This is a genomic window from Nitrospirillum karajorum (assembly GCF_036348415.1).
Lineage (GTDB): Bacteria > Pseudomonadota > Alphaproteobacteria > Azospirillales > Azospirillaceae > Nitrospirillum > Nitrospirillum amazonense_B.
Genome location: NZ_JAZBQB010000003.1, coordinates 283,670 through 482,500 on the forward strand (window position 1 = coordinate 283,670; position 198,831 = coordinate 482,500).

General features: G+C 67.6%; 172 protein-coding genes, 2 tRNA genes and 1 pseudogene (2 of these 175 only partly in view). 97 read left to right on the forward strand and 78 right to left on the reverse strand.

The genetic code is table 11. The features are described 5' to 3' along the window. Together UCD39_RS14940 and UCD39_RS14945 are read right to left on the reverse strand one after the other, a co-directional pair. Positions 1 to 124: the beginning of a cytochrome b/b6 domain-containing protein gene (locus tag UCD39_RS14940; protein WP_330496762.1), read on the reverse strand. Its footprint begins 590 nt before the window's first position; 124 of the gene's 714 nt are visible here — the first part of the coding sequence; it begins with the start codon at positions 122 to 124; its stop codon lies off the left edge, out of view. Between the two features lie 7 nt (positions 125 to 131). Beyond that, positions 132 to 626, reverse strand: coding sequence for a c-type cytochrome (locus UCD39_RS14945; RefSeq protein ID WP_330496763.1), 495 nt, complete (start codon positions 624 to 626; stop codon positions 132 to 134). Between the two features lie 246 nt (positions 627 to 872). On the opposite strand from UCD39_RS14945, the gene UCD39_RS14950 reads away from it, so the two are divergent. The 3 genes from UCD39_RS14950 (at position 873) to UCD39_RS14960 (ending at position 3,548) form a co-directional block, all read left to right on the forward strand. Then, positions 873 to 1,457: an LOG family protein gene (locus UCD39_RS14950; RefSeq protein WP_330496764.1), complete on the forward strand. Its 585-nt coding sequence runs from the start codon at positions 873 to 875 to the stop codon at positions 1,455 to 1,457. 208 nt (positions 1,458 to 1,665) lie between these two features. Then, the gene (locus UCD39_RS14955; protein WP_145733743.1) at positions 1,666 to 2,889 is read left to right on the forward strand and encodes an NADP-dependent isocitrate dehydrogenase; all 1,224 of its coding nucleotides are present in this window, start codon (positions 1,666 to 1,668) and stop codon (positions 2,887 to 2,889) included. 275 nt (positions 2,890 to 3,164) lie between these two features. Further along, positions 3,165 to 3,548: a hypothetical protein gene (locus tag UCD39_RS14960; protein ID WP_330496765.1), complete on the forward strand. Its 384-nt coding sequence runs from the start codon at positions 3,165 to 3,167 to the stop codon at positions 3,546 to 3,548. A gap of 70 nt (positions 3,549 to 3,618) precedes the next feature. On the opposite strand, the gene UCD39_RS14965 is transcribed toward UCD39_RS14960, so the two are convergent. The 10 genes from UCD39_RS14965 to UCD39_RS15010 all read right to left on the reverse strand — a co-directional run bounded on the left by UCD39_RS14965 (position 3,619) and on the right by UCD39_RS15010 (position 18,389). Then, entirely contained in the window at positions 3,619 to 3,978 is a 360-nt protein-coding gene (locus UCD39_RS14965) for a GcrA family cell cycle regulator (RefSeq protein ID WP_145733745.1), read from the reverse strand. Between the two features lie 408 nt (positions 3,979 to 4,386). Then, positions 4,387 to 5,838 (reverse strand): NADP-dependent isocitrate dehydrogenase, encoded by a 1,452-nt coding sequence (locus UCD39_RS14970; RefSeq protein WP_330496766.1) that lies wholly within the window; start codon positions 5,836 to 5,838, stop codon positions 4,387 to 4,389. Between the two features lie 210 nt (positions 5,839 to 6,048). Further along, a complete protein-coding gene (locus UCD39_RS14975; RefSeq protein WP_330496767.1) occupies positions 6,049 to 7,242 on the reverse strand; it encodes a vWA domain-containing protein in 1,194 nt (397 codons plus the stop codon). Positions 7,243 to 7,332: 90 nt separating this feature from the next. Next, positions 7,333 to 8,673, reverse strand: a complete 1,341-nt coding sequence (locus tag UCD39_RS14980) for a carbohydrate porin (protein ID WP_330496768.1) — start codon at positions 8,671 to 8,673, stop codon at positions 7,333 to 7,335. A 112-nt stretch (positions 8,674 to 8,785) separates the two neighbouring features. Then, a complete protein-coding gene (locus tag UCD39_RS14985) occupies positions 8,786 to 10,474 on the reverse strand; it encodes a methyl-accepting chemotaxis protein (RefSeq protein ID WP_330496769.1) in 1,689 nt (562 codons plus the stop codon). Between the two features lie 428 nt (positions 10,475 to 10,902). Continuing rightward, on the reverse strand, positions 10,903 to 12,567 hold the full coding sequence (locus UCD39_RS14990; protein ID WP_330496770.1) for a methyl-accepting chemotaxis protein: 1,665 nt from the start codon (positions 12,565 to 12,567) through the stop codon (positions 10,903 to 10,905). 173 nt (positions 12,568 to 12,740) lie between these two features. Next, a complete protein-coding gene (locus UCD39_RS14995; RefSeq protein WP_330496771.1) occupies positions 12,741 to 13,328 on the reverse strand; it encodes a hypothetical protein in 588 nt (195 codons plus the stop codon). A gap of 210 nt (positions 13,329 to 13,538) precedes the next feature. Continuing rightward, positions 13,539 to 14,384, reverse strand: coding sequence for an AAA family ATPase (locus tag UCD39_RS15000; RefSeq protein ID WP_330496772.1), 846 nt, complete (start codon positions 14,382 to 14,384; stop codon positions 13,539 to 13,541). 176 nt (positions 14,385 to 14,560) lie between these two features. After that, positions 14,561 to 17,218, reverse strand: coding sequence for an alanine--tRNA ligase (gene alaS, locus UCD39_RS15005; RefSeq protein WP_330496773.1), 2,658 nt, complete (start codon positions 17,216 to 17,218; stop codon positions 14,561 to 14,563). Between the two features lie 175 nt (positions 17,219 to 17,393). Then, on the reverse strand, positions 17,394 to 18,389 hold the full coding sequence (locus UCD39_RS15010) for a hypothetical protein (protein WP_330496774.1): 996 nt from the start codon (positions 18,387 to 18,389) through the stop codon (positions 17,394 to 17,396). Positions 18,390 to 18,585: 196 nt separating this feature from the next. Here UCD39_RS15010 and UCD39_RS15015 point away from each other — a divergent pair, with 196 nt between their 5' ends. Continuing rightward, the gene (locus UCD39_RS15015; RefSeq protein WP_330496775.1) at positions 18,586 to 19,098 is read left to right on the forward strand and encodes a DUF2867 domain-containing protein; all 513 of its coding nucleotides are present in this window, start codon (positions 18,586 to 18,588) and stop codon (positions 19,096 to 19,098) included. Positions 19,099 to 19,172: 74 nt separating this feature from the next. Here the strand turns inward: UCD39_RS15015 and recA are convergent, their stop codons facing one another. The 8 genes from recA to flgB all read right to left on the reverse strand — a co-directional run bounded on the left by recA (position 19,173) and on the right by flgB (position 27,136). After that, positions 19,173 to 20,249 carry a recombinase RecA gene (gene recA / locus UCD39_RS15020; RefSeq protein ID WP_004272910.1) on the reverse strand — a complete coding sequence of 359 codons (1,077 nt, stop codon included), beginning with the start codon at positions 20,247 to 20,249 and terminating at the stop codon, positions 19,173 to 19,175. A gap of 676 nt (positions 20,250 to 20,925) precedes the next feature. Further along, positions 20,926 to 23,391 (reverse strand): hybrid sensor histidine kinase/response regulator, encoded by a 2,466-nt coding sequence (locus tag UCD39_RS15025; protein ID WP_330496776.1) that lies wholly within the window; start codon positions 23,389 to 23,391, stop codon positions 20,926 to 20,928. A gap of 254 nt (positions 23,392 to 23,645) precedes the next feature. Beyond that, positions 23,646 to 24,728, reverse strand: a complete 1,083-nt coding sequence (gene flhB, locus UCD39_RS15030; protein ID WP_330496777.1) for a flagellar biosynthesis protein FlhB — start codon at positions 24,726 to 24,728, stop codon at positions 23,646 to 23,648. 12 nt (positions 24,729 to 24,740) lie between these two features. Continuing rightward, positions 24,741 to 25,502 carry a flagellar biosynthetic protein FliR gene (fliR, locus tag UCD39_RS15035; protein ID WP_145733756.1) on the reverse strand — a complete coding sequence of 254 codons (762 nt, stop codon included), beginning with the start codon at positions 25,500 to 25,502 and terminating at the stop codon, positions 24,741 to 24,743. Continuing rightward, the gene (gene fliQ, locus UCD39_RS15040; protein WP_145733757.1) at positions 25,502 to 25,780 is read right to left on the reverse strand and encodes a flagellar biosynthesis protein FliQ; all 279 of its coding nucleotides are present in this window, start codon (positions 25,778 to 25,780) and stop codon (positions 25,502 to 25,504) included. Before fliQ ends, fliR begins: the two co-directional genes overlap by 1 nt. 98 nt (positions 25,781 to 25,878) lie before the next feature. Continuing rightward, positions 25,879 to 26,184, reverse strand: coding sequence for a flagellar hook-basal body complex protein FliE (fliE, locus tag UCD39_RS15045; protein ID WP_330496778.1), 306 nt, complete (start codon positions 26,182 to 26,184; stop codon positions 25,879 to 25,881). A gap of 24 nt (positions 26,185 to 26,208) precedes the next feature. After that, positions 26,209 to 26,619: a flagellar basal body rod protein FlgC gene (flgC, locus tag UCD39_RS15050; RefSeq protein WP_145733759.1), complete on the reverse strand. Its 411-nt coding sequence runs from the start codon at positions 26,617 to 26,619 to the stop codon at positions 26,209 to 26,211. Between the two features lie 109 nt (positions 26,620 to 26,728). Continuing rightward, positions 26,729 to 27,136: a flagellar basal body rod protein FlgB gene (flgB, locus tag UCD39_RS15055; RefSeq protein WP_330496779.1), complete on the reverse strand. Its 408-nt coding sequence runs from the start codon at positions 27,134 to 27,136 to the stop codon at positions 26,729 to 26,731. A gap of 470 nt (positions 27,137 to 27,606) precedes the next feature. Between flgB and UCD39_RS15060 the strand changes: the two genes are divergently transcribed. The 4 genes from UCD39_RS15060 to fliP are packed head-to-tail and all read left to right on the forward strand — an operon-like array spanning position 27,607 to position 29,489. Then, positions 27,607 to 28,014: an EscU/YscU/HrcU family type III secretion system export apparatus switch protein gene (locus UCD39_RS15060; protein ID WP_330496780.1), complete on the forward strand. Its 408-nt coding sequence runs from the start codon at positions 27,607 to 27,609 to the stop codon at positions 28,012 to 28,014. After that, a complete protein-coding gene (locus UCD39_RS15065; protein ID WP_145733761.1) occupies positions 28,011 to 28,346 on the forward strand; it encodes a hypothetical protein in 336 nt (111 codons plus the stop codon). Before UCD39_RS15060 ends, UCD39_RS15065 begins: the two co-directional genes overlap by 4 nt. Further along, complete coding sequence (locus tag UCD39_RS15070; protein ID WP_330496781.1) at positions 28,336 to 28,704, forward strand: FliO/MopB family protein; 369 nt, start codon at positions 28,336 to 28,338, stop codon at positions 28,702 to 28,704. Before UCD39_RS15065 ends, UCD39_RS15070 begins: the two co-directional genes overlap by 11 nt. Continuing rightward, a complete protein-coding gene (gene fliP / locus UCD39_RS15075) occupies positions 28,701 to 29,489 on the forward strand; it encodes a flagellar type III secretion system pore protein FliP (RefSeq protein ID WP_330496782.1) in 789 nt (262 codons plus the stop codon). Before UCD39_RS15070 ends, fliP begins: the two co-directional genes overlap by 4 nt. 573 nt (positions 29,490 to 30,062) lie before the next feature. On the opposite strand, the gene UCD39_RS28550 is transcribed toward fliP, so the two are convergent. Continuing rightward, entirely contained in the window at positions 30,063 to 30,116 is a 54-nt protein-coding gene (locus UCD39_RS28550) for a hypothetical protein (protein ID WP_442943701.1), read from the reverse strand. Between the two features lie 17 nt (positions 30,117 to 30,133). Here UCD39_RS28550 and UCD39_RS15080 point away from each other — a divergent pair, with 17 nt between their 5' ends. The 3 genes from UCD39_RS15080 to UCD39_RS15090 all read left to right on the forward strand — a co-directional run bounded on the left by UCD39_RS15080 (position 30,134) and on the right by UCD39_RS15090 (position 31,594). Further along, positions 30,134 to 30,580, forward strand: coding sequence for an STY0301 family protein (locus UCD39_RS15080; RefSeq protein ID WP_330496783.1), 447 nt, complete (start codon positions 30,134 to 30,136; stop codon positions 30,578 to 30,580). Between the two features lie 166 nt (positions 30,581 to 30,746). Continuing rightward, on the forward strand, positions 30,747 to 31,157 hold the full coding sequence (locus UCD39_RS15085) for a BPSL0067 family protein (RefSeq protein ID WP_330496784.1): 411 nt from the start codon (positions 30,747 to 30,749) through the stop codon (positions 31,155 to 31,157). Between the two features lie 5 nt (positions 31,158 to 31,162). Then, positions 31,163 to 31,594 carry an STY0301 family protein gene (locus UCD39_RS15090; protein WP_330496785.1) on the forward strand — a complete coding sequence of 144 codons (432 nt, stop codon included), beginning with the start codon at positions 31,163 to 31,165 and terminating at the stop codon, positions 31,592 to 31,594. An 8-nt stretch (positions 31,595 to 31,602) separates the two neighbouring features. On the opposite strand, the gene UCD39_RS15095 is transcribed toward UCD39_RS15090, so the two are convergent. From UCD39_RS15095 to UCD39_RS15150, 12 genes are all read right to left on the reverse strand, one after another. Then, positions 31,603 to 35,073: a tetratricopeptide repeat protein gene (locus UCD39_RS15095; protein WP_330496786.1), complete on the reverse strand. Its 3,471-nt coding sequence runs from the start codon at positions 35,071 to 35,073 to the stop codon at positions 31,603 to 31,605. Continuing rightward, positions 35,070 to 35,816, reverse strand: coding sequence for an OmpA/MotB family protein (locus UCD39_RS15100; protein WP_330496787.1), 747 nt, complete (start codon positions 35,814 to 35,816; stop codon positions 35,070 to 35,072). Before UCD39_RS15100 ends, UCD39_RS15095 begins: the two co-directional genes overlap by 4 nt. After that, complete coding sequence (locus UCD39_RS15105) at positions 35,813 to 36,427, reverse strand: hypothetical protein (RefSeq protein WP_330496788.1); 615 nt, start codon at positions 36,425 to 36,427, stop codon at positions 35,813 to 35,815. The genes UCD39_RS15100 and UCD39_RS15105 overlap by 4 nt, the downstream gene beginning before the upstream one ends. Positions 36,428 to 36,542: 115 nt before the next feature. Further along, positions 36,543 to 37,202, reverse strand: a complete 660-nt coding sequence (locus tag UCD39_RS15110) for a protein phosphatase CheZ (RefSeq protein WP_145733766.1) — start codon at positions 37,200 to 37,202, stop codon at positions 36,543 to 36,545. A 114-nt stretch (positions 37,203 to 37,316) separates the two neighbouring features. Further along, positions 37,317 to 38,258 carry a MotE family protein gene (locus tag UCD39_RS15115; RefSeq protein ID WP_330496789.1) on the reverse strand — a complete coding sequence of 314 codons (942 nt, stop codon included), beginning with the start codon at positions 38,256 to 38,258 and terminating at the stop codon, positions 37,317 to 37,319. Continuing rightward, the gene (locus UCD39_RS15120) at positions 38,255 to 38,512 is read right to left on the reverse strand and encodes a hypothetical protein (protein ID WP_330496790.1); all 258 of its coding nucleotides are present in this window, start codon (positions 38,510 to 38,512) and stop codon (positions 38,255 to 38,257) included. The genes UCD39_RS15115 and UCD39_RS15120 overlap by 4 nt, the downstream gene beginning before the upstream one ends. Further along, positions 38,509 to 39,132, reverse strand: a complete 624-nt coding sequence (locus UCD39_RS15125) for a DUF6468 domain-containing protein (protein WP_330496791.1) — start codon at positions 39,130 to 39,132, stop codon at positions 38,509 to 38,511. The genes UCD39_RS15120 and UCD39_RS15125 overlap by 4 nt, the downstream gene beginning before the upstream one ends. After that, the gene (fliM, locus tag UCD39_RS15130) at positions 39,129 to 40,208 is read right to left on the reverse strand and encodes a flagellar motor switch protein FliM (protein ID WP_145733769.1); all 1,080 of its coding nucleotides are present in this window, start codon (positions 40,206 to 40,208) and stop codon (positions 39,129 to 39,131) included. The genes UCD39_RS15125 and fliM overlap by 4 nt, the downstream gene beginning before the upstream one ends. A gap of 116 nt (positions 40,209 to 40,324) precedes the next feature. Continuing rightward, positions 40,325 to 40,861, reverse strand: coding sequence for a flagellar basal body-associated FliL family protein (locus UCD39_RS15135; RefSeq protein ID WP_322483659.1), 537 nt, complete (start codon positions 40,859 to 40,861; stop codon positions 40,325 to 40,327). Between the two features lie 208 nt (positions 40,862 to 41,069). Beyond that, positions 41,070 to 42,482, reverse strand: coding sequence for a flavin monoamine oxidase family protein (locus UCD39_RS15140; RefSeq protein ID WP_330496792.1), 1,413 nt, complete (start codon positions 42,480 to 42,482; stop codon positions 41,070 to 41,072). Between the two features lie 152 nt (positions 42,483 to 42,634). Next, complete coding sequence (locus tag UCD39_RS15145; RefSeq protein WP_088871275.1) at positions 42,635 to 44,248, reverse strand: peptide chain release factor 3; 1,614 nt, start codon at positions 44,246 to 44,248, stop codon at positions 42,635 to 42,637. 82 nt (positions 44,249 to 44,330) lie between these two features. Further along, on the reverse strand, positions 44,331 to 46,025 hold the full coding sequence (locus UCD39_RS15150) for a DEAD/DEAH box helicase (protein WP_330496793.1): 1,695 nt from the start codon (positions 46,023 to 46,025) through the stop codon (positions 44,331 to 44,333). 465 nt (positions 46,026 to 46,490) lie between these two features. Here UCD39_RS15150 and UCD39_RS15155 point away from each other — a divergent pair, with 465 nt between their 5' ends. The 3 genes from UCD39_RS15155 to UCD39_RS15165 all read left to right on the forward strand — a co-directional run bounded on the left by UCD39_RS15155 (position 46,491) and on the right by UCD39_RS15165 (position 48,904). Then, on the forward strand, positions 46,491 to 47,606 hold the full coding sequence (locus UCD39_RS15155) for a hypothetical protein (protein WP_330496794.1): 1,116 nt from the start codon (positions 46,491 to 46,493) through the stop codon (positions 47,604 to 47,606). A 150-nt stretch (positions 47,607 to 47,756) separates the two neighbouring features. Continuing rightward, positions 47,757 to 48,182 (forward strand): CidA/LrgA family protein, encoded by a 426-nt coding sequence (locus UCD39_RS15160; RefSeq protein ID WP_330496795.1) that lies wholly within the window; start codon positions 47,757 to 47,759, stop codon positions 48,180 to 48,182. Then, positions 48,179 to 48,904, forward strand: coding sequence for an LrgB family protein (locus tag UCD39_RS15165; RefSeq protein ID WP_330496796.1), 726 nt, complete (start codon positions 48,179 to 48,181; stop codon positions 48,902 to 48,904). The genes UCD39_RS15160 and UCD39_RS15165 overlap by 4 nt, the downstream gene beginning before the upstream one ends. 8 nt (positions 48,905 to 48,912) lie before the next feature. Here UCD39_RS15165 and UCD39_RS15170 read toward each other — a convergent pair whose 3' ends face one another. Continuing rightward, positions 48,913 to 50,244, reverse strand: coding sequence for a methyltransferase (locus UCD39_RS15170; RefSeq protein WP_330496797.1), 1,332 nt, complete (start codon positions 50,242 to 50,244; stop codon positions 48,913 to 48,915). A 475-nt stretch (positions 50,245 to 50,719) separates the two neighbouring features. Here UCD39_RS15170 and UCD39_RS15175 point away from each other — a divergent pair, with 475 nt between their 5' ends. From UCD39_RS15175 to UCD39_RS15185, 3 genes are all read left to right on the forward strand, one after another. Continuing rightward, positions 50,720 to 51,424, forward strand: a complete 705-nt coding sequence (locus tag UCD39_RS15175) for a transglycosylase SLT domain-containing protein (protein ID WP_330496798.1) — start codon at positions 50,720 to 50,722, stop codon at positions 51,422 to 51,424. A 112-nt stretch (positions 51,425 to 51,536) separates the two neighbouring features. Beyond that, positions 51,537 to 52,406 (forward strand): 23S rRNA (adenine(2030)-N(6))-methyltransferase RlmJ, encoded by an 870-nt coding sequence (locus tag UCD39_RS15180; RefSeq protein WP_330496799.1) that lies wholly within the window; start codon positions 51,537 to 51,539, stop codon positions 52,404 to 52,406. Between the two features lie 69 nt (positions 52,407 to 52,475). Beyond that, complete coding sequence (locus UCD39_RS15185; RefSeq protein ID WP_330496800.1) at positions 52,476 to 53,225, forward strand: protein phosphatase CheZ; 750 nt, start codon at positions 52,476 to 52,478, stop codon at positions 53,223 to 53,225. A gap of 162 nt (positions 53,226 to 53,387) precedes the next feature. Here UCD39_RS15185 and UCD39_RS15190 read toward each other — a convergent pair whose 3' ends face one another. Beyond that, positions 53,388 to 54,131 carry a LuxR C-terminal-related transcriptional regulator gene (locus UCD39_RS15190; RefSeq protein ID WP_330496801.1) on the reverse strand — a complete coding sequence of 248 codons (744 nt, stop codon included), beginning with the start codon at positions 54,129 to 54,131 and terminating at the stop codon, positions 53,388 to 53,390. A 594-nt stretch (positions 54,132 to 54,725) separates the two neighbouring features. Here UCD39_RS15190 and UCD39_RS15195 point away from each other — a divergent pair. After that, positions 54,726 to 55,133 (forward strand): response regulator, encoded by a 408-nt coding sequence (locus tag UCD39_RS15195; RefSeq protein WP_330496802.1) that lies wholly within the window; start codon positions 54,726 to 54,728, stop codon positions 55,131 to 55,133. Further along, positions 55,130 to 55,387, forward strand: coding sequence for a response regulator transcription factor (locus tag UCD39_RS15200; RefSeq protein WP_330496803.1), 258 nt, complete (start codon positions 55,130 to 55,132; stop codon positions 55,385 to 55,387). The genes UCD39_RS15195 and UCD39_RS15200 overlap by 4 nt, the downstream gene beginning before the upstream one ends. A 182-nt stretch (positions 55,388 to 55,569) precedes the next feature. Here the strand turns inward: UCD39_RS15200 and UCD39_RS15205 are convergent, their stop codons facing one another. The 3 genes from UCD39_RS15205 to UCD39_RS15215 form a co-directional block, all read right to left on the reverse strand. Further along, a complete protein-coding gene (locus tag UCD39_RS15205; protein ID WP_330496804.1) occupies positions 55,570 to 56,643 on the reverse strand; it encodes an OmpA family protein in 1,074 nt (357 codons plus the stop codon). 340 nt (positions 56,644 to 56,983) lie between these two features. Continuing rightward, positions 56,984 to 57,298 carry a hypothetical protein gene (locus UCD39_RS15210; RefSeq protein WP_330496805.1) on the reverse strand — a complete coding sequence of 105 codons (315 nt, stop codon included), beginning with the start codon at positions 57,296 to 57,298 and terminating at the stop codon, positions 56,984 to 56,986. Between the two features lie 207 nt (positions 57,299 to 57,505). Beyond that, a complete protein-coding gene (locus UCD39_RS15215) occupies positions 57,506 to 58,177 on the reverse strand; it encodes a hypothetical protein (protein WP_330496806.1) in 672 nt (223 codons plus the stop codon). Positions 58,178 to 58,481: 304 nt separating this feature from the next. Here UCD39_RS15215 and UCD39_RS15220 point away from each other — a divergent pair, with 304 nt between their 5' ends. Beyond that, positions 58,482 to 59,444: an ROK family protein gene (locus UCD39_RS15220; protein ID WP_330496807.1), complete on the forward strand. Its 963-nt coding sequence runs from the start codon at positions 58,482 to 58,484 to the stop codon at positions 59,442 to 59,444. 16 nt (positions 59,445 to 59,460) lie between these two features. Here UCD39_RS15220 and UCD39_RS15225 read toward each other — a convergent pair whose 3' ends face one another. Beyond that, the gene (locus UCD39_RS15225; protein ID WP_330496808.1) at positions 59,461 to 59,628 is read right to left on the reverse strand and encodes a hypothetical protein; all 168 of its coding nucleotides are present in this window, start codon (positions 59,626 to 59,628) and stop codon (positions 59,461 to 59,463) included. Positions 59,629 to 60,408: 780 nt separating this feature from the next. Here UCD39_RS15225 and UCD39_RS15230 point away from each other — a divergent pair. Further along, positions 60,409 to 61,461, forward strand: coding sequence for a hypothetical protein (locus tag UCD39_RS15230; protein WP_330496809.1), 1,053 nt, complete (start codon positions 60,409 to 60,411; stop codon positions 61,459 to 61,461). Between the two features lie 141 nt (positions 61,462 to 61,602). Here UCD39_RS15230 and UCD39_RS15235 read toward each other — a convergent pair whose 3' ends face one another. From UCD39_RS15235 to UCD39_RS15245, 3 genes are all read right to left on the reverse strand, one after another. Next, the gene (locus UCD39_RS15235; RefSeq protein ID WP_145733786.1) at positions 61,603 to 61,797 is read right to left on the reverse strand and encodes a hypothetical protein; all 195 of its coding nucleotides are present in this window, start codon (positions 61,795 to 61,797) and stop codon (positions 61,603 to 61,605) included. A 198-nt stretch (positions 61,798 to 61,995) separates the two neighbouring features. Then, complete coding sequence (locus tag UCD39_RS15240; RefSeq protein ID WP_330496810.1) at positions 61,996 to 62,355, reverse strand: ArsC family reductase; 360 nt, start codon at positions 62,353 to 62,355, stop codon at positions 61,996 to 61,998. A 44-nt stretch (positions 62,356 to 62,399) separates the two neighbouring features. Next, complete coding sequence (locus UCD39_RS15245; RefSeq protein WP_330496811.1) at positions 62,400 to 62,798, reverse strand: nuclear transport factor 2 family protein; 399 nt, start codon at positions 62,796 to 62,798, stop codon at positions 62,400 to 62,402. A gap of 175 nt (positions 62,799 to 62,973) precedes the next feature. Between UCD39_RS15245 and UCD39_RS15250 the strand changes: the two genes are divergently transcribed. Next, positions 62,974 to 63,444, forward strand: coding sequence for a hypothetical protein (locus tag UCD39_RS15250; protein WP_330496812.1), 471 nt, complete (start codon positions 62,974 to 62,976; stop codon positions 63,442 to 63,444). Further along, complete coding sequence (locus UCD39_RS15255; protein WP_330496813.1) at positions 63,444 to 63,734, forward strand: bestrophin-like domain; 291 nt, start codon at positions 63,444 to 63,446, stop codon at positions 63,732 to 63,734. Before UCD39_RS15250 ends, UCD39_RS15255 begins: the two co-directional genes overlap by 1 nt. Before the next feature lie 31 nt (positions 63,735 to 63,765). On the opposite strand, the gene UCD39_RS15260 is transcribed toward UCD39_RS15255, so the two are convergent. Next, the gene (locus UCD39_RS15260; protein ID WP_330496814.1) at positions 63,766 to 64,014 is read right to left on the reverse strand and encodes a LytTR family DNA-binding domain-containing protein; all 249 of its coding nucleotides are present in this window, start codon (positions 64,012 to 64,014) and stop codon (positions 63,766 to 63,768) included. Further along, positions 63,975 to 64,574 (reverse strand): hypothetical protein, encoded by a 600-nt coding sequence (locus tag UCD39_RS15265; protein WP_330496815.1) that lies wholly within the window; start codon positions 64,572 to 64,574, stop codon positions 63,975 to 63,977. Before UCD39_RS15265 ends, UCD39_RS15260 begins: the two co-directional genes overlap by 40 nt. A gap of 241 nt (positions 64,575 to 64,815) precedes the next feature. Between UCD39_RS15265 and UCD39_RS15270 the strand changes: the two genes are divergently transcribed. Beyond that, entirely contained in the window at positions 64,816 to 65,820 is a 1,005-nt protein-coding gene (locus tag UCD39_RS15270; protein WP_330496816.1) for an alpha/beta hydrolase family protein, read from the forward strand. Between the two features lie 215 nt (positions 65,821 to 66,035). Here the strand turns inward: UCD39_RS15270 and UCD39_RS15275 are convergent, their stop codons facing one another. Continuing rightward, positions 66,036 to 67,109 carry an alpha/beta hydrolase gene (locus tag UCD39_RS15275; protein ID WP_330496817.1) on the reverse strand — a complete coding sequence of 358 codons (1,074 nt, stop codon included), beginning with the start codon at positions 67,107 to 67,109 and terminating at the stop codon, positions 66,036 to 66,038. Positions 67,110 to 67,455: 346 nt separating this feature from the next. On the opposite strand from UCD39_RS15275, the gene UCD39_RS15280 reads away from it, so the two are divergent. After that, positions 67,456 to 70,146 (forward strand): glycoside hydrolase family 3 C-terminal domain-containing protein, encoded by a 2,691-nt coding sequence (locus UCD39_RS15280; protein WP_330496818.1) that lies wholly within the window; start codon positions 67,456 to 67,458, stop codon positions 70,144 to 70,146. Between the two features lie 21 nt (positions 70,147 to 70,167). Here UCD39_RS15280 and UCD39_RS15285 read toward each other — a convergent pair whose 3' ends face one another. Further along, complete coding sequence (locus tag UCD39_RS15285; RefSeq protein ID WP_330496819.1) at positions 70,168 to 70,905, reverse strand: FadR/GntR family transcriptional regulator; 738 nt, start codon at positions 70,903 to 70,905, stop codon at positions 70,168 to 70,170. A 274-nt stretch (positions 70,906 to 71,179) separates the two neighbouring features. Between UCD39_RS15285 and UCD39_RS15290 the strand changes: the two genes are divergently transcribed. Then, positions 71,180 to 71,650: a hypothetical protein gene (locus UCD39_RS15290; protein ID WP_330496820.1), complete on the forward strand. Its 471-nt coding sequence runs from the start codon at positions 71,180 to 71,182 to the stop codon at positions 71,648 to 71,650. Positions 71,651 to 71,672: 22 nt separating this feature from the next. Here the strand turns inward: UCD39_RS15290 and UCD39_RS15295 are convergent, their stop codons facing one another. Next, positions 71,673 to 72,332 carry a GNAT family N-acetyltransferase gene (locus UCD39_RS15295; RefSeq protein WP_330496821.1) on the reverse strand — a complete coding sequence of 220 codons (660 nt, stop codon included), beginning with the start codon at positions 72,330 to 72,332 and terminating at the stop codon, positions 71,673 to 71,675. Positions 72,333 to 72,343: 11 nt separating this feature from the next. Next, positions 72,344 to 74,680 carry an Orn/Lys/Arg family decarboxylase gene (locus UCD39_RS15300; protein WP_330496822.1) on the reverse strand — a complete coding sequence of 779 codons (2,337 nt, stop codon included), beginning with the start codon at positions 74,678 to 74,680 and terminating at the stop codon, positions 72,344 to 72,346. Between the two features lie 381 nt (positions 74,681 to 75,061). On the opposite strand from UCD39_RS15300, the gene UCD39_RS15305 reads away from it, so the two are divergent. The 5 genes from UCD39_RS15305 to UCD39_RS15325 are packed head-to-tail and all read left to right on the forward strand — an operon-like array spanning position 75,062 to position 80,296. Next, complete coding sequence (locus UCD39_RS15305) at positions 75,062 to 76,237, forward strand: aminotransferase class I/II-fold pyridoxal phosphate-dependent enzyme (protein WP_330496823.1); 1,176 nt, start codon at positions 75,062 to 75,064, stop codon at positions 76,235 to 76,237. Further along, positions 76,237 to 77,502, forward strand: coding sequence for an ABC transporter substrate-binding protein (locus UCD39_RS15310; RefSeq protein ID WP_330496824.1), 1,266 nt, complete (start codon positions 76,237 to 76,239; stop codon positions 77,500 to 77,502). Before UCD39_RS15305 ends, UCD39_RS15310 begins: the two co-directional genes overlap by 1 nt. Beyond that, positions 77,499 to 78,386, forward strand: coding sequence for a carbohydrate ABC transporter permease (locus tag UCD39_RS15315; RefSeq protein ID WP_330496825.1), 888 nt, complete (start codon positions 77,499 to 77,501; stop codon positions 78,384 to 78,386). The genes UCD39_RS15310 and UCD39_RS15315 overlap by 4 nt, the downstream gene beginning before the upstream one ends. Beyond that, positions 78,383 to 79,222: a carbohydrate ABC transporter permease gene (locus UCD39_RS15320; protein ID WP_330496826.1), complete on the forward strand. Its 840-nt coding sequence runs from the start codon at positions 78,383 to 78,385 to the stop codon at positions 79,220 to 79,222. The genes UCD39_RS15315 and UCD39_RS15320 overlap by 4 nt, the downstream gene beginning before the upstream one ends. Before the next feature lie 9 nt (positions 79,223 to 79,231). Next, on the forward strand, positions 79,232 to 80,296 hold the full coding sequence (locus tag UCD39_RS15325; RefSeq protein ID WP_330496827.1) for an ABC transporter ATP-binding protein: 1,065 nt from the start codon (positions 79,232 to 79,234) through the stop codon (positions 80,294 to 80,296). Between the two features lie 76 nt (positions 80,297 to 80,372). Here UCD39_RS15325 and UCD39_RS15330 read toward each other — a convergent pair whose 3' ends face one another. The 3 genes from UCD39_RS15330 to UCD39_RS15340 all read right to left on the reverse strand — a co-directional run bounded on the left by UCD39_RS15330 (position 80,373) and on the right by UCD39_RS15340 (position 85,147). After that, entirely contained in the window at positions 80,373 to 81,878 is a 1,506-nt protein-coding gene (locus UCD39_RS15330; protein ID WP_330496828.1) for a S10 family peptidase, read from the reverse strand. Between the two features lie 216 nt (positions 81,879 to 82,094). Next, positions 82,095 to 82,490, reverse strand: coding sequence for a hypothetical protein (locus tag UCD39_RS15335; protein WP_330496829.1), 396 nt, complete (start codon positions 82,488 to 82,490; stop codon positions 82,095 to 82,097). Positions 82,491 to 83,335: 845 nt separating this feature from the next. Further along, positions 83,336 to 85,147 (reverse strand): tyrosinase family protein, encoded by a 1,812-nt coding sequence (locus UCD39_RS15340; RefSeq protein ID WP_330496830.1) that lies wholly within the window; start codon positions 85,145 to 85,147, stop codon positions 83,336 to 83,338. Positions 85,148 to 85,437: 290 nt separating this feature from the next. Between UCD39_RS15340 and UCD39_RS15345 the strand changes: the two genes are divergently transcribed. The 4 genes from UCD39_RS15345 to UCD39_RS15360 all read left to right on the forward strand — a co-directional run bounded on the left by UCD39_RS15345 (position 85,438) and on the right by UCD39_RS15360 (position 88,689). Next, positions 85,438 to 86,544: a carbohydrate kinase gene (locus UCD39_RS15345; protein ID WP_330496831.1), complete on the forward strand. Its 1,107-nt coding sequence runs from the start codon at positions 85,438 to 85,440 to the stop codon at positions 86,542 to 86,544. An 8-nt stretch (positions 86,545 to 86,552) separates the two neighbouring features. Next, positions 86,553 to 87,467, forward strand: coding sequence for a pseudouridine-5'-phosphate glycosidase (locus UCD39_RS15350; protein ID WP_330496832.1), 915 nt, complete (start codon positions 86,553 to 86,555; stop codon positions 87,465 to 87,467). Between the two features lie 72 nt (positions 87,468 to 87,539). Beyond that, a complete protein-coding gene (locus UCD39_RS15355) occupies positions 87,540 to 88,034 on the forward strand; it encodes a LuxR C-terminal-related transcriptional regulator (RefSeq protein WP_330496833.1) in 495 nt (164 codons plus the stop codon). Positions 88,035 to 88,137: 103 nt separating this feature from the next. After that, the gene (locus tag UCD39_RS15360; RefSeq protein WP_330496834.1) at positions 88,138 to 88,689 is read left to right on the forward strand and encodes a DUF4199 domain-containing protein; all 552 of its coding nucleotides are present in this window, start codon (positions 88,138 to 88,140) and stop codon (positions 88,687 to 88,689) included. Here UCD39_RS15360 and UCD39_RS15365 read toward each other — a convergent pair whose 3' ends face one another. Then, positions 88,690 to 89,367, reverse strand: a complete 678-nt coding sequence (locus UCD39_RS15365; protein WP_330496835.1) for a cupin domain-containing protein — start codon at positions 89,365 to 89,367, stop codon at positions 88,690 to 88,692. Between the two features lie 85 nt (positions 89,368 to 89,452). Continuing rightward, positions 89,453 to 91,948 (reverse strand): zinc-dependent metalloprotease, encoded by a 2,496-nt coding sequence (locus tag UCD39_RS15370; RefSeq protein ID WP_330496836.1) that lies wholly within the window; start codon positions 91,946 to 91,948, stop codon positions 89,453 to 89,455. Between the two features lie 327 nt (positions 91,949 to 92,275). Here UCD39_RS15370 and UCD39_RS15375 point away from each other — a divergent pair, with 327 nt between their 5' ends. Both UCD39_RS15375 and UCD39_RS15380 read left to right on the forward strand, forming a co-directional pair. Continuing rightward, a complete protein-coding gene (locus tag UCD39_RS15375) occupies positions 92,276 to 95,263 on the forward strand; it encodes a ligand-binding sensor domain-containing diguanylate cyclase (RefSeq protein WP_330496837.1) in 2,988 nt (995 codons plus the stop codon). Positions 95,264 to 95,412: 149 nt separating this feature from the next. After that, a complete protein-coding gene (locus UCD39_RS15380) occupies positions 95,413 to 97,107 on the forward strand; it encodes a carboxylesterase/lipase family protein (RefSeq protein ID WP_330496838.1) in 1,695 nt (564 codons plus the stop codon). 19 nt (positions 97,108 to 97,126) lie between these two features. Here the strand turns inward: UCD39_RS15380 and UCD39_RS15385 are convergent, their stop codons facing one another. After that, positions 97,127 to 97,501 (reverse strand): YciI family protein, encoded by a 375-nt coding sequence (locus tag UCD39_RS15385; protein ID WP_330496839.1) that lies wholly within the window; start codon positions 97,499 to 97,501, stop codon positions 97,127 to 97,129. A 274-nt stretch (positions 97,502 to 97,775) separates the two neighbouring features. Between UCD39_RS15385 and UCD39_RS15390 the strand changes: the two genes are divergently transcribed. From UCD39_RS15390 to UCD39_RS15495, 22 genes are all read left to right on the forward strand, one after another. Beyond that, the gene (locus UCD39_RS15390) at positions 97,776 to 98,384 is read left to right on the forward strand and encodes a TetR/AcrR family transcriptional regulator (RefSeq protein WP_330496840.1); all 609 of its coding nucleotides are present in this window, start codon (positions 97,776 to 97,778) and stop codon (positions 98,382 to 98,384) included. Between the two features lie 171 nt (positions 98,385 to 98,555). Further along, a complete protein-coding gene (locus UCD39_RS15395) occupies positions 98,556 to 99,803 on the forward strand; it encodes an FAD-dependent oxidoreductase (RefSeq protein WP_330496841.1) in 1,248 nt (415 codons plus the stop codon). A gap of 101 nt (positions 99,804 to 99,904) precedes the next feature. After that, positions 99,905 to 100,804 carry a sugar phosphate isomerase/epimerase family protein gene (locus UCD39_RS15400; protein ID WP_330496842.1) on the forward strand — a complete coding sequence of 300 codons (900 nt, stop codon included), beginning with the start codon at positions 99,905 to 99,907 and terminating at the stop codon, positions 100,802 to 100,804. Between the two features lie 20 nt (positions 100,805 to 100,824). Then, positions 100,825 to 101,226 (forward strand): C-glycoside deglycosidase beta subunit domain-containing protein, encoded by a 402-nt coding sequence (locus UCD39_RS15405; protein WP_330496843.1) that lies wholly within the window; start codon positions 100,825 to 100,827, stop codon positions 101,224 to 101,226. A 58-nt stretch (positions 101,227 to 101,284) separates the two neighbouring features. Then, positions 101,285 to 101,737: an MFS transporter gene (locus UCD39_RS15410; RefSeq protein WP_330496844.1), complete on the forward strand. Its 453-nt coding sequence runs from the start codon at positions 101,285 to 101,287 to the stop codon at positions 101,735 to 101,737. A gap of 60 nt (positions 101,738 to 101,797) precedes the next feature. Next, positions 101,798 to 102,493, forward strand: a complete 696-nt coding sequence (locus UCD39_RS15415) for an MFS transporter (RefSeq protein ID WP_330496845.1) — start codon at positions 101,798 to 101,800, stop codon at positions 102,491 to 102,493. 386 nt (positions 102,494 to 102,879) lie between these two features. Continuing rightward, the gene (locus tag UCD39_RS15420; RefSeq protein ID WP_330496846.1) at positions 102,880 to 103,215 is read left to right on the forward strand and encodes a hypothetical protein; all 336 of its coding nucleotides are present in this window, start codon (positions 102,880 to 102,882) and stop codon (positions 103,213 to 103,215) included. After that, positions 103,212 to 104,363: a class I SAM-dependent methyltransferase gene (locus UCD39_RS15425; protein WP_330496847.1), complete on the forward strand. Its 1,152-nt coding sequence runs from the start codon at positions 103,212 to 103,214 to the stop codon at positions 104,361 to 104,363. Before UCD39_RS15420 ends, UCD39_RS15425 begins: the two co-directional genes overlap by 4 nt. A 14-nt stretch (positions 104,364 to 104,377) precedes the next feature. After that, on the forward strand, positions 104,378 to 105,346 hold the full coding sequence (locus tag UCD39_RS15430) for an alpha/beta fold hydrolase (RefSeq protein WP_330496848.1): 969 nt from the start codon (positions 104,378 to 104,380) through the stop codon (positions 105,344 to 105,346). Between the two features lie 102 nt (positions 105,347 to 105,448). Then, positions 105,449 to 106,417 carry an alpha/beta fold hydrolase gene (locus UCD39_RS15435; RefSeq protein ID WP_330496849.1) on the forward strand — a complete coding sequence of 323 codons (969 nt, stop codon included), beginning with the start codon at positions 105,449 to 105,451 and terminating at the stop codon, positions 106,415 to 106,417. A 108-nt stretch (positions 106,418 to 106,525) separates the two neighbouring features. Further along, positions 106,526 to 107,920: an MFS transporter gene (locus UCD39_RS15440; RefSeq protein WP_330498469.1), complete on the forward strand. Its 1,395-nt coding sequence runs from the start codon at positions 106,526 to 106,528 to the stop codon at positions 107,918 to 107,920. A gap of 66 nt (positions 107,921 to 107,986) precedes the next feature. Further along, positions 107,987 to 108,577 (forward strand): ureidoglycolate lyase, encoded by a 591-nt coding sequence (locus UCD39_RS15445; RefSeq protein WP_330496850.1) that lies wholly within the window; start codon positions 107,987 to 107,989, stop codon positions 108,575 to 108,577. A gap of 52 nt (positions 108,578 to 108,629) precedes the next feature. Beyond that, positions 108,630 to 108,974 carry a hypothetical protein gene (locus tag UCD39_RS15450; RefSeq protein ID WP_330496851.1) on the forward strand — a complete coding sequence of 115 codons (345 nt, stop codon included), beginning with the start codon at positions 108,630 to 108,632 and terminating at the stop codon, positions 108,972 to 108,974. A gap of 22 nt (positions 108,975 to 108,996) precedes the next feature. Further along, a complete protein-coding gene (locus tag UCD39_RS15455; protein WP_330496852.1) occupies positions 108,997 to 110,184 on the forward strand; it encodes a class I SAM-dependent methyltransferase in 1,188 nt (395 codons plus the stop codon). A gap of 336 nt (positions 110,185 to 110,520) precedes the next feature. Further along, positions 110,521 to 113,013, forward strand: coding sequence for a TonB-dependent receptor (locus tag UCD39_RS15460; protein WP_330496853.1), 2,493 nt, complete (start codon positions 110,521 to 110,523; stop codon positions 113,011 to 113,013). 84 nt (positions 113,014 to 113,097) lie between these two features. Next, positions 113,098 to 113,931, forward strand: coding sequence for an alpha/beta fold hydrolase (locus UCD39_RS15465; protein WP_330496854.1), 834 nt, complete (start codon positions 113,098 to 113,100; stop codon positions 113,929 to 113,931). Between the two features lie 24 nt (positions 113,932 to 113,955). Further along, the gene (locus UCD39_RS15470; RefSeq protein ID WP_330496855.1) at positions 113,956 to 114,969 is read left to right on the forward strand and encodes a phosphotransferase enzyme family protein; all 1,014 of its coding nucleotides are present in this window, start codon (positions 113,956 to 113,958) and stop codon (positions 114,967 to 114,969) included. A 95-nt stretch (positions 114,970 to 115,064) separates the two neighbouring features. Continuing rightward, the gene (locus tag UCD39_RS15475; RefSeq protein ID WP_330496856.1) at positions 115,065 to 116,414 is read left to right on the forward strand and encodes a M24 family metallopeptidase; all 1,350 of its coding nucleotides are present in this window, start codon (positions 115,065 to 115,067) and stop codon (positions 116,412 to 116,414) included. A 10-nt stretch (positions 116,415 to 116,424) separates the two neighbouring features. Further along, complete coding sequence (locus tag UCD39_RS15480; RefSeq protein ID WP_330496857.1) at positions 116,425 to 117,333, forward strand: LLM class oxidoreductase; 909 nt, start codon at positions 116,425 to 116,427, stop codon at positions 117,331 to 117,333. Beyond that, positions 117,333 to 118,619 (forward strand): NtaA/DmoA family FMN-dependent monooxygenase, encoded by a 1,287-nt coding sequence (locus UCD39_RS15485; RefSeq protein ID WP_330496858.1) that lies wholly within the window; start codon positions 117,333 to 117,335, stop codon positions 118,617 to 118,619. Before UCD39_RS15480 ends, UCD39_RS15485 begins: the two co-directional genes overlap by 1 nt. Further along, positions 118,616 to 119,479, forward strand: a complete 864-nt coding sequence (locus tag UCD39_RS15490) for an alpha/beta hydrolase (RefSeq protein ID WP_330496859.1) — start codon at positions 118,616 to 118,618, stop codon at positions 119,477 to 119,479. Before UCD39_RS15485 ends, UCD39_RS15490 begins: the two co-directional genes overlap by 4 nt. After that, entirely contained in the window at positions 119,476 to 120,873 is a 1,398-nt protein-coding gene (locus UCD39_RS15495) for an MFS transporter (RefSeq protein WP_330496860.1), read from the forward strand. The genes UCD39_RS15490 and UCD39_RS15495 overlap by 4 nt, the downstream gene beginning before the upstream one ends. 75 nt (positions 120,874 to 120,948) lie before the next feature. On the opposite strand, the gene UCD39_RS15500 is transcribed toward UCD39_RS15495, so the two are convergent. Then, entirely contained in the window at positions 120,949 to 121,812 is an 864-nt protein-coding gene (locus tag UCD39_RS15500; protein ID WP_330496861.1) for an SDR family oxidoreductase, read from the reverse strand. A gap of 77 nt (positions 121,813 to 121,889) precedes the next feature. Between UCD39_RS15500 and UCD39_RS15505 the strand changes: the two genes are divergently transcribed. After that, a complete protein-coding gene (locus UCD39_RS15505) occupies positions 121,890 to 122,306 on the forward strand; it encodes a winged helix-turn-helix transcriptional regulator (protein ID WP_330496862.1) in 417 nt (138 codons plus the stop codon). Positions 122,307 to 122,393: 87 nt separating this feature from the next. On the opposite strand, the gene UCD39_RS15510 is transcribed toward UCD39_RS15505, so the two are convergent. Together UCD39_RS15510 and UCD39_RS15515 are read right to left on the reverse strand one after the other, a co-directional pair. Beyond that, positions 122,394 to 123,419 carry an adenosine deaminase gene (locus UCD39_RS15510; RefSeq protein WP_330496863.1) on the reverse strand — a complete coding sequence of 342 codons (1,026 nt, stop codon included), beginning with the start codon at positions 123,417 to 123,419 and terminating at the stop codon, positions 122,394 to 122,396. Between the two features lie 46 nt (positions 123,420 to 123,465). Beyond that, a complete protein-coding gene (locus UCD39_RS15515; RefSeq protein ID WP_330496864.1) occupies positions 123,466 to 125,706 on the reverse strand; it encodes a TonB-dependent receptor in 2,241 nt (746 codons plus the stop codon). 350 nt (positions 125,707 to 126,056) lie between these two features. On the opposite strand from UCD39_RS15515, the gene UCD39_RS15520 reads away from it, so the two are divergent. From UCD39_RS15520 to UCD39_RS15575, 12 genes are all read left to right on the forward strand, one after another. Continuing rightward, the gene (locus tag UCD39_RS15520) at positions 126,057 to 127,064 is read left to right on the forward strand and encodes a LacI family DNA-binding transcriptional regulator (protein WP_330496865.1); all 1,008 of its coding nucleotides are present in this window, start codon (positions 126,057 to 126,059) and stop codon (positions 127,062 to 127,064) included. A 212-nt stretch (positions 127,065 to 127,276) separates the two neighbouring features. Next, entirely contained in the window at positions 127,277 to 129,790 is a 2,514-nt protein-coding gene (locus tag UCD39_RS15525) for a TonB-dependent receptor domain-containing protein (RefSeq protein ID WP_330496866.1), read from the forward strand. Positions 129,791 to 129,857: 67 nt separating this feature from the next. Next, positions 129,858 to 130,943, forward strand: a complete 1,086-nt coding sequence (locus UCD39_RS15530; RefSeq protein ID WP_330496867.1) for an alkaline phosphatase D family protein — start codon at positions 129,858 to 129,860, stop codon at positions 130,941 to 130,943. Positions 130,944 to 130,977: 34 nt separating this feature from the next. Further along, complete coding sequence (locus UCD39_RS15535) at positions 130,978 to 131,889, forward strand: nucleoside hydrolase (RefSeq protein WP_330496868.1); 912 nt, start codon at positions 130,978 to 130,980, stop codon at positions 131,887 to 131,889. Beyond that, entirely contained in the window at positions 131,886 to 132,947 is a 1,062-nt protein-coding gene (locus tag UCD39_RS15540; RefSeq protein ID WP_330496869.1) for a BMP family ABC transporter substrate-binding protein, read from the forward strand. Before UCD39_RS15535 ends, UCD39_RS15540 begins: the two co-directional genes overlap by 4 nt. Further along, the gene (locus UCD39_RS15545; protein ID WP_330496870.1) at positions 132,944 to 134,503 is read left to right on the forward strand and encodes an ABC transporter ATP-binding protein; all 1,560 of its coding nucleotides are present in this window, start codon (positions 132,944 to 132,946) and stop codon (positions 134,501 to 134,503) included. The genes UCD39_RS15540 and UCD39_RS15545 overlap by 4 nt, the downstream gene beginning before the upstream one ends. After that, positions 134,487 to 135,575 carry an ABC transporter permease gene (locus UCD39_RS15550; protein WP_330496871.1) on the forward strand — a complete coding sequence of 363 codons (1,089 nt, stop codon included), beginning with the start codon at positions 134,487 to 134,489 and terminating at the stop codon, positions 135,573 to 135,575. Before UCD39_RS15545 ends, UCD39_RS15550 begins: the two co-directional genes overlap by 17 nt. Then, positions 135,572 to 135,889 carry a hypothetical protein gene (locus UCD39_RS15555; RefSeq protein ID WP_330496872.1) on the forward strand — a complete coding sequence of 106 codons (318 nt, stop codon included), beginning with the start codon at positions 135,572 to 135,574 and terminating at the stop codon, positions 135,887 to 135,889. Before UCD39_RS15550 ends, UCD39_RS15555 begins: the two co-directional genes overlap by 4 nt. Continuing rightward, positions 135,826 to 136,572 (forward strand): ABC transporter permease, encoded by a 747-nt coding sequence (locus UCD39_RS15560; protein WP_330496873.1) that lies wholly within the window; start codon positions 135,826 to 135,828, stop codon positions 136,570 to 136,572. Before UCD39_RS15555 ends, UCD39_RS15560 begins: the two co-directional genes overlap by 64 nt. Positions 136,573 to 136,586: 14 nt before the next feature. Next, entirely contained in the window at positions 136,587 to 137,648 is a 1,062-nt protein-coding gene (locus tag UCD39_RS15565) for an ADP-ribosylglycohydrolase family protein (RefSeq protein ID WP_330496874.1), read from the forward strand. Continuing rightward, positions 137,645 to 138,691 (forward strand): SIS domain-containing protein, encoded by a 1,047-nt coding sequence (locus UCD39_RS15570; RefSeq protein ID WP_330496875.1) that lies wholly within the window; start codon positions 137,645 to 137,647, stop codon positions 138,689 to 138,691. Before UCD39_RS15565 ends, UCD39_RS15570 begins: the two co-directional genes overlap by 4 nt. Continuing rightward, on the forward strand, positions 138,688 to 139,662 hold the full coding sequence (locus tag UCD39_RS15575) for a carbohydrate kinase family protein (RefSeq protein WP_330496876.1): 975 nt from the start codon (positions 138,688 to 138,690) through the stop codon (positions 139,660 to 139,662). Before UCD39_RS15570 ends, UCD39_RS15575 begins: the two co-directional genes overlap by 4 nt. 507 nt (positions 139,663 to 140,169) lie before the next feature. Here UCD39_RS15575 and UCD39_RS15580 read toward each other — a convergent pair. Further along, positions 140,170 to 140,547 carry a winged helix-turn-helix transcriptional regulator gene (locus UCD39_RS15580; RefSeq protein WP_330496877.1) on the reverse strand — a complete coding sequence of 126 codons (378 nt, stop codon included), beginning with the start codon at positions 140,545 to 140,547 and terminating at the stop codon, positions 140,170 to 140,172. 164 nt (positions 140,548 to 140,711) lie between these two features. On the opposite strand from UCD39_RS15580, the gene UCD39_RS15585 reads away from it, so the two are divergent. From UCD39_RS15585 to UCD39_RS15595, 3 genes are all read left to right on the forward strand, one after another. Next, complete coding sequence (locus UCD39_RS15585) at positions 140,712 to 141,356, forward strand: SDR family oxidoreductase (protein WP_330496878.1); 645 nt, start codon at positions 140,712 to 140,714, stop codon at positions 141,354 to 141,356. A gap of 64 nt (positions 141,357 to 141,420) precedes the next feature. Next, positions 141,421 to 142,347, forward strand: a complete 927-nt coding sequence (locus UCD39_RS15590; protein ID WP_088871133.1) for an oxidoreductase — start codon at positions 141,421 to 141,423, stop codon at positions 142,345 to 142,347. An 84-nt stretch (positions 142,348 to 142,431) separates the two neighbouring features. Further along, entirely contained in the window at positions 142,432 to 143,073 is a 642-nt protein-coding gene (locus UCD39_RS15595) for a DsbA family oxidoreductase (RefSeq protein WP_330496879.1), read from the forward strand. A gap of 299 nt (positions 143,074 to 143,372) precedes the next feature. Here the strand turns inward: UCD39_RS15595 and guaA are convergent, their stop codons facing one another. Next, positions 143,373 to 144,935 (reverse strand): glutamine-hydrolyzing GMP synthase, encoded by a 1,563-nt coding sequence (guaA, locus tag UCD39_RS15600; protein ID WP_330496880.1) that lies wholly within the window; start codon positions 144,933 to 144,935, stop codon positions 143,373 to 143,375. 194 nt (positions 144,936 to 145,129) lie between these two features. On the opposite strand from guaA, the gene UCD39_RS15605 reads away from it, so the two are divergent. Continuing rightward, positions 145,130 to 146,140, forward strand: a complete 1,011-nt coding sequence (locus tag UCD39_RS15605) for an alpha/beta hydrolase (RefSeq protein WP_330496881.1) — start codon at positions 145,130 to 145,132, stop codon at positions 146,138 to 146,140. A 12-nt stretch (positions 146,141 to 146,152) separates the two neighbouring features. Here the strand turns inward: UCD39_RS15605 and UCD39_RS15610 are convergent, their stop codons facing one another. The 5 genes from UCD39_RS15610 to UCD39_RS15630 all read right to left on the reverse strand — a co-directional run bounded on the left by UCD39_RS15610 (position 146,153) and on the right by UCD39_RS15630 (position 152,062). Then, a complete protein-coding gene (locus UCD39_RS15610; RefSeq protein WP_330496882.1) occupies positions 146,153 to 146,737 on the reverse strand; it encodes a GNAT family N-acetyltransferase in 585 nt (194 codons plus the stop codon). 113 nt (positions 146,738 to 146,850) lie between these two features. After that, positions 146,851 to 148,254 carry an RsmB/NOP family class I SAM-dependent RNA methyltransferase gene (locus UCD39_RS15615; protein WP_330496883.1) on the reverse strand — a complete coding sequence of 468 codons (1,404 nt, stop codon included), beginning with the start codon at positions 148,252 to 148,254 and terminating at the stop codon, positions 146,851 to 146,853. A gap of 182 nt (positions 148,255 to 148,436) precedes the next feature. After that, positions 148,437 to 149,912, reverse strand: coding sequence for an IMP dehydrogenase (gene guaB, locus UCD39_RS15620; RefSeq protein ID WP_330496884.1), 1,476 nt, complete (start codon positions 149,910 to 149,912; stop codon positions 148,437 to 148,439). A 231-nt stretch (positions 149,913 to 150,143) separates the two neighbouring features. Beyond that, entirely contained in the window at positions 150,144 to 150,887 is a 744-nt protein-coding gene (locus UCD39_RS15625) for an RlmE family RNA methyltransferase (RefSeq protein ID WP_330496885.1), read from the reverse strand. Positions 150,888 to 151,027: 140 nt separating this feature from the next. Further along, positions 151,028 to 152,062, reverse strand: a complete 1,035-nt coding sequence (locus UCD39_RS15630) for a Ppx/GppA phosphatase family protein (RefSeq protein WP_330496886.1) — start codon at positions 152,060 to 152,062, stop codon at positions 151,028 to 151,030. Between the two features lie 346 nt (positions 152,063 to 152,408). On the opposite strand from UCD39_RS15630, the gene UCD39_RS15635 reads away from it, so the two are divergent. The 6 genes from UCD39_RS15635 (at position 152,409) to UCD39_RS15660 (ending at position 156,967) form a co-directional block, all read left to right on the forward strand. Further along, positions 152,409 to 152,482: transfer RNA gene (locus UCD39_RS15635), tRNA-Gln, on the forward strand. A 70-nt stretch (positions 152,483 to 152,552) separates the two neighbouring features. After that, positions 152,553 to 152,626 (forward strand) — tRNA-Gln (locus tag UCD39_RS15640). 147 nt (positions 152,627 to 152,773) lie between these two features. Beyond that, entirely contained in the window at positions 152,774 to 153,040 is a 267-nt protein-coding gene (locus UCD39_RS15645; RefSeq protein ID WP_330496887.1) for an AbrB/MazE/SpoVT family DNA-binding domain-containing protein, read from the forward strand. After that, positions 153,037 to 153,450, forward strand: coding sequence for a type II toxin-antitoxin system VapC family toxin (locus UCD39_RS15650; protein WP_330496888.1), 414 nt, complete (start codon positions 153,037 to 153,039; stop codon positions 153,448 to 153,450). The genes UCD39_RS15645 and UCD39_RS15650 overlap by 4 nt, the downstream gene beginning before the upstream one ends. A 177-nt stretch (positions 153,451 to 153,627) precedes the next feature. Then, positions 153,628 to 155,355, forward strand: coding sequence for an ankyrin repeat domain-containing protein (locus tag UCD39_RS15655; protein WP_330496889.1), 1,728 nt, complete (start codon positions 153,628 to 153,630; stop codon positions 155,353 to 155,355). A 118-nt stretch (positions 155,356 to 155,473) separates the two neighbouring features. Continuing rightward, a complete protein-coding gene (locus UCD39_RS15660; protein ID WP_330496890.1) occupies positions 155,474 to 156,967 on the forward strand; it encodes a hypothetical protein in 1,494 nt (497 codons plus the stop codon). Here UCD39_RS15660 and UCD39_RS15665 read toward each other — a convergent pair. From UCD39_RS15665 to UCD39_RS15685, 5 genes and pseudogenes are all read right to left on the reverse strand, one after another. Further along, on the reverse strand, positions 156,964 to 157,791 hold the full coding sequence (locus UCD39_RS15665; RefSeq protein WP_330496891.1) for an NAD-dependent epimerase/dehydratase family protein: 828 nt from the start codon (positions 157,789 to 157,791) through the stop codon (positions 156,964 to 156,966). The genes UCD39_RS15660 and UCD39_RS15665 overlap by 4 nt on opposite strands. Positions 157,792 to 158,005: 214 nt before the next feature. Next, positions 158,006 to 158,857, reverse strand: a complete 852-nt coding sequence (locus UCD39_RS15670) for a 2,4-didehydro-3-deoxy-L-rhamnonate hydrolase (protein ID WP_330496892.1) — start codon at positions 158,855 to 158,857, stop codon at positions 158,006 to 158,008. A gap of 165 nt (positions 158,858 to 159,022) precedes the next feature. Further along, positions 159,023 to 159,550, reverse strand: a complete 528-nt coding sequence (locus tag UCD39_RS15675; RefSeq protein ID WP_330496893.1) for a LysR substrate-binding domain-containing protein — start codon at positions 159,548 to 159,550, stop codon at positions 159,023 to 159,025. Positions 159,551 to 159,783: 233 nt separating this feature from the next. Beyond that, positions 159,784 to 159,873, reverse strand: a pseudogene (locus UCD39_RS15680) (LysR family transcriptional regulator); the annotation flags it as partial. 52 nt (positions 159,874 to 159,925) lie between these two features. Continuing rightward, positions 159,926 to 160,873, reverse strand: a complete 948-nt coding sequence (locus UCD39_RS15685; RefSeq protein WP_330496894.1) for a protein kinase family protein — start codon at positions 160,871 to 160,873, stop codon at positions 159,926 to 159,928. Positions 160,874 to 161,000: 127 nt separating this feature from the next. On the opposite strand from UCD39_RS15685, the gene UCD39_RS15690 reads away from it, so the two are divergent. The 4 genes from UCD39_RS15690 to UCD39_RS15705 all read left to right on the forward strand — a co-directional run bounded on the left by UCD39_RS15690 (position 161,001) and on the right by UCD39_RS15705 (position 167,628). After that, positions 161,001 to 161,972: an NAD-dependent epimerase/dehydratase family protein gene (locus UCD39_RS15690; RefSeq protein WP_330496895.1), complete on the forward strand. Its 972-nt coding sequence runs from the start codon at positions 161,001 to 161,003 to the stop codon at positions 161,970 to 161,972. Between the two features lie 125 nt (positions 161,973 to 162,097). Continuing rightward, positions 162,098 to 163,657, forward strand: coding sequence for a S10 family peptidase (locus UCD39_RS15695; RefSeq protein ID WP_330496896.1), 1,560 nt, complete (start codon positions 162,098 to 162,100; stop codon positions 163,655 to 163,657). A 172-nt stretch (positions 163,658 to 163,829) separates the two neighbouring features. Next, positions 163,830 to 165,413 carry a S10 family peptidase gene (locus UCD39_RS15700; RefSeq protein ID WP_330496897.1) on the forward strand — a complete coding sequence of 528 codons (1,584 nt, stop codon included), beginning with the start codon at positions 163,830 to 163,832 and terminating at the stop codon, positions 165,411 to 165,413. A gap of 181 nt (positions 165,414 to 165,594) precedes the next feature. Next, the gene (locus tag UCD39_RS15705; RefSeq protein ID WP_330496898.1) at positions 165,595 to 167,628 is read left to right on the forward strand and encodes a S9 family peptidase; all 2,034 of its coding nucleotides are present in this window, start codon (positions 165,595 to 165,597) and stop codon (positions 167,626 to 167,628) included. A 16-nt stretch (positions 167,629 to 167,644) separates the two neighbouring features. On the opposite strand, the gene UCD39_RS15710 is transcribed toward UCD39_RS15705, so the two are convergent. Beyond that, on the reverse strand, positions 167,645 to 167,953 hold the full coding sequence (locus tag UCD39_RS15710; RefSeq protein ID WP_330496899.1) for a hypothetical protein: 309 nt from the start codon (positions 167,951 to 167,953) through the stop codon (positions 167,645 to 167,647). Between the two features lie 237 nt (positions 167,954 to 168,190). On the opposite strand from UCD39_RS15710, the gene UCD39_RS15715 reads away from it, so the two are divergent. Both UCD39_RS15715 and leuA read left to right on the forward strand, forming a co-directional pair. Continuing rightward, on the forward strand, positions 168,191 to 170,365 hold the full coding sequence (locus tag UCD39_RS15715) for a TonB-dependent siderophore receptor (protein ID WP_330496900.1): 2,175 nt from the start codon (positions 168,191 to 168,193) through the stop codon (positions 170,363 to 170,365). A gap of 568 nt (positions 170,366 to 170,933) precedes the next feature. Next, complete coding sequence (gene leuA, locus UCD39_RS15720; RefSeq protein ID WP_330496901.1) at positions 170,934 to 172,601, forward strand: 2-isopropylmalate synthase; 1,668 nt, start codon at positions 170,934 to 170,936, stop codon at positions 172,599 to 172,601. Positions 172,602 to 172,668: 67 nt separating this feature from the next. On the opposite strand, the gene UCD39_RS15725 is transcribed toward leuA, so the two are convergent. Both UCD39_RS15725 and UCD39_RS15730 read right to left on the reverse strand, forming a co-directional pair. Beyond that, positions 172,669 to 174,006: an LLM class flavin-dependent oxidoreductase gene (locus UCD39_RS15725; RefSeq protein ID WP_330496902.1), complete on the reverse strand. Its 1,338-nt coding sequence runs from the start codon at positions 174,004 to 174,006 to the stop codon at positions 172,669 to 172,671. A 154-nt stretch (positions 174,007 to 174,160) separates the two neighbouring features. Next, positions 174,161 to 174,541 carry a tautomerase family protein gene (locus tag UCD39_RS15730; protein ID WP_330496903.1) on the reverse strand — a complete coding sequence of 127 codons (381 nt, stop codon included), beginning with the start codon at positions 174,539 to 174,541 and terminating at the stop codon, positions 174,161 to 174,163. A 145-nt stretch (positions 174,542 to 174,686) separates the two neighbouring features. Between UCD39_RS15730 and UCD39_RS15735 the strand changes: the two genes are divergently transcribed. The 3 genes from UCD39_RS15735 (at position 174,687) to mgrA (ending at position 178,257) form a co-directional block, all read left to right on the forward strand. Continuing rightward, positions 174,687 to 175,145 carry a MarR family winged helix-turn-helix transcriptional regulator gene (locus UCD39_RS15735; RefSeq protein WP_330496904.1) on the forward strand — a complete coding sequence of 153 codons (459 nt, stop codon included), beginning with the start codon at positions 174,687 to 174,689 and terminating at the stop codon, positions 175,143 to 175,145. Between the two features lie 214 nt (positions 175,146 to 175,359). Continuing rightward, the gene (locus UCD39_RS15740; protein WP_330496905.1) at positions 175,360 to 177,042 is read left to right on the forward strand and encodes a methyl-accepting chemotaxis protein; all 1,683 of its coding nucleotides are present in this window, start codon (positions 175,360 to 175,362) and stop codon (positions 177,040 to 177,042) included. A 171-nt stretch (positions 177,043 to 177,213) separates the two neighbouring features. Next, positions 177,214 to 178,257, forward strand: coding sequence for an L-glyceraldehyde 3-phosphate reductase (gene mgrA, locus UCD39_RS15745; protein ID WP_330496906.1), 1,044 nt, complete (start codon positions 177,214 to 177,216; stop codon positions 178,255 to 178,257). A 222-nt stretch (positions 178,258 to 178,479) separates the two neighbouring features. On the opposite strand, the gene UCD39_RS15750 is transcribed toward mgrA, so the two are convergent. From UCD39_RS15750 to UCD39_RS15770, 5 genes are all read right to left on the reverse strand, one after another. After that, positions 178,480 to 178,839 (reverse strand): hypothetical protein, encoded by a 360-nt coding sequence (locus UCD39_RS15750; protein ID WP_330496907.1) that lies wholly within the window; start codon positions 178,837 to 178,839, stop codon positions 178,480 to 178,482. Positions 178,840 to 178,889: 50 nt separating this feature from the next. Continuing rightward, positions 178,890 to 179,474 (reverse strand): glycosyltransferase family 2 protein, encoded by a 585-nt coding sequence (locus UCD39_RS15755; protein ID WP_330496908.1) that lies wholly within the window; start codon positions 179,472 to 179,474, stop codon positions 178,890 to 178,892. Positions 179,475 to 179,571: 97 nt separating this feature from the next. Continuing rightward, on the reverse strand, positions 179,572 to 181,248 hold the full coding sequence (locus tag UCD39_RS15760) for an alpha-L-fucosidase (RefSeq protein ID WP_330496909.1): 1,677 nt from the start codon (positions 181,246 to 181,248) through the stop codon (positions 179,572 to 179,574). A gap of 84 nt (positions 181,249 to 181,332) precedes the next feature. Then, positions 181,333 to 183,438, reverse strand: coding sequence for a penicillin-binding protein 1C (pbpC, locus tag UCD39_RS15765; protein WP_330496910.1), 2,106 nt, complete (start codon positions 183,436 to 183,438; stop codon positions 181,333 to 181,335). After that, positions 183,435 to 188,270, reverse strand: coding sequence for an alpha-2-macroglobulin family protein (locus tag UCD39_RS15770; protein ID WP_330496911.1), 4,836 nt, complete (start codon positions 188,268 to 188,270; stop codon positions 183,435 to 183,437). Before UCD39_RS15770 ends, pbpC begins: the two co-directional genes overlap by 4 nt. A gap of 366 nt (positions 188,271 to 188,636) precedes the next feature. Between UCD39_RS15770 and UCD39_RS15775 the strand changes: the two genes are divergently transcribed. The 6 genes from UCD39_RS15775 to UCD39_RS15800 all read left to right on the forward strand — a co-directional run bounded on the left by UCD39_RS15775 (position 188,637) and on the right by UCD39_RS15800 (position 198,147). Further along, a complete protein-coding gene (locus UCD39_RS15775) occupies positions 188,637 to 189,857 on the forward strand; it encodes an ROK family transcriptional regulator (RefSeq protein WP_330496912.1) in 1,221 nt (406 codons plus the stop codon). A gap of 122 nt (positions 189,858 to 189,979) precedes the next feature. Further along, complete coding sequence (locus UCD39_RS15780) at positions 189,980 to 191,197, forward strand: AGE family epimerase/isomerase (protein WP_330496913.1); 1,218 nt, start codon at positions 189,980 to 189,982, stop codon at positions 191,195 to 191,197. A 58-nt stretch (positions 191,198 to 191,255) separates the two neighbouring features. Next, the gene (locus UCD39_RS15785) at positions 191,256 to 193,316 is read left to right on the forward strand and encodes an alpha/beta hydrolase domain-containing protein (protein WP_330496914.1); all 2,061 of its coding nucleotides are present in this window, start codon (positions 191,256 to 191,258) and stop codon (positions 193,314 to 193,316) included. Between the two features lie 115 nt (positions 193,317 to 193,431). Then, on the forward strand, positions 193,432 to 196,269 hold the full coding sequence (locus UCD39_RS15790; protein WP_330496915.1) for a protein kinase domain-containing protein: 2,838 nt from the start codon (positions 193,432 to 193,434) through the stop codon (positions 196,267 to 196,269). 338 nt (positions 196,270 to 196,607) lie between these two features. Next, on the forward strand, positions 196,608 to 197,402 hold the full coding sequence (locus UCD39_RS15795) for a helix-turn-helix domain-containing protein (RefSeq protein ID WP_330496916.1): 795 nt from the start codon (positions 196,608 to 196,610) through the stop codon (positions 197,400 to 197,402). Between the two features lie 136 nt (positions 197,403 to 197,538). Beyond that, positions 197,539 to 198,147, forward strand: coding sequence for an ECF-type sigma factor (locus UCD39_RS15800; protein WP_330496917.1), 609 nt, complete (start codon positions 197,539 to 197,541; stop codon positions 198,145 to 198,147). 11 nt (positions 198,148 to 198,158) lie between these two features. On the opposite strand, the gene UCD39_RS15805 is transcribed toward UCD39_RS15800, so the two are convergent. Beyond that, positions 198,159 to 198,831, reverse strand: partial view of a hypothetical protein gene (locus UCD39_RS15805; protein ID WP_330496918.1) — the 3' portion only. It continues 176 nt past the right edge of the window; only the last 673 of its 849 coding nucleotides appear in the window; its start codon lies beyond the right edge, outside the window; the stop codon is at positions 198,159 to 198,161.

Here is a 198,831-nt window from a genome sequence, read left to right on the forward strand (position 1 = left end):
CGTGTGTGGCCGTCCACCACAGGCCGGCCAGATCGGCGACCAGCAGCCAGTGGAACAGCCGGATGGGCAGGTCCCAGACGGGGATGCGATCCCCCGGGGCCCCGCCCTGATCCGCGGGCGTCATGCCCGGCTTACTTCTTCTGACGATAGGTTTCGTGGCACTGCTTGCAGGTGCCGCCCACCGCCTGAACCGCCTGGCCGATGGCCGCCTTGTCGGCGTTGACGGGCAGATCCAGAACCTTGTCCAGCGCCTGGGCCATGGTGGTGAAGCCCTGGCGGAACTTGGCATTGTCCTGCCAGACGGCGGGCAGCGCCTCACTCTCGCCCACGCCCACGGCGGTGCCTTCGGTGAATTGGTCGGGCAGGCCCTTGGTCACGGCGGCCATGGCGGCGGCGGCGGCGGCCACATCCTGCGGCGTGCCCTTGTCGTCCTTGAGATAGCCCATGAACACCTTCATGCCGCCCCCCAGCTTCTTCATGTCCTGCTGGCGGGCCTTGACGATCTCGGTAGGGTCCAGGGCCGCGTGGGCGACGCTGCCGCCCAGCAGGGCCGCGGCGATGGCCAGGCCAGCGGCCAGGCGCGCGGCGCGGTGGGTATGGGGAACTTCACGAAAAGCACGCGGCATTCTATTCTCCTGCCCTGTCTGTAACCACGTATCCTAAGGCCTTGATCGTCCTGCGCTGGCCGGATGGCTTGCAGTCGACGCGCAAGGATGGTGTAACGGGCCGTCACCTGTCCGGCAAGCCCCGGCGCGTCGAGCCCCGCTGGCGGCACAAGTCGGACGGCGGCATCCCGGGCCGGAGGGGGCCTGGGTCGGAGGAGGATGGTTCCAGCGACCATCCAACCGACCCGTTCCATAAGGATGAGAGGAATGTCCAAGGTGCGTAGCGTCTGTGTCTATTGCGGGTCCTCGGGCCAGGTGTCTGAGGAATACAAGAAGGCCGCCCACGAGCTGGGCACGCTGATCGGCCGGACCGGCCTGCGGCTGGTCTATGGCGGCGGCCGCGTCGGCCTGATGGGCATCACCGCGGATGCCGCCCTGGCGGCGGGCGGCGAGGTCGTGGGCATCATCCCCGACCACATCCAGGCCCGCGAGGTCGACCATACCGGCCTGACCGAGCTGCATGTGGTCGACAGCATGCATACCCGCAAGCGCATGATGGTGGAGAAGTCCGATGCCTTCGTCATCATGCCCGGCGGCCTGGGCACCCTGGACGAGGCGTTCGAGATCATCACCTGGCGCCAGCTGCGGCTGCACGACAAGCCGGTGGTCGTCGCCAATATCGGCGGCTATTGGGACCCGTTGCGGACCCTGCTGACCCATATCCGCGACACCGGTTTCGGCCGGGGCGAGATCGAGACCTATTTCACCTTCGTCGACACGGTGGACGCCATCCTGCCGGCGCTGCGGCAGGCGCCGGACTCCGTGCAGAAGATCGCGGTGGAACGGCTGTAGGCCGTTTCAAGAGCGGGACACCGTTGCGGGGACCGCACGCCGGTTCCCCGCCCCGCTTGCTTGATCGCCGGGCCCGAATGGGCTCTTATACCGGCCGTCCGATAAAGATGGTCGTTTCTTACCCGGGAAACGGTTCTGGCATATCGAGGCGCGCGAGGATGCGGCGCCGGCTGTCATAAAAATTACCTATACGCAGAAGGCATTGAGAATGCAGAAGATCAAGGTTGCCAATCCCGTCGTCGAGCTTGATGGCGATGAGATGACCCGCATCATTTGGCAGTTCATCAAAGACAAGCTGATCCTGCCCTACCTCGACATTGACCTGAAGTACTTCGACCTGGGGATCGAGCATCGCGACGCCACCAACGACCAGGTGACCGTGGACGCGGCCGAGGCCATCAAGAAGTACGGCGTGGGCGTGAAGTGCGCCACCATCACCCCGGACGAGGCCCGCGTGGCCGAGTTCAGCCTGAAGAAGATGTGGAAGTCGCCCAACGGCACCATCCGCAACATCCTGGGCGGCACCGTCTTCCGTGAGCCCATCATCTGCAAGAACGTGCCGCGCCTGGTGCCGGGCTGGACCAAGCCCATCGTCATCGGCCGCCACGCCTTCGGCGACCAGTACCGCGCCACCGACTTCAAGGTGCCCGGCGCCGGCAAGCTGACCATGACCTTCACGCCCGACGACGGCGGCGAGGCCATCACCTACGACGTGTTCAAGTTCCCCGAGGCCGGTGTGGCCATGGGCATGTACAACCTGGACGAGTCGATCGCCGGCTTCGCCCGCGCCTGCTTCAACTACGGCCTGCAGCGCGGCTATCCGGTGTACCTGTCGACGAAGAACACCATCCTCAAGGCCTATGACGGCCGCTTCAAGGACATCTTCCAGGAAATCTTCGACGCCGAGTTCGCCGAGCGCTTCAAGGCCAAGGGCATCGTTTACGAGCACCGCCTGATCGACGACATGGTCGCCTCCGCCCTGAAGTGGGACGGCGCCTTCGTCTGGGCCTGCAAGAACTACGACGGCGACGTGCAGTCCGACACGGTGGCCCAAGGCTTCGGCTCGCTGGGCCTGATGACCTCCGTGCTGCTGACCCCCGATGGCAAGACCGTGGAGGCCGAGGCCGCCCACGGCACGGTGACCCGCCACTATCGTGAGCACCAGAAGGGCCGCCCCACCTCCACCAACCCCATCGCCTCCATCTTCGCCTGGACGCAAGGGTTGTCCTATCGCGGCCAGTTCGACGGCACGCCGGAGGTCACCAACTTCGCCAAGACGCTGGAGAAGGTGTGCGTGGAGACGGTCGAATCCGGCTTCATGACCAAGGACCTGGCCATCCTGATCGGCCCGGACCAGCCCTGGCTGACCACCCAGGACTTCCTGGCCAAGCTGGACGAGAACCTGCGCAAGGCCATGGGCTTCGACGCCTGAGGCCTCTTGACGGTTCCGACGTGACGGAAACGCCGGGCGGCACCCACCGCCCGGCGTTTTCTTTGGCCAGAAGGGATGCTTGTCATCGGCGACCTTGAGCCGGGCGCGTTTAACCGGAAACGCGCCCGGTTCTAAGTTCTTGTTCAGCGAGCGGATTCACGCTCCAAAGCGATTCCGCTTTTCCGCGATCCGCTCTTGCCGGCCGCATCCACCCTCTGCGAGGTTTAGGCATCTGGCGCGCTTGCGCCCCCCGCTCAAACATGGATTTTCCAGCCATGTTGATCGATCGATTAAATCTGTGGGTCATCAATCGGCTGCAGCACCTGAGAGAGCAGCGTCGCGGCAAGATGACGATCAGTACCGCCGGCCTCATCATTCAGAAGAAGGGGCAGAACCACCAGGTGGCTTGGACGGCGATAGAAAGCATCATCGCGAAGCGCACGGATCATATGGTTGGTGATACCATCAGCCTCACCATAACCACCCGTGACGGGCTGACAGCCCAGGCAACTGAAGATGATGCCGAATGGTCCGCCCTTATCGCGGGCATCTCGGACCATCTGGTGGGATGCCTCCCCTACGCCCGTTGGGCCTTGGCCCTCGTGGCCGGCGAGGTAACCATACCCGTCTACCGGCGCGGCGCCGTGCCCGACCTCTGAGCCCCCCAAAAGCAAAACCCCCGCCGTCGCCGGCGGGGGTTTGCTCATGCGTCGCGTGTAAGACGCGGCCTCAGGCCATGACCAGCTTGCGCTCGTCATCCCGCTTCTTGGCGGGCTGATAGGCCATCTGCGCGTGTTCGCGGCAATAGGGCATGCCGGGCAGCGAGGGGCAGCCGCAGAAATGGAAATCGGCGTGCTTGGGATCGCCCACCGGCCATTTGCACATGCGCTCGTTCAGCGACAGGATGGTGGCGCCCCGCGTGGGCTTCTTCTTGATGGGCGACGGCCGGCCCGACAGGCCCAGCCGGTGCGCCTTGCCGATCACCGCGTTGCGGGTGACGTTGCCCAGCACCTCGGCGATCTCGCTGGCGCTCATGCCCTGGCCCCACAACTGGCGCAGGCGCTCGATCCGCTCGTCCGTCCAACTCATCGACGCTTTTTCTTCTTCCATCGAAAGCCCTCGCTCCTTAGCCCCCGAGATCGGCGGGCGCAACAGTATGCTGTCACCGCCGAGCGCCCCGCTCCAGCAGTCGATACCGGGAAATTCCCATCAACAAGATTTGGTATCGAGATGCGAGGGAGACTACCAAACTTGCCAAAGCCTGAACAGGTGATTCCGACTCGTTTTTTGTCTGCGGATACAGAATCCGGCAGCCCGAGGCGGCGCCAGCCTTTCCATTCCCGCATCCCTCTCCTTAGTGGGTATATCCCTGGAATAGACACCATGGCTGGTGCGTCAGTATCACCCCGCCCCCGTTAAAAGGGGATTAAGGGACCACAAGGGACACCAGGCCGGCGGGCACGGGATTCGCGCCCACCGGCCTGGGAACCACGAACCTTACTGGCCGGCGGCGGCGGAGAAGCCGTTGGCGCCGTCGAAGGTGTAGAGGTTGGAACTCTGGACGAAGTCCAGGCCCTCCTTGGCGACGCGGGCCAGCAGCTCGGCCACCTGGCCGTGCTTCAGTTCCTCGGCCCCGTCGGCCATGACGCGGCAGCGCCAATGGTCGGTGCAGAAGGTTTCCGGCGCGCCATCCGGCCACACCTTCTGGCCACGGTTGGACACCATCACCAGCTTCAGGCCGGCCGGGAGCAGCGGCTGGAACAGCGCGGCCATGTCGTCGCCGGTGCCGCCCTTGCGCTCCAGGAACACGTCCACGCCCACCAGTTTCTTGGTCTGCGCCGGGGCGCCCTTCAGGGCGATGCCGCTGAAGCTGCTGGCCACACCGGCCGGGTAGCTGGCGGGCACCAGGGTGGCCGGGCGCTCGCCCAGGCGGTCGATCAGGTTGGCGGCGAAGTCACGGGTGCCGATACGGGCCTTACTGACGCCGCGCTTGAAGATGTCGACGGTGTGGATGCCGTCCTCGATCATCTTCAGCCAGGCGTTATGGATGCGCTCGGCCGCTTCCGACTGGCCGATGTGGACCAGCATCATGACCGAGGCCAGCAGCAGGCCCGACGGATTGGCGATGCCCTTGCCGGCGATGGTGGGGGCGGAGCCGTGGATGGCCTCGAACATGGCGCACTGGTCACCGATGTTGGAGGAGCCGGCCAGGCCGACCGAGCCGGTGATCTGGGCGGCGATGTCGGAGATGATGTCGCCGTACAGGTTCAGCGTGACGATGACGTCGAAGTGCTCCGGCGTGTCCGCCAGGCGGGCGGCGCCGATGTCGACGATCATGCTCTCCGCCTCGATGTCCGGGTACTCGGCGGCGATCTCGTCGAAGACCCGATGGAACAGGCCATCGGAGATCTTCATGATGTTGTCCTTCACGAAGGCCGTCACCTTGCGGCGATGGTTGGCCCGCGCGTATTCGAAGGCGTAGCGGATGATCTTTTCCGAGCCGGGGCGGGAGATCAGCTTCACCGCCTGGGTCACGTCCTGCGTCTGGCGGTATTCGATGCCGGCGTACAGATCTTCCTCGTTCTCACGCACGATGACCACGTCCATGGACGGGTGCTTGGTGGCGACGAAGGGGGAGTAGGAGACGCAGGGGCGGATGTTGGCGTATAGGCCCAGGGCGCCGCGAATGGTCACGTTCAGCGACTTGTAGCCGCCGCCCTGCGGGGTGGTGATGGGGGCCTTCAGGAACACCTTGGTGCGGCGCAGGCTGTCCCAGGCGCTGGGTTCCATGCCGTTCATGATGCCCCGGCGATAGACGCTCTCGCCGATCTGGATTTCCTCATATTCGAGGTTGGCGCCGCTGGCGGCCAACACCTCGAGGGTGGCGTCCATGATCTCGGGGCCGATACCGTCGCCGCGGGCGATGGTGATCTTGGTCGGAGAATTCATCTTCTCTTTCATCCTTGGCACTGGCGCCTTTCCCCAACCATCGGGGGACATGGCGCGGTTTGGGGCCGCCCCCGCGACAGGCCGCGGCATCCCGGGTCAAAATTTTTGACCCGGGCGGACACTATGCCGGGACACTCTGCGGGGCAACTGTGCTTTGGGCGCCCCTGCCCCTCGGGACTTGCGGGGACGGTGCCAAGAAACGTTAATAAATCAATGGCTAAGTTCCCGCATGCCCGCCTCCAGCCCTTGCAGGGTCAAGGGGTACATGCGGCCTTCCATCAAATTTTTAATCAGGCCGATGCTGGCGGTGTAGGGCCAATGCCCCTCGCTCACCGGGTTCAGCCAAATGGCGCGGCGGTAGACGTCCAGCAGGCGCCGCAGCCACACCTGCCCCGCCTCCGCGTTCCAATGCTCCACCGCCCCGCCGGGGTGGGTGATCTCATAGGGGCTCATGCTGGCGTCGCCCACGAAGATCAGCTTGTAGTCCGCCGGGTAGGTGTGCAGCACGTCGACGGTCGACATCTGTTCCGTCCGGCGGCGCCGGTTGTCCTTCCACACCCCCTCATAGACGCAGTTGTGGAAGTAGAAATACTCCAGGTGCTTGAACTCCCCCTTGGCGGCGGAGAACAACTCCTCGCACAGGCGGATGTGGTCGTCCATGGAGCCGCCCACATCCAGGAACAGCAGCACCTTGACGGCGTTGTGCCGCTCGGGGCGCAGCTTCAGGTCCAGATGGCCGGCGTTGGCGGCGGTGGCGCGGATGGTGTCGGGCAGGTCCAGCACCTCGGCGGCGCCGGTGCGGGCGAACTTGCGCAGGCGGCGCAGCGCCACCTTGATGTTGCGGGTGCCCAATTCCACCGTATCGTCCAGGTTGCGGAACTCGCGCCGGTCCCAGACCTTCACGGCGCGGCGGTGGCGGCTGCCCTCCTGCCCGATGCGCACGCCCTCGGGATTGTAGCCATAGGCGCCGAAGGGGGAGGTGCCGGCCGTGCCGATCCATTTGGACCCGCCCTGATGGCGCCCCTGCTGCTCCTTCAGGCGCTGGGCCAATGTCTCCATCAGCTTTTCCCAGCCGCCCAGGGCCTGGATCTGCGCCTTCTCCTCTTCGGTTAGATGGCGCTCGGCCAGCTTGCGCAGCCATTCCTCGGGCAGGTCACGGGTGGCAACCTCACCACCCTCCCCGCCCGCGGCCGTTTCCAGCCCCTTGAACACCTGGCCGAAGACGATGTCGAACCGGTCCAGGTTGCGCTCATCCTTGACCAGGATGGTGCGGGACAGGTGGTAGAAATCCTCCACGCTGTAGCCCGCGACATGGGCCGACATAGCCTCCATCAAGGCCAGGTATTCCCGCAGGGTGACGGGAATACGGGCCTGGCGCAGCTGGAAGAAGAAGGTGGAGAACATGGGCCGTCAGGGGGCTGGGAACGCGTCCGGGTCCTGAAATGTACGACAGCCCGCGTAACCCAGCCAGGAAAGAAGGCCCAGGAATGCCGTTCACGGACGACGGTGCGGCGCCAGCCCCAGGATATCCGCGACATCCACGGTGAACTTCAGCCCGACGACGACGGCATCCTGGGGATTGTCGCGGGTGAAGGGATGGCCGGTGACGTCGGGGTTGATGATGTATTGCAGGTTGGGCGAGAGGCGCACGCTGTGCGTGACCTGCATCCCGTAGGCCAGTTCCATCATCACCTCATGCCGGGCGGGCGCCACGGTGCTGCCGACACTGGCCCGGGCCGCGGCGATGCGGGCCAAGGTCAGGTCGCTGAATTGCTGGTCGGTGACGACGAAGCCCAGGGTGTCCTGGTCCCGCCCCTCGAACAGGCCGGTCTGCACCACGCCCAGGGCGTAGTAGCGATCCTCGACCGCGCGGCCCGAGACGCTGGCCATCGCCACACCAAAGACGGACAGGGTCCGCGCGGGATAGGCGGAGGAGCGCCAGACGACCTGATCAAACCGGCCGAACGCACCCCAGCGCCCCCGTTCGGTCACGCCGGGCTGCCCCGTCAGCACGGACGGGCGGCCGGACGCGTCGTTCAAGGGATCGGCATAGGTCGAGCTGTCGTACCAGCCGCCCACCTGGTAATGGCCGGGCTGGGTGGACGCCTTGCCGCCCGGCGCGTAGCCCAGTTCGAACGGCACGACCACGCCGGTGGCGCCGTCCGTGCTGAAATGCAGGCCGTGGCCGGTGGGGGACTGATCCCGGGGATTGGCCTCATAGGCGCCGACATGGGCGTACACGGTATCGGTCAGCTCCGCCTTGACCCGCCCCGCCCAACTGCTACCGGGCGCCGAGGTGTAGTTGCTGACATGGTTCACGAACACCGGGTTGCCGCAGATGGCGTTGGTCTGGAAGTGGCAGTACAGGGGGCCGTTCAGGAAGGAGGCGTTGGCCACCATGCGGCCCGCCTCCATATCCACGCGACCGTCGAGCAGCTTTTTTTCCAGGGTCAAGGTCAACAGGTGCAAGTTCTGCAGGCCATAGACCTCCTGCACCGAGGTGTTGTTGCCGATGGCGTCGGCGGCAAGGTTGCGGCCATGGCGTTGGGTCAGCGCCGCGTGGAGGACGGTGGCATCCAAACCCAGGATGCGCTCCAGATCGGCATCGACGCCGGCATGAACCTGGCCGGCATAGGCGCTGCCCTGACGCAGTCCGCCACTGGGATTGGCCGCCGCCTCCCCGGTGTAGTCCAAAGCCAGGGACAAGCCGGCGTTGGCGAGGCGATCGCCCAGGGCCGGAGCGTCCGGAGTTTCAGCGGCGCCCGCCAGGACGGGCATGAACAAGCCGGCGCTCAACAGCAAGCCGGCGATAGGGGACAAGGAATACGGGCGCATGGGAACTCCACCGTCCACTGGACGAAGCGGGGGCTTGGACGCGCCCGCCAGGGGCGCGCCTTCGCCAGGAGAAAGGAAAGGACAGGGGAAAGGGAGCGAAGGGCCCCCGGCCTCAGGCGGCGCGGATTTCCCGCAGGAAGCTGTCCACCTGCTGCTTCAGCAGCTCACCGTTCTTGCTGAGGTCGTTGGCGGCCGAATGCACCTCACCGGCGCCAACACCGGTTTCCTGCGCCGCATCGCTGACTTGCGCGATGGTCTGGGACACGTCGTTGGTCCCCTGAGCCGCCTGCTGGACGTTGCGCGTGATCTCGTTCGTGGTCGCCGCCTGCTCCTCCACCGCCGAGGCGATGGTGGTCGAGGCTTGGCTGACCTGGTTGATGATCTCCGCGATGCCCTGGATGGACTTGGCCGACGTTTCCGTCGCCGCCTGCATGCCGGCGATCTGCGCCCGGATTTCATCCGTCGCCTGCGCCGTCTGATTGGCCAGGGACTTGACCTCGGACGCGACGATGGCGAAGCCCTTGCCGGCGTCGCCGGCGCGCGCCGCCTCGATGGTCGCGTTCAAGGCCAGCAGGTTGGTGCGGCTGGCGATGTCGTTGATCAGCGTCACCACCTCGCCGATGCGTTGCGCCGACTGCATCAGGCCCTGCACCTCGGCATTGGTGCGGTCGGCTTGGCCGACGGCGCTGGAAATCATCTGCGTGGACCGCGACACCTGCGCCGTGATCTCCTGGATGGAGGCGGACAGTTCCTCCGTGGCCGCCGCCACCGTCTGCACGTTCTGCGTCGCCTGCATGGAGGCCGCCGCCACCGTGCCCGCCTGGCGGGCGACGTTGTCCGACGAGGAACTCAGGGTCTGCGCCGTGGCCAGCAACTCAGTGGCTTGGGCCGTGACGCCGTTGACGATGCCGCCCACGCGGTTCTCGAAGGCGCTGGCCAGGTCCAGCATCGCCTGACGGCGTTCCTTCTCCGCCCGCTGCTTCAGCGCCTCCTGCTCCGACCGCAGGCGCTCCGCCTCGATCATGTTGTCCTTGAACACACCGACCGCCTGGGCCATGCCGCCAATCTCGTCCTGACGCTCGCGCGCCGGGATGTCCACGCCGGTGTTGCCACCGGCCAGCGTCTGCATCGCGGCCGTCATGTCGACGATGGGTTTGGCCACGGCGCGGGTCAGGCTCCACGCCATGATCATAGCCAGAAGAACCGACAGGCCGCTGCTGACCAGGGCCACGGTGGTCGCCGTGCTCAACGCATCAGCCTGGAGCACGGCGCGCTGCCCCAGCAGGTCACGTTCCACCTTGTCCATTTCCGCGACCTTGGCGCGGATCGCGTCCATGGACGCCTTGCCAGCGCCGCTCGCCTCCAGCTTGCGGGCCTGTTCCACCGTTTCCGGCTTGCCCATCAGGGCGATTTCCTTTTCCGCCACATCCTGGCGCCACGTCTGCTCATAGCGGCGCACATCATCCAGGCGCGCCTGCTGGGCGGCATTGTCCGCGGTCAGGGACTTCACCTCCGCGAAGGCCGCGTCAAACGCCGTCTTGCCCTTATGGTAAGGTTCCAGGAATTTGGGATCGGTGCCGACCAGATAGCCGCGCAGCCCCGTTTCGCCATCGACCATGGCCGCCATGACGGTGTTGAGCCGCTCCAGCACCTTATAGGTATGGTCCGTCCACCGCGTCGTGTCCTGGATGGTGGACAGCGCGCGATAGTTGATGCCGGAGGCGATGAGCGTAACGGCGACGATGAGCGCGAAGGCGGCCGCCAGCTTCCGCCCCACCTTCATGGACGATAGGAAACCCATAACCGTAATCCTTTCAGGCCATAACATTTGGCTGAGTTCTATAGCTCTGAGGATTAACGGAATGATAACACTCCCAAGGGATTCCCACGATTCATCAATATACTGAAGCATATATAAAATTCATCTCGGATGAATGTTATTCACTGTCTTATTACTTCGCAGTGAATTTGCTAAAAACTCAAAATTCAACAAATAGAAATACATATGTATGTTGATAATACAGTCAGAAAAGCCGAGAAAACAGCGAACAAGGAGAACTATTGATAAATAAACACCCCAAATGTTCCATCCAACGCTGACCACGATCGCCCCACCCGGCTACTGGCCAAGGTCGGGTGTTTGCAAGAGCGGGGCATCAAGCAATGAGGGCCATGGCGCCCCTCAAGGGAATGCGCCATGGCCTCATTGCGGCAGACATGACCGCCGTCTCAGGCGGCGCGGATTTCCCGCAGGAAGCTGTCCACCTGCTGCTTCAGCAGTTCACCGTTCTTGCTGAGGTCGTTGGCGGCCGAGTGGACCTCGCCGGCGGCACCGCCGGTTTCCTGCGCCGCGTCGCTGACTTGCCCAATGGTCTGGGAGACGTCGTTGGTCCCCTGGGCCGCCTGCTGGACGTTGCGCGTGATCTCGTTCGTGGTCGCGGCCTGTTCCTCCACCGCCGAGGCGATGGTGGTGGAGGCTTGATTGACCTGGTTGATGATCTCCGCGATGCCCTGGATGGATTTGGCCGACGTTTCCGTCGCCGCCTGCATGCCGGCGATCTGCGCCCGGATTTCGTCCGTCGCCTGCGCCGTCTGGGTGGCCAGGGACTTGACCTCCGACGCGACGATGGCGAAGCCCTTGCCGGCGTCGCCGGCGCGCGCCGCCTCGATGGTCGCGTTCAGGGCCAGCAGGTTGGTGCGGCTGGCGATGTCGTTGATCAGGGTCACCACCTCCCCGATGCGCAGGGCCGATTGCATCAGGCCCTGCACCTCGGCATTGGTGCGGTCGGCCTCGGTGACGGCGTTGGAAATCATCTGGGTCGTGCGGGACACCTGCGCCGTGATTTCCTGGATGGAGGCGGACAGTTCTTCCGTGGCCGCCGCCACCGTCTGCACATTCTGCGTCGCCTGCAGGGAGGCCGCCGCCACCGTGCCCGCCTGGCGGGCGACGTTGTCGGATGAGGCGTTGAGCGTCTGCGCCGTGGCCAGCAACTCGGTGGCCTGCGACGTCACACCGTTGACGATGCCGCCCACGCGGTTCTCGAAGGCGCTGGCCAGGTCCAGCATCGCCTGGCGCCGTTCCTTCTCGGCCCGCTGCTTCAGCGCCTCCTGCTCCGACCGCAGGCGCTCCGCCTCGATCATGTTGTCCTTGAACACACCGACGGCCTGGGCCATGCCGCCAATCTCGTCCTGGCGCTCGCGCGCCGGGATGTCGACCCCGGTGTCACCGTCCGCCAAGCGCTTCATGACGGCGGTCATGGTCACGACCGGCGTGGCCACGGCGCGGGTCAGGCCCAGGGCCATGAGGACCGCCAACAGAATGGACAAGCCGCTGCTGCCCAGCGCCACGGCGGTCGCCGTGCTGAGCGCGCCCGCCTGAAGCTCGGCGCGCTGCGCCATTAGATCGCGTTCCACCTTGTCGATTTCGGCCACCTTGGCGCGGATCGCGTCCATGGAGGCCTTGCCGGCCCCGCTGGCCTCCAGCTTGCGGGCCTGCTCCACCGTTTCCGGCTTGCCCATCAGGGCGATTTCCTTCTCGGCCACCTCCCGGCGCCATGTCTGTTCATGGCGGCGCAAATCATCCAGGCGCGCCTGCTGCGCTGGATTGTCCGCCGTCAGGGATTTCATCTCCGCGAAGGCCGCGTCGAACGCCGCCTGGCCTTTCTGATAGGGGGCCAGGAATTTGGTGTCGGCGCCGATGAGATAGCCGCGCAGCCCCGTTTCCCCGTCCACCATGGCCGTCATGGCGTCGCTAAGCCGTTCCAGCACCCTGTAGGTGTGCTCCGCCCACCCCGTCGTATCGCGGATGGTGGATAAGGCCCGATAGTTGATGCCGGAAGCGATGAGCGTAACGGCAACGATGACCGAAAACGCGGCCGCCAGCTTTCGCCCCACGCTTAATGCGGAAAGAAAATTCGTCATATTAGCCCCATCACGTGTGTTGAGGCTTATGGGTTACCCCTCAAGGGTTAATAACCCACTAATTTGCTATAATTTTAGATAATTAATCATATTTTTTGAGATACTGGCAGCCTGCGATACGTCGGCGGTTACATCCGGCCGGCGCCTCAAGGGCTGACCATTTCCGCATCCGGGCGCAGCAGGCGCGCCATCCGTACCGGCGCGGTTTCCGACAGGGCATGGTTGTCCCTGGACAGGACCGCCACGGGGCGGTAGGCGCTGGCGGCCAGGCTTTGGCCGATAACGATCAAGCGCACCGCCGCGGCGGCGCGCACCTGGTCACCGCGCACCGCCAGGTCGGCGGGAAGGCTGGCCAGCAGCGCGCCAACATAATGGGTGTACAATCCCAACGCGCGGCGCTCCCCCGCCAGGCTCTGGGGGGCAGCCGGCAGGCCGGCAGTGGGGAGGGGAGCGGAGGCGGGAGTGGCTGGGGCAGGCTCGGCCGCCGGGTGGGCCATCAACGCCTTATAACCCCGCAGGCAAAGGGCCGTCGGTACCGGCGTCGGGTGCGCGGGCATCAGACCCAGCAGGCGGGCGAACGGCGGAATGCGGTCGGGCGTGGGCGTGGCGTTCACGGCGTCGGCGCACACCATCTCCAAGCCTAGACCAGCCCCAGCCTGGGCCGCCTGCGGTGCCACCGCCAGCCCGGCCAGAATGAAAGCCACCATCCACCGCCGCACGACACCGGCACCCATGATCGCGATCCTTCGCCCACCGTTGAGAGATCAACAGTGTTACCGCAAACATGTCCGGATGTACTGTGATGAATGTTGCGCCGCACACAAAGCGACGGAGCAGCGAAACCGCCACACCCTTGATAATCAGTCGCTTTCCTGCCCATCTTGCAGGGATGGAAGGGCTGATTTGCGCCCAACACAGATACTGCACCGCAACAAAAAGCGGGCTTAGTCCCGTTCCCGCCGCGCCAGGAAGGCCAGGCGCTCGAACAGGTGCACGTCCTGCTCGTTCTTCAGCAGGGCGCCGTGCAGCGGCGGGATGGCCTTCTTGGGGTCGCGCTGGCGCAGCACCGCCGGGTCGATGTCCTCGATCATCAGCAGCTTGATCCAGTCCAGCAGCTCGGAGGTGGAGGGCTTTTTCTTCAGGCCCGGCACCTCCCGCACCTCATAGAACAGGGTCAGGGCGTCGCGCAGCAATTCCCGCTTCAGATTGGGGAAGTGGACGTCGACGATGCGGGCCATGGTCTCCGCATCAGGGAAGCGGATGTAGTGGAAGAAACAGCGGCGCAGGAAGGCGTCCGGCAGTTCCTTCTCGTTGTTGGAGGTGATGATGACCACCGGCCGCTGCCGCGCCTTGATGGTCTGCCCCGTCTCGTAGACGAAGAATTCCATGCGGTCGAGTTCCTGCAGCAGGTCGTTGGGGAACTCGATGTCCGCCTTGTCGATCTCATCGATCAGCAGCACGGGGGCCATTTCGGCCTCGAACGCCTCCCACAGCTTGCCCTTGCGGATGTAGTTGGCGATGTCGTTGACACGGGCGTCGCCCAACTGGCCATCGCGCAGGCGGCTGACGGCGTCATACTCGTACAGACCTTGCTGCGCCTTGGTGGTGGACTTCACATGCCATTGCAGCAGCGGCCGACCCAGGGCGTTCGCCACCTCCTGCGCCAGCACGGTCTTGCCCGTGCCCGGCTCCCCCTTCACCAGCAGGGGGCGCTGCAAGGTGACGGCGGCGTTGACGGCAACCCGCAGGTCATCGGTCGCGACGTAGTTTTCCGTCCCTTGGAATTTCATGATCGTGTTCCCTCAGGCGCCGGGCGGGCGCATCCGCCCTTGGCTTGTCCTCGATTTCCAGTCCGCTCACGCTCCCCGGAAATCTCCGGCGGACGCGGTCGCGTCCTATTTCAAAAAATACAGCAGAAACAACATCGGCGTGAGGTCGCCCCCACGCCGATGTCTTGTTCAGTGTCTTAGACGGCCAACGCCGCTTCGACCGCCGCCACGGCGGCGTCGGCCTTGTCAGGCTCGCTGCCGCCGGCCTGGGCCATGTCGGGGCGGCCGCCGCCGCCCTTGCCGCCCACGGCCGCCGCCGCGACCTTCACCAGGTCAACGGCGCTGAAGCGGCCCGTCAGGTCGGCGGTCACGCCGGCCACCAGGGTCACCTTGCCCTCGCCCTTGGCGACCAGCAGGACGATGCCGCTGCCGATCTGGCCCTTGATCTCATCGGCCAGGGGCTTCAGGTCCTTGGCGTCGATGCCGTCCAGCACGCGGGCCGACAGCTTCACGCCGTTGATCACCTTCTCCGGCGTGGCGGCGGCACCGCCGCCCCCGCCCAGGGCCAGCTGGCGCTTCAGGTCGGCCACTTCCTTTTCCAGGCGGCGGCGCTCCTCCACCAGGGTGGCGACGCGGGCCGGCACCTCGGCGGCGGAAACCTTCAGGGCGCCGGCGGCGGCCAGCAGGCGGCCCTCCTGCCCTTCCAGGTATTCGAACGCGCCCCGGCCGGTCAGCGCCTCGATACGGCGCACGCCGGCGGAGACAGCCCCCTCCGACACGATCTTGAACAGGCCGATGTCGCCGGTGCGGCGCACATGGGTGCCGCCGCACAGCTCCACCGAATACTGGCGGTTCGTACCCTCATCCTGTCCGCCCATGGACACCACGCGGACCTCATCGCCGTACTTCTCGCCGAACAGGGCCATGGCGCCCTGCTCGATGGCCTCGGCGGGAGTCATCAGGCGGGTGACGACCTCGCTGTTGCCCAGGATGCGGGCGTTCACCGCCGCCTCCACCACGCGCACGTCGTCATCCGACAGGGGCGTCGGCTGGCTGATGTCGAAACGCAGGCGCTCCGCCGACACCAGCGAGCCCTTCTGCGTGACATGCTCACCCAGGCGCTGGCGCAGGGCCTCATGCAGCAGATGGGTGGCGGAGTGGTTGGCGCGGATGTCGCCGCGGCGGCGGCCGTTCACGCGCAGCTCCACCAACTGGCCGGGGGCCAGGGTGCCGTGGGTGACGGTGCCGATATGGGCGAAGACGGCGCCCAGCTTCTTCTGCACATCGCTGATGGCCACCTCGACGCCACCGGCGCCGAAGATCACGCCGCTGTCGCCCACCTGGCCGCCGGACTCACCATAGAACGGCGTCTGGTTCACCAGGACGATGACGTCCTGGCCGGCGGCGGCCTTGTCCAGCTTGTTGCCCTGGCGGTCCAGCACGGCCGTGACCTTGCCCTCGGCGTTTTCGGTGTCGTAGCCCAGGAACTCGGTGGCGCCCAGCTCATCCTTCAGCTCGAACCATACGCGCTCGGTCGCGGCCTCGCCGCTGCCGGCCCAGGCCTTGCGCGCCTCGGCCCGCTGGCGCTCCATGGCGGCGGTGAAGCCATCGACCTCGACGGTGCGGTTGCGGCCGCGCAGCACGTCCTGCGTCAGGTCCAGGGGGAAGCCGTAGGTGTCGTACAGCTTGAACGCCACCTCGCCCGGCAGGGGCTGGCCGGCGCCCAGCTTGTCCTCTTCCTCGTCCAGCAGCTTCAGGCCGCGATCCAGCGTCTGCTTGAACCGGGTTTCCTCCAGCCGCAGGGTCTCGGTGATCAGGGCCTGGGCGCGCTGCAGCTCGGTGTAATGGCCGCCCATCTCGCGCACCAGTGCGGGCACCAGGGTGTGCATCACCGGATCGCGGGCGCCGATCATGTGGGCGTGGCGCATGGCGCGGCGCATGATGCGGCGCAGGACATAGCCACGGCCCTCGTTCGCCGGCAGCACGCCGTCGGCGATAAGGAAGGAGGAGGCGCGCAGATGGTCGGCGATGACGCGGTGCGACACGGCGTGCGCGCCCGACGGGTCGCTGTTGGTGGCATCGGCCGAGGCGACGATCAGGGCGCGCATCAGGTCGGTGTCGTAATTGTCGTGCACGCCCTGCAGCACCGCCGCCAGACGCTCCAGGCCCATGCCGGTGTCGATGGAGGGCCGGGGCAAGGACACCCGCTCCTCCTTCGTCACCTGCTCATACTGCATGAACACCAGGTTCCAGATTTCGATGAAGCGGTCGCCGTCCTGGTCCGGGCTGCCGGGGGGGCCGCCGGGGATGCCCTCGCCATGGTCGTAGAAAATCTCGGAGCACGGGCCGCAGGGGCCAGTGTCACCCATGGCCCAGAAATTGTCGGCGGTGGGGATGCGGATGATGCGGTCGTCCGACAGGCCGGCCACCTTCTTCCACAGGCCGTGGGCCTCGTCATCGGTATGGTAGACCGTGACCAGCAGCTTGTCCTTCGGCAGGGCGAAGGTCTTGGTGATCAGGTTCCAGGCCAGCTCGATGGCGTCGGCCTTGAAATAGTCGCCAAAGGAGAAGTTGCCCAGCATCTCGAAGAAGGTGTGGTGCCGGGCGGTGTAGCCCACATTCTCCAGGTCGTTGTGCTTGCCCCCGGCGCGCACGCACTTCTGCGAGGTGGTGGCGCGGGTATAGGGGCGCACCTCATTGCCGGTGAAGACGTTCTTGAACTGCACCATGCCGGCGTTGGTGAACATCAACGTCGGATCGTTGCGCGGCACCAGCGGGCTGGACTCCACCTCCGTGTGGCCGTTCTTCACGAAGTAGTCCAGGAAAGCGGAGCGGATCTCGTTGGCGGTCTTCATCGGGCAACAGCCTTAAGCATGCGACGGAACACCCCGGGGCGCGAAACACCGGGACAGGGTTTGTAGCGTGTGGATACGGGCGCTGTCCATGGGATGGGGGCGCCGAACCGCCCCAAGGACGCGGCTTTTCATCGCTTTTCCATCCGGACGGGGCTTTTCCCTCCAGCCGGGCCGGTCAGACCAGCAGCAACGTATTGTTGGGCGTGGCGATGACCGTGGGGGCCTGAGGCACGGCGGGGGTGTCCCCAGCGGCCAGGGACTGGTCGGCGGCGTCCACCTGCTTGGCGGCGTCGGCCATGTCCTGGGCGCTATGGTCCGGGTCGGTGGGATCGCCGGGCTTGCGCTTGCGGTCCAGCACATGCTTGGCCTGGTTGTAGACGCTGCGGGCCTGGTCCATCAGGGTGCGGACATTGCCCATGAAGTCCAGGCGCTCCTTGCGCGCCGCCGCCGCCTCATCCGTGCTGGATACGGAGATCGTTCCGGGCTTGTCAGACTGGCCAGTACCGTTTTGAGCCGCTTGGGCGTTCCCGGTCTGAAGGGTGGCGTCGGCAGCGGCGGTGGTGCCCGCCGCCGCGTTGGCGGCTTGGGTGGCGGCTGCTTGGCCGGTGGGCGCCTGGGCGGTGCCGGCGGCGGTGGCCTGAACCTGGGCGGCGTCACTGCCCACGCCGGCCGTGGCGGTGGCGGCGCCAGACGCGTCGGTGGTGCCCACCGAGGCACCGTTCTTCACGGCGCCGGCGTATTCCTGCGCGGCGGAGCCCAGGGACTTGGCCACGTCCGCCGCCTCGCGCGCGATACGCGCGGCGGCCTGCTTGTCGCCCATGGCGGCGGCCAACTGGGCGCGCATGCGCAGGGCCTTCAGCTGACGCTTGGCGTTGTCGACCTTGTCCTGGGCGGTCTTCTTGTCGTTGTCGGCGGCCTTCTGCTTGATCTGCTTGTCCAGCTTGGTGGCGTCGGACTGCAGCTTGGTCAGCTTCTTCAGCGTCTTTTCATCGACGAAGGCGCCAATGGCGCCGGCGGTATCGCCCCGTTGCAAGGCGTCGGCGACCTTTTGGGCCGTGATCTGAGGCGTGGTGGAGGGGGTGGAGCGGAACAGCGACGTCTGTTGAGTTGCCGAGGACGCCAGGCTTTGCGCCTGGGAATAAACGGAGGTGCCCGAGGTCGTAACCATCATCCGCTCCCCATTTTGGGTAAGGCATTTATCGCATTCATGCGATGGCCTAGATGATACGCTTTTTATGTCATTTATGCAACCAATAGCGGCTGCGTTGCCGGCTTCATTGCCGTCCCGTCGCCCTGGGCCTATGGTGCCGGCGACGTTCTGACCGACAAGCCCTCAGATAGTCCGCAACCCTTAGGAGCGCGACCGAATGTCCGTGCAGGAAGTCACCCCAGAGGCAGGCATTTGGGCGCTGTTGCCGGGCGCCCAGTTCGCCGACGCCTTCCGGCTGGTGATGCCGCCGGCATCCGAAACGCCCGCGACGGACACCTTGGTGGTGGACGCCCTGGTAGCGGCCCGCCGCATGATGGGCACCTCCCCCACCTGGGTCCGCTGGCTGCTGGCCCTGCGCAACGCCCTGGTGGCCCCCTTGGGCCTGAAGGCCCCCCGCCCGCCGGCACCATCGGAGCCCGGCGCGGCCGATCATATCGGCATCTTCCCCATCCTGAGCCGCGGGCCGGGCCGGGTGGTGCTGGGCATGGCGGACAAGCACCTGGATTTCCGCGCCGTGGTCGACGTGCGCCAGGACGCCACCGGCCACCACGTCACCGCCACCACGCTGGTGCGCACCCACAATTGGCTGGGGCGGACGTACCTGGCGCTCATCATGCCATTCCATCGCCAGGTGGTGCGAACCATGCTGAAACAGGTCGCAGCCCCTTGAGCCCTACTCGGCAGCTAAAGAAAAGGCGGGCCGTCGCCAGCCCGCCTTTTGCTCATTTCAGATGATCTACCCGATCACTCGGGACTGTCGGCGTCGCCGTCAGCTTCGGGGGAGCCCACCATCATGGCACCAGCCACCAGGCCGGCGTTGGCGCGGACCTTTTCCTCGATGGCCTTGGCGATGGCCGGATTGGTGCGCAGGAACTGCTTGGCGTTCTCGCGGCCCTGTCCCACGCGCTGGCCGTCGTAGGAGAACCAGGCGCCCGACTTCTCCACCACGCCGGCCTGGATGCCCAGGTCGATCAGCTCACCCACCTTGGACACGCCCTCGCCATACATGATGTCGAACTCGACAACGCGGAACGGCGGGGCCAGCTTGTTCTTCACCACCTTCACGCGGGTCTGGTTGCCGACGACGTTGTCGCGGTCCTTGATGGCGCCGATGCGGCGGATGTCCAGGCGGATGGAGGCGTAGAACTTCAGCGCGTTACCGCCGGTCGTCGTCTCCGGGTTGCCGAACATCACACCGATCTTCAGGCGGATCTGGTTGATGAAGATGACCAGGCAGTTGGACTTGGAGATGGAGGAGGTCAGCTTGCGCAGCGCCTGGCTCATCAGGCGGGCCTGCAGGCCGACGTGGCTGTCGCCCATCTCGCCTTCCAGTTCGGCGCGCGGCACCAGGGCCGCCACCGAGTCCACCACCAGCACGTCGATGGCGCCGGAGCGCACCAGCGTGTCGGTGATCTCCAGCGCCTGTTCGCCGGCGTCGGGCTGGGAGACCAGCAGGTCATCCACGTTCACGCCCAGCTTGCGGGCGTAGGACGGGTCCAGCGCGTGCTCGGCATCGACGAAGGCGCAGGTGCCGCCGCTCTTCTGGGCCTCCGCGATGGCGTGCAGGGCCAGCGTGGTCTTGCCCGAGCTTTCCGGCCCGTAGATTTCGATGATACGGCCGCGCGGCAGGCCGCCGATACCCAGGGCGATGTCCAGCCCCAGCGAACCGGTGGAGATGGCATCCACCTCCATCGACGCCTCCTTGGCGCCGAGCTTCATGATGGAGCCCTTGCCGAACGCGCGTTCGATCTGGCCGAGGGCGGCGTCGAGGGCCTTTTGCTTATCCATGGGTGTTTCTACCAGACGAAGTGGTGCCGACATCTTGCTGTCCCCCTCTTGTCGCATACGGCCAACGGGCGTTCAACGGCTGCGGTGAAGGGGAATGTACCCGCTATGTTCTCATTCGCCAAGGGTGAAAGTTTGCCGTTTGTTCTTTTTTGTTCTTGTTATGATGCCCTCAAACGCCGGGCGCGGCCGTTCGGCCGCTTGGCTTCCTCGCTTTCCAGTCCGCTGCGCTCCCCGAAAAGCTGCGGCGGCCCCGGTCGGGGCCTCGTCGCTACGCTCCAGAGTCGGGCGGGATTTCAAGGCCCTCAAACGCCGGGCGCGGCCGTTCGGCCGCTTGGCTTCCTCGCTTTCCAGTCCGCTGCGCTCCCCGGAAAGCTGCGGCGGCCCCGGTCGGGGCCTCGTCGCTACGCTCCAGAGTCGGGCGGGATTTCAAGGCCCTCAAACGCCGGGCGCGGCCGTTCGGCCGCTTGGCTTCCTCGCTTTCCAGTCCGCTGCGCTCCCCGGAAAGCGGCGGCGGCCCCGGTCGGGGCCTCGTCGCTACGCTCCAGAGTCGGGCGGGATTTCAAGGCCCTCAAGCGCCGGGCGCGGCCATCCGGCCGCTTGGCTTCCTCGCTTTCCAGGTCCGCTACGCTCCCCGGAAAGCGGCGGCGGCCCCGGTCGGGGCCTCGTCGCCGCGCCCCGAATTGCTTCACGATCAGGCACTTGGGCGCGCTCACCTCGGATTCGCGGGCTCCTGCCCCGGGCGCGGGGGCCCCTCCATCACGTCCTTCACCTTGGCGGCCAGTTGTTTCAGGCTGAAGGGCTTGGGCAGGAAGTCGACCACGGCGCCGTCCTTCAGAGAATGGCGGAAGCGGTCCTCGGCATAGCCGGAGATGAAGATGACCTTCACGTCGGGGCGGAAGCGGCGCACCTGCTCGATCAGGGTGGGGCCGTCCATCTGGGGCATGACCACATCGCTGACGATCAGGTCCACCTCCCCACCCCGGGCACCTTGCAGCAGGTCCAGCGCCTCCTCCCCGCTGCGCGCCTCCAGCACGGTATAGCCCTTGTTGCGCAGGGCGCGGGCGCCGAAGACGCGCACGGCGTCCTCATCCTCCACCAGCAACACCGTGCCGATGCCGGTGAGGTCGGCCGCGCCCTTGTCCTTGGCCTCCTCCGCCGGGGCGGCCTGGGCCAGGGCCTTCTCATCCAGGCGCGGCAGGTGGATGGAGAACTTGGCCCCCTCCCCCGGCTTGCTCTCCACGAAGACGAAGCCGCCGGTCTGGCGCACGATGCCATAGACGGTGGACAGGCCCAGCCCCGTGCCCGATCCCACCTCCTTGGTGGAGAAGAAGGGCTCGAAGATGCGTTGCAGGTTTTCCGGCGGGATGCCGATCCCGGTGTCGATCACCTCCACCACCACCCAATCGCCGGGCGGCATCTCCTCCGTCTCATGACGGATGGGCTCGGTGGTGTGCAAGTTGCCGGTGACGATGGTCAGCCGCCCGCCCTTGGGCATGGCGTCGCGGGCGTTGACCGCCAGGTTGATGATGACCTGTTCCAACTGCCCCTGATCCACCCGCACCAGGCCGGTGTCACGGCCGTGCAGCATGCGCAGCTCGATGTTCTCACCGATCAGGCGGCGCAGCAGGTTGGACAGTTCCGCCAGCACGTCGGTGATGCTCAGCACCCGGGGCTGCAGGGTCTGCTGGCGCGAGAAGGCCAGCAACTGGCGCACCAGGTTGGCGGCGCGGTTGGCGTTCTGCTTGATCTGCATGATGTCGCTGAACGACTGGTCGCCCGGCTTGTGCCGGAGCAGCAGCAGGTCGCAGAAGCCGATCATGGCCGTCAGCAGATTGTTGAAATCGTGCGCCACGCCGCCGGCCAACTGACCGATGGCCTGCATCTTCTGTGACTGGACGAACTGCGCCTCCAGGTTCTTCTGCGCGGTCATGTCCACCAGATGCAGGATCAGGCCGCGGTCGCCATCGCCATCCCCGTCGAAACGGCGGGAATAGACATGGACCACGGGCCCCTGGGCACCGCGCAGCCGCGCCTCCACCGGCGTGCCGGCCTGGCTGCGCCCCTCCAGCACGTCGGCCAGGCGGGCCATGAGGTTGGCGCGGTGTTCCTGCTGGAACAGGCTGGCGATGGGTTCCCCCTGCACGTCGCCCAGGCGCAGGTCGGCCATGGTGAGGAAGGTGGGGTTGCATTCCGCCAGCCGGAACTCCCCATCCACGAAGGCGAAGCCGGTGGGCGCGAACTGGAAGAAGCGTTGGAAGCGCTGCTCCGCCCGGCGCAGCTCCTCCTCCCGCGCCGTCTCCCGGGTCAGGTCGCCCAGGAAGATCAGGGTGCCGCCGGGGGACACCGCCACATGCAGGACGCTGGCGCGCAAGGGCGCCGCGCGGGCCGCCGCCAGGTCCACCTCCGCCATGCCGGCCAGGCGCTCGGGAAACAGCTCCCCCTGCGGCGGGGTGGCCAGCAGGTCGCGCAGGTGGCGGCTGCCATCCTCCAGCAGGTCGCGGTCGAGACCCAGCCAATCGGCCAGGGTGAGGTTCACGCGCAGCAGCGCGCCGGCCCCATCGACCAGCAGGACGCCCAGGGGCGCCAGGTCCCACAGCTCCCGCCAGGGATGGCCACCCGCCGTTGTCTGGGCGCCGCCGCCACGCACCCGCCATTCCACCAGGCCGGGCCGCTTGGCCACGGCCAACGGCCGCGCCGCCACCAGGAAAGGCACCAGCCTGACCATAGCGCCGGTCGGGCCGCCAGTGGAGAGGGCGCTGGGCGCATCATCGACGAAGACGACCGGCGCCTCCCCACCTTCTCCCCGGTGCGCGGCCTCCTGCAACGCCTCCAGGCGTTGGGCGTCGGTATCCGCGCGACAGCGACGGGCCAGGATGTCGACGACACGCCCCCCATCCACCCCCGCGCCATCGACAGCCTTGGCCAGCGCGGCGAAGGCGCCGTTGGTGGCCACCACCCGTCCATCCGCCCCCGCCACGGCCAGGGCCTCCGGCACCGCCTCCACCACGGCGCGCAGCACGGCGGTCTGCGCCGTGGTCTGCCTCAGCCAGAGAACGCCCAACAGGGCCATCAGCAGGAAGGCGCCTGCGGCGATCAGGGCAACCGCTAAAGACAGGGGATGGTCCAGCACCCCCCAAGCCAAGGCGGCCGCCAGAAACAGAGCCGCGACTATCAAGGGGCCCCCCACTACCAGCACCAACCCCACCTGAGCCGGCCCAGCATTCGTCCCGCCCTCCGGGATGTCCGGCGACGGCGCGGGCGGGGGGACGATGGGCGGGAGGGGAAGGCGGGCACCGGCAAGCACCTCTGGATCGGAAGGGCCCGATCCTACCAGTCCCGGTCCTGCGGGACGAGATGCCGGACGGAAATAAATTTAAATCAATAAATGCCGGATGGCGGGTTCGCGCTCGACCGCCGCCCCGGGTGGAATCAGCGCTTGGGGAAGGTCTTCTTCTTCAACTTGAAGACATAGGAGATGACCTGGGCCACCGCCTTGTAGTGCTCCGCCGGGATTTCCTCGTCCACCTCGGCGCTGGCATAGAGGGCGCGGGCCAGGGGCGGGTTGGGCACCAGGGGGATGCCATGTTCCTCCGCCAGTTCGCGGATGCGGGCGGCGATGAAATCCACACCCTTGGCCACCACCATGGGCGCCCCCATGCTGAGGGGATCATATTTCAGCGCGATGGCGTAGTGGGTGGGGTTGGTCACCACCACGTCGGCTTTGGGCACGTTCTCCATCATGCGGTTACGGGCGCGCTGCATGCGCAGGGCGCGGATCTTGCCCTTGATCAGCGGGTCGCCTTCCGTCTGCTTATGCTCGTCCTTCACTTCCTGCTTGGTCATGCGCATGTCGCGCATGAACTTCCAGCGCTGATACCACCAGTCGGCGCCGGCCAGCAGGCCCAGCGCGATCAGCACGCGGAAGATCAGGCCCACCGCCTGGCTCTTGGTCTCGTTCACCAGGCCCATCAGCGGCATGCCGATGAAATGGTCCACGGAATGGGCCAGGGGGAACAGGCCGGGCAGCACGACGACCGACACCACCACCAGCTTGATCAGCGACTTGGCGAACTCCAGCAGGTTGGCGACCTTGAACTTGTTCAGCAGGTTGGAGACGATGTTGAAGCGGTTGAGGTCGAAGCTCAGCACCCGCTCGAAGCTGAAGACGAACCCGACCTGAAGGAAGGAGCCGAGGACGGCGGCGATGACCAGCAGGGCGAAGGGTACCGACATGGCGACCGCCACCTGGCCCAGCAGCTCGGTCAGCAGGTGCCCCAGGCCGCCCCGGTCCACCGGCAGCGTCTCCGGCCGTTCTATGAAGGGAATCAGCACCGTGTGGATGCGCCCGAAGGTCCAGGGCAGCACGCTCACCACCATCACCAGGATGGCGCCCAGCATGAAGAGGTGCGGCACCTCCTGCGATTTGGGGATGTTGCCCTTGGAGCGGGCGTCCGTCAGCCGTTTGCCTGTCGGCTCTTCGGTTTTGGAATCTGGATCCTGGTCTTCCGACATGGCCCCCGCCCCTTACGACGACAGGAAGGGCATCATCTGCCCCTGGAAGGCGCGCAGCCAATAGACCATCAGCCCCGACAGGCTGCCGCCCAGGAGCAGCAGGCCCAGGACGATCTGCAGGGGCTGTGTCACGAAGAAGACCTGGATGGAGGGCACCAGCCGCGCCACCAGGCCCATGCCCAGGAAGAAGAGCAGGCCGATGATGACGAACGGCGCCGACATCTGCAGGCCGATGCTGAAGCTTTCCGAAAAGATGCGCGTCAGATGCTCGGTGAAATCACCCAGCGGGATGGCCCCGCCCGGGGGGAACAGGCTGTAGCTCTGCACCGCCGCCAGGATCAGCATGTGGTGCATGTCGGTGGCGAACAGCAGCAGCAGGCCCAGGATGCCCAGGATGGAGTTCACCACCGTGCTCTGCTGCGACATGGCCGGGTTGAACGCCTGGGCGGAGCTGAGGCCGACATGGTTGGCGATCAGGCTGCCGGCCGTTTCCAGGGCCCCCATCATGGTGCGGGCGATGGTGCCGATGAAGATGCCGATCAGCGCCTCCCCCGCGATGAGCACGGCCATATTGGCGGGCTGCGCCGGTTCCGGCGGTAGGGTCCCGCCCACGGCGGGCGCCACCGCCAGGGCCACGATCAGGCCGAACAGCAGGCGGATGCGGGTGGAGACGAAGGTTTCGCCCACGGTGGGCATGATCAGGAAGGCCGCCCCCAGCCGGACGAACACCATGAGGTAGGTGTAGAGCTGGCTGAGGAGGAGGGTCTGCAACATCACTCGTTGCCCGTCCCAACCCCGACGATCTTGTCCATGATGCCCTCGGTGAAGGTCACCATGTGGTGCAGCATGAAGGGCGCGAAGAACACCAGCGCCACGAACATGGCGATGATCTTGGGCACGAAGGTCAGCGTCTGTTCCTGGATCTGGGTCAGCGCCTGGAACAGCGAGATGGCCAGGCCCACCACCATGGACACGGCCATGACCGGGCCGCTGACGATGATGACCGTCAGCAGCGACTGGCGCACGAGTTCGATGATTTCCTGTTCATTCATGCGCACGATCCGGCAAGCGCGGGCCCGCCGATGGGCCAGCCCTCAAGATACCCCAATAGACGCCAGGGCGCGGGCGGGGCGCAAGCCCCGCCGCCGCCTCACATCGGCATGCGCATGATTTCCTGGTAGGCGGAGATGACCTTGTCGCGCACGGCGGTCACGGCCTGCAGCGTCACCTCGGCGTTGCTGACGGCGTTCACCACGTCGGTCAGGTCGGCCTTGCCCAGGACACCGGCCGCCGTCATGCGTTCCCCCTGGTGCATGGTGTCGACGGCGTCCACCGCCGCCTGCTTCATCAGCTCGCCAAAGCTGGGGCCGCTGGCGGGGGCGGCCATGCCGGGGCCGGCGCCCTGGCGGGCGGTGTTGGCGTAGGCGGCGATCGCGCTGGGAAGGGGAATGGCCATCGTGGGGATCAGCTCCTAAGCCGCTCAGTTGCGCAGCAAATCTATGGTCTTGGTCAGCATGGTGCGGGTGGCGTCGATGACGCCCAGGTTGGCCTCGTAGGAGCGCTGGGCCTCGCGCATGTCCATCGATTCCACCAGGCCGTTGACGTTGGGCATCAGCACATAGCCCTCGCTGTCGGCGCTGGGATGGCCGGGATCGAACTTGCGCTGGAAATCGCTGCGGTCGACATCGACCTTCTTCACGTTGACGGTGTCGATGCCCAGGGCCTTGTTCAGGGTGTTGGCGAAAAGCACCACCTTGCGCCGGTAGGGCAGGTCGCCGGGGCTGGCGGCCGTGCTGTCGGTGTTGGCCAGGTTCTCCGCGATGACGCGCAGGCGCGTGCCCTGCGCCTTCATGCCGGCGGTGGACAAGTTCAGGGCGTTCATCAAATCCATCGAAACCCTCGTCCCAAAACCCTTAGACCCAATTCAACGGACAAGCCCAATTTAGCGGGCGAACCATCAAGAAGACGTTAACCAGACCGCCGCAACCAGACCGCCCGTGTCAGCTAGAGCCCTTGCCCAGGGCCATCTTCAGCATGCCGATCTGTTTGCGGTACAGGTTGGTCAGCGCCTGGAAATCGATGGCGTTCTGGCCGATCTTGGTCATCTGGTCCTCCAGCACCACGGCGTTGCCGGTGGGCGAGGTCTCATAGGCCGTGCGGTCCTTGGCGGCGCGGAAGCCACCGGCCCCCGTGCTGCTAGCCGACAGGTGCGCCGGGTCGGTGGCCACCAGATCCAGTTGGTTGGCCTCACGCAGCTGGTGCTTGAAATCGAAAGGCACCAGGTCCCGCGCCTGGTAATTCGGCGTGTCGGAGTTGGAGACGTTCTGCGCCAGAACCTCCTGACGCTGGTTGTCCCAGGCCATCTTGTCCGACATCAGCTTGAAGATACCCAGCCTGTTCAGATCCATGATCCGCGCTCACCACCCCGGTGGGGTTAAACCGAAAGGCCCTGTCAGGACCGCTCTCTCCGCCAGGACACCGCCACGATCGGCATCCGACACCAGGCCCAGGCACCTCTATTGCCATAGATGAGTTATATGCAATCTGCAAGCCATCGCTTGGAGAATCGCTCTAAACCAATGGGGATTCCAGCGTTATTTGCCAGCATCCAGCCAGCGCTGCCGGGCGCCAGCCCACCGGCCCATGCATTTTACAATAGGGGCGTTTTACAACAGAGGCGTTACAACCGGCTTTCCGACTGCCGGCTTTCCGATTGCCGCCTGTCCAATCGCCGGCTGCCCATTTGCGTATCACGGCGGAGAGTTATACCCTGGCCCCGCCCGTGCATGAGCCGGAAACGGCCCAGCATACCGCAGCCGGGATATGGGCGAACGCCCCCGCTTCAACAAGGCCCGCTTCAACAAGGACTGTTCCACCTTTGGCCCCCACTGACGACAGCGACAAACCCAAACGCCAGGTGGCCGTGGCCTTGCAGCACATGGCGGAGGGCCTGCCGCGCATCGTCGCCACCGGGCAAGGGGCAGTGGCGGAACAGATCCTGGAACTGGCCTTCGCCAACGGCGTGAAGGTCCGGCAGGACGCGGATCTGGCGGAAATCCTGTCGGTCATCGACATCGACAGCGAAATCCCCATCGAGGCGCTGGCGGCGGTGGCGGAAATCCTGGCCCATGTCTACCGTGCCAATGGCCGCCTGAGCAGCGGCGCCGCGCTGGAGGACATCGCCCCGCCGGCCAGCCCCTATGGTCCCAACCCTTATGGTCCCACCTCCCATGGCCAAGCCCCCACGGGCCCCGGCACCACCTCTGGAACACCGCCGCTCAGATGACAACGCCCGCGCCCTCCCCCGAAGCGGAAGCCCTGGCCGACGCCATGGACGGCCTGCTGTCCATCCTGAACCGCACCGCCGATCTGGTCGCCGCCGGCGACGCGGTGGAATTCGCCGGGCTGGAGGATGAGGCCACTGCATTGTGCAATGCAGTTGTCCAATTGCCACCACCAGAGGCGCGCGCCTTCCTGCCGCGGCTGGAGGCGGTGCTGGCGGCGCTGGAACGGCTGGAGACGGTGGTGAAAAAGGCCAATGAACTGACCCAGGGCAAGGCCACCGTCGGCCGGGCCGCCGCTGCCTATCGCCGGGCCGAAGATCCGGATGTCGGCTGAACCCATGGTCACCTCGGCCGCCTATTACCTGTACGCCGCCCTTATGCTGGGCCTGGTGCTGGGCTTCATCCTGGTCGCCGGCTGGCTGGTCCGCCGTTTCGGCGGTGGCGCCCTGCTGCGCCTGCCGGGCCGCGCCCAGCGTCGCCTGGGCGTGGTGGAGGCCATGGCGCTGGACCCGCGCCGCCGGCTGGTGCTGATCCGCCGGGACGGGGTGGAGCATCTGCTGCTGCTGGGCGGCACCCAGGACCTGCATCTGGAGGGCCCCATCCTCGCGACGGGCGACGGCCACCAGACCTTCCAGACCGTACTGAACGAAACCGCCGCCCCGCCGGCACCCGTCCCGGGGCCTTTGTCATGAGCACCACCGCGCACCCCTCGCCTTCCCGGCACCCATCGCGTCTGTTCCGCTGGGGCGCGCCGGCCCTGGCCATCCTGCTGACGGTGGCCGTGTCGCTGCTGGCCGGGGTGGCGCACGCCCAAAGCCTGAACCTGGACCTGGGCTCCCAGGGCGGCAGTTCCACCAGCCGCATCATCCAGCTGGTGGTGCTGATCACCGTGCTGTCGGTGGCGCCCAGCATCCTGGTGATGATGACCAGCTTCGTGCGCATCATCATCGTGCTGGGCTTCCTGCGCTCCGCCCTGGGCACGCAGCAGGTGCCGCCCAACCAGGTGATGCTGAGCCTGGCCCTGTTCCTCACCTTCTTCATCATGGCGCCGACCTTCCAGGCGGCCTATGACGCGGGCATCAAGCCCATGATCGACGAACAGGTGGATGAGCTGACGGGCCTGAAGAACGCCGTGGTCCCCTTCCAGGACTTCATGCTGAAGCACACGCGTGAGCGCGACCTGCAATTGTTCACCGACATCGCCAAGGTCGACAAAGTCACCACCGCCAAGGATCTGCCCATCCAGGTGGTGATCCCCGCCTTCATGATCTCGGAACTCAAGCGCTCGTTCGAGATCGGCTTCCTGGTGTTCATTCCCTTCCTGGTGATCGACATGGTGGTGTCGTCGGTGCTGCAATCCATGGGCATGATGATGCTGCCCCCCGCCATGATCTCCCTGCCGTTCAAGATCATCTTTTTCGTGCTGGTGGACGGCTGGTACCTGATCGTCGGCAGCCTGGTGAAAAGCTTCGGATAGCGCGGTTATTCGATGCCAAAGCAACATGACGATATGAAGGATTGGGTTGCGGTGAGGTCCCGCGACCTGCCTCAGCCGGCAGGAATCTTTGCCCTGATTAGCCTACTGAGAAGAAGCTATGCCGCGAACGTCAGCTTATTCGCGGCCCTTATAGTGATGACCGCCTTCATTCTGAATTGCCCAGGAATCTTAATAGAAGAAACGAATATAATATTTCACCTCTTAAACCCCACCCTATTGCTGGCCGGTCTTTGGGGAAGCATACTAAGAATTTGGCCCCTTCGGGCTGTGGGCTGGCTTGGAATAATTTATTTCCTTCCGGCCGTGGCATTTTCCGCGCCGGACTTGGATCATTTCACGCCTGAGCTCCAGGGCCTCCCTACTTTATGGCGGATGTCGTTGACTGGTTCGGTTTGGCTGGGGTTATTGATCTTTTTCAAGGTCTTGGCGCTTAGTCGTTGGGACGAGCAAAGACGCTCGTTCGTCGCGGCAAGCATCCGTTTCGTCTCTGGCAGTAAGTGAATCACGACCAGGAATGGGGCAGTTTGCCGCTGTGCGTCAGGCTTTCTGCCCCTAAATCCGTATCACCCATTGGCGCCAACGCCGCAACCCACCCCAAACCAACAAAGCTCCGAGTGAGGAAAATGAAGAAGGTTCTGACCAGCGGTCTGCTGTCCCTGTTCGCCGTCACCGGGTTGGGTGCCGGCCAAGCCGCCGCCCAGGTGGGCCCGCAATGCCCCAAGACCCTGCCGGTCACCGAGATGGTCAAGGACGTGCCGGCCGGCTTCAAGGCCTATCAGGACGGCAACCCGCCCAAGGCGCCGGACGGCAGCGCCCTGCCCCTGCCGCTGGCCGCCATCCTGTTCTGGAACGGCGAACCGGGCGGCCAGCCGCCCCTGCCGCCGGCCAGCCAGTCACGCACGGCCCTGACCTGGAAGTTCACCCCGGCGCAGGCCCAGAACCTGTGGATGGCCTGCGCCTACGACGCCACCGCCATCATGATCGCGTCCAAGATGCCGGCCAGCGTCCACGCCTGCACCGTGACCCTGTCGCCCGACGGCAACATGGCCGCCGGCCTGAACTGCCAGTAAGCGAAGGTCAGGGGTCGGCCCCGCGCCGGCCCCGGCCTCCATTTCCGGCGCTCAAATATCCAACATCCCAAAAGGCATAAAAGCCCCAAGGGCGGACTGCCCTTAAGTGGAATGGAGGTTGTGGGACACCCCTCTATTTCAAGGCGAAGAATGTGCACCACCATGCATGGAAATCGCCGTCATGCCTTACGCCTATAATGACGTGCTGTCGCTTCTGACACACCCGCCGATGCCAAACGTCGGCACAGGGCAATGTGTTGCGTTGATTGAGACCTACACGTCAGTACCGAAACCGGCGTCCCTCTTTTGGAAAGAAGGAGCAGCCGTCCGGGGCAATACTTCCCTGAAGATGGGAACAGCCATAGCCACCTTCGTGAATGGGAAATACCCCAGTCACAGCCATGGCAACCATGCTGCCTTCTACATCAGTCAGGACTCAACTGGCATCTGGGTAGTGGACCAATACTCCACCAGTCTCGGCATCCACAAACGCCATCTCTCCTTCAAAGGAAAGAATGACGATGGCACTTATAAGAATCCGAGCAACAACGGCGACGCTTTTTCGGTGATCGAGTGAGAAAGATGAAAACCTTCCTTATTCTCGGCGCACTCATGCTCCCCATTGGCATGGCGTCAGCGGCGGAGACAGCTCCGCAGTGTCCCAAGACATTCGCGGTGACGGAGACACCAGCGTCGGTGCCGGCCGGCTTCACCGCCTACTCTGATGGCAATCCACCAACCGCTTTGAGTTCCCAACCGTTGGCCCGTCCGCTGATCACCGTTCGCTTCTCAGAAGGCCCGCCCTCTGAGCAAGCGATCCTGGCCCCGGATGCGACGACCAAGACGACCGCGAGTTGGACGTTCGAACCGGCGTCCGGCAAGGACATATGGATGTCCTGTGCCTACGTCGCCACCGACATCATCATCGTGACCAAGCTGCCACGTTCAATAAAGAGTTGCCGCCTGACCCTGGATAAGGGCGGCACACTTGTAGAAAGCGTCAACTGCCATTAAGGCCCTATTCAGCGCCGCTGACCTTCCGGCGCGGGCGGGGTGGCGGCGGCGCTGGAGGCCGCGGGCGGTTCGCCCGCCGGTTTGGCTGATTCCGGTGGCGCCGTGGCGCTGGGCGCGGCCTCGCCTCCGGGTGCCGACGCATCGCCCGGTACAGCCGCCCCCTGGGTCTGACGGGTGCGGTAGCTGTCCAGGAAGCTCTTGAAAAGGTCGATTTCCTTGACCTGGTTCTGGATGGTGGTCGCGTCCAGCAGGCCGCTGGCCTCGTTGGGACGGGTCATGACCTGGAACATGTTCGCGTCCGGCCCCTTGTCCATCGACGGGCCGAAGTCGGTGCGCAGCTTCTGCAAACCCGGCATATCCTGGGCCAGCGACAGGGCCACCGCCCGGTTCACCACCAGGCGGGAGATGGTGGGGTCGATGGGCTGACCCGCGGCGGGCGGCGGGCCGATGACGTCGGCCAGGGCCTGGGCCGCCAGCGGCCATTGCTTGGCATGCCAGGCGATGTCGATGCGGAGCAAGTTGGCGGGGCGGGAATTGTCCTGCTTCAGCAGGGCCACGGCCTCCGGCCCCTTGTCGGTGCGCGACAGGGCACGGGCCCGCAACAGGCGCCGTTCCGCCGCCATGGCGTCGGGGATGCCCGCCACCTCCGATTGGTCCAGGGCCGCCAGCGCCTTGTCCGGCTGATTGTTCAGCAGGCGGATGGCGGCCTCCCGCGTGCCCACCTGGGCCTTCTGCTCCCCTTGCAGGCGGTACTGCACCTGGCGGTCCAGCAGTTCGGCCGCGCGATCCAGCAGGTCCACATCCACCAGCCGCTCCGCCAGCACGCGGATGACCGTGTCGCCGTCGGGGCCGGGCGGCGTCAGTTCCTTGTACTGCTCATAGAGCGACAGCGCCTCCAGCGGCGGCATCTTGTCGGCGCCGTTGCGCACGAACAGGCCGGTGAAGGTGTCCGTCATCTGCTTGGTGATCAGCGGCGCCTCAGGACTGTTGGGGAACAGCGTGATGGCGCGCTTCATGGTGTCGAAGGCCTGGGGGAAGTTGCCGGCCTTGATGTGCAGGTCGGCAAGGCGGCGCAGGATGTGCAACTCCAGATCGTCGCCGGTCCAGGCGAAGCGCATCTTCTCCATCTGCTCCGCCGCCTTGGCCGGGGTCAGCTTGCCGGCGGCCAGTTCCTCATCCACCAGGGCCATGCGCGCCTTGGTGCGGTAGAGGCGGTCCGGCCCCTCCGTCGCTTCGCGGTAGGACTCGATGGCCTTCTCATGATCCCCTTCCAGGTGGGCCGCCTCCCCGCGCAGATAGTTGACGGCGGTTTCGGCCGGCCCCTTGGTGGCCCCCCGCTTGACCAGGCGGTCCAGCAGGGCGTTGGCCGTGGCCACGTCGTCCTTGGCCAAAGCGGCTTCGGCGGCGGCCAAGCCGAAGCGGGTGTTGAAGGGTTCGGGATAGGTGCGCAGCAGTTCCTTGCGGCTCTGGAACAGGCGATAGGCGGTGTCGTCGTCGCCGGTGGTGTGGGCGGCATAGGCGCGCCACAGAGCCACGTCGGGCTCGCTCTGCAAGGCCGGCGCCGTCAGATCGTCCAGCCCGCCCTTGGCGTCGCCCGTCAGGATGCGGGCGGTACCGCGCACGGCGGCGAACTCCGCCCGCTTTTCCAGATCCGGCTGGTCCTTGCGCGCCATCTCCAGCAGGCCCAGCGCCTCCTGCCCGAAGCCGTTGCCGGCATAGAAGCGGGCAAGGTCCAGGCGCAGCTTGGGCCGGTCGTCCGGCGGGGCCTTGGTGATCTCGTTCATCAGCCGCTGGCGGCCGGCGATGAAGCCATTGGGGTCCACCTTGGCCCAGCGCTGGAAATCGAAGAAGCGGTCGGGCTCCACCACCGGCGGGGGCGGGGCGGCGACGGCGACATCGGTCGACGGCGACAGGCGCAGGCCGCCGGGCACGGTCAGTTCCACGCCCTCCTTGGCCGGCTGCACCAGCAGGCGTTCGTCGATGGGGCGGATGACCACCCCCTGGGCGGTGGGCAGGAACTGCGCCTCGGCATAGCGCAGGGGGGCCGGCGTGCGCTGCGGCGCCGGGCTCAGGGGCACGACCTTCAACGTGTCCCCCACCACCGGGTCGGTGAAGGTGAAGACCTTGGCCGGCTTGGCCGTCTTCACCACCAGGCGGGGCCCCAGGGCGAAATCGGGATCGGTCGTCACCGGCACACCGGCCGGCGTGCCCTCCGATGGCATGGCCAAGGCGTGATCGAAGGTGATGCGGTAGCCGGTGGCCCCCTCCCCCGTGACGCGTGGTTCCAGAACGGCCGGCGCCGGCAGGCGGAAACCGCCACCGCCGGGCAGGGCCACCGGTTCCACCTGGCCCAGGAAAGCGGACTCGTCCGCAGGGCCACCCGGGGGCGCGGCCGGGGCCGTGGTCGCCGGCACGGGGCGGTCAAACAGCACATACAGCCATCCGGCGCGGGCGAACACCGCCACGGCGGACGGCTGCCCCGGATCGAACACCAGGCTGGGCGCGGGTGCGACCGGCGCCCCCTCCGCCGGCTGGCCCGCCTCCGCACCCGGCGCCGCCGGTTCAGCGGCGGGCATGCCGTGCGGGGCCGCCGCCTTGGTCTCGGGCGCGGTCGGGTGGGCTGCGGGCGGGGCCGGCTTGGCCTGGGCTTCCTTGGTCTCCTTGCCCGGCTCTTTCCCAGCCGGTTCCTTGCCCTGCGGCTCCTTGGCAGGAGGCTCCTTCGCGGCGGGCGCCTTGGCGTCCTTGGTACCCTTGGCGTCCGTGGGGGGCTGCTGCTGTAGCAGATACAGCGGCCGCCCTTCCTTGGCTGCGCGGGGATCGGCCGGCGCGGCCGCCACGGACGGCGGCTCACCACCGCCAACGGCGGACGCGGGGACGGACGCGGGTGGGGCCTTCCCCTCTTTCGGCGCTTCAGGCTTGGCGGCGGGAAGGGCGGCAGGGGGCGTGGAGGTGGTGGTGCTGGCAGCGACGGGCGGGGCGCCCGGCTTGCCATCGCCCACGTCGATGACGACCTTATCGCCGGACCGCGACTGCTCCACCGTCGCATTGGCGGGAATGGTCAGCGCCACGATCAGGCCGGGGGTTCCAGACACCGTCTCCACCCGCGAGATGCGCGGGGAGCCCGCCCGGCGCGGGGCGGCCAGATCGGCCTTTGCCGGCTTGTCGAAATGGATCAGCAGCTTGGCGCCATCCCGCTCCAGCGTCGCCTTGACCGGCGTCGGCCAGTCGAACACCAGGCGGCTGCGGCCGGGATGCTCCCCCGCCCGCACGGTCACGGTCGGCAGGGCCGCGGTCGCCGCGGCATCCGCCGCCGGCTCTTTCGCCTCCTGGGGGGCGGCCAAGGCCGGCGATACCGCCAGCGCCAGCATCAGGGCTGCACCCAGGATGAGCGACGGGCGGCTCAAGAGGCGGCGGGCCAGGACGCGAAGGGCCGGGACGCGAAGGGCCGGGAAACAGGGCTTGGGGGCGGACGTGGTCATGATGGGCCCCTGCCGGCCTGGGCGGCGTAATCGCGAATGACAATATCGACGCGGCGCTGCTGCGCCCGCTCCACCTCGGTATCGGAGGGGGATTCGGACGCACTTCCGGCGGCGGCCGCCGCATCGGCGCCGTCAGCCTGGCCGCGCACGGTGATGGGTGCCGCGTATCCCGACCGGGCCAGGGCCAGGGCGATGGTGCGCCCCCGGGCCAGCGACAATTCCCAGTTGGAGGGATAGGCCGCGTTGGCGACGGGGCTGGCGTCGGTATGCCCCACCACCTCCACCGCGTTGGCGATGTTGCTGACCACGCCCCCCAAGGCGAACAGGGTGGCGGCACCGGCGGACGACAGGGTGGTGGAGCCGGGGGCGAACAGCGCCGCCTCTGGCAGAACGGCGACCAGGCGGTCATCCGACCGGGTCACCCGCACGGCGGCCAGGGCCGGAACGGTGGACAACTGGCGCTCCATCACCCGGCCCAGATACCCCAGGTCCGTCGCGCGGCCCCGATCCAGATTGCCGTTGCCATGCTGCTCGGTGGGGGAACCGCCGAACAGGGCCTGCAGCACCTCGTCCCGCCGCGCGTCCGGGGCCGTCATGCCGTACAGCATGACGAAGAAGGACAGCATCAGGCAGACGAAATCAGTGAAGGAGATCAGCCAGATGCGCTTGGGCGCCTGCGTCTTGGGCGCCAATGGCGGCAGGAAGCCTGGGACGGGTGGCGGCAGGATATCGGGCCCGCTCATGGTCGCCCCTCCGGCACTGGGTTCAGGGGGGCGCCGGCATGCGGCGGCCGGGCGCGGAACAGGAAGCGTACCTGGTCCGCCGCGCCGTTCTCCACCCCCACGCTCATGGCGTTGGGGCTGACACCGGCAGCGGCCAGGGTGCGGGCCATGGCGCCGGCCTGAAACACGGGCAGGCTGGCGCCTGGGTTGCCGCCATCGGCCACCAGGAACTCAAGATCGATCTCCAGCCCCGTCTCCTCATCCGGCCGCACCGCCTCGGCCATCTGACGCCATAGCCCCTCGCGCCCGGGCAGGACGGTGACGACGGTGCCGCCCCCTTCCGCCGTGGCCGGGGCGAACAGGCTGGATGCCGATAGGGTGGCGACCAGGGTTCCCCCCTTGCCGCCCTGGTCAATCACGGCATCCGGCACGACGGCCACCAGGCGGCGCCCCACGGCGCCCAACCGCTCGTCCGCCCGGGCCAGCGCCGCCTGGGCGGCCGGTCCCTGCGCCATGGTGACACCGAAAGCGTCCTGCACCGCCTGCACGACGGCGTCGAACTTGCGGTTCTCAAAAGTGGAAAGCGAGGTCAGCAGGATGAAGAACGCCAGCAGCAGGAAGAAAACCGACAAGTAGAGGACGAAGACACCGCCCTCTTCCTGGACGATCCTTTTCCCCCCGACACCAACCCCGCCATGGGCCGGTTCCTGGACGCCCCCACCGTCATGCCGATCGCCTTCAGGGATATCAGTCGAAGCTCGCCAGCAGGCGGTCGATCTCATCCTGGTCGATGGCGCGGCCGGGCAGCTGAGGCCCATGCAACAGGAAATCATCATCCTTGCCACTGGCGGGGGTGTCGGCCGCCGGCGGGCCATCGGGGTGACGGCGCTGCACATCCTCGCCAAAGGCGACCAGCATGGCCTCGACCTTCGCTTCAATGTGCTTCAGGGCCTTCACCACCTTGGTGATGCGCTGGCCGGTGATGTCCTGGAAATTGCACGCCTCGTAGATGCCGGTGGTGATATCCATCATCTTGGACGACACCTCCGGGCTGACGTCGCCGGCCATGCCCATCAGCTGGTCGCAGGCGTCCATGATGCGGTTGGTGGCATCCTCGGTGGCGCCCACGACGGCGTCCAGCTCATCCGTGGCGCGGGGAATGTGCTCCGCATGGATATCGCTGGGCTGCAGGGCCGCGATTTCCTTCTTGGCGTTATGGATGAAGCGGGCCAGTCCCTCCAGCTCGCCATAGAGCTTGATGTCATGCTGGCTCACGTCGCCGCCCATGGAGGCGACGACGGTGGAGACGATCTGGGCGACTTCCTCCCGCGACAGCGGCTGGCGGGCCTGGGAGCGGGCGGCATCCAGCCGGTCCTGAAGCATCGGGTCGGCGGCGTGGCGGATCATGGCGGCTCTCGTCTCGTCAAAATGGGACCGGTTGTCGCCGGGCCCGGTGGCACCTGGGTGGGCATCAAGGCGGCGGGGATCAAGGCAGGCAAGGGGGCGGTGGTCGTCGTCGGCTCATTGCGGCACGTTGGGCAGTCGCTTGCGCTCGGCCAGCATGGTGGTCACCTGCTCCGCCCGCTTGGGCGTCATGGCCGCCAGCACGGGCGCCGTCTTGGCTTCCTTCATGCGGCTGATCACGTTCAGCAGGACCTTGTCGTCCATGGCCTCGAAAATCCGGGCGGCCTCGGCCGGCTTCATCGTCTCGTAAATCTTGACCAGGCTGTCCAGCTGCTGCGCCTGGTCGGCGTTCACCTGGTTCACCAGGCCGTCCAACTGCTTCTTCAGCGCCTGCATCTCCGCCAGCTTCTGGTCCAGGCGCTGGGTCGCCACCTGCAACATGGCCTCGCGCTGGTCCAGGTCGCGCTCGCGGCTGTCCAGCGCCTCGCGCCGTTCCGCCAGGCGCTGCAGCAGCTCCACGTCCTTGGGCGTGAAGCTTTGGCCATCCGACGGGCTGCCCGACGGTTCCGGCTTGCCCGCGTCGCCCTTGGCCGCATCGCCTTTCTTGGCATCCCCCTTGGCGGCCTCGCCCTTGGCATCGGCGGCGGCGTGCGGCGCGGCGGCCTCGGCAGGCTTGGAGGGCGTCTGGCCCTGGGCGGCCGGCGCCGGCTTTTCCGGGGACGGGCTCTGCGCCTTGGCGGCCGGCACGTCCGGCGGCGCGGCGCCCATGGTCAGGGTCCACCAGATGTCCCCCGCCCGCGCGCCCAGCAGCAGCACGGCGGCGAAGATGGTCACCGGCAGCAGGCGGATGCGCAGGCGCCGCCAGAAGGGGGCCTTGGGCTCGGCACGCGCCGGGCCACGCGCGCCCTTGCCGCCGCCGGCGCGACCGACCGCCGGCGCGGGACGCTGGGTCCGCGCCGCGGGTAGCGCTGGCTTAGAGGGGGCCGGGGCCTTGGGGACGGCCGCAGCGGGGGCCGACGTGGGCCGTCCTTGCCGGGGGGCCGAGGGTTCCGCCGTCATTGACGCATGTTCTCCAGGGCTTGGAGCAGCTCACGCTCCGCGCGGGATCGCGCCTCCGGCTGGCCGGCGGCCGCGTCCCCAGCGGGACCGGCGCCACCCGGCGCGGGCAGGCGCGCGGGCGCCGACCGTGGGGCGGGGCGGCCATCGTCCAGACCGGCATCGGTCCCATAGCGGTCGGCCGATCGCTCCGGCCGGGGCGCACGCTCCGGGGCACGCCCATCATTGAGGGAATCGGCCAAACGGGGATCGGTCAAACGCGACTCAGGCAGACGCTCGCCCGCCAGACGGTCCGGCGCCTGCCGTTCCATACCGCGCTCGGGCTCCAGATGCGCCGGCAATGGGCGCGCCGGCACGGGGCGGGGATCGGGGCGGATAGCGGCGGCGCGGGGCGTCTCCACCCGATGGCCGTTGGCACCCCCAGGGAGCCCCCCGGGGCCAGGCCGCCCACCATGCCGCCGGCGGCACTGCCGCGCAGGGCTTCGGCCCGGGGCAGGTCGCGGGGTTCGGGCCGGGTGTCCCGCACCGGTTCCGGCGCACTGGCACGGGCGCGGCCGGCAGCGCTCTCCAACCGTCCGGCCAAGGCATCGGCCGCTTGGGTGATCTGCTCCAGCTCTTCCCGCATCTTGTCGGCGCGGCTGATCAGGTATTGCAGCGCCTCGCCGGATTCGGCGGCGGCCTTGCGCATCCCCTTCACCCCGGCATCGGCCTGGGCGGTGGCCTCGCTGAATTCCCTCACCAGGGCCTCCATCTCGCCCCGGCTGTCGCGCAGCTGGGCGATCTGGCGGTTCAGGCGCAGGGCATAGATGATGGTGGCGACCAGCAGGCCGCCCACCACGACATCCAGGGCCAGGGACAGCAGGATGGTCAGGCTCATGTCGGCGCGGCCTCCGGCTTGGGTGCTTCACGGTCGATGCGGACGGCGATGTTGCCGCCCTTGCGCCCCATGCGCCCCAGGAACATGGGCACGTCGCCGCACCGCAGCTCGATGGTGTCGTCGGGCGCCACGTTCAGCAGCACGCGCGAGCCCACCTTCCAGTTCAGCACGTCGTACAGCGACAGCGTGATCTCATCCAGCACGGCCGACAGGTGGACGTCGGTCATCCACAGCTCGCTGGCCAAGTGGGTTTCCCAGATGCTGTCGCGGCCGAACTTTTCACCCATGAACATCTGCAGCAGCAGTTCGCGCACGGGTTCCAGGGTGGCGTAGGGGATCAGCAGTTCCAGCCGGCCGCCGCGATCCTCCATGTCGATGCGCAGCTTCACCAGCACGGCGGCGTTAGCCTGGCGGGCGATGGTGGCGAAGCGCGGGTTGGTTTCCAGCCGGTCGAAGCGGAAGGTGACGGGCGACAGGGGGTCGAACGCCGCCGACAGGTCGGACAGCACCACATGCACCATGCGCTCCACCAGGTTGCGCTCGATGGTGGTGTAGGGACGGCCTTCGATACGCATGGCCGCCGTGCCGCGACGGCCGCCCAGCAGCACGTCGACGATGGAGTAGATCAGCGCCGAATCGATGACCATCAGGCCATAATTGTCCCATTCCTCCGCCTTGCAGACGGCCAGCATCGCGGGCAGCGGAATGGAGTTCAGGTAATCGCCGAAACGCACCGAGGAAATCTGGTCCAGGCTGACTTCGACGTTGTCGGAGGTGAAATTGCGCAAGGAGGTCGACATCATGCGGACTAGGCGGTCGAAGACCACCTCCAGCATGGGCAGGCGTTCGTAGTTCACCAGCGCCGAGTTGACCAGCGCCATGATGCCGGAATTGTCGCCGTCGCCGGCGCCATCCTTGTCGAAGCCCAGCAGGCTGTCGATTTCATCCTGGTTCAGGACGCGGGTCGCCCCGCCGCCCATGTCGCCGAAGCCACTGTCGCCTGCGCCCTCGTCCGCCAAGGCCGCCCATTCGGCGGCCATGCGTTCCTCTTCACTCAGCTCCTGCGGATCCGGCATCGGTCAACGCTCCAGCGTCCAAAACTTAGCTGCGGGGCACCGGCGCCCCGCCATCCTTCCATATCAACGCCTGGTCCATCCAGCCCCGGGCGCGCCCAGGGAACCTGGGTATCATGTCACTGTGATTGTACCAGAATTTCCTCAAACAACACGTCCCTCACCCGCACCGGGGCGGCGGCCGCGTTCACCCGCTGCAGCAATTCCTCGCGCAGGCGGTAAATACCGGCGGAGCCCTTCAGATCGTCCAGCCGCAATTCGCGCAAATAGGTCTGGAAGGTGTCGATGATGCGGGGCGTGGCCACGGTCAGCTTGGCCTTGTCCTCTTCCTTATAGATCTCAAGCTGGATTTTCAGCTTGAGGAAGGCCGGGCGGCGTTCATTGGTCTGAAGGTTGATGAGCAGTTCGCCCAGGGGGAAGAAAACCGGGGGCGCCTTGGGGTCGAACGCCTCCTCCGCCGCGGCGGGCTTCTCCTCCACCTCTTCCGCCTTCTTCTTGCCGAGCAATCCGTCCAGCAGGCCGCTGAAGATCAATCCACCGGCGATAAGCGCGATCAGCAGCAGAGGCACCACCACCCACATGACGATCTTCTTGCCGCTGAACTTCTTTCGCGGCAGTTCCTGCTCGCCCCCACCATCCGTCTCGATGGCCGTCATGCTACCCCGCAACGCTCGTGCACGGGCTCCGTTCGGACTTGCGTCCAGGTAGGGCCCACCGTCCCGCCCCGGTTTAGGGCAGGTTCATATAATCATGAAGGCGTTAACCCTTCCTTTCAACAAAATCGGCGGATGGCGCCCCGGCACGGGGGGGCGCTCCATCCTTTATCGTTCCGCAGAAGTGACGAACCGGGGCTGCGATGGCCGTTCAGGCCGGCAGGGCCAGCACCCGCTGGGCCGCCGCGATACCCGTTTCATAAGCCCCGGGCAACCAGCCGGGCCAGGCCAGCGAACAGGCCTCGCCAGCGAAGCACAGGCGGTCGCCCACCGGCTCCGACAGGATGCGGCGCGCCTCGGCGTGGCCAGGCTTGGCCGCGGTCATGGATCCCAGGGAATAGGGATCAGCCCCCCAGCGGCTGACATGCCAGGCGGTGGCCTGCCGGCGGGTGAGCGATCCGAACACATCGGCCACGGCGTCGCGCACCAGATCGACCGCCTCCTGGTCGTTGGCCTTTTCCAGTTGACGCGCCAGGTCGCCGCCCACCGTGGCGATGGCCAGTTCCCGGCCGAAGGGCCGCAGGCACAGGTCCAGGACCCGCCCGTCGGCGCGCACCTGGTCCAGGGCGGTGAAGGGGTCGCAATCCAGGCTGTCGGGCTTATAGCCCAGGGCGATGCGGTTGACCAAGCCGGTGGACAGCCCGTCGAAGGCGGTGCGCACCCCATCGGGTAACGGCGGATCGAACGCCACCCCACCAGACGCCAGGACGGCGATGGGAATGGTGATGATGACGGCGTCGGCGCTGACCACGCCCTTGGGCGTCGTCACGCGCACGCCCGTCCCCGACCAGTCGATGCGGGTGACCGGGGCGGACAGGGTGATCTTCACGTCCCGAGCCATGTCCTTGGCCAGGCTGGCGACGGCGGTGCCGATGCCTCGCGGGAACCACAGCGCCGCCTCCGCATCCGGCCGGCGGGCGGCGTCCAGGCTGGACAGGTCCTTCAGTTCCACCCCGAAATCCAGCGGCCCCACCAGGGCGGTGGCCAACTGCCCCAAGTCGCCCAGGTCCGGCACCAGATCGGCGGCGGAGCGGTCCATCTGGGCGCGGCCGGCGTCCTTCACCGCCCGTTCCAGCCGGTCGATGGCGTCGGCGGCGGACGCCGCCGTGTCGGCATCCACCTCTTTGTCCCCGAAGAACAGCAGATCATCAGCACCGTCATCGGGCACCGACTCCAGGCCGCGCTCATCCACCAGGCGGCGTAGCGGATTGTCAGCCGTCGCCTCCAGCGACGCGCAACCGATATCGTAGGGGAAACCGAACGGACGCGCCTCGGTCCAGGCCCGGCCGCCGACACGGGCGCGGGCCTCCAGCACCGTGACCTCGGCCCCCGCCTGGCGCAAGGCGCCCGCGGCGGCGAGACCGGCGAGACCGGCGCCGATGACCACCACCGTGCGGCCCGGCCGGATGGGGCCGGGACGGTTGGCCACGGCGCCCGCCAAACCCGGGATGCCGCCGGCCAGCAGGGGCGCAAGCGCCAAGCCGCCGACCAGGGCCCGCCGCGACAGCGCGCCGCCCCCGCTCAAACCCAGCGACCGGCCCAATAACCGGGATGCACCCGACATGTCACGCCTTCCGACTTACCCATATTTGGCGCGGATGATACCGCCGGCCGGATGGCGCTGTCACCGCGCCATCCGGCCGATGTGCCATTTCGTCCTTTCCGGATAATGGCTTCATGGATCTTGGCCGGATGGCCGCCACAGGGGCGCCCCCCTCAACCCAGGGCGGACGTCGTCACCGCGCGGTTCTGCTCCCGCGTCTTCTGGAACCGGATCTTGGGATAATCCTCCTGGGCGCGGTTCAGCTGCCAGCCGTTGCGCGCCAGGAACACCAGGGCCCCGTCGTGATCCTCCGCCAGGGCGGAGCGGTTGCTGTCCAGGAAGGATTTCAGCACCACCGGATCATCGCATTCGATCCAGCGGGCCGAATCATACCCACAGCTCTCGAACTTGGCCTTGATGTCGTATTCGGCGTCGATGCGGGCGGCCAGCACCTCGAACTGCAGCGGACCGACGACGCCCACCACCCAGTCGGCGCCGATCAGCGGCTTGAACACCTGGCTGGCGCCCTCCTCCGCGAAGTGCTCCAGCGCCTTGCGCAGGTGCTTCATCTTCATGGGGTCGTCCAGCTTCACGCGCTGCAGCAGTTCCGGGGCGAAGCTGGGCACGCCGGTGTAGCGCAGGTCCTCCCCCTCGGTCAGCGTGTCGCCGATGCGCAGGGTGCCGTGGTTGGGGATGCCGATGATGTCGCCGGGGTAGGCGTCCTCCGCCAGTTCCCGGTCGCGCGCCAGGAACAGCACGGCGTTGTTCACCGCCAGCAGCTTGCCCGAGCGCATGTGCTTCAGCTTCACGCCCCGGCGGAAATGGCCGGAGCACAGGCGGAAGAAGGCGATGCGGTCGCGGTGGTTGGGGTCCATGTTGGCCTGGACCTTGAACACGAAACCGGTGACCTTGGGCTCCTCCGGCTGCACCGTGCGGCTGTCGGCCTGCTGCGGCCGGGGCGACGGCGCATAGGCGGCCAGGCCCAGCAGCAGCTCGCGCACGCCGAAGTTATTGATGGCGCTGCCGAAGAACACCGGGGTCTGGTGGCCCTCGCGATAGGTCTCCAGGTCGAAGGGCGGGCACAGTTCCCGCACCATGGCCACGTCCTCGCGCAGCTTGGCCACCTGGTCGGCGGGCAGCAGCTCGTCCAGCTTGGGATCGTCCAGGCCATCGCACTGGATGCCCTCGCTGGCGATGTCGCCCTGGCGGCGATCCAGCAGGACCAGCCGGTCGCGGATCAGGTCATAGCAGCCACGGAAGTCCGGGCCGGAACCGATGGGCCAGGAACCGGGCGTCACCTCCAGCTGCAGGTCGCGTTCCACCTCGTCCATCAGGTCGAAGGGGTCGCGGGCCTCGCGGTCCATCTTGTTGACGAAGGTGATGATGGGCACGTTGCGCAGGCGGCAGACCTCGAACAGCTTGCGGGTCTGGGCCTCGATGCCCTTGGCGGCGTCGATGACCATGACCGCGCTGTCGACGGCCGTCAGCGTGCGGTAGGTGTCTTCCGAAAAGTCTTCGTGGCCCGGCGTGTCCACCAGGTTGAAGGTGCGGTCGGCATAATCGAAGTTCATCACCGAGGCGGTGACGGAGATGCCGCGCTCGCGCTCCACCTTCATCCAGTCCGACCGGGCACGCCGTTGCTCGCCACGGGCCTTCACCGCACCCGCCATCTGGATGGCGCCGCCGAACAGCAGCAGCTTTTCCGTCAGCGTGGTCTTGCCGGCGTCGGGGTGCGCGATGATGGCGAACGTCCGACGGTTATGGACTTCCTGGGGGAGCGCGCTCATGGGACCAAACGTAAGGCTGAAGTCTTAAAAGGCGAAAACGGGGCCGTCCGGTGCTGGACGGCCCCGTCATCAAACGCGGGACTTAATTGGCGGAAGAACGCGGGCGGCGCAAGCCCCCCGTCCCGCCATCGCTCTGCACCCGGGCCGGACGCGGGCCGTTGCCGTGCTTGCGCGCCCCGTCGCGGGCCGGCTTGGCGCCGTCCAGCGGGTGGAAACCGCCACCGTTGCCGCCGCCGTGACCGGCGCCCTGGGCGCGGGCCGGGCGGTCCTGCCGATAGCCTTCACTGCGGTGCTGGCCTTCAGGACGGGGGCCGCCGAACTTCTTGAAGCCGCCTTCCGGGCGATCGCCACGCTCACCGCGCGGACCTTCGCCCCGCGGACCGTCAGCGCGGAAGCCGCCTTCCGGCTTGGCGCCGCCGAAGCCGCCGCCCTGCTTGAAGCCGCCTTGCTTGAAACCGCCACCGTGGCCGCCGAACGACTTGCGCGGACGGCCGCCGGGGGCGCCACCGGGACCGCCGGCCGGACGCTTGGGCAACTCGCGCGGCTCCAGGCCCGGAATGACGTGCTCAACGGCGCGGGTCTGGGTGTAGCCCTCGATGCCGCGCACCAGGCCCCACTCATGACGGGTGTACAGGCTGAAGGCGTTGCCGGTGTTGCCGGCGCGGCCCGTGCGGCCGATACGGTGCACGTAGTCCTCGGCCTGGCGCGGCAGGTCGAAGTTGATGACGTGGGTCACGTCCGGCACGTCGATGCCGCGGGCGGCCACGTCGGTGGCCACCAGCAGACGGACGCGGCCGTTGCGCAGGGCCTGGACGGTGCGGTTACGCTCCTGCTGGCGCATGTCGCCGTGCAGGGGGGCGGCGGCATAGCCCATTTCCGACAGGCTGTCGGCTAGGCGGTCGGCGTCGCGCTTGGTGGCGGCGAAGACGATGCCCTTGTTCATGGACGGGTCGGCCACCAGGTGGGCCAGCAGCTTTTCCTTATGCTCCAGGCCGTCGGCCCGCAGGAAGCGCTGCTCGATGGCGCTGACGTTGACGCTGCCGCCGGCGACATCAACGCGCTCCGGGTTCTTCAGCAGGTTGCCGGCCAGGCGCACCATGGCCTTGTCCACCGTGGCGGTGAACAGCAGGGTCTGGCGATTTTCCGGGCAGGCGTTGGCGATCATCTCCACGGGCTCCAGGAAGCCCATGTCCAGCATGCGGTCGGCCTCGTCCAGCACCAGCATCTCGACGGTGGAGAGATCCAGGCGGCCGCGCTCCAGATGGTCGATCAGGCGGCCAGGGGTGGCGACCACCAGGTCGACCCGGCGGCGCAGCATCTCCAGCTGCTGGCGGTAGGGCATGCCGCCCAGGATGGCCAGGGTGTGGATGCGGCTGTACTTGGAATAGCCGCGGACGGCGTCCATCACCTGGGTCGCCAGCTCACGGGTGGGGGTCAGCACCAGCAGGCGGGGCCCAAAGGTCTGCAGGCCCTCGGCGCTCAGCGGGCGCGGGGTGGTCGCCATGCGGTGCAGCGCCGGCAGCACGAAGGCCGCGGTCTTGCCGGTGCCGGTGTTGGCGGACGCGATCAGGTCGCGGCCGGCCAGGGCGACGGGGATGGCCCGCTCTTGGATGGGGGTGGGGTACTGGTAGCCGACCTCTTCCAGCGCCTTGGTCAGGGCGGAGGCCAGGCCCAGGTCGGCAAAGGTGGTGCGGCCGTCGTCGACCATGTCGACCTCGGCGGTTTCCAGGATTTCGGTCTCGATCACTTCATTCTCAGCGGAAACGGGCAAATCCAAGGGACTTTCCTTCACGAAATAAGGCGGCGCCGCGCCCTTCCCGCCCGGGAAAGGCACGCGAACAAACAAGCCGGCACCGCGCCTGCCGATCAAACGGCAGGCCGCACCAGCCAACGAAAGAGCGGCGCAACGTCGGAACGTGTGGAAAGCCGGACCTATCCGGCAATCACAACCCCGAAAGAAGCGGGGCTATGGAAGCGGCGCTGGCGTCGACTCCTGGAACGCGGAGACGACCACAACCATGCGCCAGGGGGCCCCTCGGCCACTCAGGCGAGGCGGACCATACGGGCATGGACCGCAAAAGCCAAGGACTCCGTGACACGCCACAACGCAAAGCAGCGTGGCGCCAGACGCGGGCGCTGTCGGCCGCCCCTCACGTCCACTTAAGATACGGGTCCGCTTAAGATATAGGATGGGCGCTTGACCCTTGCGCCGGCCGGGCCCCGTCGTCCATGGTCCGCCGCCATGAAACGCCGCGCCTCCATCCCCCGACGGCCCGTCCAGCCCGAGTTGCTGCTGGGGCCCCTGCTGCTGGCCCGGGGCGGTCAGGGCGACCGCTGGCGCATCAGCGCCGTGATCGTCACGGACGGCGAGGATGAGCCGCCAGACTTGAAAGTTAGCGGCGTGGGCCTGCCCGTGCCGCCCCGCTGGCTGGGCAAATTGCCCGAAGGCAAGGGCGTCGCCTGGCGTTACGATTTCGCCGTCCCCCGGGGCGTGCAGGACGGCCGCGCCGACTATGGCTTCCTGGACCTGGACACACCCTGGTCCTTCGCCGTCCCGGGCATGGCGGTGCCGCCACGCCTGGTGCTGGCGGACGCCGCCGGCGACGCGCCGCCGGGCCCCTCCCCCTGGTCGGCCCTTCTGTCACGCCATCGGATGCAGCCTTTCCACCTGTTTGTCGTCACCAGCCTGGTGCCGGCCGATCCATCCATGGGCGGCCTGGCGCCAGATGGTCGCCTGACCGGCCCCGCCCAGGCGGAGCGCCGCGCCCTGATGGCCAGCGTGCCCCATCTGGCGGCCTGGACGGGACGCGGGGCGAAAACAGCCAAGGCCGCCGCCGCCCGCGCGTTGCACCGCCTGTTGGCCCTGGGCCTTGGGGTGGAGGACAAGGCGGAGAACGCGTGGGCCGGCGCGAACGACCTGGTGCAGGGCCTGACCCTGAACCGCCTTGGCGTTCTGGTGCTGGACGCCGCCGGTGATCCGGGCACGCTGGCGGAGCGGTTGGACCGGTTGCGCGGCTGTCGCGCGGCCCTGGTGCTGAGTCGCGGGCCCCGCGCGCCCATCACAGGCTGGCGTGCCCATCTGGCACGCCTGCGTCCCGGCGTCGACGCCAGCGATCCCCTGGGCCCGGCGCTGGACCGCTTCCGCGAGGCCAGCGGCATGACGTTGGCGCATCTTCGCCCCGGCGCGCCAGCCCCGGCGGATGAAGCCAGTCGCCCCCTGCCCACCCTGGCGACGGACGCCCGCTGGCTGGAGGCGCGGCTGGGCGCCCAGGGGCTGGACCTGACGACCCAGGAGGCGCGGCCGGTCCCCCTCTCCCCCGCCCCTGCCACCGCCGATACTTATACCGGCGGCCGGTAGAAATCGCGGGACACCCCCGCGTCCCACGCCCGTTGACCCCGGCGGCGCAATCGGTCCAGCCTGCCCCCAACAATCCCCTCCACCAAACCCACCGCGTCAGGCGTCGTCAGGCTTTCAAGCCTGAAACCGCCTCACATGCCGGAGTACGCTATGGTCGGCGCGCTTGCCACGCTGGTTGTCTGTCAGCTCATCGGGGAAATCGTGGCCCATGGCCTGCACCTGCCTTTACCAGGTCCGGTGCTGGGCCTGCTGCTGCTGGTCGCCTGGTTCGCCTGGCGCGGTGGTCCCGACAAGACCATGGGCACCACCGCTGACGTGATCCTCAGCAACCTGTCCCTGCTGTTCGTGCCCGCCGCCGTCGGCATCGTGCAACATGGCCAGCGCTTCATGACCCAGGGGCCGGCCATCGTGGCCGCGCTGGTCGGCAGTTCCGCCCTGACCATCGCCGTCACCGCCTACGCCTTCCTGTGGGCCGACCGGCGCTTTGGCGGCAAGGCGGCCTCGCCGCCCAATGAGGCCGATCGCGGCGATCCTTTCGATACCGATACGGATAAGGACAGCGGGAGGGCGTCATGATGGGCCATACGGGCCTGGGCGATATCTGGGTTTATCTGTCGGCCAGTCCGCTGCTGTGGCTGGCGGCGACGCTGGTGGCCTACCTGGTCGGCGTGTGGCTCCATGTCCGCACCAACCGCAACCCCTTCGCCAACCCCGTCGCGCTGGCGTCCCTGTTCCTGGTCATCCTGCTGCTGGTCACGAACACGCCCTATCCCACCTATTTCAATGGGGCGCAGTTCATCCATTTCCTGCTGGGCCCCGCCACCGTGGCCCTGGCCGTACCGCTGTGGCGCCACCGGGCCGACGTGCGGCGCGGCGCCGTGCCACTGGCCATCGCCCTGGTCGCCGGGTCCGTCACGGCTGCGGCGTCCGCCGTCTTCATCGCCCATGCGCTGGGGGCGGACAGGCAGACGGTGCTGTCGCTGGCGCCCAAGTCGGTCACGACGCCCATCGCCATGGGCATATCGGAAACCATTGGCGGCATCCCGTCGCTGACCGCCGCCATGGTCATGGTGACGGGAATCATCGGCGCCGTGTTCGGGCCACTGCTGCTGCGCTGGCTGAAGGTGCGGGACGACCGGGCCAAGGGCCTGTCCATGGGCGTGGCCGCCCACGGCGTGGGCACCGCCGTTTCCTACACACTGAGCCCGCTGGCCGGCAGCTTCGCCGGCATCGCCATGGCGTTGAACGGCCTGATCACCGCCCTGCTGGTCCCCATCCTGCTGGCGCTGCTGCTCTGAGGCCCCTCTCAGGCGCCGGCCTTGCGCAGGATGAACAGCAGGCCGTCCACCGGGCGGCCCTTTTCCCAGCGCGGCGCCACCGGCGCCAAGTGCTCCACCGCCAAGCCAGCGGCTGCGGCGGCGGCCAGCACGTGTTCCCGCGCGTGGGCGTAGCGACGGCTTTCGCGTAAGGCGTAGGGGCCCTCCCCCTCCCAGCGTTCCACCGTGGCGGCCAGGCGCCCGCCCGGCTTCAGCGCCAGGACCGCCGCTTGGAACACCGGCGCCAGGTCCCCCAGATAGACCAGCACGTCAGCCGCCAGCACCAGGTCCCAGGCGCCAGGGGCCTCGGCCAGGGCGCCCATGAGGTCGGCATCCCAGAGCCGGTCGTACAGGCCCCGGGCGCGGGCATGCTCCACCATGCGCGGTGACAGGTCCACCCCGGCGAGGTGGCGCGCCAGCGGCTTCACCTCAACACCGCCCAAACCGGTGCCGCACCCCACGTCCAGGATGTCCAGGCCGGCGCCCACGCCCACCGCGTCCAGCGCCTGGCGCAACAGGCGCGGCGCCTGGTAGCGCAACTTCTGGGTCAGGTCGCTATCGAAACGGTCGGCATAGCGGTCGAACAGCGCCTTGATATAAGTGGGCGTCAGGCCGCCGCCGCCCGCCGCCGCCGCGGCTTCGAGCCCGGCCAGGAGCCGGGCGGCGCCGCCGACATCCTCCGGATCCGCCTCCAGCGCCTGACGCCAGCGGCGGGCCGCCTTCTCCCCTTCCGCCAGGGCGGCCCAGGCGCGGCCTTGCAGCACCAGCGCGGCCGCGCGGGCGGGGTCGGCCGGGTGGGCATGGGCCAACAGGGGTTCCAGCATCTCGGCGGCGGCCAGGGGATCGCCGGCATCCACCAGCACCTGCCCGACCTCGACACTGCCCTCCAGGTCATGGGGCGCCAGGAAGCGGGCCTCGCGCGCATGGGCCAGCGCCCCGGCCGCATCCCCCTGCGCCAACCGCAGCCGGGCGGCCAGGCGATGGCTGGCGGCATCGTCCGCGCGATCCTCCACCAAGCGCGACACCAGGGCCCAGGCGCCGTCGACGTCGCCGGCATCGGCCAGGCAGCGGGCGCGGTCCAGCACCCAGGACGGGCGCGCCGGCTCCGCCGCCGCCGCCGCCGCGAAATGACCTTCAGCCTCGGCATAGCGGGCCTCGCGGCGCAGCAGCGCGCCCAACGCGCCCCGCGCCTCCGCGGCGTCAGGAACAAGGGCCACGGCCTCCATCAGCGCCGTTTCCGCCGCGACCGTGTCGCCGTGGTCCAGGGCGTCGTAGGCCCGGACCATGCATTGCTCATAATCAGACAGGGGATCGGACGGCATGGCGGGAATCGACTTTCAGGGTGGGGCGGCGGTAGGGGGTCGGGCACCTCTTATGGCGTCTCCATTCCTGGGGGGCAACCCGTGCCGGTACGCTATTCGTAGGGCAAAAGCAGTTCACACGGGGTCAACATGACGCACGCTAAGGGCTTGGAATCCAGAGCAACATGGGGCAAGGTGCCCCGGCTGACAGCGCGGCGGCGTGGCATGCCTGCCACACTCCGGTCATATTTTTTATTGACCTGCTGCGTTTTGTCTGCAATTGCTATGCGGCCGATGCATGGATATAGGCCTTACGGACATCCATCACCGGCAGTTTGACCCATTCGGTTAGGGAGCGGTCACCGCACTGAGTATCGGTGGCCTGACGGAATGACCCGCCCGCCAGCGGGAATGTGCCCCGGGAAACCGGCACAAAACGCCTTGTGGACGTGACGGCATTGGGCCGATACGCCACCGACGATGATGGAGGACTCTCATGCAGATCGCGCGCCGCCAGAGCGACGCCCTTCTAGGCCGGGAGTCAGAATCCGTCTCAGATAGCGCTATCCGTCCCACCCTCCGTTCCTTCAAGACCGCCATCGCCGGCCTGTTCATCGGCCTGGGCTTGATGAGCGCCGCCCCCGCTGGCGCCGCGTGCCTGGATCACATCCTGCAGGCGGAGAAAGAGGCCGGCGTGCCGTCCGGTCTGCTGCTGGCCGTGGCCCTGGTGGAAAGCGGGCAGTCGATTTCATCCGAGGCGTATGCCGTCAACGTGAAGGGCACCGCCCATTTCGTGTCGACGCCCACCGCCGCCGCCAAGTACCTGCGCGACCCCAAGGGTAACCTGCGCCAGGATGTGACCGCCGGCTGCATGCAGCTGTCGCTGTCCGATCACAAGGCGGCCTTCCACCCCGTGGAAAAGATCGTCGATCCCAAGGAAAATGTGCAGTACGCGGCCCGCATGCTGGCCCGTCTGCGCGCCACCGCCGGCAGCTGGGCCGCCGCCGTGGCCCGGTACAATGGCGGCAGCGGCAAGACCGCGCACGCTTATGCCTGCAAGGTACGTAGCAACTTGGTGAGCCTGAATTCCATCAATGCCTCGCTGATCGACGGCAATGGCTGCTCGGATGAGGCGAGCACCGCGGTGACGCCGCGCACCCGCCGGGTATACCAGAACGCCACCAGCGAGCCGGTGGGCTGATCCTTCCCGACAACGCCGCTGATGAACCAGGCCGCCCCCGGGCGGCCTGTTGCTTTTCCAGAACGCCGCTGGGATTGCCGCTGACCTTGGTTTGCTGGCATGCTCCCGGCCCATGAACTACCGCCACGCTTTTCACGCCGGAAACCCGGCCGACGTCATGAAGCACGCCATCCTGGCGCTGCTGATGACCCGCCTCACCGCCAAGGCCAATCCGTTCGCCGTGCTGGACACGCACGCCGGCATTGGCCGCTACGACCTGACGGGGGATGAAGCCACCCGCACCGGAGAGGCAGCCCAAGGCATCCAGCGCCTGCTGCAGGCCGCCGATGCCGGTGGCCTGGATGCGGCGACCGCCGCTGTCCTGGCCCCTTACCTGGATGTCGTGCGCGCCGGTGCGGGCGCCGGCCCCGCCATCACCACCTACCCCGGCTCACCCTGCCTGGCGCGCGCCTTCCTGCGCCCGGGGGACCGTCTGGTCCTGGCGGAGTTGCACCCCGAGGACGCGCGGACGCTGAAAGAGGTGTTTCGCGGGGACCGCCAGGTGGCCGTGCATCACATGGATGGATGGACCGCGCTGAAGGCCCACCTTCCGCCCAAGGAGAAGCGCGGCCTGGTGCTGATCGACCCGCCGTTCGAGGCCGCGGATGATTTCGATCGCCTGGTGGCCGGCCTGGCGTTGGCCCATGGGCGCTGGCCCACGGGCATTTACGCCCTGTGGTACCCCATCAAGGACCGCGCCGTCGCCTGGCGCCTGCATCAGCGGCTGGAAGACAGCGGCATTCCCAAGATTCTGGCGGCGGAACTGACCTGGAACGACGACGGCCGGGTGGATCGGCTGAACGGTTCCGGCATGATCCTGGTGAATCCGCCCTGGCAATTGGATGAAACTTTGCAGCAAATGCTGCCCGCCCTGCATCAGGCCCTTGGCTTCACCCAAGGTATCGCCCATGTTGAATGGGTCGCCGGGGAAAGTACCGCCTAAGGGCATAGCCTTTAGGTTAGGTTACCGACCGCGACAGACGTGGACGAGACGGGAAAGAGGATCCTGCGGATGGCGAACGGTCAGCGGCCTTTCATGGCGGAGATACAGCGGCAGCGGCGCGCTCAGGAGCAACCCGGCACCGTTGACTCCCTGTCGCTGTCATCCGCCGCCCTGAATCCGGCGGCCCTGGCGCCCCTGACCCCGGCGCAGGAGATTCGGCTGGACACGTCGGAGGTGATGGAAGCGATCCAGCACCTGGGCCAGAAGCTGGACCGCTTCCTGAACACCGACCATACCCAGATTGAAGCGATCCACGTTGAAATCGCAGACATCGCCGGCCGGATCAAGGCGACCAAACTGGAAATGGCGGCCCTGCGCCACCCGCTGGCCAAGGACGACACCTTCATGGAGGCCAGCCAGCAGCTGACCGCCGTCGTCGCCTCGACCGAGGCCGCCACCAACAGCATCATCCAGGCGGCGGAAGAGATCGACGACATCGTCAACGAGGTCCGCTCCCAGCTGCCGGAGGGCTATCAGAATTCGCGCCTGAAGGATTTGAACGAAGTCACGCTGCGCATTTTCGAGGCCTGTAACTTCCAGGACCTCACAGGCCAGCGGATCACCAAGGTGGTGCAGGCCCTGAGCTTCATCGAGGAGCGGGTGGAGGCCATGATGTCGGTCTGGAACACCAAGGAGTTCGAGACCATGCCCCTGCCCCCGTCCATCCATAAGCATGACGAGGGCCTGGAACTGCACGGGCCTGTCAAGGATGGCGGCGTAACGATCTCGCAGGCGGATATCGACGCGCTGTTTGATTGATTTCCTGCCCCCACCGGCCTGAGGCTTGCCTCACGCCGGTGGACCGGCGCACGGCGCATCTGGCGGCGGAACTGCCGGGTACCCAAAACGGCAACAGGGGCCCAAGGGGCCCCTGCACCGTATCCCACGCCCATGGGCGTGGAGTATTCAGGATGACGCGCCCTAGTTGGTCAGCGTGCCGGCCATGAAGGCCATGCTGCCGAATCCACTGCGCGCAGCGGCCACGGCCACTTGCGTGCAATTCTTCGCGCCCAGCTTCTGCATGACCGCGCGCACGTGAACCTTGACCGTGCCTTCCAACACGCCCAGCTCGCGGGCGATTTCCTTGTTGGAGCAGCCCGCCAGGATAAGGCGGAAAATATCCTGCTGACGTTCCGTCAGGCGGTCGGCCAGCGCGGCCTCGCGACCGGCAGGCGCCTGCCCCATGGCGGGGCCCGACGCGCCGCGCACCCCCGCCAAGGCGGCGGTCAGGGCTTGGCGCGGCATGGCCACGTAATTCTCACCCGACAGGATGAGGGTCAGCGTCCGCTCCAGCACCTCGGTCGGGCCGGTCTTCAGCACATAGGCACGGGCACCGGCGCGGATGGAGGCGATGACCTCATCCCCCTCCTGCACGGCGGACACCGCCACGACAGGCACGGAGCCCAACGCCGATGTCAGCTGGGCGATCGCCTCGACCCGGCTACCGGACAGGCTGTCCAGGTCCAGCAACACGAGATCGATACCGGGGGCGGACATGGCCTGGGCCAGAGCCTCCTCCACAGTACCCGCCTCAAGCGCCGAAGAGCCAGGGAACTGGCTGGTCAGCATCAGAGCGGCGCCACGACGCACCAGGGCCTGGCCATCCACGACGAGAAAAGTGCGGTGGCGGGGCGAGGCGCCCACACCGGCGATTCCGTTTTCCAAACCATCCTCGGCTAGACTGCTGACAGTCCCGGGAAAACGCGCGGTTATGCTCATCATCTGAAACCCCACGTTTGAGTCCGGCCACTTCCGGCCCAGGCCATCCAAACCGCATCATCTGACATCAGGAACGCGGATGCGCCCCGTGATGATCGCCCGTTGGCACCGGCAGCTTTGTAAACCGACCCCAACAGCATCGATGAACGCGTGAGCCTGACTGGTTAGCGACATCAACACCATTATGACCATCGGATCACGGCCAAAATGGGGCGCGCCTAACCTTTTTTTTCCGGAACCCCATCGCTGCCGAGGTACCCCGACAGATCTCTCCGATTCCCGGTTGGCCAAACGATCCATCTAGCGATGTGACAGACTGTGACCCGTTTTCAGACATGCCGCAACAGAAACATGGCGTTCAGGGTCACTTTCCCATAGGATTGTCGCAATAGAACTGGCGATCTATTACCTGGCGATGGGGCGAATAGGCCGTTAACAGGTTAGCGTCGGCATTTAATGAGTATCGGGGACAATGTTAATAAAATTTTTAATAAACAGTCTCCGGTGGGGGAGACAGCAATCACCATGGGGGAATTGGCAATGACGGCCCGCAGCGTTCTTCTGATCGACCAGGATCAGTTGTTCGGGGCGGCGCTCGGTACATTGCTGGGGGAGGACAGTTTCCAGCTGTTACCGCCCGTGCCCTCGGTCGAAGAAGCAATACGGGTGCTGCGGGACATCCCGGCGCCTGATTTGATCATGGTCGACCCCTGGGGCATTGATCCACCGCGTGTCGCCAGCGAGATGCGGCGCCTGCGCGCGGCCGCGCCTCAGCCCCGAATCGCGGTGCTGACCTCGGACACCAGTGACTCGGTGCTGAAGGCCAGCCTGTTCTCCGGCATGGACGGCCATCTATCCAAATCATCCGGCGTGGCCACCCTGCGCGACGCCCTGGAACTGATCCTGGCCGGCGACGCCGTGTTCCCCCGCGCGCGACAGCCCTGGTGACCCAGGCGCAGCAGCCGCAGGGCCCCACCCCGGCGGACCTGGTGGCCGCCACCGCGGATTTGTCCCGCCGCGAAATCCAAATCCTGGGCTGCCTGCTTGCGGGCCAGTCCAACAAGTCCATCGCCCGCCGGTTGGAGATCACCGAGTCCACGGTGAAGATGCACTTCAAGAACGTGATGCGCAAAATCGGCGCGCAGAATCGCACCCAGGCCGCCGTCTGGGCCATCCAGCGCGGTATCGGACCCCTGACCTGAGCTTCCTGGTCTATCGCGCCCAAAGAAAGGGGCGCCGCCCGGATCGGGCGGCGCCCCTTTCTTATTTTCAACCGACCGGACAGCCCATGGGACCGATCCGGTGGCGTCCTCATCATGACGGGGATAGCCGGGCCAGGAGAACTTCATCCCCTGGCCCGGCTGTCACCCGTTCCCCAGTTGGATCAGGGGAAAATGATGACGGCGCGGCGGTTGGACGGCTCACGCACGCCGTCCGCGGTCGGAACCAGCGGATCGGACTCGCCCTTGCCGTCGGTGGCGATGGAGGCGCCGACGCCCTTGGACGTCAGGTAAGCCTTCACAGCCTCGGCACGGCGCATGGAGAGCTTCAGGTTGTAAGCGTCCGAACCGGAGCGGTCGGTGTAGCCCGTGACCTGAATCTTGGTGATGTGGCCGGTGGCAGCGTCCTTGGCGGCGTTGTCCAGAACGGTCTTGGCGTCAGCCGACAGGTCCGTCTTGTCCCAGTCGAAGAACACCGTGAAGTTCCGCGAAATGGACGGAGCCGGCGGCGGGGGCGGCGGGGGCGGCGGGGGCGGAGGAGCGGGCGGGGCCACGGCCGGGGTCGGCTTCGGCGCCGGAGCGGCCGGCGGGGCACCGAAGGTGTAGCGCAGGCCAACCAGCACCGAGTGGTTCTGGTAACCGGCCTTGAAGCGCGGCGCGTTCGACGGCTCGTAAGTCGTCTCCGGCGTGCCCATGAAGCGGTAGCCGACGGTGAAGTCCAGGTTGTCGCTCAGCGCGTACGCGACGCCGGCGGCCAGCTGGTAGGTGAAGGCGGTGGTGGAGGTTTCCACCGACAGGCCCGGCGTGTACAGGTCGCCCACGCCGTCGAACTTGTAGCGGCCGAAACCGATGCCGGCGCCGACATACGGACGCAGCGGGCTGTCGACGTTGAACTCGTAATAGGTGGTCGCCATGAACGTCAGGGCGGTCACGTCACCGGCGCCGCCGGCGCGGCCCGGGCCACCACCGGTGATGTCGCCGACGGTGCTGCCGCCGTAGCCCACTTCCAGGCCGACGCGGACGCCGTTGCCGAACTTGTAGCCACCCTCGACCAGGCCGGTCGGCGACGTGGTGAAGTCAGCCTTGTCCGTGTAGGTCGAGCCCTTCAGGTCGGTCTTGTCGGCCCAGTTCACACCGGCCTGGGCACCCAGGTAGTAGCCTTCGTTGGTCTGCGCCAGCGCGGTGGCCGGCAGACCGAGCGCGAACACCGCGCACAGTAATGAATGACGGAGTTTCATTCGTCTTTTCTCCTCCTTCTGACCGAGGGCTTAGTTCTTCCCGAAGGAACCCTCAGTTGAATTAAGACTACCCTTTGCGCCAGGACGTGGCGCTTTGATTGTCCCGCCGTGAGGCAGGGTTAGACAACGTCCTGAGTTAATTCAATCCTTCAACGCCGGAGCGGGAGCAACCCAGCCTTGTGAGCTACGCCGTTCGGCCCATCGGGACAGACCGTTAATCGGATGGAATTAAGGTTAAACTGAGGCAGGATTTTTCAAGGGGCGCGGTTTGCATAAGTAGCGGGTGCCCCATCCGCATATCGCATATTGCATGGTCTTAGGGCTTTAGTTAGCCCCAATGTCACTCACGACCATAAAAAGCCAATTCAGCCGCAGCGCGAGCGGCCGCAGCGTCGGTGAAGACTTGCCCTTCGAGCGCCAGGGCGCGCATGTCCACCGCGTGGAACGACACGCCCTGGGGATGGGCGGTGACCAGCCCCACCGCCTCTTCGTCGATTTCGATGACATAGGCCGGGGGTTCCGGCAGCGCCGGCGCCCGGCGCCCGGCCTCAGCCCCTTGGGGGCCCCCATGGGAATGGGTGGTCAAAAATTCAAGGCTGCCACCGCCGGCCGGAATAATATCCGTATCCTCGCGGACAGCTGCTGTACTGGGCATAACCCGTTCTCCTTTAATCGGGCGCGCCTCCCGTGGAGGGCGCCGACTTGCAGGCGGGATTAAACAGCCCAGAGCATTACGATTTCCAGCACGCTAAAGGGCATAGCGTTACTTTGTCACCCGGCCCTTAGCCATCGCCCACTTGGCTTGGCCGACCGGGCCCCGTCCGGATAACCGGGCGGGACCCTATGAGCCGTGGCGGTACCCTTAATGCGAGGCGCCGCTGGCTGCACCGGCGGTATCCTTAACCGCGGTGGGGACGGCGGCGGGGGCGACGGCGGGCGTCGGGCCCGTGATGCGGTCGCTGGCCGTGGCGGCGACCATGACCGGCGGCGGAAGGTCGCAGCGCGGCAGTTCGGACACGCGGATCACGGCGTCATTGGTGACGGCCTTCACCACGTCCGCGTCGCTCATCAGCTCAGCCTGGGCCAGGCTGTCGGCATGCTGGGCGCAGTACACGTCGGTGGATACCGCCGCGATGTGCTGCGACATCTCATTGGCCAGATGGGTGCGCAGGGTGTCCAGCGCGCGGTTGGGGTTGCCCTTGGACGTCTTGCGATAGCGCGCGATCAGCGCGTCTTCCCAGGCGATGATCTGGGTCTTGTGCGCCAGCGTGAACTTCTTGTAGCGCACATAGAGGCCTTCGTAGTTGCCGCCCAGCTGTTGGCAGGTCAGGCCGATGACCATCAGGCGGGTGTGGAAGCGGATGGCCTGTTCGGCGTCGAACTCCGCCGGGGAATAGCAGGGGCCGGACACCTTAGGCGTCTTCGCGGCCTTTTCCGGCGCGGCCTTGCCCTTCTTGGACGTGGCGGCGGCCTTCTTCGCCGGCGTCTTGTCGGCGGCGAAGGCGGGGGCGCCTATGGCCGTGACGGCCAGCACCAGGGAAAGAAGGGGGCGGCGAACAAACGGGCACGCGTCATGGCGCGGGGTTCCATCTTCATTGGAAGGTCGGTCATTATCGTGGCGGCGGCGCGGCACATCCCCATGAAGACATCCCCCTGCCCGTCAGGGCCTGGGGGAACGCCCGCGATCAGGCCCCCGCATCCACCACATCTTGTACATTTAGCCCCGCAAGCCCACCATGAGCAAGAGTTGGGGCGCGGCATAGCCCATAAGGGAGGGTTGCGGCCACCAGCGACAGCCTTTTCCACCGTCATACCCCGACAGGATTGAGGAAAGACGCATGCCCCGTATCGGCATCGACCTGGGCGGCACCAAGATCGAGGGCTTGGCCCTGGACGACACCGGGCGGGAATTGGCCCGCCGCCGCATCCCCGCCCCACGCAACGATTATCGCGCCACGATCGATGCCGTGGCGGGGCTGGTGGCCTGGCTGGACGGTGAGATCATGCCGGCCGGCGGCCGCCGAGCCATGAACCGGACCAACACGCAGGCCAGCGTGGGCGTGGGCATTCCGGGCGCGATATCGCCGCTGACCGGGCTGGTGAAGAACGCGAACTCCACCTGGTTGATCGGCCATCCCCTGGATCGTGATCTGGCGGCGCGCATCGGCCGGCCGGTGCGCTTGGAAAACGACGCCAACTGCCTGGCCTTGTCCGAGGCCGCCGATGGCGCGGGCGCCGGGTGCCACACCGTCTTCGCCGCCATCCTGGGCACCGGCTGCGGTGGCGGCCTGGTGGTGGAGGGGCGCATTGTCACCGGGCGGCATGCCGCAGCCGGGGAATGGGGACACAGCCCCCTGCCCTGGCCCCAGGCGCCCACGGCATCGGGTGGGGAGGACGAACGCCCCGGCCCGGACTGCTACTGCGGGCGGCGCGGCTGTCTTGAAACCTGGCTATCCGGCCCCGGCCTCGCGCAGGACCATGCCCGGGTCACCGGCAACACCCTGCCGGCCATCGAGATCGCCGCCTTGGCAGCGGCGGGCAGCGAGGCGGCACGGGCGACACTGGATCGTCATGTCGACCGGCTGGCGCGGGGCCTGGCCGGTGTGGTGAACCTGCTGGACCCGGACGTCATCGTCCTGGGAGGCGGCCTGTCCAACATGGACCATTTGTATCAGCGCTTGCCGCAGCGCCTCGCCGCCTGGTGCTTCTCCCCTGATGTCACCACGCCGATACGGCGGGCGCGTCACGGGGACTCCAGTGGTGTACGCGGCGCGGCCTGGCTTTGGCCCGCCCCCTGCTGACCGGACCGGCGAACGGTCAGGCCCGGCCCGCCAGGACCAGGGTGCCAGCTGCCCCCGCGAACAGCACCAGGGCCAGAATGGCCGCCCATATCGCCGGCGACGCCAGGATCAATACCGCCCCCGCGATGACCAAGCCGGCCGCCACCATGTGCAAGCGGGCCTTGGGCGTGAGTCGGGCAGACACCGGACTGGCCGGTCGTGGGGCGGGGCGCGACGGTATGCCGCCGCCGCGGCGGTTGCCGCTGGGGCGGCCGGGACGGGAACGGGACGCGGAAGATCGCTTGGTCATGGACCAGGGGCATAACAGCGCCGGCCCCGCCCGACAAGGCCATGGGGCCAATTTTCACCTGAGTCGCCCACCACACGGTGTGGCGGGTCGCGGGGTGGGCCCCGATGACGGGCGGCGGGTGACGGAAACGGCTGTCCGAGCCCGGAGCGACCCTAAAAATACGGCCTTTCCGCCTAGGCCGGCCCGCTGACAGGGGCCTGATCATGGCCCATCGCCACGGGTATCCGGAGGGTTGTGGGCAAGTCGGAGGTTTAGTTTTTAAAAAAGAGCGACAACCGCAGAATCAGCGCTTGCAGTCCGGGGATTTTCTTTTAAATAAAGGTCAGGACTTGGGTGTCATTGGTTAGCCCTGGCGGACATTCGCAACGGCGACCCGGCACTTCAGTTCAAACGGATTTTCATAAACCTGGCGTCGTCGCCCTTCGGGCGGGAACCCGCATGGCGTGACGTTGGTATTCTTCGTCTTTTTTGCAAAGACATTTGAATACTTCAGGGTTTTGAATATCGCCTTTTAAAGGTGTGGCCCGCCTGTCGTAAAGGAACGGCGGCGACATCAGGGGACGCCATGGCGGCGGACTTTGGTCCGTGTCTCAGGCGCGCCTTGCGCACACCCGTCCGTGACTGCCGGGTCGGCCCCATCGTCGGCTGCCGGCCTTTTGATGATGTGTGACAGACATGACCCAAGAGCCCCTGTGGCAGCCTAGCGACATACAGAGCGAGGAAGGTGCCGTGAAGGAAGCCGATGGCGACGCCCCGAAGCGCCGTGGCCGTATCCCGCAGTCCGCGTGGCCGTCCATCCTGGAACGGTATCGTGCCGGCGCCACCCTGTCGGCCATCGCCCGTGAATTCGACTGCACGCCCAGCGCCATTTCCTACATCGTGCGCAAGGCCGAAACGGCGCAGCCCAGTGAGGGAGGCGAGGCACCAGCCGCTGGGGCCGCACCGGCCCCGAAGGCGGTGAAGGCCGCGAATGCGGAGGCGCCCGCCGCCGACGCTCCGGCCCCGGCGCCCACCCTGCCGCTGGAGCAGCCGGTAGTGGTGGAAGCGCCTGTCGCCGTGCCCCCCGCCGCCCCGGTGCCGATGGTGCCGAGCACGGAGCTGCCGCAGCGCGCGCCGCGCGCCGCCGGTGGCGACCGCCCCGCCCGTGGTGACCGTCATGGCCGCACGCAGGAAGGCCGGGAGCCCCGCGCCGACCGCGAACATCGCGGTGAGGGTGAACAACCCCGTGGTGACCGCTTCGGTGATCGTCAGGCCCGCGGTGAACGCCGCACCCTGACCGGGGCGGCCGTCGCGAACGCCGCGCAAGAGCGCAGCCAGCCGCCGGCGGTCAGCCAGGGCCAGCGTCCCTACGGCGACCGTCAGCCATCACGCGCCCCGGTCGAGACGGACACCATGGACCAGTTGCTGGATCGCCCCTATGGCGGCGACCGTCCAGTGGGGTCGGAGTATCCGTATCGCCAGCAGCAGCGCAACGCCGCCCGCCTGGAAGCGGCCGAGACGCCCACCGAACCGGCCGACCAGCGTATGACCGCCGCCGCCCAGCGCAGCGCCGAGGCATATACCGCCTGGAAGGCCAACCCTGAGGGCGGCATGCAGGGCCTGACCGACGCGCTGCATGAGCTGCGCAAGGTCATCGCCCGCATGGAGATCGAGATGTCCGCCAGCCGCAAGGAAGAACATGCGGCCCGGCCCATTCCGATCCCCTACCACCGGGCACAGCGCCGTTAAGGGTTAGGCCACATCCCCTTTCAGCGCTCAATAAGTGCAAATAGACGACACCCCGCCCAGGGAAACCTGGGCGGGGTGTTTCGTTTAAGGCCAGCACCTGTAAAGGAGGCTGTTTGCCCGGTGGGCGCCCGGCGGACGGTCTCAGCCGCCCATGGCGGCACCGAGGATGACCACCGCGCCGTAGAGGGTGGCGAACAAACTGGCCAACGCCAGGAAGTCCCGCACCAGCCGGCCGCCGTTGGCGCCGGCCCGCCCCAGCGCGCGACGACGCAGCAGGGCCGATTTCGGGGCAAAGCCGACACCGTGCATCGTGTCGTGGACCGCAATGTACGCCATTTACCCCTCCACCGTTTGTCTATCGGGGGCCGGCGCTTTAGCGCGCCCAGCCGTTCATGGGCTTAGTGTTGCCGGAACGTTCTGGGAACATCAAGCGGAAATGTTCTTCTCCTGTTCCTTTTTTGGCCTCATCAGGAGAACACGCCATCCCTGGGGGCGGAGCGGCGTGGCAGCCCCCAGGAATGGAGTCCACCCGGCTTAGCGCCCAGCGGCGGCGAACACCTGCTCATACCGTTCCGGCTTGAAGCCGGCCATCAGCGTGCCGTCGAGGTCCAGAATCGGGCGCTTGATCATGGAGGGCTGGGCCTGCATCAGGGCCACGGCCTTGGCGGCGTCCAGGTCCTGGCGCGCCGCCTCCGGCAACGCGCGAAAAGTGGTTCCGGCACGGTTCAGCACTGTTTCCCATCCCAGCGCGGCGCACCAGGCCTCCAGCCGGGCCGTGTCGATCCCTTCGGCCTTATAGTCATGGAAGGCGTAGTCGATCCCGCGCTGGGCCAGCCAATCGCGGGCCTTTTTCATCGTGTCGCAGTTCTTGATGCCATACAGGGTGACGGGCACGGTTGGGGCCTCCTTGTTTCGCGTGATGACAACCTGGGTTTCCTTTAGCCCAACGGAGCCACCCCACCCAACAACGGTGTTCCCAGAGTGAACCAGGCGCGGCTGATACGGCCCGCCACCACCTCATAGATGCCGATCACCTCCACCGTGCCGGGCCCCTCCGGGAATGTGCGGGTCACCACCTCATGGTCGACCACGGTGGCGCCCACCGCCACGCGGTGCAGCAGGCGGCCATGCAGGTTGGGTTCCTGGAAGCGGAGGACATGGCGCGCCCTGATCTCCGCCGCCCCACTGGCCAGCAGGGTGTCGGGATGTTGGTAGAGTCGCGCGTCGTCCGCCCAGAAGGCCATGAAGCCATCGATGTCCTTGGCATTGTAGGCGCGGAGTTGGCCGTCCACCACTTGGGCCGGCGTCGGACTCGCGGAAGACGGGTACAGGGTCATGACGGATGATCCTTGAAAGGGGGGCGGGCCCCTTTATCAGGCATGCCACAGCCCCGTCGCCGCCCGTATTCGGCATGCCGCCTATTCCCCACTGGCCCTATTCCCCACTGGGATGAAACTCCGTCTAATGGAGCCGCCAAATAAGAACGGGGGGCCGGCAAGGATGGAAACGGGGATGACCTGGGTGGAGGCGGCACCGCTGGCACTTGTGGGACTTTTGTTCATGGCCACGCTGGCCGTCGGGGTGGAGGTGGGCTATCGCGGCCAACTCTGGCTCTCCGCCCGCCATCAGGGCAAAGGCGCGCCGCCGGATCATATCCTATCCGCGGTCCTGGGCCTGTTGGCGCTGTTGCTGGGCTTCACCTTTTCCCTGTCGCTCAACCGGTTCGAGGGGCGACGCGATCTCGTGGTGCGCGAGGCCAACGCCATCGGCACGGTGTGGCTGCGCGCCAACTTGCTGGAAGAACCGGAACGGCAGGAGTTGCGCGAGTTGCTGCGCCGGTATGTCGATATCCGCCTGGCTTGGTCCGACACGGATGGCGCCGACAATGACATCGCGGCCACCAGCGCCCTACAAGGCCAACTCTGGGCGGTAACCGGTCGGGCGGTGCGCAGCGACTCCTCCCCCTGCTGGCGCGTGGGCTGATGGACGCCATGAACGATGCCTTCGACCTGGCGGGATCGCGCGCGGCGGCCCGCGCCGCCCATATTCCCGGTCGGGTATTGGGCGTACTGCTGCTGTACGCCGCTTTGTCCATGGTCATGCTGGGTTATATGCTGGCGGCGGGTGGGCGCCCCCACCGTTTGGCCACCACCCTGCTGGCGGCGCTGCTGTCGCTGGCGGTCGTCGTCATCCTTGACCTGGACCGCCCGCGCGATGGCGCCATCCAGGTGTCGCAACAGCCGTTGCTCGACCTGAAATCGGGAATGCGCTGATCACCCCCAATCCTCCCCCCGGCCCTGCCCCTTAGCCCGGGTCGTCCAGCCAACCGGCTGCGCGCACGGTGGCGACACTGGCCCTGGCGATTGGCGCCTCTATGCCGTTGGAGAGGCGCAGGCGAAGATTGCGGCCGTCCCGCACCACGGCCGTGACGGCGTGACGCGCCACCCACCACGACCGATGGACCCTCAGCCCTGGCACCGCGTCCAGTTCCGCCACCGCCTGATGCAAGGGGATCAACACCAGGGCGGAGCCTTGGGCCGTGTGGGCCCGCACGTAATGATCCTCCATCTGCAGGGCGAGGAGGTCCCGGCCCAGGGCGGACGGAAGCCGGTCCAGGAAACGGCCGGTGATCGGGGCCGCGACCGGCTGGATCTCCACCGCCGCTCCCGCGGATGGCGGCCGCCTCTGCGACGCCCGGCGCAGATACCCCCCAGCACGCCATAGCCCACGGCGCAGCACAGCGACATCAACAAGGTCTGGCCGTACCATAGCGGCCAGCCGATGCGGCTGATGGGCCCGGGCCACAGGGCCTGCGCCAGCAGCCGGCACAGCACCGCCAGCGGCACCGCGGCCAGGACCGTCGCCAGCGCCACCAAGGCCGCGGCGCGCGCGGGCGGCCATGTCCGCGACCGCAGGAAGGCGCAACGTAGCGCCACGCCCAGCAAGCCGGTGCCCAGCCACAGGGCCACCACCCAATAGCCGACGAGAATCGCCAAGGAGTCGTTGTAGAAACTGCCGAACGGTCCCACCAGGCCGACCACCACCCCCAGGAGGGTGGCGGCGGCGAAGGCCCGCATCCAGGCGCGGCGGTCGCCCAGCGCGCCCTCTTCCATCACCCCGGCGCGCGGTGGCGCGTTCCCCTGTCCATGCCCTGCCCCAAGCCCCCATACCCCACCACGGCTTCATAGCATGGTTGGCGGTCCCGCCGCGATGGGAGGGGCTGTCTCTTGCCCGCTCGCCCAGCGCCGAACCCGGTCGCCCATTGGCGCATGGGCGGCGGATTTTCCTGGGAAATCATCCGACAAAGGGGGGTGCCCGGCCCTGTGACGGGCGTCATGCATCGGAATCCCCCTCATGCTGAAGACATCCGCCGCTCGCTTGATCACCCGTGCCCTGATCACCCTCGCCCTGGCCGAACCGGCCTTGTCGTCCTTGCCCGCATCCGCCGCCGTGGGCTTTCGCTGGCTGTCCATGCCGGATGGCGCCGCCGCCCCGGTGGAGGTGGCGGTATGGTATCCAACCGACGCCCCGGCCCAGCCCACGCCGGTGGGACCGCTGACCGAAACCGTGGCCTTGAACGCGCCCGTCGCTGGCCGGCACCTGCCCTTGGTCGTCATGTCCCACGGCAATGGCGGCACCGCCACCGGCCATGCCGACACGGCAGAGGCGCTGGCGGAGGCGGGGTTCATTGTCGCCGCGCTGACCCATACCGGCGACAACGTGAACGACCACAGCCGCGCCACCGACCTGGCCAACCGCCCGCGTCAGTTGAGCCTGCTGATCACCTACATGACGGCCACCTGGGCCGAAGCCATCGACGCGGCGCGCGTCGGCGCCTTTGGCTTTTCCGCCGGCGGTTACACGGTCCTGGCGGCAGCCGGCGGCCATGCCGATCTGGCCAGGATTGGCCCCCACTGCGCCGCACATCCCGATTTCTTCGACTGCCAACTGATCATGGCCAACGTCCAGGGGGGCGTCGTTCCGGCCGCCGCGCGCCTGTCGGAACGTCCGGCCGACGCCCGCATCCGCGCCGTGGTCGCGACCGCCCCCGCGATGGGCTTCGCCTTCACGACAGATGGATTGAAGGCGGTGCGGGTGCCGGTGCAGCTCTGGCGGGCGGAAGATGACGAAATCCTGCCGCACCCCTTTTACGCCGAGGCGGTGCGGCAGGCCCTGCCCCAGCCGCCGGAAAGCCATGTGGTGCCGCACGCCCGGCATTTCGATTTCCTGGCGCCGTGCTCCGCCATCCTGGAAAAGGCCGCCCCGCGCATCTGTGAAAGCGAGGATGGCTTCGACCGCACCGCCTTCCACCAGCGCTTCAACAGGGACGTGGTGGCCTTCTTCCAGAAAACGCTGTGACGCCTGTCAGGAGTGCCACGGGCCGGTGCGCGCCCAGAACAGGACGGCAAGAAAGGCGGCCGCCGTCAGCAGCACCCACGCCGCACGGCCAAGCCCCCACCGCTTGCTGTTCCTGTCGCGCATTCCACCCTCTATCGTTGCAGTACTGTAGTGGCCAGGCGCCCGCGCAGGCAAGGGGCGCCTGGCCACCGCAAGTCCCGCAGACGTCGGGGGCGTCAAGGCGTTTCGTTGAAATCGAGCGCGCGGCTGAAGAACGGGATGACCTGTTCCTGGATGCGGAAGGCGACGTGGCTGGTGTGGGTGCCGGGATAAATCTCGAAGCTGTTGGCGATGCGGTAACTGTCCAGCGCCTCATGCAGTTTGCCGGCATCGACCTTCAGGCTGTCCTGGTCGCCGACGTCGATGGCGATGGCCCGGTATTGGCGCAAGGCCCCGACATACTGGTCCAGGAAGGCCAGCGGCGCGTTGGCCGCCCATTTGGCCAGGATGTCCGGGCGCGGCTCCCCCTCCTTGACCGGCAGGTCGAGGTAAAGGGGCGGGTTGTGGGGGTTGGGGGACCAGGCGGCGGCCGTGGCCAACTGCGCCCGCGCCATGAACGGCAGGGTAGCGGAGTCGGCCGGGGCCTTCAGGCTTTCCAGCAGCGTCCAGGTCTTGGGGTCGATCGGCCCCAAGGCGCGCGGCGAAAGACAGCACGGGCTGAGCATGTAGAGCGCGCCGAAAACGTCGGCATGCTTGATCCCGATGCGGGCGGTGCCATAGCCGCCCATGGAATGGCCGGCCAAGCCCCGGCTCTCCCGCTTGGGAATGGTGCGGTAGTGACCGTCGATATAGGCGACCAGATCGCGGGAAATGAAGGTCTCGAAATCGCCAGTGGTCACGGAGCTGGAATACATGGAACCGTTGTGCACCGTCTTGGCGTCCGGCAGCACCACGATCATCTCCCGCGCACCTTGGGCGTACGCCCCCTCCACCGTCTGCGGAACATGGATTTCGGCCATCCATTGGGCGGCGCCGATGGAATAGCCGTGCAGGGCGTAGACCACGGGGTAGCGCTTGTGCGGATTGGCGGCGTAGCCGGGCGGCAGCAGCACATAGACGTCACGGTCCACGGCCTCGCCCTCCAGGTTTCCCTCCAAGGTCGGGGCATGCACCAGGAGGTGCTCCACCGTCACCGGGCGGGCCCCCACCACCGTCGCCGGCGCCTCCGTCGCCACCTGCGCCTGGGATGGGCCACCACCCGCCGCCAACGCCGCCATTGCCAAGACCAGGCCGTAAGCCGCCTTCCTCATTCGTTCCTCCCTGTTTGGAATTGTTCGTCGCCGTCCGCACCGTCGCACCGCCTCGACGGCGGCCAAAATCCATGACCCGGGGCACCCGCCCCCGGTTGGAATCCTCCCGTTCTTGCCCCGTCATCCGTGCGAATGGGGGAGTGGTTGGCGCAATGTGAGCGCTAACAATGATTAATTGTCTGAGTATTGGGTTTGGTGTCAAGATGCGCGGAGGTGATGGCGCGGGCGGATGGAACAGGTGCTCAAGGCAGCCCCACGGCCCCCGAACAGCCTCGTTTGGCCCTAGGCGGCCCTCATGGTCGACGCCATGGGAACAAGGAAGAAAACAAGGAATGGGAAGGAAACAATGCGTTATCGCCCCCTGACGCGCGCGCTGTTGTTCAGCGCCGCCTTCTTCGCCCTGGCGCCGCAGACGCGGGCCGACACGCCCGCCTCATCGGCCGTCAGCGAGGCTTGGCAAAAGGCGCAAGGCCTGGTCGCCCGCATGACCTTGGATGAGAAGCTGGGCCAGTTGGTGAACGTGGCGCCCGCCATCCCCCGGCTGGACATCCCCGCCTACAATTGGTGGACGGAGTCGCTGCACGGCGCCATCGGCGCCGTCCCCACGACCAACTTCCCCGAGCCCATCGGCCTGGCCGCCACCTTCGACGCGCCGCTGGTGCATGACGTCGCCGGGACCGTCAGCGTGGAGGTGCGCGCCCTGCACACCCTGGGCCGCGCCACCGGCCACCTGGGCCGCATCGGCACCGGGCTGGACACCTGGTCGCCCAACATCAACATCTACCGCGACCCGCGCTGGGGTCGCGGCCAGGAGACGTATGGCGAAGATCCCTACCTGACGGGGCGCCTGGCGGTCGCCTTCATCGGCGGCATGCAGGGCCCCAACCCCGACCTGCCGGACGTGGTGGCGACGCCCAAGCATTTCGCCGTGCACAGCGGCCCGGAATCGACCCGTCATGCCGCCAACGTGTACGTGTCGCCGCACGATTTGGAAGACACCTACCTGCCCGCCTTCCGCGCCGCCATCGTGGAGGCGCGCGCCGGGTCCATCATGTGCGCCTACAACCGCATCGACGGGCAGCCGGCCTGCGCCAGCGACCTTCTGCTGAAAGACCACCTGCGCGGCGCGTGGCACTTCACCGGCTATGTCGTATCGGATTGCGACGCGGTGAAGGACATCGCCGACAATCATAAATACGCGCCCGACCAGGCGGCCGCCGTGGCCGCGGCCCTGAAGGCCGGGGTGGACAACGAGTGTAACGTCGCCACCCTGTTCGGCGGGGGCGGCGGGCTGGCGGCGCGCTATAAGGAGGCATACACGCGCGGCCTGATCGGTGCAGCGGACATTGACCTGGCGCTGGTGCGCCTGTTCTCCGCCCGCTATCGCAACGGCGACCTGCCCGGCCTGGCCCGTCCCAAGCAGGACGTCCCCGTCCAGGCCATCGGCACGGCGGAGCATCAGCAGTTGGCGCGCAAGGTGGCCGGCGAAAGCATGGTGCTGCTGAAGAACGACGGCGTGCTGCCGCTGAAGCCCGGCGTCAAGGTGGCGGTGATCGGCCCGCACGGCAATTCCACCCGCGTGCTGCGCGGCAACTATTCCTCCGCCCTGTCGGCCCCGCCGGTATCGGTGCTGGACGGCCTGCGCCAGGTGATGCCGGGCGCCCGCGTCACCCACGTTCCCTTCAACGAGACCGTCATGGACGGCGACCCGGTGCCGACCTCCGCCCTGGTGACGCCGGACGGCAAGCCGGGCGTGCGGGCGCAATATTTCAACGCCACCGGCCCGGTGAAGGCCCCGGCGCCGGACGCGCCCTTCGGTTTCATGCCACCGCTGGAGGTGGCGGCCAAGCCCGCGCTGACGCGGGTGGAGGCGCAGGTGGGTGGCAGCGGCCATGACCAGAAGGCGGTGGCGGAGAATTACCGCGTGGTCTGGACGGGCTTCCTGGTACCCCCCGAATCAGGCACCTACCGCCTGGGCCTGACCGGCTTCTCCGGCGGGGAGTTCGAGTTCGACGGTCGCCGCGTAGACCTGGGCACACCCTTGTGGGGCGACCTGCCCAAGCTGGAAACCATGACCCTGGAAAAGGGCAAGCGCTATCCCATCCGCGTCGCCACCGATGTGCACGGCATGGGCGGGGTGGAATTCCTGTGGAAGCGGGTGGCGCCCGCCGCAGCCGCTGCCACCGCTGACGGTGACCTGGCCGCGGCCGTGGCCGATGCCGACGTCATCGTCGCCGCCGTGGGCCTGAGCGCCGACCTGGAAGGCGAGGAGATGAAGCGCCAGATCGAGGGCTTCGCCGGCGGCGACAAGACCTCCCTCGACCTGCCGGCGGAGCAGCGCCGCCTGTTGCAGGCCGCAAAGGCCACGGGCAAGCCGGTGGTGATGGTCCTGCTGAACGGAAGTCCGCTGGATCTGTCCTGGGCCAAGGACAACGCCGCCGCCATTGTGGAGGCCTGGTACCCCGGCCAGGCGGGGGGCCTGGCCGTCGCCGACGTGCTGTCGGGCAAGACCAACCCGGCCGGCCGCCTGCCGCTGACCTTCTACCGCAGCGTGGCCGACCTGCCGCCCTTCGACGATTACGCCATGACGGGCCGCACCTATCGCTACTTCACCGGCAAGGCCGTCTACCCCTTCGGCTTCGGCCTGTCCTACACCCGCTTCGACTACGGCCCCGTGACCGTGCAGCCGACGCACGGCGGCGCGGAGAACGGCGTGCGTGTGACGGCCACGGTGACCAACACCGGTGATCGCGCGGGCGACGAGGTGGCGCAGCTGTACCTGAAGCCGCCGGCGTTCGAGGGGGCACCCCGCCTGGCGCTGCGCGGCTTCCAGCGCCTGTCCCTGGCGCCGGGCGAAAGCCGCACGGTGTCGTTCGATCTGTCACCCCGCGACCTCAGCTTCGTCACCCGCGACGGTGAGCGCCAGGTCATGGTTGGCACGTATCAAGTCAGCGTCGGTTCCGGCCAGCCGGACAGCGGCGTGCCCAGCCAGCAAGGGCAGTTCGCCACCACGGCGGCGCTGGCCATCGAGCGGTGACGGTGCGGGACGCGGCCCCGTCTAGGCCTTGAAGGACTGGGCCGTGTCCCGCAGCGCCTCATCGATCAGCCGGCGCATGGCGTCGCGGGCCGCCTGCGCATCGCGGGCGGCGACCGCTTCCAGGACATGGCGGTGCAGGGGAATGGGCTCGTGCGGCACCACCCCCTCGCGCAGCTTGTGGATGGTGCTCCACCGCACCGCGGCACCGATGCTGACGGCCAGCGACCCGATGAGCGGGTTGCCGCTGGCCTCCAGCAGCGTGTCGTGGAAGTCGGCATCGGCGGCCTGCCCTTCCTCCGTCGCCAGGGTGTGGTGGTCCATGGTGTCCAGGGCCGCCGTCATGCGGGCCAACTGCCTCTCCGTCCGCCGTTCCGCCGCCAGGGCGGCGATGCCCGGCTCCACGATCAGGCGCAGTTCGAACAGGCTATAGATGAAGTCCTTGCCGGGTTCCGCCGCGAAGTGCCAAGCCAGGACGTCGGGGTCCAGCATGTTCCAGCGCGACCGGGCGCAGACCTGGGTGCCGCTCTTGGGCCGGCTTTCCACCAGCCCCTTGGCCGCCAGGATGCGCAACGCCTCGCGGTAGGCGGAGCGGGAAACCTTCATCCGCTCGGCATTGACGATCTCGTTGCCCAGCACATCGCCCGGCTGGTAGCGGCCGGTGACGATGTCGATGCCCAGCTGCCGGGCCAACGCGCCGTGCAACCGGCCTATGGGTGACCCCCGGCCCAGGCGCGCCAGGCCGGCCATCATTTCATCCATGCGACAGGTTCCGCCCGGCTGGTTCAATCATCGCCCAGTTTTAAAGTATTCATCTTCCTCGCGCGAGCCTTGGCGACCTTTCAAGGAGTGTATTCGCGCGCACCGCCCCTTCCGCCTCGACGCCGGACACGTCCGACATGTCCGACACTGTCCGGCGCACGGCCCAAACCGGCCAGGCACGCGGGGAACGGCCAGACCGCGAGGGTCTCAGGTTGGCATGGCCCATGCTGTGTCCGGCGCCGCCCGTCCCAACCAAGCCGGAATCCAGCCCCCCATGAAAATGATGAACGCATTGTGTTTCCCCGCCGCGAGCCTGATCGCCCTGGCCATGGCCGCGTCAGTGCCGGCAACGGCCAAAACCGCCACGGCGGGAGAGATCAAACTGGCGACCGCCAAGGAAGGCCTGGCCATCTGCCGCGCCAACAAAATGGGGAATTGGGACCTGGCCTACATCGCCGGCAAGGACGGCCTGGTCCAATGGGGCCCCGGCTATGATTGCAAGCAGTCCCGGGTGCCAGGTGAGTTCAGCACCATCACCAGCGCCATGCAGGCCGATGGCACGCTGCTGCCCCTGGCCACCCTGGAGGAAGGCCTGCTCGCCTGCCGCGCCAGCAAGATGGGCCAATGGGACCTGGCCTATATCCTGGGAAAGAACGGCCTGGTGCAATGGGGCCCCGGCTACGCCTGCAAGCAGTCCGCCGCACCGGGCGACTTCAGCGACGTCGACAACGCCATGGTAAAGTGATCGGCAAGCGCGATGTGCGGCCTCAGGACCCCGCATCCGGCGGCGGAGCCGTAGGCTCGGCCGCCGCCGGCTTCGCCTTCACCTTCTTGGGCATGGGCGTCGGCGGCGTGGTGTTGCCTTCGCCCAAGGGGCGGATCACCTGGACGGAGTCCGTCCAGCGGCCGAACTTGTACCCGACGGACGGTAGATAGCCCGCGCGCGTGAAGCCGAAGCTTTCATGCATCTGCAGGGACCGCGTGTTCTCCGCGTCGATATAGCCGATCATCTGCCGGTACCCCGCCGCGGCGCAGGCGTCGATCAGCACCTGCATCAACTGCCGGCCGATGCCCCGCGACAGATGGTCGGGATGCACATAGATCGAGTGCTTGACCGTATAGCGATAGGCCGGGCGCTTGCGGAAGGGCACGGCATAGGCGTAGCCGACCAGCACGCCGTCCAGTTCGGCCGCCACATGGGGCAGCCGCTTGTTCAGCATGTTCTTGCGCCGGCGCTTGATGTCGTGCTCGTCCAGGGGCTCGGGCTCGTAATCGCCGATCCCCCGGTTGATGTAATGGGTGTAGATGGCCAGCATCGCCTCCACATCCGCCTCGGTCGAGGTGCGGACGATCACGGTGGGGGCGGCGGCCGGGCCAGGGCCACTGTCGGAAACCGTGGCGGGGTCGCGGTCGGGCATGAAGCTCATGGGCGGCGGCCTTATTCGCGGACGACGTAGGTATAAAAGCGGGTGCGGCCGTCGGGGTCCAGCTTGCGATACACACCCTGGATTTCGTTATCGAAGCCGGGGAACAGGTTGGTCGCCTGCTCGAACACCTTCAAATACTCGATCATGGGCGCCGCCCGTTCCGTCAGCCGCTCGCCCGGCAGCACGGTGGCGATCCCGGGTGGATAGACCAGCATCAGGGTGGTGGCGATGCGGCCCGGCAGTTGGTCCAGGGTGACAAAGTCCACCTTGTTGCGCACCAGTTGCTTGGCGGCGACATGGGGCAGCATGGCCATTTCCGGCAGGTGCTCCGGCCGGAACTGGCGGCGCTGCAGGGCGCTGATGTTGTGATCACGGTAGAAACTGTGCATGTCGCGGCACAGGTCGCCCAGGCGCACGCCGTTGTAGCGCGGCGCGCGGCGGCGGACGAAGTCGGGCATGATCTCATCCAGCAGCGCGTTGTCGTCATGCAGCCGCTTGAAGAAGATCAGCGCGCTCATCAAGCCGCCGGCCTTGCTGCTCTCCACGCCCGGGGTCAGCAGGAACAGCAGGGAGTTCAGGTCGTTCTTCTCCGGCACGATCTGGTTTTCGCGCAGGTATTCCGCCACCACGGGGGCCGGCACGCCCTGTTCCAGATAGGCGCCGGTGCGGCGGTCGAAGCCGGGGGTCAGGATGGTCAGCTTGTTGGGGTCGGTCATGGCATAGTTCGGCCCCAGGTGCTTGTAGCCATGCCAGGACCGCCCCGGCTCCAGCATCCAGTGGCTGGGGTCGCGGGCCAGCTCATCGGTGGGCACGTCCTCCCACCGCACATCGCGGCCGTCCAGGCGGGTGAGGTCGGGCACGAAGGGGTCGAAGAACCACTGCCGCGAGACGTCGCCCTCTTTCTCGATAAATTCGCGGGCGATGGCGCGCAGCTTTTTGCGGATTTCGATGCCCAGGCGGATGGTGTCGTCCCACAGCACCTCGCCCGACTTGCCCTTCATCATCTGCGCGCCGACGTCCAGCGAGGCGAAGATGGGATAGAAGGGGCTGGTGGAGGCGTGCTGCAGGAAGGATTCGTTGAAACGGCGGTGTTCCACCCGCCGCTCCTGGTCGCCGATGTGCTTGTCCTTCACATGGATCTGCGAGGCCTGGCTGAAGCTGGCCAGCTGCTTGTGCGTGGACTGGGTGGTGATGATGCCGGGGCTGTTGGGGCCCAGGTTCTTCACCCCCATGCCATAGCGGCCCTGGTACAGGGGATGGAACTTCATGAAGCCGGCCCAGGCCTCGTCGAACAGGATGTAGTCGCAAAGCGGGCCCAGCTTCTCCACCAGCAGGTCGGCGTTGTTGATGGTGCCGTCGTAGGAGCATTGCTGGATCACCGCCACGCGGAAGGGGCGCGGCTTCTTCCAGGCCTCGGGGTCCTTCACCATGGGATGGGTGCGGATCTTCTCGCGGATCGCCGCCTCGTCCAGCGCCTCGTAATCAATGGGGCCGATCAGGCCGTGGGCGTTGCGGTCGGTCTCCAGGAAGATGGGCGTGCCCTGGCCCATGAGCAGGGCGCCATGGTGGGCGGCCTTGTGGTTGTTGCGGTCGAACAGGACCAGGTCGTCCTCCGCCACCAGGGCGCCCAGCACCACCTTGTTGGAGGCGGAGGTGCCGTTCAGCACGAAATAGGTGCGCTCCGCGCCGAAGATCTTGGCCGCTTCCTTCTGCGCGCGCAGCGCTGGCCCCTCATGCACCAGCAGGTCGCCCAGATCGACCACCGAATTGTCCAGGTCGTCGCGGAAGATGGCCTCGCCCAGATGCTCCACGAAGATGCGGCCGATGGGGCTGCGGCTGTAGAAGATGCCGCCGTTGTGGCCGGGGCAGGTCCACAGCTGGTTGCCTTCCTCGGCATAGTCGACCAGGGCGCCGAAGAAGGGCGTCTTCAGCGTTTCGGCATATTGGCGCAGACGGCTGATCAGGTTCTTGGCGATGAATTGCGGCGTCTCCTCCGCCAGGAAGACGTAGCCGTCGATCTCCCGCATCACCTCCATCGGGATGTCTTCAAGCCGCTTGCGCCGGACCAGCAGGACGATGGGCATTTCCAGGCCGCGGCTGCGCACCAGCGAGATCAGGGCCGCGGCCTTGCCTTCCGGCCCGCGCTTGCCCCAGTCCAGCACCATGCAGCCGATGGCCGCGTCGGTGCGGATGGCCAGTTCCGCGTCCTCGATGCGGCGGGCCTTGGTCACCTCGAAGCCCAGCCGCTCCACCTCCACGATGATGTCCTGCAGCCGCGTGCCCTCCAGCTCATCGGCCTCGAAGGCCGGGGCGCAGACCAGGAAATTGAAGCGGCGGAAAAAGTCCATGGCGATGGCTCCGTTAAGGACTGGCCAGGGTGGGGAAACGGGCGTGGGTGGAGAAAGGATCATGTCCCGCCATCGGTCACAAAAGAAATTTCAAAGAAAGTTCACACCGTTCCGCCGATGGGTTCCGCGGACGGCCGTGGCCGCATCCGCTTGACACCCCCTCCCAAGCGGCTAATCATCGGATGTGAAACCAATTTCAGGCGGCGTCGGGACAGCGCCAGCCTGGCCGACACATCCGAGGTGCCGTGCCCGCGCCCGCCCGCCCCCTTCCACTTCCCCCACCTCATTGGCTGGCCCGGCCACCCGTCCTTTCCCGCGCCCGCAGTGCCGGAACGGCGCGGGACGACAGTCAGGCCCTGTCCCCCAAAACCGGAACGCCCCATGATCGAACCGCCTGACGATCCCGTCGCCCGTGCCCAGCGCCTGGTGGCGCATGACGAGAGCGCGCATGCCTATGAGGCGGTGGTGCCGGCCATCGTCCAGACCTCGCTGTTCACCTTCGGCAGCTTCCAGGAGATGGCGGACACCTACGCCGGCAAGAAGGCGCGTAACGTCTACTCCCGCACCACCAACCCCACGGTGGCGGAGTTCGAGCGCAAGATGGCGGCGCTGGAGGGGACGGAGGATGCCATCGGCTTCCCCAGCGGCATGGCCGCCATCTCCGGCGCCGTGCTGGCCTTCGTGCAGCCGGGTGACCGCATCGTCTGCGTCCGCCATGTCTACCCGGACGCCTATCGCCTGTTCGAAACGCTGCTGAAGAAGTGGGGAATCACCACGACGTACGTCGACGGCGCCGACCTGGCCGCCGTCGACGCCGCCTTGCCCGGCGCCCGCCTGTTGTACCTGGAAAGCCCCAACAGCTGGATGATGGAGGCGCACGACGTGGCCGCCCTGGCGGCCCTGGCCAGGAAGCACGGCGCCGTCAGCCTGATCGACAATTCCTGGGCCACGCCCGTCTTCCAGCGGCCGGCGGCCCTGGGGGTGGATTTGGTGCTGCACTCCGCCTCCAAATACATCGGCGGGCACAGCGACACGGTGGCGGGCGTGGTGGCGGGCCGGCAGGAACTGACCGGCCTCATCCGCCGCGCCATCTGCCCCTATATCGGCGCCAAGCTGGGGCCGTTCGAGGCCTGGCTGCTGCTGCGCGGCCTGCGTACCCTGCCCATCCGCATGAAGGCGCACGAGGCGTCGGCCCTGACCCTGGCGCGGCGGCTGGCCGAGCATCCCAACGTCACCAAGGTTCACCATCCGGCGCTGATGGCCCCCCTGCCGCCGGGCCTGACCGGCACCTCGGGCCTGTTCGCCTTCACCGTGGATGACGGCATCGACATTCCCACCCTGTGCGACGCGCTGGACCTGTTCCACCTGGGCGTCAGCTGGGGCGGGCATGAAAGCTTGGTGGTGCCGGCGCTGGTCACCCACGTCCAGGCGGCCGGTCCCAACTCCGCCCTCGATTTCGGCGTGCCGGCCACCATGGTGCGCCTGCATGTCGGGCTGGAGGGGACGGAGGCGCTGTGGGCCGACCTGGACCAGGCCTTGCGGGTAGCCAAACGCTGATGATGCTGAAGCGGCTGCTCCTCACCCTGGCTCTCGCGCTGCCCGCGCTTCCGGCCCGCGCCGAGGAGTTGCGCCTGGTGGAGGTGCTCAGCAGCCCCGAGCGGACGGAGACGCTGAAGCATCTGGTGGCGGGGTTCGAGGCCCGCCACCCCGGCACCCATGTGGAGATCACCTCCCTGGCCTGGGGATCGGCGTTTGAGAAGCTGGCCACCATGGTGGCGGCCGGCGACATCCCCGACGTGGTGGAGATGCCCGACCGCTGGCTATCCCTCTATGCCGGCAACGGCCAGTTGGAGAGCCTGGAGCCCTATCTGGCGCGCTGGCCGGAAACCAAGGGCCTGAACGACCGGGCCTTAACGGTGGCGCGGTCGGTGGCCGACACCGCCTACATGCTGCCCTACGGCTTCTATTTGCGCGCCCTGTACTACAACAAGGCGGTGTTCCGGCAGGCGGGCATCGCCGAGCCGCCGAAGACCCTGGAGGAGTTGCGCGCCGACGCCGCCCGGATCGCCCAGTTGCCGGGCAAGTCCGGCTATTGCCTGCGCGGCGGTCCGGGCGGCCTGAATGGCTGGGTCATGTTCGGGGCGAGCATCGCCGGCGGCAACGCCTTCTTCCATGACGACGGCACCAGCACCCTGAACGATCCCGGCTGGGTGGCCGGCACCAGCTGGCTGATCGACCTGTACCAGAAAGGCTTGGCGCCCAAGGACAGCGTCAACTGGGGCTTCAACGAGGTGGTGGCCGGATTCTACACGGGCACTTGCGCCATGGTGGACCAGGACCCCGACGCCCTGATCGCGCTTAAGGCCCGCATGAAGGCGGAGGATTTCGGCGTGGCGCCCTGGCCCAAGGGCCCCAACGGCAAAGCCTATCCCACCCTGGGCTTCGCCGGCTGGTCCATCTTCAAGAGGTCCGCGCACAAGGATCTGGCCTGGAATCTGGTGGTGGCCCTGAACGATCCCGCCGGCAACCTGGCCTGGAACCAGCAGACGGGCGCCCTGCCCATCTACACCGCCACCGCGCATGATCCACTGTACGCCGGCGCCATCTATCAGGGCTGGTTCGCGGAACTGGCCGACCCGGATGTGGTGCCCACCCTCATGCCCACCTATCTGCCGGGCTTCGCCTATTTCGCCGACAGTCTGGTGGTGCGCAGCAGCCAGCAGGCCCTGCTGGGCCAGATCAGCCCCGCCACCATGAACAAGCAGTGGGCCGCCTATCTGACCAAGGCCCGGCGCAAGCAGGCGGAAGGGGTGAAGCCATGAGCCGCGCCCTGGCCCTGAAGCTGGAACCCTATTTCTACACCGCCCCGTCGCTGCTGCTGATCGCCGCCATCATGCTGGTGCCCTTGGTCACCGGCCTGTCCTACGCCTTCCATGACCTGATCCTGCTGGACCCGTTGAGCGGCGATTTCGTCGGCCTGGATCATTTTCGGGAGATGCTGGACGACGACGGCTTCTGGACGGCGCTGCGCAACACGGTGGTGTGGACGGCGGTGTCGGTGGCCCTGCAATTCACCTTCGGCCTTATCCTGGCGCTGCTGCTGAACCGGCCCTTCCCCGGGCGCGGGCTGGTGCAGGCCCTGGTCTTCCTGCCCTGGGCGGTGCCGGGCTTCCTCTCCGGCCTTACCTGGGCCTGGCTGTTCAACCCGGTGATCGGCCCCCTGCCCCATTGGCTGCACTGCCTGGGCCTGCTGGCCACGCCGGAGAACATCCTGTCCGACCCGCACCTGGCGCTGTGGGGCCCCATCGCCGCCAATGTGTGGTGGGGCATCCCCTTCTTCGCCATCACCCTGCTGGCCGCCTTGCAGTCCATTCCCAAGGACATTTACGAGGCGGCGGCCATGGACGGCGCCGGGCCGGTGCTGCGCTTCCGCCGCGTCACCCTGCCCCTGCTGGCCCCCACCATCGCCATCACCGTCATGCTGCGCACCGTGTGGGTGGCCAATTTCGCCGAGCTGATCGTGGTGATGACCAAGGGCGGACCGGCCGACGCCACCCAGATCCTGTCCAGCTACATCTTCACCCTGGCCTTCCAGCGCCTGGACTTCGGCTACGCCTCCGCCGTGGCCGCCGTGCTGCTGCTGTTGCTGCTGGCTTACGCCGCCGCCGTCATGGTGCTGCGCCACGCGATGACGGAGCGGGCATGAACAAGACTTTTGCCCGCGTGCTGCCCCGCCTACTGCACGCCCTGGCGCTGGCGGCCTTCGTCGCCTTCGCCCTGTTTCCCCTGTTCTGGCTGCTGAAGGTGTCGCTGACGCCCGACGATCTGATGTATGGCGAGGGCGTGCGGCTGTGGCCGTCCCGCGTCACGCTGGACCATTACGGGGCCGTCCTGCGGCACAGCCAGTTTCCGCTGTTTTTCCGCAACAGCCTGATCGTCTCCGCCGCGACCGGTCTGTTGGCCACCGCCGCCGCGTCGGCCGCCGGCTACGCCTTCTCGCGCTTCCACTTCCGGGGCAAGGCCTGGGTGGTGGGGGTGATGCTGATCAGCCAGATGTTCCCCCTGGTCATCATCGTGGCGCCCATCTTCCGCCTGCTGGCGCCACTGGGCCTGACCAACAGCCTGACCGGCCTGGTGGTGGTCTACACCGCCTTCAACACCCCCTTCGCCGCCTTCCTCATGCAATCCTTCTTCGAGGCCATTCCGAAGGATTTGGAGGAGGCGGCGATGATGGACGGCGCCACCCGCTTCCAGGCCCTGCGGCGCGTCATCCTGCCCCTGACCTTACCCGGGCTGGCGGCCACCGGCGGCTTCGTCTTCACCGCGGCGTGGAGCGAGCTGCTGTTCAGCCTGATGCTGAACTCCTCCGCCGCCGTCAGCACCTTCCCCGCCGGGCTGCTGGGCTTCGTCTCCAAATTCTCGGTCGATTTCGGGCAGATGATGGCGGCCGGCGTGCTCGCCCTGCTGCCGGTCGGCGCCTTCTTCCTGCTGATCCAACGCTATCTGGTGCAGGGCCTGACGGCCGGCGCCGTGAAAGGCTGACCCATCCCCATGGCCACCATCACCCTGTCCCGAGTGAGCAAGGATTACGGCGGCGGCCCGGTGCTGCGCGGCATCAACCTGGAGATACGGGAGGGGGAGTTCGTGGCCTTGATGGGGCCGTCGGGCTGCGGCAAGTCCACCCTGCTGCGCCTGATCGCCGGGCTGGAGGAACCCAGCGGCGGCCAGATCCACATCGACGGCCGGCTGGTGAACGACGTGGCGCCCAAGGACCGGGACCTCGCCATGGTGTTCCAGTCCTACGCCCTCTACCCGCACATGACGGTGCGGGAGAACATGAGCTTCGCGCTCAAGCAGCGCCGCCTGCCCCCGGCCGAGATCACCCAGGCGGTGGAGGCGGCCGCTGTGAAGCTGGGCCTGACCAATCTGCTGGAGCGCAAGCCCAAGGCCCTGTCCGGCGGCCAGCGCCAGCGCGTGGCCATGGGCCGGGCCATCGTGCGCAACCCCAAGGCCTTCCTGTTCGATGAGCCCCTGTCCAACCTGGACGCCCGCCTGCGGGAGCAGATGCGCTATGAGATCCGCAAGCTGCACCGGGAGCTGGGCGCCACCAGCGTCTATGTCACCCACGACCAGGTGGAGGCCATGACCATGGCCGACCGCATCGTCGCCCTGAACGACGGCGCTATTCAACAGGTGGGCAGCCCCCAGGATCTCTACGACACCCCCGCCAACCTGTTCGTGGCGGGCTTCCTCGGTTCCCCGCCCATGAACTTCCTGGACGCGACGCTGGCAGCCGACGGCGCCCTGGTGGTGGAGGGCCAGACGCTAGCCCGCGTGCAGCCGCCCACCGGCTTGGCACCCGGCGCCGCTGTCACCCTGGGCCTGCGCCCCGAACGCCTGGCCCTGGCCGATCCCGCCGAGGGTGTCGCGGCGCGCGTTGACGTGGTGGAGACCGCGGGCACCGGCCAGGTGGCGCACCTGGCCCTCGGCGCTCAACGACTGAAGCTGTTCACCATGGACGGGCGGCGCCTAGCGCCCGGGGACGCCGTGGGCCTGGCTGTACCACCCGGCGCGCCGCTGCTGTTCGACCCTACCACCGGCGCACGCGTCGGGTGAGCGGCTCTGGCCTATAAATGAAAAACCGGCCGGGAACGGGTCCCGGCCGGCACACTCTTCAAATCGGGTCAGGCGGTCACTTCACGTCGTACATCGCCATGATGTCCTTGCGGAAGGAGGCGCCGCTGTCCGGGCGGGCGTAGAACATGTGGCCGCCCGGGTACATGCGCAGCTTCACCCGCTCCGCCACGCCGAAGGTCGGCATCTGGTCGATCAGCAGGCGGGAACCGAAGTAGGGGCAGGACAGGTCGTTCCAGCCGTGGACGATGGTCACCGCCATCTTGGGATCGTTGGCGATGGCCTTGCGCAGGTCGGTGACCGGGCTGTCCTCATGGTCGCGGGTCCAAGCCTCGTTGACCTCATAGGACAGGGCGTTGTAGCGCGCCTCCACCTTCCAGCCGACCTGGTTGGTGACGAAGTCCGCCATGGCGGAGGTGGTGGGGGCGATCAGGCCATCCAGCAGCGGGTCGTTGTAGCGGGCCTCGGCGCTGGACGGGAACGGATCGTAGGCGGTGACGTTGCTGTCGTAGACCGAGCCCACCTTGCCCTCGGCGCGGTGGATTTCCCGCAGATAGGTGCCGATGTCCACCCGGCCGTTCATGCGCCGCACCAGCTTGGGGTCCAGGCCGGTCAGGTCCGCCACCTTGGCGGACAGGCGGTCGGTGGCGGCCTTGTCGCGCGGGCCGGCCATGAGGTCGGTCATGAACTCCGTCCGGTCGTACTTCTCGACCGGGCCCATGGTGGTTTCGTTCAGCGGCTTGCCCTGGCGCTCGAAATTGCCGGCGGCCATGGCGGTCAGGTTGATCATCCACGGCAGGGGCGACAGGGCGTCGGCCTCACCGATGGCGGGCGGGTCCAGATAGGGCGACACCAGGGTCATGCCCGACACGCCGACGCCGATGCGGCTTTGCAGGTAATAGGCCAGGCGCGGCAGGCGATAGCCGCCGTAGCTCTCACCCACCAGGTACTTCTTGCTGGTCAGGCGGTTATTGGTCAGCAGCCAGTCATAGATGATGCGGCTGAGGTAATGGATGTCGGAATTGGCGGTGTAGAACGCCTTCTTGGTCTGTTCCTCATCCACCCGGGTGCGGGAGAAGCCGGTGCCGATGGGGTCGATGAACACCAGGTCGGTGAAGTCCAGCCAGCTGTTGGCGTTGTCCTTCAGCACCGCCGGATCGGACGGGCTGTCGCCGGCCTTGCCGAAGGCCACCTGCTTGGGACCAATGGCCCCCAGGTTCAGGTAAACGGACGAGGCGCCGGGACCGCCGTTGAAGGCGAAGGTCACCGGCCGGGAGGCGGCGCCGGAACCGGCCACGGTGTAGGCGGTGTACACCACCTCGCCAATGGTCTTGCCCTTCTCATCCTTCACCGGCAGGGAGCCGACGGTGGCCGTGTACTCGACGCGCTTGCCGGCGATGGTGGCCGTCTGCTTGACCGACTTCGGCGCCGGGAACGGCGCCAGGTCGCCATCATCCTTCGACGCCGACTGGGCGGCCTTGTCAGACGGTTTGTCGGCGGCGTAGGTGGGGGCGCCCATGGCCATGAGCAGGGCGAAGCACGAGACGAACGTGGTGATGCGCATGAAGGATGGTCCCCTGATCGGTCGGCATCTCTGGTGCCTGATGGCGACTTTTAGACCATGGGCGGCGGCGCCCCGCAAGGGTGGGACGCCGACCGCCGCACCAGGGGGCCATTTGGCCCGGACCCAGGGTTGATGAATGGCCCCAAGGGGCCGTCCAGCGCAACCGACGGAGGATATCGTATCCCAAATGACGCCCACTGAGTCGCGGGGAATGGGTCAGAATCCGCGGGGATAAGGCAGGGTGCGCAGCCAGTCGCGGATGGTGGCCAGCTCATCTGGCCTGGCATGGCGGCGCGCGGTGGCGGGGCTGAGCGGCGGCATGGCGGGGTCACTGCCATCCGCACCGGGCGACAGCTTGGACACCAGCGTGCACTGCTCGGTGATCTCGTCGTCGGTCATGGCGGCATAATTCAGGTTGGGGATCAGCCGCACGTCGCCTCTCCCGTAGGGGTTGGCGATGGAGTTCAGCAGTTCTTGCTCGGTTTCCCAGCTGTAGCGGCCCTGGGCATCATGGCGGCCGTAGATTTCGATCCGCTCCTGGATGTCGTCCTGCGAGGCGGTGATGGTGAACAGGATGGTCTGCACGTCGGCGAAGGTCGGGGGATTGGCCATGGGACTGTTCCTTCAAGGGGCTGGACGGCGCGGCCTACGGACCGCGCCGTCCGGTCGAGGATGGGACGAATGGGATCAGCCGGCGGCCAGGGCCAGCATACGCTGGGCCGTGGCCAGCGCGGCCCGTTCCTCCGGCGATTGGGCCGACACGGTAGCCAGCAGGTGGGCAAGGCGCGCGCGCTGGTCCGACCGCAGGTCGCGGCCATGGTCCTGGACATAAGCGCCAACGGCGGCGATGGCCTGCGCCTTCAGCGCGGAGGGTGTCATCGGGTCCCGATCCAGGCTGCTCACCACAATCTCGAAGACCGCTTCGTTCATATGCCGCAGGCTGTTCACGGCCGCCGCGCGGGCATCGACCGTGGCCTTGGCATCCATCGCCAGGTCCTTCACCAGGTTGACGGTGCCCCCATCGCCGGCATTGGCCAGCACGGTGACGGCCATCGCTTTGGTCCTCCACCAATCGACGCCGACGCTGGTGGGCGTGGTCGCGCTGGCTTTCACAAGGCGGCGCATGGTGTCCAGCGTCGCGGTCTTGGAGAAGGGCGTCTTGCAATCGTCGGCGTGCTCTTCATGCACATGGTGGCTGTTGGCCGCCGGCACCGCCTCGAACAGGTTGGTGGAGGCGATGAAGGCCGCCGCATCCTGTGGGAACATGCGCACGGCGTTGGTCGGCTTCGCCAGGAAATTCTGCAACTCCACCGTCAGGCTGCCCACGAGGCATTGATTGTTGTCGGGCACGCCGTTCCGGGCGGCGCTGTACAGTTTCTTGTCCAGCACCGACACCGTCTTGGGCGCCGCCGGGACGGCCACCGCCGGCATCTCAACCGGTCGGTTGGTGAACATGCTCATGGCGCGCACCCGCTCCACCGTATGGGCCAGGGTGGGGTTCTTGGCGTCGCCCTCGACCTTGTAGGCTGTTTCCACCGCGGTCGCGGTGTCGACGCGGGCCAGAATGTCCAGGGCCGCCGCGCGCACCTCCGCATCCTCGCCCACCGCCAGTGCAACGCCTGCGATGGCGGTCTCGGCATCCAAGGCTGCGGCCAAGTCGACCTGGCCCCCCTGCTCCACCCGTTCCGCCGCCGGGCGGTCCTTGGCCAGGAAGACGGCCAGCGCGGCCGGCGGGGGGCGGTGTCGCCCTGGAAAGGCTGCGCCTGCTGCTTGGGCGACCAGGGCAGGTTGTCATAGCCGACGCCGCTGTCGGTATCGGACGTGACATAACCGGCGTAGTCGATGAACACGCCCGGCGTGGGCTTGGCCGGGGTCTGCGGCCACAGGCCCGGCACGCCCGACGCCGCGAACGGCCCCCCCACGGTCTCCGGCGGGCGGCGGGCGCTGAAGGTCGCCACCGGCGTGGGCTGGATGTCCCCGTTCCACGGCCACATGGTGTCGCGCAGATGATGGCCCAGCGGATTGGTCTGGTTGCTGGGGTTGCCGTCGGCATAGGCGTCGTTGGGCCAATATTGGGCGGGATCGGCGCCATCGGACCGGAAACGGTCGTAATGCTGCTGCCAAGCGGCCCAAACCCAGTCGAAGTAGGTGTGGAATGGCCAGAACATGGGATCGCTGGGGGAGATCCTGCAGTTCGACATCCACACGCCAGACCAGCCATGGCCGACATTATGCGGGTTGGCCTCCACCGATCCCGCCATGAAGGAATAGTTGGACTTCAGCCCCGCCTTGGATTTGTCCAGCAGCATGCCGGGCGTGTTGAACAGCTTGACGTTGTTGCGATCCTGGCGCCAGCGCATCAGCGGCCCGCGTCCCGGCATGTTCCAGCCGTACAAAGGGTTGCCGGCGTCGAACCGGATGAGATCCGTCGCCATGAAATCCGGGTCATTGGCCACGGTGTTGGCGCCGGTGAAGTCGGCGTGGAACACCGTCGCCCCGTCCTTCCCCGGGGAGTAGTACATGGGCCAGTAGGGCAGCGTCACCGCCGGGTCGACCTTCTGCAGCGCGCGCTCCATCTCCAGCAGGAAGGCGCGATGCCAGGCCACGAAGGCGGCCGCCTTGTGTTCCTGGTCGGGATAGCCCTTGGCCGCCAGTTCCGGCTCCGGCTCCATGATGCCCCGCGCGCCGATGTCGTGCATCTCGACCAGGAAGGTATAGGTGTCTTTCCAGCGCGGGTCCGGCGACTTCTGGAAGCGCAACGCCGCCAGCGCCCACAGGAAGCGGCTGCGCTCCTCCGCGCTCAGCGTCTCCTCATTGCGGCGCACCCGCACCATGACGGCGGCGGCGCCCACCTCCGGCCCGGCGGCGGTGCCCAGGTGCGCGACGATGGGCGTGTCCTTGTCGTTCCGGCTGAAATGCGGGAAATCACCCGCCACGATGATGGGTTGGGGGGTGCCGTCGGCCTTCAGCGTCAGGGTGATCTGGTCCTTGGCGCCGCCCCCCTCCACCGCCTTCCTATACTCGTCCGTCGTCAGGGCGAAGTTGACATGGCCCTTGCCATCGGCCGGAGCGGTGCCGTTGGTCAGCACGACGGTGACGGTGGCGTCCGGCGCCAAACCGGAACCGGGGCGCACCCGCACCAGGGTCGGACTGGGCGCCCAGGTGACATAGTCGAAGTGGGCGCCCGTCCGGGCATCGCCATGCACCAGGATTTCCACCTGCGGGTCGGCGGCCGCCGCCCCCGCCGCAAGCCCAACCCCCAGCGCCACGGCCGCGCACATTCCCCACCGGCGTGCCATCGCCGTCATTGATCGCCGCATTCCATCCCCCATCAAGGCGTCCGACGCTTTGCCCGTCATAAACGCATTAATATATAAATAGACAACCTGGAGTATGGACAAATCGGCGTCGCCGGCCAAGACGTATTAAGTTACGAGTTGTGACAAGAGATATGCACAACCAGAAGCATGCCCAATGCGCTCAAACAATTGTTTTTTGTAAAACAGATGTTTAGATAGCCCTTTGCGCAGCAGGCGAAACCGCCACCGGGCCCATCGGCATGACGACCCTTACCGACCAGGAACGCGCGGTTTTAGCCGCCATCGAAGCCAACCCCTTCGCCAGCCAGCAAGAGATGGCGGATGCGCTGGGCCTGGCCCGCTCCACCGTCGCCGCCCATGTCGTCAGCCTGACGCAGAAGGGCCTGCTGCTGGGCCGGGGCTATATCCTGCCGGCGGGCCGCCGCGTGGTGTGCCTGGGTGGCGCCGTGCTGGATCGCAAGTACCAGGCGCTGGCCCCCCTGGTTCCCGCCACCTCCAACCCCGTGACCGGGGTGCGCAGCCCCGGCGGCGTCGCCCGCAACGTGGCGGAGAACCTGGCCCGCCTGGCCGTGCCCACCGCCCTGGTTTCCATCGTGGGGGAGGATGAGGCCGGCCGCGAAATCCTGGGCCATCTGCGGGGCCTCGGCGTAGACGTCAGCCAGGTGATAACCACCGGCGAGGCCCCCACCGCCGAGTACGCCGCCATCCTGGGGCCGGACGGCGACCTGGCCCTGGCCGCCGCCGACATGCGCGTCTTCGACCTGCTCACGCCCACCCTGCTGGACCGCGCCTGGCCGCATCTGGCGTCGGCAAGCTGGGTCTTCGCCGACTGCAACCTGCCGGCCGAAACGCTGGCGGCCTTGGCCATGCGGCGCCGGGGGGCGCGCTTCAACCTCGCCATCGACGCCGTCTCCATCCCCAAGCTGGCGCGCCTGCCCCGGAACCTGGCGGGCATCGACCTGCTGTTCATGAACCTGGATGAGGCCAACGCCCTGCTGGGCAGCCGCCATGCCGGCCCGGAGGGCGCCGTGGCGGCGGCCCTGGCGCTGCGGGCGCGGGGTGCCGGCGGCACGGTCGTCACGCTGGGGGCGATGGGCACGGCCATCGCCAGCGATGGCGTCGCCGCCCATATCCCGGCGGTTCCCGCCCTGCCCCTGGACACCACCGGCGCCGGCGACGCCATGATCGCCGGCACCCTCTACCGCCTGGTGGCCGGCGACGACCTGACCGCCGCCGCCAGGATGGGCGCCCTGGTGGGCGCGCTGACCACCGAAAGCGCCGCCAGCGTCCACCCCGGCCTGTCACCGCACTTGCTTGACGCCAACCTGAACCGCCTGACGATTTGAGGTCCCCGATGTCTCTTCTGAAACCCGCCCTCAGCCCCGAGGTCGCCGACGCGCTGGCCGCCGGCCGGCCGGTGGTGGCGCTGGAATCCACCATCATCACCCATGGCATGCCCTACCCCGCCAACCTGGAAACGGCGCTGGCCGTGGAGGATGTGGTGCGCGCCAACGGCGCCGTGCCCGCCACCATCGCCGTGGTGCGGGGCGTGGCCCGTGCCGGACTGACGGGGGAGGAGCTGGAGGATTTGGCCCAGGCCAAGGGGGTCGTGAAGGCGTCCAGCCGGGACCTCGCCGCCGTCATGGTGCGGCGGGGCAGCGCCGGCACCACCGTGTCCGCCACCATGCGCCTCGCCGACCTGGCCGGCATCCCCCTGTTCGCCACCGGCGGCGTGGGGGGCGTGCACCGGGGGGCGGAGGCCACCTTCGACATCTCCGCCGACCTGACGGAGCTGGGCCGCACGCCCACCACCGTGGTCTGCGCCGGGGTGAAGTCCATCCTGGACATCCCCAAGACGCTGGAGTTCCTGGAAACCCAGCGCGTGCCCGTCATCGCCTATGGCAGCGACGACTTCCCCGCCTTCTTCACCCGCAGCAGCGGCCACAAGGCCGACCATCGCCTGGACAGCGCGGATGAGATCGCCGCCGCCATGCGCCTGCACCGCGATCTGGGCTGCGGCACCGGCATCCTGATCGCCAACCCCATCCCCGAGGCCGACGCCCTGGACCCCGTCTTCATCGACGGCACCATCGCGGACGCGGTGGCGGAGGCCGAAGGCCGGGGCATCAGCCGCAAGGACCTGACCCCCTTCCTGCTGGCCCGCATCAACGAGCTGTCGGGCGGCCGCAGCCTGACGGCCAACATCGCCCTGGTGAAGAACAACGCCGCCCTGGCCGCCCGCATCGCCGTGGCCTACGCCGCCGGCTGAGGCCGGCTTGACAGCGGGACGGTCGCCGACGGACCTTCATGGCGAATGGTCTGATCAGCCAAAAGGAAAGCCATGCGCCGTCCCCTGTTGCCGCAGCGCCTGGTACCGCAGCGCATGCGGGCCGTGCTCCAGCGCCGGGCGGACTGGCTGCCGACCGTGCGGCGCGTGTCGCTCTATGGCCTGGCCCTGGCCGCCGGCACCATGGCGCTGCAATGGCTGGACTATCAGCGCCTGGCCCGCGCCCATTCCGACGACATCACCCTGTTCCTGATCGCGGCCGGCTTCCTGGCCCTGGGTGTCGCGGTGGGCGTGCGGCTCATGCGCCCCGCCCCGCCGCTGCCGGCCGAGGGCAACGTCCAGGCCCAGGCCGGCCTGGGCATCAGCGCGCGCGAACTGACCGTGCTGCGGGAACTGGCGGCCGGCCGCTCCAACAAGGAGATCGCCCTAGTGCTGGACATCTCCCCCAACACGGTCAAGACCCACCTGGCCCGGTTGTTCGAGAAGCTGGGCGCCCAGCGCCGCACCGACGCCGTCAACCGCGCCCGCGAGCTGGGCCTGGTGCCCTGAATTATGGGTGATTCCATCCAAATCACCCGTTCGGGCGATTGCCCGTGGCCGGATTTGCGGGCCTGTGAGGGGGCGTAATCACACCAAGACAAGGGGCGTTCGCATGCTGCGCAAAATCCTGACCCACGGCTTGGCCGCCGGCCTCATTTCCGGCTTGGCCATGGCGGTGCTGACCACGGTCCCGCACGGCCACCTGCCCATGGCCGTCGAAATGGCCCTGGGCTATGCCACCATGCTGGTGGGGCTCAGCACCATTTTCCTGGCGGTGAAGCGCCACCGCGATACCACATTGGGCGGCGTCATCCGTTTCTGGCCGGCCCTGTTCCTGGGCCTGGGCATCAGCGTCGTCGGCGGGGTGATCTACGCCCTGGCGTGGGAGGCGACGCAGGCCCTGCATCACATGGACTATGTCAACGACTACGCCCAGGCGATGATCAGCCAGCAAAAGGCCAAGGGTGCCTCGGACGAGGCCCTGGCCGCCCTGACGGCGGAGATGGACAAGATGAAGGCGAAGTACGCCAACCCCTTCTATCGCCTGTCCATGACCTTCAATGAAATCTTCCCCGTCGGAGTGCTGGTGTCGCTGGTTTCCGCCGGCCTGCTGCGCGACAGCCGCTTCTGGCCCGCCCGGCGCGCACCGGCCGCCCTGGCCTGATCAGAAGGCGCAAACGTCCGGGTGCAGCAACGGCCCGGCCTTCAGCCAAACGCGGGCCCCCTGCCCGCCGGTGTGGACCACCAGGTCCTGGCCGGCGGGCAGGCGCAGCCAGGACTGGGGGCGGAACATCTCGCCCCCTTCCATGAAGCCGCCGGAGAGAACCAGCAGTTCCAGCCCATCCGGGTTACTCAGGCTCACCTCGGCATCCGCTCGCCAGTCCTCCAGCCGTACGTCCTCATGCCCATCGGCGAACAGGCGCAGGGCCCGCTCGACGCCAGGGCGGGCGGGCAGCGCCTCCCCCTCCCCCGGCTGGCGCACGACGCGCTCGGCATCCGTCGCCCGGAACTGCCACAACTTGACGAAGATGACGCAGCCGGGCGCGGAACCCGGGGCGTGGCCGCTGCCGGGCGGGTTGCGGACATAGGTGCCGGCGGGGAAATCTCCCGTCTCATCCTGGAACACGCCCTCCAGCACCAGGAACTCCTCGCCGCCTGGATGGCGGTGGGTGGGGAAGCGGCTGCCGGCGGCATAGCGGACGATGGAGGTGGCGCGCGCCTTCTCATCCCCGATGCGCGACAGCATGCGGCGGTCCACACCGGGGGACGGGCTGGGCACCCACTCCATGCCACCGGCGTGCACCACCGTGCGCACTGTCAGATTATCGTTCAGCCGCATCATGGCATTTCCCCTTCCTCAACAGGCGGAGCCGCGCGGCCCCGCCCGTCATATGGGTGGGCAGAGCTTTTGCGGGAAGCCTGGCCGCTCAGGGCAAATCCATCCAGTCGCTTTCCCCGCCGATGGGATCGCCAGGCGGCACGTCCACCGCGCGGGAACGGTCGGCCAGCAGCTTGTCCGCCTGCTGCGGGTCCAGCAGCTGGCGGGCCAGGCTGAGGCCCCAGGCGCGCTCCTCCGCGTCCCCCCGGCCACGGGCCAGCGCCTCGGCCACCTCATGCACGCGCTGGTCCAGCAGGGCGGCCACCTCCGGCGTGGTGCCGGGGCGGCGGGCCACCTGGGCCATGGTGACGATGGCGCGATAGGCGACGCGGCGGCTGACGGCGTCAGTCTTGTCCGGCAGAACGGTGGACACCAGCCGCTCCAGCACCTCATTCACCCCCAGCGCCTGAGGATCGGCGGCGTGCTGCACCGCCAGCCGCGCCAGGCGGCTGGGCGCCAGCAGGGTGTTCAGCGTGACGGAGGCCGCAACGTCCGCCGCCACCAGCGGGTCGAACACCGGGCCGCCGGCGGTGGCGAACAGTTCGATATCGAACTGGCGGTTGTCGCTGCCGTTGCGCGCGGCCGACAGCAGGGGCAGCAGGCCGGCCGGCACGCGCAACTGATCGGCCGACAGGGTGGAAAGCAAGGCCGACAGGGCGGCGCGCTGGGCATCGGCGGCCACGGGCACTGACGCCTCACGCCCGTCGCCCTTCACCGCATAGGCGAAGGTGACGCCGCCCACCGACTTGGCGGCGGCGTTCACCTGATAGCGGTGCAACAGCCAGATGGGCACGAAGCGGCGGCGCAGCTCGGCCACCGCCTCCCCCGGCGCCAGCGCCTTCAGGCCGAACTGGTCGATGGCGGCGCGGCGCACGCCCATCAGGCGGGTCAGCTCCGCCACCGGATCGGCGCCGTCATCCCACAGGCCGCCCCAGGGCTGGGCCGTGTCCGGCCGGCGAGCGTTGTCGTCCTGGACATAGCGCAGGCCGGCCGCCACCGCCGCCGCGGCCTTGGCGTCGGCCGCAGCCTGGTCGTCCTGGCCGGCCGGCGCGGTCCCGTACAGCCAGTCCACCGTCGCCCTGTCCCAGGCGCCCACGCCGGTGCCATAGGCGTCCGACAGGTCGGGGTGGCCATCCACCAGGCCGATGCGCGGGGCGGGATAGTCCATGACCGAGGCGCGACCCTGGGTGCTGGCGGCGAAGTTGTGGGCGAAGCCCAGGGCGTGCCCCACCTCATGCGCGCCCAACTGGCGCAAACGGGCCAGCGCCACCTGCACCGGATCGTTGGGCCCGCCGGTCCCGATCTTGTCCGCCCCCACCAGTCCCTGGAAGATCAGGATGTCCTGCCGCACCCGTTCGGAGCCTAAGACCACCATGCCCTTCACGATCTCCCCCGTGCGCGGGTCCACGATCTCCTGCCCGTAGGACCAGCCGCGGGTGGCGCGGTCCACCCAGTTGACGATGTTATAGCGCACGTCCAGGGGGTCCACGCCCTCGGGCAGCGGCTCCGCCTTGAAGGCATCGATGTAGCCGGCGGCCTCGAAGGCCTGGGCCCACCAGTTGATGCCCTCCAGCAGGGCGGTGCGCATCGGCTCCGGCACCGTGCGGTCCAGGTAGAAGACGATGGGCTTCTTGACGCGGGAACGGGCGGCGGCCGGGTCCACCTTTTCCAGGCGGAAGCGGTTGGCCACGTCGTGCACCACGTCCTGGCCCAGGGGGCGGCCGTAATCCACCGCCTGGGTGGAGAAACCGCCCATGCGGGGGTCGAAGGCGCGCGGGGTGAAGCCGGGGCCCGGCAGGCGCACGAAACTGTGATGGACGGTGAAGCTGACCTGCCGGGCGTCGGGGGCGATGTTTTCCACCTCCGCCCCCGGATGGTCGGAGGTGTAGGTCTGGATAGCGTCGACCTCCAGATTGTCGGGAAACAGCTTGAGCGAGGTGGGATCGACGGCGCTCAAGCCCCCGTCCAGCCTGAAGCCCCGGCCCGCCCCCTGCGGCGCGCCGCCGGTGCCGATGGCGTCGCCCTCCTGCCCCAGCGACTTGGCGATGCCCAGCATGTCGGCGGTCAGGAACTTGGCGATATCCACCGCCACCCGCCCGTCGGGCAACGGCACAGCATCCCCCATCCAGACGATGGAGGTGGCGAAGTCGGCGCTGGGGCCGGCGGCCGTGGGATTGCGGAAGCGCGGGTTCTCGAACTGAAGGGCGACCTTGGCCCCCAACAGGCGGAAGGCCAGCACCTGCGTCTGTCCGATGCGTCCCCGGTCCAGGAAGGTGGGGGCGGAGCCCAGGCCAGTGCGCAGCGCCGGCGTGTAGAGGTACCGCGCCATCACACCGTCGCTGCCCGGCGCCGGCAGGGTCAGAAAGATCTTGCCCTGGGCCTTGTCGACCCGGACCGGCATCAGGCCATCCTGGAGGGGCAGTCCCTGCAGGGCGGGCGGGGTTGCGGCGACAGGCGCGCCGGGTGCGGCGGATGCGATGGTCGTAACCACTGCCGAATTCGCGACCAAGGTCAGGGCCAGGACGGCCACCAGGGAAGTGCGCAACGGATGCCCCCATGTTCCTTTGTTGGGCGAACGATGGGTCAAAACCCCGGTGCGGCACAAGGCCCGACGAGAGCAAGATATTGAAAAGCCACCTGAGATCCGCTGAAAATTCCCGATGCCCTGACCAGAAGATAGCGTGCTGGTAGCAAGCGGCGGGTGTTAAGACACGCCCCGCATGTTATGGTCCCATGCATTGTGTGAATGATGGGCGGCAGTATCTTGAGCGTGGCGCGGATAGGCGGTTCCCTCATACGCGGCATCCGGTTGTGCGGTATCGCGCTGCTGATGGCCGGGGCCGGTCTTCACCCTCATGCCTGGGCCGCCGGGATGGAGCGGTGGTCAGGCCTGGCGGAAACCGTGTTCCAGAATTATGGCCGGGACCAGGGGCTGCCCCACCCGGTGCCGACCGCCCTTGTGCAGGATCATGACGGCTTCATCTGGGTGGGGACGCAAAGCGGCCTGGCCCGCTGGGACGGATACCGCTTCAAGAGCTACACCGCCGACCTGGCCGTGGCCGGCAGCCTGCCCAGCGACTTCGTCAAAAGCCTGTTCGTCGACCCCGACGGCCACCTTTGGGTGGGCACCAACAGCCTGGCGCTGTACGACGCCGCCGGCGACAGGTTCGAAACCATACCCCTGGGCCCCATCGCCGGCCGGCCGGACATCGGCGCCATCACCGGCGACGGCGATCACGGCCTGTGGATCGGAACCGAGGACGGTTTGCGCCATCTGGACATCGCCAGCAGGGCGGTGACCGCCCTGCGCGCCGGCGCGCCGCAGGTGGGCGATCTGCCAGCTGGCCGGGTTCAGGCGGTGTTGCGCGACGGCGCCGGCGGCCTGTGGGTGGGCACGGCCCGGGGTTTGGCCTATCGGGCCCCGGACGGTGCCACTTTCACGGCGGTGCCGCTGCCCCAGGCCACGAGCGCCGACACGCAGCCAACGAATGTCTCGGTCCTGTTCCAGGATGGTGGCGGGCGCATCTGGATCGGGACCATCCGCCAAGGCTTGTTCGTCATCGACACGCCGGGCGCGTCCCCGCACGCGGTGAATCCCAGCGCTACCGACCTGATGGGCTGGATCTCCGCCATCTGCGCCGCGGGTCCCGATGAGATCTGGGTGGGTTTGCGCAACCGCAGCATCGTCGCCATCGACACCCGCACGGGCGCGATGCGGCCCATCCGCCATGACCGCACCCAGCCCAACAGCCTGGCCCATGACGACATCTGGGCGCTGATGCGTGACAGCGCGGGGTCGCTGTGGGTCGGCGGCACCGGCGGCCTCAGCTATCACCCCCATGACAGCGGCCTGATCGCCACCGTGTTCGGTGGCAGCCGGCCCGGAGGCCTGAGCGCCAGCGACGTGTTCGCCGTGATGGCGGCCCGCGACGGCCGCGTCTGGCTGGGGTATTTCGATGGCGGCGTCGATGTGATCGACCCACTGGCCGGGCGGGTGGCGGCGCTGCGCCCCGATCCCGGGCGGCCGGAGGACGCGCTGCCCCCCGACATCGTCTATTCCATGACCCAGGATGAGGCGGGCCGCGTGTACATCGCCACACGGCGCGGTGTTTACCGCGCCGATGCGGCGGCATTGGCCGTGCGCCGCGTCACCCTTTCGGGCCGCGATCCCGCCGCTCCGACCGAAACCATTGTCATCCACCAGGGCATGCTGTGGGTGGGCGGCGAAGAGGATGGGCTCCACAGCTATTCCATGGACGGTCCCGGCGGCACGCCGGGGCGCCCGGTCTTCGGTGGAGCCCCCCATGATCAGGAGCAACTGTCCGATCGCACCATCCGTGCCCTGCTTACCGTCGGCGATCATGAACTGTGGATCGGCACCCGGAACGGGCTGAACCACTTCGACCTGGCCGCCGGCAAGGTCGAACACATAGCCCCGGCCCCGGAAGACCCGCGGGGCCTGCCCGACCCTTATATCTCCAGCCTGCTGATTGACCGCCAGGGGCGCCTGTGGGTGGGCACCTTCGGCGGCGGCCTGGCGCTGATGACCGGACGCGACGCGAACGGCAAGCCGCGCTTCCGCCACTTCGGCATCGCCCAGGGCATGCCCCACCCCAATGTGTGCAGCCTGCAGATGGATGGGGAGGGCGTCATCTGGGCCGGCACCGACGACGGCCTGGCGCGCATCGACCCGCAAACCCTGGAAATCCGGGCGGTGCGCCGGGCTGACGGGTCCGCCCTGGTGGACTATTTCGTGGGCGCCAGCGCCGCCACCCCGGCCGGGGAGGCGCTGTTCGGCTCCAAGGGCGGGCTGACCGTGGTGCGTCCCGGCACCCTGCCCGCCTGGCGCTTCGCGGCACCCGTGGTCATCACCGACCTGCGGGTGGGCGGCCAAGCCTATCCCGTGGGGCGGCTGAAGAAGGATGCGCCCCTGGTGCTGACCCCAGAGACGGACAGCCTGGCGGTGGAGTTCGCCGCCCTGGACTACACGTCACCGGGCCGGAACCTCTACGCCTACCAGCTGGAGGGCTATGATTCCGGGTGGATCAAGGCCGACGTGACCCGCCGCCTGGCGCTGTATTCCAACCTGCCGCCGGGCAACTACACCCTGCGGCTGCGGGGCAGCAACCGCGACGGCCTGTGGACGGAACGGGACATGGCCCTGCCGCTGCGCGTGACGCCAGCCTGGTACCAGCGCCTATGGGTGCGGCTGCTGGCCGCGGGGCTGCTGGTGTTGGCGGTGGTGGTGGTGGTGCGGTGGCGCACCCGTTACCTGCGGCGGCGGCAGGCGGAACTGGAACACCAGATCGCCGACCGCACCGCCGACTTGCGCGCCGCCAACGATCGCCTGCTGCACTTGGCCACCACCGATCCGCTGACCGGCTGCGCCAACCGCCGCCATTTCATGGAACGCGCGCAAGATATGGTGGCGCTGGCCAACCGCCACGGCACGCCCCTGACGCTGGCCATCCTGGACCTGGACGACTTCAAGCGCGTGAACGACACCCACGGCCATCCCGGTGGCGACGCCGTGCTGGCCGCCGCCGGCCGGGTGATCGCCAGCCATGTGCGCGGCACCGACCTGGTGGGGCGCATCGGCGGGGAGGAATTCGCCGTGGTGATGCCCCATACCGCGGCCCAGGGCGCCCGCCTGCTGGCCGACCGGGTGCGCCAGGCCATCGGCGACGACTGCGTGCCGATCGAGGGGGGCGCCGCCATCCGCATCACCGCCAGCCTGGGCCTGGCGGAACTGCGCCACGGCGAGGGGCTGGACGACCTCTACGCCCGCGCCGACGCCGCCCTGTACCGCGCCAAGGAAGGCGGCCGCAACCGGGTGGAAATGATCCAATCGGCGGGGTGAGCATCAAACGCCCCCGATATTCCCGGCCACGTCCCGCCGCCCAGGCGGTTGCCCATCGCGGCATTTATGTTACCGTTATCAGGAAGGCCGCCGCTGGTTCCTTGGCCGGGACCCGTTGCCGGCCCATAAAATGAAACGGGAGGATAACCGTGCCCCTATCCCTCAACCGCCGCGCCGTGTTGCGCGCGGGTGCGGCCGTGGCGACCGCCCCCTATTTCGGGGTTCACGCCCGCGCCGACGACGGCATCTGGTTCACCAGGACGGTGGGACCGTTCGTGGAGGTCGAAACGACAGGGGGCCGCGTGCGGGGTGGACACAGTCGGGGCGCGCTGGCCTTCAAGGGTATTCCCTACGCGGGTCCCGTCTCGGGTCCGAACCGTTTCAAGGCCCCGCCCAAGGTGTCACCCTGGACGGGGGTTCGGGACGCGACGCTGCTGGGCCCGCCGGCCTTGCAAGGGCCGGGCACCACCTACGGGGAGCACGAACCCGCCTACAGCGAAGACTGCCTGGTGCTGAACGTCTGGACCCCGGCGGTGAACGACGGCGCCAAGCGGCCGGTCATGGTCTACTGCCACGGCGGCGGCTTCACCACCGGCAGCGGCGGCCAGCGCATCCAGGACGGCGCCCGCCTGGCCGCGACCTACGACGTGGTGGTGGTGGCGACCAATCACCGGCTGGGGCTGCTGGGCTATCTTTACCTGGGGGACCTGGGGGGTGCGGACTACGCCACTTCCGGCAATCAGGGCATCCTCGACATTATCGCGGCGCTGGGCTGGGTTAAGGACAACATCGCCACCTTCGGCGGCGACCCCGGCAATGTCATGGTCTTCGGCGAGTCCGGCGGCAGTGCCAAGACCTGCGCCATCATGGCCATGCCGGCCTCCCAAGGGCTGTACCACAAGGCCGGCCTGCAAAGCGGCCACCTGCTGCGTGGCCTGCCGAGGGAGGTGGCGACGGAAACGACCCGCCGCGTGCTGGCGGCGCTGGATATCGCACCCAAGGATTTCACCAGGCTGCACGACGTGCCGGCGGACAAGCTGCTGGCCCTGCAACTGGCCGCCGAAAAGGGCCAAGGGCCCCTGACCGTGCCGACCCCGGAATGGCAGGCCGGCCATCCCCCGCCCCGGCCCAGCCTGGCGGCCCTTCGCGCCGCCAAGCCCGGCGGATGGGGTCCCGTGGTGGACGGGACCATACTGCCCCATGATCCTTTCGACCCGGCGGCGCCCGCCATCGCGGCCAGCATACCGCTGCTGATCGGCACCATGCGGGATGAGGCCACCTTTTTCGAACGCGACCACCCGGCGTTTTTCCACATGGATGCCACCGGACTGGACGCCCATATGCGACGTGCCCTGGGCGACGACGCGCAACGTGTCCTGGCAACCTACCGGCGGACCCGGCCCGACGCCACGCCGGTGGAACAGGGCATCGCCATCGAGACCGCCATCAGCATGGGCAACGGTGCCGTCGCCATCGCCGATCGCAAGGCCGCGCAGGCGGCCCCCGTCTATCGCTACCGCAACGACTTCCCGTCCAACATCGCCATCAAGGGCACGGACTGGACCTTGCGCGCCGGCCACGCCACCGACATCTCCGTCACCTTCTTGAACACGGAAATGCCGGACCTGCAGGGTGACGGCCCTGGCTTGGTGGAAGCCTCCAATGCCGTCAGCGGCTATTTCACCAGCTTCGCCCGCAGCGGCGTGCCCACCGCCGCCGGGCAGCCCGCCTGGCCCCGGTATGACATCAAGGATCGCGCCGTCATGTTGTTGAACAGCCAATGCCAGATGGCCCTCGACCCCGACGGTCAGGAACGGGCGATGTGGCAGGCGATGGGGGTGTGACAGCCTGCAGGCGCTACCGTCAGGCCGCCCCCAGATCCGCCAGCCCGTACAGCGGCCGGATCTCGATCTCGCTGGGGCCCATCATGGGGTTTGGGCAGCGCCGGACCCAGGCGACCGCCTCCGCCATGTCCTTGACCTCCCACAGCCAGAAGCCGGCGACCAGATCGCGCGGGTTGGGAAACGGGCCGTCGATCACCGTGCGGTGCGGACCATCGAAGGCCACGCGCTTGCCCCGCGCGCTGGGCGTGAGCCCTTCAGCCATGACCAGGATGCCGGCCTCGCGCAGGTCGTCGTTGAAGCGGCCCATCGCCGCCATCATCGCATCCATCCAGTCCTTGGGCGGCAGCCCCCTTTCGCTGTCCTCGGTCGCCTTCACCAGCACCATCACGCGCATCGCCAGTCTCCCTTGGGGTTGGGCCGGGCCGACGGCCCGGCATCGGAACGACGAACGGGGCGATAGCAAACCGACACCCGCCGGCCCACTTTCCCACGGACCGGCCGGCGGCGCCCCATTGACAGATGGCCGGGCAAGCAGCGTTGACGGGTCGGCACCACCACGTTACAGCAAGACGGGGGCCCCGCGAGACGGCGCGACCATGCGCGTGATGTTTGCCTGACAGCAAAACTTCGGCGCACGGCCCATCCAATCCATGTCACCGGGGAAGGCCATGGCCAGAAAGAGCGCCGCTTCGAGCCAGTATCACAGGGAAAATCTCCGACGGGACCTTATCGAGGCCGCGCTGGGATACGTCGCCGAGCACGGGCACGATACGCTTTCCGTCCGCACCCTGGCGAACAGGGTGGGCGTTTCATCCGGCGCGCCCTACCATCATTTCGCCGACCGCCGTTCGCTGCTGCTGGCATTGGCCCTGGAGGGTTATGAGCGTCTGATCCGCCCGAGCGTCGAACAAGAACGGGCCACATCCGACCCCGTGGAATACCTGACGGCGACCAGCCACCAATTCCTGACGTTCGCGATACAAAACCCCCGGCTGTTCGAACTGATGTACGAGAGCGAACTCACCCGGCCGGAACTGGACCCCGCGATCCGGGAAGCACAGTTTCGCGGGTTCTCATTGCTGAAAGACGCCATCATGACCGCCGTGCCGTCGATGTCGGAAGAGGAGTTCTCGTTCCGGCTTTTGGCGGTCTGGTCGACGCTCTACGGCTTCGCCACACTGCGCAATAAGCAGATGGTGAAGCCTTACGAAATGGGTCAGGAGGCGGCCGACGCCGTCGTGAAATCCGTTGTCAGGGGCGCCCTGGCCGGCAGCTGACCACGCCATCCCGCCGACCTGCCCGCTGCGCCTCCTCCCCCAATCTGTTTCCCGCCCCGCACACCCACTTGACAGGCCGCATGGCTTAATCTAAGCATTGCTTAGATTGGTTGACGCACATATCCCCGGCCAAAAAATCCGGGAAATCCGACAATAAAACGGGAGGGCTTGATGGGAACGTCCATCAAGGGAACCATCGCCATCGTGGGCGCAGGGCCCGGAGGCATGGCCGCGGCACTTGCCGCTATTCGACTGGGATTCAACGTCGCCTTGTTCGAGCGGGCCACGGAAATCAAGGCCGCCGGCAATATTCTGAACCTTTGGCCACCACCTCAGAAAATACTTAAGCTCATCGGGGTCGATACCGAGGATTTGGGCGCCCCCTGCCGTACCTTTTTCGAGCGTCATGACGGCAAGGTCCGCGCCGAGGTGATCCTGCCGCCCGAGGTGGAGCGGGAGTATGGCGGGGGCTTCATCGGCCTGCTGCGCTGGGGACTTTACAAGCGCATGGTCGATGCCCTGCCCCCGGGCGTCCTGCGCCTGGATCACACGCTGACCGGCGTGCGGGATGGGGGCGGCAAGGTCCACCTGACCTTCGCCAACGGCCCGAATTTCGAAGCCGATGTGCTGGTCGGCGCCGATGGCATCAACTCCTTTGTCCGCAAATGGCTGTGGGGCGACGCCCCCATCCGCCACCAGCGCCTGCATCTGGTCGGCGGCTATCTGTTTCTGGATACGCCGCCGGAGGGTCGAGGGGTCATTGCCCACAACCGCACCACCCAGGTCAGCTACACCCCAATCCGGCACGAGGGGAAATGGGGCTATGAGTGGTGGGTGCTGGAGGCCTGCGACCCCTCCCAGCCACCGCCCGGCGACCTTCTCGCCTACAGCAGGGAGCGGGCCAGGGGCTTCACCCAGCGGGTGCGTGATCTGATCGACGCGACCCCCGTGGCCCATCTGCAGCGGTGGGAGATCCGGGACCGCCCACCCTTGAAGCAATGGTCCAAGGGGCGCGTCACCCTGGCGGGCGACGCGGCCCATCCCACCTCCCCCTATGCGGCATATGGGGCCGGGATGTCGATCGAGGACGGGTATTTCCTGGCCCGCGAACTGGACGCCGTGTCGCTCTCCGACACAGAGGCGGTCCGCCAGGCGCTGCAACGGTACGAGGACAGGCGCAAGCCGCACACCGCCCAGGTCAGCCAGGGCGCGTACCATACCGGCCGCGCCTTCCACCACATGCCCAAGGCGCTGCGTCCGGTGCGGGACTGGGTCTTCGACCACACACCGGTGCTGCAGAAGTTCGTGGGCGACGCCATGCCCGGCCACATCCTGTCGCAGCTGGCGGAAATCGAGGACGCGCCCCCCTTCGAGACGGCGGCCAACCGGCACCGCGTGCCGGTCCGGGCGACCCCGTGAGTCCGGTCGCCCAATGAAACACCGCCGCGACCATCGCGCATCGTCGGCATCCAAAGCGAAATGACAGTCCGCCCCCCATCCATGCGCGGCAGGAGGACCAATTGACCGCCAAATTCAAATACGGCGTTTCCCTCTACAGCTTCACCGACGACCTCAACACGGTGATGACGCTGGAGGACGCCATGGCCGCCATCGCGGACATGGGCGCTACCGGCGTGGAGATCCTGGGCGAGGCGCACATCCCGGGCTATCCCGACCCCGACCCCGCCTGGGTGGACCGCTGGTACACCCTGCTGGACCGGCATGGGCTGGAGCCCACCAACTATGGCTGTTGGATCGACACCCGGCTGCGCCTGGACCGGCCGCTGGATTCCGTGACAGCGGCTGGGCACCTGGTGCGTGACATCGAGCTGGCCGCGCGGCTGGGCTTCAAGTTCGTGCGTCCCAAGATCGGCGTCGTGTCCCTCGACCTGGTGCCGGACCCCATCTGGGAGGACACCATCGTCCGCGCGCTTGAGACGGCGGAACGCCGCGACGTCGTCATCTGCCCGGAGATCCACAGCCCGACGCCGATCCGCCACCCCGTCGTGGACAGCTACGTCGACTTCATCCAGCGCACCGGGACCAAGCATTTCGGCCTGCTGCTGGACACCGGCGTCTTCCAGGACCGGCCGCTGCCGCCGCAGCCCGGCGAACATCCGGCGATGCGGCCCGGCTACCTGGACGGCTGCAAGGTCCCGCCGGAGCACATCGAGGACATCATCCAATATGTCGTCTTCATCCAGGCCAAGTTCCACAACATCAACGACCAGTTCGTCGATGAGCAGATCCCTTGGGACAAGGTGGTGCCGGCGCTGAAGAAGGCCGGGTACGCCGGCTACCTCTCCAGCGAATACGAAGGGGAACGGCTGCCCTGGCGGTCGCTGGAGCAGGTGCGCCGCCAGCATGCGCTGATCCGTAAGCTGGAGCGGGACCACGACCGTTCCACCCGCCCCGCCTGAGCCTGAGGGAAAGCCCAGCCATGCTTGAACGATCCATTATGCAGTCCAGCGGGTTCCGCAACATCGGTCCCGCCGACGCGCCCAGCGGCTTCCAACTGCGAATCCGCCTCCCCAACTACCGCGGCCAGCGCCTCAGCCTGGTCGATGGGGTGGACGTGACGGTGAATGGGGAGCGGTTCGACCACGCCGACAATCTGATCGCGGTCGGCGGCAAGACGTATGACCTGGCGACCCTCAGGACCGAGACCGAGAACCGCTGGCCCTTGGACGAACTGGCCACGGTCATCGTGGCCAAACCAGGCGGCCTGCCGGTGGGCGTTCACCGGGTCGAGGTCGCGGTGCGCATCCGCCAGTCCTACATCCCCATCGAATTCCAGCCCAGCGTCATCAGCGAGACGCGGACCGCCACCATCGTCTTTTGAGCAAGCCCGCCGGGCGGCGCCATCGGCCGCCCGGCCACGATAATAAGGGAGGAGGCCCATGGTGGCCGTGAACACGTCCGTGGAGACCCCGGCCAGGCGCCAAGCCGGCGTCGGGCAAGGGGTGTTGGTCGTCCTGGCCGGCTTCCTCCCAATTCTTGCCATCGTGGCGCTGTCCCCCGCCGTGCCCAAGATCATGGAGCGCTTCGGCGCCGTTCCCGGGGTGGGCACGCTGGTGCCCCTGCTGGTGACGGCCCCCGGCCTGATGATCGCCCTGACATCGCCCCTCATGGGATGGGTGGTGGACCGCTATGGCCGGCGCCGGCTGCTTCTTTGGGCCACCGCGGTCTACGGCTTCCTGGGCATCGCCCCCTATTTCCTGGATGACCTGAAACTGATCATCGCGTCCCGCCTGGCCCTCGGCATGGCGGAGGCGGGCATCCTCACCGTGACCAACACGCTGATCGGCGACTACTTCGCCCATGATCAGCGGCGCACCTGGCTGACGATTTAAGGACTGGTAGGACCCGTCTTCGGCACCTCCGTCGTCGCCCTGTCCGGCTACATGACGGCCATGACCTGGAATGCGTCGTTCCTCATCTACGCCGTGGCCTTCCCCATCTTCCTGGCCATGGTCGTTTACATCTACGAGCCGGTGGTGGCGGCCGCCGCCACCGGACCCGGCGCCGCCAAGGTGGCGTTCCCCTGGGCCGACGTCGTCATCACCAGCCTGGTCACCCTGTTCTCCGCCAGCCTCTACTATGTCTACATCGTCCAGGTCGGCCTCGCCTTCGGGGAGGTCGGGGTCTCGTCGCCCCAGACGGTGGGCCTGATGATCTCCATCGCCAGCATCGGCGTCTTTCTGGGCGCGGCCTTGTTCCAGTGGCTGTCCGGCCGCTTCACGGGGCCGCAACAGATCCTGGCCTTCCTGCTGCTGCTGGGGGTGGGCCTGGTCGGCATCGGCATCGCCGGCGACCAGACGACGATGACGGCGGCGGCCTTCGTCCAGCAACTGGGCGCAGGCATCGCCATCCCCGCCCTGGTGTTGTGGTCGGTGTCGAAGCTGCCGGCCGAGCATCGTGGCCGAGGCATGGGTGTTTGGGCCGGCTGCTTTTTCCTGGGGCAGTTCACCAGCCCGCTGTTCGTCACCGCCGCCAAAGGCGTGGCGGGCACGATGCAGGGCGCGTTCGGCGTGCTGGGCGGCGCGGCCTTGGCCGGCGCCCTGATCGCGCTCGCTTGTGTGCTGCGCGGCCGGAGAGGGACGGACTGACAAGACGGCATCGACGGTGGCCGCATGGATTGCGCCGCGGTCCGTCTGGACAGACACCAGGAACTGACGGCCGCCCTGCCGCTGACGGCCGCCCTGCCGATCGGCCAAAATAAAAAGAAACACGAACCTCACCCAAGAACCTCACCGGGACGGCCGTTTCGAGACAGCTGTCCCGTGCCTGGCGATGTCCATGCGCTGGCGAAAACGGTCTGCCCCGCATCCATCTGGTGGACAAACCATTGGAACGCGGCCCCGGATGCGCGCGGATGCGCCAAAATCCCGAAATCGTCCGGCATGGGTCCCGCAGGGGGCTTTCCTGGGAGCCTATGGCTCAGCCCGGTCACGGTGGATGGAAAACGGGCAACCAATAAAATGGTGAGGTTCACGTGAAAAGCAGGCTTCCGCGCACGCCCAACCGGCTCGACCCCATTCCGGGCAGAAGCAGCGTTGATGAGCAGACGCTGGCGATGATCGTATCGCTGGCATCGGAGGTGACCGTCCTGCGGGCGCGGCTGGACACCTGCGAGCGCCTGCTGGTGGCGGCCCGGGTCCTGGCGCCGGGCGCAGTGGACTCCTTCTCACCCGACGCGGCGGCCCAGGCCGAGCGGGACGGCCTGCGCCAGCACACCCTGAACAAGGTCTTCCGCCCCCTGCAAGAGGCCGCCTTGGCCGATGTGGCGGCCGCGTCCCACGCGATGGGCGGCCAGGAGATGCAGGCATGAGCGGCATCGCCGAATCCCGCGCCGCCCTGGCGCACCCCATGATCGCGGTCCCCACCCATGATGAGCTGGTGGAGCAGCTGTTCGTCCGCGACCTGAAGCTGTTCATCGGCCAGACGCTGGAACCGGCGCAGCAGAAGATCGCGGCACAGATCGTGCCCACCATTGCGGGCAGCGGCAGCAACAGCCCGGTGGACGATCTGCGCCACCGCATGCAGTCCTTCGAAAGCTTCACGACCTGGCTCAGCCTGAAGCGTGAATCCCAGCGCCAGCTATGGGCGGCGGTGGAAGACTGCGTGGAACGGCAGGCGGACCAGTTAGAGGCGTTGGCCGCGGTGGACGCGCCCAAGGGCACCCTGACGCTGGACCCGGACTTCGTGGCGCCCGATTACATCACGCGGGGCGATATCCACCTGATGCCCGGCGGCAACGCGCATGACGACGGTTCGGTGCTGCAGGGCGCGGTGATGGATCGGGGCGGGGCGGTCTACATGCTGGGCCGCAACGGCGGCATGCTGAACGACCTGCGCGGTCATACCGCCATGGCCCACCTGCTGACCGTCGCGCCGGACATCAACCCCGGCCGCATCCTGGATATGGGCTGCGGCATCGGCACCAGCACCGTGCCGGCGGCGGCCTGCTTCCCCGAGGCGGAAGTGCACGGCATCGATGTCGGCGCCTCCATGCTGCGCTATGCCCACGCGCGGGCCGAGCATCTGGGCGCCGCCGTCCACTTCTCGCAACAGAGCGCGGAACGGACCACCTTCCCCGACGCCTCTTTCGACGTGGTCTACAGTTGCGTCGTGCTGCACGAAACCTCACCGGAAGCCGCCATCAACATCCTGGCGGAAAGCCGCCGCCTGCTGCGGCCGGGCGGGATCGCCGTCCATCTGGAGGTGCCGCTGCTGCACACCCTGGGCGACATCTGGCAGGAGCTGTCCTCGGAACTGGAGGCCCAATTCAACAACGAACCCAACTGGCGCGGCGCCCTGACCGCCGACTACGGCCAATTGATGCGAGCGGCCGGATTCACCGACATCCGCACGGGTTATCAGGCGACCGCCTTCAACGGCCGGACTGCGCCCCGGAAATTCGGCGACACGTCGGACGGCGTCTTCCGCTCCTGGTTCGTCGCGTCGGGACGGGCATGATGGCAAGAGGCGTCATGATCATGGGCGCGGCCCGCCGGCGTGCGGCGCTGCTGCTGGCGGCGGCGTGGCTGGCCGGCGCCGGCCCCGCCCTGTCCGCGGAAGCCCCGGCGCCGCAGCGGCTGTCCCTGGCGGAGCTGCGCCAGCGCCTGGGTGCGCCGGGCGACCATTACGCCGACCTGGGCGGCGTCGAGGTGCGCTACCGCGACGAGGGCAAGGGCCCGGCGCTGCTGCTGCTGCACGGGTCCAACGGTACCCTCAACGCCTGGGACGGCGTGGTCGCGCGGCTCAAGAACCGCTATCGCATCATCCGCTTCGACCAGCCGCCGGGTGGCCTGTCGGGCCCAGTCAGCGACGACGCGGCCCGCACGGTGGGCACGCCCGAGGCCCTGGTGGCGCGGCTGCTGGACAAGGTGGGCGTGGACAAGGCCGCCGTGTTCGGCACCTCCAGCGGCGGCACGCTGGCCTACTATTTCGCGGGGACCTATCCGCAGCGGGTGACGGCCCTGATCCTGGCCAACACCCCGGCGGATTCCGTAGCGGAAGCCAAGATACAGACGACACCGGCGCTGGATGTCGAAATCGCCCGGGCCAAAGCCATCGGCTATCGCGACCTGCAATACTGGCAGGTCTACATGACCTACCTGTGGGGCGAGCCGAAGCGCCTGACGCGGGAAACGGTGAACTATTCCTATACCACCGGCCTGCGGGCGCCCGAGCCCAATCCTTTTGTCCTGTACGCCCTGACCGCCAACAAGCAACTGACCATGGATCACCTCAGCGCCGTGAGGGCGCCGGTCCTGATCCTGTGGGGGCGGCGCGACCCGGTGCTGCCCCCCGCGGCGGAAGTCGCCCTTTATGACTATCTGGCCGGTGCGGAAAGCCGCTCGGTGGTTTGGCTGGACACCGCCGGCCACTTCCCGGCGCAAGAGGTGCCGGAGCGCGTGGCCGACCTGGTGGACGCCTATCTCCGGCGGGACCAATAGGCCGCCAGCGGCCATGGGGCGCGACAATAAAAACGGCCTTGTGCATTAAGATTACCTTTTAAAAACAAAGGACAGGGCGTCGTGAGATTTGGCAGGATTGGGGTGGCGGCCGGCGCGTGCGTCGGGCTGCCGCTAGCACTGTTCCTCGCATGGTTTGTTCCAGCCAAGCTGGGTTGGTTCGCCACCGATCGCGCGGCGGCGATCACACGCTACGCGCAGGCGCCGTCCTCCCGGTTCATCACCGTGGATGGCGTGCCCCTGCATGTCCGGGTGGAGGGCAAGGGGCCGCCCGTGCTGCTGCTGCACGGCACCGGCGTCAACCTGCATGAATGGGACCCGCTGGTGGACCGCCTGTCGGACCGTTACACCCTGATCCGGGTGGATTGGCCGCCTTACGGCCTCAGCGGCCCCAATCCCCATGGCTACACCACCGCCGAGGCCGCGCGGCTGGTGGGCCTGGTGCTGGACCAACTGGCGGTTGGCCCGCTGACCGTGGTGGCGACATCCAACGGCTGCAACGTGGCGCTGGAGCTGAATGCCGCGAATCCCGACCGCATCCGGGCCATGGCCTTTTCCATGCTGCCGCTGGAACGCCCCAGCCAGACCCGCCAGGTCGACTGGCGGATCCGTTGGATGCTGGCCTTCCACAACGCGGTGCTGCCCGACTACCACCCGCGGTTCTTCTATAGCCTGGTGCTGCAGGACACCTCCCACCCCGGCTGGCAGGTGCCACCCTATCTGGCCGGCGTCATGTACGACATGGCCAACCTTCCCGGGGCCATCGCCAACCAGCAGGCCTACCTCAAGTCCAATATCGCCCTGTTCCGCACCACGGACGTGGGGGCCACGGCCGGTCAGGTTCGGGCGCCCGTCCTGCTGCAATGGTCGGATGAGGACACGGTGATCTCGCAAAGCGCCGATGCGTCGGTGCGGCGGTTCACCGGGACCCAGGTCAAGCTGATCCACTACCCCGGCATCGGCCACTGGCCGATGTGGGAAACCCCGGACCGGTTCGCCGCCGACCTCGGCGCTTTCCTGGGCACGCTGCCGCCGCCCGCGGCGGCACCGTGACGCCCCGCCCCGCCCATCGTTCGGGCCCGGCACGTGAACAGGCGAGGCATCCCGCCGGGTTGCCCGCCGCAGTGGGAGACATGCAGTGGGAGACATGCGGTGACGACGATGATTTCCGAAGAGTCCCTGGCCCCTGTCTCCGCCGCCGACCAGGCGGATTATCCCAGCCGGCGCACCGCGTGGTGGACCGTCACCGTCCTATTCCTGGCGGCCATCGTGTCCATCATTGATCGCGGCATCATCAACATTGTCGTGGACCCGGTCCGCCATGACCTGGGCCTGGCCGATTTCCAGATCGGTCTGTTGCAGGGCCTGGCCTTCGGGCTGTTCTACGCCACAGTGGGCATCCCCCTGGGCCTGATCGCCGACCGCGTGTCCCGGCGCCTGCTGGTCACCGTCGGTGTGCTGGTGTGGAGCCTGGCCACCATTGGCGGCGGCCTGGCGGCGACCTTCGGCGAGCTGTTCGCCTCCCGCCTGCTGGTAGGCCTGGGGGAAGCGGCGCTGGGCCCGGCGGCGGTATCGCTGATCGCCGACCTGTTCCCGCCCCATCGCCGGGGCAAGCCGCTCAGCCTGTTCCTCACCGGCCAAGCCGTCGCCAATGGCATGGCCATCTCCCTGACCAGCTTCATCATGGCCGCCGCGGCCAACGGCCGCTTCGCCGGCATTCCCCTGTTGCAGGACGCCGCCCCCTGGCGCGTGGCCTTCATCGGTTGCGGCACCCTGGGCCTGGCGGTGGTCGCCATGATGCTGATGACCCGGGAGCCGCCCCGCCGGGGCATCCAGGGGACGGCGGACCCCACGTCGCTGGCCGACAAGCTGTCCTTCCTGAAGCGCAACGGCGCTGTCTTAGTCCCCCTGTATCTGGGTTTCGCCCTGTGCTTCATGGCGGCCTATGCCGCCGCCGCCTGGTCGCCCGCCATGCTGACGCGGGCCTTCGGGCTGGGACCGGCGATGATCGGCGCCTGGCTCGGGCCATTCTCCATGACCTTTTCCTTCCTGGGGCCGCTGGTGGGCGGGCTGATGATCGACCACTTCGCCCGCCGGTCCCTGGCCATGGCGAAATTCGGCATCCTGATGGTCGGCCCCTTGCTGGCCATCCCGTCGGCACTGGCCGTGTTCGTGCCCGGCCCCGTCTTCGCCATGTTCCTGGTGGCCAGCAGCAGCGCCATCTTCGCCGTGCTGGGCGCCACCACCTTCGCCACGCTTCAGTCCATCGTGCCGCCCACCATGCGCGGCGGCGCCATCGCCCTGAGCGGTCTGGTCAACACCATCATCGGCGCCACCCTGGGCCCGCTGCTGGTGGCGACGCTGACCGACCGCCTGTTCCGGAACCCGACGATGGTCGGCTACTCCATCGCCATCGTCGTTGTCCCAGCATTGCTGGGCGGCAGCGCCCTGTTCGTGCTGGCCCGGCGCGGCATGGTCCGCCAGCGCCGGGCGGGTGGCGAGGCCGCCGCCATGCTGCTGGCGTCCGAGGGCCAGAGGGTGGGCTCCTACCGCTGACGGCCGACGCGACCGGCCCTTCCCCGTCATGGCGTCCGCGCCGCCTTCCTGAACGAGGTAGCTTCAATGATCCAGGCCGCCCCAGCCCCCGCGGGTGTCGTCACCCTGACCGTCGAGCCCGCCACACCGCAGGCCCTGGCCGCGTTCGGCCGCATCCTGGGCCGAGCCGCCGACGTGAAGCCCGTCCCGGTCGACTTCTACAAGGGCCGGGTCCTGATGCGCTATCCGGTGGATTTCGCTTGCGAGCATCCGGTGGACATCAGCCTGGCGACGGTGGACACCCGCCCACCGGAGGTGCGCTACATGGAGCGCCACTTCCAGCACACCCAAACCTTCATCCCGCTGGCTGGGAAGCCCTTCGTCGTCGTGATGGCGCCCCCGTCCGATGGCGACCTGCCCGACCTGGGGCAGGCCCGCGCCTTCCTGTTCGACGGTAGCGCCGGCTTCACCCTGCATCTGGGCACCTGGCATGAATTCCCGTTCGCGGTGGAGGACGCGACCGACGTGGTCGTCATCCTGTCCAGCCAAACGGGTTACGACCTGCACCAGCGCGACGCGGTGACCGACGAGGCCTTCGGGCCCGACCTGGACAAGAAGGACATCCTGGCCCGCACGGGCACACTGATCCGCTTTGTCCCACCGGCGGCACGGGCCTGACAACGGCCCCCCGCGCGGGGCTCTCACAATCCGGGAAAAGGAACAGGGATCGATGGAACGCAAGAACCAGGAACGGGTCAGCCGCGCCCAAGGCAGCCAGCCGACCATATTCAAGGACCCCGTTACCGACGCGCTGGGCGCCATGGTGATGGCGCTGCTGGGCGAGGTGATGGTGTTGCGCGACCGTTTGGACGCCCACGAACGCCTTGCCGGCGGCTATGGACCTGTGGACGTCGACGCCTTCCGCCCCGATCCGGAGGCGCGCGCCTATCGCGCCGCTTACCGGCGGTTGGCCTATGACCGTGTCCTGGGCGTGGCCCGCGACAAGCTGCTGCCGGACAGCCTGAGGGAACAGCGCGACTACGACACCGTGCTGGACGAAGTGACGACGAACTGACCCTTTCCTCGGAGGACGCATCATGACCGACCATTTCGGACACGCCGTCATGCCGCAGGCGACGCATGACGAACAGGCGATGGAAGATCACTTCCTGGCCATGCGCCTGTGGACCATTCAGAACATGGACCCGCTGGATAAGCGGCTGGTGAACGAGGTGATCGTTCCCGAGATCGAGGCGAAGACGGGCGCCCCGCCCAAGTCCAGCGCCCAGATGCGGGCGGCGCTGGAAGATCAGCCCTTCCACCAATACTGGCTGTCCTTGAGTTTCTTCTATCAAGATCAGATTTGGCGCACCCTGGGCGCCAGCGTGGATCGACAGTACGACACCCTGGCCCACGCCGTGTCCGAACAAACGGCGGCGCCGCGCGGCTCGCTGACACTGGACCCGGACTTGGCCATACCCCGCTACATCGCGGCGTTCGACCATCACCGCATGCCCGGCAGCTATCACGTTGACACGTCGGCCGAGGATTTCCGGGCGGGCGCCCTGTATGACCGCTTCGCCTCCACCTATCTGCGCAACCTGAACGGCGGATGGAAGAACGACGGGCGCGGCCAGACCTTGGTTGCCCACCTGCGCGACTTCTATCCCGACCTCAAGCCCCGCCGTATCCTGGATCTGGGCTGCTCCGTCGGGCACAGCACCGTGGCCATCGCCGCCGCCTTCCCCGACGCGGAGGTGCACGCCATAGACGTGGGCGCACCCATGCTGCGCTACGGCCACGCCCGCGCCGAAGCCATGGGCCAGGCCATCCATTTCAGCCAACAGAACGCGGAGCGCACCCGGTTCGAGGACGGCAGCTTCGACCTCATCACCTCTTCCGCGCTATTGCATGAAACCTCGGCGTCCGCCATGCGCAATATCTTCGCGGAATGCCATCGCCTGCTGCGGCCAGGGGGGGTGATGGCCCATGTCGAGGTGCCGCCGCGCCATGAGCATCTGGGTCTCTGGGAGCAAATGCGTTGTGACTTTGAATCGCACTACAACAACGAGCCGTTCATGGCGGCGCTGAGCCGCGTGGACTACGTGGCCACCAGCGTAGGCGCCGGTTTCAAGGGCGGGGACGTCATCGTCGGCTATCGCAAGGGCGTAGCAGGGGCCCGCGCCAGCCGGGATGATTTCTTCACCCAAGGCGATCCCCAGGGCCGCACCCTGCTGGGCAGTTGGTACGTCTGCTCCGCGATCAAGAGCGCCGGATTGAACTGACGGCCGGCGTTCCGGTCGCACCGATGATGGCAGGAGGCCGGGCATCGTCCCGGCCTCCTTTTTTCATGCCACCGCCCGGCCCCTTCCCCGCCGTGACATGTCCGAACAAGCGACCGGATGATCCATCTGGCGGTCAGCGGCATCCCCAGCATTGCGTCGTCCGGCCTCACAATTAATCCTCAAACCTAATTCCGGCACAAGACCGAGGAAAAGGGGAAATCTGGCAGTTTCCCCAACAGGAGCGTTTCACCCGCTGTTTGTGATTCACAGAATTACCCAGCGGCACCAATAAAAATTAGTGGCCTGAAGAGAGCACTCAAAAACTGGGAGACTTCCGTGGTCAATAAAACGAAGCGCACCGCGCTGATTGGCGCCTCTTTATTCAGCATTAGCATCGCTTCCGGCCTCGCCATCGCCCCACCGATGGCTCATGCCGCCGCCGAAGCCGCCACCCCGGCGGAGGACTTCGGGGAACTGCAGGAAATCGTCGTCACGGCGCGCAAGCGGTCGGAAGATGTGCTCAAGACCCCCGTCGCCGTCAGCGTGCTGACCAGCGACACCATCGAGCAGCGGGGCGTCGTCTCGGTCAACGACATCGCCGACCAGACCCCCGGCATGAACGTCACCAACAACGCCGCCGGGCGCAGCGACCGCTCCTTCCAGCAGATGGTCATCCGCGGCTTCGCCCCGGCCATCGTCGACATCACCACGGTCGCGACCTTCATCGACGGCGTGCCCGTCAGCTCCGCCTCCGCGCTGACCACCATTTCCGATCCGGAACGCGTGGAGGTGCTGAAGGGTCCGCAGAGCGCCTATTTCGGCCGCAACACCTTCGCCGGCGCCTTCAACGTGGTGAACAAGGTTCCCACCGACGAATTCCACGGCAGCGCCAGCGTCATGGTGGGCACCCGCGACAATTACCGCATGAGCGCCGCCCTGGAAGGCCCCATCCTGGGTGACAAGCTGACCTTCCGTGTCACCGGCGACCGTTTCTCCAAGAGCGGCTCCTACGAAAACGCCTCCAACACCAGCCAAACCCTGGGCGACCAGTCCACCACCAGCGGCACCCTCATGCTGGTGTTCAGGCCCATCGAGGGCCTGACGATCAAGGCCTTCGGCCTGCTGTCGAAGGATGACGACGGCCCCTCCGCCCAGGGCCTGATCTCCGCCTACACGGTCACGAACGCCTCGGGCAAAGTCGTGGTCCAGGGCCAGTCCAACTGCACGCTGAACGGCAACCCCACCTTCTGCGGCACCGCGCCGTCGCTGACGTCCACTACCCCGTCGGCCTCCACCCTGACCGACAGCTACATCAAGAATTTCCTGTCCCTGCCCAACGGGCGCTTCCTGTCGCCTTCCGATGGCACGCAAGGCTACGGCCTGGTCCGCCACTTCTACCATGGCCACCTCGCGGCGGATTACGAGATCCCCGACACCGACCTGACCGTCAGCTATCTGCTGGGCGTGAACAGCGAGAAGTACAGCGCGCTGGTCGACCTGGACAATTACGGCGACACCTCGATCCCGAACAACGGCTTCGGCTCCATCCCGGCCGGTGCCCGCAGCTACTTCGACTATCCCTATCTGGTCGAGCGCAAGACGGACGACTTTTCCCAGGAACTGCGCCTGGCTTATGACAGCGGCCCCCTGCGCGTCACCGGCGGCGTGAACTTCATCGACGCCTGGACGCAGGCCGGCAATGGCGGCGGCAACGGCGCCCTGGGCAAGACCGCCTTCTTCAGCGCCAACGGCGAGACGCGGTCCCGCACCTCCAGCGCCTTCTATGGCATCACCTACCAGGTGACGGACGCCCTGAGCCTCAGCGCCGAAGGCCGCTATCAGATCGACAAACTGTTCGCCTATGCGCCGCTCAGCGGTTATACCGCGACCACCAGCGCCTTCGTCCCGGCCGGCTATTATCCCGGCGGCTCGCTGATGCTGAGCAAGTCCTACGAAAACTTCATGCCCCGCTTCATCGCGCAGTACCAACTGAACGATGACCTGATGACCTACGCCTCCTATGCGAAGGGTGTGAACCCCGGCCGGTTCAACACCAGCTTCATCTCCTCCTCCGCCGCCACCCAGCGCGCGGCGGCGGCGGCCGGCCTGAAGGTGCAGGTCGACCCGGAAGAGGTGACCAACTATGAGATCGGCTTGAAGGGCCGGTTGTTCGATGGCCGCCTGCGCTTCACCCTGGACGGCTATTACGCCCAGTGGCGCAACCAGATCAATTCGTTGAACCTGTCCGGCATCGATCCCGTCACCAACTCCGCCTTCGCCATCACCAGTTACGACAACACCGGCGACGTGGATCTGAAGGGCATCGAGTTCGACGGCACCTATGCGTTGACCAAGCAGATCGCCCTGAACCTGGGTGCCGCCCTGGTCGATACCGACATCCAGTCGTACCGGTCGACCGCCGTCACCAAGCTGACCGGGGTCAGCGATTTCAGCGGCAAGGAGATGCCAAACACCTCCAAGTACTCCGCCAACGCCGGCCTTCAGTACAACGGTGACCTAAAGGGCTGGACGGACGGCACGTGGTTCGCCCGCGCCGACTACATCTACAAGTCCGGGGTGTGGTCGAACGCCGCCAACGTCGTGAAGACCCCGGACCGCCACACGGTGAACGTCCGCCTGGGCGCCACCCAGGGCGACATCTCCGCCGACGTGTTCATCAACAACCTGTTCGACAACACGACCTACACGTCGATCAGCGACCAGTTCATCTTCACCAAGAATTTCGCCTACACCAGCACCCTTTCCGCGCTGGTGGTCGGCCTGCCCGAACGCCGCACGTTCGGCCTCCAGGTCCGCTACAAGTTCTGATCCCCGACATCAGCGGACGGCCGCCAAGGCGCCGTCCGCCTCTCCCGCCCCGGCCCGACGGGGTGGCATCGGAGCGCCTTTTCCATGAGCGTCGCCATCACCCGCGGCTACACGAATGGCCGGTACGGCCAGGTTCACTACCGCGTCGCCCGCCCGGCAGGCCCGACGGTGGGCCGCCCCCTGATCCTGTTCCACCAGAACCCGTCGTCGTCCTTCGAATATGAACCGTTGATCGCCGAGATGGCCACGGACCGGGTGGTTCTGGCGCTGGACACGCCGGGCTATGGCATGTCCGATCGGCCACCGGCGCCGCTCACCATCGCCGGCTACGCCACGGCGATGGTGGAGGTCTTGCCGGACCTGGGCGTGACGGCCACAGAAGGCTGCGACGTCTACGGCTTCCACACCGGCGCCCTCCTCTCCATCGAGGCGGCGCTGGCCCGGCCCGACCTGGTGCGCCGCCTCGCCGTGACCGGCATGCCCATGCGCACGGCAGAGGACGCCGCCGCCTTGCTGGAGGTCGCCAACACCGCCCCGCCCCTGGATGAGGCGGGCGAGGTGGCGCTGGGCATGGCCAAGCGCCTTTGGGATTACGTCGTCACCGCGCGCGCGGCGGGGGTTCCCCTGCGCCGCGCCGCCGACAACTGGGTCGACAAGCTGCGCGTCATGGACCGCAGCCAGTGGGCTTACGTCGCGGTGTGGAGCTACCAGTACCAGCCCCGCCTGCCGCTGGTGACGCAGCCCGTGCTGGTGCTTCAGCCCAATGAGGACATCCGCGACATCTCCCTGGCCGCGGCCACCCTGCTGCCCGACCACCGCATCGTCGAGATGCCGGAATGGGACCGGGACATCTTCGACCTTCCGGCCGCTGTCACCCGCATGGGTGTCGAGTTGCGCCGCTTCCTTGACCAGCCTTGATCCCCGATTGTTAGGAGTTTGCCAATGACCGCCCTCGCCGCCGTGCCGTCGCAGAGCGCCCTGCCCATGGCCAAAATCTCCCACTCGGTCATGGACCCGGACTTCCTGGCGGCGGAGGTGGCCCGGCGCTACCCGATCGCCGGTCCCATCAACGCCTTCCTGCTGTACCGGGGCATGAACGACGTCTACCTGGTCCAGGGGGCGGAAGAGCGCTACGCCCTGCGTGTCTGGCGCAAGACCTACCGCGACGTGGATGAGGTGGCGACGGAGCTGAACTTCCTGGACTACCTGCGCCAGCAAGGCTTCCCCGCGTCCGCCGGCGTGCGCACCCGGGATGGGGAGCTGTACTTCAAGCTGGACTCGCCCGAGGGGCCGCGCGCCATCGCCCTTTATGACTGGGCGCCGGGCAAGAAGTTCACCGAACGCCTGGACATCGGAAACGCCGAGCGCATCGGCGCTCTGTTCGCCCAGATGCACCTGCACGGCATCGCCTACAATGGCGGGCGCCCGTTCCCTACCGACAACCTGGTGCGCTTCAAGGTCACCGTTCCGGCGCTGCTCAACTTCGTCTACGACCGCCCGGACGATCTGCGGGACTACGCCATCATCAGCGAGCGCCTGGCGCAGCGCCTGATCGACATCCGGTCCGACGACGTGCCCATGGGCATATGCCACTGCGACTTCCACTCCAGCAATGTCCACGTCGCCGACGACGGGCGCATCACCTTCCTGGATTTCGACGGGACGGGTGAGGATTACCTGATGCAGGACGTGAAGAACTTCGTCTGGGGCAACCTGTTCTACGGCTTCTCCGAAAGCTATGGCGAGGCGTTCGAGCGGGGCTATGAGACCGTCCGCCCCTTCACCAAGGCGGAGAAGGAGCACGGCCAGCTGTTCCTCATGACCAAGGCCTTCCGCCTGGTCGCGGGCATGGCGGAATCCTCGGCCGCCGTGGGCCGGGGCACCCTGCGGTTCCGCAACCTGGATTGGCTGGGCGACTACATCAAGACCCGCGCCCGTCCCCTGGGCCTGCTGTGACGGATGCGCGGGCCGGACGGGGGCCTGTCCCCGCCGGCCCTGCGCCGCCGGCCCCCGGAGCTTTTCCCCCTCAAGGTGTTCCCCCAAGGTGTTTCATGGATGACCTGAGCGCCCAGATCGCCGCCCTCATGGCCGACGACGATGCCCTGTTGCAGGGGCTGCAACAGGGTGGCCCCATGAATCTGCCCCGGGCTTACGATGTCATGGAGCGGTTCGGGGTCGACGGCCTGGTGCTGGGCGATCCCCTGAATGTCTTTCACGCGCTGGGTTATTGGCCGCAGATCGGGACCACCCGGCAAGGCCAACCGCCCACGACCTTCGCCATCCTGACCCGCGACCGGCGCCAGGCGCCGGCCATCGTCACCTCTCACTTCATCTATTATTACACCTTCGTCGATGGCGGCCCGCGCGACGGCGTCGCCGCCTACCTGTTCCAGGACGCGGGTGATGAGGGCCCTGGCGACACGGGCCCTGATGGCGCGCGACGGGAACGGACGGCCATCCCATGGGCCGGTCTGTTCGCCGACAGGGGCGCCGCCCCTCTGACCCAGGTCGAGGAACGCCGGCGCGACCGCACCGACGCCGCCCTGCGCACCCGTCCCTTGATGGCGGACAGCGGGGGCGCCCTGGTCCGGGCCTTGCGCGACCTGGGCCTGTGGTCCGGCCGGCTGGGCTATGACCATGAGGTCGTCCGCATGGTGTGCGAACGCCACGAACGGCCGGGTGGCCTGGTGCCGGCGGACAACCTGTTGCGCTGGATCCGGGTGGTGAAGTCGCCCCTGGAACTGGCGCTGATGCGGCGCGGCGCCCAGGCCAACGCGGCGGCGGTCGACGCCGTCGTCGCCCAGGTGCGGGCCGGCGCCAACTACCGCGATCTACGCCGGCTGTTCGCCGTGGAGAGCGCCCGGCGCGGCAACCGGGCCGTCTTCATGACCATCGACCGCGTTTCCTCCGACCTGCCCACGTCGGATACGGTGCGTGACGGCCAGTCGCTGTTCTTCGACGGCGTCGGCCACTTCCAGAACTACCACGGCGACTATGCCCGCACCGTGTTCGTGGGCGAGCCGGCGGCGGCGGCGGTCCGCGCGGCGGACGCGGCGCAGGCCGGCTGGAAGGCCATCCGCGAGCAGCTGCGCCCCGGCCTGCGCTTCTCCGAAGTCAGCCGCATCGGCCTGGACACCCTGCGCAAGACCGGCGCGGGCGACCTGGTGACCTTCGGCCCCCACAGCGTCGGCCTGATGCACACCGACGAGCCGGGCGAGGTGCGCGGCGGCTTCTACGGCAAGAACGACCTCACCCTGGAAGAGAACATGATCCTGAGCGTCGACTGCCCCTCGCTGGACACCGGCATCGGGGGATCGGTGCATATCGAGGATTTGGTGGTGATCACGCGGGACGGCGCGGAACCCATCCACCCCCTCGGCAAACACGTCATCACGATTTGAGGCTTGCGCCATGTACCTATCGATCAGCATTGACGTCTCGCCCCGGGACGGGTCGGCCTTCGCCCGGCTGGGCCAACAGGCCGACCGTATCGAGCAAGCGGGCGCCGACTTCGTCCTCTTGGCCCACGAGACCGGGGCCGGCACGCTGGAACCGGGCCGGCTGGAGGCGGTGGTGACCCTGCCCTGGATCGCCCGCCGGCTGGCCACGCCCGTAGTGGTGGCGGCCTTGCCCGCGGTGCATTCCGTCCCCTTCCATATCGCCCGCGCCCTGTCGGCGGCGGATTTCCTGACTGCGGGGCGCGCCGGCTGGCTACCGCTGCTCCAGGGCGGCGCCCGCTTCGACGCCGCCTATGGCGACGCCTACCACCTGCCCCCCGGCGACCGGGTGGCCAAGCATGACGACTTCATCCGCGCCACCCGCGCCCTGTGGGACAGCTGGGACCAGGACGCGCTGATCCTGAACAAGGACAGCGGCGCCTACCTGGACAGCGCCAAGGTCCGCCGCGTCGATTATCGCGGCCCCTTCTTCGCCACCATGGGTCCGCTGAACGCCGCCCGGCCGCCGCAGGGCCATCCCCTGCTGGTGCGCGACCTGGACGACGTGGCCGGCAGCACCATACCGGCGGACGTGGTGCTGGGCGGCGCCGAGCGGCTGGCGGGCGTCGATGCCCGGGGCGCCGTGCGCCTGCTGAAGGTGATCGCCGCCACGGTGGAACAGGGCGAGGCCCTGGTGCGGGCCGGCAAGGCCGACGGACTGCATGTCGCGGGGCCGGATGCCATCGACCAGCTTGAGGCGCTGCGTCGGCATTACACCCGGCAGCCCACCACCGGCGCCACGGCGCGCGCCCGCCTGGGCCTGGCCGCGCCCGCCAACCCCTATTCGCAGGCCACCACACACTCGAAGAAGGTCCCCGCCTGATGTCGCGCGAGAACGGTAGACTGCACCTCTGGGCCTTCCTACAGGGCATCGGCTTCTTTCCCGGCGGCTGGCGGGAAGAGAAGGCCACCCCCGACGCGGTGTTCCAGCGCGCCTATTACGAGCGCATCGCCCGCATGGTGGAGGACGCGCGCTTCGACGCCATCGTCTTCGGCGACCAATTGCAGGGGCGCGACGCCGCCGGCCGCACGCCCGGCCGCCTCGCCATCCCCACGCTGGACCCCTTCACCCTGCTGGCGGTCATGGCCGGCGTGACCAGCCGCGTCGGCCTGGTCGCCACGGTATCCACCACCTATAACGAGCCGGCGGAGGTGGCGGCCAAGTTCGCGGCCCTGAACTTCATCAGCCAGGGCCGGGCCGGCTGGAACATCGTCACCACCGTGCACCCCAACAGCCCCTGGAACTTCGGTGAGCCGGAACTGCTGGAGAAGTCGGCGCGCTATGCCCGCGCCCAGGCCTTCGTCGACGCCGCGGACGCGTTCTGGCGGCAGGCGGCCGGCCTTCCGGCGGCCACCGCCGCCGATGCGCTGAGGAACCAGTGGTTCGACATCGCCGGCACCCTGGACTTCCCGACCTCCCCGCAATACCGGCCCGTGCTGGTGCAGGCGGGACAGTCGCCGGACGGGCGGAATTTCGCCGCCCAGTCGGCTGAGGCCATCTTCTGCCCCGCCCCCACCATCGACGCCGGCCGCGCCTATCGCGACGACATCCATGAGCGGGCCCGCGCCCTGGGTCGCGATCCCTCCAAGATGCTGATCATGCCGGGGTTGGCCTTCATCCTGGCCGACACGGAGGAGGAGGCGCAGCGCAAGCACCGCCATGTGCTGGAATTGGCCGACGACCAGCTCTGCATCGAATACCTAAGTGAATCCATCGGCTATGACCTGACGCGGCTGCCGGCCAACCAGCCCTTCCCGCTGGACGAGATCTGCGCCGCCTGCGAGTTCCCGGCGGAAGACGTGCGCCGCATGCTGACACCAGCGGTGGAGGCCGGCCTGTCCATCGCCGACGCCTGCCGCGACTACGCCCGCAAGCCGCGCGGCCACGCCATCTTCGTCGGCACGCCGGAACAGATGGCCGATCGCATGGAAACCTGGATCGACGCCGGCGCCTGCGACGGCTTCACCCTGCAGCCGGGCTACATGCCCAGCGAGCTGGAACTGTTCTGCGCCCACGTCGCGCCCCTGTTGCAGCAGCGCGGCCTGCTGCGGCGGGAGTATCAGGGACCGACCCTGCGCGATCATCTTCTTGGTGAGTTCCGGGCATGACGGACACATCGGTCGAACGCGCCTTTGTCCGCATCCGTGAAGGCCAGGTCCACCTACGGCGCATCGTGAACCCGGCGGCGACCCAGCCGCCGGTGTTCCTGCTGCACGCCTCCCCCACCTCCTCCCGCTGGCTGGAAGGGCTGATGGTGGAGATCGCGCGGTCCGGCCGCACGGTGGTGGCGCCCGACACCCTGGGCAACGGCGATTCACCGGCCCCTGCCATCCCCTCGCCGGACATCGCCTATTTCGCCGACAGCGTGTTGCGCCTGGCCGACGCCATGGACATCGGCGCCTTCGACGTCTACGGCACCCACACCGGCGCCCGCACGGCCTGCGAACTGGCGGTCATGGCGGGCGGCGCCGACGGGAATGGTCGCGTGCGCCATGCCGTGCTGGATGGCATCAAGGAGTATGACGACGCCACGCGGGCCGCCGTCCTGGAGCACTACGCCCCGCGCAAGGAGCCGGACGAGCATGGCACGCACCTGGTCTGGGCCTTCCATTTCGTGCGCGACCAGGCGCTGTATTTTCCGCACTTCATGCGCGACGCGGACCACCGCCTGCCCGGCCACATGCCCAGCAACCGGGTGCTGCATGACGCCGCCCTGGATGTGCTGAAGGCGCTGGACACCTACGCCCTGCCGTATCTCGCGGCCTTCCGCTACCGGCCGCTGGAGCGCCTTCCCCTCATCCACTGCCCCGTCCTGCTGCTGAAGGCGCAAGGGGAGCTGGCGGCCCTGAACACCGCCATCGACGAGGCGGCGGGGCTGCTGCGACACGGCGGGGTGGCCCCGGTCGCCTCCGACCCCGTGGCCAAGGCGCGGGCCATCGTCGACTTCCTGGATGGAGATCGCCCATGACCGTCCCGCCCGCCGGCAACGGCGAAACCACCCGCCTCAGCATGGGCGTCTGCATCGGCTTCGGTGTCGGCACCGTCGGCGTCTCCATCATGCTGAACACGGTGACAGCCTACTTCCCGGCCTTCATGTCCACCGTGCTGGGCAAGAACACGGAGCTGGCGGGCTATCTGCTTATGGCGTCGAAGCTGTACGACGCCGTCGCCGACCTGGTCATCGGCATGCTCAGCGACCGCACGCGCAGCCGCTGGGGCCGGCGCCGCCCTTTTCTGCTGGCTGGAGGCTTCGTGTCCGCGGCCTCGTTCCTGATGATCTTCTGCGCGCCGGACATGGGCGACACCGCCCTGATCCTCTACATGCTGCTGGCGCTGATCATCTATTCCACCGGCTATTCCCTGTTCAACGTGCCCTACATGGCGATGCCGTCGGAGATGACACCGTCGCGCTATGAACGGTCGCGCCTGCTGTCCTTCCGCACGCTTTTCGTCTCGTTGGGCCAGATCCTGGCCATGGCGGGCACAGCCGCCCTCATCACCCACGGTGGTGGGGGCGCGCGGGGTTACGCCATCATGGGCTGGACCATGGCGTTGATCATCGGCACCGCGATGGCGCTGTCCTTCTTCGGGACGGCCAAGGCGCCGGCGCTGGAGAACGCGCCCACCCCGGTGGAAAAGGCCGCCGGCGGCTCATGGGTGACCGTGTTCCGCAACCGGCCCTTCTGCCTGCTGATGGCGGCCAAGGTCTGCCAGTTCCTGGCCTTCGCCAGCCTGGCCACCACCAGCCTGCTGTTCATGCTGAACGTGCTGCATTTGGGCTATGAGGGCCAGATGCAGCTGGCCCTGGCGCAGAACATCGCCTCAGGGCTGTCCATGCCCGCCTGGCTGTGGCTGGAACGGCGGACGGGCAAGCGCAACGCCTATCTGGTGGGCATGGCCGTCATGGCCCTGGCGGCGGCCAGCTGGCTGTTCGTCGGCAAGGATGGCGTCAGCACCCTCGAACTCTTGACCCGTGGCGTGGCCAGCGGCGTCGGCGCCGGCGGCATGATCCTGTTCTCCATCTCCATGCTGGCGGACACCCTGGCCTATGACCGGGAACTGACCGGCCTGCGGCGCGAGGGCCTGCTGTCCAGCATCATGGCCGTGATCGAGAAGGGCACCTTCGCCCTGGGCGTGGCCCTGCTGGGCATCATGCTCAACTTGGCCCACTATATTCCGACCAAGAACGGCCAGCTGGTGGAACAGCCACGATCCGCCATCCTGGCGCTCTACGCCGGCTACGTCGTCATCCCCCTGCTGCTGTTCATCTGCAACGCCGTGTGCATCGGCTTCTACAAGCTGGGCGCGCGCAGCCCGGAATTCACCAGGCCGGTCATTGCTGCGGAACCCGCAGCGAATTGATCCGCGAGGCCCCGGGGCGGCATCGGCCCGGCCAATCGCCGGGCCGATCATCTGACCCCTGATCAGGCCCCCTGATCAGGCCGGCTGAGCGAGCGCCGCCTTGAGCACGGTGCCATAAGACGTCGTCGGTCGCCCAAGGATACGCGACAGCACCTTGCCCTCCGTGAGCAACACCCCCTCGGCGGCCCGGGCATCGGCATCAGCCAAAACCGCGGCGACCGGCCCGGGCAAGCCGGCCTGCACCATGCCGCTCGCCAAGGCATCCTGCGGGATGTTGACGAACTGGATGGACTTGCCGCTCAGGTGCGACAGCGTCTGCGCGAACTCCGTCATGGTGAAGGAGTTGTCCCCGCCCAGTTCCAGGGTTTGGCCGTCATACCCGCCCTTGAGGACGATGGCGGCGGCGGCGGCATAGTCCGCCCGCGTGGCGGGCGAGAAGCGGCCATCGCCAGAGGCGCCGAAGATTTGCCCCGTCGCCAGCGCCGGCCGCAGGTTCATCAGGAAATTCTCGATGTACCAGCCGTTCCGGATGAGGGTGTGGGGAATGCCGCTGCGCGCCAGCATCGCCTCGGTCGCCACATGCTCCTGACCGATCACCATCGCCTTGGCCGCCGCGCCGACCAGGGAGGTATAGGCGATGAAGCCCACGCCGGCCGTCTTCGCCGCCTCCACGACATTCTCATGTTGGGCGACGCGGCGGCCAATCGCGGAAGAGGAGATGAACAGCAAACGATCGACGCCGGAAAAAGCGGCGACCAGCGACGCCCGGTCATCGTAATCCCCGCGCCGGGTGGCGATACCCTGGGCCGCATACGCCGCTTCCGCCGCGTCCGAGCGAACCAACGCGATGATCTCTGAAGGATCGACGATGGTTGCGAGATGTCCGACCGCAAGCTGGCCCAACTGGCCCGAAGCGCCGGTGACGAGATAGGTGGTCATGGAGAAGCCTCTCGGTATAAATGATCGCAGGTCTCAATTAGGGACCTTTCGATTTCGCAACAAGGAGGCAGGTTATCGTGACCACGTTACCTGAGAGTAACCTGGGCGCGGGGTCGCGGCGCGCGCGCATCGCCGCCTGGCAGGCCGAGGGGTTTGACCCGCACAATTGCCCCATCCGCAGCATATTGGATCAGATCACCGCCAAGTGGACCGTCCTCATTCTTCTCGAGGTTCAGGAAGAGCCCAAGCGTTTCAACATGTTGCTGCGATCGCTGCCGGATATCTCGCGGCGCATGCTGACGCAGGGCCTGCGCGATCTCGAACGGAATGGATTGCTGCGGAGGACTGTTTTCGATACCCGGCCACCGGGCGTCGAATATGCGCTGACCGAGCTGGGGCGCGCCCTGATGACGCCCTTGCTGGCGCTCGTCGACTGGGTCGCCGCCAATCGCGAGAGCGTTTACGATTCGCGGCGACGATTTGACGAAGAGTAAGAACACCGGTCACCGGGTGACTTCCAGGCACCCGTCGCGTCAAGGCGACAGTCTCCGGCGGAGAGATCCTCTTCTATTTAAATCCAATTAGTTATGATGACCCTGATCCAACCGCGCCAGGTGGGGCGCCTGGGCGGCGGCATCCAGGAAAGAGCCGGTGATGCTGTTGCGGGCCAGTTGCGCCAATTGCCCCCGGTCCAGGCCCAGGGCCGTCGCCACCCGCACGTAGTTGTCCAGCAGGTAGCCGCCGAAATAGGCCGGATCGTCGGCATTGACCGTGGCCCTCAGGCCCAGGTCCAGCATGCGCCGCAGGGGATGCGCCTTCAGGCTGGGCACGACGCAGAGCTTGAGGTTGGACAGCGGGCACACCGTCAGCGTCGTACCCTGGTCCACCAGGCGGCGGGTCAGATCGGCATCCTCCAGCGCGCGGTTGCCATGGTCCAGGCGGTCCACGCCCAGGATGTCCAGCGCCTGCCAGACATAGTCGGGCGGCCCCTCCTCCCCCGCGTGGGCCACCAGCTTCAGCCCCCGCTCCCGCGAGGCCTGGAAGACGCGCGCGAACTTCGACGGGGGATTGCCCACCTCCGACGAATCCAGCCCCACGCCCGCGATGCGGTCCAGATAGGGCTCCGCCGCCCTTAGCGTGGCGAAGGCCGACTCCTCATCCAGGTGGCGCAGATAGCAGAGGATGAGGTGGGCGGTGATGCCCAACTCCCTCTCCGCCGCCGCCATGCCGGCCAGCAGGCCGTCGGCCACCACCGGGAAGGGGATGCCTCGGTCGGTGTGGGTCTGGGGGTCGAAGAAGATCTCGGCATGCACGCCGCCGTCGGCGGCCAGCCGGCGGAAATAGGCCAGCGCCAGGTCGCGGAAATCCTCTTCCGTGCGCAGGACCTGGGCGCCCTGGTAATAGATGTCCAGGAAGTCCTGAAGGTTGGTGAAGGCGTAGGCGGCCCGCACCTCCTCCACCGTGCGGAAGGGCAGCGCCACGCGGTTACGGCGGGCGAAGGCGAACATCTGCTCCGGCTCCAGGCTGCCTTCGATGTGCAGGTGCAGCTCCGCCTTGGGTAGGCCGCGGATGAAATCGGCCAGGGGTAGGGCAAGGGTATCGGTCATGGTCGCTCCTGATCCCCGGGGGACCACCCCCGGGGATCGCTGGTCTTCAGAAATGGGTGGAAAGTTCCACGCCGTAGGTGCGCGGGTTGGTGAACACGCCGGCGTAGCCGTTGACGTTCACGGCGCTGGTCAGGACGGAAGCGTCGGTGATGTTGCGTACCCAGGCCGCGACCTGGGTGCGGCCGAAGCGATAGCCCGCCCGGGCCCCGCCCTCCCAATACCCCTGCCCCCGGAATTGCGGCTGAACGAAGCTGGTCAGCTGGAAATTCTCATCGCCGCGATAGGTCCAGTCGGTACCCAGGAACACCTCCCGCCCACCGCCCAGCGGATAGGTGTAGTCGGCCGTCAGCGAAGCGGTCCACCGGGGGGCGAAGGGAAAGGGCTGGCCGGCGATGTCCAGGGGGTGGCCGGGATTGCGGGGGTCGTCCACCTCCGTCGGGCCCTGGATCTCAGTCTTCACAAAGCCGAGATTGGCGCCCAGCACCAGGCCGTCCGTCACCTGCAGCTTGCTCTCCAGCTCAAAGCCGGTGCCGACACCGCCCTTGGCGTTGATCAGGCGGATGATTTCCTGCCCCGCCGCCAGGGTGCTGTAGGCCACCAGTTGCTGGTTGCGGTAGACGTAGTGGAAGACCGAAAGGTCGGTACGCAAGCGCCGGCCGAAGAAGTCGCCCTTCACCCCGGCCTCGTACGAGGTCACCGTTTCGGGATCGGCCTTCTGCAACGGGTCGAACATGGCCTGCCCCGTGATCACGCCGGCGTGGTACCCCTCCGCAACGCGGGCATAGAGGTTGATCTGGTCATCCAGGCGGTAGGCCACGCTGCCGTCATAGGTGAATTTGCCCCAGCGGCCGTCGGTGCTGGAAAACCGGGGCAGGAACCAGGGGCCGGGGCCCCGGCCCGCCACCTTGTAAAACGGATCGGTGGCGAAGTTGGGGAAGGCCGCGAGGTCGGTGGGCTTGGGCGTGAAGGAGGAGGAGTCCTGCCAGAAGTCCACCGCATCGACGGTGTAGCGCAGTCCGGCCGTCAGGGTCAGACGCTCGGTGGGGGAATAGTTGGCCTGGCCGAAGGCCGCACCGCTGTGACTGCGCTGGCGCGCCCGCTGATAGGCGCCGAAGCCGGGCATGCCATCCGCCGTCTGGAAGCTGTTGTTGGCTGTGGTGTTCCAGTAGTTCAGATCCTCGGAGAAATAGTAGAGGCCGCCCTGCCAGCCAAAGGGCCCGCCGGGCTTGGAGGCGAGACGCAGTTCCTGCGTCACCTGCGTCAGCCCGTCGACGTCGGACGCGTTGACCAGCGCCGGCCGGGGGGAACCATCCACGTCGCCGACACTGAACATGCTGCCGGTCAGCCAGGCGGTGATGGAGGTCAGGGTGACGTCGTCGAATTCATAGGCGGCGTTCAGGGTGACACCGCGCGTGGTCACCTTCTGCCGGTTGTTGTTATCGCTCTCCTCCGCGATGTCATACTTGTCGAAGGGCAGGACGCCGACGGTCGCATCGGTGCCGGCGCCGTGGAACAGCGTGGAGGTGCCGTCCAGTGAACGGCCGAACGCCTGGACCAGGGCGGTGAAGCGCTCGCCGGGCTTCCACTGCACCTGCACCCGCGCCGCCAGGTCGTCATAGCCATCCAGCTTGTTCCCCGTGACCACGTTGCGCACCCACGGGTCGCGGTGCTGATACAGGACGGACGCCCGGGCGGCGAGGCCGTCGCCCAGGCTGCCCCCCACCGCCGATTCCGCAGTGTAGCTGCTGAAGTTACCATAGGTGACATCGGCATAGCCCTCGGTCGCGTCCGTGGGCTTGCGGGACACCAGGTGGACGGCGCCCGCCGTGGTGTTCTTGCCCCACAGCGTGCCCTGGGGACCGCGCAGCACCTCGACCCGTTCCAGGTCGAAAGCGGGCATCCCCTTCAGCACCGGGTTCTCCAGCACGACGTCGTCATAGTACAGCGCCACCGGCTGCGAGGCGTTCAGGGTGAAGTCCTCGTTGCCCAGCCCCCGTATGTAAAAGCGCGGATAGACGCGGCCAAAGGTGGACTCCGCGTTCAGGTTGGCCACGCGCCCGGACAGCACCCGGATGTCATCACCCGACACCGCCAGACCCCGCATGTCGTCGCCGTTCATGACGCTGACGGACAGCGGCACCTGCTGCAGGTCCTCCGTCCGTTTCTGCGCCGTGACCACGATCTCCTCCAAGGCGGGCGGGCCGTCTGCCGTCTCCGCCGCCCGCGCGACCGCCGCCCCTTCCCCCGCCGCCAACGCCACCAGCGCCGCCGCCGTCGTCACCCTCATGAGTCCCATCGTTTTAACTCCCATCGTTCATGCCCCGTCCGTTGCCGCCACGCCATGACCCTGGCGGTGCAGTCTGCTTTAATTAAACGTTTCATTTATAAGGCGCAAAAAGACGTGCCCGGTGGCTCAGCGCCGCCGAACTGATTCCCTGTATTTCCTATGCTTGCCTGGCACTACCCGCCCGTCAAGGTGGGATTGTAGATTTTTAATCGATTCATAAAGGTTCGGCGCTTGACGGACTTTCACCGCCCTCGTCAACTGGGCACAACCATGCCCCTTCCCATTTCCAGCGGGATTCGGCTGAAATACGCCACAAACGATTAATCACCCCCGCCAACCCAGAGACCCCGATGACCAAGGATGAAAACAGCGCCAAACGCCCCACCCTGAAGGACGTGGCGCTGGCCGCGGGCGTGTCGGTGGCCACGGCGTCCTACGCGCTGAACGATGTCGGTTCCGTGGGCGGAGACACGCGCCGCCATGTGCTGGAGGTCGCGGCGCGCCTGGGCTATCGCCCCAACCTCAGCGCCAAGGCCATGCGGACGGGTAAGACCAGCGCCATCGGCCTGATCCTGCCCGACCTGACCAACCCCTTCTTCCCGGCCTTGGCCCAGAACGTCGTGCATGCGGCACGGGAAAGCGCCTACAGCGTCTTCGTCACCGACACGCAGGGCTCGCCCGAGGCCGAGCGCGCCGCCGCCCAAGCCCTGATCCAGCGCGGGGTGGACGGCCTGATCTGGTTCCCCATCAATGACGAGGACACGCTGGCGGACCTGACCGGCGGGCTGCCGGTGCTGGTGCTGGACCGCGACAACCCCCGCCACGACCTGATCCAGATCGACGTCGATTCCGGGGGGCGCATGGCGGCCGAGCGGCTGATCCGGGCGGGGCACCGGCGCATCGGGGTCATTTCCGGCCCGACCGACGTGCGCAGCTCCCGCCAACGGTCCGAGAGCAGCGCCGAGGTGCTGCGCCGGCACGACGCCCTGGCCTGGCACCTGCACAACGCCTATTCCTTCGACCTGGAACCGGCGGTGGCCGCCGCCGTGGCGGACGGGTCGGTCACGGCGCTGTGCGTGGGTGCCGACCTGATCGCGCTGGGCGCCATCAACACCCTGCGCCAGCGGGGTCTGCGCGTGCCGGAGGACGTTTCCATCATCGGGTTCGACAACATTCCCTACGGCGCGTTGGCCTTCCCCGGCCTGTCCACCATCAACATCCCGGTGGAAGAGATGGGGATCGAGGCGGTGAACACCCTGTTGCGCCGCATCGCCAAGCCAACGGAATCCCGGCGCCGCCTGGTGTTCGACGTGACCTATGTCGAACGCGGCACCGTGGCACCCCCGCCCGCCCCCTGAACTCTGCCCCCTGCCCCTGCCCCTGCCCCTGCGGTGGCGGACCAGAGCAGCCGCTTTTCATGACATTTGAGTGAAACGTATAAGTTGACATTGCGCACCTGTCGCGCATTAAATATGAAACGTTTCATCAGAAGCCCGCACCGAATGGAGCCACCGCGGCGGGGGCCGCGGAGATCACGGCGGGGGCCGAAACCAAGAAGGGGTATTGGGGCATGAAGCGGATGACGGGGCGCCGGACGGCGACGCGGAGAAATGAACTGACCAGGGCAGCCTTGGCCGGCGCCTCGCTCTGGATATTGGCTGGGGCGGTGTCCGGGATGGCCAGTGCGGCGGAGGCGACCGGGTCCGACGACTCCCCCTTGGATGACATCGTCATCACCGCCCACAAGCTGGGCATCGGCGAGACGCGGGCCAACAGCATCGTCGACGCCGAGGCCATCAAGGAGCTGCCACCCGGCCTGGATCCCCTGAAGATGATCAACCGGGTGCCCGGCGTGCTGGTGGGGTCCAGCGACGCCATGACTGGCAGTTTTTCCATGCGCCTCAGCATGCGCGGGCTGAACAAGGAGCAGATCGGCGTTTCCGTCGACGGCATCCCCAACGGCTCCACCCTGTCCAACGGCGGCACCATGCCGTCACGCCTGATCGACGGCGGCAACCTGGAACGCATCTCCGTTTCCCAATCGGCGGGTGAGATCGGCACGCCGTCGAACCAGGCCCTGGGCGGCTACATCGATTTCCAGAGCCGCGACCCCGCCGCCACCGCCGGCGGCGCGGCGGAGCTGTCTGGCGGCGACGTCGGCTACCGCCGCGCCTTCGGCCGCCTGGACACGGGTGAGATCGCGCGCGGCCTGACTGCCTATCTCAGCTATTCGCATGAGCAGCTGAACACCTGGCCCGGCGCCCAATCGGGCGAGAGCAAGCGCGACCATGTCGATTTCAAGATGGTGAAGGAGTTCGACAACGGCGCCAAGGTCAAGGCCAGCTTCAGCTACAACAACCTGTCGGATAACGATTACGACGCCGTGGCCCTGCGCGCCATCAGCGCCCCCTTCTACAAGGCCAACTTCGAGACCAATCCCAACACCGACGGGCTGACCGACGCCTGGACCGGCGACCCCAACATCGACCAGAACAACCGCAAGACACGCGGCATCGACAGCCGCGAATACTTCAGCCACATCGATATTTCGACACCCCTGACGGACAATATCTCCTTCTCCGTCAAGCCCTACTACCATCATGAGGAGGGGGCGGGCTGGTTCTATGTGCCCTACGTCCAGCTACCGGCCAACGGCCAGCTCTACAGCGCGGTGGCGCCCGGCGGCAAGGCCACCGGCACGGTGCAGGAATGCTACGCCAACCAGTACGCCCATACCGCCAGCGGCGCCCTGATCCCGGTGGCGGCCGTCACCTACCCCGGCGGCACCAGCGCCGCGTCCTTGAAGGCCGCCGGCTGCCCGGCCGCCGCCAAATACCAGATGAACCCCACCAGCCAGTGGGGCGCCCGCGAAGCCTCACGCCGCAAGGGCGGCTATGAGATGGATCGCGAGGGTGGCCTGAGCGAACTGAAGGGCACCATCGGCGATAACCAGGAACTGCGCGCCGGCATCTGGGTGGAGCATATCGACCGCGCCAAGACCCGCAATTGGTACAAGGTCACCGATCCCAAGATCAGCGACGACTACAGCGACAGCGGCCTGTACTCCATCACCCAGGATCGCCACTACGCGTCCGACACGCACATGTATTACGGCCAGTACAAGCTGCGCTTCCTGGACAGCAAGGCGGAGGTGTCTGCCGGCCTGACCTACCAGGATTTCGATGAGACCTACCGTTCGCCGGTGGAGTTCGCCGGCACGCGGGAACTGAGCGTTCATTCCGACGTGCTGCCCAAGGTGGGCCTGCTGTACCACGTGACCGACAGCCTGGAACTGTTCGCCAGCGGCTCGCGGAACTTCAGCGCCCTGCCCGACAGCGTGTTCGAGGGCACCGCCGCCATCGACAGCAAGAAGGGCATCCAACCGGAGACCTCCACCAACTACGACGTGGGCGCCCGCTGGGCCCTGGGCAATTTCGGCTTTTCCGTCCAAGGCTACTGGATCGATTACGACAATCGCATCTCCATCCAGAACGGCAACCCGGACGGCGACATCTTCAGCCGCGACGCCACCACCACCTTCCTGAACCAGGGCGGCATCACCTCCCGCGGCGTGGAACTGACCGCCACCGCCCAGTTCGGCGCCGTCGACCTCTACGGCAACTACGCCTTCAACGACGCCTTCTACAAGGTGGCGACCCTGGCGGAGGGCATTGCCAAGGGCGACCCGGTGCTGGGCCAGCCGCGCCACAGCCTGTATGGCGAGGTGGGCTGGCGCCCCATCGACCCGCTGCGCCTGATGGTCAACGCCCGCTATGTCGGCCGCCAGGCCGGGACCTACGGCGCGGTACAGAACACGGTGGTGGCCAGCGGCCCGGCCTATTACCCGCGGGAATACATGCCGGCCTACACCCTGGTGGGCCTGTCAGCGACCTACCGCCTGGACGATGGATGGACGGGCCCGCTGCACGACACCGAGATCGCGGTGAACGTCGACAACCTGTTCGACCAGCACTACCTGGCCGGCATCGGCATGGAACTGACGACCAGCAATCCGCTGACGTCCGGCCGCTATTTCCTGGGCAGCCCGCGCACCTTCGTCGTGACCCTGCGCACCAAATACTGAGCCTGACACGTAGAGCCTGACCGGGCCCCCGCCGTCACCGGCGGGGTCCTCGACCCCGAGGATACCGATGTTCAACCGCCGTTCCTTGCTGGCCGCCACGGGCGCCACGCTGCTGACCCGCCTGGGGCGGGCGGCCCCGGCGCCGAGTGTGGCCGGGGAACGCCTGACGCGCATCGCCTTCGGCTGCTGCGACCATCCGGAAATGGCGCAGGACATCTGGCCGGCCATCGCCGCGACCGACCCCGACCTGTTCCTGTTCCTGGGCGACACCGTCTATGCCGACGACGCCGTGACGGCCAAGGCGGGGATCATCCCGGCCCTGGCCGAAATGTACCAGCGGCTGGACGCCTCCCCCGAGTTCCGGGCCTTCCGCGCCCATGTGCCGATCGAGGCCACCTGGGACGACCACGATTATGGCGTTCATGACGGTGGCGCCGATTTCCCCGGGAAGGACGCCGCCCGCACGCTGTTCCTGGACTTCTTCCAGGTGCCCGCGCACGACCCGAGGCGGACGCGTCCCGATGGCGTCTACCACGCGCTGGAGCTGGGGCCGCCGGAGCGGCGCGTCCAGATCCTGTTGCTGGACCTGCGCTACAACCGCAGCCCCTTGCTGCGCCATGACGAGCCGGAACGCACGGCCAAGAGCGGCTTCGGCCCCTATCTGCCCAACCTGGATCCGGCGGCCACCATGCTGGGACCCGTGCAATGGCGCTGGCTGGAGGCGCAACTGCGGCGACCGGCCCGGGTTCGCCTGGTCGGGTCCAGCGTCCCCTATGCCGCCGGCCACCGGGGCTATGAGGCCTGGACCAACTTCCCCCTGGAGCGTCAGCGCCTGGCCGACCTCATCGCCCGCACCGGCGCCGGCGGCGTCCTGTTCCTGAGCGGGGAGGTGCATTACGGCGAGATCAGCGTCCTGACGCGGGGCACGCCCTATCCCCTCTATGACGTCACCAGCAGCGGCCTGACCCACTATTGGCCCTTGCCCGGCCCCAACCTCAACCGCCTGCCCATAGGCACCGTGGCCCAGCGCAATTTCGGCATGATCCACATCCTGTGGGAGGCGCCGGAACCCCAGGTGGTGATGGAGGTGCGGACGGCTGATGGCGGCATCGGCATCCAGCATACGGTGGCCCTGGACAGCCTGCACCCCTGAAGCACGCTTTTGCCATTTCCCAAGAAAGACGTTCATGACTGCGGTTCTGATTGACTGTGATCCCGGCATCGATGACGCCCTGGCCCTTGCCTTGGCGGTCGCCTCCCCCGAACTGGACGTGCGCGCGGTGACCTGCGTGGCCGGCAACCGGCCGGTGGGCGTCACCGCCACCAACGCCCGGCGCCTGCTGGACCTGTTCGGCCGGCCTGACATCCCGGTCCACGCCGGTGCCGCCCGGCCCTTGCTGTATCCCCAGGCCCGGACCAACCTGGTGCATGGCGAGGATGGGCTGGGCGGGGTGAGCCTGGACGGCGATGGGCGTCCGGGTGCGGCCCCGGGGGAGGCCGACCATGCGGCCGACGTCCTAGCCCACCTGCTGCTGTCGCCGCTGGGGGCGGACCTGACGATCCTGGCCATGGGACCACTGACCAACCTGGCCCTGGTGGAGATACGGCATCCCGGCCTGCTGGCGCGTGCCCACTCCATCCACATCATGGGTGGGGCCGCCCATTGCCCCGGCAATGTCACCCCAGCGGCGGAGTTCAATTTCTGGGCGGACCCGGCGGCCGCCCATGTGGTCATGACCGCGGGCGCCAGGCTGGAGGTCTTCCCGCTGGACGTGACCGGCCAGGCGGCCATGACGCCCGCGTGGCTGGCGGCCCTGGCGGCCCAACCCACGCGATCGGCCCAGGCCCTGGCCGCCATGCTGGCGGTGTACGGCGAACAGGACCCCCTGCTGCACGACGCCTGTCCGGTGGCGGCCCTGCTGCGGCCCCGGCTGTTCAGCGGACAGGCCGGCCGGCTGGAGGTGGACTGGCGTCCGGGCCCCGACGAGGGGCGCAGCCGCCTTCACCACGAGGGCGAGGTCAACGCCATGCTGTACACCGGCCTGGATACGGATGGCCTGCTGTCCCTGATGGCCGAGCGTTTGGCCCGGCTGCCATGAGGGGACCCGCGCTCGCCCTGGTGCTGATGGTGATGACGGGGCTGGCGTCCGCCGGTGCCAGCGCGCATGCGGCCGACGGCAGCCCGCCACGCGTGGCTTTCTTCGTCAACGGGGCGCTAGGCGACAAGTCCTTCTTCGATTCCGCGGCCCGGGGCCTGCGCCAGGCGGAGGCCGACCTGCACCTGGCCACCCGCACCATCGAGGGCGGCTATGACCCCACGCGGTGGGAAAGCGGCCTGGTGGACCTGGCCGACAGCGGCGACTTCCCCATCATCGTGACCGGCACCTACACCATGGGGCCGCTGGTGCAGAAGGTGGCCCCCGACTATCCGGACGTCACCTTCATCCTGTTCGACGGCGTGGTCGACTACACCCACTGCGCCTGCGGCAACGTCTATTCCATGCGCTTCCGCCAGAACGAGGGCGGCTATCTGGCCGGCGTGCTGGCGGCCGGCCTGGCGCGGGCGGGGACGATAGCCGGGGCCGGAGAAATGGTGGGATTGGTGGGCGCCATGCCCATCCCCGTCATCAACGATTTCGCCACCGGCTACGGGGCCGGTGCGCAGGACGCGGCGCCCGGCATCACCGTGCTGCGCCAGTTCGCCAACTCCTTCTCCGACCCCGCGACGGGCAAGGAGATCGCCAAGGCCCAATATGGCCAGGGGGCCGGCGTCATCTTCCAGGTGGCGGGGGCCACCGGCCAAGGCGTCATCGAGGCGGCCGAGGAAACCGGGCGCTACGTCATCGGCGTGGATTCCGACCAGGCGGCCCTCTACCGGACGTCCAGCCCCCGCCGTGCCGCCCGCATCCTGACCTCCGTCATGAAGAATGTGGACGCCGCCATCCTGCGCGCCCTGCGGCTATGGCAACAAGGCCGGCTGCCGCTGGGCCGGACGGAGTCCCTGGGTCTGAAGGAGGGCGCCATCGGCCTGGCGGACAACCCGGAGGCCGCCCTGACGGTGCCGCCCGCCGTGCGCGCCGCGGTGGCGGCCGCGCGCCAGCGCATCATCGACGGCACCCTGGCCGTGCCCACCGCCTTCGCAGGGGGGCGGCCATGACCGTCGCCCCACTCGCCATCGCCTTGGAGGGTGTGGAGAAGCGCTACCCCAACGGCACCTTGGCCAACAGTGGCGTCAGCTTCGCCGTGGCAGCCGGCGAGATCCACGCCCTGGTGGGTGAGAACGGCGCCGGCAAGTCCACAGTGATGAAGATGCTGTATGGGCTGGAGCGGCCGACGGCCGGCGCCCTGCGCATCCATGGCCGGCCGGTGGACTTCCGCCACCCCGGCGAGGCCATCGCCGCCGGGGTCGGCCTGGTCGCCCAGCACCTGAACTTGGTGCCGTCGCTGACGGTGGCGGAAAACGTGGTGCTGGGGCATGAGCCGCGCCGGGCCGGCGGCCGGCTGGACCGGGCGGCGGCGGCGGCCCGCGTCCGGGCGCTTGTGGAGCAATCCGGGCTGGCGGTGGACCCATCGGCAACGGTGGCCAGCCTGCCGGTGGGGGTGCGCCAGCGGGTGGAAATCCTGAAGGTGCTGCACCGGGGCGCCCGCATCCTGTTGCTGGATGAGCCCACAGCCGTCCTGACCCCGCCGGAGACGGCAACCCTGTTCGCCACCCTGCGCCAATTGGCCGAGGCCGGCCGCACCATCCTGGTCATCACCCACAAGCTGGATGAGGTGAAGGCCCTGGCCGGTGGCGTGACCGTCCTGTGCCAGGGCCGCGTCACCGGCAGCGCCCGCATGGCGGAGCTGGATGAGGGCGCGTTGTCCCACCTGATGGTGGGCCAGGACCTGCCACCCCCGCCCCCTCGAAGCACAGCCCGCACCCGCCCAGCCCCGCGGATCATCGCCCGCGGCCTGGGCTATGTCGACGATGACGGGGCCATCCGGCTGCGCGACGTCGGCTTCGACGTCGCACCCGGCGAGATCCTGGGCATCGCCGGGGTGGAGGGCAACGGGCAGGACGTGCTGGCGCGCCTGCTGTCCGGCGCCGCCATCCCCAACGCCGGCGACGCCCGCCTGGATGGCCGGGCTTTCACCGGCCTCTCCCCCCGCGCCGTCCGCGCCCTCGGCGTGGCGGTGGTGACGGAGGACCGGCTGCATGATGGCGCCGCCCCGACGCTCAGCATCCTCGACAATCTGCTGGCCACCCGCTACGCCCGCCCGCCCCTGTCACGACGGGGCCTAATTGATCGCGGGAGCGCGCGACGCTGGGCGCAGGCCGTGATCGACGGGTTCGGCGTGCGCGCGGCCGGGCCGCACCAGCCCATGGGCGCACTGTCCGGCGGCAACATGCAGAAACTGATCCTGGCGCGTGAGATCGCCGACGCCCCCGCCTTCCTGGTCGCCAGCCAGCCGACCCGGGGCGTGGACATCGCCGCCGCAGCCGCCCTGCAGTCCCGCTTGGCCGCTTTGCGCGACCAGGGTGCCGCCATCCTGCTGATTTCGGCTGACCTGGATGAACTGCTGGCCCTGTCGGACCGCATCGCCGTGCTGTACCGGGGGCGGATTGTTGCCCGGTTCCCGGCCGGGGCCGTCGATGCCCGGACCCTGGGCCTGCACATGACGGGGCTGGGCCCCTCGGTGGACGGGGGCGACCATGACGCCGTCGCGTGAAGGGGCCCGTATCGCCCTGGCCGTGGGCGCTGCCCTGGCCCTGGGCTTCGCCGTCATGGCCTGTGTCAGCGACCAGCCCTGGGCCGCCTTCCGCGCGCTGCTGACCGGCCCCCTGCCCTCGATCGAGCGCGCCGCCGATGGCCGCGTAGCGGTGCATCGGCTGGTACGCTTCGGCGCCTGGCTGCAGGACGCCACCACGCTGACCCTGGTGGGGCTGGCCATCGCCATCCCCTTCCGCGCGCGGCAGTTCTCCTTGGGCGCGGACGGCCAGCTGTTCATGGGCGCGCTGGCGGCGGCCGCCGTCAGCCTGGGTCTGGGGGAAACGCCGACCGCCCTGCCGCTCGCCTTCCTGGCGGCGGCGGCGGCAGGCGCTGGCTGGGGCCTGATGGCAGGGCTGCTGAAAACCCGGTTCGAGGCCAATGAGATCGTAACCACCCTGATGCTGAACGTGGTGGCGGTGCAGGTTTACCGCCTGGCGGTGGGCCGGGTGCTGAACGACCCCTCCGCCGGCTTCATCACCACGCCCCCGCTGCCCGAGGCCGCGACCCTGGCGCCATTGATCGCGCGCACCACCGTGACGGCCATGGTGCTGGTGGCGCCGGCGGCGGTGGCGACGGCCCTGTTCCTGCTGCGCCGGACGACCCTGGGGTATGAGATCGACCTGGCCGGCGCCAACCCCTGGTTCGCGGTCCGCGCCGGGGTGCCGGTGGCCCGGGCCACGACGCTGGCGTTCGCGCTGGGTGGCGCGTTCGCCGGATTGGCGGGTTTCCACGTGTCGAACGCCCTGCTGAAGCGCCTGCCCGTCGACCTCACCCCCGGCATCGGGCTGGAGGGCATCGTGGTGGCGCTGCTGGCGCGCGGGCGGGTGGGCGCCCTGCCCCTGGCGGCCCTGGGCTACGCCTACCTGCGTGTGGGCGCCCAGGCCATGGAGCGCGCCACCGATGTCCCGCGCGAGGTGGTTCTGGTCATCCAGGCGCTGATCATCCTGTTCGTGGTGTCGGACCGCCTGGCGCCCCTGGCCCTGGGGTTGATGCGCCGCGTCCGCACAAGCATAGGGGGGAAACCTGCATGAGCCTGGACCTTGTCGCGGCCGGCACCGTGGCCGCCGTGGTGGCGGCCGCCACCCTGCGCGCCGCCACCCCCATCCTCTTCTCCAGTCTGGGCGGCCTGATCTCCGAACTGGCCGGCTGCATCAACGTGGCGCTGGAGGGCGTGATGCTGGTGGCCGCCTTCGCGGGCGTCATCACCTCCGCCTATTCCGCCCTGTGGTTCCCGGACGCCCCCTGTGGCTGCACCCGTGGCTGGGGTGTGCAGCCGGCCTGTTGGCCGGCACGGCGCTGGCAGGCCTGCTGGCCTTGTTCCATCTGGAGCTGGGGGCCGACCTGATCGTCGCCGGCATCGGGCTGAACATCCTGGCCCAGGGATTGACGGTGCTGCTGATGGCCCACCTGACGGGGGACAAGGGCTCCACCGCCAGCCTGACCAGCTTCGCCATGCCCAGCCTGCGCTGGCCTGGCATGGACGGCGTGCCGGTGCTGGGCGTCCTGCTGAACGGCGACGGGGACGCCGGGCACAACGTGCTCGTCTACTGCGCCCTAGCCGCCGCCGGCCTGATCGCGTGGGCGCTGCGCCACACGGTCTTCGGCTTGCGCCTCAAGGCGGCGGGGGAAAACGCGCAAGCCGCGCTGGCCGCCGGCCTGCCGGTGCAGCGGCTGCGCTACGCCGGCCTGCTGCTGAGCGGCCTGCTGGCCAGCGGCGGCGGCGTTTTCCTCGGCATGGGCTACCTGACGCTGTTCCAGGCCGACATGGCGGCGGGGCGGGGATATCTGGCTCTGGCCGCCGTGTTCCTGGGTGGCCGCCGGCCCCTGGGCATCGTGGCGGCTGCGCTGGTCTTCGGCGGCGCCACCGTCATGGCCGCCCGCCTGGGCCTGCTGGCCGTGCCGGCCGAGGTGGTCTTCATGATCCCGCCCCTGGTCACCATCGCCGCCCTGGTCCTGGTCAAGCAGCACCAACGCCTGGCCGCCCGGCGCCGCGCCGCAGCCGGCCGGGCCACCCTTCTTTCCTCCTGACGGACATGACATCCATGAGCACATCCTCCCTGCATGACCGGATCGCCGGTTCGCTGCTGCTGGCCGGCATGGGCGACGCGCTGGGCGCGCCCACCGAGCAATGGTCCATGGCCGAGATTCTGGCCGCCCATGGCGGGCTGGTTACTGGTTTCGTCACGCCCACGGCCGACACCTTCGCCGGCGCCAACGCCGGCAAGAGGGCGGAGGTGACGGACGACGCCAGCCAGATGTACTACCTAGCCCGCGCCCTGGTGCGCGGCGGGGGCAGGCTGGACGCGGCCGGCTGGGTCGCCTGCCTGCTGGACTGGGCCGACACCTCGCCCAAGGCCGGCTTCATGGGGCCCAGCACGGTGGGCTTCGTGGCGGCCCTGCGTGCCGGCACCGATCCGGCCCTGGTGGGGGTCATCGGCCAGTCGCGGCGCAAGATGACGACCATCGGCACCACCAATGGCGCCGCCATGCGGGTGGCGCCCGCCGGGCTGGTCCATCCCGGCGACCTGGACGCCGCCTGTGCCCAGGCGTTGGTGACCTGCCTGCCCTCGCACGACACCGATGTCGCCATCGCCGCCGCCTGCGCCATCGCCGCCGGCACGGCCCGGGCCCTGGTGACGGACGACCTCGCCGACGTCGTCACCGCCTGCGTCGAGGGGGGACGTCAGGGCGCCACCCTGGCCGCCCGGCATGCCCGCGTGGGGCCCGGCCCCCGCTTCCAGGCGCGCCTGGACCTGGCGTTGAAGATCGCCGGGCAGGCGACGGACGACCTGGCCTTCCTCGAGGCCCTGGACGCACAGGTCGGCGCCTCGGTCCTGGCGGCGGAATCCGTGCCGGCGGCGATCGCCATCCTGGCCTACGCCAAGGGCGACCCGCTTCGCACCATCGCCCTGTCGGCCACCATCGGCAACGACACCGATTCCATCGCCACCATGGCGGGGGCGCTGGCCGGCGCCCTGTGCGGCGCCTCCGCCCTGCCCGCCGGCCTCACCGCCGAGTTCAGGGCGGTGAACGCGGTGGACTATGGCCTGGATGCCCTGGCGGCCGAGTTGGCGGCCATCGCCCAACGGCGGCTGGCGGCATGACGGAGGCCGACACCTTGATGCCCCTGCCCGCCACGGCACGGGAGCGGGCGGACACCCCTGCGGCCGTGGGCAGGGCGCTAGCCCGCTTGGCTGCACCAGTGCGGGACCTGGCGGCGGCACTGACCGCCCGGGGGATCGGCCGTCTGCTGGTGGCCGGGTCCGGCGATAGCCTGTCCGCTGGGCTGATGGCCACGCCGGCTTTCGCCGCCTATGCCGGCATTCCCTGCCAGGCGGTTCAGGCCTTCGACCTGGCGTGCTATGGCCACCCAGACCTGGGAGCCCATACCGCCGTGGCGGTGATCAGTTCCAGCGGGCGTCCGTCGCCGGCCCATGACGCCCTGGCCCGCGCCCAAGAGAGTGGCGCCCTGGTCATCGGCATCTGCGATCGGGAGGGCACGCCCTTCCTCGCCCCGCCGGTGTGGGGCCTGTGCCCCGGCGCCCACAAGGACGGCATGCCCACCCAATCGACCGCCGCCACCCTGGCCGTCCTGATCCTGCTGGCGCTGGAATGGGGCGAGGTGCTGCGGCGGCCAACGGTGGGCCCCCGCCGGGAGGTCGCCGCCCTGCCGGCCACCCTGGAAAGCGTCCTGCGATCCGACACCGCAATCCACACCCTGGGCGCCGCGCTGGCCACCCGGCGCCATCTGCACATCGTCGGCGCCGGCCCCAACACCGGCACCGCCCGCTGCATCGCCGACCTGCTGACGGCGGCGGCGGGACTGGCGGCCCTGCCCCATGCGGTGGAGGAGTTCCACCACGCCCTGCGCCTGCAGGCCCTGACCCCCGCCGACCTGGTGCTGGTCCTGGCACCCCCCGGCGCGCGCGCGGCGGACCACCTGGCCGACACCGCCACCGCCGCCCGCGAGCGCGGTGCGGCAGTGGCGGTACTGGGCGGACCGGACTTCCCCGTGCCCGAGATGGATGAGCCCATGACGCCCCTGCCGTTGCTGATGCAGGGCCAGGCGCTGGCGTTGGCCGCCGGCGACGCGGCCGCGATGGCCGGTCGGTTCCGGACCCTCGCCAGCACGGGAGGCGCCCGATGATCCCGCCCGGACGCCGCCGCTTTGGCCTGCTGGCCTATGGCGACCCCAATATCGACCTGGTCTTCGCCGTGCACCGCGCGCCGGCGGCGGATGAGAAGGTCCTGGGCCGGCACCTGGGCCGCCACGCCGGCGGCACGGCGGCCAACGTGGCCTGCGCCGCCTCTCGCCTGGGCCTGCCCACCGCAGCCTACGGCCGGGTCGGCCGCGATGATGGCGATGGCGACCACCTGGTGGCGGAGTTCCAGCGCTTCGGCGTCGCGCCCCAGTGGGTGCGGCGGGTGCCGGGCCCCTGCGCCACGGCCCTGATCCTGGTGGACGGGGATGGCGAGAAGGCGCTGGTCTACGCCCCGCTGCCCGGTTGGCCGTTGGATGCGGCCACCCTGGCCCCGGCGTTGGAACAGTCCTGCGTCGTCTACGCCATGCCGTACGACCTGGCGGAGTTCGATGTCGTGAGCCGCCTGGCCCGTGCCGCCGGCACCCGGGTCGCCATCGATGTGGAGGCGGCGGTGGCCCCGGGCCCGGAACGGCTGGCCGCGCTGCTGCCCCTGAGCGACATCGTGTTCTTCAACGAAGGCGGGTTCCGTGCCGCGACCGGCCTGCCCCCAACGCCGGAGCATGCGCGGGCGCTGCTGGACCAGGGGCCAGGGCTGGTGGTGGTGACCTTGGGTGCCCGGGGGGCCATCGCCGTGCGGGGCGAGGAGAGCGTGATCCAGCCCGCTTTCCCGGCGTGCCTGGTGGACGCGACCGGGGCTGGCGACTGCTTCAACGCCGCCGTGCTCGCCCGCCTGCTCCACGGCGACAGCCTGGCCGACGCCCTGCGCTTCGCCGCCGCCGCCGCCAGTCTGGCCATCACCGCCATCGGTGCCCGCGCGGGCTTCCCCGACCATGCCGCCGTGGCCTCGGTACTGGACACCGTAGGCCCGGAGGCGAACGACACCGGGCGGGCCCATGGCGGCATCTTCACCCCATAACGCCGGCACCTTGGAGCCCACGTCTCATCACTGGCCCGTGGCCCCGACCAGTCTCATAAGCCTATCAGGGTCATTCTCCGCAGGCGACCAGGTGATGTTTAGTGCGTGCTGACGCCAGCCACTGCCAGACGCAGGATACTACCGGCCTAGGATCCGTAAAAAAAGCTACACTGCTGATATCGTTAAGGAATTTCCGACGACGTCCGCAAGCCATCTATCGGCTACTATCGGTTCTTCCTGATCCTGTACAGCTCTGACGCCCAAACCCAGATTGCGGCGAAAAGTACCATCAGCGTTGGCACAACCCGGCGCCTACGCGAACAGGCAAAGTCTTGCTTGCATCGGATCCGACGCCTACCGGAATGACCACCAAGTCGTTGCCTAGCGTATCGTTCGGCATTGCCACTGGCGAGATGCGCCTCCGACGCAGCAAATTGGCCAACAGCTTTCTCGGCCTGGTCCATATCGCCACCGCTCGATACTGGCTCAAATTTGTCCACACACCCCTTAGCTTGCATCATACCGGACGCGAGCGTCCTGGATGTTCGCCTGGCTGGCGTATGCCCACGTGACGAGACCCATTACCGGCGCAAGAAGCGTCCGCCCCACCTCCGTCAGCTCATAATCCACGCGCGGCGGAATAGTGGGGAACAATGTCCGCTTCACCAACCCGTCGCGTTCCAGTCCGCGCAAGGTGATCGTCAACATCCGCTGCGAGATGCCGTCGATCCGACGCCGCAGCTCATTGAACCGAACTGGTCCATCTTTGAGCGTTGCGATGATGTACAGGCTCCATTTGTCGCCGACGAGATCAAGGATTTCCCGAACCGTCCGGCAGTCGTCCCCTTTGCTGGGGGTAGGAAAATCAATGTCACCAAGTGTCATGGGAGTGCCTTCTTGCGGAGGATCGGCCAGTTACCTCAATAGTGTCGGTAACAAGAGTTTACTACCCTGCTCACGTCAGTGCAAAGGCCTGTCGAAGGCGCCGGTCCGTTCTCGCCGTGAACGCGGACATGAATAGCGCGAGCAACAAGACCACGAGGAATGAAATGAAGATCGCTCTCTTTGGAGGGACCGGACCGACCGGAAGGCACATCATCGAAGAGGCGCTCCGGCAGGGATATCAGCTCTCCGTCTACACGCGGGATGCCGGAAAGCTCTCGACCTTCGGTAACAGGATCGACGTCGTCGTCGGTGACCTGAACAATCGCGAAGCGATCAAGGCATGCGTCGCGGGCGCAAACGCAGTGATCAGCGCGCTGGGGCCTAACAGGCTGAAATCGCGCGCGAAGCGGCCGATCAAGCGCGGCCTCAGTACGATCATCTCCGTCATGGAAGAGCAGAAGGTTCGTCGGCTCATTCAAATTTCGACGGCCGCTTATCGTGATCCGAATGACGGCTTCGACTTCAAGTCGCGAGCATTCGTGCTGCTGTTCAAGCTGATCGTTCGCAACGCCTATGACGACATCAAATCGACCGCTGAACTGGTGAGCAATTCATGCCTGGATTGGACGCTGGTACGGATTCCCAACCTGAAGGATGGGCCAGCAACAGGTCAGGTGGACATTGGCTGGTACGGCAGGACGAAGCTCGGCACGAAGCTGTCGCGCGGGAACCTCGCGAAGTTCCTGGTCGATCAGGTCACAGCCAAGGAGTTCGTGAACGCAGCGCCGGGGATAGCCAATCGTAGCTGAGGGCAAAGGGTATCCGCGATCTGCGGGACAGACCCAGGCGCTCGTCAAACGGAAGGAGAAACCTATGCCATCAGAGGGGTTCACGACGGCTGATGTGCCCGATCAGTCAGGCAAGTGCTTCATCGTTACGGGGGCCAATACCGGCATAGGCTTTGAAGTGGCGAGCGCGCTGGCGGCGCGGCGTGCGCGAGTGCTGCTCGCGTGCCGCGACGAGGCGAAGGCGAGAGCCGCGATGAGCCGGATTCGTCAAAAGACTTCGGGAGCTGAGCTCGCGTTCCTACCACTTGACCTGGCGGATTTGGCGAGCGTGCGACGGGCGGCTGAACTGGCCGCCAAGGAGCCGTGTGTCGACGTGCTGATCAACAATGCCGGCGTGCAGGGACCGACGCTCAAGCACACAGCGCAGGGCTTCGAGCAGACGTTCGGCGTCAATCATCTTGGCTGCTTCGCGTTCAGCGCGCTCATGCTGCCGAAACTCATGGAAACGCCCGGATCGCGCATCGTCATCACGAGCAGCGGGCAGCATAAGGGCGCGAAGATAGAATGGGACGACCTTAGCGCTCAGAAGAGCTACAGGTGGCTTCCACGCTATGGCGCCAGCAAGCTCGCGAACCTGCTCTTCGTCTTCGAGCTGGATCGGCGGCTGAGGGCGGCAGGAGCGCCGGTAACGGCGGTGGCCTGCCACCCGGGTCTTGTCGGGACAAACCTCGCCCGCGGCAGCCGGTGGGGCAACATAGTAATGTCGCTGATCGGCTTGCTATTCGCCACGCCCGCCATGGGCGCCTGGGGCGCGCTGCACGCAGCGACCGGACGAGTAAAGCCAGGCGGTTACTACGGGCCGACGGGACTCTCCGGGCTGCGTGGTCCTTCCGGTGAAGGTGTTCCCTCCAAGGACGCGAGGAATCCGCAGCTCGCCAAGCGACTGTGGGATGTGTCCGTCAAAATGACCAGGATCGACCCTGACTTGCCCTCCGTCGATGGCCCGTCCTGACTTATGGATGGAGGGCGCTGCAGTCGACGCGAAATGGCTCAATTAATCCAAGACTGTCGGTTCAACGACCAGAAGAGTGAGATAATGCTGCAAATCGATCTTTACACCGAGGTCACCTGCCCCTGGTGCATCATCGGGCATCACCGTCTCGACAAGGTCCTGGCGGAACGCTTCCCTGATCTGGACGTGGACATCCGCCAACATCCGGTCCTTCTGCTTCCCGATGCACCGGCCGAGGGCCTCTACATTCCCGATCTTCTTCTCTCGCGCTATGGCGTGACGGATCCGAAGGCGTCGTTCGCCCGGCCGGAGGCGGAAGCGCGGGCATCTGGTCTTGATCTCGACCTGAGCCGTCAGCCCTGGACCTACAGGACGCAGGCAGCGCACGGGTTGATCCTTGCGGCGCGAGCAAAAGGAACGCAGCATCAGTTCGCGGTCGCGATCACCGATGCCCATTTCCTGAAAGCAAGGAACATCTCAGACGCCGATGTCCTCGCGGACATTGCCGTGGCCTATGGGTTCGAACGCGAAGAAGCTCGTGCGATAGCGCTCGACCGCGAGCAACACAGACGTGTCGAGCAGGAGGCGGCCAAATCGATGGCGGCCGGGGTCAGGTCAGTGCCCCACTTTGTATTTGGCGGACGCATCGCCATCAACGGAGGACGCAGCGAAGACGAGATTGCATCGGCTATCCGTGGGGCTGCTGGTGTCGCCGCGTCCGCCTAGCAGCGACCGGGACACCATCGCAGCGAAACACCCAGGGTTGCGCTCCAATGCAAAAGCGGCCTGCAACTTCCGCTCCATCGTCGGCCACAGGGCCATGCTTGCTCAAAGTCGTTTACACGCCTAGCCGAGTGGCGGCTGAAGGCCGACGCTCCGGGTGTCATTAGGTTGCGGTCGCGAGGACAAATTTGGGGATAACGCTAGTTCGTGAATTGTGAGCTACGAGATTTCGACAGCTATCGAAACGCCTACCTCGCCGAGACCCCGACGCACTATCCTTGAATATCCAAAAGCACGCCCCGTCACTCCCACTCGATGGTGCCCGGTGGCTTGCTGGTGATGTCGTAGGTCACGCGGTTGATGCCGCGCACCTCGTTGATGATGCGGGTGGCGACGCGGCCCAGGAACTCGTGGCTGAAGGGGTAGTAGTCGGCGGTCATGCCATCGACCGAGGTCACAGCGCGCAGCGCGCAGGCATAGTCATAGGAGCGGCCGTCGCCCATGACGCCAACAGTGCGCACCGGCAACAACACGGCGAAGGCCTGCCAGATGACGTCGTACAGGCCGGCGTTGCGGATTTCCTCCAGATAGACCGTGTCGGCCTTGCGCAGAATCTCCAGCTTCTCCGGCGTGATCTCACCAGGGATGCGGATGGCCAGTCCCGGGCCCGGGAAGGGGTGGCGGCCGATGAAGGCCTGGGGCAGGCCCAGCTCCACTCCCAGGCGGCGGACCTCATCCTTGAACAGTTCGCGCAGCGGTTCCACCAGCTTCAGGTTCATGCGCTCCGGCAGGCCGCCCACATTGTGGTGCGACTTGATGGTGACGCTGGGTCCGCCGGTGAAGCTGACGCTTTCGATCACGTCGGGATAGAGCGTGCCCTGCGCCAGGAAACCGGCGCCGCCGATCTTCTTGGCCTCGGCATCGAAGATCTCGATGAAGGTGGCGCCGATCGTCTTGCGCTTCACCTCCGGATCGCTGACGCCGGCCAGCTTGCCCAGGAACAGGTCGGCCGCGTCCACATGCACCAACGGGATGTTGTAGTGGTCGCGGAACAGCGTCACCACCTCATCCGCCTCGCCAGCGCGCATCAGGCCGGTGTCGACGAAGATGCAGGTCAGCTGGTCGCCGATGGCCTCATGGATCAGCACGGCGGCGACGGAGCTGTCGACACCGCCGGACAGGCCGCAGATGACCTTGCCGGTACCGACCTGGGCGCGGATCTTCTCGATGGCCTGGGCCTTGAAGGCGGCCATGGTCCAGCTGCCCGACAGGCCGGAGACGGAGAACAGGAAATTGCGGATCAGCGCGTCGCCGTGCGGGGTGTGCACCACCTCAGGATGGAACTGCACGGCGTAGAAGCGGCGGCTGTCGTCGGCGATGATGGCATAGGGCGCGCCCTCGCTGGTCGCCACGATGCGGAAGCCTTCCGGCAGCTTGGCGACGCGGTCGCCATGGCTCATCCATACCTGCTCGCGCGCACCCACCTGCCAAACGCCCTCGAACAGGGCGCAGGGCTCCTTCACGTCGACGAAGGCGCGGCCGAACTCGCGGGTCTCGCCCGGCTCGACCTTGCCGCCCAGCTGCTCGCACATCGTCTGCTGGCCGTAGCAGATGCCCAGCACGGGCACGCCCTTGGTGAAGACGATGCCGGGGGCGCGGGGGCTGCCCTCTTCCGTCACCGAGGCCGGGCTGCCCGACAGGATGATGGCCTTGGGCCCATAGGCCTGGATGGCCGCCTCGCTCATGGAATAGGGGTGGATCTCGCAATACACCCCGGCCTCGCGCACCCGCCGGGCGATGAGCTGGGTCACCTGCGACCCGAAATCGAGAATGAGGACCCGATCGGACGTCGTCTCTGTGGCCATGGGCTTATCCCTATCATTGGGGGTTGCGAGGGTGGCCGCACGCTAGTCCAAGGGGCACGGCACGGCAAGCGCCGGACAGGCAAGGGCCCCCCGCGCCGAACGCGGGCGACCGAACAGGATGGACCTTGAGCGGACTGGATTCAGTTTCGTTATTTTGCTAAATAACGAAATATATCCCCTTGCCTGGAGCCTCCATGCGCCCCCTCCTCCGCCGTCTGCTGGCCGCCGCCCTGATCCTCTCGGCGCCACCGGCATTCGCCCAGCCGTCCGACCAGTCTCCCGGCGCCTCCGATATCGAGGTCAGCCTGGACGGCGGCGGCGGTTCGTCGCTCTACGGTTCCCTGATGCGGCCGGCGGGCTGGACAGGCGGCGTGGCGGTGCTGATGCAGGCGGGCTCCGGCCCCTCCGACCGCGACGGCAATTCCGCCATGCTGACGGTGCGCAGCAACGTGCTGAAGCTGATCGCCCAGGGCCTGGCCGCCGATGGCGTCGCCAGCCTGCGGGTGGACAAGCGCTGCATCGCCAAGAGTTCGGCCGCCTGCCCGGGTGAGGATAAGCTGCGCTTTTCCACCTATGTCGATGACATGGCGGCCTGGGCCCGTTATCTGGCGCGCCAGCCCCAGGTGCGCTGCGTCATGCTGCTGGGCCATTCGGAAGGGGCGACCATCGCCACCCTGGCGGCGGCGCAACTGGCCAAGGAAAAGGTGCCGGTTTGCGGCGTGCTGTCCCTGTCCGGCGCCGGCCGGCCCTTCGGCGATATCCGCCTGCAGCAGATCCGCGACCGGGGCGCCCCGCCTGCCATCCTGGACAAGGTGGCGGCGATCGAGGCGGCGCTGAAGGAGGGTCGCACGGTAGAGGACGTGCCGCCGGCCCTGCGGGTGCTCTACCGCCCCGCCATACAGCCCTATGTCATCTCCCAAGGGGCCGTCAGCCCGACCCAAGCGGCGGCGGCCCTGACGGTGCCGTTGCTGGTGCTGCAGGGCGACACCGACCTGCAGGTGACGGCGGAGGACGCCCGGCTGTTGGCGCAGGCCCAACCCTCGGCCACCCTGGCCCTTATCCCAGGCACCAACCATGTGCTGAAAACGGCGCCGGCCGAGCCCAAGGCCAACATCGCCACCTACACCGACCCCACCCTGCCCCTGGCGCCTGGCGTCATGGACGCCATCACCGGCTTCATTCACCAGGCGGCGCCGGGGAATTAGCGGGCTTCCCGTTCACCGCTCGCTGTACGACGACAACCGGGCCAGGGGCGCCAGGTCCAGCCAGCCGTAGGCGACCTCGGTCAGGCGGGCCCCAGCGAAGGTGATGGGCTGTTCCGCCAAACGACTTCCCCCTAAGCGCTCATAGAACCAGCGGGCGGGGTTGTCGCGCAGCACCCAGACGCAGGCGGAGCGCATGCCCGAACTCATCAGTTCGGTCGCCATGGCCGCCATCAGGCGGCGGCCGTGGCCCTGGTTCTGGGCGTGGTCATAGAGGTAGATGGCGTAGAACTCGCCCTCATAGCCCCGGATTTCCGTGCGCTGGGCGCCACAGGTGGCGAAGCCCACCACGCCGGTGGCCGGCAGGCCGTCGGCGGCGATGTTCTCCCCCATGGCGACGAAGGTGCGGCGCTGGCGCCCGGCCAGCAAGCCGCGCCAGCGCTGGGCATGCGCCTCGGGCGACAGGCCCACCAGGTAATCGTCAGGCAATTGCCCCGGATAGGTCGTGCGCCAGCTGGCGACATGGACGCGGGCGATGGCCGCGGCGTCCGCCACGGTGGCAGACCGCACCAAACCGATTTCCGCCGGACCGTGAGCCATGAACCGCCCCTCGTTCCCGTTACCGTCCCCACCATCCTGCCGCAGATGCGGGCATCCCGCCAGAGGGCGTGCGCGATGGGAAGGTGGGGAATCGTTCGGGAACTTGGACGGAGTCAGGCCTCGGTGGCGTCCTCGCCAGCCTCTTCCGCCTCCGGCTCATCCGCGTTGGGGACACCGGCGGCGGCCTCCTTGCGCACCATGACGGCGGCGAAGAAGCCATCGGTGTCATGGCGGGCCGGGGACAGCGACAGCATGCCGTTGGTGCTGGGCGGCGTGCCCATGCCCTCGGGCCATGCCTCGGTGACGGGCAGCAGGGTGAAGTCAGGATGGCTGGCCAGGAAGCTGGTCACCTGGTCCTGGTTCTCCTCCGGCAGCAGCGAGCAAGTGGCGTAGACCAGGCGGCCGCCCGGGCGCACCAGGCGGGCGGCGCTGTCCAGGATTTCCGCCTGCAGGGGCAGCAGCTCCGACAGACCGGGGCCCAGCTGGCGCCAGCGGGCGTCGGGGTTGCGGCGCCAGGTGCCGGTGCCGCTGCAGGGCGCATCCACCACCACGCGGTCGAAACGGCCCTTGTGCCGCTTCACCCAGGGATCGCGGGCCGACTTGATGGGCCGCGTCTCGATGTTGTGCAGGCCGGCGCGGCGGAACCGCTCCTGCGCGCGCTTCAACCGGCCGTCCAGCACGTCGCAGGCGACGACACGGCCCTTGTTGTTCATCATGGCGGCGATGGCCAGCGTCTTGCCGCCAGCGCCGGCGCAGAAGTCCACCACCTGCTGGCCCGGCTGCGGATTGGCGGCGAAGGCCACCAGTTGCGAGCCCTCATCCTGGATTTCCAGCAAGCCGTCCTGGAAGGCCTTCAGCGTGGCAATGGGAAAGCGGTTGCGCACCCGGATGCCCAGGGCCGAGATCTTGGTCGGCTCCGCCTGCACGCCGGCCTTGGCCAGGGCCGCCAGCGCCTGCTCCCGCGTGCCCTTCACCGGGTTGACGCGCAGATCCATGGGGGCGGCCCCCAGCATGGCCTGCATCTCCGGCACGAAGCGCTCGCCCAGGGCGTTGCGCAGCGTGTCCGCCGCCCAATCCGGCACCTCCGCCACCACGGCGTCCGGCTGTTGCGGGTGCTCCAGCGTATGGGTTTCCAGCGCCTGGATCAGGGCGCGCTCATGCGCCTCCAACGGCGGGGGCGCGAACTTGCCACCGTTGAAATGCTCCGCCACCGAAGACGCGCTGCGGCCCCGGGTCAGCAGTTCATCGGCGATCAGCAGCGCGCGGGCGTCCACCGCCGGCTGGGCCGTACCATCCGCATTGGCACCACCATAGCCGGCGCGGTTCAGCCACCAGTGCAGGCGGGCCCAGCGCCGCAGGATGCCGTAGACCTTCTCCGCCACGTCGGTGCGGTCCTTGGCGCCGATATAGCGGCGCGCGCGGAAAAAGGCGCTGGCCACGGCATCGGCGGGGCGCGGCGTGGCCAGAACTTCCGTCAGAAGGTCGATGGCCGCCTGCAGGCGAGCGGTCGGGGTCATCAGTATATTGTTCCTCAAACGCCGGCGGGCCATCCGGCCCTTGGCTTATCCTCGGTTTCCAGTCCGCTTCGCTTCCCGGAAACCTCCGGCGGCCGCAGTCGCGGCCTACAGCGGCATGAGACTTATCTCATGCCGCTGAGGGCGCCCCAACTATGGATGGAAGAAGCAAACGTGGCCCGAAATCAACCCGGACGGTAGTTGGGCGATTCGTTGGTGATCTGGATGTCGTGGACGTGGCTTTCGCGCAGGCCCGCGTTGGTGATGCGCACGAAGCGGCAGTTCTGCTGCATCTCCGGCAGGGTGGCGTTGCCGGTGTAGCCCATGGCGGCGCGCAGGCCGCCGACCAGCTGGTGGATGACGCTGCCCACGGGGCCCTTGTACGGCACGCGGCCTTCCACGCCCTCGGGCACCAGCTTCAGGGTGTTGGTGACCTCGGCCTGGAAGTAGCGGTCGGCGGAGCCGCGGGCCATGGCGCCCACCGAGCCCATGCCGCGATAGCTCTTGTAGCTGCGGCCCTGGTACAGGATGACCTCGCCCGGGCTTTCGTCCGTGCCGGCGAACATGCTGCCCAGCATGGCGACGTCGGCGCCGGCGGCGATGGCCTTGGCCAGGTCGCCGGAATACTTGATGCCGCCGTCGGCGATGACGGGAATGCCGCGCTCACGGCAGGCGTCCACCACGTCCATCACGGCGGTCAGCTGGGGCACGCCCACGCCGGCGACGATGCGGGTGGTGCAGATGCTGCCCGGGCCGATGCCCACCTTGATGGCGTCCGCGCCGGCGTCGATCAGGGCGCGGGCGGCGTCACCAGTGGCGACGTTGCCGGCGATGACCTGGGTGTAGTTCGACAGCGCGCGGGCGGCGCGCACCTGGTCGGCCACCTTGGAGGAATGGCCGTGGGCGGTATCGACCACCAGCACGTCCACCTGGGCGTCGAACAGCGCCTCGGCACGGGCCAGGCCATCCGGGCCGGTGCCGGTGGCTGCGGCCACGCGCAGGCGGCCCTTCTCATCCTTGCAGGCGTTGGGGTGCGACTGCGCCTTCTCGATGTCCTTCACCGTGATCAGGCCGATGCAGCGGTAGCTGTCGTCCACCACCAGCAGCTTTTCGATGCGGTGGGTGTGCAGCAGGCGCTTGGCCTCATCCTTGCCCACACCCTCGCGCACGGTGATCAGGTTCTGATGCGTCATCAGTTCCGACACCGGCTGGTGGGGGTTGGTGGCGAAGCGGACGTCGCGGTTGGTCAGGATGCCGACCAGCTTGCCCGCCGCACCATTCTCCACCACCGGAATGCCGGAGATGCGATAGCGGGCCATCAGGCCCAGGGCGTCGGCCAGGGTGGCGTCGGCGGCGATGGTGATGGGGTTGACCACCATGCCGGATTCGAAGCGCTTCACCCGGCGCACTTCCTCAGCCTGGCGCTCGATGTCCATATTGCGGTGGATGACACCCATGCCGCCGGCCTGGGCCATGGCGATGGCCAGGGCCAATTCCGTCACGGTGTCCATGGCGGCGGACATCAGGGGGATGCCCAGTTCGATGGTCTTGGTCAGCCGCGTGCGGGTGTCCACCTCGGCCGGCATCACGCTGGACGCCGCGGGCTCCAGCAAGACGTCGTCGAAGGTCAGGGCTTCGCGGATTTGGAGCGCACGGGTCATGAACCATCTCCCTAGGCGGGCCGGCCGTAGGATGTGGCGGGCCCAGGCGTCAGATACGGGTATGGGACGACCCGTCCGCCCCCACACATGGGGCCGGCCGCGTCATCCAGGGCTTAAGGTTCGATGCACTATACACGCGCTTGCCCGCTTGTGAACCCACCAGATATGGGTCAAATCCGCCATGCAGACTTGCGCGGACCTCACCCCTCACGGGGTGGAAAGGTTAAGGATTTAGTCCTCATCCCCCTCGGCGACGTCATCGTCCCGCCGGGTGGTGGCGCCGCGGAAGCCGGTGGCGACCACATAGGTTTCCGAGCTGTCGGCGCGGCTGGCCGGCGGCTTGGCGTGGCGCACCACGGCGAAGTCGCGCTTCAGCAGGTCCAGCAGGCTGCGCTCCGCCCCGCCCTGGAACAGCTTGGCGACGAAGGCGCCGCCGGGGGCCAGCACTTCGGCCGCGAAGGCGTAGGCGGCGTCGGCCAGCGCCATGATGCGCAAATGGTCGGTCTTGGGGTGGCCGGTGGTGGGGGCCGCCATGTCGGACAGCACCACATCGGCCGGGCCGCCCAGGGCCGCCTTCAGCTGGTCGGGCGCCTCGGGCAGCAGGAAGTCCATCTGCATGGTGATGGCGCCGGGCACATCCTCCATGCCCAGGATGTCCAGGCCCACGACCTTGGCGCCGCGCACCTTCTCCACCGCCACCTGGGTCCAGCCGCCGGGGGCCGCACCCAGATCCACCACGCGGGTGCCAGGCTTCAGCAGGTGATACTTCTCATCCAGCTGCAGCAGCTTGAAGGCCGCGCGCGAGCGGTAGCCGCGCTTCTTGGCTTCCGCCACATAGGGATCGTTCAGCTGGCGCTCCAGCCAGCGGGCGGAGGAAACGGAGCGCTTGGCCGCCGTCTTCACGCGCACGGTCAGGCCGCGACCGCTGAGTTGGCTACCCGTGCCCTTGGCCCCGGAACCCTTTGACTTGGTCATGATAAACACCCGGTTTGGCGGACCGGGCCCACGGCCCCGTCATCTCTCGGCATCGATTCGAAGCGGCGCATATTGGTCCTGATGCCGCCAAAGGCAAGTGAAACCTCAAGACAAAGCACGCGGGGCCGCCATGACCCGGCCTAGCCGGGGCAACGGGTGGCGGCCAGCAGCTCGGTGAGGATGCCCTCGCGGACGCCCCGGTCGGCGATGCGCAGGTTTTCCACCGGCCACCGTTCCCAGATGGCCTCCAGCACGGCGCAGCCGGCGATGACCAGATCCGCCCGATCGTGGCCGATGCAGGGATGGGCGGAGCGGCCAGCGTAATCCAGGTCCAGCAGCGACTTGCTGATGGCCCGCGCCTCCTCCAGCCCCAGCCACGACCCGTCGACCTGGGACCGGTCATACCGGGTCAGGCCCAGGCGGATGCCGGCCAGCGTGGTGACCGTGCCCGAGGTGCCCAGCATCTGCACCCGGCCGGCCGCCACCTCGCGCCGGATGTCGTTGCGGGCATCGAAATCCGCCAGGGCCGCGCCCACGGTGTCCACCATGCCGCGATAGGCCTCGGGCAGGACGCGGTCGCCGCCGAAGGTTTCCGTCAGGCTGACCACCCCCTGGGGCACCGACACCTGGTCGATCAGCATGGGCCGTCCCCGGCTGAAGGACAGCCACATGATCTCCGTCGAGCCGCCGCCGATGTCGAACACCAGGGCGCGGGGGATGCGGCGGTTCAGCAGGGCGGCGCAACCGGCCAGCGCCAGCCGCGCCTCCTCCTCCGCCGAGATGATCTCGATGCGGATGCCGGTTTCCTCCGCCACGCGGTCGATGAAGCTGCCGCAGTTGGCGGCGCGACGGCAGGCTTCCGTCGCCACGGCGCGCAAATCGGTGACGCCGCGCCGGCGCATCTTGTTGCCGCAAATCTTCAAGGCCGCCACGGTGCGGGCCATGGCCTCATCCGACAGGGCGTTGGTCCGGCTCACCCCCTCGCCCAGCCGCACGATGCGGGAAAAGGCGTCGATGATGCGGAAGCCCTCCCGCCCCGGACGGGCGATCAGCAGGCGGCAATTGTTGGTGCCCAGGTCCAGCGCGGCCAACACCGGCCGCCGCAAAGGCTCACCCGGGCCCGCGCCCCGGGAGGCGCGGGTTTCAGGCAGGGGCTGAACGCCCGTTTCACTCATCGCCGAACCAGCCTTTTCCGTCACGCCCGTTCCGGGCTTCCCGCCGCCCTTCCGGCGCCCGGTCAGCCACCCCGGACCAATGTCCTGGGGGGCGCCCCGGCGCCGCTGCGGCACACAAGGGGTACTCTAGACCATGAAAGCGGCCCCGCACCACCACCCTCGCGCACGCGGCAGCGCCCCGCAATTGCACCATCGGCGGCCCTTGCGTCCCTCCCCGCCCAGCCCGGCCCCGCTTTCCGCCACCGTCAAAAAAAATCCAAGAAAGGGCTACACATCCCCCAAGAGGGGTGTTATAAGCCGCGCCGTCCGACGGACATGGAGGCAAACGCCACCGCGTTCGTTCTGCTGGGGGATCGTCTAGCGGTAGGACTACGGACTCTGACTCCGTCAACCTTGGTTCGAATCCAAGTCCCCCAGCCAATTTCTTCCGCGACAGCTCTGGTCACCTGAGCATCGACGCCATTCCAGGCGTCATCGCGGCCCGTCCTGCTGGGGGATCGTCTAGCGGTAGGACTACGGACTCTGACTCCGTCAACCTTGGTTCGAATCCAAGTCCCCCAGCCAAACGGCCTTTGATCCGGCACTTTCCGCAAATTCACTGCACCGTTCGGCATCGCGCGCTATGGCCTGCGGATGGCTGCCCCACGTTGCGGCCCTTCCAGGGATATGCCAGGCTATCCCCGCCAAACCACTCTGGAAGAGAGCCGCGCCATGTCACACAGCGTCGTCGGCAAATGGGGAAAGAACCTGGCCATCCGCGTGCCCATGGACGTGGCGCGCGCCACCGGCCTGATGGATGGCGAGAAAGTGGACGTCGAGATCCAGGACGGTGACCTGATCATCCGCCGCCAAGCCGCCCATATCCGGGCGCGGGACGACGCGGCGGCGGCGGCCGCTGAAATCATGGCTGAAAGCCGCCACCATTCCTTGGGCTCCACATCAATACGGGAACTGCTTGAGGAAGGCAGAAGGGGATGAGCGTCGTCCTCGATGCCTCCATGGCCATCGCCTGGCTCTTTGACGATGAACGGACAGCGTCGGCACATGCGGCCATGCTGCGCGTCGTGGCCGAAGGCGCCTTGGTTCCCGCCCTTTGGCGGCTTGAGGTCGCCAATGTCCTGCGCAACGCCGTCAGGCGGGGCCGGTGTGATGAGGCCTATGTCGACCGGTCGCTCACCCGGCTGGGTCGCATGGCCATCCAGAGCGATGAGGAAACGGACAGCCAGGCATGGACCGCGACCCGAAGGCTAGCGCGGGAAGAGGATTTGACACTGTATGATGCGGCCTATCTGGAGCTGGCCCTGCGGCGGAGTATTCCGTTGGCTTCCTGTGATGCCGCCTTGATCGCCGCCGCGCAGCGCCGCGGCCTGGAGGTCCTCTCGGCCTAACACACCGTTGACAGCGCCCCGTCAATCATCGTTTCCTCAACCGCAGTGCGCAGTGGGGCGCCACCTGTCCGCGGCAAGGGGGCCTGGCCTCCACCCATTCGGCTTCGTCCGTACCCGACATATCCCTTCTTCCGGCCCCCTGTAGCGGACATCGGGCGTTTCACGGAAGGAAGGTCCATGTCTTCGCGCACCCTCTCCCCCCGCACCACCGCCAATGCCTTGCGCCGTGAGGCCAAGCGTTGGCTGAAGGCGCTGCAGGCCGGCGATGTCGACGCCGCCGCGCGCTTCCTCAGCCAGTTCCCCGGGCATGCCACCGCGCCCAAGCTGCGCGAGGTGCAGCATGCCCTGGCGCGGGAGCATGGCTATCCCACCTGGGCGGCCCTGACCCGTGAGCTGGCCGACCGCGCCCGCACGCAGGAGGACCGCATCCGCCTGTTCCTGGAAAAGTCGGTCAACCGCTATGGCACCGATCCCGCCACGCGCACCTGGGGGGATTATGAGCAGGACGGTGCCGGCCGGGGTGCCGTCGCCGCCCGCCTGCTGGCCCGGCATCCGGAGATCGCCAAGGCCAGCATCCACACGGCCGTGGCGGCGCATGACCTGGACGCGGTGCGCGCCTTCCTGAAGAAGGACGCGCGCCTGGCGCAGGACCGCAGCGATTTCGATGGCTGGACGCCCCTGATCCGACTGGCGTACGCGCGGCTGCCGGCAGGAGGCGCGGATGGGGGCGCGGTCGCCCTGGACATCGCCACCCTGCTGCTGGACGCGGGCGCCGACCCCGATGCCGGCTGGTCGGACCAGGGCCCGGAATTCAACCCCCTGGTGGGCGTGATCGGTGAGGGCGAAGGCGGCCAGGCGCCCCACCCGCAGGCGCAGGCGTTCGCTCGCCTGCTGATCGATCGGGGCGCCAACCCGTTCGCCGCCCAGGCGCTGTACAACACCTCCCTGGGGGAGGACTCGACCGCCTGGCTGGACTTCCTGTGGGCGGAATCGGCAAGCCGGGGAGAAACCGGCAAATGGACGGGCCCCGCGCCCAACGCCCTGGGCGGGGACAAGGCGCGCAGCGCGGTGGCCTATCTGCTGGGTAACGCCGTGGCCAACGACCATCCCCGCCGGACGGAATGGTTGCTGGCCCATGGGGCCGATGCCAACGACATCAACCATTACTCCCGGCATCCGGTGCTCAAGCACGCCATCCTGGGTGGGCATATGGCCATGGCGGACCTGCTGCGGCGCCATGGCGCGCGGGAACCGGAGCTGAGTGGAGGGGAGAGGTTCGTGGCCGCCGCCGCTGCCGGGGACACGGCCACGCTTCGGCACTTGGCAGCGGCGCACCCGGCGGTCCTGCACCGGATGGCGCCCATGAGGGCCGCCATCCGAGCGAAGCGGGTGGACGCGGTGCGGACGCTGCTGGACCTCGGCATGTCGCCCGACATCGCCGACGACCATGATCACAGCGCCCTGCATGCCGCCGTCCACGCCGGGGCGGTGGATATCGCCCGCCTGCTGATCGAGCGGGGGGCCGAGGTCGACCCCTTCGACCGGCGCTATGGCGGCACGCCCCTCACCCACGCCGTTTATATTGGCCAACAAGCGATGGCGCATTTCCTGGCCGGACACAGCCGCAATTTCCGTGGCCTGTGCTTCGCCGGCAAGGTGGAGCGGCTGCGCACCCTGCTGACCGAGGAGCCCGACCGCGCCAACCGCCAGGACCGGCCGGGCGAACCCGCCCTGTTCTGCCTGCCCCAGAACGAGGAGGCGGCGGTGGAGGTGGCGGAGCTGCTGCTGTCCTTCGGGGGCGACCCCGCCTTCCGCAACCCCCTGGGCCAGACGCCGGCCGAGGCGGCGCGGCGCCGGGGCCTGGACGACGCCGCCGATGTGATCGAGATGGCGGCGGGGGAGTGAGGCGTTGCGACACTGAAGCCTTTGAAGGCCAAGCCCGCCCCCGGCACACTGCCATCCGTGACAAGGGGGGCCGTGACAAGGGGGGCCGTGACGAGGGGTGGGGGCAACGAGGGGGAGGATGACCGTGGTTCGGGGGCGTTTGGGCAAGGGGCATTTGGGCAGGGGCGTGGCGGCAGCCCTGATGATGGTGGCCGCTGGGGCGACACCCGCGCCGGCGGCGGATGCCATCGACTGGCGGCGGATGGCGGAGACCGACCTGAACGCCATGCATGACATCCTGGTGGCCAACCATCCGGCCATGGTGGTGGCGAAGGACAGCGCCCCCTTCCGCGCCTGGCTGGAAACTGGACGGCTGGAAGCGAAGAAGCTGCTGCCCGCCGTGCGGGATGAGGCAACCTATTTCGACCTGCTGCGCTTCTACGCCAGTGGCTTCCGCGACAGCCACATCGGCGCCTATGCGACCAAGAACGCCCCGTCTCTAAGGCGCAGTTATATCTGGCCGGGCTTCAACCTGGCGTGGGCCGGTGGCGGCTATACCGTCACCGCCCATGCGCCCGATACGGCCCTGCCCCCGGCCGGCGCCCAACTGGTCGCCTGCGACGGCGTATCCGCCGCCGCCCTGGCGCATGACCGGCAGGAGCGCAACGGACAGGACCTGACCCTGGACTCCCAACGCCGTAGCTACGCCTTCTGGCTGCTCTGGGCCAGTGAGGGCAGCCTGTTTCAGCCACCCCTGAAGACCTGCACCTTCAACCCGCCCGGTGGCGGCCCTGCCCGCTCCTATACCCTGAGCTACCGTCCCACCACGGAGGATAGCAGCCCCGCGCGGGCGGCCCGTGCGCAATTTGGCCTCAGCCGCTGGGGCCAGGAGGGCTGGTGGATCGGCGCGCCGGACATGGTCAGCGACCACGCGTGGAAACGCACCCTGAGGGCGGTGAAGACCCATCTCGAGGCCATCCGGCGGGCGCGGACGGTCGTGGTCGACGTGCGCGGCAACACGGGCGGCGGCGCCGACTTCGCTTATGCCCTGGCCGATCTGCTGTGGGGGGCGGATCTGGTAAAAGCGGGCAGACCCGACCTGGGGCCCGTGGTCTATCGCGCGTCGCGCCTGAATCGTGACCAGCTCGCCGCCTATCTGTCCCAGGGGAAGGATATCAGCCTTCAGACCGACACCGCCGCCAAAATACGGCGTCGGCTGGCACGCTATGATGATGCCATCGCCGCCGGCCAGAGCACCTTCACCGACGAGGCCCCCGCCCGGCCCAATCCCCTGCGCCCGCCGCCCAATCCCTTGCGGGGTCAAGTCATCGTGCTGACCGATGGCGCCTGCGTGTCCGCCTGCCTGGATCTGGTGGATTTGTTCCTGGCCCTGCCCAACGTGCGCCAAGCGGGCACCGAGACCGACGGCGACACCATCTTCATGGAAGTGACCGAGGCGCCCCTGCCCTCCGGCTACGCCGGGATGTCGTTCGGCCACAAGGCCTGGGTGGAACGGCCGCGCGGCTCCAACGTCAGCTACCTCCCCACCCCGGCCCTGACCTGGACGGGCGACCCGGCCGACGACGCCGGGGAGCGGGCCTGGCTGGCCAAGGCGGTAGGGATCGCGCCCTAAAGACGGGAGAAATCGAAGCGCGGGCGGAAGCCCAGCACGGTGGCGGCGCGGCCGGCGTCGTACACCCGGTCCAGCCGGACCGGCAGGGGCCAACCCCGGCGGTCGAACAGGGCGGCCAGGCGCGGCAGACGGGCACGGATCAGGCCCGCCGCATCCGTGGCCAGGGCCCCCGCCTCCTCCCGCCGGAAGGGGGTGAGGGCGGAAATGAGAAAGGTGCCGGGGACGGCCCCCGCCGCCGCGTGGACATGGGCCGCCGCCGCGTCGACCATGCTCAAGCCCCGGTGCAGGCGGTGGGCGGCACGCGTGGGGGACGGCTGCCGGAAGCAGCGGGCGATGCGCAGGACCGCCAGGCCCCTGGCAAAGGCGGGCCCGGCCTGGTCGCACAGATCCTCCGCCGCCCGTTTGGTCTCGTCATAGATGTCGCGCGGCCGGACCGGCGTCTTCTCATCCACCCAGACCAGGCCACCCGCTGGCGGCACCAGGCTGTGACCGTAGAGGGAGGTGGTGGAGGTGTAGACGACGCGCCCCACCCCGGCCTCGGCCGCCAGGCGCAGCAGCGTCGCCGTCGCCTGGACGTTCACCCGGTGGAAGTCGGCATCCGGCACCCGGCCCACCTGGGGCGCATGCAGGGCCGCAACATGGATGACCGCGTCCTGCCCCTCCAGGGCGCGCGCCAGCGCGCTGGCATCGGTCACGTCGGCCTGGATATCGGTGGTGGCCCCCGCCCGGATGTCCAGCCCGGTCACCGCCCAGCCGCGCGCCAACCCCTGGCGCACGATGGCGGCGCCCAACGGGCCGGACGAACCGGTGACCAGGATGCGCATCGGCCCCCCTCACAGCAGAACGGGGGACAGGTTTCCCCGCCCCCCGCTTATACCAGGAACGTTTCCCTCAATCGCCGGGCGCGGGCATCCGCCCGCTTGGCTTCCTCAGTTTCCAGTCCACTGCGTTTCCCGGAAACTTCCGGCGGCCCCCTTGGGGCCTAGAGCGGCATGAGGATTTTCATGCCGCTGTAGGCCCAAAAGACGATCCGTGGGATCAGCGCCGCCAGGCGATGACCGTCTGCTGCTGCGTGCCCAGCAGGTCGGAGCCCAGGCGCATGACGTCGCCGGCCTTCAGGTACACCGGCTCCGGCTTCATGCCCATGCCCACGCCCGGCGGGGTGCCGGTGGTGATCAGGTCGCCCGGCTGCAGGGTGATGAAGCGGCTGATGTAGCTGACCAGCGTCGCCACGCCGAAGATCATGGTGCTGGTGTTGCCGGTCTGGCGGCGGGTGCCGTTCACGTCCAGCCACAGGTCGATGTTCTGCGGATCGGCGATCTCATCGGCCGTGACCAGCCAGGGGCCGACCGGGCCGAAGGTGTCGCAGCCCTTGCCCTTGTCCCAGGTGCCGCCGCGCTCGATCTGGTACTCACGCTCCGACACGTCGTTGATCAGGACATAGCCGGCGACGTGGCTGAGCGCGTCGGCCTCATCGACATAGCGGGCGGTCGTACCGATGACGATGCCCAGCTCCACCTCCCAATCGCTCTTCACGCTGTCCTTGGGCAGCATGACGTCGTCATTGGGGCCGTTCAGGCAGCTGATGGCCTTGGTGAACAGCACCGGCTCCTTGGGCAGGGGCAGGTTGGATTCGGCGGCATGGTCGGCATAGTTCAGGCCCACGGCCAGGAACTTGGAAATGCCGGTGTAGGGCACGCCCAGGCGCGGGCTGCCGGACACGACGGGCAGGCTGGCGGGGTCCAGCGCCGCCAGGGTGGCGAGGCCCTGGGCCGACAGCTGGTCGGGGCCGATGTCAGCCACATGGCCCGACAGGTCGCGGATCTGGCCGGCGGCGTCCAGCAGGCCGGGTTTCTCCTGGCCCACCGGGCCGTAACGCAGCAGCTTCATGGGAAGTCCTACCCCTGAATTGAAAAGGCGCTCTGTTAGCGGTCGCAGTTTTCTTCCAACGTGATACCGCTGGCAATGCCGAACCTTTCATGCCCCGGCGTCGGCACCGGGACTTGACGTCGCAGCTTTTCCGCATGCGCCCCGCCATGCCCCCGCCGGCGCGGCTTATTGCCCGGTGCGGATATAGTCCGCCAAGCCGAGGGCCAGATGGTCGTACAGCAGGCGCACCCGGCGGCTGGATTTCAGGTCCGGGTGCATGACCAGCCAGGTATCGAGGTCGAAGCCCAGGGCACCGGGCAGCAGGTGCACCAGGTCAGGATCCCGCCGGCCCAGCCCCACGTGGCAAATGCCGATGCCAAAACCGGCGCGGATGGCCGCCAGTTGCGCCACGTCGCTGTCGGCGCGGAAGGCGAAATGCTCACGCCCGAAATACCGTCCCCGGGCGCGCAGGCTGCGGATCACGGCTGTTTCGGTGTCGAAACCGATAAGGCTGTGGTTGGCCAGGTCATCCCAGCTGGTCGGCGTGCCCTGGGCGTCCAGATAGCGGCGGTGGGCGTGCAGGCCCAGCGCGATGACGCCCAGGTGCCGGGCCACCAGGACCCCTTGCGTGGGCCGCACCATGCGGACGGCGATGTCGGCGTCGCGGCGCAGCAGGTCTTCCGTCTCGTTGGACAGGGACAGCTCAATCGCCACCCTGGGATGGTCGCGGCGGAAGGCCGCCAGCAGGGGGGCAGCACCTCCACCCCCACAACCTCGCTGGCGGTCACGCGCACGCTGCCCGTCACCGCATCCGCCGGGCCCGACGCCGCGCGCTGCAGGGCCGCGGCGGCGGCGGCCATCGCCTCGGCATGGCCGCGCAGTTCCAGCGCGGTTTCCGTGGGCGTCAGGCCCTGGGGCGAACGGGTGAAGAGCGCCGTGCCCAACGCGCGCTCCAGCTCCTCCACATGGCGGCCGACGGTGGGCTGGGTCAGCCCCAGCGCACGCCCAGCCGCCGACAGGCTGCCCTCCCGCAACACCGCGAGGAAGGAGCGATAGAGTTCCCAGCCGGGTTCGGATCTGGTCAAATAGCTACTCCGCCATGTTTGGAGTAATTTCCCTGTATATTAATATCGGCGTGATTCCATAATATATCTTTGGGCGACCAAGCCCCTTTCTAGCCATAGACGACAGTATTTCTGCAAATATAGCGATTACCGTGCTATGTCTTTCTGATGCAATATCTTCCCATTTCCGGCCTCTGATACTATCAAATGTCAGATCATTAGATTCCACAGTATCAACATATGCATCCTTTATCCCTATAACTTTCCATGTTCCCTGAACTGTTACACCGTACTTCATTATGATATTGTCGGCTGGAACTACCATACACTCTGGGTCGAGATTCATCCATGAGGCGCTGAAATTTTCCCCTGGCTCATACATATATGCCTGCAAAGTAAGTGGAAACAGCTTGATAATGTCCGACGCCAATTCGTTTTCTTTGATTTGCTGCTCTGTCATGGATGACGTATTCCCTATTATTATCTGGCTAATTACGTTGGGCATTCCCCATGCATCTTTTAACATTTTAAGATCTAATATCTTTAATATTCCAGAGAAAGAAACGAACTGCCCAATATTAGCGTTATGAATACTCTCGTGAATCAACTTCATACCTTCCAGATATTTAATAAAATTAATTGCATTCCCCCATAGGGGGTCATATACCCTCTCAAAAGAAGCGATGCTCTGACCACCAGAAATCTTTTCGAGATCTGCCTTAAGTCCAAACATACTAGAAAAACTTCCAGAATATAAACGCCTATTTGATTTTGATAACATCTCTTGACTTGATTGTTTCATTGAAAGAAGATGGCCGCCAGGCTCCATCTGTGAAATGAACGATGCAACCCTTCGGGCATCATGATACATAAAATCATAGACAATCTTGCTTTCCCGCTCTAATTTCCTTGCTCTTTTCCCAAAAAACCACATGTCGCCCTCATTTGTTTCAGAAAACATAAAGCCCAACATTACACCCTTGGGTTGATTAAAGCTCCATATACATTTCTGTATGCCAACCCAAAGATATTGCGCAATTACGTTTAGCTGACACTGCCCCTACCCTCTTGTCATCGCAACGCGGCGGATGAGGGATGAGATGACGACGAACGGCAAGACGGCCCTGGTGATTGGGGCCAAGGGCGGCTTCGGGGGCGCCGTGGCGGCCACCCTGCTGGCCCAGGGCTGGACGGTGAAGGCGCTGGCCAGGGGGCCGAGCCCGCGAGCGGACCTGGCGGCGGCCCATTGGATCCGGGGGGACGCCCTGAACGCCGACGACGTGGCCCAAGCCGCCCTGGGCGCGGATGTCATCGTCCATGCCGTGAACCCGCCGGGCTATAAGGATTGGGACAAGCTGGTGCTGCCCATGCTGGACAACACCATCGCCGCCGCCACGGCGGTGGGCGCCCGCATCGTCCTGCCCGGATCGGTCTACAATTACGGCCCCGATGCCCTGCCCGATCTGACGGAAGGGTCGCCGCAGAACCCCACCACGGTGAAGGGCGGCATCCGGGTGGCCATGGAGCAGCGGTTACGCCAGGCCAGCCAGAGGGGCGCCCGCGTCCTGATCCTGCGCTGTGGCGACTTCTTCGGGCCGCAGGCCGGCAACAACTGGTTCGGCCAGGGCCTGGTGAAGCCGGGCCGGCCGGTGACCTCCATCCCCTACCCCGGCCCGCATGCCGTCGGCCACGCCTGGGCCTACCTGCCCGACGCGGCGGAGACGGTGAGCCAACTGCTGGCGCGGGAGAGCGACTTGGCGGCTTTCGAGACCTTCCATTTCGGCGGTCATTGGCTGGAGCCGGGGGTGGAGATGGCACACGCCATCCAGCGGGTGGTGGTGGCGCAGGGTGGCAAGCGGCCCGCGATCACCGCCTTCCCCTGGTGGCTGGTGACCCTGGCATCCCCCGTCGTCACCGTGTTCCGCGAACTGCGCGAGATGCGCTACCTTTGGCAGCGCCCCGTGCGCCTGGACAATGACAGGTTAAAAGCCTTCCTCGGTGAGGAACCGCATACGCCACTGGACATATCAGTTCTTAACACCTTGGAAAATATGCACTGTTTAAGGATTTGAGCTAGAGCTCCCCACCGGTGGAAATATCCGGCCTGGACAAACGCCCCCGCTTTCCACATCAAATTTCCCCGAATTCACAATCCCTTCATATGGAGCGGGGAATGAAAAAAAGGGCGGTTGGAAAAATGACGGGGGCCATGTTGACGGCGGCGCTGATGGCCAGCGTGGCGACCAACGGCTGGGCCGAGGACAAGAAGGACAAGGGCGGGGAGGACAATCCCAAGGCGGGCAAGATCGCGGAGCAGATCGAGGCCGCCACCGCCCGCGCCCCTATCGCCGAGACGGCCAAGAGCAGCCCCCACACCGTCACCATCAAGGGCAAGAGTATCCGTTACCAGGCGACCGCCGGCACCCTGACCATCCGCGACAATGACGGCAAGCCCCTGGCCAGCATGTTCTATGTCGCCTATACCGCCGACGGCGCGCCGGCGACCAAGCGCCCGGTGACCTTCCTTTACAACGGGGGCCCCGGCGCGGCGAGCCTGTGGCTGCATATGGGGCTGGGGCCGGTGCGGGTGCGCACCAACGCCCCGGACAACACACCGCCGGCGCCCTATGTCTATTCCGCCAACGAGGACAGCATCCTCGACAAGACCGACCTGGTGTTCATCGACGCGGTGGAGGCCGGGTATTCCCGCGCGCTGGGCGAGGCCAAGGGCAAGGACTTCTGGGGCGTGGACCAAGACGTGGACGCCTTCGCCCGCGCCATCACCCGCTATGTCACGATCAACAACCGCTGGAACTCGCCCAAATTCCTGTTCGGCGAATCCTACGGCACCACCCGGTCCGCCGCCCTGGCCAACCGCCTGCAGCAGGACGGCATGGATTTGAACGGCGTCGTCCTGCTGTCCTCCATCCTCAATTACGGCATCCGCCAGCCCGGCTTCGACAACATCTACGTCTCCTACCTGCCCAGCTACGCCGCCATCGCCTGGTACCACAATCGCATCCCCAACAAGCCCGCCGACCTGCCGGCCTTCCTGCAAAAGGTGCGGGAGTATGCGCGCGGGCCCTACACCGTGGCGCTGGCCAAGGGGCAGGACATCACGCCCGAGGAAGAGGACGCGGTGGCCAAGCAGTTGTCGGCCTACACCGGCCTGTCGGTCGACTATCTGAAACATGCCAAGCTGCGCGTCAGCCAACTGCGCTTCCGCAAGGAGCTGCTGCGCGACAAGGCGGAAACCTTGGGCCGTTATGACGCGCGTTTCCTGGGGGTGGACAGCGATACCGCCGGCGAGGGACCAGAGTACGACCCCTCCTCCTCCGCCATCTCTGGGGCCTTCATCGCCAGCCAGCGGTCCTATATCAGCGGTGACCTGGGCTACAAGACGGACCTGAATTACCGCCGCAACGCCGAGGGCGCCATCACCCAATGGGATTGGCGGCACAAGATCGGCAATCTGACGATGTCCACGCCGGACGTGGCGTTGGACCTGGCGGAGGCCATGCGCCAGAACCCGCACCTGCAATTGCTGTCGATGAACGGCTGGTACGATCTGGCGACGCCCTTCTTCGGCACGGAGTACGACATCGGCCACATGCAGCTGGAGCCGGCCCAGCGCCGAAACGTGACCTTCAAGTATTACCCCTCCGGCCACATGGTCTATCTGAACCCCGAGGCGCTGAAGCAGATGATCGCCGACCTCGACGCCTTCTACGACAAGGCAGCCCCGGCGGCACCTTAATCAGGCCAGGCGAGCTGGGGCCGGCTTTGCATCGGGTTTGATGCGGCCGGCCCCCGCCACTGCGACAAAAAGGCGGGACACTGAAAAACCAGGGCAGACATTGACTGTGTTATAATATTACATTCCCTGTTATCGAGCCTGGTTATGCCAGGTTTTCAACAGGGAGTGGGGAATGCGTAAAACGGTCGTGGCCGCGCTGACGGCGGTGCTGTTGACCTCCGTCGCCGTGGCCGGGTGGGCCAGTGGCGCCGAGGACAAGAAGGACAAGGGCGGGGACGACACGCCGAAGAACGAAAAGGTGGCGGAGCAGATCGAGGCGGCCACCGCCCGCGCGCCGGTGACGGAGACGGCCAAGACCACGTCCCACACCGTCACCATCAAGGGCAAGAGCATCCGCTATCAGGCGACCGCCGGCACCCTGACCATCCGCGACAACGACGGCAAGCCCACGGCCAGCGTCTTTTATGTCGCCTATACGGCCGAGGGCGCGTCGCCGGCCAAGCGGCCGGTGACCTTCCTCTATAATGGCGGCCCGGGATCGGCCAGCCTGTGGCTGCACATGGGATCGTTCGGGCCCATCCGGGTGCGTACGGCCAGCCCGGACAACAACGCCCCGGCGCCCTACAATTTCAGCGCCAATGACGACAGCCTGCTGGACAAGACCGACCTGGTGTTCATCGACGCCATCGGCACCGGCTATTCCCGCCCCCTGGGCGAGACCAAGGGCAAGGACTTCTGGGGCGTGGACCAGGACGTGGACGGCTTCGCCCGCGCCATCAGCCGGTACGTCACGCTCAACAACCGCTGGAACTCGCCCAAATTCCTGTTCGGCGAGTCCTACGGCACCACCCGGTCAGCCGCGCTGTCCAACCGGCTGCAGCAGGACGGGATGGATCTGAACGGCGTCATCCTGCTGTCCTCCATCCTGAACTACGGCATCGGGCAGCCGGGTTATGACGAGGGCTACATCGCCTTCCTGCCCAGCTACGCCGCCACCGCCTGGTATCACAACCGCATCCCCAACAAGCCGGCCGACCTGGCGGCCTTCGTGCAGCAGGTGCGGGTCTTCGCCCGCGGGCCCTACGCCGCCGCGCTGGCCAAGGGCCAGACCATCACGCCCGAGGAGGAGGACGCGGTGGCCAAGCAGATGGCCGCCCTCACCGGCCTGTCGGTCGAGTACCTGAAGCGGGCCAAGCTGCGCGTCGACCTGTTCCGCTTCCAGAAGGAACTGCTGCGCGACAAGCGGCAGACGGTGGGCCGCTTCGACAGCCGCTTCCTGGGCGTGGACACGGACGCCGCCGGCGAAGGGCCGGAATACGACCCCTCCGACAGCGCCATCAACAGCGCCTTCATCTCCAGCCTGCGCGCCTATCTGGGCGGGGAACTGGGCTATAAGACGGATCTGGAGTACCGCGCCGGCTCCGACGACGCCAATGAGCAGTGGGACTGGCACCACAAGGTGCCCAGCGTGGGCAGGATGGAGGTGCCGGACGTGGCCCTGGACCTCAGCCTGGCCATGCGCCAGAACCCACACCTGCAGGTGCTGTCGCTGAACGGCTATTACGACATGGCCACGCCGTTCTTCGCCACGGAGTACGACATCAACCACATGGCCCTGGAACCGGCGCAGCGGAAGAACCTGACGTTCAAGTACTACCCGTCGGGGCACATGATCTACCTGAACCCAGATGCACTGAAGCAACTGGTCGTCGACCTGGACGCCTTCTACGACAAGGCGGCCCCAGGCGGCGCTTAAGGCACGACCCAGCCGGCCTCGCCCCATCCCCATTGGGCCCACCCCAAATGTGTAAGCCCATCCAATGGCTTGCTGTGGGGCGGGGCCGCCCTCATCCTAACGCCCTGACCCGACCACCGGACTCCCATCACCGGACACCGCTTCCCGACAGGGCGGCCGACTACAACTCACGAGGATACTGATGCGCTCTTCCGTACTGGCGTTGGCCCTGCTGCTGGGCACCACCTCCCTCACCCTGGCCGCCCCGCCCGCCCCGGCCACCAGCCCGGCCGCCCCCCTGATCGAACGGGCCAAGTTCTTTGGCAACCCCAGCCGCACCCAGGCCAAGCTGAGCCCCGACGGCAAATGGCTGTCATGGATCGCGCCGCGCGACGGCGTGCTGAACATCTGGGTGGCACCGGCCAGCGACCCCACCAAGGCGAAGGCCCTGACAGCGGAGAAGGTCCGCCCCATCCGCCAGTATTTCTGGTCGCCCGACGGCAAGATGATCCTGTTCGTCAACGACAAGGGCGGGGATGAGAATTTCGTCCTCTACGGCGTCACGGTCGCCACGGGCGAACAGCGCACCCTGACGCCGCAGGAAAAGACGCGCGTCGACATCATCGGCACCAGCCACCGCATCAAGGACCGCATCCTGGTTGGCCTGAACAACCGCGATCCCCGGTGGTTCGACGTCTACAGCCTGGACCTGGCCAAGGGCGCCCTGACCCTGGTGTTCAAGAACGAGGGCTATGCCGGTTTCGTCGCGGACGAGTCCCTGAAGCTGCGCCTGGCGGCCAAGTCGCGGCCCGACGGCGGCACCGACTTCTTCCGCGTGGCCGACAATAAGGTCGAAGCCCAGCCGCTGGGCGCGGTCGGGCTGGACGACAGCCTGACCACCAATGCCCTGGGCTATACCGAGGATGGCAAGACCCTGTACTGGATCGACAGCCGCAGCCGCGACACCGCCGCCCTGATCGCCCAGGACGCCGCCACCGGCGCCACCCAGGTGGTGGGCCAGAGCGCCAAGGCCGATGTCGGCGAGATCCTGGCCGATCCCAAGACGGGGGTGGTCCAGGCCTATGCCGTCGATTACCTGCGCACGGAATGGACGGCGCTGGATCCCAAGATCGGCGCCGAGCTGGACTTCCTGAAGACCCAGTTGAAGGGCGACATCCACATCACCAGCCGCACCGACGACGACAGCGCCTGGATCGTGGTGGTGGACCCGGTCACGGCGCCGGCGGCGACATACCGCTTCGACCGCAAGGCCCACACCCTGACCAAGCTGTTCGTCAACCGGCCGGAGTTGGAGGGCGCCGACCTCTCGGCCATGCACCCCGTGGAGATCAAGGCGCGCGACGGCTTGACCCTGGTCTCCTACCTCACCCTGCCGGCCGGGGCCGACAGCAAGGGCGATGGCCACCCCGACCAGCCCCTGCCCATGGTGCTGTTCGTCCACGGCGGCCCCTGGGCGCGCGACGGCTACGGCTACAACGGCTATCACCAGTGGCTGGCCAACCGGGGCTATGCCGTGCTGTCGGTCAACTACCGGGGGTCCACCGGCTTCGGGAAGAACTTCATCACCGCCGGCAACCTGCAATGGGGCCGCAAGATGCATGACGACCTGATCGACGCCGTCGACTGGGCCGTGAAGCAGGGCATCACCACCAAGGACAAGGTGGCCATCATGGGCGGGTCCTATGGCGGTTATGCCACCCTGGCCGGCCTGACCTTCACCCCCGACGCCTTCGCCTGCGGCGTGGACATCGTCGGCCCCAGCAACCTCGCCACCCTGCTGAAGACCATCCCGCCCTATTGGGAGGCCGGCAAGCAGCAGTTCTACAAGCGCATGGGCGATCCGACGACGGAGGACGGCCGCCAGCTGCTGCACGACGCCTCCCCCCTGTTCAAGGCGGCGGATATCAAGAAGCCGCTGCTGATCGGCCAGGGCGCCAACGACCCCCGCGTCAACCAGGCGGAATCGGACCAGATCGTGAAGGCGATGAAGGAGAAGAACATCCCCGTCACTTACATCCTGTTCCCCGACGAGGGCCACGGCTTCGCCCGCCCGGAAAACAGCATCGCCTTCAACGCCGCCGCCGAACAGTTCCTGGGCGCCTGCCTGGGCGGCCGCGCCGAACCCTTCGGCACGGCGCTGAAGGGTTCCAGCATCACCGTGCCCGACGGGGCCCAGTTCACGCCGGGGCTGGCGGCGGCGCTGGGCAAGAACTGATCGTTGGTTGCGACTGTCAATTTAAGTCGGCAGCATCAATTCCAAAAACCTCCTTTAACTTGCGAGCGAGGTCATGTTCTCCTGAACGCGTGGCATCCTTTATGTAAAAGATCAACATTTCCCTTGCATGTTCCGTAGAAACTCGAAATGAAAGATCTTCAATGCCCAGCTTGCTATATCTATAAAGCTCTGGATTCCTTAATGAGTCCTTCCGGGCTTTGATGTTAGCGGCATGGGAAGACAGCCCACAAATATTGTTAAGCTCGTCAGCGACATGGAGAACCTCCATGTCGCTTGACGATTCAACATCCTCGGCATCGACCATTCCAGACCTCTTGGCTACGTGAAGAGCACGCTTACCAGGAATGATAAACCCCCAATCTTGACCAAGTAGAGGCTAATCGAAAGTTTTCGACGCGCTTCAACGATAACTCCTTGGGGAGAGCGATTGGCGACATAGGAACGACGGCCTTCAGCTATGCATACATAAAATGCAATTGCGATCCGTTATCACTCTCACTATGAAGGAGCCCGTCACCGCCCTTACCTAACGGACCCCCCGATGAAAACGCGCGCCGCCGTGTCGCTTCTGGCCCTGCTGACGGCCCTGCACTATTCCCAGCAAGCCCAGGCCGCCGACGCCGTTGCCGCCCCTGCGGATGCGGTGACGGATGCGACGGGGAGCGCCACCGGGGGCACCGACGCCGGCCAGGAAAAGGCGCTGGACGACATCATCGTGAGTGGCACGCAGACCCCCTCCTTCAAGGCGGAGGTGGTGCAGGTCGGCGCCTTCCGGAACCAGTCGCTGCTGGACACGCCGCTGACGGTGTCCATCCTGCCGCGCGCCCTGCTGGACGCGCAGGGGGCGCAAGGGCTGGACGACGCATTGCGCAACACGCCGGGCATCACCCAGCAGTCCACCAGCCCCCTGACCAGCAACAACTTCGTATCGCGCGGCGTGCTGATGAACGCGCGCACCAACTATCGCCTGAATGGCTCCCTGCCCATCATCAACCTGGGCCCCATCCCCATCGAGAACAAGCAGCGGGTCGAGCTGCTGAAGGGCGTGTCGGCGCTGTACTACGGCATCAGCACGCCGTCGGGCATCGTCAACGTGGTGACCAAGCGGGCGGGGCCCGACCCCGTCACCAGCTTCACCATGAACGGCGACGGCAACGGCAGCTTCGGCAGCGGCTTCGACATCGGGCGGGAGTTCGGCGACCACAATGAGTACGGCGCCCGCGTCAACGGCTACGCCTCGCGTATCGGCACGCCGGTGAACGACGTGGACGGCCGCCGCTGGCTGATGAGCGGCGCCTTCGACTGGCGCGCCACCGAGCGGCTGACCTTCAAGCTGGACACCGAGTATTACCGCCGCGAGATGGATGAGCCGGGCGGCGTCACGCTGCCTAGCGCCGTGGGCGCCAAGAACGGCAATGGCGGCACCATCACCCTGCCCGCCGTGCCCGACCCCACGCAGCGCCTGGCGCCGCTGAACGCCCCCTACAACACCTGGGCCACCAACGTGGTGGGCCGCGCTGACTACGCCATCACCGACGACTGGTCCGCCCGTGCGGAGTTCGGCGTCGCCTCCACCCGGCGGCAACGCACCATCGCCAACCTCGGCTCCGTCAACCTGGCCACCGGTGCCGGCACCATCACCGGCACCTACACGCCCGACCAGGAATATCGCAACCAGAACCTGCGGCTGGAAGTGTCAGGCAAGTTTGACACCGGCCCCATCAACCACGAACTGCTGCTGGGGTTCAGCCGCAACCGCCAAACCCAGGAGGACCAGCACCAGCAGTCCTACGTCGGGGTGAAGCAGAACCTGTACGACCCGCTGACCATCCCCTATGACAGCCTGAAGTTCACCACCACCAAGCTGAACGCCGGCAGCGTCAACATCGACACCGGCGGCTATGTCATGGACATGGCGCACCTGGGCGAGAGCTGGCTGCTGATCGCCGGCGCCCGCTATGTCGACTACGACACCGCCTCCACCGCCCGGAACTACGCCGTGCAGACGGTCACCCCGACCGCCGGCCTGGTCTACAAGCTGACGCCGAAGTCCAGCCTGTACGCCACCTATATCGAGGGGCTGGAGAGCGCCGGCACCGCCCCCGACGGCACCACCAATGCCGGCAGCATCCTGGACCCGGTGGTCAGCAAGCAGGTGGAGGCGGGCGGACGCATGGAGGTGGGCGGGGCGATGATGTCGCTGGCCTGGTTCCATATCGAGCGTGGCCTGGCCTACACCGACATCCACAACACCTATGTCGTCAACGGCACGGCCGTGCATCAGGGCGTGGAAGCCTCCATCCAGGGGGAGGTGCTGCCCGACGTATCGCTGCTGGTCAGCGGCCAGTATCTGAACGCCCTGCAGGAGAACACCGGCAACGTCTACCAGGACGGCCGGCGGGTGGAAAACACGCCACGCTGGTCCGGCTCCGTCTTCGCGGAGTACCATCCCGACTTCCTGGGTGGCGTGGCCCTGAACGCCGGCGTCTACTACACCGGCGACCGGGCGGCGGAAGCGCAGAACCGCGCCTATCTGCCCGCCTACACCACGCTCAGCCTGGGCGCCAGCTACAAGACCATGGTGCGGGGAAGCGGGCTGACCCTGCGCGTCAACGCCGACAACGTGACCAACGAACGCTATTGGGCCACCGGCGGCAGCACGCTCTATGCCGGCATGCCGGCGACGGTGCGCTTCTCGGCCACGCTGGATCTGTAAGTTCCTCAGGCGCCGGCAGGCCCGTCCGGGCCTTTGGCTATCCTCGATTTCCAGTCCACTCCGTTCACCGGAAATCTCCGGCGGACGCGGTTGCGTCCTGCACGAGTAGGAGCGCAGATCATGCTCGTGCTCCACCTCGGAGAGGCTTAGACCAAACATTGTCGCTATCGCCCCGGCGTCGACCCTTTGATGCCAGGGCATGGCTGTCCTTGAAATTTCGTGAGCGTGTTCGCTTGACACGCCGCCCGGATGCCGGTTTTATCCTGGGCATCATGACCGTGACCACGACCACCCTGCTGCTCCTTATGAACCCGGCCTCCTGAGAGGACCGGGCATTTCGTCATAAGGTTGCGTAAGGTTCGTGAGTTTTACCCATGTCATGTCATATCGCCCCCTGGGCCATTTCTGCCAAAGCCAGCATCGCCGCCGCCAGCGCCCAGCCGCTGACCCTCGCCGCGCGTCTGCGCCTTACCGGCGGTCGCCGGGCCTGACGGCCATCCGGCGGCTGTAGGTTTGGCCGTATTCACCTCCCCCGACTGAATACTTTAAAAGCAGAGACGCCCTGATCATGTTGCGCGATCCGTCCACCAAATACCGCCCCTTCGCCCATGCCGACCTGCCCGACCGCACCTGGCCGTCGCGCGCCATCACCCGCGCGCCGCGTTGGCTGTCCACCGACCTGCGCGACGGCAACCAGGCCCTGATCGATCCCATGGACGCGGAGAAGAAGCAGCGCTTCTTCGACATGCTGGTGAGGATCGGCTTCAAGGAGATCGAGGTCGGCTTCCCCTCCGCCTCACAGACGGAATTCGACTTCGTCCGCAGCCTGGTGGAGGGCGGCAAGGTCCCCAACGACGTCACCATCCAGGTGCTGACCCAGGCGCGGCGCGACCTGATCGAGCGCACGTTCGAGAGCCTGCACGGCGCCCCCCGCGCCATCGTCCACATGTACAACGCCATCTCCCCCGCCTGGCGCCGCATCGTCTTCGGCATGGACCGGGCCGGCATCAAGGACATCGCCGTCAAGGGCGTGACCATCATGCGCGAGCAGGCGGAGAAGCATCCCGACACCGACTGGATCTTCGAATACTCGCCCGAGACCTTCAGCACGGCGGAGCCCGACTTCGCCCTGGAGGTGTGCGAGGCGGTGCTGGACGTGCTGCAACCCACGCCCGACAAGCCCGTCATCCTGAACCTGCCGGCGACGGTGGAGGCCGCCGGCCCCCACATCTACGCCGACCAGATCGAGCGGTTCTGCCGCCAGATCAGCCGCCGCGACAGCGTGGTCATCAGCGTCCACCCGCACAACGACCGGGGCACCGGCGTGGCGGCGGCGGAACTGGCGGTGCAGGCCGGTGCCGATCGTGTCGAGGGCTGCCTGTTCGGCAATGGCGAGCGTACGGGCAATGTCGACCTGGTGACCCTGGGCCTGAACCTGTACACCCAGGGCGTGGACCCGGGCCTGGACTTCTCCGACATCCAGTCGGTCGTGCAGACGGTCCAGTACTGCAACCAGATCCCGGTGCATCCCCGCCACCCCTATGCGGGTGAGCTGGTGTTCACCGCCTTCTCCGGATCGCATCAGGACGCCATCAAGAAGGGCTTCGCCGCGCAGGCCGGGCGCAACGATCAGTTCTGGGACGTGCCCTACCTGCCCATCGACCCCACCGACCTGGGCTGCGGCTATGAGGCCGTCATCCGCGTCAACAGCCAGTCGGGCAAGGGCGGCATCGCCTGGGTCATGGAACAGGACAAAGGCTTGAAGCTGCCCCGGCCCCTGCAGATCGACTTCAGCCGCGTGGTCCAAGGCTACGCCGACGAGACCAGCCGCGAACTGACGGCGGCCGACATCTGGTCCATCTTCCAGGACACCTACTGCCTGACCGGCCTGCAGCGCTTCGAACTGATCGACTACCAAGAGACCGGCGCCGCCGGCAGCCGGGAGCGCATGTTCGTCGGCCGCATCAGCGTGGGCCGGGAGGAACGCAGCGTCAGCGGCCGGGGCAATGGCCTGCTGTCCAGCGTGCTGGCCGCGCTGAAGGCCGACTGCGGGGTGGAGCTGGACATCGTCGATTACCAGGAACACGCCATCGGCCACTGCGGCGACGCCCGCGCCGCGGCCTATGTCGAGTGCCGCACCGGCGACGGCCGCAAAGTCTTCGGCGTGGGCATCGACACCGACGTCGCCACCGCCTCCGTCCGCGCCGTGCTCAGCGCCGCCAACGGCGCCGGCTGAGCCCAAAAGAAAGGACGGGTGGCGCCCCAACGCCACCCGTCCGCGCCCCCGCCTCAAGCCATCGCGGTCAGGCGGCCCCCCGCGCCGCCTTGGCGGCGGTGAAGCGGTTGACCGGCACCTCCAGCCCCAGGTTGTCGCGGAAGGTGACGCCGTCATACTCCCGCCGCAGCAGGCCGCGTTCCTGCAGGATGGGCACCACGGTGTCCACGAACACGTCCAGCTGCCGGGGCAGCGCCTCGAAGAAGACGAAGCCGTCGGCGGCCTTGGCCTCCAGCCAGTGTTGGAACTTGTCGGCGATCTGTTCCGGCGTGCCGACGAAGTTGCCGCGCGGGGTGGCGAAACGCTGGGCCACCTGGCGCAGGGTCAGGTTGTCCGCCTTGGCCGCCGCCACGATCTTCAGCACGGCGCTCTGGGTGCTGTTGTACGCATCGGCCCCGACCTCGGGGAACGGCGCGTCCAGGTCGTACTGGGTGAAGTCATGGTCGTTGAACGGCCGGCCCAGCATGGACAGGGCGTTCTCGATGGACACCAGGTTGGCCAGTTCCTGGTACTTGGCCTCGGCCTCCGCCTCGGTGGCGCCCACCACCGGCGCCACGCCCGGCAGGATGAACACCTTGTCCGGATCGCGGCCGAAGCCGGCGGCGCGCGCCTTCACGTCGGCGTAGTAGGCCTGCGCCTCCGCCAGGTCGTCCTGGCCGACAAAGATGGCGTCGGCATGCTTGGCGGCGAAGTTCTTGCCATCCTCCGACGCGCCGGCCTGGAAGATCACCGGCTGCCCCTGGGGCGAACGGGCGATGTTCAGCGGTCCCCGCACCTGGAAGAACTCCCCCTTGTGGTCCAGGGTGTTGAGCTTCTTGGGATCGAAGAAGACGCCGCTTTCCTTGTCATGGACCAGGGCGTCATCCTCCCAGCTGTCCCACAGGCCCTGGACCACGTCCAGGTACTCCGCCGCCAGGCGATAGCGCTGGTCATGGGCCAAGTGCTGGGCCTTACTGTAATTGGCGGCGCTGCCTTCCAGCCAGCTGGTGACCACATTCCACCCCGCCCGGCCGCCGCTGATATGGTCCAGCGAGGCGAACTGGCGCGCCACGGTGTACGGTTCGCTGTAGCTGACCGTCAGGGTCCCCACCAGGCCGATATGGCTGGTGGCGCCGGCCAGCGCCGACAGGATGGTCAGCGGCTCGAAGCGGTTCAGGTAATGCGGGCTGGACTTCTCGGTGATGTAGACGCTGTCGGCCACGAACAGGAAATCGAACTTCCCCCGCTCCGCCACCTGGGCTTGGCGCTTGTAGAAGGCGACGTCCGTGCTGGCGCTGGGCTGCGCGTCGGGATGGCGCCAATCCCCCCACGTCCGGCCCACGCCGTGAAGGATGAAGCCCAGTTTCAACTGCTTGCCCGCACTCATGATCGCCTCCGCTGATGTCGAGGCGGTCAGCATCCGGGCGGGACCGGCGTCACACAAACGAGTCTTCTCAAAGAGGGTGTTGAGTGGCGCCGGAAATGGTTGCTTGTCAGAACATTTCGACCCGTGGGCGCAGTTCCCCCTCCCAGGTCTTGGATCACGCGTACTGCGCTTCGCCGTTGCCGAAGGACCAGTTCTCCTTGGGCACCTCAACCAGGTTGATGAACACATCCTCACGCCGCAGGCCAAGGCGCGCATGCAGGCCATCGGCCACCGCCTTGTAGAAGGCCTTCTTCACCTCCAGCGTGCGGCCCAGATTCAGGGTGACCTGGATGATCACCGTGTCACGGCTGCGATGAATACCCAGATAGGTCGGATCGGCCACGAAGTCGCTGTCACCATGTTCGGTGATGATCTGGAAGCGGTCGTCCTTGGGCACGTTCAGGGTGCTGAGCATAGCCTCGTAGATAACTTCGCCGATGGTATGGCGGTATTCGGCGGACTTGCCTTTGACGAGGTCGATGCGGGCGAGCGGCATGGGTGTTCCTCCGGTTGCGGGCGACCCCGAACGGGTTGCCCGATCATGAGCATGTCGTATTTACGGGTAATTGCCCATATGATCGTTGACAGCGTCCCCGCGGGCGCGCCTGATACGCTGGCGCCCGTTTCCACCAGGACCGTTCATGCCTGATACCGCCCCCCTCGCCAACTCCGAACCCACGCAGTGCAACTGCGCCGCTTTGCGCCAGGCGTCACGCCGACTGACCAAGTTCTATGACGCGGCCCTGGCGCCCACCGGCCTGGGCATCAACCAGTATTCCATCCTGTCCCGCCTAAACCGCCACGGGCCCAGAGGTATCCAGGATCTGGCGGCCCTGCTGGCCATGGACAGATCCACCCTGGGACACCTGCTCCGCCCACTGGAGAAGCGCAACCTGGTGTGCCTGACCATCACGCCGGCGGACAAGCGCCGCCGGGTCCTGGTGTTGACGGCGGAGGGGCGGGATCTGATCGCCCAGGCCCAGCCGCTGTGGGCGGCGGCGCAAGCACGGTTCGAGCACGCCTTCGGCAGCGATAACGCCCTGACCTTGCGCACCGTGCTGCGCCAGGTTGAAACAGCGGACCTGGCGGAGCCGGTGTAGTAAAGGCGCCGCCCCAATCAGAACCTTTTAAATAAAATTCTATCTAATGACGCCAGAGCAGCGGCAGAACGCCGCAGCCCGCCTGCACGCGACAGGATACGCGGTTAACCGGGGTAGCAATTGGGTAGGTACACCCCATGTCATCTCCCTATAATGAAGTATCTCTTGTGGGAAATGGATAGGGACCACCGCGCAATTCACTTCAGGAGCAGCCATGCCGCGCCTTGTCGATTTTTCCTTACGTACCCGGATATTCTGGGCCTTCGCGCTGGTCCTGCTCGTGACCCTGGGCCTGGGGCTGTTCGCCCTGGAGCGTCTGTCCCGCATCGAGGCGGCCGCCGCCGACCTGGGAACCGATGCCTTGCCCTCCATCGTCGCCAGCAATGAACTGCTGCAGGGCGTACTGGAGGCCCGGCGCTTCCAGCAGGGCATGCTGCTGGCCACCGATGACGCCGCGCGGGCCGAGCAGGAAAAGACGGTGACCCAGGAGCTGGACCGCGTGACCAAGGGCCGCCGGGCCTATGACCCGTTGATCACCATCGAGCGGCCGCAGATGGACCAGTTCGACCAACTATGGCCGCGGTTCCTCGCCTCATCCACCCAGGTCATCAACGCCCTGCACAAGGGCGACCGGGAAACGGCGCTGAAGCTGTACGCCGGTGAGAACCGGGAACAGACGCGCGCCCTGATCAAGGTGCTGACGGAGGCGGCGGACCTGAACTACCGCGCCGGCCAGGATGCCTACGCCTTGCTGAGCCGAACCACAGGCAGCTCGCGCCTGGGCACGCTGGTGGCGCTGGGCTTGGCCCTGGCCGTGGCCTTCGTTGCCGGGGCGGTCACCGCGCTGACCACCAGCCGCCCCACCCGCCTGCTGACGGCGGCGATGACGCGGCTGAGCCAGCGGCAGTTGGATGCCGCCATTCCCGGCACTGATCGGCAGGATGAGATCGGCGCCATGGCGCGGGCGGTCCAGATATTCCGCGATGGCCTGGTGGAAGCCGACCGCCTGGCGGCCGCCCAGCGGGAGGCGGAGGCGGCCAAAGCCCGCCGCGTCGCCGCGATTGATCGCCTGGTCAGCGACTTCGACCAGCAATCGTCCCAAATCCTGCGGCAGTTCAGCGGCGCCGCCGCCGAGTTGGACACCGCCGCCCAAAGCATGTCCGGCGTGGCCGAGGAAACCAACCGCCAGTCGGCCAGCGCCGCCGCCGCCGCCGGGCAGACCACCGCCAACGTCCAAACCGTGGCCGTGGCCGCGGAAGAGATGGCGGCCAGCATCGCGGAGATCAACCGCCAGGTGGTGCATGCTCAGACCATCGCCAACCGCGCCAGCATAGATGCGCGTGAGACCATGGCCACCGTCGCCGGCCTGACGGACGCCACCCAGCGCATCGGTGAGGTCGTGACCCTGATCCAGACCATCGCGGAACAGACCAACCTGCTGGCGCTGAACGCGACCATCGAGGCGGCGCGCGCCGGTGAGGCTGGCAAAGGCTTCTCCGTCGTGGCGGCGGAGGTGAAGGGCCTGGCCAACCAGACGGCCAAGGCGACCGAAGACATCGCCGCGCAGATCATGGCCGTGCAGCAGGTGTCATCGCGTACCGCCAGCGCCATCCAGGCCATCGGCACGGTGATCGAGGAGGTGAACGGCATTTCCACCTCCATCGCCGCCGCCATGGAGCAGCAGGGCGCCTCGACCACGGAAATCAGCCGCAATGTGGGCCAGGCCGCCACCGGCACCCAAGGCGTGGCCGACGCCCTGGGCGCCGTGACCCAGGCGGCCGGGCAGGCCGGTGCCGCCGCCACCCAGGTGCTGGGCGCCGCCCATGACCTGTCGGAACAGTCCGACGTGCTGCAAGCCCATGTCAGCCGCTTCCTGGCCGCCATCAAGGCGGCTTGAAGGCAGGCCGCCGGCCGCTGACAAAACGATGGCCGGCGACGGTTGATCCCGTTGCCGGCCTTCTTTGCGTTTCAGGAGGGCGACCTGGGTTGTTGACCAACTGCCGCCTTGGAGCCCGCCGGTGATCCCCTTATGGTGCCCCGGTCACCGCCCCTAGCTGGAGCCTGAGACATGCAATCCCTCTACCGTGCCGCCGACGACCGTTACGAGGCCATGCCCTATCGCCGCTGCGGGCGCAGCGGCTTGGACCTGCCCGCCATCTCGCTGGGCCTGTGGCACAATTTCGGCGGCGCCGACGTCTTCGAAACCGGTCGCGCCATCCTGCGCCGCGCCTTCGACCGCGGCGTCACCCACTTCGACCTGGCCAACAACTACGGTCCGCCCTATGGCTCGGCGGAAGAGAATTTCGGCCACGTCATGGCCACCGATTTCCGCCCCTACCGGGATGAGATGATCATCTCCACCAAGGCCGGATACGACATGTGGCCCGGCCCCTACGGCATCGGCGGGTCGCGCAAGTACCTGATCGCCAGCCTGGACCAGAGCCTGCGCCGCATGGGCCTGGAGTATGTCGACATCTTCTATTCCCACCGTGTCGACCCAACCACGCCGCTGGAGGAAACCATGGGCGCCCTGGCCCAGGTGGTGCGCCAGGGCAAGGCGCTGTACGTCGGCATCTCCTCCTACTCAGCCGACATGACGGCCAAGGCCGCCGCCCTGCTGAAGGAGATGGGCACGCCCTGCCTGATCCATCAGCCCAGCTATTCCATGCTGAACCGCTGGATCGAGGGCGGCCTGCTGGACACCTTGAAGGATGCCGGTATCGGCTGCATCGCCTTCTCCCCACTGGCACAGGGCCTTTTGTCCAAAAAGTACCTGAACGGCGTGCCGGCCGACGCCCGCGCCGCCAAGGGCGGGTCGTTCAAGGAGGAATTGCTGACCCCGGCGGCGCTGGCGCATGTGCGCGCCCTGAACGCCATCGCCGAGCGGCGCGGCCAGACCCTGGCGCAGATGGCCATCTCCTGGGTGCTGCGCGACGCCCGCGTCACCTCCGCCCTCATCGGCGCCCGGACCGTAGCCCAGTTGGACGACAGCCTGGATGCGCTGAAGAACCTGGCGTTCACGGATGCGGAGCTGGCGGAGATCGACGCCCATGCCGTCGATACCGGCCTGAACATCTGGCAGCGCTCGTCCGATGCCAGCACGCCGGAGTAAGGGACCGGTCCTCCACGATAAAGTGATGCCCGCGCCCTGGATGATGGGCGCGGGCATCAAGTCTGGCGGCGCGGCAGGGGCCGCGGGGTCCGCCCATGGGGAGGAAGGCGACGGGGTGATAAAAGTGCGGGGGGCACCCCGCCGCCGCCTGGAAAAGGTACGCCGGATGGCATCCTGGCGCTTGCACGCCTCATCGCCCTTTTGTCTGAAAGGGGCGTCGTTTCAGCCCAGAAGGCGCGCCATCTCCGCCTTCACGGCCGGAACGTGGCGAAGCAGCGTCACATCCTCCTCATCATTCAGGTCCTGACGGCGGAAATACGCGTCGTCCAATCCTTCATGCTTGTGCGGGTGGTGATCCGGGAACGGGGCCCGCCCCCGCGCCCGCTTGCGCTCGAACTCCCAGCGCGACTTGACGGAATAGTGATGGATGTACAGCCGGGCGTGGGAAATGTCGGGCGTAAAGGCGTGGTCGCGCAGTTCAACGGCGGCCCCCAGGTCATCGACATAGCGCCACCCCTCCCGCAACCATCCGGAATGGATGAGCATGCGATCCACGGCGGCCATCCGCGCAAACGTCTTCATATGGACATGCCCATTGTGCCGTGCGGGAGCGCAACGGGTGAAGCGCTCGGTCACCAACCGGCCGTCGGGTTCCAACTGCCCGCCGGAACCGAAGTAGCGCCAATTGATCGCCACCGCCCCCACGCCGGGATCGGCACCATAGGTCGCCGCCAGCGCCGGCAGGGAAAGTCCTTCCCGGCTGACGACGAATTCATCGGCGTCGATGAACAGCGCCCAGTCGGTTTCCCCCCGAAGTAGGTCAGGAAATGGTTGTAGGCGCGCAATTGCGGCCCCAGCGTCGTGTTTCCCCACCAATCAAAATCCTGCGGATTGGGAAGCGACATCACGACATCGCGAGCTTCGGGGAAAAGCAGCGTGGCGTGTCCGGCGGCCGACGGCCAGTCCACAACGGTGATGCCGGCGCGTGCGGCGATGCGGTCCAACAGCAGACGCGTGCCATCGGTGCTGCCGTTGTCATAGATGACGAAGCGGTCAACCCCCATCAGCCGGTAGTAGGCGACCCATTCCAGCAGAAAATCGCCTTCGTTCTTGACGATGGCGCAAATGCTCACGCGGGGCAACCGCACGGCCGGGTTGTTGATTTCGACATGCCCTACGCACTGTTCCCAGCCCGCTAAAAATTCGATCTCTTCCATTAGCCTTTGCCACCCGCGCCCCTGGAATAAACTATAAAAGCGGGGTGACGCGCGGAACCAGTATGCCCTCCGCCATAACACGGACGAGCTAACCCGCTCAGCGTTCGATGCGATAGACGAAGGCGTAGTCGCCGGGCGCCTGTTTAGGCACCATCAGGTGCAGACCATCCCCATCCTGGTGGAAGGAAATGGTTTGGCCGGCCCCGCCATCCAGCAGGGTGACGGCCTTGACCGTTTCGCCCGCCGCCAGAGCGTGGATGACGGCCCGCCCGTCCTGCGGCCAGCCCATCTCGATGGCGTAGAGGGTGTCACCCTTGACGGTGAAGCGGAAATCCTCCGGCCCTAGGGGCCTGTCCGTCTCACCCTCCTTGAACGAACCGCTGGCCATCCGCGCGGGTCCCTCGCCGAATTGGCGCCACGGCCGGGTGCCGTAGATGGCCTCGCCATTGGTCTTCAGCCAGGCGCCAATGGCCAGCAGCCTGTCCTGCGCCTCCTCCGGGATGGTGCCGTCGGCACGCGGGCCGATGTTCAAGAGCAAATTGCCGTTCTTGGACACGATGTCGGCCAGCAGGTGGATGACCTTCTCCGGCGACTTGTAGCGCTCCCCCTCGATATAGCCCCAGCTGTAGTCGCCCAGGGATGTGCAGGTCTGCCAGACGCGGGGCTGGATATCGGGCATCAGCCCCCGCTCCACATCCGCCACGCCGCTGCCCGCCGCCAGCGCCCCCTCCTTGTAATTCACCACCGCCGACGCCCCGCGCCGGCCTTGGGTATTGTAATAATAGGCGAGGAACTTGGGCAGGGTGGTGCGGAAGGCCGGATGGCTGATCCACCAGTCGAAGTAAATGAGGTCGGGGTGGTAGTCCTCCACCAGCTCCGCCGTACGCGCCAACCAATCGTCCAGCCAGGCGGTGGACACGTAGGTGAAATCACCCGTCATCTGGGCGTCGCCCGTATCCTCGGCCGTCAGGCGCGCCTCCGCCGGGCCATAGAGGTCGGCGTAGCGCGGGTCGTTCACGTCCGACGCGATCTTGCGCCCCTCGCCAAAGAACCAGTCATGTTCAGCCCGGTGGGAAGACAGTCCCAGGCGCAGGCCCTGGGCCCGCACCGCCCGCGCCAAGTCACCGATCAGGTCGCGCTTGGGGCCCATGCGCAGGGCCGACCAGTCGGACAGGCGGGTGGCGTACATCGCGAAGCCATCATGATGTTCCGCCACCGGCACAACGTAACGGGCACCCGCCGCGCGGAACAGGGCGGCCCAGGCGCGCGGATCGTACTTCTCCGCCTTGAACAAGGGGATGAAGTCCTTGTACCCGAACTTGTCGGGCGGGCCATAGACCGCCAGGTGGTGCTGGTATTCCTTGCTGCCCGGGATGTACATGCGGCGCGAATACCATTCGCTGCCGAAGGCCGGCACGGAATAGACGCCCCAGTGGATGAAGATGCCGAACTTGGCGTCCGCGTACCATGGCGGCACCTGCCAGGTGCGTAAGGAGTCCCAATCCGGCCGGAAGGGCCCGCCGGCATCGCCCGCCGCCACCTTTTTCAGCAAGGCGTCCCGTTCCCGCGCCCCCTTGGTGGCCTGGCGCCAGGTGGCATCCCTCTGCTCCGGCGTGAGGGAGGTCGCGGTGGGGGCTGTGGCGGGCGGCGCCCCGCCTTGCGCCCCCGCCATGCCGGGCCAGGCCGACGTGGGAATGAAGACGGCGGCCCCCAGCAATAGGGCGCGCACGGCCCCGGAACAGCGATCCACCCGGTGTAGGAATGAAAGCGTCATGGCCAGTGCCATCGGTGGTGGTGATCGACGAAGCGGAAACAGCCTCTCACATCAGCCATCGCGCGGCTGCATCGAATGCGCCCATCATCGTACGCGCACGCTGGCCTTGGCCCGCTGGCCGGCCGCGTCGATGACGGCGATGTCGGCGAAGCCGATGCCGTCCGGCACCCAGTCCGCCCCGTCCCCGGCGGCGGATTGTAGGGGCAGGCCATTGACCAACCAGCGTAAAGGGGGCTGGCCGCCCAGGGCCTCCAGCGGGACGGGGATGGGGACGCCATCACGACCTTCCGTCCGCTCGACCTCCGCGCCATCGGGGGGAAAGGCGATGCGCAAGGGAGCCTGGGCTTGCGTCACACCAGGCCCACCCCGGTCGAACAGGGCCAGCGCCGGGGGCAAGCCATGGCCAGGGCCTGCCTCCAGCACACCCGGCGGCGGATTGGGGGAGCCCCCATGATCCGGCACCAGGTCCATCAAGCGGAACAGCAGCGGCGCGGCGGTATCGCGCCCGGCGGCGCCGGGCCGGGGGGTCCCATCCGGCCGGCCCACCCACACCCCGACGACATGGGTGGAGGTGAAGCCAACGGCCCAGGCGTCACGGAAGCCATAGGAGGTGCCCGTCTTATAGGCCAGCCACCGGCCACCAACGGCGGCGCGGCCATCAGGCCGGGGCGTGCCGGCCAGGATGTCCGCCACATACCACGCCGCCACCGGGCTCATCAGCCGGCGGGCGGGCCGCTTGATGCCCGCTTGCGATGTCAGCAGCAGGGGCTGAACCTGCCCGCCATCGGCCAGGTCGGCATAAAGATTGGTCAGATCCGCCAGGCTCAGGCCCAGCCCGCCCAAGGCCAGGGGTAGCCCGGGGGCGGCGTCCGGCCGGGGCAAGACGATCTGCGCCCCCGCATCGCGCAGGCTACCCAGGAAACGGGCGGGGCCCAGCCGGTCCAGCACCTTCACCGCCGGAACGTTGAGCGACTGTTGCAGCGCCTCACGCACCGTCACCAGTCCGTGAAAGCCGCCATCGAAATTGCGCGGCGCGTAGTCGCCGAAGATGGTCGGCGCGTCGTTGATGCGGGTTTCGGGATGCAGGGCCAGCGCCTCGAAGCCCAGGCCATAGAGGAAGGGCTTCAGGGCCGAGCCGGGGGACCGGGGGGCGGCCACCATGTCGATTTGGCCGAAGGGGCCGCTGAAGCTGCCCCCGACATAGGCGCGGGCCTTGCGGCTGCCGACCTCCATGACCAGCACGGCGATCTCCGCCGCGGGCTCCAGCGTGCCTTGGACATCGCGCACCAGCGCCTCCACCCGCCGTTGCAGGCCGGCGTCCAAGGTACTGGCGATGACGGCACCCGGCGGCGCCTCACGGCGCAAACGGTCAGCCAGATGGGGCGCCAGGAAGGGCAGCGGCCGGCGGTCCAGGGGCAAGGGCTCCGACATCGCTTCCCGTGCCGCCTGGCGGGTCAGCACGCCGGTGGCGGCCATGCGGCGCAGCAGGCCGTCCCGGCCCGCCCGCGCCGCCGCCGGCGCCAAATCCGGCCGACGCTTGGTGGGCGACTGCGGCAGCGTCACCAGCAGGGCCGCCTGTCCCGGCGTCAGCGCCGCCGGCGGCCGGTCGAAATAGGCCAGGGACGCCGCGCGCGCCCCTTCCAGGTTGCCGCCGAAGGGGGCCAGGGTCAGGTACATGCCCAGGATGTCGCGCTTGGAGAACCGCGCCTCCAGCTGTACGGCGCGCGCCATCTCCACCAGCTTGGCCCACACCGTCCGGGGGCGCGGCTCCAGCAGGCGGGCCACCTGCATGGTCAGGGTCGACCCGCCGGAAACGATGCGTCCGTGGCGGATGGCCTGCGCCAGGGCCCGGGCGAGGGCCAGTGGGTCGATACCGGGATGGTGGTAGAAACGGTGGTCCTCATAGGCGACCAGCAGCTTCAGATACAGCGGGCTGGCCTCCGCCGCCGTCAGGGGCAGCCGCCAGGCGTCGTCGTCGGTGATGAAGGCGCGCAGCACCTCCCCCTTCTCGTCCGTCACCAGGGTGGACCGGTTCCGCCAGCGCGCCAGATCGGGCGGGAACAGCCGGTCGGCCACCAGCGCCAGGACGGCAAGGACCAGCACCCCGGCCCCCAGGCGCCTGGCCCACCGCGCCGCCCGCGCCCGCCGGGAGCCTGCCGGCGGGAATACGGTGGACGGGTCGGATGTCACGGCACCGCATCCACCACGGTGCGGCCGGCCGCGGTGCGGGCGATAGCGCCCGGGTCGTACATGTCCTGGGTGGAGGCGGGCGGCAACGCGAACTGGCCCGGGGTCACCGCCCGCACGATATAGGCAAAGCGGAAGCTTTGGGTGGGGCCACTCGCCTCCCCATCCTCGTCCTCCTCGAACCAGGAGGGCTGGCCCGCGTCAAGCACACCGACGAAACGGTCGTCCCGGGCTTCCGCCACCGCGGCGCTGCTGAGCTTCTTCAGCCAGTCCAGGTCCGGCTTTCCACCCTTGGCGACGGGACGCAGGACGAACTCGATCTCCCATCCCGCCGGCAGCGGATCGACGGTCACCAGGGTCCGCTTCACAGGCTGCTGCAGCGTGCCGGTCAGCACCACCACCAGCCGCGTGTTGCGCGCGACATGGTCGGTGCCGGCGGGGTGGCCATCCAGGGTGTAGACCTCCTTGGTTAAGCTGATGCCCTCGGACACCGGGCCGGGGCTTTCCTTGGGTACGCCGCGCAGTTGCACAGTGCGCCAGACCGGGGCCGCGCCGCTGTTGACCACGCCGAAACCGGCCGCCATCTGCGCCGGTGTCGGGCTGTAGGTCAGGGCGCGCCCGGCAGCGGCCTTGGCATAGCCGGTGGTGGTCAGGGTGATGGGCTGGCCCTTGGCCAGGATGGCCTGCGCCGCCAGCAGCAGCCAGCTTTTCTGATTGGTGTTGTAGTACCACGGCTCCTTGAGGCCGGAGAGCGCCAGGCGCAGCGCCGCCTCCTGCAAGGACGTGGTGTTGGCCTCGGCCGCCACCGCCAGGGTGGCGGCGGCGTCGCGCAGCGGACTGCTGTAATAATCATGCGAGGATTGGCCCAGGTGCCGCCGCGCCCGCTCGAACGCCGCGTCCGCCCGCGCCTTGTCGCCGGACGCCAGCAGGGCCGCCCCCAGCTGGGCATAGGCCAGCGGGCCGTTGGACAGCTGCTCCCCCGTCACATCGTGGATATAGCGCAGGTTGGCCGGGGTGGCGTGGCCGCCCCTGGCCAGCAGATACTGACCGTAGACCAGCGCCTCCCCCTGTTCCCCCGTGGCGCCCACGCCCCGGTCGGTCTGTCGCGTCACCCAATCGGCCAGCGACTGCATCGCCATGTCCGGCACGAAATAGCCGGCCGCCCGCGCGCGGGTGAGAAAGTCGAACACGTACATCTGCAGCCAGGTTGACCCCAGACCGTCGCCTGCCGCCCACAGGCCGAACTGGCCCGTGGTGTCCTGTCGCTGCAACAGCCGATCTATGGCGGTGTTCACCCGGTTGTCCGGGTCCTTCACATTGCCCTCCAGCCCCAATTGGCGGGCCAGGTCGCGGAAGGCGACCAAGGGCAAGGCGCGGCTGGTGGTCTGCTCAGTGCAGCCATAGGGGTAAAGGTCCAAATCCTTCATCAGGCCGGCGACGTCGATGCCGGGCAGGTTAGCATAGGACAGGGTGATGCTGCCGGTACCGGGCTGGAAGAGGTCCAGCAGGTTGGGCGGCAGGGTGAACGCCTCGCCCGGCGCCTGCTGGCGCTGCTCGGCCATGACGATGGGTGCCTCCGCCGGGCGCACGGTGATGGGCCACGACCGCTGCAGCTTCAGGCCGCCCGGCCCCTCCACCTGCAAGGTCAGGCCCCCGATGCCGGCCTCGCCACCGCGCAGCGCCACCGGCTGCACCACGCGCTGGCCAACGGCCAGGGTCACAGTGCGCCGGGCATCCCCCGCCAGCCTCAACGCGCCATCGGCAACCAGCGTCACGCGATAGTCGCCGCCGGCTCCCTCCAGATTGTGCAGCAGCAGGGTCCCGTCCGCGGTATCGTTGGGCGCCAGGAAACGGGGCAATATCACCTCCGCCACCACCGGGTCGCGCACCACCATGGCGGCCTCAGCCATGCCCATGCGGTCCTTGTCCAGGGCCACCGCCATCAGGCGCAGGCTGCCGTTGAAGTCGGGAATGTCCAGCGTCACCTTGCCATGGCCCTTGCCGTCCAGCGACACCAGGCCGGAAAACAGGGCGACGGTGCGGGTCGGGACCACCGGCAGAGCCACCCCACCCGGCGAGCTGTCGCCACCCTGGCGCAGCACGCCGGTTTGCCCGGCCTGGCTTTCCAGCAGGCGGCCGTAATCGTCGCGCATCTCCGCCGCCAGCTTGCGCTTGGCGAAGAAGTGGGCCAAGGGATCGGGACTGCGGAACCGGGTCAGTTGCAGGATACCCTCATCGACCGCCGCCACGGTGACGTAGGCTCCTGCCCCCGCGCCCGCCGCGTCCACCTGTACATCCACCTTCTGCCGGGGGCGCAGGGTCTTGGGCGCGTTAAGGCTGACCGTCAGCGCCTTGGGGGCGGAATTTACCGGAATCCAGGCCAAGCCGACCGCGCGCACCGGCTGGTGGCCCACCACCTTGTCCGCCGGCCTGATGAAGGACACCAGGGCATAGGCGCCGGCCCCCCATTCCGCCTTCACCGGTATGTCCACCGTCACCGGCTCCGCCCCCACCGCGCGGGTGGTCAGGACGTGGACCTCCTGTCCCGCGACCGCCACCTGCATCTGCCCGGCGAAGGGCGGCTCGATGCGCAGGTGGGCTGTCTCACCGGCCCGGTATGCGGCCTTGTCCAAGGCCGAGGGCACCACGTCGGGCGCGTCGGTGCTGGCACCCGCCATGTACCAGCCGCTGTAGAAGGGGACGGTGGTGACGGCGCCATTGGCGGGGTTTTCCACCAGCAAACGATACTCGCCCCACTCCAGCCGCTGGCTCAGGCGCGCGGGCTTGCCGGCGTCCAGGTCCAGGGTGCCGCTGGCCACCGTCTGGTATTGCGCGCTGGACTTGTAGGACCACTGGTACCCGCTGCGATACCAGGTGTAATGGCGGTCAACCCGGCTGACGGTGTAGCGCAGCCCCTTGACCGCCTGGGGCGTTCCCTGCCCGTCCACCGCCAGGATGTCGAAATCGGCGTTACCCCCCTCCCGCACCCTGTGGTTGGCGAACAGGGGACGGACGCCGACAAAGCCGGCGCGGTAGCTGACAGGCAGGGCGGTCTGGTCGCGCGTCACCCGGCCACCCGGTTCGACCACCGCCACGGTGACGAGGGCGCGCAATGGCGCGGTGGCCGTACCGGCCTCGGGCACGTGCACCTGCACCTGGGCCTTGCCTTCGCCATCCGTGTGGGTATCGGCGACCTCTCCCATCCGTGGCTGGAACTTGTCGTCATCGCGGCCGAACGCGAAATCGGTCCACTTGGCGAAAGGCTTGTCGTCGCGTTCCAGCAGCACCTCGCCACCCACCAGCAAGTCGCCGGCCGCGGCGCCATAGAGGAAGCGCGCCTCCACCGGCAGGGTCGCGGTCTGGCCTGCCGCCAGCGTGGCGGCTGGCGCCTTGCCGATGGTCACCTTCAGGCGTTCGGGCACGAAGTCCTGCACCTCAAAGCTACCGCTGCCCACCACGGCGTCACCGCCCGCGACATAGACGTCGAGTTCCCATTCGCCCCGGGGTGCGGCGGCGCTGATGGGCACGTCGACGGTACCGGCCCCGCTGGTCAGCTTGGCCGTCAGGTGCGCCGCCTCCACCCCGTCGCTGCGCCGGACGACGACCGCCACGGTGTCGACAGCGCTGGTGCGGATCTGCGCGTCCCGCAGCATGAAGGCGGCGTGTACCACCTCCCCCGGGCGATAGATGCCCCGCTCCGTGTAGACATAGGCGTCCAGGGGGCCGGGATCGGGCCGGCCATCGGCGCCCCGCGCGCTGAAGTCAAACGCGGCGCGATCCAGCGACAGGGCGGCGAAATCGGCCGGCGAACTGGCGAAGGGAATGAGGGAGGGGCCGCCGGCGAAGGCCTCCACCAGGGCCGGCCGCGCGCCGCCCTTGCCCCGCAGCAGCCCGATGGGGAAATGGGCGATGCCGTCGCCATCGGTCTTGGCCTCCCCCAGGGTGCCGGAATCGTGCGCCACCAGCACCACGCGGGCACCGGAGATGGGCGTGGCCTTGGCCAGCGACCGGGCAACCACCGTCAGGCCATCCCCACCCGTCAGCGCGGTCAGCGCCATATCGGTTTCAACCAACCAGCGCGCAGCCGTTCGGGCCTCGCGCTCCTGGTAAGGCATGTCGTCCCGGTTCTTGGCCAGCTTCTCATCCTCGACCACCAACAGGTAGGCGCCGGGCTGCCGGTCCTTCAGAACCTGGTCCAGGGGAAAATTGGTGATGCTGCGCTTGTTCTGCTGGCCCTTGGTGTCCATGGTCCCGGTCCATACCGGGCGCACCTTGTCGTTCACCAAACTCTCGACACTCCAGCCCGTCGGATCCTGGTTCAAGGACAGGCTGGTCAGGGCGGTTTCCGGGGCGCGGTAGAGGCTGAGCGTCACCCGGGGGATGTTCACCGTTTCCACCCCCACCCCGGCATTGCCGACCCGCGGCAGGACATAACCGGTGCCGGCGATGCGGACGCTGCCCGGCAGGTCGTGCATCACCAGGCGGAAGGTCAGGTTCTTGGGCAGGACGGCACCATCGGCGGCCGGCAGGCCAGCGCGCACGGTGACGCCATAGGCCTTGCCCGGCTCCAGGCCGCTGAGACACAGCTGTCGGTCACTGGCCGTCACCGCGATATCCGCCACCGGATCCAAGGCGACGAAGGCGGACAGGTCGCCCCGGTTTTCCGCCAAGGGGGCGTTGAACCAGACACAGGCGCCGCTGGCATCGGTGTCGCTCTGCGCCAGGGTACCGGACGGCGCCAGCATTCCCGCCGCCATCGCCGGCCCGCACCAGGGCGGGGCCAGCAGCAGGATTGCGGTGACCAGACGGGCGACCAACACGACGCAGCGTCCCATGCGAGACCCCGGAATATGAGGGAAGCGAGGCGGCGGCGAGCCGCGACGCCCGATCCTGGCGACGGCGTCGCGGCGGCGTCAAGGCCGATCGGCAATCAGGGCTTTCATCACCCGGGGGACTATGTCGTAAAGGTAAGGGATGGAGGCGCCGCTTCCGCCATTGAGAGCCTGCCGGGACGGGAAATTAGGACTGCGCTGCTGCCCTTTCTTTCCGAAGCGTCCCCTTGGAGTCGGCCCGTCCGCCGGGTGGACGTGGCACCGGTAAGCATCCATATGGCCGTCGTTAAATGTGGGATTGTGTCGGGGCTGGCATTGCACCACCATCCCCACCATAATCTTTGTTAAATTTGAAAAGGATATGCCCGGATGCCCGCGCCCCACCGTTCCGCCGACCTTCACCCGTCGCTGGGCGCCAGCCTGTCGGGCACGAACCTGGAACGGGCGGGCGATCACAACCAACGGGTCATGCTGCAGGCCATCCGGGTCAGCGGCCCCATCACCCGCAGCGAACTGGCGACCATCACCGGGCTGACGGCGCCGGCCATCGCCAACATCACCAAGCGCCTGCTGAACGACCAGTTGATCATGGAGGTCGGGCGCCTGCACGGGGCCCGGGGCCAGCCGGCCATGCGCCTGGCCATCAATCCCGATGGCTGCTACTCCATCGGCGTCAATGTCGACCGCGACCACGTCACCGTGCTGGTGCTGGATCTGCTGGGACAAATCCGCCATCGCGCCACGCTGGAGATTGACTTTCCCCTGCCGGACACCGTGGTCGCCTTCTTCAAGGAACAGGTGGACGCGCTGCTGTCGGGCGGCGCCTTCCCAAAGGAACGCATCGTCGGCATCGGCGTCGCCGTGCCGGATGACCTGGGCCGGGTGAACCTGCCCAACCGGCCCGCCAGCTATGATGTCTGGAACACCGTCGACGTCGCGCGGCTGTTCTCCGCCATCCTGCCCCTGCCGGTGTTCCTGGAGAACGACGCGGCGGCGGCGGCCCTGGGCGAGCTTCAGTTCGGCCATGGACTGCACGACCCCAGCTTCTTCTACATCCTGATCAGCCGGGGCCTGGGTGGCGGCATGGTTATCGATGGACATTATTTCCGGGGCGCACAGGGCCGCAGCGGCGAGATCGGATTCCTGCCCGTCTCCTCCCCCCGCACGCCCGCGGCCTCCCTGCAGGAGGCGGTGTCGCTATCCGCGCTGTTCAGCTTCCTGCAATCCAAAGGCTATCCCTTGAGCCAGCCGGACCAGTTGGCCGGCCTGGATGCCGAGGGCCAGGGCTTGATGGACCAGTGGCTGGACATGGCGGCGGAGTTGCTGACCCCGCCCATCATCGCCGTCAGTTGCCTAGTCAATCCGGAAGCCGTCTTCCTGGGTGGCCGCCTGCCCATGCCGCAGTTGGACCGCTTGGCCCAACTGATCACGGAGCGGCTGCGGGCGCACACGGGCACCATTCCGGTGATCGCCCCGGTCTATCGGGCGGCGACGGCCATGGACGCGCCGGCGGTGGGGGCCGCCATCCTGCCCTTCAACGACCGGCTGTTGCCATCGCGCGCCGCCTTGATGAAGACCGCCGCCGCCTGACTCCCGGCAATTAATATTTCAACTTTCATTTTCCTCCCCCCACGATATGGTCCGGGTCGAGGACGGGGGTACGGCGGTTCCACATGCAGGGGCGCGGGGCCTTCGTCACGATCCCATATTGGATGACCCGGACGAAAGGAACGCCGCATGTCCACCCCCCCTCCGCCGCTTTCCTCGACGCCGCCGCCGTTCGCGGCCAACTGAAGGCCTGGCTGGTGGAGCATGCCTATCCCCTGTGGTGGGAGGTGGGGGCGGACCGGGTGCATGGCGGCTTCCATGAGAAGCTGGGCCTGGACGGCAAGCCCACCAACGACCCCCGCCGGGCGCGTGTGCAGGCCCGCCAGGTCTATTCCTATTCCGTCGCCGCCCGGTCGGGTTGGAACGGCCCTGTGCGCGAGGCGGCCGAGCATGGCCTGACCTTTTTCCTGAACCATTACCGCCGGCCCGACGGCCTGTTCCGCACCAAGGTGGCGCCGGATGGCGCCGCGCTGGACGATACCGTGGTGCTGTACGACCAGGCCTTCGCCCTGTTCGCCCTGGCCGCCGCGCAGAGCGCCACGCCGGAGAACCGGCTGGCGGAGGAGATGGCGGTGGCCGTGCGCCAGCGCCTGCTGGACACCCTGCACCATGCCCAGGGCGGGTTCGAGGAGAGCCATCCCCGCACCCTGCCCCTGCTGTCCAACCCGCACATGCACATGCTGGAGGCCTGCCTGGCCTGGATGGAGCAGGGCGGCGACGCCGGCTGGCGTGACTTGGCGGAGGAGATCGTGGGCCTGGCGCTCACCCGCTTCATCGACGACGACATGGGCGGGCTGAAGGAGTTCTTCGACGGCGACTGGCGGCCCCAGGCCGGCACCCCCGGCCGCATCGTGGAACCCGGCCACCAGTTCGAATGGTCGTGGCTGATGCTGCGCTGGTCCGCCCTGAGCGGCAGCAAGGCGGCGGCCGACGCCGCCTGGCGCATGATGGCCATCGGCGAGGGGCCGGGCGTGGACCCGGCGCGCGGTGTCGCCATGAACGCCCTGCTGGACGACCTGACCCCGCACGACCCCGTCGCCCGCCTGTGGCCGCAGACGGAGCGCATCAAGGCCGCCGTGCTGGCGGCCCTGGCCACCCGCGACGACGCCGACCGCAGCGACGGCTACTGGACCATGGCGGCCAACGGCGGGCGCGGCCTGATGAAATACTTCGACACGCCAGTGAAGGGCCTGTGGCGCGACCGCCTGAACCCGGACGGCACCTTCGTCGAGGAGGCGGCCCCGGCCAGCAGCTTCTACCACATCGTCTGCGCCATCCAGGAGCTTGACCGGGCCGTGGACGAGGCCGCCCACCGCGATTGATCAACACCCAGACGCCGCATTAGCCTTGCGCATACGTCATGAACAGGGGCGGTTGGGAATGCGGCGTCTGATTATCCTGATGGGCCTGTTGCTGGCCCATCCCGTCTGGATGGCACCGGCCCGGGCGGCGGTGGAGCGGGTGGAAATCACCGAGCGCACGGCGCTGGCCGATGGAACGGCCTTCGGAGCCGTGGGCCCATACGAGAAGATCTGGGGGACGGCCTGGATCGCGTTGGACCCGGCGCTGCCCGCCAACGCCCGTATCACCGACCTGGCGCTGGCCCCCAAGGACGATCACGGCCGCGTGGTCTTCGCCACGGATTTCATGATGCTGCGACCCGTCAATGCGGGCGGGCGCAACGGCGCGCTGTTTTACGACGTCAACAACCGGGGCGGCATCGCCGCGCTAGGCCAGGTCAACGGCGCCAGCCCGGCGCACAACGACCCCACCACCCTGGCCGATACCGGCAACGGCTTCTTCTTCAAGCGCGGCTTCACCCTGCTGTGGTCCGCTTGGACCTGGGATGTCCAGCCGGGCGGGCCGTTGGACAAACCCTTCATCCTGAAACCCCCGGTGGCCCGGGACAGAGGCGGCAAGCCCATCATCGGCAAGGTCGCCTATGAGTTCATCGTCGACAAGGCGGCCCAGACCGCGCCCTACGTCGGCATGAAGGGCACCCCCTATCCCTTTGCCACGGAAGGCGCCCCCGACGCCGTCCTGACGGAGCGGGACGGCCCCGACGCGACGCGCCACCCCATCCCCCGCAGCGCCTGGACCTTCGTGGAGAACCCGGAGGGCGGACCGCCTGTGGAGGTGCGCCTGGAAGCCGGCTTCCAGACCGGTAAAATCTATGAGCTTGTCGTCCCCTCCCGCGATCCCTACGTGGTGGGCGTGGGCCTGGCCGGCATCCGCGACCTGCTGTCCTTTTTCAAGACCCAGCCCTTCGCCGGACAGCCGCCGCTGGACCGCGCGCTGATCTTCGGCATCTCGCAGTCCGGGCGGGTCATCGACACCATGCTGTACAACGGCTGGAACCGGGATGAGGAGGGCCGGCCGGCCTTCGACGGCGCCTACGCCCAGGTGCCGGGGGCCGGCAAGGGCGGGTTCAACCAGCGTTTCGGCCTGGCCACGCGGCATTTCAGCCCGCTGGTGGAACAGATTTATTTTTCCGACGCCTTTCCCTTCACCACCGTCACCTCGACCGACCCGGTTTCGGGCGCGACAGGGTCGCTGCTGGACGGTGCGCGGGCGGCGGGGCCCCTGCCCAAGATGATCTTCGCCAACACCTCGGCGGAGTATTGGAACCGCTCCGCCTCGCTGCTGCACATCACCCCGGACGGCCAGGCGGACGCCGCCATCGACCCGAACGCCCGCATCTACATGCTGGCGGGGTCGCAGCATTACGTCGGCCGCAGCCACGACCGCCAGCCCTTCACCGCCTGCGTCAACACCACCAACCATTATCCGGTGGAGCGGGCCCTCGTGGTGGCGCTGGACAACTGGGTGCAGGGTAAGGCCCCGCCGCCGGACAGCGCGGTGCCCAAACTCGCGGACGGCACCCTGGTCCCGGCCGAGACCTACAAGGCCGCCTTTCCCAAGGTCCCGGGCCTGACCCCACCCGCTAGCCCGCTGATGCCGCCGCGCCTGGACTTCGGCCCGCGCTACGCCCAGGGCATCGCCGACACCGTGCCGCCGGCGCGGGGCCTCCCCTACCCCACCCGCGTTCCCGCCCCCGACGCCGACGGCAACGACCGGGGCGGCATCCGGCCGGTGGAACTGGAGGTGCCGCTGGGCACCCACACCGGCTGGAACCTGCGGGCGCCGGAAACCGGCTTCGCCACCTACCAAGGCCGCTTTGACGGGTCCTTCGTGCCCTTCGCCCGGACGGAGGCGGAACGGGTTGCCGCGCACGACCCCCGGCCATCGCTGGCGGCGCGCTATCCCACCCGCGCCGACTTCGTGGCCAAGGCCAAGGCCGCCATCGCCCGCGCGATCGCCGCTGGCTGGGTGCTGACGGAGGAGGCGGACGGTCTGCTGGCGAACCAGGCCGCGCTCTACGACCGCATCATGGCCCACAGCCCCGACGACCAGCGCTGCGGCTATCTTTTTAGTCCCTGATGGGCGTCGGCGCAGGCTTCCCTGGTGCGTTGACCGCATCAAAATAATCCCGAAATCGTCCCGCGTCCGCCAGTGTATGGTATCGATATCAACAATCCCGGAAGGACAGGGTGCGATGAACGCCAAGGCCGCCTGGCCTCGTATCGAGGCCGCGCTGGACCAGTTGCTGGACGTACCCACCAGCAACCGGACAGCCGCTTTGTTGCGCCTGGCGGGGGACGACGCCACGATGCTGTCCGAATTGCGCCGTCTGCTGGACCAGGCCGCACGGGAGGACACGTGGCTGGACCGACCCGCCACCTATACGGAGGACGCCCCGGCCACACCACTGACCAACCTGGTGCCAGGACAGCGCGTCGGCGCCTATCGCATCGTCGAGGCCATCGGCCGGGGTGGCATGGGCGAGGTCTACCGGGCGGAGCGGGCGGACGGCCATTTCGAGCAGCAGGTGGCGTTGAAGCTGATCCGGCGGGAAGCCGTCGAGCATATGGATCGTTTCCAGGCGGAACGGCAGATCCTGGCGGGGCTGGATCACCCCGCCATCACCCGCATCCTGGACGGGGGCCTGCTGGACGGCCAACCCTACATGGTCATGGAACTGGTGGAGGGGCAGCCTATCACCCTTTGGTGCCGTGACCGGCGGATCGACCTCGATGGCCGCTTGACGCTGTTCCTGGCCGTGTGCGACGCGGTCGCCTATGCCCACCGCAACCTGATCGTCCACCGGGATCTCAAGCCCGGCAATGTGCTGGTGACGCCCCAGGGGCAGGTGAAGCTGCTGGATTTCGGCATAGCCAAGCGCATCGCCACCGGCGATGAGGCCATCGCGGAAACGATGGTGGCCCCGCTCACCCCCGGCTATGCCGCGCCGGAGCAATTGCTGGGTGGCCCCATCAGCACCGCCACCGACGCCTATGCCCTGGGCATGCTGCTCTATGAACTCCTGGCGGGCGCGCGGCCCTGGACGCTGGAGGGCATGCCGCTGGCCCTGGCCGTCCGTGCCGCCTTGCAGGAGGCGCCGCCGCCGCTATCCCAGTTCGCCGCGCGATCCGATGGCAGCCCGCCGGTGCCTTTGAAGGATCTGACGGGGGATTTAGACGCCATCGTCGCCAAGGCCCTGCGCAAGGAACCGGGGCAGCGGTACCAGACCGTGGACGATTTGGCGCGGGATGTGGAGCGCATGCGCCTGGGCAAGCCGGTGTCCGCGCGCGCCGGCTCCCGCCTCTATGTCGCGGGACGCTTCGTCCGGCGCCACCGTCTGCCCATCGCGGCGGGCGGGCTGCTGATCCTGGCCGTCCTGGGGGGCTTGGGCGGCGTCACCTGGCAGTATCTGCGGGCGCAAAAGGCTATGGCCCGGGCGGAGACCATCAAGGCCTTCGTCGTCAGCCTGTTCGGCGCCACTGACGCCGGTTTTCCCACCGATCGTCGCCGACGCGACGTGCCGGCGGAAAAGCTGGTGGATCTGGGGGTAAGCCGGGTGGAGCGGGAGTTCGCGCAAGACCCCGGCCTGGCCCTGGAGTTGTATGGCATCACCCGTCAGCTTTATCAGTCGCTGGACGACGCCGAAAGCGCCACCCGGATCGCCGCCCAACGAACCGACCTGGGCCGCAAGCTTTACGGCGATGATCATCCGATCGTCATCGACTCCCTGTTTGACGAAGCCTGGGGCGCCATGACCGCTTACGATATGGGCAAGGCGCGACAGGTCATGGCGACCCTGGACGCCGTGCTGCGCACGTCTGGCCGCGACGAGACGGCATATCGCGCCCAGTGGTGGATGGCGCAGGCGGCCTTGTTGAAAAGCGGGCCCGACAACCAGTCGGCCCGGCGGCAGGCGCTGGACCAGGCGATCGCGCTGTATGAACGGCATGCGCCAGGCGACCCGGACTATATCAGGGCTCTGCAGAACGCCGCGATCCTGCGCATGCAGACGGGCGACTACGCCGAGGCGGCCGCGCTGTATCAGAAAGCCCTTGATCACCGGCGGGCGACCGACCAGGCGGGCGGCGTCGGAATTGCCACCATCCTGGTCAACCAGGCCGTGATTTTCGAGCGGCTGGGGCGCACCGGCGAGGCGGAGAAGAACTACGAGCGGGCAGCCCCGCTGGCCTTGGCGGAAAGCGGCGTCGGCCCCTCTTACTGGTTCGCCTTGGCCCAGCGCGCGAAGTTGCTGCACAAGCTGGGCCGGCGCGCCGAGGCATTGGCGCTGTACGACACGCTGCTGGCGCAAATCCGCGATAACCCGGCGCCAGATTCGCCGGACATCCGCACCACCGCCGCGCAGGTCCAGCTGCTGTACGCCAACAGCCTGACGGCGGAGGGGCGGGCGGGCGAAGCCCTGCCCATCCTGGAACGGCTACGGCCCATCTTTGAAAGCCAGCCCGACGACCCGCGTGACATGCGGCGACTGAGATTGGGGCTGGCGCTGGCCAGCGCCCGGCTGGGACAGCCTGACGCGCACGTCATGCTGTCCCAGCTGCTGGCGGAAAACATGGCCAAGGAGCCCAACGGCCAGGACACCCAGGATCTGCGCGGCCAGTGGGGATGGTACCTGCTGTCCCAGGAGAACATGGAGGACGCGGCGCTGGTGTTCGACGACGCCATCCATGATGAGGCGCGACTGCGTCTAACGTCCATCACGCCGACCCTGGCCTGGACCGGACGGGCGCGACTGATGCTCGGCCAAGGAAAGGTGGCGGAGGCAAAGGCCGATATCGAACGCGCCCAAGCCGCCTATGACGACCTGCGGGCGGCGCACGATGTCCGCGTCCATACCACCTTGCTGCTGACCCGCAGCGCAGTGCGTCTGGCCGCTGGCGACAGGGCGGGGGCCAGGGACGACGCATCCCAGGCCCTGGCGGATGCCCAGCGCACCGACGCGCCGGAAAGTATCGTCCTCCGGCAGGCGCGCGATGCGCTGGCCGTGGCCGAAAAAATTAGCTCGCCGAATTAATTTCACCGTCCCGTGTCCGGTTTGGTCGGGCGCCCGGGTTTTCTCAAGCGGACCACCACCCTGCCGTATGGGGTGCCCATTGAGGAGACCTCGGCGCCACCCGAAAGGAAGTCCCGGACATGTCGTATCCAGCCCAGTATCCCGACTATCCAGCGGTCGCCTTAAACCTGCCTCCCGCCATCACCTTCAAGGACTCCGGGGGCCCCTCCTTCGGTGACAGCGCCCGAATGCGGGGCCGTGGATGCAGTAGCCAAACGGCGCATCTGGCGCGGCGCTTCCATTTACCCCCAGGCCCCCGCCTATCGGTCGATTGCCGCCATGCGAATGCCAGCCTGACGGTGACACGGCTGACCTCGTCCGCGCCAGGCAGCCATCCCACCCTGCCCTTCGAGCCGGAGGACACCTTCCTTATCCTGCTGCAACTGGCCCCCCTGGGCAGCCACCGTTCCTGGCAGGGGGAGCGGGAGGACATCGTGAGGCCGTACGCCACCGGCGGCGTGTCCATCGTGCATCTGGAACAACGCCCGCGCTGGCTGATGACGTCCGCCTTCGACATGCTGGCCATCTGCATTCCGCGGGCGGCGCTTAACGAGTTGTCGCGCCGCTATGACGCGCGGCTCATCTCGGCCTTGCAGTGCCCAGACGGCAAGGTGGACGAGGACGCGCTGCGCCTCGGCGCCTGTCTGCTGCCGGCCCTGAAGGCCGGTGAAAGCGGCGCCTTCTTCGTCGAGCACGTCATCCTGGCGCTGTGCACCCATATCGCCCAACGTTATGGCGGGCTGGAGAGCCAGCCGCGCTCGCGCGGCGGGCTCAGCCCCCGCCAGGAGCGCCTGGCGAAGGAAATGCTGCTCGCCTCGGTGCAGGACGGTCGTTCGCTGCGCGAGATCGCAACGGACCTGGGACTGTCATCAGGCTATTTCCTTCAGGCATTCCGCCAATCGGTGGGGGAAACGCCGCATCGCTGGCTGACAGCCTGCCGACTGGAGCATGCCAAGCGGCTGCTGGCAGACTTCGCCCTGCCGTTGGCGGAGATCGCCATCATTTGCGGCTTCAGCGACCAGTCCCATCTGACCCGCGTGTTCACCCAGCACGTCGGCAAGCCTCCAGGGGCTTGGCGACGCGACCTGCGATAAGGCGGATACTTATCCGTGCAGGCGTCCGAATGGGAGAGCAGCGCGGGGCCGCCCTGCCTCCGATGGACGCTTGCGGGGTCGCGGCGGAACTATGCTATCGTATTGATCGACCTGCAGTTCCGCCCCCTTGCCCCTCATGTCCGACACCATCCAGGATTTGGTCGTCCCCAGCGACGATCCCGAGGTCGTCCGCACGGCCGACGCCTTGCTGCCCCTGTTTTATGAAGACCTGCACCGGCTGGCGCGGCGGGAACGCCGGCGTTTGCCCAGCGATACCCTGCAGACCACCGCCCTTATCCATGAGGCGTATCTGAGGCTGCGGGGCACCACCGGCTTTAACGACCATAGCCATTTCCTGCGGGCCTCGGCGCTGGCCATGCGCCATGTCCTGGTCAACCGCGCCCGCGACCGGCTGGCCGGGAAGCGCGGCGGCGGGGCCACAGTCCTGCCCCTGGAGGAGGAGATGCTGCCCAACAGCTCTTTCCAGAGCGATAGCCGCATCCTCGAGGTGAATGACGCCTTGGGCCAACTGGCCACCCTCAACCTGCGCCTGGCCCGGGTGGTGGAATGCCGCTTCTTCGCCGGCTACAGCGAGGCGGAAACCGCCCAGGCATTGGGCATCACCGACCGCACGGTGCGCCGCGACTGGACCAAGGCGCGGGCCTGGCTGCTGCATGCCCTGTCCCTGAACGCCGATGCGAATGACGCGCCGGTGGCGGTCCAGCCTCATCGCCTGCCCTCCTGAGGGATGCGACCTTACAACCGCCGTATGCTCAGCATGTCCAGGACCATACGGTCGCGCCAAGCCTCATCCCGAGCGGTGCCGCCCTCCCGGGCCCGCCGGCAGGCTGCGACGGCCCGGTCGCGCCCAAGCTCCGGCGTGACGGACTGGAGAGTGTCGGGACAGAGGCCGCGCAGTTCGTCCACCAGGTCAGAGGGCGGTGGGGCGGCGGTGGCCAGGAAGGCCTCCGGCCCCCGGAAGCCATCGCGGCGGAACAGCGCGATCATGTAATCGCAGCCCATTTGCAGCCGGGCCGACTGGCCGGGGATGCGGCTGATCATGGGGAAGAGCGGGGCCAGCTCCGGCACCACCAGATTGGGGAAAATCTCCGCTCCCCAATACTTTCCCGCGATCTCGATGAAATGGTCGATGTCCCGGATGGGCGCCAGGCCGCAGTCCATGATCGGCAGTATTTCGACCTTGGGCTTGGTGATGACCACCGTGTCGTTGGCCACGTCGGCATACAGGCTGCCGATCTGCAAGGCGTTCTGGAAGTAGGTACCGCGCAGGGCCCCCCAGATGCTGCGGATCCGCCCCCCCTGGCGCTGGAAGGAGGCCAGGGCGTGCTCGACCGGATGGGCCGGCCGCCGCAGGCGCCTCGCCAGCAGGGTCAGGGCGGTGCGGGTGATCTCCTCGCACCGGCCCAGG

Coding starts and splice junctions, on each gene's coding strand:
- UCD39_RS14945 (WP_330496763.1), bottom strand. CDS start 626: ATGCCGCGTGCTTTTCGTGAAGTTCCCCATACCCACCGCGCCGCGCGC.
- UCD39_RS14950 (WP_330496764.1), top strand. CDS start 873: ATGTCCAAGGTGCGTAGCGTCTGTGTCTATTGCGGGTCCTCGGGCCAG.
- UCD39_RS14955 (WP_145733743.1), top strand. CDS start 1,666: ATGCAGAAGATCAAGGTTGCCAATCCCGTCGTCGAGCTTGATGGCGAT.
- UCD39_RS14960 (WP_330496765.1), top strand. CDS start 3,165: ATGTTGATCGATCGATTAAATCTGTGGGTCATCAATCGGCTGCAGCAC.
- UCD39_RS14965 (WP_145733745.1), bottom strand. CDS start 3,978: ATGAGTTGGACGGACGAGCGGATCGAGCGCCTGCGCCAGTTGTGGGGC.
- UCD39_RS14970 (WP_330496766.1), bottom strand. CDS start 5,838: ATGAATTCTCCGACCAAGATCACCATCGCCCGCGGCGACGGTATCGGC.
- UCD39_RS14975 (WP_330496767.1), bottom strand. CDS start 7,242: ATGTTCTCCACCTTCTTCTTCCAGCTGCGCCAGGCCCGTATTCCCGTC.
- UCD39_RS14980 (WP_330496768.1), bottom strand. CDS start 8,673: ATGCGCCCGTATTCCTTGTCCCCTATCGCCGGCTTGCTGTTGAGCGCC.
- UCD39_RS14985 (WP_330496769.1), bottom strand. CDS start 10,474: ATGGGTTTCCTATCGTCCATGAAGGTGGGGCGGAAGCTGGCGGCCGCC.
- UCD39_RS14995 (WP_330496771.1), bottom strand. CDS start 13,328: ATGGGTGCCGGTGTCGTGCGGCGGTGGATGGTGGCTTTCATTCTGGCC.
- UCD39_RS15000 (WP_330496772.1), bottom strand. CDS start 14,384: ATGAAATTCCAAGGGACGGAAAACTACGTCGCGACCGATGACCTGCGG.
- alaS (WP_330496773.1), bottom strand. CDS start 17,218: ATGAAGACCGCCAACGAGATCCGCTCCGCTTTCCTGGACTACTTCGTG.
- UCD39_RS15010 (WP_330496774.1), bottom strand. CDS start 18,389: ATGATGGTTACGACCTCGGGCACCTCCGTTTATTCCCAGGCGCAAAGC.
- UCD39_RS15015 (WP_330496775.1), top strand. CDS start 18,586: ATGTCCGTGCAGGAAGTCACCCCAGAGGCAGGCATTTGGGCGCTGTTG.
- recA (WP_004272910.1), bottom strand. CDS start 20,249: ATGTCGGCACCACTTCGTCTGGTAGAAACACCCATGGATAAGCAAAAG.
- flhB (WP_330496777.1), bottom strand. CDS start 24,728: ATGTCGGAAGACCAGGATCCAGATTCCAAAACCGAAGAGCCGACAGGC.
- fliR (WP_145733756.1), bottom strand. CDS start 25,502: ATGTTGCAGACCCTCCTCCTCAGCCAGCTCTACACCTACCTCATGGTG.
- fliQ (WP_145733757.1), bottom strand. CDS start 25,780: ATGAATGAACAGGAAATCATCGAACTCGTGCGCCAGTCGCTGCTGACG.
- fliE (WP_330496778.1), bottom strand. CDS start 26,184: ATGGCCATTCCCCTTCCCAGCGCGATCGCCGCCTACGCCAACACCGCC.
- flgC (WP_145733759.1), bottom strand. CDS start 26,619: ATGGATTTGATGAACGCCCTGAACTTGTCCACCGCCGGCATGAAGGCG.
- flgB (WP_330496779.1), bottom strand. CDS start 27,136: ATGGATCTGAACAGGCTGGGTATCTTCAAGCTGATGTCGGACAAGATG.
- UCD39_RS15065 (WP_145733761.1), top strand. CDS start 28,011: ATGACAACGCCCGCGCCCTCCCCCGAAGCGGAAGCCCTGGCCGACGCC.
- UCD39_RS15070 (WP_330496781.1), top strand. CDS start 28,336: ATGTCGGCTGAACCCATGGTCACCTCGGCCGCCTATTACCTGTACGCC.
- fliP (WP_330496782.1), top strand. CDS start 28,701: ATGAGCACCACCGCGCACCCCTCGCCTTCCCGGCACCCATCGCGTCTG.
- UCD39_RS15080 (WP_330496783.1), top strand. CDS start 30,134: ATGAAGAAGGTTCTGACCAGCGGTCTGCTGTCCCTGTTCGCCGTCACC.
- UCD39_RS15085 (WP_330496784.1), top strand. CDS start 30,747: ATGGAAATCGCCGTCATGCCTTACGCCTATAATGACGTGCTGTCGCTT.
- UCD39_RS15090 (WP_330496785.1), top strand. CDS start 31,163: ATGAAAACCTTCCTTATTCTCGGCGCACTCATGCTCCCCATTGGCATG.
- UCD39_RS15095 (WP_330496786.1), bottom strand. CDS start 35,073: ATGACCACGTCCGCCCCCAAGCCCTGTTTCCCGGCCCTTCGCGTCCCG.
- UCD39_RS15100 (WP_330496787.1), bottom strand. CDS start 35,816: ATGAGCGGGCCCGATATCCTGCCGCCACCCGTCCCAGGCTTCCTGCCG.
- UCD39_RS15110 (WP_145733766.1), bottom strand. CDS start 37,202: ATGATCCGCCACGCCGCCGACCCGATGCTTCAGGACCGGCTGGATGCC.
- UCD39_RS15115 (WP_330496789.1), bottom strand. CDS start 38,258: ATGACGGCGGAACCCTCGGCCCCCCGGCAAGGACGGCCCACGTCGGCC.
- UCD39_RS15125 (WP_330496791.1), bottom strand. CDS start 39,132: ATGAGCCTGACCATCCTGCTGTCCCTGGCCCTGGATGTCGTGGTGGGC.
- fliM (WP_145733769.1), bottom strand. CDS start 40,208: ATGCCGGATCCGCAGGAGCTGAGTGAAGAGGAACGCATGGCCGCCGAA.
- UCD39_RS15135 (WP_322483659.1), bottom strand. CDS start 40,861: ATGACGGCCATCGAGACGGATGGTGGGGGCGAGCAGGAACTGCCGCGA.
- UCD39_RS15140 (WP_330496792.1), bottom strand. CDS start 42,482: ATGTCGGGTGCATCCCGGTTATTGGGCCGGTCGCTGGGTTTGAGCGGG.
- UCD39_RS15145 (WP_088871275.1), bottom strand. CDS start 44,248: ATGAGCGCGCTCCCCCAGGAAGTCCATAACCGTCGGACGTTCGCCATC.
- UCD39_RS15155 (WP_330496794.1), top strand. CDS start 46,491: ATGAAACGCCGCGCCTCCATCCCCCGACGGCCCGTCCAGCCCGAGTTG.
- UCD39_RS15160 (WP_330496795.1), top strand. CDS start 47,757: ATGGTCGGCGCGCTTGCCACGCTGGTTGTCTGTCAGCTCATCGGGGAA.
- UCD39_RS15165 (WP_330496796.1), top strand. CDS start 48,179: ATGATGGGCCATACGGGCCTGGGCGATATCTGGGTTTATCTGTCGGCC.
- UCD39_RS15170 (WP_330496797.1), bottom strand. CDS start 50,244: ATGCCGTCCGATCCCCTGTCTGATTATGAGCAATGCATGGTCCGGGCC.
- UCD39_RS15175 (WP_330496798.1), top strand. CDS start 50,720: ATGCAGATCGCGCGCCGCCAGAGCGACGCCCTTCTAGGCCGGGAGTCA.
- UCD39_RS15180 (WP_330496799.1), top strand. CDS start 51,537: ATGAACTACCGCCACGCTTTTCACGCCGGAAACCCGGCCGACGTCATG.
- UCD39_RS15185 (WP_330496800.1), top strand. CDS start 52,476: ATGGCGAACGGTCAGCGGCCTTTCATGGCGGAGATACAGCGGCAGCGG.
- UCD39_RS15195 (WP_330496802.1), top strand. CDS start 54,726: ATGACGGCCCGCAGCGTTCTTCTGATCGACCAGGATCAGTTGTTCGGG.
- UCD39_RS15205 (WP_330496804.1), bottom strand. CDS start 56,643: ATGAAACTCCGTCATTCATTACTGTGCGCGGTGTTCGCGCTCGGTCTG.
- UCD39_RS15210 (WP_330496805.1), bottom strand. CDS start 57,298: ATGCCCAGTACAGCAGCTGTCCGCGAGGATACGGATATTATTCCGGCC.
- UCD39_RS15220 (WP_330496807.1), top strand. CDS start 58,482: ATGCCCCGTATCGGCATCGACCTGGGCGGCACCAAGATCGAGGGCTTG.
- UCD39_RS15230 (WP_330496809.1), top strand. CDS start 60,409: ATGACCCAAGAGCCCCTGTGGCAGCCTAGCGACATACAGAGCGAGGAA.
- UCD39_RS15235 (WP_145733786.1), bottom strand. CDS start 61,797: ATGGCGTACATTGCGGTCCACGACACGATGCACGGTGTCGGCTTTGCC.
- UCD39_RS15245 (WP_330496811.1), bottom strand. CDS start 62,798: ATGACCCTGTACCCGTCTTCCGCGAGTCCGACGCCGGCCCAAGTGGTG.
- UCD39_RS15250 (WP_330496812.1), top strand. CDS start 62,974: ATGACCTGGGTGGAGGCGGCACCGCTGGCACTTGTGGGACTTTTGTTC.
- UCD39_RS15255 (WP_330496813.1), top strand. CDS start 63,444: ATGGACGCCATGAACGATGCCTTCGACCTGGCGGGATCGCGCGCGGCG.
- UCD39_RS15265 (WP_330496815.1), bottom strand. CDS start 64,574: ATGGAAGAGGGCGCGCTGGGCGACCGCCGCGCCTGGATGCGGGCCTTC.
- UCD39_RS15270 (WP_330496816.1), top strand. CDS start 64,816: ATGCTGAAGACATCCGCCGCTCGCTTGATCACCCGTGCCCTGATCACC.
- UCD39_RS15275 (WP_330496817.1), bottom strand. CDS start 67,109: ATGAGGAAGGCGGCTTACGGCCTGGTCTTGGCAATGGCGGCGTTGGCG.
- UCD39_RS15280 (WP_330496818.1), top strand. CDS start 67,456: ATGCGTTATCGCCCCCTGACGCGCGCGCTGTTGTTCAGCGCCGCCTTC.
- UCD39_RS15285 (WP_330496819.1), bottom strand. CDS start 70,905: ATGGATGAAATGATGGCCGGCCTGGCGCGCCTGGGCCGGGGGTCACCC.
- UCD39_RS15290 (WP_330496820.1), top strand. CDS start 71,180: ATGAAAATGATGAACGCATTGTGTTTCCCCGCCGCGAGCCTGATCGCC.
- UCD39_RS15295 (WP_330496821.1), bottom strand. CDS start 72,332: ATGAGCTTCATGCCCGACCGCGACCCCGCCACGGTTTCCGACAGTGGC.
- UCD39_RS15300 (WP_330496822.1), bottom strand. CDS start 74,680: ATGGACTTTTTCCGCCGCTTCAATTTCCTGGTCTGCGCCCCGGCCTTC.
- UCD39_RS15305 (WP_330496823.1), top strand. CDS start 75,062: ATGATCGAACCGCCTGACGATCCCGTCGCCCGTGCCCAGCGCCTGGTG.
- UCD39_RS15310 (WP_330496824.1), top strand. CDS start 76,237: ATGATGCTGAAGCGGCTGCTCCTCACCCTGGCTCTCGCGCTGCCCGCG.
- UCD39_RS15315 (WP_330496825.1), top strand. CDS start 77,499: ATGAGCCGCGCCCTGGCCCTGAAGCTGGAACCCTATTTCTACACCGCC.
- UCD39_RS15320 (WP_330496826.1), top strand. CDS start 78,383: ATGAACAAGACTTTTGCCCGCGTGCTGCCCCGCCTACTGCACGCCCTG.
- UCD39_RS15325 (WP_330496827.1), top strand. CDS start 79,232: ATGGCCACCATCACCCTGTCCCGAGTGAGCAAGGATTACGGCGGCGGC.
- UCD39_RS15330 (WP_330496828.1), bottom strand. CDS start 81,878: ATGCGCATCACCACGTTCGTCTCGTGCTTCGCCCTGCTCATGGCCATG.
- UCD39_RS15335 (WP_330496829.1), bottom strand. CDS start 82,490: ATGGCCAATCCCCCGACCTTCGCCGACGTGCAGACCATCCTGTTCACC.
- UCD39_RS15345 (WP_330496831.1), top strand. CDS start 85,438: ATGACGACCCTTACCGACCAGGAACGCGCGGTTTTAGCCGCCATCGAA.
- UCD39_RS15350 (WP_330496832.1), top strand. CDS start 86,553: ATGTCTCTTCTGAAACCCGCCCTCAGCCCCGAGGTCGCCGACGCGCTG.
- UCD39_RS15355 (WP_330496833.1), top strand. CDS start 87,540: ATGCGCCGTCCCCTGTTGCCGCAGCGCCTGGTACCGCAGCGCATGCGG.
- UCD39_RS15360 (WP_330496834.1), top strand. CDS start 88,138: ATGCTGCGCAAAATCCTGACCCACGGCTTGGCCGCCGGCCTCATTTCC.
- UCD39_RS15365 (WP_330496835.1), bottom strand. CDS start 89,367: ATGATGCGGCTGAACGATAATCTGACAGTGCGCACGGTGGTGCACGCC.
- UCD39_RS15375 (WP_330496837.1), top strand. CDS start 92,276: ATGGAGCGGTGGTCAGGCCTGGCGGAAACCGTGTTCCAGAATTATGGC.
- UCD39_RS15385 (WP_330496839.1), bottom strand. CDS start 97,501: ATGCGCGTGATGGTGCTGGTGAAGGCGACCGAGGACAGCGAAAGGGGG.
- UCD39_RS15390 (WP_330496840.1), top strand. CDS start 97,776: ATGGCCAGAAAGAGCGCCGCTTCGAGCCAGTATCACAGGGAAAATCTC.
- UCD39_RS15395 (WP_330496841.1), top strand. CDS start 98,556: ATGGGAACGTCCATCAAGGGAACCATCGCCATCGTGGGCGCAGGGCCC.
- UCD39_RS15405 (WP_330496843.1), top strand. CDS start 100,825: ATGCTTGAACGATCCATTATGCAGTCCAGCGGGTTCCGCAACATCGGT.
- UCD39_RS15410 (WP_330496844.1), top strand. CDS start 101,285: ATGGTGGCCGTGAACACGTCCGTGGAGACCCCGGCCAGGCGCCAAGCC.
- UCD39_RS15415 (WP_330496845.1), top strand. CDS start 101,798: ATGACCTGGAATGCGTCGTTCCTCATCTACGCCGTGGCCTTCCCCATC.
- UCD39_RS15425 (WP_330496847.1), top strand. CDS start 103,212: ATGAGCGGCATCGCCGAATCCCGCGCCGCCCTGGCGCACCCCATGATC.
- UCD39_RS15430 (WP_330496848.1), top strand. CDS start 104,378: ATGATCATGGGCGCGGCCCGCCGGCGTGCGGCGCTGCTGCTGGCGGCG.
- UCD39_RS15440 (WP_330498469.1), top strand. CDS start 106,526: ATGATTTCCGAAGAGTCCCTGGCCCCTGTCTCCGCCGCCGACCAGGCG.
- UCD39_RS15445 (WP_330496850.1), top strand. CDS start 107,987: ATGATCCAGGCCGCCCCAGCCCCCGCGGGTGTCGTCACCCTGACCGTC.
- UCD39_RS15450 (WP_330496851.1), top strand. CDS start 108,630: ATGGAACGCAAGAACCAGGAACGGGTCAGCCGCGCCCAAGGCAGCCAG.
- UCD39_RS15455 (WP_330496852.1), top strand. CDS start 108,997: ATGACCGACCATTTCGGACACGCCGTCATGCCGCAGGCGACGCATGAC.
- UCD39_RS15465 (WP_330496854.1), top strand. CDS start 113,098: ATGAGCGTCGCCATCACCCGCGGCTACACGAATGGCCGGTACGGCCAG.
- UCD39_RS15470 (WP_330496855.1), top strand. CDS start 113,956: ATGACCGCCCTCGCCGCCGTGCCGTCGCAGAGCGCCCTGCCCATGGCC.
- UCD39_RS15475 (WP_330496856.1), top strand. CDS start 115,065: ATGGATGACCTGAGCGCCCAGATCGCCGCCCTCATGGCCGACGACGAT.
- UCD39_RS15480 (WP_330496857.1), top strand. CDS start 116,425: ATGTACCTATCGATCAGCATTGACGTCTCGCCCCGGGACGGGTCGGCC.
- UCD39_RS15485 (WP_330496858.1), top strand. CDS start 117,333: ATGTCGCGCGAGAACGGTAGACTGCACCTCTGGGCCTTCCTACAGGGC.
- UCD39_RS15490 (WP_330496859.1), top strand. CDS start 118,616: ATGACGGACACATCGGTCGAACGCGCCTTTGTCCGCATCCGTGAAGGC.
- UCD39_RS15495 (WP_330496860.1), top strand. CDS start 119,476: ATGACCGTCCCGCCCGCCGGCAACGGCGAAACCACCCGCCTCAGCATG.
- UCD39_RS15500 (WP_330496861.1), bottom strand. CDS start 121,812: ATGACCACCTATCTCGTCACCGGCGCTTCGGGCCAGTTGGGCCAGCTT.
- UCD39_RS15510 (WP_330496863.1), bottom strand. CDS start 123,419: ATGACCGATACCCTTGCCCTACCCCTGGCCGATTTCATCCGCGGCCTA.
- UCD39_RS15515 (WP_330496864.1), bottom strand. CDS start 125,706: ATGAGGGTGACGACGGCGGCGGCGCTGGTGGCGTTGGCGGCGGGGGAA.
- UCD39_RS15520 (WP_330496865.1), top strand. CDS start 126,057: ATGACCAAGGATGAAAACAGCGCCAAACGCCCCACCCTGAAGGACGTG.
- UCD39_RS15525 (WP_330496866.1), top strand. CDS start 127,277: ATGAAGCGGATGACGGGGCGCCGGACGGCGACGCGGAGAAATGAACTG.
- UCD39_RS15530 (WP_330496867.1), top strand. CDS start 129,858: ATGTTCAACCGCCGTTCCTTGCTGGCCGCCACGGGCGCCACGCTGCTG.
- UCD39_RS15535 (WP_330496868.1), top strand. CDS start 130,978: ATGACTGCGGTTCTGATTGACTGTGATCCCGGCATCGATGACGCCCTG.
- UCD39_RS15540 (WP_330496869.1), top strand. CDS start 131,886: ATGAGGGGACCCGCGCTCGCCCTGGTGCTGATGGTGATGACGGGGCTG.
- UCD39_RS15545 (WP_330496870.1), top strand. CDS start 132,944: ATGACCGTCGCCCCACTCGCCATCGCCTTGGAGGGTGTGGAGAAGCGC.
- UCD39_RS15550 (WP_330496871.1), top strand. CDS start 134,487: ATGACGCCGTCGCGTGAAGGGGCCCGTATCGCCCTGGCCGTGGGCGCT.
- UCD39_RS15555 (WP_330496872.1), top strand. CDS start 135,572: ATGAGCCTGGACCTTGTCGCGGCCGGCACCGTGGCCGCCGTGGTGGCG.
- UCD39_RS15565 (WP_330496874.1), top strand. CDS start 136,587: ATGAGCACATCCTCCCTGCATGACCGGATCGCCGGTTCGCTGCTGCTG.
- UCD39_RS15570 (WP_330496875.1), top strand. CDS start 137,645: ATGACGGAGGCCGACACCTTGATGCCCCTGCCCGCCACGGCACGGGAG.
- UCD39_RS15575 (WP_330496876.1), top strand. CDS start 138,688: ATGATCCCGCCCGGACGCCGCCGCTTTGGCCTGCTGGCCTATGGCGAC.
- UCD39_RS15580 (WP_330496877.1), bottom strand. CDS start 140,547: ATGACACTTGGTGACATTGATTTTCCTACCCCCAGCAAAGGGGACGAC.
- UCD39_RS15585 (WP_330496878.1), top strand. CDS start 140,712: ATGAAGATCGCTCTCTTTGGAGGGACCGGACCGACCGGAAGGCACATC.
- UCD39_RS15590 (WP_088871133.1), top strand. CDS start 141,421: ATGCCATCAGAGGGGTTCACGACGGCTGATGTGCCCGATCAGTCAGGC.
- UCD39_RS15595 (WP_330496879.1), top strand. CDS start 142,432: ATGCTGCAAATCGATCTTTACACCGAGGTCACCTGCCCCTGGTGCATC.
- guaA (WP_330496880.1), bottom strand. CDS start 144,935: ATGGCCACAGAGACGACGTCCGATCGGGTCCTCATTCTCGATTTCGGG.
- UCD39_RS15605 (WP_330496881.1), top strand. CDS start 145,130: ATGCGCCCCCTCCTCCGCCGTCTGCTGGCCGCCGCCCTGATCCTCTCG.
- UCD39_RS15610 (WP_330496882.1), bottom strand. CDS start 146,737: ATGGCTCACGGTCCGGCGGAAATCGGTTTGGTGCGGTCTGCCACCGTG.
- UCD39_RS15615 (WP_330496883.1), bottom strand. CDS start 148,254: ATGACCCCGACCGCTCGCCTGCAGGCGGCCATCGACCTTCTGACGGAA.
- guaB (WP_330496884.1), bottom strand. CDS start 149,912: ATGACCCGTGCGCTCCAAATCCGCGAAGCCCTGACCTTCGACGACGTC.
- UCD39_RS15625 (WP_330496885.1), bottom strand. CDS start 150,887: ATGACCAAGTCAAAGGGTTCCGGGGCCAAGGGCACGGGTAGCCAACTC.
- UCD39_RS15630 (WP_330496886.1), bottom strand. CDS start 152,062: ATGAGTGAAACGGGCGTTCAGCCCCTGCCTGAAACCCGCGCCTCCCGG.
- UCD39_RS15645 (WP_330496887.1), top strand. CDS start 152,774: ATGTCACACAGCGTCGTCGGCAAATGGGGAAAGAACCTGGCCATCCGC.
- UCD39_RS15650 (WP_330496888.1), top strand. CDS start 153,037: ATGAGCGTCGTCCTCGATGCCTCCATGGCCATCGCCTGGCTCTTTGAC.
- UCD39_RS15655 (WP_330496889.1), top strand. CDS start 153,628: ATGTCTTCGCGCACCCTCTCCCCCCGCACCACCGCCAATGCCTTGCGC.
- UCD39_RS15660 (WP_330496890.1), top strand. CDS start 155,474: ATGACCGTGGTTCGGGGGCGTTTGGGCAAGGGGCATTTGGGCAGGGGC.
- UCD39_RS15665 (WP_330496891.1), bottom strand. CDS start 157,791: ATGCGCATCCTGGTCACCGGTTCGTCCGGCCCGTTGGGCGCCGCCATC.
- UCD39_RS15670 (WP_330496892.1), bottom strand. CDS start 158,857: ATGAAGCTGCTGCGTTACGGCCCGGTGGGCCAGGAGAAACCCGGCCTG.
- UCD39_RS15685 (WP_330496894.1), bottom strand. CDS start 160,873: ATGTTGGGCTTTATGTTTTCTGAAACAAATGAGGGCGACATGTGGTTT.
- UCD39_RS15690 (WP_330496895.1), top strand. CDS start 161,001: ATGACGACGAACGGCAAGACGGCCCTGGTGATTGGGGCCAAGGGCGGC.
- UCD39_RS15695 (WP_330496896.1), top strand. CDS start 162,098: ATGACGGGGGCCATGTTGACGGCGGCGCTGATGGCCAGCGTGGCGACC.
- UCD39_RS15700 (WP_330496897.1), top strand. CDS start 163,830: ATGCGTAAAACGGTCGTGGCCGCGCTGACGGCGGTGCTGTTGACCTCC.
- UCD39_RS15705 (WP_330496898.1), top strand. CDS start 165,595: ATGCGCTCTTCCGTACTGGCGTTGGCCCTGCTGCTGGGCACCACCTCC.
- UCD39_RS15710 (WP_330496899.1), bottom strand. CDS start 167,953: ATGGTCGATGCCGAGGATGTTGAATCGTCAAGCGACATGGAGGTTCTC.
- UCD39_RS15715 (WP_330496900.1), top strand. CDS start 168,191: ATGAAAACGCGCGCCGCCGTGTCGCTTCTGGCCCTGCTGACGGCCCTG.
- leuA (WP_330496901.1), top strand. CDS start 170,934: ATGTTGCGCGATCCGTCCACCAAATACCGCCCCTTCGCCCATGCCGAC.
- UCD39_RS15725 (WP_330496902.1), bottom strand. CDS start 174,006: ATGAGTGCGGGCAAGCAGTTGAAACTGGGCTTCATCCTTCACGGCGTG.
- UCD39_RS15730 (WP_330496903.1), bottom strand. CDS start 174,541: ATGCCGCTCGCCCGCATCGACCTCGTCAAAGGCAAGTCCGCCGAATAC.
- UCD39_RS15735 (WP_330496904.1), top strand. CDS start 174,687: ATGCCTGATACCGCCCCCCTCGCCAACTCCGAACCCACGCAGTGCAAC.
- UCD39_RS15740 (WP_330496905.1), top strand. CDS start 175,360: ATGCCGCGCCTTGTCGATTTTTCCTTACGTACCCGGATATTCTGGGCC.
- mgrA (WP_330496906.1), top strand. CDS start 177,214: ATGCAATCCCTCTACCGTGCCGCCGACGACCGTTACGAGGCCATGCCC.
- UCD39_RS15750 (WP_330496907.1), bottom strand. CDS start 178,839: ATGAAGACGTTTGCGCGGATGGCCGCCGTGGATCGCATGCTCATCCAT.
- UCD39_RS15755 (WP_330496908.1), bottom strand. CDS start 179,474: ATGGAAGAGATCGAATTTTTAGCGGGCTGGGAACAGTGCGTAGGGCAT.
- UCD39_RS15760 (WP_330496909.1), bottom strand. CDS start 181,248: ATGACGCTTTCATTCCTACACCGGGTGGATCGCTGTTCCGGGGCCGTG.
- UCD39_RS15770 (WP_330496911.1), bottom strand. CDS start 188,270: ATGGGACGCTGCGTCGTGTTGGTCGCCCGTCTGGTCACCGCAATCCTG.
- UCD39_RS15775 (WP_330496912.1), top strand. CDS start 188,637: ATGCCCGCGCCCCACCGTTCCGCCGACCTTCACCCGTCGCTGGGCGCC.
- UCD39_RS15780 (WP_330496913.1), top strand. CDS start 189,980: ATGACCCGGACGAAAGGAACGCCGCATGTCCACCCCCCCTCCGCCGCT.
- UCD39_RS15785 (WP_330496914.1), top strand. CDS start 191,256: ATGCGGCGTCTGATTATCCTGATGGGCCTGTTGCTGGCCCATCCCGTC.
- UCD39_RS15790 (WP_330496915.1), top strand. CDS start 193,432: ATGAACGCCAAGGCCGCCTGGCCTCGTATCGAGGCCGCGCTGGACCAG.
- UCD39_RS15800 (WP_330496917.1), top strand. CDS start 197,539: ATGTCCGACACCATCCAGGATTTGGTCGTCCCCAGCGACGATCCCGAG.